Consider the following 224,330-nt stretch of genomic DNA (forward strand, 5'->3'; position numbering starts at 1 on the left):
ACATTCGCAGCTTCCAAGCACAGCATGTTGTGGTACTCCTCGTCATTAAAATTACTTAGGCGTTGTGACTTCTCAATCCAGGGGTTCCACAATACACAAGAGCTAGATTGCTCACGTTTTACTTCAATAATTCCAGCTGGGGTATTAATCGTTTGTACTGCGCCCGCTTGGGTATAAACCATGTCTGTTTCGCGCGCAAAACTCACTATCTCATTTTGCTCATATGGGCCTTCACCAAATTCAATATACTTAGCACCTTGTAACCCATCCACCGTGGTGCTGCCAATCTCTGGTGTCGGAAAATAGGTGTGTAAAGCTTGTGTCAGAGTGAAAGGCACATCACCTGTATTCGTATTGGTCAGTCGCACAGCCAGTTTATCTGAAAGCACAAATTCAACTGCTAATGTTGATTGATGGGGCCAATATTGCGCTTCGACCAAGGTCATTGGCAAAGTGAGTTTTACGATAATTTCGTTGTCGTTTTCTATCACACTATCAGCACGCCAGACCAATTTACGCGCGACGCCATGGATAGGCCACTCAGCCTGACTATGCACGCCAAACCAAGGCCAACAAATAGGAATACCACCACGAATTGGTTTTCCTTCGAGATAATCTTCAGCCTCAGAAACCCAGATTAAGTTGCCTTTTCCAGCTGGTGTAAACTCCGTCAGCTGTGCGCCTTGTAAAAAAATCTTTGCCTGACACAGTGCACTGTCAACCCAGATATATTCCAGACCTGACTCTGTGCGCTCAATCGAAACAGAAGGTGATAGTTCCATGGTAATTCCTACGTCAACTCGATGATATGCTTACCTTACCACTTAAATACTGCGAGTAAACTGTTATCAATCATTTTGAAACTTATTCAATTACTTGATAATTAAATATTGCGTTATCAGGTACTTTTTGAGCGCAGGGAAAAGCCTTAAAATATAGTAAAAGCGGGTTACTATGGGCGATTAGAACCATTCAGCTCACCCATCCCCACTTTCAGCGATACACATTAAGGTTTGGATAAGAGTGAGCATACTCATGCTGTTTCAATCTATGGCGAATCACACCTTAAATTTGCCAACTAAATCGGTCAATGCGCTAGATAAAGAATGCAGCCTCACTCCGTTTTCATTTGTGTTCACCGCTATATCACTCACACTATCTGCGGCATTTTTAATCTCTACCACGTTGCGATTAATATCTTCTGCAACATGCTGTTGCTCTTCGGCTGCGGTAGCAATTTGCGTATTTAAATCACTGATATTCACAATTGCTTGAGTGATCTCGGAAAACTGTTGCTGTGCAGAGTTAGTCAGCTCCACTGTTTTTTCTGTGCGTGTGAGGCTGCGCTTCATTTCCCCAGATACCAACTCAGTCATTTTTCGCAGCTTATCAAGCTGTGATGCAATTTCTTCTGTTGACTCTGAAGTACGTTGCGACAAGGCTCTTACTTCATCTGCAACCACAGCAAATCCCCTACCGTGCTCACCTGCGCGCGCTGCTTCTATTGCAGCATTCAACGCCAATAGGTTAGTTTGCTCAGCAATGCCTCGTATCACGCTTAAAATAGACATAATATTTTCGCTTTCAGTATCCAGCTGCATAATATCTGAGGTCGCCTTGTTAATAACCTCAGATAGAGTGGCTACACTCTCTACCGATTCTGTAATCACACTTTGCCCAAGCTCAGAGGCTTGTTGCGTTTGACCAGCCAGCTCTGCGGCATTTGCACAACTGGCCGCCACTTCATTGGCCGTAGCCGCCATTTGGTTGATGGCTGTGGCAGCCATTTCCAGCGCTTGTTGCTGTTGACTCGTCGCCCCAGTGAGCTGATCAGACTGTGACGCGGTTTGTTTTGATGTTTCATTTACTTGCTGCGCACATTCATTTATTTGTGCCACTAATTCAGCGATTAAATTTAGGAATTGATTAAAACTAGTTGCGAGTTTACCTGTTTCGTCTTTGGTTTTTATATCTAGACGTTGGGTTAAATCACCTCCCCCTTGCGATATTTCAGTCAGTCCATCACTCACCTCTACAATAGGCGCTGAAATCAACTTGGAAATGTAATTGGCCAGCACCACAAAAATGGCAATCAGCACGGCGCTCAAGATTAGAATGGTCAGCGTCATTGCATTTGATGCTGCCATTACTTCACTTTTTTCAACTAACCCAATAAATTTCCAGCCAAGCTTAGGCGACGTATAAATGTTAGCAAAATAGTCTTTTTCGTCTATTTCCAACTCAAATAGACCGTCATTATTTTGCGCCAATTCGCGATAACGGCCATTTGCGATGTCATTTAATTTCTTAAACCGGTGTTCCGAAAACTTCGCATCAACTAGGACATTACCGGTATCCTCCACCAGCATTAAGTATCCCGTTTCTCCGAGCTTAATATTACGAATAATCTTGGTTAATCCCTGCAAAGATACATCCATGCCTTGCACTGCAACATTTTGGCCGTTAGCTTTCACGGCCTTCACCGTCGACACTATCACCATATCATCTGGCGCCCAATAGTACGCACTTGTGCGGATAGTATCGCCATTACCGCCCTGTCCTGTTTTAAACCATGGGCGCTGACGTGGATCGTAATTGGCATTTACTTGTCCCAACGGCCATTGAATATACCCGCCTTGCTGATTACCCATATAGATATAGGCAATGCCAGGGTGGGTTTTGCCAAAGTGCTCAAACAGGGTATATGCTGCGCGTTCACTCTCACTACCAGCCATTGAGTTGAGACGGCTTGCACTGGTTTCGTCCATATACGTTTGTACGCCTTGACGGGCACTTAACACATCAGGGTGGGAAGCTAGATAATCAACATTTTTTGCAATTTCATCAAAAAACATCTGAATGCCATTATCGACTTGGATCGCTTCTCTATCGCTTAGCTCTGAAAAAGTCTCAATACCCTGCTGCCTTGTTTGACTAATAATGAGCCCCGCGATAATCAGTAACGGCAGGGCGATTGCCACTGCAAACGATAGTCTTAACTTTTGCGATATATTCATGAATCAACACCATTTCATCGATTATAAAAATATAGTGATAGATACCTTATTGAGCAAGAATGACACAAAAATATGACTACTTGAGCAGCGATTATTGTTCGTTATGACCGCTTATCTCGGTGACTTTGGGGTAAAGCCTTCGGCATGTTATTGTAACAACTTGATAAAATGTCTGGGTCAGGTGTGATAACGCACTTTTCAACTCAGCTTTTTAATTACTAGACCATATATGCCATCTTCTGCAAAATTGGTTTTTATAGTCTATTATCCGTAAGAAGTTTTTGCGCTCAACCACTTAACAACGGGACAACTATGTTAAAACTTTCAACCATCTCACTGGGATTAGGTCTAGCACTAAGCACTAATCCAGTGCTTGCCAATAATTCAGAAATTGACCTATTAAAACGCCAATTGGCTGAACTTCAAAAGAAACTCACGCAATTAGAGGAGAAGGAACAAGCTCGAGCTAAGCAGGAAGAACTTGCAAAAGCTGAAAAAGCTGAAGCGCAAGATAACACCACAACCACCGTTGCCGCAGCAGAGCCAAAGCCAAGTATCAAAGTTGGCGGCGCCGTACGAACTAATTTCAGTCATACCTCATACGATGATGACAATAAAAATCGCGGCGGTGATTTTGATTTCGATATTTTCAGGCTTAACTTTTCAGGTAACGTAGGTGGGTTTGGCTTAAATGCAGAAATCCGCTTTTTTGACTACATGACTGCTGTAAAGTATGCCTATTTAGACTACGATTTCGCCGAGAATTGGCAAGCACAGGTTGGTATGACCAAAGTGCCTTTTGGCAATTCACCTTACAACTCTCATAACTGGTTTTTTAACACCACCTATTATATTGGCCTCGAAGATGATCATGATATGGGGGTGGTCTTTAAACGAAAAGTTGCAGATAACTGGCAGCTCGACCTCGGCTTTTTTAAAAATGACGAGTTAGGTGGCGTAGATGGTTACGTTGATGACCGCAGTGACCGCTATTCTTATGACGTCGTCGGTTTTCGTAAGGCGGGAGATGGTGTCTATGATGATCCCACTCAACCAATCGGTGAATACAATACGTTTGTTGGCCGCTACGCCTACCACCTTGAGCACAGCGGTGGTGTCACAGAAATTGGCCTCTCAGGATTAGCCGGTGGTTTACACGACGGTAATGACCGTGCCGGCGATTACCACGCATGGGCGCTGCACCTAAATAGCAATATAGGCCCTTGGAACTTGCAGTTACAGCATGGCGAGTACAACTACGATATTGATGACGTGAATCGCATGGCTGTGGGCGCTTATGCTTTCTATGACTCAATTGCAGCAGAAGCAACCATGTCAAATGTTAACTTAGCTTACAGTATGCCAGTTGAGTTTGGTCCTATTACCGATCTGCAATTTTATAATGACTTCGGTATTATTTATGATAAATCCGATAACACTGAAGATACATGGATGAATGTAACGGGCGTATCACTTGCCGCTGGTGCATTTTTTACCTATGTTGACTTAGTTCACGCAAAAAACCAGCCGTTTATTGGTGGCTCAATTGCTGGCGATAGCGATGAAACCGAGCGTCGCTTCAATATTAACTTTGGCTACTATTTTTAGCCGTTCATGGGACGCCAATAAAATTCACGCATAAACCTGCAAAAAGCGTGGTATTCAGGGCGATGTAGCTATTAGCGCATCGCCCTTTGGTGCACGCAATGGAGCAGCAAATTACTACCCGCTTCAACATCATGCCAGTGACTCCATTCGTCTTGTGAATGGCTAACACCGTTAAGAGACGGAATAAAAATAAGCCCCGTTGGACATATATCACAAAAAACCTGACAATCATGTCCAGCGCCACTTGGCATGATTTGATAATTAAGTGACAAAGCGTCTGCCTGTAGGCGGATAAACTGGATCATATCAGGTGAACATTTTACTGGTGGTACCCAACTCATCCGCTCATGCTCAAACACCAATTGATGCTTACGAGCAATCGCGCTTAATACCTTATGACAGGCCAACTCCAAGGCTTCCATTATCGTTTCATCCATATCGCGCGCCACAATAGTAAAATTAACCTCGCCCGCAACAGTATGCGCAAAGCCAGGCTTGATTTCCGCTTTGCCAACCGTGATCCTTGTAGTATCAGTACCATCTTCGGCAATAATTCTATCAAGCTGATAAGCAAAGTCTGCCAGCCCCATAAAGGCATCACTGCGCATTTCCATTGGCACAGTACCAGCGTGGCTCGCTTTACCTATTAACTTAACCATCCATTTAAATACGCCAGCAATTCCCTCTACCACGCCGATTTGTATTCCGCTTTGGTCAAGTACAGGACCTTGTTCTATATGAAGTTCTAAAAAGCAGTCAATTTGCTCTGGCGGTAATTTTGCACCCAGCGCCGCCATCGGTTCTAACCCTTGAGCACGCATAGCGTCACTGAGCATATATCCATCGGCATCATGGCTACTGAGTAATTGCTGTGTGGTTAACTTTCCAGTTAACGCCTGTGCGCCAATCATGCCACTAAAACGTCCCTCTTCCTCACTAGTACCTATTACCCATACTGGATGAGTCAATGCTACCTCTTGCTCTTTAAGCACTCGCAGGCATTCAAAGCCTGCAACAACACCCAGCGTGCCGTCAAACATACCACCAGCTGGCACACTATCTAAGTGCGAACCTATGATCACTGCGGGTTTTGTTGCTATTTCAGGAGAAGTCATTTCAATGATCACGTTGCCTGCACCATCCATTCGGCTTATAAATCCCTCTTGTTGTGCACAGGACATCAGCCATTTTCTAGCTGCAAAATCTTCGTCACTAAACCCTTGTCGATAGATCCCCTTGTCTTCATGGTTGTAGCCAAACTCTGCGAGCGCGAATAGCATTGACTTGAGACGTTCCAAATTCACTTTCATAACTCATTCCTCATTTTCGATGACACCTTCCGTGTGCTGTTATTTACTTCGTAACTATAACCCTTAGCCGACAATGTGTGCCTGCTACGCTCACAAGTTACTACCTATACCAACTAGGTGCTCACATTGATTCAGGCTTGGGCTCTGCCTTAAGCTTAGCTTTAGCTTAGTTGAAAATTCGCGAATTTCCGGCTCTGTGGTATGCTTTTAAGTGTGTGAAGTGACTGTCTCTGTCGCTTGAAAAGTGAGAATTTCAATGCCAAAACATAACACCTCCCTATTCAACCGCTGTTTCTGGTTTCACGCAGCAGGGATCCTGTTTGTTGGCCTTGGCTTTATTGGTATGGCGTTACCTGTGATGCCTACGACTATTTTTTTCATTCTCGCGCTGGGCTGCTTTACGCGCTCCTCTCCAAAATTAGCGCATTGGCTACTGACTCACCCAAAATTTGGCCCCAGCCTAGTGGCATGGCAACAATATCAAGTTATTCCACCCAAAGGTAAAATTGGTGCAACAGTAGGAATGGCGATTGGCCTTGTCATACTAAGTCTAAGCGCTGCACCTATGTGGGTGATCTGGGTTGTCGCAAGCATCGAGGCCACAGTGCTTTGTTATATATTTTCACGCCCAAGCACAACACCCGTTAACATTAGAGATTAAAAACACATAAATAAAACAAAGTAAACCCAAAGTTTACATTACTACCCATTTAAGGTATATCTCTTGTTCTTGTAAAAGAAACAACAACAAGTTGAGATACTATGAAAATAAAAATAACCTATCTAGCAACAGTGTTAGGCATAATGGCAAGCTCTGCCAGCGCCCAACAGGAATACCCTTTATTTCCCGGTGATCCTCTCGTACACCAGCAATGGCATCTAAAAAACACCGGACAAAATGCTTTTTCTGAACGAGGTGGCGTGGCAGGAGAAGACCTGAACTTAAGTTTAACTCATGCGCTTGGCATTATGGGAAGCGGCGTCACCACCGCTGTAATTGACGGTGGTGTTGAGCTCACACACCCCGATTTAATTAATAATGTAAAACCAGGATCGTGGGACTTTCTAACCAACTCACCAGACTTAAAACCAGCCAACAGCAGTGACAGTCACGGCACCGGTGTTGCAGGGATTATTGCAGCAACTGCATTTAATGGTATTGGTGGTCGTGGGGTTGCTCCAAGAGCTGGACTTGTTGGTTTTAACTACCTAAAAAATGGCAATATGGAGAACTGGCTACAGTCTCACGGCATGTATTCTGATGGTTTTAACAAGGCTTCATTTGATTTTCCTCGCGTGTTTAACCAAAGCTATGGTCGCACCTTATCTGCACCGCAGCGCTTTAATTATGACTCAACACCATGGCTACAAACCTATGAACAGGCACAAGAAGAGATCACCACCACCAGTCACAGCGGACGCGGTGCTATTTTCGTGAAGTCAGCGGGCAATGGGTATCGGGTACAAAGCTTTAACGCCCGTGGTCTTGGCTCAGGTTACTTATGGTTTGCAAATCGTAACCACGGCTTACCCATGCAAAATGTAAACCTTGAGCGAATTGATACCAGTTACTGGAACTTAGTGGTCTCAGCATATAACGCAGATGGCAAACTTTCTTCATACTCTACGGTCGGTTCAAGTGTATTTGTGAGCGCGCCGGGTGGTGAGTATGGCTCCACAACACCAGCGATCATCTCAACCGATATCAGCGGTTGCGATTGGGGTAAAAACCCAGCCAATTTACGTAACAGCTTGCATGGTGGGCACCCACTCGACCCACACTGTGACTATAATGCCACAATGAATGGAACGTCTTCAGCAGCACCAAATACAACAGGTGCAATCGCATTAATTATGTCAGCAAACCCCGCTTTGACTTGGCGCGATGTCAGGCACATATTAGCTTCTACCGCACGCAAAATTGATGCCGAGCACCCAGGTGTCACCCTGACTTTTAACAATGCACAGGGCGAAGCACAACAGTACGACGCTATCCCTACATGGCAAACTAACGCGGCAGGTTATGACTTCCATACCTTTTATGGTTTCGGTGCCGTAGATGTTGACGCGGCAGTTCACATGGCAAGATTCTATAATGCAGATCGCGGCAATTTTACTATCACACCGTGGCAGCAAGTTGATGCCAACGTAACCATACCTGATGGTTCAGTTGCAGGTGGTGAAAGCTCGGTACAAATTGACAACGATGTCACCGTTGAAGCTGTCCAGATCCGAGTAACAGGAGAGCATACCAGCACACGAGACGTGGCAATTGAACTTATTTCTCCAGCAGGCACTCGCAGTATATTGATGACCCCAAGAACTGGAACGATCACAGGTCGTAATGGTTTTGCTGACATGCAGATGTTGTCACATCACTTCTATGGCGAAGCTGCTCAAGGCCAATGGACAATCCGACTCATTGATACACAAGGTGAAGATGAGGCGTTCGTATTTGACCCTCGTAATGGCGCACAAGATATTCGAGCAGTTCACAGAAATAATGCACAAGATGGTGTACTCACCTCATGGCAAATTCGTTTTATTGGTCATAACTAAGGAGAACCTTCATGAAAGCAATCGTTTTAACTGCCTTATTACTGAGTGGCCACGCTTTTGCAAACAACGACGCATTGGTTGAGCTGGTAGAAGCCTCTCAAGGCGCTGCTGTTACTATTAATAATCAAGAGTTTATTGCTGTAGAAGCGAATAGTGTTACCTTAACAAAAGGCTTGCAGCTACAGTCGCCGTCAACCGGCGAATTGTACACGGTCACGGGGGAAGTTATCGTGGAGCACCTTTCAGTGATCGATGCCACAACTTTTGCGCGAGATAATACACTGGTTTTAAGTTATGTCAGGGGCAATCGCGCTATTTATAGGCATGCTGACTCACAGATAGATCTTCAAGTATTAAACGCTCAATTACGCGCTCAGCCAGGAGTATTGAGCACACAAATTGGTCTACAACTCGAAGGATTAGAAAGCGAGTAAAGGGTTATGAAGTGGAGGCGCTACGCCTCCTCTGCACACTATGCAAACGCCTTAAAAGCGTCATCTAGTGGCGTGTGTGCAATATGATTCACATAGTTACTCATCACTTTTTGACTTAGCGCTAAAATGATTTCCAACAGGTTTTGCTTGGTGTAACCCACGGCAAAAAACGCTTTAGTTTGTGCATCACTTAACTTACCGCGCTCACGCAGCATTTCGAGTGTTGTGGCACGCAATACTTCTAATTTTTCATCGCCCAATGGTGCTTGCTCACGCAATGCTTTGACCAACTCATCACTCACTTTCATTGATTTTGCGATAGCGGAGTGAGCAGGCACACAATAATGACATTCATGCTCTACGTTAATCGCTTGCCATACCACGGTTTTTTCATCGTTATTGAACGAGCTGTTTAAAAACGCTTCGTGTAACACTTGATAACCATGTAGATGCTCAGGCGACTCAGCCATCACGCCATGAAGGTTTGGAATACGGCCAAACGCTTGCTGGGACTTCTCGAGTAATGGTTTACCTTTTTGCGGTGCAGAGTCCACAGTATGGATTGTAAAGTCAGTCATAACTAGCTCCTTTTGGTGCATTTTGTATTGGTATAACCCGAGATCTAACTAACCTCAGGTTAACTAACCTGAGCTGCGGATAATTAATGCCTTTCTAGCAGCCAGTTTTAGTGCTAACTGCGTTGAATTCACTTCCAATAGCCAGCTATTGGTACGTAAATTCGCCTTGTTTTCCCTAAAACTCTCTGGCTAGACAAGGAAAAAATTAGTTGCGCTTTAGCAATAATGAGTTGGAACATTCCTTATCCAAACCTCAGGTTAACTACTCATTGAGTACTAGACTAACCTTACTTGAATGATCGTTCAAATAACTATTCGCTATAGTAGACACAATAACTTTCTAAATTAGTATGAAATATAATTCGCTACTGGCTGGTCGGGTCAAGCCAGCAGCATTGGGATCAAAAATAAATTTTGTTCTCAGCATAGTCGATAACTAGCTTGTCATCCTTAAAGTTACTTAAGCCAAGTAGGATAAATGGCTCATCTTTATATCCAAGCACCTCAAATACCGGCATATCTGACAAGTGACTTTCAGTATTGATGATTTCCTTGCCACCTACGCTAAAGCGCAGTGACTCTATGGCGACCTTTTTGTTTTCTATATTATTTAGACCTCGGCCGATATCTTCTTTACCAAGCGTCAAAGATAGCTTATTTGCCAAGTGTGAGTTGATGTAATTAGTTGGCGCGCCGGTATCTAGTAACGCATCCACCCGTTCACCATTAAAACTTGCTGTGAGTTTGATAAAGTCGTCGTCTATTGTAAAGCGTGCACTTTCTAGACCTTGTGTCACACTACTTGGACAAGCCTTTTGATACAAGCTAAACGCATTATTTTTAAAATCAAACACATTACAATATTGCGACATATATCCATGCCCCAAAATGCCAGGTAAGACGCCTTCGACCTCTAAGCGGTTCATATCTTGAAATACATATGGTAGCGATTCAATCGCAAAGTGCCCGACACTCGTGTGCTTTATCTTTGTCAATTCCAGCTCTGAATTACCATTGGCTCCTTGCACATTCATTGTGCTTATTTTGTCTTCTGGCAAGGCTAATTTTACTTTCATGTCTACAGGCAAAATACCAACGTTCGCAGCAGTGTCTAAAATCATGGGATGCGTGACCTGATGATTAAGCGCTGTCATTACATAGGCATGACCTTTCTCGGTATACTTCATCGGTAAGGTTAGTGACTCAGGTTTCGTAGGCGCGCTGATGCCACAGCCAACGGTAGTACATGCTAATACTGATAAAATAATTGCTCTCATAATCTTGCTCTCACACTGTTGATGTTTTTGTTGAGCTAACTATGCCGAGCAATTGTCAAGCAATTATCAAGTTAGTCGAGAAAACCTCAGCGTAAAGCTCGCTCCTTGATTTTCAGTGCTATTGGCAGTCAGGGTCGCTCCCATCAACTCAGCAAGTTGACGACAAATTGGTAAGCCGAGCCCTAAACTAGATGTGTCATGGCGTGACGCCTGAACTCGGTAAAAGCGTTCAAATATTTGTGTTAATTGAGTAGGAGACATACCCTGACCGCGATCAGTTACCGTGATAACCAGTTCATTGTCTTGATAATGTAGGTGTAGCATTACAATGCCGCCATCAGCGCCGTATTTAAAAGCATTATCGAGTAGATTCACCACTATCTGCCTAACTCTTCCTGCATCGAGCGTAGCGGTTACGCCCGCTTGAATATCCGCTGTCAACGCCACACCTTGCTCCTGTGCCTGCGCTTGATAACGCACCAAAAGCGCACTTAGCAACTCAGAAACATTCACCTGTGTAGGTGACAACGTCAGTTGTTTTGATTCGGTTAACGATAATAAGCACAAGTCGTCGATGATACGATTGACGTTGTGAAGGTCTTGGGCGATCACTGCCAGCTGAGCTTTATCCATCGGCAAGATGCCGTCTTCCATTGCCTCCAAGCGTGAGCGAATGCCGTTAAGTGGGGTTCTGAGCTCATGAGATAAGTCTGAATTCATTTGTTTATATTGCTGATGTAACCCCTGTAACCACGCAGCAAGATTATTGAAGCTGCTAATGATTTCACCCACTTCATCATGGCGCTTAAGCGCCAAGCGGGTATCTAACTCGCCCGACTCTATCGCCTTAAAGCTACGTTTAAGCTGTTTAAGCGGCGACAAGAAGTACCACGACCCCAGCCACGCAAGTAATGCAGCAATAATCGATAAGATGACCAAAGTAAGCATAAAATCGTCCAGCATCGCTTGCTGTAGCGCTTCCTTTTCAAACGACCTGTCTAGCAGTACCTTGGGAAGCCAAAATAATTCTTCATTTTGCGCCAGTTCATGTTGTACTTCATTAAATTGCACCACAAAGGCTGCAACACCGGGATGATGAATTGAAAATTGATGACCGGATTTGACCTGCTCATACTCAATTGAGAGCGTTGGGTCAAGGGTTTTTGCACTCGTGGTTAACTTGGTGTCTCGCCAAATAAACAGTTGCTCGGGAAAAGTCGCTGATAAAAACGTCAGCGTCGCTTCTGGGTTTACAAAAGCTTTGTCAGCCAATGCGGCTTCCACTAAGTCATCATCAAGCAATGTATGCCCAAATGTCACCGCACTTTGCTTATTGAACGCTAAAAAGGTGCGCTCCGCCGAGTGTTTAGATAACTGATAAAAGCTCCCAAGCAATGCAAAGGTACATAGTGCCACAAGTAAGGTAAATTTAGTTTTTAATTTCATGGCAATACCTTATTCGCGATAAATTGATAACCCTGACCATAACGCGTAGCAATAAACTTAGGCTCAGCTTTGCTATCGCCCAGTTTCTTACGAAGGTTTGCTAAATGCGTGTCAACGGCACGGTCTGTGATCGGTGCATCGCTCCCCCACACTTGCTCTATTAATTGTGCACGGCTAAATACTTGGTGAGGTTGTTTGGCCATGGTGAGTAGTAACTCAAACTCTACCGCCGTCAACGCAGGAGTCTGCTTTGCCACAGTGACGGATTTGCTCTCTAAGTTAATGCTTAAGCCATCAAACAGCAAAGCGGCACTTTGCTGTCCACGATAGCTGCGCTTACATAGCGCTTTTGCTCGGGAGATAACTTCACGCGGACTGTAAGGCTTACACACATAATCATCCGCGCCAAGTTCAAACCCCTCAAGGCGGTCGGTTTCAGACACTTTTGCGGTCACCATAATGGTAGGAATGTTGCGCATAACGGACTCTTTAAGTAGCTCACGGCCATCACCTCCTGGGAGCATAACATCCAAAATCGCAAGCTCAAATGTGAGGTTTTGTAAGGCTCGATGGGCATCTGGGGCGTTATCGAAATGGACAACCTGCATATCCGCTTGTGCCAGATATAAACTTAAAATCTCGGCACTGCTTGGGTCATCCTCGACATATAAAACAGTATATTGGTTAGGCATTGTTGAAATTAACTTAACGAGTCGTGCTGAAGTATTCGAAGCCTTTTGATAGCCGCAATACCTTTCATCATTATTGTGATGAGAGTCAATCGCGCCCACGCAAGTAAGCGATCCGTCAGCTGATAATGTCAATAGCTGCACTATGCCACAACCGCACAGCTTATTAAACGTAGTGACCATAGCAAATTATACCAAGCTGCAAACACCGCATAACAAAAAACAATCAACCATTCACCCTCTTGATTGATGGTAACTATCTATAATAAAAGGACTTTTACATTACTTATCAATGCAAAACTGCAACCTTTGCAACTTGTAGTTAATAGTGTCACTAAGACACAAATATACAACAATACAAATTTTGATCGATTTAAATATTAGTGTCACACAGACAAAAACTTATATTTATTAACATAAAAAACCCTTATTTTTGCTTTAATCTGGACAATCGTTTATTGTGTCCAAAAGACAGTATCTAGATAACCGATGACTTCTGAACACGATTTAACCGAGTTTCACACCCCACTTTTTTCAGTAAACAACGTGCTATTTACAATGTTGCAGGACAGCCTAAAAGTACTGTTGGTAAAACGTACTAGCGCCCCATTTAAAGGTCGCTGGGAGTTACCTGGCGAGTGTGTTGATATTGAACTGGATGACAACACGGATATGAGTGCGCTGCGCAACATCAAAGCGCTCACCGCTGCCACTCCGCAATTTTTTGAGCAGCTACAAGCCTTCTCTGGGATCAACCGTGATCCACGAGGCTTTAGCGTATCGCTGGTTTATTACGCTTTGATTTCACCGCAATGTATCGCCGTAAAACCAAGTGCAGTAGAGGAAGTAAAATGGATGGATCTGAGTGCGATCCAAGATCTCGCAATAGCTTTTGATCATAAGCAGATCATCGCAACGGCAAGATCTCAGCTACAACAAAAAGCATTATATTCAATGATCCCCGTTTATTGCTTAGCGGATCAATTTACCATCGGACAACTTAAAGCTGCCATTGAGGCCATCATCGCCAAGCCTATTCAACGTAAAAGCTTAATAAGGCGTGTTGAAGCTTCCGGCATGCTTGAAGCACTCGATGAAAAAGTGAAGTCTGGTGGGCGACTGGCACAGTTATACCGGCTAAAGTCAGACACAGAAACTGTGTATTTTGAACGGAGTTTGAGCTTTGGATAAAGCACAGATCGTGGTAGTTTTTACGACAACGACAATACTGCTCCTTGCAAATAATCTAGTGCCTGACATTGTGCTTGCAACTGTTCGATAAAATCCTTGGTGTGAGCCGGTGGGATCCGCTGGTTTGGCCAAAGCGCATAAATGTTACGAGTAAATTGACAGTCACCGATATATTTAAATGCTGTTTTAGAGTGCGCGCGCAGCGCGGCTATTTCCGTCATTGGCAATACACCCGCACCGTTCTCTGAACCAACCAATTTTCTCACCAGAGTGATATCACCCACATAAGATACGTGATTGAACTGTGCAAGTAGTGTGAGCCATTCATCGGTTGCTGGAATTTGTGAAGCTTTAAACGGTAAGAACAAAGTTTGCGTAGTCGCAATCTCTTTAGCGACCACTACCCGCACGGTAATTTGCCCCAAGCGCTTTTGATAGACGCTAGAATCCTCCAGCTCGCCAACACGGATCGCTAAATCAAAGCGCTTTTGGCTTAACAAGGCCACACTGTTGGCAGGTTCAACATGTAATTGAATATCAGGATGTTGCGACTGAAACGATTGCAGTGCATCGTATAATGGATCAATTATTAGGTTTTGCGGGCATAGCAGGTGGAACGTCTTAGCTTCTAGTGTCGAAAGCGTTTCACTTTTTGCATGCAGCGCAAGCAGCGGATCAGCCATCTCATCGACTACAGCTTGACCGTGATTTGTTAGTCTAAGCCCTCTGGCACTGCGCAGTAATAACGGATAACCAAGCTTGTCTTCTAGCGCTAACATCCGTTTAGACAGCGTCGGGGCGCCAATCCCAAGCTCTTCTGCCGCCTTGGCAAAACTTCCCCAGCGGCTTATCTCAATAAACAGTCGTAAGTCATCTAGCATAATTACCCTTGCAATCTTAGCTTTCCACTTCTGCCATTCTGATCGACTGGCTATTCCCTACAATCATACCAACAGCCAAAGGAGAAAACATGCAAAAACTCGTTTTTACATTGCTACTGTCACTATGCCTGTCACTTATGGTGTCTGGGTGGGTTACGTACATCAACTTAGGATTAGTGGCAGACTTTACCATGCGATGGGCACATGCTTTTGCCAACGCTTGGCCAGCCTCGTTTGTCGCAGCTTATTTATTATCAGCCCCCGTTACCGCCGTTACTAAACGCATTATGGAGAAATACCATGACCATCAGCCACAATAACGTTAACTTTATCGCCCATATCACACCTAAGCCCGAGCACTATCAAGATTGTATTAACGCAATCCAAGAGATCTTGCCTGCCACTCATGCAGAAGCAGGTTGTTTACGCTTTGAACTTTATGAAAATGAAAACCGCACCCAGCTTACCTTAGTTGAGCGCTTCATTGATCAAGCCGCGTTTGATTTTCATCACCAGCAAGCTTACACCAAACAGGTATTTACACTGTATCAAGGATGGTTGGCAAAAGCGGTGGATATAATCGCCATCAAACCGCTGTAACCAACACTTTAGCTCGATATAGCACAATGCCATTTTACTAGGTGTTGTGCGATTGGTTTAGTGACTTGTTAAACCTTGGGTATTTTTACAAAGACGATATACTAAGGTGAAGTACAACAATAAAAGGAAAATGCCATGCCAGGATTACCAGCTGCACGGATTTCAGATATGCACGTCTGCTCTTTGGTGACTGGCACCGTGCCACATGTAGGCGGGCCAATATCAGGCCCTTCGGTGCCAAACGTGTTAATTGGGGGAATGCCTGCTTCTGTTGTTGGTGATATCGCTGTTTGTGTTGGTCCACCAGATACCATCGTAAAAGGCAGTACCAGTGTGCTTATCAGTGGCAGACCAGCAGCAAGAATGGGGGACACCACCAGCCATGGCGGTAACATCGTCCTTGGCATGCCAACGGTGTTAATAGGCTAAACACAATTAGCGGTGAGCTTGAAGCCCAGATCTACGCTCACTCGCTGTCCAAGCACCACGTTAATCAGACAGTAAGGCATATCGCCTATGCAGCTTTTCCAAAGACATAGCCAAAGCCTGTAGTGCGTTACGCTCCGATTGACAAGCCGCATTAAGCCTTGTCATCGCAGGACGACGAGGACTGGTTCGATGTGTCGAGTCCAGCTGAGATAACCACTTTTGTGCAGGGTACAATACATCACGCTGCAAGATCTCGATACGGTGAGCAATGATGGCTAAGCAAGCGGGGATCTGCTTACAGTTACGTGGCTTAATTAATGCCTGTTTGCGCTGGCGGAAAAACTGGTAGTACTTACCAATACCATTGTCGATAGCTTTAGTAATTTCGTGACGGCGACCAAATTTCACCCATGTTAGCTTTTTCCACTGCGCGACATTAACTGGCGTCTGCTCCAGTGTATTCAAATCATGCGACAGCGACGATTTACCTAATAACGTTTGCCCAAGCAGCTTATAGTCTAAGGCCTGCAACTCCATTTCTAATCGTTTTAGTTGCGATAGCTGGTCAAACTGATTGGTGCTTTGTTGTTTCAGTACTTTTTTATTAAAAAGCTCAACTTGATCCAATACACTCACACCCTGTTTTACCGTCGTATTCGCTTTACTCAATGACTTTTTGTTGAATAATTCCAGCTGGTCGAGCACACCAACCCCGCGCTTTACTTGGGTATCACTTGGCATTAATTGTGAGGGGTTAAATCGGGTCACCTCATCTAGTAGTCCCAAACCGCGCTTTTCTATTGTTTTCACCGAGTTTAAGTTGCTCTGATTAAACAGCTCAATATCATCCAACAACCCATGACCGTGCTTTTCCTGCGTTGACGTTGATTTTAAAGTAGATTTATCAAAGCTTCTGATATCATCAAGTAAAGAGCTAGGCTTAGATAACTCCACTTTACTCAGTAAGGATTTATCAAAATTTTGTACTTGTTGCAGAAAAGGCGCAGGACCCACTTCATCGCTCTTGGTTTTCAGATCCTTCAACCGAATTTTACGAGACTCGATATATTCTTGCGCTCGCTCCTTTAGCGACTCAAATTCAGATAAATGCTCATTGCAGTAGTCAAGCCACACTGCCATATCCGTATTGTCTCGCACTGTTGCAAATAAAGTGGAGTCGGTTGCATTGACAATAAGGTAAGCAGCAATGAGCGGATCTTTTAGCAAATTGTCATCAAGATACGGATGATGTTTATTGATTTGCAGTAAATGTCGGTTAATCTTTCGAGTGTAGTAGTACTCTTTCGCTAATACTGCGATCTTTTGTACATAAAAAGCGGTCAGAGTCAGTATTTTCGTGACATTACCAGGGAGTGTGATCCCAGAAATGACCGAAAAGCTGTTATCAATTGCCTTCACCAACTGTTTACCTGCCTCAGCCATCGCCAGCAAGAATTGGTTATTCGCAAATGTCGTCAAGGCTGTTCTCAGCTGATAGGTTTTATTGGCCAGCATCATCGTTTTGCTATCTTTAAAACGCTGAGAGCAAGCTTTAGCTGCCATTTTCACCGCATCTGTGTACTCTTTTACAGATTTGGCGGCAGAAACGATAGCGTTGATACCAGGCACTAAAGCAATACAAATTTCAGCAACCAAGCTTATCAACAGTTCGCGGATACTCACCCAGCATTCTTTGACAAAGAACATAAAGTCTTGCGCTATGCCTTTCAAAAAATCGATAACGGTTTGCGCGATTTCTTTTACCCAGTGGTAGCCCTGTTTAACGGCGGTAGCCATGACATTGCCACTTTTGATTTGACTCACAATCGCATTGGCAATTTTATGAATTTCTGATGATTCACGCCGCTGCTCTTCATTGTAATTTGACTGTACTTGGCGATCTTTCTCTTGTTTTTCACGCTTTGACTGTGTGATGTCTTTCTTGGCCTGCTTCACCATGTCTTTCAAGTCATCTTTATACAGAAACTTTGCACGGCTGCCGTATAAAATCCTCACACAATCTCGCTTGGCCTCTTTGGCCAGCAACAAAGAGAAGTCATCAATCTCTTGATCTTGTTTTTCTGGAAATAGAAAGTGATGCAAGCGCTCAACAGGAAAGTTATTATCAGCCGAGTTTCGCTGGCTTGAACGCCAACCGTCTTGCTTCAAATATTTTTCTTCTTTGCTTACCTGCCATAAGAAATAGGCACTTTTTAGTTCTCTAAAGTTGGCAGCAGTTGCAGACGCTCGATACGCTGCAACTTTGCTATCCACTTTTCGTAATAATTTGCCTCTAGGTGTCAGTCTAATACTGGTGTCATTGCGCCATGTATTCAAAATATGAGTCGTGGCAAACGGCATGAAAGCTCCAAGGGATTATTGATCTATCATAGATAATAATATTGCAGCATTGATAGCATGGCCAACCATATTTTCAGGTGGTAGTACCACAGGTAACTCAGGTGCAACGATTGACCCGGTTCCTGACCAAAAGACTGAGTAAGCTAGCCAACCAAATGCGTTGTCTAGCCCTACCCGTTCAGCGAGTTGTTGTGCACGGATACGTAAGGTTTCGCTCGGGGACTGCAACCAGCTCTCTACACAGCTTAATACCTTATGCTCATCATCTGTGTTTGCGCCATAGGATTTCACTATTTCAAGCCCCCAGCGGATAGCATTCATCACCGCTAGACCATGTGCAATAAGTTGAATCGCATCCCGCTCTAGATCAGCTTTTAGCAGTACAGCGACCCCCTGCTGTGGCGTCAATGTTGGCTGTAATAAGTGGCTGGCTTCTTCAGAAGCCTTATAGCGCCCGATAATCGTCGCGATAGACGCTTGCTTGAGTTGCCCAAGCACTTGCTCATTAATTCTCGTCATTAATCTACTCAGTTTATTTTTACCAGAGCACCACTGATCTCAGCCATTGCGGTACCACTGAGCTTTGCCATTGCCGTTGAAGTGACTTGTGCACCGGCCGTCCCTTCTAGCTTTGCAATGGCTGTAGACTTAACATTGACCCCAGCTGTCCCCTCTAGATTAGCTTGAGCCGTGGCTTTTAAGTCCAAATTGGCGGTAGCACTAATTTTGGTTGAAGCTTTGCTAGCACTCGTAAAATTCATCGCCGAGATCGACGTATCTTGAGACGATTTCAGGTCAATAGCCGCGCCTTCTATTTTAATTCCAGAGCTAGATATTGTAATTTGATTGCTCCCCACTTTTAGCGCAATCTCACTGTCTCCTTCCAGTGTAATTTTATCCGCTTTCAAGCAATAATTTTTCGTCACAGAAACCGTTTGTGACTCTTCCACTGAAGTCGTCTGATTTTTCTTAACCGTTAGGCTATCATCGGCATTGACTAAATGTGTGGCATTGTTTGCCACCGTGACGGTAAAGTCTTTACCTGACGTAATCGACAGTAACTCCTCACCTTTTTTGTCATCAAAGCAAATTTCATGGGCGGTATCGTCGGCTAAACCCGTTTTAATGCTCGACTGTGTCGCATCTTTTTGTGGGTAAAGTGGTTTAGTATTGCTATTAAAAACACTGCCAATCACTATCGGCTTATCAATATCGCCATTGATAAAGTCAACGATAACCTCATCCCCTATCCGCGGGATAAACTGCATTGCGGCCTTACTACCAGCAGTTTGCTGCATTACACGCAAATAGCAACTGGTGGACTTATCATCTGCCGTATCCCAATAAAAATGTACTTTGATACGCCCATCAGTATCTTGGCTGATTTCACCTTTACTATCTGCAGCGCCACTTTCCGTGACTACCACCGCAGAGGTGATCCCACGTGCCAATGGCTTAGCTGGATGTCGGGGGGTCAATGGTTGCGCTTCATCACGACAGCGCACCACACAGCGATAACTAGTCGCTTGATTTGACTGACGCACATCAATATGGTGATTGACTGCTAAAACGTTATAATCGCCTTCTAATTGACTTTGAAGGTGCGTCACCACTGATAGCTTGTTCCCTACTACGACCACATTCGCATCTGTCTCCATTTCGATATCGCCACCTTGTGCTTGTTCAGCCTGGTTTAGCTGCGTCGCGAGTGTACTGACATCGCTAAAGTCATTGCTATCGCTTTGTAACCCAACATATTCAAAGCCGTTGCTCGTAGCGGTAGTCACACTGGAGCTTGAAACTTGACTTTTGGCCGACTCGACTTTTGTTTTTGTATAGTTATAGCCAGAAAGGGACAGTGACTTTTTAACCAGCTTTTGCATCGGTTCAAAGCGTTGTAGCAAGAGGTTTTTCGCGGTTTTAACTTGAGCATGGTCAAACTTAGCTTGACTGTTTGTGTCTAGTGGTGAACTCGCACTTTGTACCTGCAAAGTGTGTTTACCACTTGATTGCGCAAAATAGAAAATAACACCTGACTGTGCCATCAATCGAGTAACAAACGCTAAATCGGTTTCATCATACTGGGTACAGTATTCCAATTTGGCGCTAGGCATAGTGCCAAACTTGTACATCCCCTTAAAACCCGCATTATCAAAAATATCCGACAGAATATCTTTTACAGATTGCCCTTGATAAATTCGATATGTGCGATTAAAACGCAGTAACCAGAGCCAAGATTTGAGCACCAGTTGAAACCGTCGCACACTATCAGCTCCGCTTTCAAGTTCAGTTATTTCCGCCACATACGCCTGATACTCTAATAAATTATTAGGTCGACCCGCGACGTCCTGATACCAGTTTACTGTTAAAGTTTCTCCTAGCAAACTGGTACCATCATCACCATCAGTAACAAGTTCCACTTCAGCAGATACGCCCTTATCTACCTCATCACTGATGTTGCAGTAGTTCAGGCGATACGTTTTGCCGCTGGCTGCTTTTGCAACCAAATAGCTCACCTCACCTGCAATATAAGTTTCCATATTGATACCTTATTGAAGTAGATTAATCACTGTAAAACGGTACTTGGCACTGACAGCCGAGCAAAAAATTCAGGACTCAGTAAGCTGCTGTTATCACCAGCGCCTTTGATATTAAACACCACAGATGCGCCTTGTTGCGTACTTATCTCAATCGCATCTTGTCCTGTGTGTTGCTGAAAGCGCTCTATTAATCGCATAGGCGACCACACCCCTTCAAAGGTTTGTGTCAATTTTTGGTTGTTAAGATCGGTTAATATCAGCTGTAAAGACTGCTCTGAGAAATTTTCTGGCCACACAAACTGAGTCTCCACTAAAGGCCCATGCGTGTAGCTCAATTTACGCTCTCCCACCCGGAGCAAAAACTCACTTAAGGCAGCAGACATAGCTTTTGGCGCTACGGTAATAGTAAACTTCAAATTTCCATCTTGACCATAAAGTGTTTGTTGTAGTTGACGATACGTTGACAAGAACTGGGTGACATCCGGTGCGATGGTTAGGCTTGCCTGTCGTCCAAATACAGGTAATTCAAGCACGTCACCAACCGTTACAAATTGTGCCAGTATTTGTTTATCAAAATCACTAATAGCACTATTTGGTGCAAAGAATGCAGCCAGTGCACTCAGTTTCAAATCTTCACCAGACTTATTAAATGGGTAATAAGCAGCAACATTATTGCGGTACGGGGTTACCACATCTTGCTGCCATTGTTGTTGTAAGTATTCAGAGACCTTACGCTTAACATGGGTAGTGGTCTCACGCAGCACCTGTTCAACAAGTTCAGCCATCAAAGGCTCATCATAACGACTTAACCAAAGTCCAGAAAAGTCTTTAAAGTTAGTGGGGTCGTTAAGCTGCTCAAAATATGTTTGACCAGGAAACACCGTACTATCAGCTTGAGCTTTCCAATCTTTTAATGCTTTTAATTCAGCAACAAAGACTTGATACTCTGCTGCTAATACATCTGCACTTTGTACGAGAATTGGACTACTAGAAAATGCTTGGCGGATCTTTCCTGCAATCTCGTTAAACTCCTTGGCCTGTTCTATCTCCAGCAACAACGCTTTATTTAACGTTGCATTGGCTTTGTCAGCCAACTGCTGCGCTTTTTGTACTTTAGCCGCCAGTTTTTTTGGTGCATTCGCAGCCGATACTTGCGATTGTTCTGTACTAGGCACATCAATGGACTGGACGTATACGTACGCTCGCAATGTCGTGTAAAGTTGTAATAACGGAGACTGTTCACTTTCTGTAAGTTCAGACAGCAACACCTCTAACGACAGCTCAGGTACAAGATGGATCCCTGAATAATACTGCCGCCAAAAACTGATATAGTCATTGATATAACTAAATTTAATATAATTACCAATGCGGGCAAGTTCACGCTTAGAAGGTGTTTGTTGAAACAGACCATGATTGTCTTGCACTAGTTTCTGCATAAATGCAGACTCTGGTAAAAACGACAGCTGCTGTAATGCCTTGGGAGTAAATAGTTCAGGTACGAGAAATTGGGTATTTTCGCGCGAGACTCCAAACAAGCTCACATGGTTGTTATGCTTTGCTAAAAGCGTCGGCCTAATGTCAATTAACTTAGCAAATTTAGGTAACTGCTTAACATATTCATACATAAGCTGATTGGTGTCTTGCAGTGCAAGCTGTGAATCAATCAGTGCCAGTAATTCTTCGTTGGTATCTATCTTGTTGTAACCAAGTAGGTATAGGTCATCAATTAGGCTCATCACGGTCTGAATTTGTGTATCGTCTAGCATACCACTTTGCGCTAACGACTTTGCGAGGTGCTTTTCTACTTGTGCTTTATTTTCTGCTTGCGCAAATGATAGATAGATATCCTTCACATTGATCACATTAAGGTAATCTTCTAATTCTAAGTAGACAAAGAGTTCTTGTTCCAAGTATTTACTCAATGTTGGCTCTAGTGTGGTGGCTAATTGCTGTTGGTATAAATCTCGATAATGCTCTTCTCGATCAATAGAAGCCAAAAAAGGAAATACATACCAAGGTTTGTGCGCTTTACTTTGAGAAAACGCTCTATAGCCAGATTGTAGCAAGGTGAGCGGCTCAATCAGTGAATCCAGCTCATCAAAGCTGATCGCTTCTTTGTTTAAAATATACTTATAGTCTTGATGTAACTGACTAAACTCTTGATGCAACGATTGGTTATAATCATAGGCTTGCCACCCGATCCACGCAGAGCCTGCCAATACCGCCCCTGCAGTACCAAGCATCACAAGCTGACGAAAACTATGACGCCAGATCTTCCATTTATTTACTGGTGCTAAATGCGCTAATGGCAGTACTTGGTTGGTAAACGTTTTTGTGATTTCTGCTTTGGGTTTTAAGGTGGTTTCAGCTACGACCGGCAGTAAAGACTGGTTGACCTCAATTAATGTATGAGCCGTTGCAAGATTGACACGTTGCTGCCCGCCTTCCGACTCAACAAGATGAAAACTTTCAATTTTGTACGGTAATACCTGACCATTAAAATCAGCCAGCTCATCAATAAAGTGTGACACCGCAAGCTTTAAATACTGCAGTTGCATCGGCCCTAGCAGCTGCTTACGTTTAAATTCATCATCTAACTGCAACGATACTTGTTGCAGGTTGTTGGCAAATAACTTTTTAAATAACAAGTCATAAGCTTCACTGAGCGCCTGAGATGACTGTAACCCTTGCTCAGAAAAGTAAATAGAGAGATCAGCAAGCTCAACGCGCTCATTGAGGCTTTCAGCAATACCATCAAGTTTGTTAATACCACATAAGAACAAATGCGCCGGAACAGGATAACCACTTCGTAAGTAGATAGATTCAAGGCGAGCTTTAAAGTCTGCAATAAACTCTTGTTTTGCTTTTTGCGAGCGCTGGATCACACTAAACGCATCACTCAGTAGCAATACACCATTTAGCGGTTGTTTGGCGCGAATAAAGCTTAACCACGCCAAAAAGTGCTGCTGTTCCTCAACTTTAGCTTGAACATGCCAAATCAGTGCTCCTTGAACATGGTAGACAGTAATGTTGGCCGGCATTCCATTGAGTTTAACGCGGTTAAATTGAGCAAATGAGTCGCTGGTATTACCTTCTGAAATAACCAGATACCAAGCCGTTTTATAAATATTTCCACTTAGCTTCAGCTTTTTCGCAATCCGCTGATAAAGGGTGGAATATTGCTTAAAAAAGTTTCTTCTTTGGTATCTTCCCACCACAAAGCGGTTAATACTCGGCACATAAATCACCAGTAAACTCACCAGCGCAAGCAGTGCTCCAAGCCAATACCATTGGGTCGCCAACGTTAATAAAAAAGTCATTATTACGAGCAGCATAGCCAATAACATGATGGATGCACCGATCCATAAACGAGCTAATGGGGTCTTCACTGATACTCCTTGATGTAGGGTGAAATATTACAACTTTCAGCAAAGAACTGACTCACCTCTTTCGCTTGGGTAAAACCATTGGCAATAAAGCCAACAAATTGGCTTTGTCCGACTTCTTCGATAACTAAGGGGTAGCGTGCATTGTCACATTGCTGCTTCAACTTCTGCGCCCGAGCCATATTTTTAAACGCGCCAATTTGCACTAAGTAACGAGTCGCCGCCTCTGATGTCATCATCAAATCTGACTGACTATGCTCTAGCGCAACTTGTGGTTGTGACTGCTGTAATGACGGATCACTAGGCGCTGTAGTGTCAAGTTGCTGTATTTGTCGGCCATCATAAAACCTCGCGTTTTCGATGAACATTTTTTTCGGCTGCAACTGCTGGATATGCAAAAAAGTATCTCCCGCCATTTCTTGGTATTCTTGGTTCTGCTGCGCATAGATTTCACCAAAATACTGGTTATAAATAAGCAAACCCGTGATCATCAGCGCCATGAAAGTGAACCAAAAGCTCAGTGGTGAGATCCCGGTAAACAGCCCTATGTTTCGGCCTAATTTTTGAGCTGGAGGAGCAGGTGCTTCCAGTGACAGTTTGAATGCACCAAGCTCAGTTAGTGCAAAGCTTACCTCTGCGGTGAGTTTTTTAAGTTCAGTTACCTGACCGTTGTGATACTTTCCTTTAAAGCCCAACTGCAAAATGAGATAGCAGATTTTAAGCAGTGCCAGATGTTTTTTGGGAAACTCCATCAGCTGAAACACTAGGTTAAAGAAGGTATCACCACTGTTACGGATCCCAAATAATTGGCTCACTAGGGTCTTGTTTTGCCACTGAGTAGTATCCAAATGACAACCGTAACTGACTCGCTCATCAAAAAAAGCAGCCCAAACAAAACAGAGTTTATCGAGCAATGCTGGCGATACCGTTCGCTCTCTTCCTCTTTGTTTAATACTTTTCAGCTCAGTAATAACATTGGCTCTAAAGTTTTCTAGTGCCGCAGCATCCTCTAACGACGATACCGACTCAACCATCGCAAGCAATGGTAAGCTAAGTTGTAACAGTGCCTCTTCCTGCCAACTAAACTCTGTTAGCAAGTCTTTTAACGCGGCATTTTTCTCATCTACAAGTGAAAACTGGTTCACCGTATAACTGGCGGTATTCATCATTAACTAATCAAAAATAATTTAACGTCATCGACATGAATACGGGCATCAATATGTAGTGCCAGCATCTCCTTGTTGTCTACTATTTTTACCCACAGCGGATCGTCCAAATCAATCTGAAAGTACTCGGTTGAACCTTGCTCTTTTAGCTCTGGTGGCGCATAAGGCAACGCACTGACTCGCACGCCTGGCGTCGCATTTTTTATACAGTTAATGATGCTTTTATTGCCCGCCAGCTTAAACCCTGTAGTAAATAACTCTTTAGCTAGGCTTTGCGGACTAGTTACAGCAATTACCATGCGTTTAGTCTGACTAATATCGTGTTGCTTCACCTTAACCAGCAACATTCTGCGACTATCAAACAGGGATTTATCCCAGATATACTCAATGACATTTTGCTGCTGCGTAATCGACAATTTATCTTTGATTTTTGCCAGTACGGTATGGAATTTCTCATACAAGCTATCGAATGTCAGCGGTGTCCAAGGGGTACGCATTTCAAAATCGATACTCAGTAGTGCCGCTTCAAACTGCTTAAGTTCAAAGTAAAAACGACCTAACTTATAGTGCTGTGTTCGCTGTGTAGCCTCCAGCCAAGGCAGCCAGTGGTAAATCACCGTCAATAGCTGCTGCTCTTTATACCACGCGCTGTTACTTTGCGTATCCACCACAGACTGTAAGCGTGTCAGGAGCTGATTGACCTTAGCATTAGCCAGTGTTTCTAGCTCCTTTACTCGCTCCAGAAGAATATCGGCCGCCCCGATACTCAAGCAATCAGGAATAAAGGCGCGATCTATCACCACTTCACCGTCGCTGCCCACTTCTAATACTTTCCCGACCGCCAGTTTCACAAAACCATCAAGATTTTCTTGCTCTAGCTTCAACGCCACATTTAAGCGTGCAGTTTCAATTTCAAGCTCAGCAGCTTGATTGTTGGTAAAATCAAACACACGCGCAAATTCTGTGGTATACCTTGAGTTAGACACACCATTGTCAAAGCTATTATTGCCAGCAAGATAAGCAGGTACAACAAGATAAACCATTTGGTCTATCGTCCCTGCGGGGATCTGAAATGCTATTTCATGACTGAGTTTAAAATACTGGCCGTCTGGTAATATCCCTTCACATGACATCACCGAAAATTGACCAAGCTTCAGTAACCCCTCATTGATCTTTAACTGTGCCAAACCGCAATGGGGAGCAAATTCACTAGTTGTCAACGCACTATATTGTTGCGTAACATTTTCAAGGTGTGCTTCCATTTGCTGAAAGTGCTGAGGATATAAAAACGTGCCCTCACGCCAAACAATTTTATTACTCAAAGTTATGCTCCCCAACTAAACAAACTATCCATCCAGCTTTGTTGTGGGATGACAGAGAACTTTATTGAAGTCCCTTGGAGCCCCAGCCAAATCACTGTATTTTCAGATACGTCTTCTGGCACTTCAATCACCGCTTTGGTTGTGCCTTGTTGATAATCACTAAATTCTACTAATACCGCCAAATACCTCACCCCAGGTAACAGCTTAAGGGTTTTTTGTTGTTTGGTATTGGGCATCACCGGATACAAGCGCTGCTTTTCAATTAATTGTTCCGCTAAGATCTGAGTATCAGATTGAAACAAAGAGATAAACTCGCTCTGCATAAACCTATCCGACTTAGTCAGCTGGTAGACACGCACAGCAACTGGGTTGGCGACTTCGTTTGCCCAGTTCAGCTTTTCATTGGCCTCTAACTGTAGTTGGATCGGTAACGAAAAGCGCTGTAGCGGATCAGCACTTGAGCAACCCACCATAAAAAAAACCAACAGTGAAACTAAAATTACTTTTGCATACATTCGATTAATAACGCTTTAAACTGACGCTTAAAGTGTCCTTCGTTCATTTTTCTTGTGTAATAGTGCTTATATGCAGTCCAGTGCTTGCCACTCCATCGTGAAGGTGGCCCCACCATTTCCTCTATCAACTGTGGGTCAAACTCTTTGAGAAACTCATCCATCACTTGGTCGAGCATCAACAACATTTGTTTTTGTTGCTGCCACGGGCTGCGAGAGGCCTCAAGTAGCTTATCTAGCTTTTGCTCAATAGCTGCATTATTGACGCTACTCTCTGACTCTACCGCATTGCCATGCTCTCGTTGGTACTCTATAAAAGGTGCTTGCTCCGCTTGTTCTGTTTGCGTATTTATCTGTTCCAGTTCAGTCTCTAGATCAGCAAAAATATTGCTAGCATCAAACTCAACCTCATCAATAACATCAAAAAAAGCTTCTTCTTTTGGTTCGGTGGTAAGTGGCGCAGCTGACAATTCAGGCTGCATTGAGAGTAATAAGGTGTAACCGAATACGACGATAATATCGCCATCAGAGAGCAACGATGAAGAGTGTGTGATCTGCGGACGGCCATTTAAGCGCACCCCTTCGACTTCAGTGTAAAGGCGCAGCTGCCCACTGTCGGCTTCTTGTTCGATGCGCGCGTAGATGTCATGCTGCTGCGTCTCTTGTTCTGCGTGAGGTAAGATTAAGTCACACTCGATTGAAGCGCCTAACACCACCCCTGACTTGGAAACCGTCGCCATTCTCGAGAGTAGCCGAACATCATCAGGACACTCTGTGACTTGTAACATTGCAGCATTCATTTATTACTTCCTATTATCGGCAACAAGACAATTTGAGGCGGCACTATTAAAAGCCTCAAGAAAAGTGGGGCGCGCTTTTAAAAAGGCGTTTGAGAACAAAACACCCAGTTCTATGGTGCCATACTCGCGCCGAGAAAAGTTGGTATTATGTAGCTTAAACTTGGCCAGCTCATACTCAAATTCATGCTCATCGATTAAAATCGCATCGACTTCATGACCTAATAACAACTTTAACAGCGCATGTCCGTTGCGTGGTTTCATTTGTACGTTGTAGCCTTTACGTTTGATGTCAAACCATTCATCTGAACCAAACTCAGCTGCCACTTTATATTTTTTATACAAGGGGTTGCTGTCACTGATATCCATTTCAGCACCAGAGAAATACCAGTACAAGTGTTTTTTCGCGATGGCAGTAGATAAACTCCCATAGCGCGATCTTGCTTCACTCCCCGCGACAGCAAAAATGGCGTCCAGCTTACCTGTACGCAACTTAAGCTCGGCTTCTACCCAAGTATCAAATTCTGCACGATACGGAGTTTCCATGCGGCTAAATGCGCACTGAACTTGACGGATCACCTTTCCTTTAACCAGCTCGTTTTCAACGTAGTGGTACGGATAGGCGTCATGCGTTGCCAGTTGCACCACCTCTTTGGCCACCGAGTGTGTTGTCGTTAAGGCAAGACCCAATATAAGGGTCTGTATAAGGTTGATTGTTCGCATCATTTCGTTAATTTATCGTCAGTTCAAAACCTGAGCTATCAGCCGTTCCCGAGATCACCACCGCTGTGATGGCCTCACCTTGACTAATACGTTCAATACAGCGCTCAGCTAGTTGCGGCATCAAATTGCGATTGATGATCTGCTCGATAGCACGGCCACCAATCGTTGGCTCATTGCCTTTTGCTACCACATATTCCACAAACGCCTGATCATAACTAAGCGTCGCACCATATGTTTCCGATAGCTTTTGTGCCACACGTTTTAATGAAATTTCAGTAATTTCAGCCAGCTCATCGGTATTTAACGGATAATAGGGAATAATATTACAACGACCTAAAAAGGCCGGTTTAAAGAAGCTTTGTAACGCAGGTCGCACATTCTCAACAAGCTCCACTAAATCTGGACGTGAATCACTGACATTACAAAAGTCGACAATAGCGCTATCTGCGGCATTGGAAGTCATGATGATCAAGGTGTTTTTAAAATCTATATTGCGACCTTCACTGTCTTGAATGCAGCCTTTATCAAATATTTGATAAAAAATATCATGGACACTCGGGTGGGCTTTTTCCATTTCATCAAGCAGTAGCACACAATAAGGGTTGCGGCGAATAGCTTCCGTTAATACACCACCTTTACCATAACCAACATAACCCGCTGGAGAGCCAAGCAACATAGACACTTTATGTGCCTCTTTAAACTCGGTCATATTGATGACCGTCATATCCTGCTCACCGCCAAAAAGTTGATCTGCCAACGCCAATGCGGTTTCTGATTTACCGACCCCACTTGGGCCACACATTAAAAACACCCCAACTGGTTTACGCTTATCCGTCAGTCCCGCACGCGATACCCGAATGCTCTTAGACAGCTCATGCAGTGCATGTTTTTGACCAATAATTCGCTGATGTAATGCCGTTTCTAATGTCAGCAACTTAGCCACTTCGTCTTTAACCAAATTACCAATTGGGATCCCCGTCCACGCGCCAATGACTTGTGCAATGATGTGCTCATCAACAATTGCATGTACCATTGGCTGCTCACCTTGTAACGCTTTTAATGCTGCCAATTGCGCCGTAAAGTCGCCTTGCTCTTCACCAGCTTGGATCTTTGCCAATGTTGAAACTAATTCTTTTTCCTTCTCCCATTGCGCCTTCAATGACACTAATTGGGTTTCAAGTTGCGATTTTTGTTCTTCTTTTTCAGCTATTGCTGTTGCCTGATTAGCCAGCATCTCATGTTCTTTAGCCAAAGATACTAGTGCTTTTTCTAAATAGCGGATCCCTTGCTCTGCAGCTTCGATACTGGCAGGTTTAGCGCTTTGTGTTAATGCAATCCGTGCACATGAAGTATCTAGCACACTAATAGCTTTATCTGGCAACTTACGACTTGGTAAGTATCGGATAGATAAGCCCACTGCCGCTTGCAGCGCCGCTTCCGTGATGAATACTTGATGATGGCTTTTTAACGATTCAGCTACGCCACGGAGCATCTGAAGCGCATCCTCAGCATTGGGCTCTTCAACCTTGACTACCTGAAAGCGACGAGTCAACGCAGGGTCTTTTTCAAAATACTTTTTATACTCTTCCCAGGTCGTCGCGGCGATAGTGCGAAATTCACCACGTGCTAATGCCGGTTTTAGTAAATTAGCAGCATCATTTTGCCCTTCGGCACCGCCTGCGCCAATTAAGGTATGTGCTTCATCAATAAAAACAATGATGGGAACTTCAGAGTTTTTCACTTCATTGATCACATCTTTTAAGCGATTTTCAAATTCACCTTTTACACTCGCACCGGCTTGCAATAAGCCAAGGTCTAGTGAATGAATTTGCACACCAGACAATACTGGAGGTACTTCATTGGCCGCTATTTTTTGCGCAAGTCCCTCGACCACCGCTGTTTTCCCAACCCCAGGTTCACCAACAAAAATAGGGTTGTTTTGACGCTTTCGGCACAAAATATCTATCGCTTGCCTGACTTCATCCGCGCGACCAGATACCACATCAAGTTCATTATCTGCGGCTGCTTGGGTAAGGTTTACGGTATATTTATCTAATGCACCAGTAACGACATTATGTGCTGCGGTATTTGCAGCGCCCTTCGCCGATGTTTTCGGTGCAACAGACAAAGATTGAATATGTGCTTTTAAACTCTCCACCGAGACATTTTTGAGTGCTGCATATTCTTTTTGTTTAAATGACAATGGATCTGGCTGCAATATCTCCAATAATAAATGGAGTCCAGCAACAGCACTGTGGGAAAACTCGACAGAGGCAAGTAACCAAGCTGATTTAACTAACTCAATTAGCTCAGGACTAATGGTTGGCTGTCCAGAGTGGCTTGGCGACAGTTGGCTTAATTTGGCTTCGAGTTCTTGTACGAACTGCGCAATATTAACCTGTTGTGACTCAAGAAACTGTTGTAGTTTAGGGTCTCTGCCCTTCAATAATGAAAGTAACCAATGCTCGACCTCAATAGCACCAGCTTGACTATTCATCGCATCTGCTGCTGCATATTCCAACGCATTTTTTAAGTTACTATCTAAATAAGAAATTAGTTTTGAAATAGATACTTGAGACATGATTTATCCCTAACTCTACAGAGCCCTTACTGTTCGTTTCTGGTTGCCATTGCGTCGTGTTACATTCGCGTTCACACCTAACACAATGCCCTTTTGATGATGAGTGAGTACCAAATCAGATGGCACGGTTCCAATATATTGTGCTTCCACTTCAACCACGACTTCGTGGCTCACATAGTGGCTGCATAACGACTTGATCGCGCTTAATAGCTCAACTTGCTGCGCTTCTTGCTGCTCTAATTTCGAAAAAATAGCAGCATCTTCGTACATAACAGTGACCGTTAATGTTCTGCCAAGCTGAGCAAACTGTGCACCGAGTACCGCGCCTCGACCAAGCTGACAGGAGCCTAATTGGCTTCTTGCATGTGAAGGTATACTTTTGACCTCAATGTCACTCATCGTTAAGTGAATTGCATGAGGAAAATAATGCCTTAGCAAGCGCTGTAAGTTACTCAAAGAATAATGCTCTGCCCGAGTGATAAGTGTTGCAGGAAGCATGGATAACTCGCCGTAGTGCTCTGTAAGCGAGCTAAAATAGCTTTGCAAGAGCTGGCGCTGTTGTTGTGCTGTGGTTGTTGTTTCTGTACGAAAAATCAAAGAAGAAAATGATTTTATCTGTAAAGATTGATGCACCAAGGTATTATCAAAAATAGCAAGAAATCGTAGATAAGCTCGGTTATTTCGCAGATACGCTTCTTTGAGCCAATCTAAAATAAAATGTGCCAACCCGCCACGCTCACCAAATAAAGTGGCTTCGTTACTGTCTACCACAAAGTGCTTATCAGCCAGCTCTTGATAGTCTATTTTTCTTTTGCCATAGGTGTCTGAAAACAAGTGCTGCTTGAAGCTGATTTTTTTCGCCCCAGCCACCCGCAATAATCGAGTAAAGTGAAGTACCGAAGAAACTTTAGCAAATAGGCGTCGCGTCAACTGCATACTCGCGCTCCTAGTTGCGCATCAAAGCGCTTTGCAGGCCAGTTGTAACTGGTATATTTCACGGTTAATTGACTACAGCGATCAAATGGAGTTTGTGCTGCTAAAAAGTCATTAATAAGCTCAGCGAAAAGTGAAAAGTCAGCATTGAGCTCTGAGTTATCTAACGTCAGTGTAAGCGCCATGCCAGGTACAAATATCATTCTTCCTTCAACAAGAAATGGTGCATTGATCTTTTCAGCACACACGTCATAAATTGAATTTAGTTCCTGATGAGTGGCATTAGCATTGACAAACAATTTTAAAAAGCCAATTAATGACGTTTTGGCGTCTTCTACTTGTAATAGCTGAGAGAGATTAAAAGACATGAGCTTGAGCAAGCGCCAGTAATTTTTTTCATCTGTTGCGACATTACTCGGCTGGATAGTGACACCGCCAACGTTAAACTCTCCTGCCAACGCTTCTTCAGTATTCACCACGATTTGGTTACCTACATGGACTTTGTTGGCAAGCTGCGCATCATAACAGGTGATCTGTGCAAATGCGGTAAACCCATTAGGGTAAGTCGCTGTCGCCTTGTTTATAGGTAAAACAAGGTGCTTAACCTCATCCAAAGAAGCTGTTTTATTAGCCTCGTCAATATGCCCTAGTTTCACACTCTGAGACCAATATAACTGCGACTCAAAATCGACGGTCTGCGTACCTACCACAGGCGGGATCTCTTGCTGCCCCTGGGAGGTCACAACATACACTTTATCGATGGAATAAATTTGCACATGATGCTGACTGGCATCTGCTATCACGGGATATGACAGCTCTTGATAGTTCACTCTTACCGGCTCAGATGATTGATGAAATAAATTACTAAATAGTGTTTTGTTTATCTTCACTGAGAGATTTCTTTCTTCCAGCAACACAGCTCCTAGCTCATTTAGGTAAAAGTCGATAAACACACTTTTACCATGACCGACATTAAGCTTATGCGGGTTTTTCAAAATAAAGAACTGGCGCTTTGCAGGGACAGAAAAGTACTCTTTAAGCTTAAAATAGGCGGGAATTTCGTTACTATCAATCGGTGAGATAAGGAAATCGTCGTCAGCCAGTAATGGATGAAAATTACCTTTACCCACATCATATGCAAAGTCGTCATCGGCCACACAAATGGCCACATTGGTGACGGCTTGGTTAATAATATCGGCAACATTACGGCCAATAGACTCGTTACTAAAGTGCAACTGGATTGGTTGTGCCAGTGCCTGCTGCATATCCACATCACTGCTCAATGGCGATAATTCGACACGCAAGCAATATGGTGAAAGTTTACTATCGAGGTTGGCAGGCACAGCGTGTTGAAATGGGGTTTGCTCTAACTTAAAGCGCGATACCGACATAGGTGAGAAAGTCACAGGCAAGGAGTTACACAACTTAACCGTGGTGTTATCGTCACCTTTATTAATGACATCCAACTCAACTTCTACTTGTTTATCTAAAAACACCGGTTTGTTAAAGTCGTCGGCATTAGGCTGAAAATGCGCTTGCACCACCATAGGTAACGTTTTAAACAAATTAGGCGAGACAATATCCGCAAACTCTTCTACATGACGTGTTCGTAGGGCATCAATCTCCATCGCATTTTTTGCCGCAACCCATGCAAAACTGTCAATTAACCGTGTGACATTAGGATCTTCTTGGCCTTTGTCATTGAGGTTAATATGCTCAGCTTCTCTTCGAAAATGTTTTCGAAAGCCTTCTAAGCCATAGCGAATGCTCGCTAACTCATCTTCGAAGTGCTTTAACATACGACTAATCATATTGACTCTCGTTTTCAATCAATACAGTAAGACGCGTCAAATCAATATCAGTGTCAAACTGCAATAATTCTTCTTTGCCTTTAATCGAAAGTACCGCTGAGATCTCAAAACGCATCGTATTAGCAATATGTTTTTCTTCGTCTTGCGCAAGATACATAACTTCTATGCTGTGAAGTCTGGGCTCAAATTGACTTATTTTGTTTTTTATCCGCATGGCGATTTGCTCACCACTATTGAGTCGGCTAAATAGCGCAATGTCTTCAAGACCAAAGCAAATACTCGATTGATTGACCAGTTCTCGGTCACGTTCCTGTAAAAATGCGGCCTCTGTTTTTAAGATCAGACCGATATTATGATGGATCGACTGCACCACCTCGGTAGCATGATCCGCAGAAACATCTTCTCTATCCATATAAAATGCACTGAAAAAGCTCATCGCTCTACCGCCGTGGATAAACTTACCGTACTGGCGACCCGGTCAAATTGATACTGTGGCACTAAATCAACATGACAACTGTAACGCTTAAATTCACCGGACTCTTCCACGACACTGACTTTAGCCGACTTTAGAGGCATCTTCGCGAGTGTCATTTCATCCGACACAATTGAATTTGAGCAGTACTGCTCTAACCAATGTGTCAGGTTGTTTTCACAATCATGTGCTTCCATTGAAGAGCCAACCATTTCCCTAAGTTGCACCTTAAGATAATGGGCAATGCGACTGATCATCAGTGTAGTTTGTAGCAAATAGCGATTTTCTGTCTCACTTTCTGTTTTGATAGAGCAATTGGACTGAAAAAAGTATCTTTCATTTAATGGGTTATGGAATATGGGGATCAAACCAAGCTGAGAAATAAACGCCGCATTACTGGCTGAAAGCCGCGTTTTAAATACCACGGGCAGCTCCTCCTTTTTGGCGCCATAATAATGAATGGCGCTGCCCCCTGAGCCATCTAATTTGCGTGATTTTAAGAATCCAAACCACCTAACCCGATTAAACTCAATAATGACATTCTTTAAAAATGTCGTCGCTGTATTTCCCCAACGAAAATTGTCTTGGGCATCTTCATTAAACACAAAACCCGCGGGGTGATAACGGTAAATGCGTCGATAACCGACCTTGTTAAATACCAAGCCAATAAAATGGCTGTTGTCTTTAGCTCTTAGACGATGCCAACTCTCAAATTCATGGGCGGCCAGCACCCGCTTTACCTTCGCGGTATCGCATAAAAAAGACTCTCCTGTCGCCCCGAGGAACGCTTCATCAGCATCCAAGACGATAGGACAGAGGCTTTTCTCGCCAAGTTCTGCAAGTAGCTCAAGGGTATAAATATCATCAAACTCATTAGCATAATCGATATCTAAGCTAATATTATGGTCAATAACGATAAGACCATAAGGCTCTCCACCAAGTGTATTAAACTCACGGTTGGCTATTAGGTTATATAGCTTTGCCTGTTTTACCGACGGCGAAATATTGAGATCTTGAGATATTTCAGCCCAAGAGATATTCAACAGCTTTACTCTTACCGTCTTGTAATTAACTGGTAGGTTAACTAGCTCATGCAGTGATCGCCAACGCGCCTCTAATGCCACAAACTGGTGATGAGACATAACCAGTGACAGCTGTTCACTGATCAAATTGTCTATCTCAGCAATTAATAGCTTTACTTGTGCAATCTGGTTTGAGTGATGTACTGTCGTAGACATGGGGAATCGCGTTCCAGCGCTCAATTAGTTAATACAAAGAAGTGGAGTGAGCATACCCACAGGTATTATCTCACTGCCACTTAATGCTTTTAACGCTCAGGTGAGGCGATAAAAACGTTTTTATCATTAGCCAGGTAGGCTTGCTACCATACGCACAGAGGTCGTTAGCTCTTCCATTTGTAACCAAGGACGCAAATGCGCAACGGCTGAATACGCCCCAGGGCGACCTGGTTGTTCGATCACTGAGATTTGTGCTTCAGCAAGTGGGGTTTTAGCGCGCTCTTCATTACCCATAGCACCTGAGTTTGTGTACATCGCAATCCACTCACTCATTTGCTTTTGAATATCTGCCGCTTCCATATTCGAACCAATATTGTCACGCCCCATTACCTTGAGGTAATGAGCGATCCGGCTACTCGCCATGATATATGGCAAACGTGCAGAAATAGCTGCATTAGCGGTCGCATCAGGATCCGTATACTCTTTTGGTTTTTGCGTAGTCTGCCCACCTAAGAACACGGCATAATCTGTATTCTTATAATGTACTAGCGGCAAAAAGCCCAAGTCGCTCAGCTCTTTCTCACGCTCATCGGTTAAGTTCACTTCAGTTGGACATTGCTGTGTAATATCACCAGAATCCGTGAGGTACGTAAGATTTGGTAAAGCCTCTACTTTACCGCCGTTTTCCATACCACGAATTGCAGTACACCAACCATAAGCTTCAAATGCTTGGTTCATTTTAAGCGCCATTTCGTAGGCCGCATTTGACCAAACAACTTCATCATTACTTGTCGGCTTTGGATTGCCAGCGTTGTCAGTTGCAAGCTCTTCAAACTCAAACGATTTGATTTTTTTACCTTTACCACCGTACGGTAAACGCGCCATGGTGCGAGGCATAGTCAGCGCTACATAACGGGCATCATCGCTTTCTCTGAATGAGTTCCACGAAGCATAACTAGGCGAATCAAAAGCAGGTGCTATTGGTTTACCTTCACTGAAGGTAGAAAAGCCACTTAGTTCGAACATTTCTGGCGCCGCCGCTGCGATAAATGGCGCATGGCTTGCCGCTGCCACTTCTCCCATATAACGCAATAGCGCAACATCTTCATCATTTTGTGAAAACGCGTAGTCACCCAGGATCAGGCCGTACGGCTCCCCTCCAGCTGTGCCATACTCATGTTGATATAGCGTATTGAACAACGGGCTGCGGTCTACTGCTGGCGCATCTTCAAATTGCTCAAGCAGCTCATCTTTTGTGATGTTGAGTAATTTCACTTTTTGAGATGTACCCAGTGCACTGTTGCGGATCAGTTTTTGTAAACCTAACCACGAACCTTCAAGCTCTTGAAAACTGTCTTGCTGCATAATCGCAGAAAGCTGCTGAGACATTTTTTTATCAATCTCAGCCACCGCATTTGCAATAGTGTCAGTGAGGTTTTTATCCCATGTTACCGTGCCAGACATTGCTTCTTTGGTTAAAGAAGTCAGTAGCTCTTTGGTTCTATCAGGTGCCGTTTGACTCGTCGCACTGATAGCACGGTCTAAAAACGAACCGCTATCGCCTGCTGCTGCGCCGCCATCTTGCTGTAATTCTTCAGACATTACTCTTCTCCTTTCACGCCAAGCTCGCTAGACAGCGCGCTCAATGAGTCCGCGCTTTGTAAAATGTCTTTAAGGAGCTTTTCAAAATCGCGAGAGCGATCCGCTTTACTTAGCAGCTCATTCAGCTGATTACGGGTTTCCAGTAGCTTTTTCAGTGGTTCGATACGTTGAACCAAAGCGTCAGGCTCAAAGTCTTTCATAGATTCAAAATCTAGATTAACTTCAAACTGGCTGTCATCAGCTTCGATGACATTATCTACTTTCAATGAAAGTGAAGGTTGAATACGGCCCAGTACATCATCAAAGTTATCTTGATCGACTTGAATAAACTCGCGATCTTCAACTTCTTTTGGGTCCTCTCTGTCACCAGAAAAATTACCGAGTACCGCTGATACAAACGGCAGCTCTTTTTTCTCAGTAGCGCCGTTAGTTTCAACATCATACGTAATACTTACGCGGTTTTTACTAACACGCTTATGTTGCGAATTAAGTGCCATAATGATTTACCTTACTTAAGATCAGCCGCAGAAGTAAGCTGGTTAGTGGTTGCATCGTATTTAACAGATGCAGCTTTCTCAAGCTTACCGCCTTCGTCTTCAACGAAGAAGATTTGCTCAATTTTGGTGTAAGTAAGCGAGAATGACTCAGACGGTTGACCGCCATCGCTACCTGAAATACTAAAGTTTGCCATACGTGCTTCTTCAAGAGAGATAACATAGTAAGGCACAATCCCTTTACCATCACGAGACGGCTTAGTCATCACTAGCTCAACGGTTTTACCGTCTGCACCTGGCTGGAATAAGTAAGTTAGTAGGTACGGTGTTGCACCATCATACGTTTTAGAAATGCTGATTTCACCCAGCGCCACCATACCGTTATCTTGGTTGTTTGCATTGCCAATATCTACAGAAACGCCACGCATAGCGCCCCAAGATAGGCTATCTACTGCGAACCAACCTTTTTTGCTGTTTAAATCGGCAACTGTAGCAGCCCCTTTGATGCTGTCATTGCCGTCGATTCTCATGAAAATTGACGCCATTTGTATTCTCCATAGCTATGTTATTTTTCCCTACTTAGTGTAGGCACAAATTTAAATCTTTCATTTCCCTGAACCATAAGTTCAGGGCTCTTCGTTACCAAAGCGGCCCTGATGTCGCGCTGCTATCTGTTGCAGGCTTTACTTCAGGCTCTGGTTCAACGTTTGCTTGCACGGGTTGCACCGGTTCTGGCACAACGGGTTCAACAACCGCAGGAGTCGGATTAGATACTGCTACACTCTCTTCCGACAATAATTCACCTAAGTCATTGTCTACGCCCGTCAGCTTGCTGATTTCTGCAAGTGCTGGTGAGTCTTTGGCAATTAACTCTCCCATTAAGTCGGAGAACGACATATTTCCCCACCGAATTGCTCTTGCAAGCAAGTAAGGAATAGGACTGTGTGGCTCGGTCTTTTTGAAAAAAACCGCAATTCTATTTAATTCTTCCAGCGCATGTTCACGTGTATACACAGCTTTTGCGACAACTGGCTGCGTGGCAACTACAGCGGCTTGCGGTGCTTGATAGGTGGCCTGTGGCGCGCTCTTGGCGGTTTCATTTGGCGTAGCGACAACAGGCTCTGCTGACTGTACTTCCTCAGTGATTGCTGACTCTTGCTGCTCAACATCAGGAAAAAAGTACTGATACATCAACTTTATTTGCTTGATCGTATCGCGTATAAAGCGAAAGCCAAGCAACGCCAAGCCATGTTTGTTACGATAACCATTGATGAATAAATCAACGTCTTTAAGCTTGCTTTCAATCTCGCTCAACAGGTTAAAGCGCTCACTCAACTCGCCTTTTCGCGACTGCAGCGTGGCTGCAAATTCCGCTTTTTTCGCCTCAAGACTGCCATCTTTTTGCGCCAGCAAGTAGTCACCAAAGGTGTATTCATCTAACAACGGATAGTGCATCAATGGTACGTTCAACAAGCCAGAATTTGGACTGTCGCCAGTTAACTGCTCAAGTGGTTTGGTTTGGTTATCACAATGCTTTTGTGCAGCCTCTGTGGCATCTAGCTTGGCGACTTTCTTTTCAGGAAGCCTCGGATGAATAGATTCTCCAAGTTGCTTAAGTGCAAACAAAAAATCGCCTAACCCTTTATTAAATAAAGATAAGTCATCTTTTTTGTACGCCAATGAAGCAAGCCACCATACAAACACTTCGATGTCACGAGAATCATTTTTAAGCGTTTCACCTGCACTTTGCTGCAACTGATACCAATCATCAGCGTTTTGGCGCTGAAGCACTTGATCTTGAGCCGAGGCAGGCGTTTCTAACAACTTACGCAGGCTGGACTGTGCGACGTTGAGTAAATTACGTAGTTCCCGAAACTTAGTCCGCTCTTCTTTAAGAAATACACCGGCATCAAGCTCAGTACTCGGAGAAAAAAGTAACATAGGCGGCTAATTTCAACCCTATACGCGTTATTATTTATTCTTCATTCCATTGTGGAGCAGAATGATCCAAAGTCAAGATATTAATACCTTGTTAAATTATAGAGTTAGATCACAAAACCGTTAATACATAGAGAAAAAACCATTGTTTTTCGCTATAAATACAAGCATGAACCGCCCTAAATGACGAGAAAATATCAAGCAACTATGGACAAAAAATGAATTTATTCAGACTTTTTGCTGTTTTTCAAAAAAACCTAAAAAACACTTTAATTATAGTTTTTTAACTTTGATTCAACTTTTACATTCCACTATAGTTGCGCCAATTGGCGTCATACAAAGAGGTTTAAATGAAAGACAATTTCATCAGGGATGGCATTAGAGGCAACTTAGTTGTTAAAGACTTTGTGCCTGCCACAAAAATCGGTAAGTTTGATCTCAAAGTGGAACCACACAAAAAGAAAATCACCGTGATTGTCAAAATCTTTTATCGATTTATCGACAACACCGAAGATCAACTCTCTTGGTCCATGAATGAAAAGAATGAATTTAAACGCAATGCCCGGCGCGTCATTTTAGAGAAATGGGCAAACAATTATAAGATCCGCTGCACTAAACAAAACTGGGAAGAGTTTGTGATGGACATTAACTTTGTCATTGCAGAAGTGAACAACCCAGCGTACTGCCGGTATATTGTCGAGGTGAAAAAGCTTGCACGGTATAAATCTAGTGGTGGTATTAATCATGGTATGGTTCCGCATGTTTGCGGCGTAAACAATTTCGCCAATGAAATTGACACCACCAAAAACCAAGAGCGGATTTTCAACTACAAAGAGGGGTTACTGCGCTCAGGATTGAGAAGCTTGCTGCCTGCCGGTGATGGTGACTATATTACTTTTTCATCGGATCAACACATTCTAACCAGTGGTATGAAAAGCTATTTAGACCGTTTTTTAACGGTTGTAAGAGCACGTAGAACCCCAGATGTACTTGGTATTAAAGCGTACATTATTGGCCTGAAAGGCAAAAATGACAGCACCTTTACATACAATTTAGAATCACGCCGAGCAAATTCAGTTGCCAACTATATTAACCAGCGCATTGTCGGCGACAACTTCGCTATTGTGGCCAACACGTCTCAGCAGTGGGCAAAAGACGCAGTGACCTTTTTAAAAACTCGCGATCGTAACCACACGGTGCCTGGTCAAGATGGTGGCGTACTTATTGTTATTCGCACTCCGCATAACGTCGATCGCACCGTACCACATAAATACATTGTGATGACGCATGAATTTGGGCATATGCTTGGGCTGCCTGACGAGTATTTTGGTGTGCATAGCAACTCCACAATGGCGAAGTTAAGGCTAGATAATGTTTGGCCAAGCACCATACGCTCACAAAGGGTATCGACAGGGAACAAACGCCTTAGAGAGATGCAAGACGGCTTTACGCAAATGGCCACGCAGGCCAATGTGTCTTTGCCTAACCTGATTTCTAAAACCACCATAGTCAAACGGCCAGAGGCTGAACAAACTTATCAAGAAATACAAGATAAAAATGACCAAATCACTCGACGCAAGCAACAGTTAAAAGATACCTTTGGTCAAAATAGTTGGGCCTACAAAAAGTATAAAGACTCGCATCCTAGACTTTATGCGCCCCCGAGCACAGAAGCAATTTCCAACAGCATCATGCACAGTGGCAGCGATATTCAAAAGGTGCATTTTGTGACAATTTGGTCGGCGTTGTGCAAAGCAACTGAAACACATCTAGATGTCACTGAATGGGAGATTGTCCCCGCTGAATAAAGACTATCACTCCTGACGTGTGAGTAAGAAAGGGGTAAGCAACGACAACAGTCTTTAGTGAACAATAATAACCATGTAGCACAAACTAAGGGGGAAGCATTGTCTGGTTTTCCCCATTTGATCTTTGTTAGGTATTTTTATAACGAAGTTGTGTTTAAACGATATTCCACATTGTTAATTTTGATAGCGTCTGGAATTTGAGCAGTAGTGAAGCAACCAAATGAAATAACGCTAAATAGTACACCTATGATGCGAAATTTCACGCTACCGTCTTGGTAAGCCTAACGCTTGCCTAACTGGCGCGAAATAGCAGGCAAAAGTCAACGACAAAGGAACGCAAGCCTGCTGTTTTGCTGCCGTGGTTTAGGCACTTGTTAAGCCTCATTTACTTACGAGTTCCTTAATGCTTTTTACGACCAAGTCACTGTCATGAATATGCAAGAAATGTTTTTCTGATTCCGAATATACAATTTTGCTATTTTTTGACAAGCTCTTGAAGTAACCATCTGCGTTACTATCAAGATCATCCATTTTTTGGGCAATCTCGTCTGGAACAAATGGCGGGTCATAACGTTTGTCCGTATTTTTTGCACGTACTGTAATTAAAGGTTTTGATCCAAAAGTTGAAGCATTCTTTAATTCTTTATAGCTTTTCATGTGATCGACTTTTTCTGGTACCTTTTCAAATAACGGATCAAGTACTGTTAGCTCAAAGTTCATCTGACGCAGTAGTTGCTTATTATCTGTTTTAAGTTCTTTTGGCCAACGTGTACCCATAGTATAAAAGTAGCCGAAAGTTGGTGGGTCAATTAACACCGCTCCAAGAACCTCTTTTGGAAACAAGTTATTATATGAGTTTATGATATATGAACCATACGAATGGCCTGCAAAATAATAAGGGGATTTAACATTTGCAGCTTGTAATAAGTTGCGTAGCCTTCTGGACATGTCATTTACTGTAAATGGAACAGGGCCTTTTTCACTCTTTCCAAGGCCAGCACGATCGTATAAACACACACTAAAATCGTTTTTTAAGCGTTTTATGTTTTTTAGCCAAACCCCATCAGAACCAGAAAGACCAAAGCCTTGCTCAAGTATTAATTGAGGCTTGTCATTTTCGTAGCATTCAAGATACAACTTAAACCCACCCACATCATATAGCCCTGACTTTGTTGGTTGTAACTCTTGCTCTGTACCTAGGGCACCAAAGCTAATAAAAATTGAGAATAACCATACAATTGATTTCATTTAGACTCCACTCCCTCAATGAGGCTTAACATTTTAGTATTTATGCGACACGCAGTTTGTGTTGCATAATCGCTTGTTGGACTGAGCCGCTACCTGCTCGGTGTGACAGAGTTGGTGTTGTCTATGCTATAGCTTAATTGGAAAAATAGGCTTTTTGGAGGCTCTCACTTTCCTAGCTAGTGTAATCAGTTTAGCTACTGTTATGTAAGCTTTCCCTGCATTGCTCAGCGCTTATTATGTATTCATTACACCTAAATTTGCCTTAATAAGCAATTATATTTTTACGCGTAAAGAAGCCACTAGCCTGAGCAGTTAATCAGGTTAACCAGTTGATTTTAAACAGCTATCTAGCTACCAACTCGTTCGATCTACTTTGGCCGTTGTTGCATCTAACTTGAATACGCCAATTAGCCGCAAGATACCTGTTGTTGTGGTTCAATAAATCCGGACACTATTTTAGGTGGTATCATTACCATTCAACTAGTGAGCAAATTCGCTGACACCCACCACTAATTTGCACCTTCATGAGATGCCGCCTATGAGAAATTCGCTGACACCCACTGAGAAATTCGCTGACACCCACCACTAATTTGCACCTTCATGAGATGCCGCCTAAGCTTTAGCTCTACACTCAATGGATTGAGGAAACCAAGCGATGGCGACTGCCCGTAAAAGACAAATTAGTTTAACCGACACCAAATATTATCACTGTATCTCCCGTTGCGTCAGGCGCGCATTTCTCTGTGGCGAAGATAAATTTACTGGTAAATCATACGAACACCGCAGGGATTGGGTTGAAGAAAAGCTATTGATGTTGGCTTCCGTATTTTGTATTGATGTCTGTGCTTATGCCGTGATGAGTAATCATACTCACATTGTTTTATATGTTGATGATAAAAAGGCGAAACGTCTGTCCGATGAAGCGATAGTGATACGATGGCACAAGTTGTTTAAAGGTAATTGGATAAGCCAAAAATTTACTGAAGGTGAGCCACTCAATGAGTCGGAGCAGTTGATATTCGACGAGCTGGTTGATAAGTACAGGCAAAGGCTGGCCGATATTAGCTGGTTTATGCGAGTACTTAACGAAGACATCGCCCGCCGAGCAAATAGAGAAGATAATTGCACAGGTCGGTTTTGGGAAGGACGGTTTAAATCCCAAGCATTACTGGATGAAGCAGCGCTGGCTGCTTGTCTCGCATACGTAGACTTAAACCCCATTAGAGCCAACATCGCCGCAACGCCTGAAACCTCAGACTACACCAGCATCAAAAAACGCATCGACCACGCTAAACTGGGAAAGCAACCAAAAAACCTACTACGCTTTGTGGGCAGCCCACGAAAACATATTCCAAAAGGCCTGCCTTTTGAACTCAAATCCTATATTGAATTGGTTGAACTCACAGGCCGTTGTATTCGAGACGACAAGCGAGGCTATATCTTTGAATCTCAGCCCATACTCACTCGACTCAATATAGAACCGGAGAACTGGATAAAACTCACAACACAGTTTTCACGTGTATTCCACGGTGCAGTGGGCCGAGAGCGAACAATAACCACTTACTGTGAAACACTGCAAAAACGACGACGAACAAACCTAACAAACTGCGAGCGCTTGTTGGCTTAGCAAGGAGAACCTATCAACTCGAAAATCTATAACTGTTGTATTTACAACTCTTTGTTGTGCGCGATAACCCTGCTTTAGTGTAGGGATATGCTTGGGCGCTAAAAATTGGCCTACCGAAAAACGTTTTTGTACCCAGTGATTGAGGTGTTTATATACTTTCTTTACTTCACTACCTCAGTTTGGATGCTAATTGTGATGGGTGTCACTTATTTTTCTGCTAATTGTGATGGGTGTCACTTATTTTTCTCTTTTGATAAGGACTACCAGGTTTTATAAACTCAAGCTTAATACTGTTTTCCACCGCCCACGCTTCCAACATAGTTGAAGTAAACTCTGGGCCATTATCTACTCTAATTTGCTTTGGTTTTCCGCGCCAAGCAATGATCTGTTTTAGTGTCCTAATCACTCTTTCAGCGGTTAAACTGGTATCCACTTCAATCGCTAATGCTTGTCGATTGAAGTCATCGAGTATATTCAATGTCCTAAAACGATGTCCGTAGCTTAGAACACAAATCGCTGACACCCATCGCTAATAACAATGGGTGTAAGCGCTGTTTGATTTCTTCTTACTTTTTTCACTTCACTACCTCAGTTTGGATGCTAATTGTGATGGGTGCCCTTGTTTTTCCTTTCTTGAATGCTCTGATAAATTCAATTGATAGCGATTATGCAAGAGAGGCCTTGCCGATGCTCATGAAATTTGAGCTTCAGGGGTTTACTACGCACAGAACTTTCTTTCTTGAACAAACCTTGAAGACGAATACCGTAAAGCTCAACGACCATACCTATAGTTGTCCCATTCTGCTCTAAAGACGCAATAGTGACGGCTTGCTTAATATCAAAATCTTCATTTGCTTTCATTTCAATACCTAGCTGAATCGAACTAGCCGCTTTTTCATTTTTTGAATACACTAAACGCGCTAGTTCAGACTGGTCTGAAGCAGAAGGATATTTAAAGAACTCATGTAGACCTAAAAACGTCTTAATAAACCAACGGGTAAGCTTTTCTCGATCGATATGTTTTTTATGGACACTAAATTTCTTTTGTTTAGAGCTCCTTCTTTCTAATGACAGATTCAGTGCATACTCAAGAGCTTTCCCAAATCGAATAGCTTCATCATCATAACTAGATAAAAGTTCATTGTGTTTTTTACATAAACACTTTCTGGTTAAAGATGCTTTTGATAGCACTTTCGTACCGTCACCAAGAAACGGAGCGTTAACTACCTTAACTGTTTTGTCAGAGAACAGCCCCTTGGTTATATAATGCTCACGAGATTGGGTAGAACAACATTCAGAAACAGAGCTAGCCCAACACTTCATGCTTACCTCTCTTTTGAATTTAACGCCCGCATAATGGGCGGATTAAGCTTGGCTAAAATTAGCGAGGAATGAGCGCAGTCAAGCTTAATCCGTCCATTCATTAATGCACTTGTTATATGGTTATTTGCTGTCTAGCCAACATTTAGAAAATACTATGTCATTAGAGTTGAAAACAATAAGCTTGTGCACATAATCCAAACCATGAAGAGGAGCTGGATCTCTACCAATCATATACGCAGTATTAGATGAGGCAATTAGTTTTTCATTAATGCTTACTGATGCTTCATTGTTTAACAATAAGCCTTCGAATAACCCTTGATAACCCGCCATCACATGAATTGCTTTATTTAACTCTTGCCCTTTCAATCCTTCTGTCATGATCAAAAGGTTTGAATGATCCACAAGTTTGTTTTTCGGTAAGTCAGCCAAGCTATTAATTATGTATTCTTTGGCGCTTTTCAAATAAGGTTTATTAGTTGCCATATTACCTTCAACAAAATTTATCGCCTTTGAAACAGAGACAATAACTTTTGAGTTGTTAGTTTTATAGAAAATTGCAGGTAGCTCATAAGATACGGGATGGCTTAAATCAGACTTCCATTTAACAGGGTACTGATTTGACTCGCAAGGGTCAGAGTCGGCACAAGCCAAGCTAGAAGCTAAAAATACCATCAAAATTAAAAATTTACACATACTTTCCTTAGTCATATAACAATTTAATATCGACCAATAATAGGTCGCTTTCCTGAATAGGGGAAGTGTATTGCACAACAACAGCCTGTCTGAACTCGAAAGTACACTTCCTGCCACTTTTTTACGGGTTCATCGCTCGTACATAGTGAATACTCAGTTCATAACACCCTTATCCAGAAGCGCGTCAGGAACCGGCATTTTACATTTATCGACAGGTGACGAAGTCCCAGTTAGTCGCAGGGTCATGCCCAAAGTCCGCGACGCATTAGATTAGACGGCTATCCAAATTAGACTCTATCTATTAGGTCAGCAAAAGAGGCTGTGAGCAAATTGTATAGAATGAGCTAATCTTTCCTATAATAAATATGCGGAAAGGAATTCATCAATGAAAACACTCGTCTTAATACTCACCACAATAGTTAGCTTATCAGCTTGCTCTTTATTTACGCAAAAGTCAGTACCTTATCCTACTTATTTTCAGTCTTTAGATGAAACAGCTGTGAAATATATTCGCAACGCCCCCCAAGTTGACCTATCTATGTTAGTTGACCAATCTTTGAGGAAGAACCAAGCGTTACCAGAAAAAGATGTTTTAGTTTCGGTTTCTGGAGGCGGAGCCCGAGCAGCAGCATTCACGCTCGGAGTGCTAGCTGAGTTAGAACACTTAGGTCACTGGGCAGGTAGCAATGAAAAACTAAACGCTTTAAAAGAAGTAGATTACTTTTCTACGGTATCAGGTGGTGGCTGGGGTGTTTCAGCTTATATAGCAGATAAAGTTACCTTAGATACAAACGAGTACAACCTAAATAATCGCTTACCTTCTTTAAAGCGGAGATTTCTATCATTTAGTGATGGTAATATAAACTGCCTACCGTCTCGATTAGACGAATTGGTAACTAAAGGTATTACTATAGGAGACTTATTAAATCAGTCAAAAACTGAGTTAAAACACCCTTACATGTTTGTAAATGGGACCATTTATTCAAATCAAAGTCCTTTTGTATTCACATCTGATTTTAGTACTTACTATCGAGTTGAGAGTTTTGGAGCTTGTGATGATATTAAATATCCGGCGGGTGATGAGTTTAAAAATTTACCTTTATCTTATGCTGTCGCAACAAGCGGAAGCGTGCCTGGTTTTTACCATAATTACGCTACGACAAATATATGCGCTCCTGACAAAGATAATGAGCTTTATGAAAGTTATTTTTGTGCCAGTGGAAAGTCTCACATTGACAAATTGATTCTGGTCGATGGTGGTATATATGATAATTACGGTTACCAAACGGCTCTCGAAGTAATGTCTCAAACGAACGGAAAACGTGTAATCATTATTATTGATACGAATGCAGATACAGAAGTGCCATTTGAACGGAGCTCAGACCTTTCTACAACGGATGTTGGGCTTGGCACACTGCTAAAGGCAGGATTTCCTGCAAAAACTGTTGCGTATAACCGCATGTTCAAAATGGCAGCTACAGCTTTGGATGCCGAGACAATTACATTTGATTTTTTCTCAGTGGCTGATTTCGTTAACAAAGCTAGTAAAGCAGAAAGAGCAGACTTGCTATCGGAATTAGATACTTTGAACAAATTCGCAAATAGTGTCGTCTATTGCTTTGATGACAATGGAACTTATTTAAATAGTGAAGAGAAGTTGAAAAAGTATGGTCAAGCGAAAGATTGTGCTGCAAATAATTACTTTCGCTCAGGGTTAAGAGGTAAAACCACCTACAAATTCGATCCTATTATGTTCGATATATTAACTGAGTTAGGGCGTCTAGCAGTGAGACTAAATGCGAGTGAAATTAGAGAAAAGCTATATCATTGAGCAAACGTAAGTTTAAGCAAAAATTTATCAATCAAAATTGGAAAAAAATCAGAAGTTAACTTTTTAGTTTGCTTGATTGAGGTGTTTATATACTTTCTTTACTTCACTACCTCAGTTTGGATGCTAATTGTGATGGGTGTCACTTGTTTTCTCTTATATGAATAGGTTTAAAAGGCTTAGGTTGTATTGTCGACACAGCAAATACTCGCCAACTTTTAGCATGATTGCTGAATCAATGTACCTGCCCATCAAATAACGCTTAAAACGAGGATCATCAATTGAATATAGACGACCAGCGTCGGTAGATAACTTAACTTTAATAGATAACCCGAGGATATTAGCAATCATGTTCAACGGTTTGCCACTACTATGTGGAAAAATGTTTGCTTCTGGGTTTATTGATATTTCAATTTTATCAGATGTTTGTAGCATTACAGGTTGAAAGTCCACATTATCGAGCGCCCAACTAAAACCGTCATCATAAGCCCACTCAACTGTTTCAACTCTAACATTCCTTTCATCACGGTTTGATACAACCATTGCGCAAGTGGGCGTATATGATGAATCTTGGTATGGGAATTGAGCTACAAGATCAACATATAGATGAGGGTGTAAATAACGAAATTTATCTTCCCGATCAATCCGTTTTAAAGCTAGATCTTGTTTCTTTAACTCATTGCCTTGGATACGTGTTTTTATACCATTCCATAAGGTAAAGACAGCAAGTCCGACAGTTATTAGTGGGAGGTAGGGATTTAAAGGTTCGAAAATTTCAAACATCAATTAACTCTCGAATGTAGCTATTACACTGTACTGAATAATTCATATAGACATAATGACTCCCACACGGTGCTAGCCTCCGCATTTTCGTGGGTTAGCTTAAAGCCAGAGCCATAATTAGTTTGTCAAATAACTAAATAGCAGAGGCTAGCATGACTAAACATAACATACTTTTCATTGGCTTAGATACTGAACAAATCGCTGACACCCATCGCTAATAACAATGGGTGTCAGCGCTGTTTCTTCCTTATCAGCGCTGTTTCTTCCTTAAAAGACCATCATGCGAGTCATTGGTTTAGTTACGACAATTTCGAAGAACACCATGAAATGATAGTACGCTGAAGAGCTGGAGGGGTGATAACCGATAGTGATATTATCGAAGCACTAGAAGAAAACGGCTACCACCGATATGTGGCTGAGCTAAATGCTCATGAAAATAATCAATAGGAGAGAGCTCACCAGCCTAAGTTTCGTTTAATCGAAGCGAATAAAAACAGTAGGCGTACAACTTCGAAAAAACTAAAAAAAATCATCGACATTAGCAAATAGCTCAACTAACTTATTCATGTCTGTTCCTTTATAAGCTACTCTTTTTTGGTCGAAATATCTGACCTTGGAACAGTGTTATAGCTCCTAGTTTTTAAGTTTTTATCCCGCTCTGGGGTTTAAGAGCTAATGAGTTGCTTAGAAAGATCTCGTCGTACCACAAACCTTTTAAGGAAAAATAATGAAAAGTGCACTTATCGCATTACTCTTACTGTCTTCATTTTACGCTAACGCAGGTAGCGCCCTTATCCCTGAATGGAGACAGCATAATTATGTACATACTTGTATTAACATCAGTAATATATCATCTAGCGATGTCGGTGTAACGGTGAAGCTATATAAGCAAGATGGTAGTTTGTATACAGGTAGCATTACTGGTGAGGGAGCTGTAAATACAGAGTTTACTTTATCGGCTCAAAATACTATCCAAATGTGTGTTCCAGCTTCAGCTTCTAACTTTATGGGCTTTGGCTCCATTACGGGAAGAGCTATAGATTCTTCAGTAACCGATGGTTTTCTTGTTGCTAGAGCGGTGATTTCTGATGTAGTTTCAAAAAATAAATGGCAATCAGTAACCATAAATGGTGGTAAAGCATTTTAGTCTAGACCTTACAAAGCGACTCAGAGTCGAGCAAAAACTTGCTAGTTTGATCGAGACTCTGAATGCACTGAACTGGTCAGTCACTGGTCATTTTGACAATATGTAGACCTTTAATACTTAGGGATAAAAATGTAGCTCCATATTTTATTCCTAAGTCACAAAGGTGTCGCCCAGCAATATGGGCGAAGCCAAACAGAAACTTTATTTTAGAAGCTCTTTTGATACAAATAATGAGCAAATTTGTACAATTCTAAGTCGAAACTACCATAACCGTGGTGAACAGATGTCAGGGTTGTTTGTTCTCTCACAAGAGAAGCACTCCAAAAAGCTGTAGCACCTCATAATATAACCGCAATCAACGCGGCTAAAACAAGAGCTGAGAACGTAGACAATACTGTATCAAATGTACGCCGATTTACGATAGCCACTCAGTACATCTCCCCCTGAGTAACGAGTTTGCTGAGTATAGCGTGCAGTTGCGAAAGCAGAGGCATGACTTGCTCTGATAGCCTCAGTTCAGTCACTTACTTGTTAGGATTTTCACGGTGTGTCAACAAACTCTAATTTAGTACTGTAACTGTAATGGGCATTTCTAACAGACGCATCTATCAAATCTAACTCTCGTTTTATTTTGGGATCTGATTCTTGTCCTTTAACAATCGTGTGGGTAAATATGACGACCCTAAATAGATTTTCTGGTAATGCCAATGCTACCAACCATCTGTATAACGAAAGCTTTTCACCCTCTTCTTCACCTAGTAATGTTGCCTTCTTTAGATATACACCCTTTGCTAGTGTTTCAACAGTGCCGGGAAGTAGAGTATCTTTTATTTTTGTATTTCTTTCGTCCTCAGAATTGCTGGCAAATTCAAATACGCTAATCCTCAAGGTTCCAGTATCAGGTAAGTCTTCATAAAATGTACCCTGGACGCCTAGTTCGTCCTCAACTTTCCAGTTCGCGGGGATTTGAAATGAAACGGCATCTCGATAGTTGACTGTTTTCATATCTTGCATTTTTAACCCGTTAGCTAATGAAATGAGAGGTACAAATAGAAGAGATAAAATACTCATACGTAGCGTTTTAATCATAAAGAAAATCCTAGCGCCTCACTGTTAGCCGCATAAATGCTTGACTAAAATTTGCGAGAAACGAGCACAGCCAAGCTTTTTGTGCCCGCCCTTTTTAATTTGATTTGTTATGTGTAAATTACTCGAACTCACCATATTCCCAATCTGCATTGGCGTGTATTTTTTGTGCGAATGAACCAGGCTTTAAGCAGGTTAGTTCGTTAATAGTTGGATCAGCTTTCGTCAAATGGCCAACACCGATAAGATGTGGCTCTGAGTTCTCAGGACAATCCTCATCATCACAGAAAAACTGCCAATCACCTTCGGGATCTCGAATACCTACTAATGCGGGTGACTCTTTATTAAAGACATGAGGGCAAACATATACCCCGTAATTATCATTAAACTCCATACTTCCCTTTACACATAACGCTTGCCGTAAACGGCACAAAATAGCAGGCTAAAATTGGCGACGAAGGAGCACAAGCCTGCTGTTTTTTGTCCTTGGTTTAACGGCCTTATTAGCAGTACATTAGTCACCAACAAAAATTATATTTTTACCATTACTTGCAGCAGCATCCAACACAGAAATAAACTCTGAGAACAGCTCAGCGCTTTTTCCGTACTGTGGAGCGACTGACTTAAGCACATCAATTAAGATTTGAAGACCTGATGAGAATTTGGTATCTGAATATTGATCTATTGTTAAGCCAGTTTTAGCTTTAAATACCTCAAATGCTTCTTTGAATAAAAGCCACTTCTCAGAATCTATAGAGTAAATCCATTCCTTTGGTTGGCCATTTTGCATTATGTGTATATCTAGCGCCATAATTTGCCTGTACTGCTAACAATTTAATATCGACCCAATGGGTCGTTTTCTTGACTATAGGAGAAGTACGGCGAAACTGTGCATAAATACAGTCAGCTTTTAGAGTTAACTCAATGAGAGCTCGTTCGCCATTTTTAAACCATATCGTTAAATTTATGCTGACTAAGCAATATTCGGTCAGAACCGATGATACCCCGTTGAGCAAAGTTTTCTAGCTTGTTTTCGGGTATTTTCGATTTAGGAATGGCAGCGTATCGACTATGATCGCTACCATTTTAGGATGATACTTTATTGCTCACCCACAAAAATGTCGCCCCGCAATATAGTTTCATACTGAGTGGGGCTGTAGGGCCTGTGTTTTGGTTTGGAAATTTGAGGTTGGGAAATAAAGTTTCATACTGGAATTGGTTAACCCTTCAAAGCAATCAAAAGACTAAATAATAAAGTTTCATCCTAGCACCACTTAATCCACTCACTAGTACTGCTGACTCCCCCTACTAGACCACCATATGTCAAAAAATAAAACACAAAGCATTGACCAAACCCAGCTTTATGGAGTTCCACAATAAATTGGGGTAATCTAACGTTAAGTTCATGTTAATGAAATTCAATTAAAAAGGAGTTGCTTGTGGAACAAGAAAGTTCAGGAAGCTTAATTAGCGTCATTATTACCCTTCTAATATTGGTTACCCCATTGTTCTTTGCTTGGCTATCAAAACGTAAAAGAATCAAAGTTGAAGCTGAACTCGAAGAAGCTCGACAAGCTCTAGCTGATAAAGCAGAGCTTGTTTCAAGTTTGCAAAGACAACATGCCTCTTTGCAAGAGAAGTATGCCCCCATTACTGATATGGAAGCACACGTACAGCACCTGCTCAGTGAATCAGAGAAAACTGCTGTCTCGCGAATATCAGAAGGCGAATCGGCTCTCGAAAAAGCCCAAAAGGAAGCTAATGAGCTAGCTAATTCAAGTCGCTTACAAGCTGACAGAGTGATAAACGAAGCGAGAATGCGCGTACAAGAAATCAACGCAGAATCAAATGAGCTAAACACCAAAGCAAACCAAAAATTGAAAGATGCCAAGGAGAAAGCTCATTCGCTAACAGAAGAAGCTCACGTAGAAGCAAATCGAATTATCGAATTAGCTCAAGCACAGGCTCAAGAAGTTGCGGGTGCTGCATATGATGCGAAGCAAAAAGCCGACTCTTATGCATCAACCATAAAAGCAATGAAAAATACAATTGAAGGCTACAAAGATGATTACATCATTCCAAATCATTCTGTCTTAGATGATTTAGCTGAAGAATTTAGCTTTAAACAAGCTGGAGAACAACTCAAGCAGGTAAGAAAGCGAATGCGAGAAATGGTTAAACACGGCCACGCTGGAGACTGTGACTATGTTGAGCCCCACAGAAGAACATACGCCATTCATTTTGCTGTTGATGCATTCAACGGAAAAGTCGACTCCGCTTTAGCAAAAGTTAAGCATGATAATTACGGGAAGATCAAACAAGAGATAATCGATGCCTTCGCTCTAGTTAACCATAATGGCGCACCATTCAAAAATGCTCGTATAAACCAATCATTCTTAGATACTCGTCAAGAGGAACTCAAATGGGCCGTATCTACTCATGAGCTCAGACAAATAGAACTCGCAGAGCAACGAGAAATCAAACAGCAAATTAGAGAAGAAGAAAAGGCTAGGAAAGAGATAGAAAAGGCGATTAAAGAAGCTGAAAAAGAAGAGCGTATACTTCAGAAAGCTCTCGAAAAGGCTAGAGCTGAGCTAGCCAGTGCAAACGAAGAACAACGAATGGAGTTTGAGGCTCAACTGGCAGATTTAGAAAGCAAGCTTGTTGAGGCTGAGGAAAGGGGTCAACGAGCACTATCAATGGCGCAACAAACTCGCCGTGGACACGTATATGTTATAAGTAACATCGGCAGTTTTGGCGACAATGTATTCAAAATAGGCATGACGCGACGCTTAGAACCTCTTGATAGAGTAAAAGAGCTCGGCGATGCCTCTGTTCCTTTTTCATTTGATATTCATGCCATGATCTACAGTGAGGATGCTCCCACACTAGAAAAAGAACTGCACAGAAGATTTGAGAGAGAATCAGTAAACAAGATAAACCCTAGAAAAGAGTTTTTCAAAACCTCGTTAGCAGAGATTAGGCAGGTAGTTGAGCAGCAGAATTTATCTGATGTTCATTGGACAATGAAAGCAGAAGCCGCTGAATATAGAGAGTCTTTAGCAATAGAAAAGGCTCAGCAAGAACATAATGTTGCCTAACAGTGCAGCCTCTCGTTATGAAGCACCAACCCAATATAGTCAAAAAAAGGAAATCTAATGCCTATCGAATTAAATGAAACCTTGGTAGTAGGTATTTCTGCTACTGCACTATTTGATTTATCAGAAGCTGACAGAGTATTTCAAGAAAAGTACGAGTCAGACCCAGATACAGCCATAGATGAGTACCGCTCATATATGCTTGAAAGAGAAGATGAAGCTCTTGAAGATGGAACAGGAATGCCACTTATTCGCTCATTACTCAACCTCAATTCACATCAAACAGATAAAGGAGCAGACCCAATTGTTGAAGTTGTCATAATATCCAGAAACAGCCCTGAGACAGGATTTCGAGTACTAAAAGAAATAAGAAGAAGAAAGCTGCCAATTACTCGCTCGGCTTTTACAGCAGGGGAAAGCAGCTCCAATTATCTCGACGCTTTCTATGTAGATCTCTTCCTTACTACAAATGAGAAAGATGCCCAAGAAGTAATAGACAGCAAAGTATGCGCCGCGGCATTAGTAAAGGAACCTCCCAAATCACGCCAAGAGCTTGATGAAAAGCAAGTCAGATTTGCATTTGATGCTGATGCAGTACTGTTTAGCGAAGAGAGTGAAATAGTAAACCAAAAAGAAGGGTTAGAACAATTTTGGAGTAGTGAAGACGCAGCTCAAGATATACCTCTTCAAGAAGGCCCTTATGCTAATTTGTTGAAAAAGTTATCAAAAGTACAAGAGCGTTTACCAGGTCGTATAGAATACTCACCTGTAAAGCTAGCCATAATGACGGCCCGTAATAGTCCAGCCGAAATGAGAGTTATAAAAACTCTGAGAGCTTGGGATGTATATATAGATCAAGCTTTTTTCCTTGGGGGGTTGCAAAAAAGCAGGTTTTTAAAAGCCTTCAAGCCACATATATTCTTTGATGACCAAGACTCTCATTTAGACCCCGCAGCTGGTGACGTCCCCAGCGCAAAAGTTCTATACCCCAGCAACTCTCCTCTAAGAGAGCTTACAGCTAAAAAGTGATGTAGAAACATCACTTTTTATCCCTTTTAAAACAATTATATTGAAAATCACTCCAGTGACTCCATCACGTCGATCATTTTAACGAGCGCATCAGCTTTTTCGCTCCCCCCTTGACAAAATCGACTCACAGCCTCGAGCACTTTATTCGGTATAGGGGGATAACTAGAAACTCGATAACTTTCGATAACAGCCATAACTTTTTTTGGGTTCTTACCAAACCTAGTTAACTTTCCTTTTGACCAATCAGAAATCTGGGATTGAGAAACGCCACTTTGCTGGGCAAGCACATTTTGGCTTACTCCTGAGTGTTCTAAAAAATCTCTAAGTGCATCGCAAAAAGAATTAACTTCCAATCCAAAACCTATCGAAAACCATCTGTTAAAATGCTATTATACAGATAATTTCAGATAACCAAAGTACCAAGTTTGTTCTATAATAAACTTGAACCATAGGAAACATGTTATGCAACAGACACAAACAGCATTCATAGCTGCTGGACGTAGTTTGTTCCAGGTTGAGCTACCACACGAAAATGATGAGGTCCTTCCAAATGTGAAGTGGGGCTGTGTTGCTGGCTTTCCGTCAGTTTCCTATTGGCTATACAGAGTATTTGAGCGTCGGCTTACAAATACTTCCTTGAATTACAAACTTGGTAAATCTCTGCTAGAGGAAGTAGGAGCTTGCTTACTTGGTGGGCATGGTATTCCGGCAGAAAAAGGGCTCGCTGCTTATGAGCATATGAAATCAAAAGGCGCATTTAATGGCAGCCCCTATACCACTGAACAGCTTCAAGATTGGCTTTCTGAACCTATAGAGTTTGAAGGGAAGATATTCCGATATAGATTTGCAAAACAAAAGGCCAAATACCTTAACTCTGCGATCAAAAAGATTATCGACGAAACACCACCCACAGAGTCAGGCAAAGAGTTAAGAAATTGGCTAACTAGAATAAATGGAATAGGTCTAAAGACCGCCTCGTGGATAGCGCGAAATTGGCTAGATGCTGATGATGTTGCAATTCTCGATATACATATCTATCGCGCAGGAATTCTAGGGGGTTTTTTTAAAGACAACCTCACTGTTGAGAAACATTACCTAGAACTAGAAGAACAATTTCTGGCCCTAGCTAATTCAATGGACGTAAGGGCATCAGAATTGGACGCGCTAATGTGGTTTGAAATGCAGGAATCTACTACTATTCTCAAGCAACTCGAATTCAGAAATGAAGCTTTAAAAGTAGAAACTCCTATTTCAGCTTCAAAATTTTCCACCAACAATCGCAGTACCAACACCCAGCAACTTGCTTTGCTCTGATAGACAGGTTACGTACTGAGAGCCATTAGCACCTAAAGTACAAAAAGACATGTTTAAATATTCAGACACTAACGATTGAATCGCAGAAAGCCCCCCTGATTCTCTAAAAGCAAGCGTTTCGGGGAATTCGTACTTACATGCCAATCTTTCAAAATCACATACATACCAAATCAGATATCCTGCTTTACCATTTCCTAAAATGTTAAAGCAGCTTTCTTTAAATTCCTGAAGTTCCTCACGATCGGCAACACTAATCTCATCAAGGGTATGCTGCCTTGAGTTATAGATGTACCAGTTACTTGAAAAGTTGTCAGATACAATAACATCTATCGAATGTAGGGCTCCCGCTGATGGGTAATTCCTTTTCTCATTAACTAAGCCTAATTCACCCCGTTCTGATGATCTAGTACGACAAGATAAATAAAGGAATCCTCCCAGATCACTTATTGACATTGGAGCAAACTCTCTCGTTGAATGTCGATTTTCGAGCACGTCTAAAAAGCTTATTTTTTGCTCGTTAGGATAGGCTAGCTCAATAGAGTTACGTACTTTGTATGCAACACGCTCTTTGATTGAAGTTATAAGCTTTATTTTAGGGTCTTTATAAATTGCCATATTTTCCCAGCTTTTCCATAACATAATAGTGCTTATTGCACCCTCTACATCCTAAGCAAGGTAAATCAGCTTTGTGGCAAGAGTGGCTCCACGCAAGCAAACTAAATGGTATACCCGATCTTTCGATAAGTTCTGCTGTACTCGTATTCATTGCTGGAGCAGTAACCGATAGACCACCTTCTTGCATTGATATCAGAGAATTGATTTTATCAATAAAGCTAGCGCTCCCATCCACATGATATGAATCAGAAGAAACGGTCCCAATTACTAATTCTGAGCACCCCAACGCAACAGCTTTCATGGCACACATTGTTATCAATAACTGATTTCTAAATGGCCACCAGTCGCTTTCAGGAGCCACTTCTAGCGCATGCGAACCAACGAGATCGCCACTGCCTATACTAGAACAATCGATATCAATTTTAATCAAATCGATATCGAGCTCTTCGCAAATTGCCTGAGCAGCGACTCTCTCAGCTCTGGCTGCTTTTTGACCATAGTCAATATTGAATGCGACTCGCGGCCTTAGCATGTAAGCAAGGGCAGTTGAATCTAAGCCTCCTGACAGCAACAAACCTTTCATGATGACAACCAGGACAGGCTATAAACTGAAGAAGCAAAATCTTGAAATATTTTACAGCTAGAGCCTTCGTACATCTTCAACTCCTCGTCTTTGGGGTTTTCAGCTAAGATCACAACTGGTTTATCAATACTGCGTGCATACCCAACTTCGAAAAGGGTTCCTGGATCTGTGCCATTAAAAATAGCGTAAATAGCATCACAGTCATGGATAGCATCAATGTCTTTTTGAACCACTTCTTCAGCCGTTCCAATTCCTATTTCGTGATAAGGAGAAAATACCTCCATCCCAAAAGCCTCTATATGAAACTTAGCTTCGTTCACCATCCAAAGTTCAGACAGAGTAAAAAATGGACCTGCTAAATAAACTCTCTGCCTTTTCACATCCAGTATGGGTTCCAGTGATTGTGCAAAAAACTCTAATCCCTCGGCAGAATTCATAGTTTTATGAGATACGTAGTACGCAGCTGCTACACTCGCCATTTTTGTAGCGTCAAATACATTTAAGCCTTGTACAAGCCAAAAGTATGAAAAAGCAGCTACAAAGGAATCTCCAGACCCGATTGGAAAAACAGATTGAGTTTTATATGGTGAAACCCACTTATCTTGCTCATTTGCTAAAATGTAAGCACCACGTTCACCACACTTAACAATGACTACCTCAGCCTGCTCCTTATCTTGAAGCCATTTAGCCATATCAGGTATTTGCTCATCTGTTTCATTTTCCGCTTTAAATAAGGTATGTAGTTCACTTCTATTGATGATGTAAACTAGCCTTTCAGCTGAGCTATTCGTTTCTGAAAATAAGATTGGACTATATGTGTTCTGAGGATCATAAATTACAACAGAAGCTGAAATAACAGGTATGTAATCTACCATTCCAAACAAAATGACTGCATCACCGTTGAGAGAGCCGACTTGAAAATCAGGTCTTTTAGCATCAATTTTATTTGGAGTGATTTTGGGTTCTGAAAGTGGGTGGAAATAATCAAACCGTGTGGTAAATCCACTTTCCCTAATTTTCAAATGGCAATTCCTGTTAAAAGCAAATACTTCTTGAACCTTAGTGTGGTCACCTAGCTCTAGTATGCTATGTAAGCCAACATTGATATCACAATCTAATTGACTTAAACATAGTGCAGCTCTGCCAGCTGATCCTAAAAGAGCTTCATGTTCTGGCCAAGAGCAAAACTCATGGTATACACCACCAACAACATCGATGTTCATACTACTTTCCTTGTGATTGGACAAATATTCTTACCGCTGCACCCTGAATATCTCTCACAGTAGCTGTATAAATATATCCTGCCTCTAAACACTCTCTGATTCTTGGCCCCTTTTCAACTAGCCCTCCTACGACTGTTCCATCCGATTTACGAATTTGGACAACTTGTATGCCATCCATTATTGCCAATACCACCTCTAAAATTTCGCCAACGGATATACTTCCAATATTTTGTGGTTGTGGACTATGTATATGCGTCTCAAAACTAAACGTTGCACAATCGAAACTACGCCCTCCAGCACCACTCGGCCCTAATCCCCTTCCTGAACCCATTCCTGACATATTAACTCCTTAATATTAGTTGTTTGATGTTGTAAATAATTTTAAAAAGCGCTCAGCCCACCTTTCAATATCTTCCTCACCCAACCGACCTTCGCTCTTAGACTTTTGATGCGACACACTTTTGTGATTGCCTTCTCCAACCAGTGCATCAAAGTATTTCTTTGGCCAGCTGAATTGGTTGCTAAGCAGCCCTTGCTCTATCTCCGATATAAAGTCTCGTAACTTGCCTTTTGGCGCTAATGCTTGAGCCGAAATGATTTTGGTGGCAATGGAAGCTTTGCCATCGGAGGTATCCACCTCTAATAAGAAATAACCTTCGTTTTGATGTTCAATCCTTACAATTGCCATACATCTAGGCGAACCATCTACCATAAGGTGACTCTCACTGCGGCCCACTTCTGGCAGCTTGCGAACGATGGGCTTACTTTGTTTAACACCGTGCTCTTTTTCTAATATCTCCAGCATTTTGAAGAAGCTATCGAATTTGTTGAGATATAAATCGGCGTTGTCGGTTAAGTCATCTAAACCATCTACGGCGGCTCTGGGTGTGTCGCCTCGCGAATTTGGATCGTCGGTGCTTACGGCAGGTGGTAAGTTGTTGGGTTTATCTTCGTTTTCTTTACCACCAGGGCTTTTTCTAGGCTGTGCACCGACTTTACGAGTACGTGGCACTCTGTTGTATATTCGCTGTGTTGCATCACAGAATATCAATGCAGACTCGTTATCTTCGCTGCCGTCACTGTTTTCGTCGATTTCTCTCTGTGTAGGCAACTGTGGGTAGGTACCTCCTTTTCCTTTACCCGAACCTGGTTTGTTTTCGGTGAAATCTGGATGTGAAAAGCCAATATCCGAAATATCAGGGAAGAACAAACCATCCAATAACTCTATTCGGTTGATAAACCAAGTGCTTTCATCAGATGATTTCCAGCCTCTCGCGGCCACTTTTACACCCTTGAGCTGAGGAGGATCGAATCGAAACGTCCAACGCTCAACGTTAGGTGACCTAACTCGCTCTTGCGAAAAATACTGATAAATACTGTTAAACGCGTTTTTAATGTCACTGTTTAATAATAACCAAGCGATTTGATGTCTAAACCCTTCATTATCAAACAGTACTTTTGGGCATAGTGTTGTTGGTAAGGCGTTAATCACGAGATCTAAAGGAAACTCTCTATCATCGTTGTTTGGGTGGTGGTCAACGTAAAACTCTAGGTCGAGCGCACTGTTAATGAGTGCGGCGTTTGCCAGATAGTTGTTTGTAAAAAATAAGGCTCTGGCCAGCTCCAACTGTGGTAAATAAATGGTTTTGCCTGCACTTTCAAACACAAAGCATTTTTGCGATTGCTCTTCGCTCAGCTTATACGTCACTAAACCGCTGTCGCCCACCGTGGCAGTTTGCCAAAATGCACGGTCGGGTAAAGTAAATTTAATCGGGAAGCCTGGAGGGGTGGCATCGACTGTTTGGTTTAGCACGACTTGTCGGCTTAAATAGGGTAGCTGGCTAAACTTAAGGGCTTTGCGCGTGGATTGCTTAAAACGAACACCAATATCCCAAGTTTTGCGGTTATTGTATTTAAACAGGTTGCCTATTGCCTGTATTCTGGCGTCGTCTGGTAGTGTTTTAAATCTATCAACTTGGTTCATACTTTACTGCAAATCCTAGCAATTGCGACGCGAGTGGTCGGGTCCTTTTCTCGTTAAGTCCAGCCATACGTTCAATTCGCCAAGTTCTGAGTATTTGATGTTTTGCAATACAACGAATACATGCCACAGCGATACGACGGCATTGGTATTCCTCTATAGTTTCACAATATTTATTAAAAAACAATTTACATAAAGGTAACTTTTCTAAGAATTTGATCTGAGACAAAGGGATATGTGCATGGGTAACGAGCCAAGTTACTGTATGACGGCTTGAATCAAGCTGAGTTTCTACTTTATTAATCAATGAAATAAGTTGTCTTACGTATCTTTTGTCTCGTTTTGACCAGTCAACTCTACCTGTTTTTGCAATGCTGGGTGTGGCTGAGCTTTGATTAAATTGCATCAACCATTGTTTATCATGCCGATATAACCATGTGTAAAGGTGAGCAAAACCGTTTTTCCTCGCGCCTTTAACGCCAAACTTGGCCACAGCACATTGCCACTTTGCGCGACGAGTTTGGTCAACAACCACAGGCTCAGTACTCGAAGGCACATCATCGTATGAGGTGTGCGGTAATGCCGATACAGTACTGAGTATGTTCGCTATATCCAACTGCTGTTCATAACACGCTTGCCATACCAATAGGTGCTGAAGGTAGCTAAATGATTTTCTGTGCTTTCTAAACAAACACTTCAGCCAATTTGTGTCTTCTGCCTTGTTTATATTGAGCCCGAAGCTTGTGAGGGCATGGCTACCCCAATACCCTAAAACCAATTGTGCGATCAGTTCATGCTCCACCTGCTTACCCCTAATAAACCCCAGCTGATAAGCCAAATGATGATAAAAATAACGCCATTGCAATGGGTGTATAAGGTGTTCTGATAAGTTCAGCAACTGCTGAGCATACGCCGCTAACAGCGTGGTTTTGTGGTCTGTAAGCCTTGGAGTTGAATGCAAAAGCACATAAGGGCTTAGTGCAGTAAATTGCTGCCTATGTGCTTCGCTTATCAACACAGGGCTGTTGATTAACTGCATGCCATGCTCCGCACATACCGATAAACCAGGTTGCTGCCAGCGCCGCGCCCAAAAAGGCTCTCCATATTGCTCTATTTGCGCTGTTACGCACAAAGGGCAGTAACGCAGGTAGTGTGGGCTTTTAACTTTTGATGCGGCTTTGCCTAGCTGTACTTCTGCCGAGTGCCTACAATCGGTCAGTAGCTCATGTTTAGCTTGAGCTGCAATGTTGGGGTGCACAAAAGGTGCGTACAACGGAAAAAGCGTATGCCCCTGTAACAGCTTGTGTGGTGTTAAATCAGTGTTACCTTGATAATGAGCTGAGATCTGCGATAAATGCCCTTGAAAGGCTACTGAGGCGATGATTTGGCGGTTTTGGAATACCTCATCAAGCAATTGCTTGGGTGAAGTGATACCTGCATGCACCCCGTACCTTGCAATGACGCTATACAGCAGCTCATCGGGGTAAGGTACGGGTAAACAGGCCATGCTACACGCTTTGTTTAAGCCAAGCGGTCATATCAAAAATCTTTCCTTGTTGTTTGTAGTATTGATAAAGCTCACCCGATTGCTTTTTGTGTTGAGAATAGCCAAAACGCAAATCGTCACTAGGCAATGTATGCCAATCCTTGAGCTTGATGATTGCGGGCTTTTCTTTTGGCTCCTCCACTTCATCAGGTGCTTGCTCATACCATTCAAGAACGAGTGGAATGAGCGCTCTTACCTGTAGGTTTGGGTGATCTTTAATGGCTTTTTGCACTAATGGTACCAATAACTCTGATTCACACCCCATGCCTAGCAAAAGGTTATAAAGCCTCATGGCCTCTGAGTCGCTCGCAAAAGGGAGAGTGTCTGCCTTAGCAGCGGCAACTTCAGAGATCTGCTGACTGAGTTCCAACAACCGCTTATCAATCTCTTTGTATTGTAAGTCTGAATACTTGGCAATGCTCTTTGCTTTACCAGACTTAAGCGCTTCAATCATGGGATGGATCGGCTGTAATTCAGACTCATATACCTTTCTAAATAGTTTTGAAGATAGCCGTTCAACGCCAGTAATAATGGCGCGTAGTTGTGCAAGCACGAATAACTTAACCACAATATCTAACACACCTTGTGACAGCTCAAACCAAGTATTGCGGATCTCTTCGGTGAGCGGTTCATCGCGGTGAATAAGCCACTGATACTGCCAAAGCTTGTCGGTCAGCAATCGCCACTCTGTGGGCTTTGGCTTACCCGTCGCTGTATCGATTCTATTTTTGTGCTGTGGCAGGGGTTCCCAAACCATAGAGCCAATGCCAGTACTGCGCCTTGCTGATTGCAATTCAAGCTCAAATATCGGCCTTGCTTTAGGAGTACCAACTAAAATCACCGGCACGCCAATAATATTCACCAAAGCCACAAAAAAACTCGAGCATGCGTTCTTGCCCTTCTTTTTGTTTGCGGCCTAAGCGCTGTATTTCGTCAATGACTAACACACCAATGGCATATTGATTGGCAACTTGCCCCATAAATGACAGTAACACCTCCGTACTATGACGTTTGTAGCCGTATCTCTCTGTGAGATCAGTATTAAGGTGTTTATCGACCTCTTTAAAGAAGTTTAAGCAGAGGCTTTTTAATGATCCATCCACGGGGCATTCGATACGCAAATAGGCGAGCTGGTACGTATTATATTTTTCGTGATAAATCGCTTGTGGGTAGGTGGCCAATATCCGCAACACGCTGGAACTTTTACCACACCCAGAGCAACCAATAAGTGACAAGCAACGTGCCGTAGAGGGCGCTTCGGCAAAACAAAAACTGCTAATGTCGCCCGTCATCAAGCGTTCGTAGCCATTTTGTAGATGCTGTTGAAGCTGGCCAGTCGCAATGTTTCTGGCAACATAGCCCCCACGGATCATCAGCGCTATTTTTTCCTCAAGCGCCACATGCACCGACAAAGGTTGAAAGAAGTCATCAAGCAAACCACATAACTCGTGAGCACGCTGCCTCGCGTCTAAATACCCCGCCGCAGGGTTGTATTTTACCTTACCCTCCAGCTTAGTTTTCAGCTCTTCTATTTTGCTTACTCTTGGCAGTGCTTCAATAAACGGGTTACCTTTGTAACGCTCAATCTCAGACTCCTGATACACCGCGCGGAAGATGTTAGAGGGTAAACTCATGCGTCGTCATCCTCCTTAAATAACTGATCAGAAAAGTCAGGAAAGTCCAAATCGTCATCGGGCTCAGAGAGGTAATGTACTTGCGCTGATTTACTGGTGTCGATGTCCACTGGTTTGTAGGCGCGCTCTTTACGCTCTTTGGCTTTTTCTTCTGTTCGGTTGCCACGAATATTGCGAATACGCTCCGCATCCGACAAACCAATGTGTTTTGGCGCGGCCTTTTCTGCCTGCTTTACCACCTCTATCACTTGTCGCTCCAAGGCACGCTTTTGCTCATCGGCTACTAGTTTTGCATCAGCATGCGTCTGTTTTAACTCATCATTTTGCTGCCACACATCCCAAAAACTCGCACCTGAAAACTGTCTTGAGCGGGTTGCTAACTGACACACAAAATAGTCATTGCTGTTAGGACCGAGATAAATGTAGATGTAGTCTGCCGTTGCTAAATCATAGGCAACTTCCACACTTTTAGGGCGTTTCACTTCCTTACCCCGATGCATCCAGCCCGACTTTAAAAGCTCAGCGCTGGTGTAATACACGCCAAATATACAGGCCCCCGCATCAGATATCGTTGCCCGAGTTCTTGGCATCAATGCCACACGAAGATGCTCAGTTGCTGGCTTTTTCAACCGACCAGTACGATGCTGCAAGCCCCAATTCCATATCGCCAGTGGGTTATTTGGTAAGTCCGTTGGCATATCAGCGGCTTTATCGTAGTCTTCAATCACGTGATATTGATTGTGATAAAGTACTGCGCCCAAAATGATTTTAGTAAACTCTTTAATAGTAAGCTTAGCATCCAAGCGGTAATCTCTATCGCCTTGCTTTTTAATTTTGGTACCAGTGACCACACCTGGTGCAAACGGTTTAAATGCTTGTTGAAAGGTGCGGAACGCTCGCTCGACAACCCCTTTTGCATCACTTCTAAATGGTGACGTATTTTCAATGCGCACACCAAAACCATTATCAAGGCATTCAATTTGATGACCCATTAACTCGCCTCTGTCAGCCAATAATGCTGAGGGCAAGCCTATACACGGCCACTGCTGTGGGGTTACGTCAAAACCAAACTGACGGCAGTAGTCTGATTTATCCGTCGTGGCCATATGTATTGCCTGAATGGCCGCAGCATATGAAGGGTTTTCAAAACCAATATAAAACCCAGCCACCGTGCGACTAAATACGTCAATCACCATGTAAATCACTGGGCGACCGGCGATATTGCTTCTTTGAGAGTCAGACACTAAATAGATGTCTGCTATTGTAGCGTCAATTTCATACCGCATACCTGGGCCCAAAACATCTGCGGCGGCAGTACCAGTTAGTGGTCGTATATCTTTTTTTCGTTTGATCTCACCCGCCTGCGCTTCAATTTTGTCTACTTGGCGATATTCACGTTTGTAGAAATGCTCCATTTGCCTGAGTGTTGGCAATTCTTCTTCGGGTAAATCAGGAAAGTAATGCTCATAAATATCTTTGAGCCTGTTGTGCGCATATCTAAATGATTTGCCTTTGTCAGTTAATATGTGTCGTTCAATCGCTATGCGGAAAAGCTTCTCTGCGAAATCATCAATTAAAGCGCCAGTGCCTGGCATGTATTTGCGCGGTCGCCCTAACTTTGTTGTAGCTCGACGCTTTTGGCCCTTGGCACCTGAGTTTTTATAATCGGGTAATAATGCGTTGGGGATCTGGCCACGTTGCCAGTATCTACGGGCAAAACGATAAATAGACTGTTTGGTTTTGCCTGTCTCAGTCATTATGTGATTAACCACTTTGCCACGCGCTTTCGGTTCGTAGCAGTTCTCAAGCTCTACCAATGGCTTGATTGCGGCATAGTTTTCATCACGTTTTAACTGAGCGGTAGAACCTGCTTCTGGTATTACGGTAGTAATGTCGCTATATGGATCGGCTGCTCGTTTGAGCACTTCATCTTGAAAACCCTGTTCTAACTCAGTTATTTCAACAAGTTCAGGAAAGGCTTTGTCATCGTGCACTTTTATCCAAAGCACGTAATAATCAAATACCATTAAAATGCGATACAAGGTTTGTTCGTATTGCAATACTTCATTGATTTGAAACACGAAACACCTCCTGAATTTGCTCAACGTTACCTAGTTTAAGATGACCAACTTGTAGCTTTTGCACTGACGTAAAAATATCAAAGGTAAAGTAACGGTCAGCCAGTAAAGCTCTTATCTCAAACAACGACTCTCCTAAGTCTAGCCCATAGGCGGTATCTATCTCTTTGCAGGCGTTTATGAGGGTTTTGGTTGGGTGCTTTACAAAGTAATCAGCATAGAATCTGGCTTGCTCAATGGCTGAGTCTGGTGCTTCTTCATGTTCACCTTGCAATGGGTAAATCCACTCAACATTCGCTTTAACAACTTTTGGGATCTCTTGCTCCGTGACTATTTGCCAAGGGATCTGCTTTTCGTTCCAAAAGCGTTTCTCCAGCTCAAGTATCTCTATTTTTCTCTGCTCTTCAAATGAGCTGACATATTTGGCTTGTAGCGCAAAATAGGGGAGATCTCGCGAGGTTGTTTCAACAAGAAAGTCACTTGATAAGTATTGGTCAACGCCCCGAACATTTGGATGTTTGATACCAGCAGATTCAGCTAGCTCTAATGTTATCTCGCGCTCTAGCGGAAACTGCTCTTTGACTTGCAGCACATCCTGCCGCCACTCGAGCAAATAGAACATGGCTAGTTCAAGATCGGATAATAAATGGTGGGTTCGCTTGGACCTATGACCAAAAACTCGATGTACACGGCCATCGGATGGCGCATCATAAACCGTTAACCAAGGCTTGTAATCCTGATACTCGCCAGTACCGCGCCCCTCTTTAATCCACTTAAGATATTGCGCCTCAGTATGGCCAATCTTCCTAGACATAATATACCGCTATAACTGATTGAAATTTCAGCATAGCGGTGTAGCTTCATAGATGCAAATGGATTGAAGCCAGTTACTCTGAGTGAGTCGCTAAGAAAGCAATACCAGCAACAAGACAAGCTAAAATTGCCGCATTTTTCACGGGGCTCGATTCACTTGGTGTAAGCATAGCACCTATAGCAGCAGCGCCTCCAGCAGCCTGAATCACTGTATTATCAGATTTTAACAATATGCCTGTCCCCAAAGCTGATATTAAGTACTTTTGAACTTGAGTACTCTCTTTAACTAAACCGCAGCACGTTCGAACAAAGTGCTCGCAATTTTCTGAAAAAAGACTATATGGTAACCCTAAATATTTCCGCGCCGTTTGAACTGCGATGGCTGTGTTATTTGCCTGAATACTGCTTACATTAACATTCTTACCATCGGCAAATTCACTCAATGACACTTCTAAAACAAATTTTGAGCTTTTTGAATTATGAATAACTTTGTTATCACCTACATAAAGCCCATAATGCTTAAAGCCCGTATATTGCACAGACAATACATCCCCAATTTTATACATTGATTAAACTTTCCTTTTCTACAAAAGAAGCCATATATGGTCGATTATTAATCTTTCAAGGGCGTTAGAAATTAAGTTGTTCTTAGAAATTTGTATTTGCGGCACTTTGAATTTTGGTTTATCTTGGTATCAGGTCATCTGATACCTGCTGTGTGCGAGCAAATATTGCTAAGGCGAATCAGATCTAATCAACAAACTTCGTTTTCCATCTATCATTTGGCTTGGGAGTAACGCACACAACTCATTCAATATAGCCAAGATGAGAAATGGAGTTATACCTATGTCTTTAGCACCTTTTTATGTGGCTTGTGAGAAGCTAGTTAGTGTACTAGCCGAAAAAGGCTTTCATGTTGACCCTCAGCTGTTAACCCCTCAACCCAACGTACAACACAACATTCTCAACGAATTTACTAGAACAAACTTTTACACAAAAGCTCTAGAGTACTACTTAGATAAAGGTGGGCTGTGGGCATACGATTTAAAAAATAGACCTTCACCAGCTAGCTGGCATATTGTAAATTTAGCGTGCAATAAAAAATCAGATTCATCAGTCAGAGATTATTTTTACTGTGCAACCTGCAAACAAGATGCCTTAGCCTTAGTAATATATGAGCTCGATACTCAGGGGCTTATCCCTTCACATGTCAAATGTGATCAAGATAACCTTGCCTTTTATAGCGATAAAGAGCTTCTTGCTGAAATTTATATACCTCACTTTGAGAGAGCAGAACACACATTAAATCATAGAGTAGAAACCGCACTTGAGAAAAGTTTCTGGAATGACGCCGAAGATGTTGTGGCAAAAAGACTTCAAAAAATCCCCAATCTTGGTCAAATAAAATCTAGCGAGTGCGCAACTTATCCAATGCTTGTTTCAACGAAGTCGCTTGCAAACCAAATGGAAAGGTTTCTCAGGGAGGTGCTTCACTATCGAGCGAAACGCTCCGAGCTATTAGAAATTACGGCTAAGTTCTATGACTATGAGAGTTGGAATCATTTTTATGGCGCTGAAAAGCAATATGCTGACCATTTAAAGCGGCCATTTATGATATACACAAAAACCGGACCAGAGGTTAACTCTTTGGACTTCACCCTTGGTGAAGTTGATGCCATTGCTATGCTTTCAAAGAAAGTAGACCGAAGAGTCGATAAGACGTTTAGTTTATATGAGTTTGATGGTATGAGCTTAAACGCACATCCTCCGTTACCCAATACAAAGGGGCTTTACATTAGACCAATTAGGCGTGTTTACCCCGAAGATCTCCCTACTGGTGGCATAGCTTTAAAGCTATTAAGCGAGGAAGATATTACCGAAGCTATATATGATCACCTTGGATCAAATTCCCCATCTTTCACGCAAAAGCTTCATAAGAGAGCGCAAAGACGAAGTATAGATAGCAGCTATCTTATGCTCTCCGATTGGCTGATATACATAAAGTCATCTAGTTCAGGTGATGTCTTGGTGCTGGAAAAGTTTGATCATCACAAAGAGCAGATGATCGATAAAATCATCGGTGATTTATATAAGTGCTGGTTTTTCTTCAATGAAGAAACTAATACGTACTGGCTTTCCATAGATAGACATGAAAAAGCGCAATTTGAGCTTTCAGATTTTAACGGGTCTGACATTCTCAAAATAGAGAAGCAATTCATAATAAAAGCAAATTGGTGTTTTAACGATTTAGAATTCCTTCTTAATTTCTAGTAAGTTAAAGATACATAACAGAAATGACGAAAAGCCGATCAAAGGTCGGCTTATCTCTTTGAATTAGCTTAGCTCCCAAGGTAAGTCTCTACGACCGTTCACAGGCTTTAATATTCCTGAATATCTTAGTCGCTGGGCGGCCCACCTTAAATCGTACTGCCACGTATAAAGCAAATCACCCGATAATCTGAGCTCTTTTTCGTAGGACTCCCATACATACCGTGCAACATCTTTTGGCCATCCTGAACCACCTCTTGACTGTAGGCATTCAATGATCCAACCTTTCATGTCCTCTCTAGTAACCATAACTTTCCTTTACGCTTAGATAAATCGATCACAACTCTAAAGTATAATTACAGAGTTATCTCCATTATCAAGCCCTCGGCCAAGCTATTTTAGTATGAAACTTTATTGTTTGGGATGATACTTTATTGTATGGGGTGAAACTTTATTGTTCACCCACAAAAAAGGCGCTTGCGCGCCTTTTCTTATTCTACCGTTACACTCTTGGCGAGATTTCTCGGTTGGTCAACATCGGTGCCTTTGATCACGGCTACATAGTACGAAAGTAGCTGTAATGGGATGGTGTAAACCACTGGAGCGATGATATTTTCTACGTGATTGACGTTCATTACTCGCATGGTGTCGTCCGAGGCAAAGTTTGAGTCTTTGTCTGCGAAGACGTAAATGATGCCGCCGCGTGCACGTACTTCTTCAACGTTTGATTTAAGCTTTTCAAGCAGCTCGTTGTTTGGTGCAACGACGATGATTGGCATATCTGCGTCGATAAGTGCGAGCGGCCCGTGTTTTAACTCACCTGCTGCATAGGCTTCTGCGTGGATGTAGGAGATCTCTTTAAGCTTAAGCGCACCTTCCATTGCGATTGGGTATTGTGAACCACGGCCAAGGAACAATGAGTGATGTTTGTCGGCAAATTCCTCTGCAAGAAGCTCAATACCATCGGCCATCGTTAGGGTTTCTTCAAGCTTGGTTGGCAGGGTTTTAATGGCGTTGACGATTGCACTTTGGTCACGGCCTTTTTCCTGCGCGATTGACGCAGTTAGCATCAATAAGCCAACTAGTTGAGTCGTAAATGCTTTAGTTGATGCCACCCCAATTTCAGCGCCTGCTTTGGTCATAAAGGCAAGATCTGACTCACGTACTAGCGATGAGCCTGGTACGTTACAGATGGTCATTGACGCCATATAGCCTTGCTCTTTGGCAAGACGCAGTGCCGCAAGCGTGTCTGCGGTTTCGCCCGATTGTGAAATGGTTACCAATAGGCTGTTTTCGTGAACGAATGAGTCGCGGTAGCGAAACTCTGAGGCGATTTCAACGTTACAGCTTACGCCTGCAAATTGCTCTAGCCAGTAGCGCGCCACCATGCCTGAGTGGTAAGACGTACCACATGCGATGATCTGTACGTGTTTTACATCTTTAAAGATTTCATTGGCTTTGTCGCCAAATGCGTCGATACTAACACGATCGTTATCTAAGCGGCCTTCAAGTGTATTACGTACGGCCATTGGCTGCTCGTAGATTTCTTTTAGCATGTAGTGGCGATATTCACCTTTGCCCGACGCATCTTGCGTGATGTTAGACTCAACCACTTCGCGCTCTACAGGGTTGCCGTTGATGTCGAAGATTTCTACCGTTTCGCGAGTAATGCGTGCTACATCGCCTTCTTCTAGGAAGATAAAGCTGCGGGTTACTGGTAATAGCGCGAGCTGATCAGAGGCGATAAAGTTTTCGCCAAGACCGAGGCCGATCACCAGTGGGCTGCCTGAGCGTGCCACGATGATTTCATCTTGATTGGCTTTATCAAATAATACCGTACCGTATGCACCTTCAAGCTGTTTTACCGCGGCTTGCACAGCAGCAAGTAATGTAGTGTGCTGTTGTCTAAGCTGATGGATGAGGTGCACCATTACTTCGGTGTCAGTGTCAGACAAAAACTCATAGCCATCTTCTTTGAGTGCACTACGTAAGCCTTCGTGGTTTTCAATAATACCATTGTGCACCAATGCGATTTCGCTGTTAGAGATATGCGGATGCGCGTTAGCCTCAGTTACGCCACCGTGAGTTGCCCAGCGCGTGTGCGCGATACCGGTAGTACCTTTTACTTCAGCGTTTTCAAGGGCTGACTCTAGGTTTACTACTTTACCTACCGCTTTTACACTATTTAGCGCGCCACCTTCGCAAAGTGCAACACCCGCAGAGTCATAACCGCGATACTCAAGGCGCTTTAGGCCTTCGATAAGAATTTTGTTTACTGGACGCTCAGCAACGGCGCCTACGATTCCACACATAATCTCTCCATTTTATTTGCACGTTGTGTGTAATTCAGCACAGATCAGCTGTATGCCACGTGCTTTGATCGCTTGGCGAAGGTCATCTGCCAAGTTGTTGTCGGTGATCAAAGTGGTGATCTGTGCCCAAGGTATTTCTAAATTCGGAATTTTACGGCCTATCTTGTCAGACTCGACCATCACAATGACTTCACGGGCAGATTTGGCCATTACTCGGCTAAGCCCGATTAACTCGTTAAAGGTCGTAGTGCCACGCTCTACATCAATGCCATCGGCACCAATAAAAAGCTGATCAAAGTCATAGGATTGTAGTACTTGTTCAGCAACTTGCCCCTGAAATGATTCAGAATGTGGATCCCACGTCCCGCCGGTCATCAATAAAGTTGGCTCATTTTCAAGTGATAACAAGCGGTTGGCAATGTTCATCGCATTCGTCATGACAACTAAGCCACGCTTTTGCGCAAGCTCTGGGATCAAGGTTTCAGTGGTTCTGCCACTATCAATAATAATGCGATTGTGATCTTTAATAAGCGCTGCGGCGGCTTTAGCGATGGCTGTTTTACGAGCTGAATCTTGCGCGTCTTTACCCGATGCCGTGATCTCTTTAGGGAGGGCAATAGCACCGCCGTAACGGCGCAATAATAAGCCACTTTTTTCTAGTGCCGTTAAATCCTTACGAATCGTAACTTCTGATGTTTCAAACTCAGCCGCGAGTGATTCTACGCTGACTTCACCATACTCATTTACCCATGCAAGGATGGTATGTCTGCGCTGTTGAGTGTTTCGTTTTGTCATCAATTAAGTTTCGTTTCGAAATTTATGCGGATTATAGTCGAAACTTTCTGGGGTAAACAAGTTAATTTTTGCACTGAACAAATTTTAACTAGATAAAACAAAAAAAACCGTGTATTTTTCTGCTCTTGGATTGTATAAAGGGACATTTAAATGAACAAACGATTAATATTATTAGCTTTATTCCTTGGCGCGACATTAACAGCATGTGGCGGTTCAGGGGGATCAAGCGCTACCGCTAACAACAATAACAGCAGTGATAGCAATAATAATACTGGTACGGATAACTCAACCGACAACAATAACTCCAACACAGATAACACCCAGCTTGAGGCAAAGATAAGCCCAATTCAGTCGGTTTATACTGGCTCTACGGTTAAGCTAATAGGAACCAGCAGCGTGGTTTCAGCTAACGCCACTGTGGCCTGGTCAATCACAGCAAAGCCGCAAAACAGTACGGCACAAATAGCTGACAAAAGCAGTCTATTGAACGAGTTTGTTGCCGATGTAGCAGGTAATTATGAAGTTCAACTGACCATAAAGTCTGACTCACAAGAGTCAACGGCTAAAGCGTCAGTCAAGGTGACCGATAAACCTGTTGAGCCCACTAATCGCGCCCCAACAGCGGTAATTACTCCTTTTAAAGAACGCGCGGTAAAAAGTGAACAAGTCACACTAAGCGCGAAAGACAGCTCAGATCCCGATGGCGACCGCCTTTCTTATAAATGGCAAGTGAGCAGCGCTAACAATGCGTTAGACTTTCACCTTATCAACCCAGAAGGGGAATATGCCGTTTTTGCAGGAAGAGACTATGGCGTATTCACGATTAGCTTAACAGTGCATGACGGCAAAACCTACTCAGAAACCGTCACCAAACAGATAGAAGTGTATGACGACAGGCCAGAGCTTAAAGCTGTTATTTCCGCCCCAACAGAGGTCATATTAGGGTCGGTAAACTTTGTTGAGCTTAAAAGCGAGGGTAGTCAGTATCCGCGCGCGGTAACACCGCTTTGGAGTTTTGACAGCAAACCAAGCGGTAGCCAAGCAAAAATGGCAACACCAAGTGGCTTTATTACCTCTGCTCAACTAGATAAACCGGGGCAATATCAGATCCGTTTTAGTCTTAAAGACGAGTATGGCCGTGTGAGCGAAGCTACCCACACAATAACAGCAAAATATGGCGAAGCACGCACACCGCTGGTATTCGTTGATGCGCCAGAGTCAACCAAAATCAACGAGGCTATTGAGCTCAGCGCAAAACGTAGCACAGACGCAAGTGGTAGACCGCTTACTTACGCTTGGACATTTGAACCAAGAGAGCCGGGGTTAACGTATTCTGTTAGCAATGAGAATACCGACACGGTAACCTTTACACCTCATGGAGAAGGTTATTACCGTTATTCTGTGAAGGTAAGTAACGGCGAGCTAAGTGACACCGCCACAGGTATGGTGAAAGCAACTCCGGAAAATAATGAACCCACGGTATCGATTAGCCCAAGAATTTCGGTCGCACTAGAAGGGCAAACGAAAGTATTTGAGATCTCAGCTGAAGATAAAGATGGTGATCCACTCACTTACCAATGGTCATTTTCAGCCAAGCCAGAAAGCAGCACTGCGGTAATTAACGGCAGTGACAATCGCGCGTCAATTACCTTTAATGAAGTGGGTAATTATGTACTGAACTGCACTGTTTCTGATGGAAAGGTCGATGTTGATATTTCTGCGTTTATCCAAGTTCGTGCAGTTCAAAATGGTGCACCAACCATTGCCGCACTGGACGCTCAAGGGATGCTGAGAGTAGGCACTGAGGTGCAGCTCACCTCAGCAGTCATTGACGCCGACAGTCACACACAACACTTGACTTATTTTTGGACGGTCACCGAGCCGTCAGGGAAAGTGATTGAAGGCGCTGCTGTAAACGATGCAACACTGCGTTTCACTCCAGCGGTATCTGGCGACCACCAAGTAAAACTCAGCGTTGTAGATGAAAAATCTGCCGCAGTTGCAACTAAAGTCGTCACGCTGTCGGTTGAGTAAAGCTGCCAAACGACCACATCATAGGCTTACGTGTTCAACCATGAGCACTTAAGCCTTTTCATTACCCTAAACGCTCAGGTAAACAGCAAGATAACTTGTGATATTTAAGCAAGGTCGATTACATCGGAGCCGCACTTGGTGTTAAGTGGCGCAGCTCCATATTGCTAATATGCGTTCCAGCAGAGTCTTCAGGGCCAATTTCATCATACGCTGATTCCACCCTAAGATATGCCTGTGTTGCACCTAACTCCGCCAGCTTTGTTTCTGCTTCTCGAAGCGAATTAAATGGCGTTAGTTTGCCCTCAGCGTACATTAAAATGTGCAAGTTACCATCGGCATCCTGACCACCAGCTAAGTAGTGATTTGAATCGGCATAGCTTAATACAATGGCATGTAATTCGTTGTTGGCAATTTTTTCTTTCAGTGTCGCAGCTAGCATAGTGCTCTCCTCGTTTAACTGGCTATTAATTAAACGGCTCACTGACAAATTTGGTTCACCTTTGGCGTTTTTCCTTCATGACATGGGATGGCGTAATAGGTTTGGAACAGCGTGAATTGGCGCTTTGATGCGCCAATCCATTTTTGCCTACTTGTTATTCATATCGTAGGATTGAGGCAGGTCGCGTCCTAGTCGTTTTTACGATAAGTATCGCAACCGTCAGCCAAGTCACCAAGGCCACCGAGATTGCAGCAACGCCGTATACCCACAGCGCTTGCTCAATCCGATCGTTAAAGTTTGCTAACCAGTCTCCCACCAGCCAGTATGCCAAGGGAAAAGCAATCAAGATGCCAATCACAACCAATAACAAAAACTCCTTCGCCAACAAGTTCGCAATACTAATTCGTGATGCGCCTAGCACTTTGCGTACTGCGACTTCTTTTTGTCGCTTTAGCATAGTAAATGAAGTTAGCCCAACAACACCGAGCATTGCCAACCCCAGAACCAATAAACTAAATGCCTGAATAATATGAATGAAACGGCTATCTTCATTAAAATTTGCACTAAAGTTAGCGCCAATATCTTCAATTTCAGGCTCATATATGCCCAGCCTTGATGCTAACAACTGTGTAAGTTGCTGAGTAACAAACTGTTGCTGTGACTTCTCTACTTCGACCACAATGGCAGCTGTGGGTACTAAACTGTAGCCAGGCAAAAACATAGCCATGGTTTTGTTTCGCTTTGCATTTCCTATTTGTAGCTCTTTCACCACCCCGACAACTGTCATGGTCATCGTGCCACGCTGCATAGACTGCCCAATCATCTGATCGGGCGTGTCAAACCCCGCTAGTTTTGTCACAGACTCGGTGACAATAACACTAACAGACGCCTCTCCGTCTTTGCGCACATACCAGTCTGAGGCAAATTGAGGGGTAAAATCTCTGCCTGCTACCAAGGTCAAACCCAGTTGCGATACTGCATTAAATCCTACTCCAATACCCGCGATTGACTCAGGAGATACTTCGCCGTTTGGTAGGGTGGGTTTAAAACTATATTGAATGTCATGGGTTAAGTCCGTATCTAGGGGGCCAACTTGTTTAACTCCTGCAATCTTTTCAATTGCATCTAGCAAAGGTGAATGAGGGCCTGACAACACTTCGTTTTTAGGTAGCGCCCTGATATATAGGCGGTTTTCAGCATCATATCCTGGTGACAAGGTCTGCAAAAAGCTTAATTGTTGTGGCAACGTGATGGCACCAACAATCAGGGCTGTTGCAATGACAAACTGTGACACCAGTAAAACCTTACGCAGCCACACAGCTCCTCCCGATGCAGACGTGTCACCTTGCAACATTACTTTAGGGCTCAAGCGAGAAAGATACAAAGCAGGATAAATCCCAGCCAATAAGCTCACGCTCAGAGAGAGCAGCATTAATAAACCACCTTGCCAGCTAAAAAAAGCAAATTGCAGCGTTCTATCCACAAGGTAGTTGAACCAAGGTAAGCTCAACTCAATAACCGCAGCACCTATAATACAAGTGACAATCGCAATTAGCAGATACTCACAAAGAAACTGCCAAAAGAGCTGGCCGCTAGAAGCGCCCAGAGACTTTCTGATCCCCACTTCTTTAATGCGGCTACCACTTTGCGCAATACTGAGATTGATAAAATTGATAGCTGCTACACATAAAAGCGCGATACTCAGTATGATACTGGCAATAATCGCTTGTGGATTGCCGCCGGATCGCATCTCCGATAGGGCATCATGATATAAATGTAGATCAGCAAGTGGGGCTAAATTAACAGAAAGTATGCCCCTTTCTCCCTCCATCACAAACAATTCAGTGATCTCGTCTGCAAGAGTGGCAATATCCACCATCGTATTAAGACGCAAGTACACATAGTGCATGTGCATATACAAGTTTTCACTCGTTTTTTTGGAGTGGATCAGGCTATCAAAAGCAAAATGGGTGTTTAGGGGAAGATCTTCAAAAACCGCTGCCACCGTATATACACCATATTGATAATGTAAGCGCTGCCCAACAACGTCAACACGGCCAAATAGGCGCATCGCTTCTGAGCGGCTCAGTACCAGCTGTTCTGGCGTACTCAAGGCAAGCTCGATATTACCATCAAGCACTTTGAGATCGATAAAATCTAAGATATTACTTGAAGCAACATAGAGATTATTAAGCTGAAACTGATTTTCGCCAGCGCTCACGTACCCCAATGCAGGATCATGATTTTTTGCTTTAAATAACGCAAATATATCTTCAACCTGTGTGAGATCTTTGGCTTCTAGCAAGCGCGGATAGTTAATTGTTGGCACAGTACCGAGCCCTAACGACGAAAAGTCGGCCTCGGCACGAACCACCCGCTCGGCATTAGGCTGAAATGTATCAAAAGAAAGCTCATGCAAAGTGTAAAGTAAAATGAGGAGTGCAGCAGACACCCCTATAGAAAACCCTAATACATTGAGTATAAAGTGTAACTTTTGCTTTTTTGCAACCCGCAACGCAGTGTGTAAATTGGCAATAATCATTTTTCTTCCTTAGCCCTTAAGCACCTTTTACTCATAACGTAAAATTAATGACGGACGCATACTTGCGGCTTTAAATGCAAGCGTCGCAACCGTTAGCCAGGTGATCCCCGCGACCGCGAATGCCGCAATGCCATACACCCAAAAGTCTTGAGTAATACGGTCATTAAAGTTTGCAAGCCAATCTCCTACTAACCAATATGTAACCGGATAGGCAATAGCGACACTCACCGCAACTAGCATTAAAAACTCTTTTGCTAGAATATTAACGATACTGACTCTTGATGCTCCCAGCACTTTACGAACCGCAACTTCTTTTTGTCGACGTACCGTTGCAAAAGAAGCCAAACCAAATGTGCCCAAACACGTTAAAAACACAGCCAAAGTGGTAAAAATCAGCACCACTTGTGAGACTCGTTCATCTGCTTTTAGTACTGCTTTGTAGTTATCTTCCAACAGATTGATTTTTGGTTCGTAAAGATCAGCAACGTCTGCTAACGCCGCCGTGACTTGGGTGGTAATTTCAGGCAAACGGTGCGGGTTTATCGTTAAAATCAGCTCTGAAACTGATGATAAATAGCTAAATCCACATAAAAACATGATATTACTGCTGGCATCTTTGGTATTACCAACTTTGACATCCTCAACCACACCAACAACCAACATATCCACACTGCGACCCGTATCTTTGATGGTTTTGCCTATGATATCGGCGACATTGTGATAGCCCGCCTGCTTGGCCACTTGTTCACTGATAATTGTGCTGACTTTCGTGACGCCATTTTCTCGATACGCCCAATCACTGCTATATTCAGGGCTAAAGTCGCGTCCTGCCAATAACGTTAACCCCAACCCTTTAACAATATTGAACCCTGAGCCAATCACAGGGGTTAAACTTTGGGACGCTTCTCCATTAGACCACGTTGGCTGTAGCGTGTTATTAATTGATACGGTCAGACGGGTATCCAGTATCGTTGCTAATTCGACCCCTTCGATGGCAGTAATGCGATTTACCAATGAGCTTGGTTGCTTGGTGAATACGTCCTCAACAGGCAGTTCCGAGATGACTAAACGCTGCTTTGTTTGATAGCCCAAAGGTAAGCTTTGTAAATGCGCAAGCTGTTGCAATAACGTTGCTGATGCAATGATCAAACCGATAGATAGAGAGGCTTGCAGAGTAAGTAAGCTCTTACGTACAAAAATAGCAGTATTACCACGCTGAAGATCGCCACTCAGTACTCGCTTGGCACTAAATGACGACATAAAAAATGCAGGGTATAGACCAGCTAAAATCCCAACACTCATCGCTACCACAAAAATCGCACCACCAAAAGGTGAAATATAATCAATAAACAAAGCACGGTCGACCAAGCCATTAAAACTCGGTAATAATAGCTCTACCAACACACAGGCCAGTATGGTTGAGAAGAGTGCAACAAGTACCGACTCAGATAAAAACTGGATCACTAACTGCGTTTTACTCGCACCCAGCGCCTTGCGTACCCCTACTTCTTTAGCTCGTTTTGCGGATTGGGCTACGGTCATATTGATAAAGTTAAAGCTTGCAATCAAAATCAACAGCACACTTAACCCCACACAAATCATGACCACCAGCTTCGCACCACCGGCTTTCATTTCAAACGGTGACTTAGCCGTTAAGTGCAGTGCAAGTAGCGGATGTAGTTTAATCGAGATTTTGCCCGCCATCTCTTCATAGTAGTAGCGCTCTGAGAGGGTCTTTTCCAATGCAGCAACATCGGTATTGGGTGCAAGACGCACATACACATAGCTACTATTCATGCCAAGCTTAGTGGGGTCATGCTTTACGTGAACAAGGTTTTTAAATGCAAAGTGGGTGTTATCAGGGAGATCTGCAAATACAGCTCGTACCGTGTATTGACCACTTTGATGTTGTAAGGTGTTACCAATGACACCAACACTGCCAAATATTCTTAGCGCTTCAGATTCGCTCAACGCAATGCTGTTAGGCGTACTCAAAGCATTTTTCATGTCTCCTGATAAGGTGTTTATATCAATAAAGCTTTCAATATTTGGCGTCGCACCGTAAAGCGCATTTAGCTTGTACCCCTGCTCTCCCACTCGAACATCCACCATCGCCTCACGGGTAAGCTCTACCATGGTCAAACCAAACACGTCTTCAACTTGGCTATACTCAAGCGCTAGTTTTGCATTGGAATAATTAAAAATAGGCACAACAGCCAACCCTAATTCAGAAAAATCTTGGCTGATCCGATAGACACGATCCGCATTTGGCTGCTGGCTATCATAAGAAAGCTCATTTTTTGCAAACAAAGCCACTAAAATAGCCGCTGCTAACCCTACGCTCAAACCTAAAACATTCAGCACAAAGTGCTGTTTTTGCTGCTTAAAAGCACGCAGCGCTGTAACAAGATAGTTCGCTATCATTATGCTACCTCACTTTTCGGGGGCTGCCCTTGTGCATTCGCTTTGTCTAGCATGACTTGGCCATCAAGTAAGCGCACAAGCCGGTCGGCATAACCGCCTTCTTTTTCAGAGTGTGTCACCATGATCACCGTGGTGCCTTCGCGATTTAACTCGCGCAACATCGCCATGACTTCTTCACCATTTTTTGAGTCTAAGTTACCTGTCGGTTCATCCGCTAAGATAAGCTTTGGATTGATCACCAGTGCTCTTGCAACGGCCACACGCTGCTGCTGACCACCAGACAGTTGCTGTGGTAAATGGTCGGCACGATGATCTATCGCAACGCGTTTCAAGATTTGTTCTACACGCTGCTTACGTTCCTTTTTCGAGATGTTTTGGTATTGCAGCGGCAGCTCTACATTTTCAAATACCGTCAGCTCATCAATTAAGTTAAAGCTTTGAAAAACAAACCCTATGGATGCTTTGCGCAGTTGTGAAAGCTGCTTTTCGCTATAACCGGCAATATCAGTACCAGCAAATTCAAACTGACCCGAAGTCGGAGAATCCAACATACCAAGGATAGACAGCAATGTTGATTTACCGCAGCCAGATGGGCCCATGATAGCGACAAACTCACCTTCATTAACCACTAAATTGATATTGTTCAGCGCAGTTGTTTCAATGTCTTGAGTACGAAATACACGGTTTAGATTAGTTAGTTTTATCATTGTTATATCCTTAGAAATGTAGTTGTTGCGCTTTGTCGAAGTTGCTATAGCTTGAGGTGATCACTTGCTCACCAGGTGTGAGGCCGTCTAACACTTCGTAATAATCTTGATTCTTTTTGCCTAGGCGAATATCACGACGCTGTGCAGTTTTGCCATCATGAGACAAGACATACACCCAATTACCGCCTGAGCTGGTAAAAAATGCACCGCGCTTCAGCAGTACCGCATTTTCTTTATTGCCGCCGAGCATAAGTTCAATGTCTATACTTTGCCCGCGTTTAATATCACTTTGGCCACTCGGTAAAGCGACCTCGATTTGAAACTGTGACTGCGACACTCGGCTATCAATTTTGCTGACCTTGGCGTGAACCGAGCCACTGTCTAACATCACATTGACTGCCATCTCAGGTTGTACTTGATTTAAGTAAAACTCATCGAGGCGGACAACCAGCTTGTATTCATTTGGAATATCAATTTGACCTAAACGCGCCCCTTTGCCTTTGGACTCACCAATTTCAACATCTAGCTCGCTCAGGTATCCAGAAACAGGGGCTTTAATCAGCAAATTCTCAAGATTCTTACGCGCAAACTGTAGGTTTTTTTGCAGCATGTCAGCACTGTCTTCTAATTGCTCCACTTGTACCTGACGAATTGAATTCTCTTGTGCTTGGCGTTCTAATGTTAACTCTTTGCGCGCTTTGTAGTAGGTGAGATCATCTTCAATTTCAGAGAGCCTATCGGTTGCCAACACGCCCTTTTCAACAAGCGGCTTTGACTGTTTATAACGACGTTCTAAATGGCTAATTTGTAAGTCAATTTCCAGCAAGTCACGGCGTAAATTAAGGCGACTGGTTTCCATCGTCATTTGGGTGTTTCTTAGGAAGTTAAGCTGTTCAGTTACCTGCGCTTCTCGGCTCATGACATCTAGCTGCAAGCTGGTATTGCTCAGTCTTACTAACGGCTGACCGGCTTCCACATATTCGCCCTGCTCGACTAAACGTTCTTCAACTTGACCACCTGCAATGGTATCAAGATAAATCGTTGTCTTTGGTACAACTTGACCACGCAAACTGAGGGCATCAATAAATGCACCTTTGCTGACGGTAGCGACCGTGACGCTACTGAGCGATAAGTTTTGACTACGACCGGAAGAAGCGGTGTTGGTAAAGGCAAATGCAGCCGCAGCAACGCCTAATAGCACGCCCCCTGCAATCACTTTTTTTAGATGTTTTTGTAATCCTGAACGTTCAATTTTCTTATCCATAATCACACCTCTTGTTCTATGTCGGTTAGCTTATTTCTTGTTATATCTGTAACTGTTATCAAGCTCTGTGCCAAAGTGATAATTAATTTAAATAACAATAACTTAATAGAGAAAAAAGAATATCCCCAGACCAAGAGTGTCCGAAAATAGAACACTTTAAATTGCTTAGCCTGTCCATAAATGAACACTTTTCGTGGACGCCACTTGAGCGAATGCGGTACGCTAAAAGAAAAACAAAGCACTCAGGATATGAAGCAGGAAGGCACCGTATTAATCGTTGATGACAACACCGATATTCTCATTGCAGCAAAACTGTTGCTGAAGAAGCACTATCAACAAGTCCTCACAACAGATAATCCGTTTGATATTGAAGCGCAAATCAACGCGCAACAAATAGACGTGATCTTACTGGATATGAACTTTAGTCAAGACGCAATCAGTGGCAAAGAAGGGTTTTACTGGTTACAGAAAATCGTCGCACAAGACCCAAGCATTGTAGTGTTGCTAATGACTGCCTACGGCGATATACAACTTGCCGTAGATGCTATTAAAGCCGGTGCTGCTGATTTTATCGCTAAACCATGGCAAAACGATCAACTTCTTGGTGCTGTTGCGGCTGCCTTCGCGCACGCCAAAGATAAACAACAAGTAGGTAAATTAACTCGCCAGACACAAGGGCTGAACCAAGCGCTCAATCAATCTGGAGGTCATCAATTTTCCTTTTTAGGTCAAAGTCCGGCGATGCAAACGGTGTTTCGCACTATTGAGCGCGCTGCGCAAACTGACGCTAATATTTTGATAACTGGTGAAAGTGGTACTGGTAAAGAGCTTGCCGCACATGCAATTCATCAGGCGAGTATGCGTCATCACAATGCCTTTATTAGTCTTGATATGGGCGCAGTCTCCGAGAGTTTGTTCGAAAGTGAGCTATTTGGGCATAAAAAAGGCGCATTTACCGATGCCAAAAGTGATAAGGTTGGTCGTTTCGAGTTGGCACATCAAGGCAGTTTATTTTTAGATGAGCTGGGTAATCTCCCCCTAGCCCAACAAGCGACATTGTTGGCAGCGTTACAAAATCGGCAAGTGACACCGGTGGGGGGAAGTAAACCCATTTCTGTAGATATACGGCTTATCTGTGCCACCAATGACAATCTTCAACAAGCCGTTGACGAAGGTCGATTTAGACAAGATTTATTATATCGGATCAACACCATAGAGATCCGCCTCCCACCCCTGCGTGAGCGCGCTGAAGATATTCCGCTGTTGGTGGATTATTACTTAGCCCACTTTTGCCAAAAATATAAAAGACAACTTGAGGTAAACCCGATGGATATGCAAAGCCTACAAGCATATCCATGGCCGGGTAACGTAAGAGAGTTGGCACATGCGATAGAGCGGGCGGTGATCTTAAGTGAAAGTGAATACTTGGATATCAGCACAGTTATCAATACCGCAGCGCGCCCGTCGCCCTCAACCGACTCCAAAGGGAGAGACGATACCCAGATAACTGACACCTTCAACCTAGAGGAAATCGAACAGCGCACGGTACGGGCAGCGTTAAAGCACTATCAAGGTAACGTATCAAGTGCAGCAAAAGCACTTGGGTTAACGCGCGGTGCCATGTATCGACGATTAGATAAGTATAACTTGTAGGTGTGCACGATATGGTTCGCTTAACCCAGCACCCAACTGTCATTTTCATGCTCACTATTTTTGCGCTATTACTGAGCAGCGGAGCTTCACTTTATTTGTATATACAAGTAGGATTCTCAGCAACATGGCTCCTCAGTACCCTAATTGCTGGTGCCTTTGTGCTGTCTTTGTATTATCAATTTAATAAGCAAAACAAGCACATGCGCTTTGTACTTAAGTCTCTTGCTAACGGTGATAGTTCCCTAGGTTTGAGTCAACATCATCCCATGCGAACACTCTTGGAAGAAATAAAAGATAGGATCCAAAGCGCGCACTTTATTGCCCAGCAGCAAGCACATTTCTTACAAACGCTATTAGTTCATATTGACTTAGCGGTGCTGGTTTTTGACAACAAAGGGAATGTCATTGAGTCCAACCCAGCAGTACCTCGCTTGCTCGGAAAAACCATTAATCATATTGAGGACTTAGCGCATATAGCACCACTGATCCATGAATGTGATAACCGCTTAAAAACAATCGCGAATTGGCAGTATGGTGAGCAACAAGACAACTTGTCTATACAAATAACATCAGCGCAGATCCAAGGCCAGATCCGTAAAATAGTAACGCTACAATCCATTAAAGACGCACTGCAAAATAAAGAGCAACAAGCATACAAGCGCCTGACTAAAGTGCTCACCCACGAAGTAGCCAATTCTATTACTCCATTAGCCTCCATTGCGCAAACCTGTGAAAGCTTATTGCCTGAATCCTTAAGTTTTGACGACAAAGAAGATAAACAGGATCTTGCGCTCGCGCTTCGTACTCTTGCAAAACGGACAGAGTACCTCGGTGAATTCATCGCCCGCTTTAGAAAAGTCAGCAGCCTACCAAGCCCCGAATTACAACCTTGCCAACTCGCAACTTTGGTGAAAGGGATTTATCAACTACATCAACCCAGCTGTGACGCCGCAAGCCTTAGCATAAAACTAGATGTTCACCATGATCAGTTAGTGATGCTGGACCCAGCACAAATAGAGCAAGTACTTATCAACTTACTTAAAAATGCGATGGAGGCATTGCATCATCAATCAGCCCAGTCACCTCAACAACCCCCATTTATTGTGCTAAAAACTGGCGTCAATGGCACAGGTCAGCATTACATTGAAATCAGCGACAACGGCCCAGGTATCGCAGAGCATGTCGTAGATATGATTTTCGTACCATTTTTTACCACTAAGCAGCAAGGGTCGGGGATCGGGTTAAGCTTATCGCGACAAATCATGCTCAACCATGGTGGCGAATTAGTATACATACAACGTAAGCAAGGAGCCTGTTTTCGCTGCGTGTTTGGTTAATACGCAGGACTCAGCTTCGCGCTTAAGCGTAATTTGAACAAGATTAAAGAAAGGAAAAGCATAGCAGGCAATACTCAGCCTACCGCGCTTTAAGAACCAGATGGCTAGGCAAGTACTCATAGCGCCTACCGACTGTCATTGATTTGCCAAAACCACGAGGCTAAATGACATTATCAAAGCTGCTACTTATTCAAACTTCAGATTAAATAATCCGTAAGATAAGTGGTAGCAATAACAAACAGCCCAGTCCCCAAATGAACTTATTGCTTGTTAGCGAATTAGCACGATACCCCATCACCACTGCAAAGGAACCCAACTTTGGTACCAGCCAAAACAACAACCCCGAAAATAACAGAGTTCCTATGATCACGACCAAGCTCTCTAACAAACCACCTAGCTGATACCGGCTAAGCCAAAGCGCTAAGACAATGATCACACTTTGATGCCAGAGATAAATAGGAAACACCGCTTTTTTGAGTCTCGTAAGCAGTGGATGAGAACGGGTAAGATAACGCGCTGCCAATGCTAATACCAACAAAACAGCACACACGCGCTGTAAAACCAAAATAATGCTACCACACCAAACAATGAAAGGAGTTAGCGAGTCTTGCAACCAGTAAAAGTGATATAAAAGCAGTATAATCATCGCATTAAGTGTAAAAATCCATATCAACATTTTACTGTGGCAAGTCAGCCAAGCCCAAAAATGTTGCCGTTTGGCAAGCAGGTAACCGGCAAGCAAAAACACAAACCCTTGAAATTCTCTTTGGCTATCTCCCGCCAGTGCTAACTGAGCCCAAAGTAAACTTGCACCGCCCAGTATGCTCAACGCGTAAGTTGACCAACGTAACGCTCTCAAATGCAGAAACATTACGTGAAGCTTTGAGGTCAAAACAATATGCAGCACAGCAAGAAGCACAGTAAAGCACCATAGCGCTCGCAAATACCAAAGATGGTTAACGTCTACATGAGGCCAAATACCGCGTTGATATTGACTAAACAAAGGGCTGTCTAGCTCAATAAAGTGTTTGTAGAAGTCGACATATCCAAATGTTAATCCAGCATTTTGCTGCATTTCAGCGAAAAGTTGCACAGGAACAACGACCCATATACCGAATAACAGTGGCAGTAATAACAAAGGCGTGCGAAAGAGTACCGTGTTACCAGCCCCTTGTTTATCAAAAATGTATCTAAGCGCAACACCAGAGATAAACCAGATCAGCAACATTCGCCATGGCGAGATCAGTAACATTAAATATTCTAGCCACACCGATGAATAAGCACTCTTGTAGTGAAAACCCCAATTAGGTATGTATAACATGGCGGTGTGATAAAAAATGAGTATCGTAAATGCAATAACACGTAGCCAGTCCAGCTCTACTCGCCTGTTTAAATGCTCCATCTTGCTTTCTTTTTAGAAGTAAATTTATCTCCAGGATGCGCCAAAACGGTATATAAAAAAGCAAACATTTGCTTATATAACAATAACTAGGGATAAGCCGTGGAATAGTGGGATAAAATAAGTGACCGCTTTGCGTCCAGTTGCTAGAGTAAAAGAAAAAATTAAACCATGATGTTTTCACGTACCTTTATTCAGCAATATCATCCGTTGATGGCTATCGTGCTTCTCGCCCTCTTTCTGGCGATTAATAACACCTTAAACGCCATTACTCAGATCATGGATGCCAAACGAGATGCAATGCTCGATTTTGCGCTGTGGGAACCATTTGTGTGGGAATATACCAGTGCAGCTGCCAGTCTAACCTTAATTCCTGCCATATCTTGGTATTTAAACGCGTTTCCTTGGCAGTGGCATAAACCTGTTAACGTCGCTTTTAGCTTTTTTATTGCCTCACTGTTATTTTGTTGTGGCCATGTTGGCATCATGGTGTTATTACGCGAAACGATTTATTTTAGCTTGCAACTAGATTACAACTTCCACCTTTCTTGGTTTGAACTTATCTATGAATATCAAAAAGATGCTTGGAGTTTTGTGTTCTTTATCGCACTCATAAAAGCTTATCAATTTAGTGTCTCTCATATGCTCGGCGAAGCATCACCGATAAAGCAGCAAAGTGATGACGATGAAGCACTCCAAAAACCAATTCATCATTTGTTGGTACGTAAACTTGGTAAAGAGTTTATCGTTAAAGTTGAAGAGGTTGAGTGGTTACAATCGTCTGGAAATTACGTCAATCTACACGTAAATGGTCGCATTTATCCGCTACGCTCAACGCTTTGTGCATTATGTCAGCGCTTAGACCCAGTAGGCTTTATTCGCATCCATCGCTCTTTTGCTATTAATGTCTCTCAAGTAGTGAGTATTACGCCACTCGCCAGCGGTGACAGCGAAATCACATTGCAAAGTGGGAAAGTCTTAACGCTTTCGCGAACCTATAAAGCCCAATTTAAGCAACAGCTACGTCTTGAATAAGTGAACAATACGCAATCATCACGCTACTAAAGTTGATTGCGTCAATATTATTGCTCAATGCTAAATACTGTAACGCTAAAGTTCATTTTGTATCCATTTCATCGCTCTACACTACACAGCCGCAGCAAGTAAGGTGTCTATTTTTGCATTTGCACCGAACTTATATACAATCTTATGTGGTTCAGGCTCTCTACATGGACTGCATAATAAAAGGATAATAAAAAGGCGCTATGAAAAACCTTATCACTCCACTACTCGTTGGGATTTTACTGCTAAATGGCTGTAGTCAAATACAACACCCTCAGCAGCATGAATCAAGGCCAGATAACGCTGCAAAAGCAAGCGTTGAAAAGCCAAAAAATGTTGTGAAAAAGGAAGTAAAGGCCACAGATAACACACCATATGATCCGCTCAAAACGGATGACTTATGGCTTCGAATTAAACACCAGCTCAGCTTTGCTGATTCCAACGACAAACGCGTAACGCAGCGAATTGACTGGTATCTCAAGCACCCAAACTATATGGATACCATCAGCGAACGTGCAGCGCCTTTATTGTATTATTTAGTTGAAGAAGTGGAAAAACGCGGTCTGCCCATAGAGCTTGCCTTGATGCCATTAATCGAGAGCGATTTTAACACCCAAGCCTACTCCCATAAACATGCCTCGGGGTTGTGGCAACTCACCCCCCTGATTGCCAAGCATTATGGTGCCAAGATCAATGCTTGGTATGATGGTCGCCAAGATATTGTCGATTCGACCCGGGTTGCATTGGACTTTTTGCAGTACCTACACAAGCGTTTTGATGGTGATTGGTATCATGCTATTGCCGCTTATAATACCGGTGAAGGCCGAGTGCTCGCAGCCATTGAACGTAATAAAAAAGCAGGTAAACCAACTGACTTTTTTCATTTGAAGCTCCCGCGCCAAACCAGACACTACGTACCCAAATTACTTGCAGCCTCACAGTTGCTAAAGCATGACTTGATGAAGTTTCCTAAGATCCCCAACCGTTCGTTAATCAGCGTTATCAAACTTGAGCAGCAGGCGGTTTTATCAGACCTCAAAGGCTGGAAAGAAGTAGAGATACTAAACCCAGGATATGCGCGTTTTCCTGCATTGCTTGCAGGCCCTGAGCATATAGTCATCCCAACAGCACGGGTGTCGGAGTGGCAAAACATGCTCGCCAGTTTACCAAAAGTGCCAGCTGATACTTGGCAGCAGTACACCATTCGTCGTGGTGACTCCCTCAGTAGCATCGCAAAACGCTACTCAGTCACGGTGGCTGAGTTAAAGGTTTTCAATCAATTAAAAAGCGACCGGATCCGTGCTGGCAAAACGCTGATTTTACCTATCTTAGCTGACAAACAGCTGGACTATCGTGTTAAACGCGGTGATAGTTTATGGCGCATTGCAAAACAATTTAATGTGAGCGTTGCCAAGCTCAAGCATTGGAACCAGCTGTCATCTGACACGCTGAATATTGGCGATACTTTACAAGTATTCCTATCACCATAATCCCAGATACGCATAGGATGAACATGTCAGAACATAATAATAATAATAATGTACCTTCTGAGCACAACAGCGACACGACCACGAGTGCGCTATTAACACCACAGCCTCACAAGAACAGGCAAACGCATGGGCGGTTCAAGCTATCTCGCTCAAAGATGAACACCATTTTAGCGCTTTGCGCGATGTTTATTTCTGCGGCCTCTTTTTATGCCACGTACTTGCAAGCCAAAGCGGCACAAGAGCAGGTTTCAGCTGCTGAAAAACAGCTAAAAACGGAAACTTGGCCTTGGTTGCAATTTAGCTACAGTAATTTTGATTTAGACTCGACACAAGCAACTATTCGAGTCGACATTCGTAACTCAGGCACCGGCCCTGCAGTGATCCATCACATCAAATACGAATTGGACGGTGAAACCTATTATGATGTCACCGAGTTAATGGATGCCTGTTGCAATCTACATGCTTATCAAGCGGCATTAAGTGATGCACAAGATGAAGAGTCTAACATCAACTATCTAAAAAAGTTTGGCTGGTATGTCTCTAGCGAGCCACAAAAAATTCTCCTTGCCGATGGTGATAGTTTTAATATCTTCACGATGCCAAAGAGTAATTTTAATCGTGGATTATGGGATAAAATTGATGATCATAAATCTGTTTTCAAAGCACAGGCCTGTTACTGCTCTATACTTAAAGAATGCTATATCACCAACGAGAAAGCGGTGATCACTGAGGTACCCAGTTGTTCGACCATACCGACAAGTTCTATCAACAAGTAATACGTCACCTACTGCAATTTGAAGGTGAAGTATTTCACCTTTATTTAGACGTAAATGGTAATCCAACCATAGGCGTTGGTTTTCATATGCAAACTATTGAGCAATTTTGTCAGCTGCCGATGCAGGACAGACGCGCTAAGCGTGCTGCAACCTTGCAACAAAAGCACGATGAGTACCGTCGGATTAAAAGCAAGCCCACAGGCTACAAGGCTTCTTGGTATGCACAATATACTGAACTGACACTACCTCCGAGCGCCTCAAAACAGCTACTGATCAAACACATTCAAGGTTTTGAGAGTGCACTGGCACACTTTCTCGAGCAACAAGCTGTTGGCTGTATTCCTTATCACAAGCTCCCAACACCCGCGAAGCATGCACTTCTTGATATGGCTTATAACCTAGGGACAAACAAACTGTTTTTGGCGTTTCCTAAGTTGATTAATGCCATCAGTACACAAGACTGGAAACAGGCAAGCCAAGAGTGTAGCCGCCTCCATATTAGCCCTGCTCGAAATGAAGCAACTAAACGCTTGTTCCTTAATTGTCGTAAATACAACCGCTATCAGCTGGGATGGTTTAGCACCTTGCTTGAAAAGTTTAAACGCTGGTTATTTTAACCTTTAGCTGAGAAAAAAGGACGCGATAGGGTCGTAAATCAAACCCTGCGTATTACGGTGAGAGTGGTAGAGGTGAAATTTTTTTACCGTCAGCGAAAAGGGCGCTATTGGCTTTGCCACAGTCGGCTCTGGCTTACAATTTCTAAATAGCGTGATATGGGGTGAGAACGGATGCGGGTTATGATATAGGTCGCACTTTTCTCCAAAAGCGCGTAGCGGGTTGGCTAAATCTAGCAATGCTTGTGGCTTTTGCTCCGGCTTTAAATAAAAAATACCATTGTGCTGCCAGTAACCATGTTCGCTAAATGACAGCATAAATTTAGGCACCGTTAGGGTGCTGGCAAAATCACACAGTTCGGCCACTTTTGACTCTTCCACCATAGCCAGAAATGCCAGTGTAAGATGCCAATTATTCGGTTGTGTATTGGCTTTGCTGGCACTCACGCTATCGACTAGCCACTGGCCGATATGTGCGCGAGCGTCGTCATCCATGCCAATACCAAAAAATAATCGCTTTTGCATCTCACACCTTTACCTTAAGGTTTAACTAACCGTTTCCCTACTAAAGTTAGCATAATCCCAGCAGAGAAACACAATAAGCCAATAAATTGCAGCCAGGCATTTTCTGCTCGCTCACTAAATGTAGGCCCTTGAAAACGATAATGCCTTCTACCATCGGTTACCGATTCGGTATAAGCACTTCCTCTGTAATCTGATAAAAATACTGTTTTTTTGTCTAAGCGCTTTGCCATGGCAAGCTGAACTTGCTCAAAGAACTCACGGTCACCATTCTTACTTTGAGGAACGAGATATGCGTGCCATTTGTTGTATAACTCAACGGGCTCGCCAGCTTGCAATACTCCCTGAGATTGATATTCAAACAGTTTTTCACTAAAAAAAGTCTGTTTGTAGCCACTCCAAAATAGCCCTACACCGAGAGACACTAACAACACTGCTAGCATTGCAAGTTGCTTATATTGCTTTTGTTTTGATTGTTGATGTTGCTTATACCAATACTCTATATCTGGTATTTGGCTTAGTTCTTCCCGCTTTCCTTGTGCTGATAAGGTTTGCATACATTCATCTAAAGATAAATTAAGCGCTGTCAGTAACTTTCTAAATACCTCATTAGAAGGTACAGACTTGTCGTTTTCTAGTTTCGATAAATAGCTTTGCTCAACGCACATTTGCTCTGCTAGCTGTGGTTGGCTCAAGCCTCTTTGTGTACGGATCTGTTTAATAAAGTGTCCTAGTGTCATCACGGTCATCCTCGTTTATTATTGTTGCGACCCAGCACATTCTTGGCAATTCCTTGATAAATACCAAGTTGAATATTCAGGAATAAGTATGAATATCATAACATTACGTAAATTTCACGATTGCTTGTGCGTTTATCTACAAGGTTGCGGTTAATATAATGCTTTTTGATGCAGCCGCGCGCGAAACTCGCTAGGTGTGCACGCCTTTAGTGCTTGAAAACGGCGATTAAAGTTAGAGATGTTATTAAAGCCACACTGATCCGAAATAACGCTGATGGGAGAAGCTGAACTAATCAAAAGCTTACATGCTTTGGCGATCCGAAGCTGATTAATAAATTCTGTGACAGTGCGCTCCGTACGCTTTTTAAAAAAACGATGGAAATGGTTGGTGCTCATGTGCACTTGCTGAGCAAGGTCATTCGCACTCAATTTGTCTGTATAATGCTCATAAATATAGGCAATTACTCTATCGAACTTATCCTTGGCAGGATCATGGCGAGGGTCAAAACGAAAACCACTACTAGCCAAATGTTGATAGTTTGATGTTGTCATCAAGGTGAGCATTTCAAGTAGTAATACGAAGCGCATTAGCGGCTCAGCATTTGCTATTTGCTCAAACCAGATTTTGGCTTGTTTTGCGACCTCCACAGGAAATTTAACGCCACGTCGTGCAGCATTTAATAACTCAGATAAGCCATGTAGTTCTGGATGCTGCGCCACTAGAGATTCTAACCAAGGCGCGGGAATTTGCGCGACGTGAACAACATGAGCGGAGTGATCAAGATTAGGTTTTGACTGCCACGTGTGCGGTAAATCAGGGCCTAAGATAACCAAATCTAAATCTTCGTAAGGCGCAATGTGATCGCCCACATGACATACACCGACACTGTTGAGCGTCAAACAGATCTCATATTCTGGATGATAGTGCCAATTAAAAGGAATTTCCGGCAATTGATACAGGCAATAACGCCATGAACACCCGGGAGATGGCAGCACTTTCTCGTACATCGCTCGCATAGCAACTTCCTTTTACTGTGGGCTAATAAAACTCAACACCTGCTAGCTTTAATAAACCTATTAAAAATCTGCATGTTATAAGTTTTTATAACCACCGTTCATTACACCTAGTTGCATATCATGCAAATTCAATCACTAAACAATATTAATCTATCGAAATATAGCGATAACCCAAAGTGCAGTGAAGTATTTTTGTCAAATACCCCCTATTTAAGCGTGAAAAGTATCATTAGTAGATAGAAAGATACCGCTCAAAAAACATCCAAGACGATACCCTAGTTTCTGCCAACAACAAATAGGAACAATGGGCAGAACAATGAAAACAACTAAGTTGAAGCAATTTAAATTGAACAAGCTTGCCACCATAGTGACAGCAAGTACCCTATCGCCTTTTTTACTCACTTTATCACCACTCACACTCGCTGCGGAAAAAAGCGCAACAGACAATGTTGAAGTGATTGAAGTTCGAGGTATACGCCGCTCACTTGAAGCTTCTATGAATACCAAACGCTTTGCCGATGGCATTGTCGATGCCATCACTTCGGAGGATATTGGTAAGTTCCCGGACAAAAACATTGGCGATGCACTTCAGCGTATTTCAGGGGTCACAGTTGAGCGTCAATATGGCGAAGTCAGTGGCGTTACTATCCGTGGTACTGCCCCCGAACAATCACGTATTTTATTAAATGGTCAGTCCGTTGCCAGTACCGATTGGTATGACTTGGGGCCATCTACCCGAACATTTAACATGGAACTGTTATCAGCAGAGCAAGTAGCCGCAGTGAATGTCTACAAAACACCGGAAGCAAACATTGAAGAAGGTGCTTTAGGCGGTACAGTAAACCTTGTCACGCGCAAACCGCTAGACTTAGCGGCCCACACCTATATGGTATCAGCCGAGGCTGGTCGCTCCACTTTGTATGATGAAAATGATTTAAGTGGCTCGTTTTTGGGTAGCTGGAAAAGCGACGATGAAAAATTTGGTGTCTTAGCCGCATACTCATTAGAGCGGTTAACCTCTGGCCGCCATGTCATAGAATCCATCGGCTCTTATGGCGAACAATTTAAAGCCAATCCAGATACCAATCAAGTATCACATATCTCGGCATGGGCAATTGGCTCCCAAGCATTTAGAGCCGAACGGGAGCGTACCAGCGCACAGCTCACCGCACAATTTGCACCAAGTGAAAACACCGAGTTCACAGTAGACTATTTTAACTTTGAATTCGACAACCCACATGTTAACCATAATTTCCTTACTGTTACCGGTCGTGGGGCAGGAACGACGGATGTCACTACCAATGATGCAGGCGGCGCTCAACGCGCAAGGGTATTACCTGCTTACGCATCAATCATCTATAACCCTACGATACGTAACGCCGTCAACATGGAAGTTGATGTCTTAAACTTCAGTGGTAAATATGTCGGTGATACCTTTGAGGTTAGTGGCGTGATTGGTCGCTCTACTTCGGATGGTGGAACGCAGTTTGGCTCCTCAAGTTGGTGGATCCCAGCAACCGATGAAGGAGACAAAATTGGCGATCCTGCTTTCCCTAATGGTCAAAATAGTACCGATGGTGGCTTTACTTATGATGCCACAGGCCCTTATCAAATTTGGTTTGATTCGCTAGATCCGACCGATGCCTCCCAACTCAAGTTTGCTCATGAATCAAATTTCCAAACGACGGTTCAAGAGCATGAAGTAAGTTATGCACAAGCAGATATTAAATGGATGCTAGAACATGATTATTTCAAGAACATCAAAGCGGGTGTGAAAGTAAACAAAAACGAATTTTCACGTATCGCGATGCAACGAAACCCTGCTGATGTTATCGGCTTTGTGCCTGATGGTCATAGTTTAGCCAATTGGAGTGATGGTGTTTTTACCGATCTGCACTCACAAACGGGTGGCCACATTCTGAACTCATACGCCAAGCTTGACGAAGACAAATGGTGGAATTTTATCACTGGCAAATATGAGGCGGGTGAACTGATCGAGCAGCAAGATCTTGGTAAGACTTACCATGTTGAAGAAGATGTGCTCGCCATCTATGTGCAAAGTGACTTCAGCGGTGAAAACTTCCGCGGTAATATCGGCTTACGCTATATAGACACCGAACAGCAGTCCACCGGTTATGTCGATAATACAACCTTTGATGAAACGGTAGACTATGATAACTGGCTACCCAGCATCAACTTCGCCTATGACTTCAGTGACGACATTATTATCCGTGCGGCGGCCTCTAGCGTGATGTCTCGAGTCAATTATAACGACTTAAAACCAGGTCTGGCGATTGATGCGAACTTTGGTTCAGCCAAAGGTGGTAACCCCAATCTTAAACCATACGAAGCCGATCAAGCGGATATTGGTGTTGAATATTACTTTACCTCAGCTTCGCTATTTTCAGCAGCCGTTTTTGTGAAAAAGATTGACAACGTTGTCTTTTCTACAGAAGCCATTGAATATGTAGACGGATGCGGAACCGACCCTTCTAAATATGATCAATGCCGAGTCACGCGCCCGCGTAGTAACGGAGACGGTGATGTAACTGGAATAGAACTGCAACTTCAACATAGCTTTGATAATGGCTTTGGCTTTATTACTAACTACACCTACGTGGATAGTGAAACCACTACACCAGATAATGCAAAAGAAATGGTGCCGGGTGTCTCTGAAAACTCATTCAATGGCTCACTCTTTTTCGAAAACGAGCAGTTTAGTGCACGTATCGCTTATAACTGGCGCAGTGAATGGATTGGTTTAGGTGCGGCGCAAGCTGTGCGCAACGACAGCTACCAGCAATGGGATGCGTCTTTGGTATGGCACGCACTGGATAACTTAGATGTGAGCTTGGAGGGGGTAAACCTGACCAATGAAGTTATCCAGTCTTACGATACTAAGTATAACTTAACCCAAAATACCATTGAATTTGGTACTCGTTATTATCTTGGCGTTAGCTATAAGTTCTAACCTTGGAGCCTCAGTCGTTGACGGCTGGGGTCATTTGTCTATGAAAACTCATTTGCCTACAAAAACAATACAGTCACTGACAATTCTTGGTGGCGGTACTGCGGGTTGGATGTGTGCAGCCTATCTTGCTAAGCATCAACCTATTTTATCGGTCACAGTGATTGAGTCGCCACACATTGCCAGCATCGGTGTAGGTGAAGGCTCAACGCCGCATTTACAGCATTTTATGCAGAGCCTTGGAGTAAAAGAATGCGATTGGATGCCTGCATGTCAGGCAAGCTATAAAACGGGGATCTACTTTGATAACTGGAATGGCGACAATAGCGGCTATTTCCATCCCTTTTTTTCAGAAATGGATGCAAAAACCGCAGAAGTCTACTTTGTCAACGCCAATGCAAGACGCCGTGGTAGTGAGTATATTGATAAGCCTGAGCATTATTTTCTGGCGGCGGTACTTGCCGACAAGCAGCAAGCACCGATACCACAACAACCACTACCAAGAGCGCTTGAGTTCGGTTATCACTTTGATGCGCAAAAGCTTGCACAATGGTTAAGTGCATTTAGCCTAGCGCGAGGCGTCAAGCACAGACAAAGCACAGTAACTAGCGTACAGCATGACTCCCAAACAGTTATCGCACTGACGCTGGAGTCAGGTGAGCAAATAAAGAGTGATTTTTACGTCGATGCCTCAGGATTTAACGGACTATTGATAGAAAAAACGCTCGAAGTGCCTTTTATTTCCTTTTCTGACCAACTACTCAATGATTCAGCCATCGCTATTGCTGGGGATAAAATAACCCCACTGCCCTCAAGCACAGCGGCTATCGCTATGCCCTGTGGCTGGCGCTGGCAAATCCCACTGCAAAGCAGAACAGGACATGGTTACGTGTATAGCAGCGCACATATCAGCGCTCAACAGGCTGAGGCTCAGCTGCGTCAAGCCGCGCAACTTGATACCGGACCCGCCAAGCACCTCACCATGAAGGTGGGCATGATGGCACGTTGTGTTGAAGGCAATGTGTTTGCCATTGGCCTTGCACAGAGTTTTATCGAGCCACTCGAAGCCACCGCGCTGATGGTCACAGGCTATAGCATTGAATTATTACATCGTCTGCTTTCGCAACAGCTTGAGGCACAAGCCATCAATCAACAACTATCTGATCTGGTGCTCGGTATTAAAGAATATGTACTGGCACATTACGCTACCAGCAAGCGTACAGATACTCAGTATTGGCAAGACGCTAAAATCACAGCGTTGAATGTACGCGAGCTTGATGCGCTGCTCACGCACTGGCGTGACGGCGGCGATTTTGACGCTTGGCTGCACCAACACAGATCTCAGTCACCTTATATTCGTCCAAGCTGGTACTGCTTACTTGGCGGAATGGATCATCGCGACAGCTGCTGCCAAATGCCCTTTGAGCAAGCACCAACACATATTGAGCTTGCCGCAAAAGCATACCTAACACAGTTGAGCGACAAGCATTTTATTGCTCATACCAAGGCATTGCAGCAATTGCTGCTAAGCGATCAACGCAGTGCATAACCCAATTGTGGGTGGTGGTGAGGTTCCCCTTGATCTTTTTGTTTGTCTGCCCACAAGCGAAATTTTCACGCCATCACCCCTGTTTATTTAAGGTGGAAATACAATATGAAAAAAAGCTACCTCGTAATTGCCTTAGTATTGGCAACCTTTTTTACGGTGTCTTTTATTACCAATATTTTAGGCGCGATTTTTCCTGCATTAATAGAAAGCTATGACATAGGCCTCACGCTTGCAGGCTTTTTTCCATTCGCTTTTTTTATTGCTTATGGTGTGATGTCTATTCCTGCAGGTTTGCTGGTGCAGCGCGTGGGAGAAAAAAGCGTGATGCAGCTGGCATTCACGCTAGCGGCAATGGGCGCAACAACCTTTGTGCTGCTTCCCTCTTTTGCTATCGCTATGGTTGCGCTGTTTATGCTAGGGTGTGCCATGGCATTACTACAAGTCGCTATCAACCCCTTGCTGAGAGCCAGCGGCGGCGCAGAGCATTTTGCCGTGCTCTCGGTGCTTGCACAGTTGATGTTTGGCGCTGCGGCAACTCTCGCCCCACTGGTGTATAGCAAACTACAATCTCAAGTCACTAATGTAGAGCAGTTTGGTGCAGCGTTAACTCACTTTATTCCTGCCGATAAAAGCTGGTTGAGCATCTATGTGGTATTTGCACTACTGAGTGTGGCCATGTTAGTACTCTCACAACTTACTCCATTTAGCGCGGTGCCTGAGCAAAAGAAGCAAAAGCTAAGCTGGTCACAAAGTGTCGCTTTTTTTAACAATAAAACCGCATTAAAATTCTTTGCTGCCATCGCTGCTTACGTCGCCCTTGAGCAAGGCGTGGCCAATCTTATTTCGGTCTTTTTGCAGCAATATCATGGTCTAGAGCCAACCACTCAGGGCGCAAAAGTGGTTAGCGAGTTTTGGCTATGTTTAACCTTAGGCTGCCTATTTGGGCTAGCACTGCTTAAATTTATTGATGCTCAAAAGCTACTAGTTTTATTCAGCCTTGGCGCTGCTACCGCACTACTATGTGCATTATTCGGTAGCACCGCTGTTACCCTTGTTGCCTTTCCACTGGTTGGCTTTTTTCTCTCTATCATGTGGTCGGTTATCTTTGCCTTGGCATTAAACTCATTCAAAACTGGCCACGGTGCAATCACGGGAATTTTATGCACTGGGATCATTGGCGGCGCCTTTATGTCTCCCATTATTGGTTTAGCCGCGGAGCTGAGTAACAACTTACAGCTCGCAGCCCTACTGCTATTACTGCCGCTTAGCTATATTTTAAGTGTTGGTGTATGGGCTAATCCTTTGATTAAAAATAAGACTTTTGGCAATAGTCAAAAGATGCTGTCTCACCCTCTAAACGAAAATAGTTAAATGACGATGGATCACTCTTTATTATGTATCGACTTAGGCGGCACCAAAGCCCTTGTGGCTTCGGTTGTCCGCAATGAAGCCCAGCAGCTACGCCAATATACGGTACCCAATCAAGCCGGTGTCGACCAAGTTAACGCCTTCATTATGCGCTTAATCGCCGATAACCTCACGGCTAACACAACCGGTATTGCCATTGGGGTACCAAGTACCTTAGATATACACAGCGGCACCGTGCTGACAACGCAAAATATCCCGAATTGGCAACATGTGCCGCTAAAGTCGTTGTTAGAACAGCGATTTTCGTTACCTGTGGTTGTGCATAATGATGCTAACTGTTTTGCATTTGGTGAATACTTATATGGTCGCCACCATGCCAACAACCTAATTGGCCTCTGTCTTGGTACAGGCATTGGTGCCGGTTTTGTGTTTAACGGTAATTTATATACGGGTAACCATAGTGCTGCTGGAGAGCTAGGCAACTTAAGCTATCTCGGTGGAATTATTGAAGACTATGCTTCAGGACAGTTTTTTCAGCGACAAGGCATTGAAGGAAAATGGTTGGCCGAACAAGCACACCGTGGCGACCCATTTGCACTACAGCAATTTGAGACTTTTGGCAGTCATGTTGGTCATGCACTCGCGCAAGTCGTCATGATGCTCAACCCCGATGTGATTGTGCTTGGCGGCTCTGTCACGCACTCATACCACTATTTTAAAGCGGCTCTCGACGCCAACATGCAGAAGTTACTTGGCGATACGCTGGCGCAATCCGTTCGCGTCATTCCAAGCAGCCTCAGCCATGCCCCACTTCTAGGGGCATATGGACTATTTCATCACTATAAAACTCACCATAATAACAAGGAACTAGCCAATGAAGTTTAACCGGCTTATTGCGCTACTTTTTGGGGTGTCGTCACCCCTTTATGCGCTCGACCAAACCACATTAAACTGGCTGAGCCAGAATCTGGATGTTAACTATACCTTATTAGATAGTAAGCCCAGTACCTGCCCAAAAGCACAACAAAAGTGTTATTACTCAGAGTTGAGCTTTAGCGTAGCCACAGAAAATACCAAAGCAAACCAAGACTTTGCTATCTTTTTTAGCCAACTGATGCCGATTTACCATGTTGAGGGCGATACCTTTACCATCACCCATATCAATGGTGACATTCATAAAATCACACCGACCTCAAAATTTACTGGATTTTCCAGCACCCCTACTACAGTGCGTTTCTACACTAAGGACTCTCAAATTACACGCTCTGAGTTTATGCCAAACTATGTTGTAACGGACGCACAGCTTCAGCTCACCCCACAAATCATCCTCAGCACACAACCTCAACTTGATAACGACACCGGCCTTGAATTACAACCTTATCTAATGCCATTTGATACGCTCAATCAACTGCAAACCAGCAGCAAAGACAAGACGCCATGGATGGGGAGTGAATACTTACATCAACATCAAGTTAGGCCAACGCTTGATGCCGCAACAGGGCTGATCCCAAAGCCCAAGCAACTAACGGTACTGTCTGACAAACGACTGAACCTTGCAGCTGGTATTAATTTGCAACTTTCAGGCGTTTCGGCTGATGCGATTGCCATGGCACAACAGCGACTCAATACTCTCGGGGTAAAAAGCACCAAAGACGGGCTTAAAGTGAATGTCGCTGTAAAGCCAAATAAGCAATCAAGTCCACATTATCACCTGACGGTCGCCGAAAATAATATCTCAATCCAAGCCAATAACAGCGCCGCCGCATTTTATGGGCTACAAAGCCTTGCGGGACTACTAGATATTATCGACTTGAGTATTCCTATGGTGGAGATTGTTGATGCACCAAGATATGACTTTCGTGGTTTACATGTCGACGTTGCCCGCAACTTTCGCTCCAAAGCCTTTATTTTGCAAACCATTGAACAGATGGCAGCATATAAGTTAAATAAGCTGCACCTGCATTTAGCCGATGATGAAGGCTGGCGCTTAGCCATTGACGGTCTTGATGAACTGACCTCAGTAGGCGCTTACCGCTGTTTTGATTTAACCGAAACGCGTTGCTTGTTGCCACAACTAGGCGCAGGCAATGATAAAAATTCGCACATCAATGGCTTTTACTCCGCAGCGGACTATATCGAGATCCTACGCTATGCCAACGCCCACCACATTGAGGTACTACCCTCGTTAGATATGCCGGGACACTCTCGCGCTGCAATCATCGCCATGGAAGCACGCTACAAAAAGCTAATGGCACAAGGCAAGCAAGCCGACGCTGAGCAATACCGTTTAATAGAGCCTGCTGATCAAACACGTTACCGCTCTATCCAACATTACAACGACAATACGCTAAATGTCTGTATTAAAAATACTTACACCTTTATTGACAAAGTATTGAGTGAAGTAAAAGCACTACATGACCGCGCTGGAGTACCACTTCAAACCTATCATATCGGTGCCGATGAAACCGCAGGGGCTTGGCTAAAATCTCCCACATGTGAAAAATTGCGCTCAAGTGTGAAAGATTTTACCAGCTTTAACGGTTACTTCATTGAACGGATCGCAAAGTTACTTGATAAAAAAGGAATACAGGTTGCGGGTTGGAGCGATGGCTTAAGCGATGTACGGGCTGCGAATATGCCAGCTAAAGTACAGAGTAATGCTTGGGCGACATTAAGCGAAAACGGGCACGCGGTCGCCCATCGCTTCGCCAATCAGGGCTGGCAGGTTGTCTTGTCTAGCCCTGATGTAACCTACTTTGACTTTCCATACCAGTCACACCCACAGGAGCGCGGCAACCACTGGGCGAGTCGCGCTATCGAAAGCAAAAAGATATTTGAGTTTATGCCAGACAATCTTCCTGCCCATGCAGAGATCTGGACAAATACCAATAACCACGCCTACGTAGCCAACGACGGCGACTCATCGCTAAACCAAGGGGTGAAATTTTTCGGAGTTCAAGGGCATCTATGGAGTGAAATGCTGCGCAGTGATGCACAAGCACAATACATGCTTTATCCACGGCTCTTGGCGCTTGCAGAGCGGGCATGGCACCACGCAGAGTGGGAATTACCTTATCAAGCTGGTCGTATATACAACCAATCTAGCGGTTATTTTACTGCGAAGTTAAAAGCACAGCGAGAGGCTGACTGGCAACGGTTTGTAGCAATATTAGGCTTTCAAGAAATACCCAAATTAGCGCAGGCTAATATCGCTTTTCGGATCCCAACAGTGGCCGCAACCACGTTGCATTCTGGCAAGCTGGATGCGTTTACCGCCATTCCAGGCTTTGTTATTGAAGCGCAAAAAGCCGATGGACAGTGGCTGCCCTTTTCTCCTTCATTGCGCACTGTGCGGGCACTGAGGGCAAGAGAGCCAATAACAGGAAGAGTCGGTCGCGCAATGCCGTTGCAGCAATCGTATTCACCCTTGGAGTCTCTCACACTAAGGCCAACAAAAGCACGCTAGATAGCGGCAACTACTGCCAATACACTGCAAAGCAAATTGTAGCTCTAAGCTTTAGTTAATTAACCTGAGCTTCGGATAATTAGCTAGCCAAATTCTCGCTATTGGCTAGCGCTTGATGTGTGAATGTTTATGGATAACCTAACCAAGAAACGGCTGGCTTAGAGCAATTATGCAACCTCACGACTATATTTGGTAGCACCTTGATAGCGTCCAAAGCTGCTCGATAAAGGCGCACCAAATATATACCAGCACTTAGTCTTTCTCTAAACGCTCAATTACTTCCGCAATTAAGCTGGTCACTTGCGCTCGGTCTTCCCAATCCACAGCTTCCCAATCAATACCAAGGTCTAATTCTGAAACATCAGTAAACAAGAGCTTTTTCAACAATGAACTCGAAGCAATGTTCTTAATACTATAGTTCTGCTTTTTAATACTAGTTGCACTTTTTCCCTCTAGTGCATCTGATATTTTTGCTCCAATTGCTTTTCGATCACCAATATTCAATACTTTTTTATCGTGTTGGATTTTGTAATCATTTTCAATTTTCAAAACAACTTTTTTTACTTTTACAAAAGAAAAGCTTAATCCATTTTCGTATGCTCGAATGACCTCAGGGTACCTTGTTAAAACATTGTAGTTGTCAAAAGCCCCTAAAGAAATACCAAGATACTTTGCCTTTTCTCTAACAGTAATTCGCTTTTCACCAATTTTAAGGCGAGCTTGATCTAAGTAGTCAACTTCCATCATCGCTGCTAAAAATGCTTGTAGCTTACCGTATTGAGGGAGATCCTCTCTACTGGCATTTTCTTGGAACTGTTTGACTTTTGAGAGTATTGGCTTGCGTGCATAGACTTTAAACTGAGCAACATGGCCAAACCCATAAGCGAAAACCAGTGCAAAAAAGCGCCTGTGTCCAGTGAGTATCTGATACTTACCATCATCAGTAGGGTATACCGTAGGCACTTGTATCATTTCAGATACAGCAATATTTTCTCCAAGTTCAACGATTGACTCTATTGTCGTATTCGCCTTTTTCCATTCGCTTGAACCATATGTAAGACAATTTACAATGCAAGACTTACCAACAAGAACATAGTTCTCCCCGTTGTATAGATCACATAATTTACGCTTGGATATCGCTCTAGATATAAATTGTTTCGCATGCTCATCTTCAATAAAAATACATGGCATAAATCTAGCGTTGGAAATATCCGGAGTAACCGAACTGAGAAAAAGAGATTTATACTCAAATGGTTCGCTATGCAGAAACTCTTTGTTATTCACTGTCGCAAGTAAAAGCTGTTCTAGGTTTTCGGCCATGGTTTCTGAGGACTCCGTAAAGATATTTAGCTACAACAAAAAGGTCATATGCTGACGAAGCATACATCCTATAAAGTTAATGCTCTCATGTTATCTAAAGATAAGATTAAGAGGCATTATTATATTGCAACTCAAAATGGTTTAGTACCTTTTAATAAAATAATTACTAGGTTGAAAATTAGCATTAGCCATCACTTTTGGAGCAAGGTTCATTCTTCCCAAAATCCCAAAAAACAAAATAAAAGCAATAAATTCAATAATTTGAATTCGAACGTTTGCGAGGGTAAATAAGAATTCATAAGTACCAAGCTGCGCTTTTCCTCTGTAACCTTAAAAACAAGGTAATGTGCAGACACATCACTTCAATATTGACCTGTACAACATGTTAAAGCTCAACAGAAAAGTAGGTTATTCATGAAACAAAATACAATGATAAAAATAGAAGAGACACTTAACCATACACTTTCAAACAAAGAGTATGCGCTAATCAAGTGGGCGTATAGCCACGGTTATGCTTCGGGACATACAAATGGCTTAGATGGTATTTTTATTAGTTCCAGCGCAATCCAAGACTTACTAGGTGTAGATTTGCAGGAAAAGTTTGATACTCAAGATTTTGTATCAGACCTTGATTAATCCTTATAATGGTACATAAAACTCAGCCAAAGCATATCACCACAACAAGCCTGGCAAGCTACAAAAATTATAATAAATGAGCCTGCCGGGGCTTACTGATATTAACTTTTAATCGCTATTCATTAGATTTCTATCGTATTACACCTTCTCTTAGGTTTGTGCTGTTGTACATATTCAAATATTTCCTGAGCACACAACGAGGCGCTATTACGAGTCGTATCAACTTCTAAATCATAATCCAAAAAGTTATGTGTAGTTGGGATTTGCTGAATTGATAATCCTATCGGCCTATCTGCTCTTTGTTGCTCTCTGCTAGCTAATACGGCTGGGTCACAATGCACACCAACAATATAAGCATCGAACTTAGACAAGTTGTCTTGGCATGCAGCATGATAAAAAATTTCCTCACTAAACACTGCATCAACGATAATATCAATGTTACTTTCGGTCAGAGCAAAAATACTGCGATGAAAGCCCTGTAATATATCATTTGAGCTATTTTCATCTATCTTCGCGAGCAAAAGCGCATCCTGTCTGTATTTTGCTGGAAAATTAAATAAGAAGTCATCCATGCTAAAATGAAAGTAAGGCTCACTTGCAAGCGCTTGAAACTCTCTTGCAATTGAACTTTTACCCGAGCTAGAAACGCCATTTAAAAAAATACAAGCCATAGATAAACCTTAGGTTATTTAACCCCGAATGATTCAAAGTCAAAAGAGCTAATTTCAGATATTAAGAATCGATCGTCCAAACTGACTGGAGGTAGAAGCTCAATATAATTATCGCTCTCAATGCCAAAATTAACATGCTCTTTGCTCACCCTCTTTCCGCCTTCATCTAGCTTATATAGCATACGTGAAGCTTTTGCATGTTTTAAATAGTTTGGCTTATCGATAAAGTAAGCCTGCTCTTTCTTATTGATAATAATCGCAGCATCAACGCTGAGCTGCGGCCTTGCACCACTCTTTTCATCAAGCTCCAGCGCGACCTCGATCAAAACCGTATTATCAGTAACAACTGGGTCAATTCTGATCACTTTCCCTATTACAGTATTACTTCGTATTCCTACATTGACGCCTTGACCAATAGCAACTTTATCAGCTTGCCCTTGCGGCACCTTGATCATCGCAACTAGATCTGAAGTACTCCCCACTAACGCAATATTTTCTCCAATGGAAAGGCGCTGCCCAACTTCAGCATTTAAAGCTTGTAGCACACCATCTTGACCTGCTCGAACTAACAATTGTCTCTGCTTCTGTTCTAGTGCTTTCAATTCAGCTTCCATGAAGGAGATATTCTTTTCCATGAAGCTCAATTCTTCCTTTTGCACCAAGGCCAACTGTTCTATTTTCTCAGCAGAAAACACCAGCCGCTGTTTGAGTTGCTCAGCTTGGAGTTCTGTTTGCTTATAATCCACAGAGGAAATAATTCCGTCTTTATAGAGGTTGGACTCTGCTACCTTCTTGAGCTTTATTTGTTGATACTGCATTTCAAGTTCAAGATTGCGCTCTTTTTCATCAAGCATTTCTCTTCTATGGTTATTAGCCATCTTCTGCTTTTCAGAGACTAGCTTAAAAACATCTAACTTGGCTTTCTCCACTTGCCGCGAGAGTTCCGGACTCGACAACTCCATAATGATACTGTCAGCGTCAACTTTTGCGCCCGGCTTGAGTATGACTCGCTCAATGGTTGAGTCTACAGGAGCACTAACTTGCTGAAAGGTTCGAGATTGTAACACTCCATAACCTTTCACCTCCTGTATTAACTCACCACGCTTAACCTGACTTAAAATTGGATTCTCTATAGCCCTTTCGGAATTCACGGTAGAGTATAAAAAGCACACCACTGCTATCAATAAAATCGCAGCAAAGACCAGCTTATTATTGATATTGAATGACTTCTTTTTCTCTTTTTTTATATCCACGTTAAGCCTCCACAGTTAATGTACATAAGCTTTCATCTGTTTGCATCGCCGACTTTGTCTTTGTACTGATTGATTTTATCTTCCCCTCTTCCATCGTCACTACTCGATCCGCAATATCGAAATATCGATCATCATGGCTGATCACAATAATCGCTTTTCCTTCATTTTTGATAGCTGGTAAGATTTGAGTATAAAACAGCTCTTTAAAGTGAGGGTCTTGGTCTGCAGCCCATTCATCAAAAATATACAACTCTCTATTTTCAAGAAACGTCACCGCTAATGCCAAACGCTTTTTTTGACCATCAGATAACGATATTGTTGAGAAGACTTTATCCTTAATTGATACTTTATCGCCCAATCCCAACTGGTTTAAGTAGCCCTCAAACTTTTTAAGTTGATCATCAGAATAATTCCCCAACAAGGTATCAAAAAGATAAAAGTCAGTAAAAATGGCACTAATGAATTGACGGCAACTATTTAAATTTTCATCATTGACTTGATTGCTTCCAAAAGATATTGACCCTTTTTCATAAGGATAATGAAGGGAAATAACTTTGCTCAGTGTGGACTTACCTGAGCCATTACCACCCACAATGAAGGTAATTTCATTTTTATGTATATCAAGATCAATCGGGCCTAACGCAAACCTATCAACACTTGAGCCATAACTGTATTCTAGGTTTCGTAACTTCAAGGTGTCCCAACTTTTCAGTGAGATGATTTCTTGACTCGCTTGCTCCTCTGGTAAGTTGTCAAATATATCGTTGATTGCTTTTAAAGATATATTTGCCATTGATATTTGCGGTAATGCATTAAGGAGCTTACTAACTGGAGATGCGATGAACAACAGCGCCATAATAACAGCACTTAGCCTTTCATTTGTGATGGGGTTATAACTAATAAAAACGAAAGCAACGAAGCCGATAACAAGAAAACTGATTAAATCACCGTAATTAATTGCACTCGTAATAATAACACTTCCTTTTTTATCGTTATTGAGCACCTCATATTCATGTTTTAGTAGAAACTTATCAAAAAAGTACTTCTGCTTATCATGATTCATCTTAAGCTCTTTCGTTCCATATAACAGGCTGCGAATTGCCACGTGCAACCTATCAATGTTGTTTCGACCTTTCTTAAAGTAAAGACTACCAATATACATAGGAAGTACATACGAAATAGAGCCAAAGATGATAGCCAATGTGGCATAAACAAAAACCGTCGTGTTTAAATAAAATAGATAGCCCAATATGAAAATCAGACTCACACTAGAGATGACTAGGTCGGGAAAGGTCTTCGCACCTTGCACTACACGGCTAACATCGGTGGTAATAGTGGCCATTAATTTTGCCGAGCCAACATTATCCAGTGAAGAAATTGGTGCTTTGATAATTCGGTTGTAAATATCAACTCTTTGCTGTGTTGTCATGTCCATACCAACCTGCACCAGAATTATTTGTGATACGGTCTTTAGCACCAAAATTGACAAGCAAGACATGAAGAAAAGAAATGCAAAACTATACCTACTAACATCAAAAAACCATACTCTCTTTACATCGTCAGAAACTATTGAAAGCCCAATACCCTCTACTGGAAGACTGTAAGTAAAAATGGGTAGCAACATGGCATACACCACGCCTGCCAGCGCTCCAAAAACAATGGATATGAACAACTTGTTAGGTGCAAAATCGGTAAACTTTTTAAATAAACTCATACTTCAATCACTTTTTTAGATTAATTATGGTTTCAGACACTTCTGTTGAGTCTCGACTAGAACGATGGAATTCAAGATTCAAAAAAGGCTCAACAACATCATCATACGCAGGACTAAATACAATGCCCGACTGCCCTGTAGAGTTCATATGCAGGTGCTTAATCTCACTTTCATTTATTTGGGTGATCTGTCTAAATGATGCGCCTGAAGACTGAATGTAACCTTCCGTTTCAACAAAATCAGCACTTGCCACGTTTACTGTATTCGGAGATCCGCCATTACCAACGCGGCGCTCAAAAATAGAATCCAGCATATTCATGTTACTAAATGGGACGTGTTGATAAACTACTTTGTGTACTTTCCCCCATTGCCACTGTTCCATATCGCTACCTAATAGCAGAGACAATTCATCGATTGCATCAGATAAGGAACTAGATAGCTCTTGCTGGCATCGAGAGGACTGCGATGCAGCACACCAATTATCTGTTTTTGAACTTATCATGCTTGCTAGCTGATCTGCGGAGGTGTTGTTAATAAAGTGTTCAAATACATTGGCTTGTGACGTGCGATGCCATGAAGCTTCTAATTGAGGAGCCAACACTTTTTGTTTCAAATGACGAAACCAACTAAAGTAAATAGCTGCCCCGACACTATCAGCTCCCATGTCTAAGTCCCAAGAACGAAGTATACTTACAGCTTGCTTGTGAACAACGCTATCGCCTTCATATTGAGTGAGCAATTGCACTAACTTCTGTGCACTTAAATCTAGAGTGTCTCCTTGAAAATCAATCATATCTTCTATTGTGAGTGGTGATGACTTTGATGCAATAAGTGCTTCGATCCGCTGTGCCCTGTAGGGTGGAGCCCAATCATGGGAGATAAAGTACGGGTATTCGGAACCCACTATTTTATTATTCGCAGAGACAATATACCCTTTTTCAGGGTTAAAACTCATGGGTAACTCACGGAAAGGAATATAGCCTTGCCATTGATTGGTTGAGTTCCATCCTGGTAAAGGAAATTGTCCCTCTCCATTTTGACGTTGTGGAATTTTCCCAACCGCTTGATAACCAATATTATTATTTTTATCGGCATACAAAAAGTTTAGACTCGGACTACCAACCATAGCTAATGAGCTTCTAAACTGCTCCCAATTTTTGGCATAATTCAACTTAAGAAAACCGTCGAAGCTAGTATCATTTGCATCAAGCGCCGTCCACCGAAGTGAAATTACGTTGTCTACGAAGTTAGTCGCATCTGAAATGATTGGCCCTCTTACTGTTGAGCGCACATCAATCTCAACTGGCTTAAACTCTGGATTTAGACTCGCTGGAAAAGCCTGCTTCACATAAATTTTTTCCCGTCTTACGTCAAATGCTTTCCACTCACCATGCTCTTTGTACATTTTGGCATCTGCGCCATTAATCTGCTCCAAAAATAGATCCTGAGTATCTGCCATCATATTTGTCACCCCCCAGGTGATATCATCATTGTGGCCAAATACAACGACAGGTAAACCAACTAAAGTCATTCCCTGCACATCCAGCTTACTTCCTTTCAAATGTGTGAAGTAGAAGGGAGCAGGAATTTGTAAGTTTAAGTGAGGATCATTTGCTAAAATCGGCCCAGTTCCTTCGGTAAAACGATCGGCGACAACCCATGCATTGCTACCTAAATATTTTCCCCCAACACCTATTTCTTCAAGTGCCGCTTTGGTCTGTATTAGCCCATCAGCTTGATTCAGTATTTCCTGATTAGACACAACCACAGGTGCATCGTTTGGATAATTTTCAATAATTGCTTGTGCTAATTTTGGCTCCAAAGTTTCAGTGGCAGTCATATTCACAACCTCACTCCACATCGTGCCCGATAAATTAAGGGACAACAGCTTCATGATCACCAACGAATCTTGAGGCTGCCATTCGGACATTGTGATATCAAGCAATTGAAATTCTGGCGGGAATGCTATATCTGTCTTAATGTAGGCGTTGATACCATTGGCATAAGCCTCTAGCACAGCGCGTGCCTCACTACTTAAATTATGCAAAGCTAATTCTGCTGCTTTATTAAGCCCAACGGTCCGCATCCATACATCTCGCTGTAATGCTTCGGCTCCCAAAACTTCACTTAACCGTCCTTGTGCCAGACGTCTTTGCAACTCTAATTGCCAGAGGCGGTCTCTTGCATGACTAAAGCCGAGTGCAAAAAATGCGTCATAGTCAGATTTAGCATTTATTGTAATGTAACCTTGCTTATCTTTTATTATTTTTACAGGTTCTGTTATTCCTTCAGATAACCAGTAGGCTTCTTTAACATCAATATTCTTAAAGATGTAACTACCGGTTAAAAACAGCACCAATGCTGTAGGTAAAACTATTAGAAAATATATATTTCTTTTAAAAGGGTGCATACTTAAGTTTCTCTGATCCTGATACTGATAAATTACTGCCTATATCGCTTAGCCACCGTAGTGGTATTAAAGCCAAAGTAATTGCTCACTTGAAATAATGTCACTGGCTATCTGTTCAAACTTTTCGCTGCTGATAGATCCCATAGTAAAGTGAGCTTCTTGTTGTGATTGCCGCTTAAAGTATCTATACCTCAAAATAAGATACTCAAAACAGTCAATCAGATTTATTACTCTTGCAATGGACTCAACTTCAATATTGTCTAGGGGGTGCTGAGTATGGTACCCGCTCAGAAAATGCTTAGCATTTGCTTGATGGCACCGCTCCCTTTGCGCTTTATTTAAGTCACTCATGCTTCCCACACTCGCCCGTATAGCCAACGCGACATCAATGATAAAGTGACAGAAATGACAGCTATCAAAGTCGATTGCATATAGTTGGTTATTTGTTTTTATTAAGTTATTTACAGCTAAATCACCATGATTAAGTCCATAATTCTGACTATTCATTGGCAAATTACTCAGCCACTCTATTTCACTTTGAATAAATAACCTTAGTTCATCATCAATATCCACTGCACAATCATTGAGCAAGTTTTTCACATCGGTTACTACGCTCGCTTCCGTTGGCCTTTTGAATTGCTCAGGACTCATTGAACAACCAACCTTATGAATGCTGCCTAACAGTTCCCCCCACTGAAACAGAAGCTCACTATCAACGTCTGCTATCTCAACCTGTTCTCCAACTAACTTTACAAATGCACTTGCGATATAGCATGACTCATCCGCTTTGACGCAAACTTGCTCAAGTAAACGGTTAAACTTTGACTCTGCAGGCTGACAAGTTTTGACATTATGTGAAGCTAAATAATTTAGCACTTTCATTTCTGCATCGTATAGTGATGTCTGCTTCTTTTCGCTTGGCGTCAGACGAAGTACATAATCCTTATCATGCTGAGTAAAGGAGTAAATGAAGTTCTCAGACTGACTGATACAAACACTATCACCTACCCCCAACCACATTTCATAAGCTTTTTGTACCACTTCTGTGCTTGGTATGTTCATCATACTCTTCTTCTCTCACACTTTGCTCTATCGAGGAAATTGAAAGAACATCTCATGTGTGAGACATTCTTATTTCAGCTTATATCTGTGATTATTCTCCCTTCAGCTTATATATAATTGGGCTGTCTAAGAGTCGTTTCAGTGGGTAACAGCATGCAAATAATGAAATTAGTATTATCATTAAGACTGATATCAGAAGCATCCCTATCGTCATTGAGTCAAACGAAATCATACTGTTAACCTCAGTGGTAAGCCAGAGAATGAAAAGACCCAGGCTACCCAAAGCTAAACCTACAAACACAGGTTGACTAGTGTCACCGATCATTAAGGTGTACAAATCTTTCTTTTTTGCACCAATCGCACGGCGAGTGCCAATCTCTAACTTTCGAAGTTGGAGGTTATAACTCAGTGTTCCATACAAGCCTATTGCGGCTAGAAATAATATCAATATCGTTAAGAGCCCTGAAGTCAACGCTGCTGTAATATCTCCGAAGAGCATTTTTGTATGCAACTCTGATAACATATCAAAGTTGAATACAGTGAACCGAGAATCTACAGCACTTACAATAGTTGCAATTTGCGCACGACTCATCAGTTGTTCCGCTTTAAACTGAAGCATCAGGTAATAGCTAGACTGAGATTCAGGCATATATACTCTGGCGGTATTCGTATCACCAGAAGGAAGAAAGATAGGCTCTACAACGCCAACGACCTCTATTGGTGTACTTCCACGAGTGAAACGCTTGCCGATCACATCTTGGCTGCCGCCATACATTTCAGCAAATGCTTCATTCACTATCATCACCTGAGCACCCGACTGAATATCTGAACTATCAAATAGGCGACCCGCAACAAGTGTTTGTTCTATCATTGCAAAATAGTTTTGGTCAACTTTTTTACCTAGCGGAGTTAGTCTTGCATTATTTTCAACATCTTTCATTGCCCAAGTACTAAACGGGTTAACAGGTGACTTTGCTTGGCTCACAGATGCAATCTGCGGTTGTGCTTCAAGTCTATCCCTTAATGCTCTCATGACTGCGACTGAGGCATCTTTACTGAGCGGCTCTGACGTCATGGTCTTTACTGATAGCTGAGCTTTGTTCTCTACATTAAATCCCTTATCTTTATAGATTGTTTCGATAGCAAGCTGAAATAAAGTGATATTGGCCAGAACTAAACTAGTCACCAACCCAACTTGGCTAATGATCAACAACTTTCTTTTTCTTTTAGATACCTGAACCCCAGTTCCTTTACCACTTGACTGTAACCCTTCTTTTAACTTTTTATAGTTAACGATACTAATCCCAACTTTGGCAAAAAATAATGCAAGGCTCAACGCAGAGACAACTGCAATAACGAAAGTAAATAGCGATAAGCTAAGTTCATTTGCTCTTGGCAATACTTCATTCAAATAGTGTCCCAACAACATAAAGCCGAAACTTGCTATAACTAAGGCTATCACCGTAGATATCCCTAAGAGAACACCAGACTCTGCGAACATTAGCTTGAATAGATCAGACTTTTTAGCTCCGATGGCTGCATGAATAGACAACACAGTTTGACGTTCAACTGTACGAGACATAAATAAATTAAGTAGGTTTACACATGAGATTAATACCAAACCAGTTACACCGCCTAGCAACAGTATCGCCATAACACTACTATCACCCATAATGACATCTTTAAGCGCAACTAAAGCAATTTCGATACTCCACCCGGTGGCTATCCCCTCCTGCTGCCAACGCGAGTCAACAAGCGCTGAAAGTTGTTGTTCTGCCAACTTCATATCAGTATTTGGCTTTATTGCACCCACAAAGAATAGCGCATCACTTACATTGCCCCAGTACTGTCTTTGCGCGTCCTCAAAAGAGTTGAAATCCCAAGGTAGCCATACTTGCGTTTCGTGGCCTGTTTTTAGCAATTGTGGCTCTTTAAAGTCCTTTGCAGCCACACCAATGATTCGATATTTAATGCCTGCTAACATTAAAGTTTTAGACAGAATCTCTGGATCACTACCAAATAGCCCTTGCCAAGTTTGATAGCTTATCACCGTTACTGGATTATAATTATTCAGTGCCTCTGTTTCGCTAAAACTCCGCCCCATATACATATTCATATCAAACATACCTGTAAATTCTGGGGTAACGGCCCCCGTATTTACCGTAGGTTGAGATGGAATTGATGAAATAACATTTTGTTTGTAAGCAATGATAGTCGCATTATCAAAGTAACTTTGGTTTTCGTATAAGTAGACTAGGCCTGGGTACGTAAACGCGTTTGCTCTTGGGCGTTTATCTGGATCTAGCAGCTTGTGCTCGGCAACAAACATATTTTGTTGCTCAGAGTAACTGAGAGGCTTAACCAGAAGTAGATAATTTAGCGTAGCGATACAGAGGAACGCACCGAGCGTGATCCCCATTGTCGTGATAACCGTAAACACAAAGCCAAGTCGATGTCTTAGACTCATCACGGCATCTTTGATCAAGAGTAAACCATTTTTCACGCGACTTTCTCCGCTACTGCAGGGGCTGGTTGGATCACACCATCAAGTAGATACAATCTTCTTTTCGCCATATCAGCATAGCGAGGATCGTGAGTTACCATACAGATTGTAGTCCCTTTGTTATTTAGGTCAGCCAACAGTCCCATCACAAGATCACCACTTTTCGAATCTAGGTTACCAGTAGGCTCATCCACCAATAATATGGCAGGTTTTTTTACCAACGCGCGAGCGATTGCCACACGCTGCTGTTGACCACCTGACAAATAATTCGGCTTATGATTTACCCTGTGGCTCATATCTACCAGCGCAAGCACTTCGTTTACTCGCTGTTCCACAGCTTTACTATCTAGCTGGGCGTTGCCATAGCGCAAAGGAAGTGCAACATTATCAAAGACTGTCAATTCATCAATAAGATTAAAAGATTGAAAAATAAACCCAATTTTTTCGTTTCTAATTTCCGCTAACGCATCATCAGATAACCCTATTATATTTTCGCCTTCAATTAGGTATTCACCATCTGTTGCGGTGTCAAGCAGTCCTAAAATTGATAATAATGTTGATTTACCACACCCTGAAGGCCCTGATATTGAAACAAATTCGCCTGGTTCAATAACGAGATCTACACCTCTTAGCGCATGTGTATCTACATCTTCCATTTCAAAGACTTTAGTAACTTTTTTTAGTGTTATCTTTGCATTACTCAAAATATTGACTCCCAATAAGATGCATACATGTCAAACTTGACCAATTTAAAGCCCTAGTTAGTAGGCCCTAAATGCTACTGGCGATTTATTTTGTGTATGCATTAAAAACAGTATTATCAGCTGACCTGTAATACATGGCTCTGTTATTAAAAAGCCATCCTTCATACGGTGGCTATGATATTGAATTAACTACCTTCCTTTGATTCCAGTAAAAAAGACTCTATAGCTTGGCTTAACGAGTCAACAGACGGATCTCGCAATATACTAAAGTGATCGGCTACAACAGGGACAACTTGTAAACTCTCACAATGCGCTAACCACGTAGCTTCTTCACTCACTTGATCCACGTCGCTAGATAAAGCCTTCACCCATAGAGTGTGGCCTCGATAATTAGACAGCTGATATGCCATAGTAAGTGACTCAAGTGCCGATATTACCTTTATACGCCCATGCAAATCTGTGGCAGATACTGCCGATGAGAATATATTTTGTTCTATTCCTCGAGCCACAACCATTTCACATAAGACTTCAACCTCTGTTTCGAATACATTTGTAGGCAGTATCCCCAAGTCAACATTTAGCTCCAATACTAAAGAATGTAAGGCTCTATGCTGGGGTGATAGCTCAAAGTCTGTATGGCTTTTTATTGTCTCTGGTGTATAACTGTCGATTAACACCACTGACACATTCTGTTCTAATTGGGAAGCCATTTCAAGTGCTATCATGCCACCAATTGACCAGCCAGCCAAGGAGAAGCAATTAATACCATGATTATTAAGAAGTTTATTATATTTTTCAGCTACCAAAGATAAACTTGCTTCATCTATTTCCGAGGTACTAATCCCATACACTGAACCTTTTACGTTTAACTTAGATAATAACGGTGCATAACATGCCACTGACCCACCAACAGGATGGATTAACACCAGCGCTGGTGCCTCTTTAGACCCCTCAGACAAAGTAATTAAATGTACGTTACTCTCATCATGTCCTTTTATATTTTCTGATGCCAACACATCGACCAACTCTTTTGCTGTTGGGTTTTCAAATATATCTTTTAGTTTCAGATTACTACCAAACTTCTTGTTGATTTCTCTTGTCAACATGGGCACCAATAATGAGTGCCCTCCAAGGTGGAAGAAGTTAGCCGTCATATCTAATTGGTTTGGCGCTTTGTCTAGCACTTTTGCAAACACGTTGATTAGATCTTGCTCCGCTTTAGAACTGGGAAGCTGAAAATCGCTCACGCTAGGTGTGTGATAGCCAGCTAACAACTCAGCTTTATCTATTTTCCCATTAGCATTTAGCGGCCATTCGGTAACAGCCTCAAGGTATTGAGGCAGCATATAGTTTGGCATCACAGATTTCAGCTTCTCTCTGATCCCATCCACGCTAATCTTAGCATCAGCTAGTTTGATAAAGGCGATGAGTTGTGGCCCATGAGGTTGATTTTCAGTTAATACCAAAGCTGACTCAACCTCTTCAAGTCCAATTAGATGGCTTTCAACTTCAGCTAGCTCTAATCTATACCCCCTAATCTTAACTTGCGAGTCCTTTCTCCCTAAGAACTCAATACACCCAGACTCGGAGTACTTCACTAGATCACCAGTACGATAGATCACACGGGAGCCGATTTGTTTATGCGGGTCATAGTATGGATTATTAATAAATACTTTTTGTGTCAACTCGGGTTTATTTAGATACCCGCGTGCTAAACCATCCCCGCCGATATACAACTCGCCAACATGGTGCTCAGAGCACAACTCCAGCTGCGCATTCAGTATGTATAATTGATTGTTTTTATTAGGCTTACCTATCGGTATAACCTCATTCACCAGATCAGCTGCTGAAGTAACATAAGTCGTAGCAGTAATTGTCGCTTCCGTAGGGCCATAAGTATTTACCAAGATCGTACTTTGTGGCATTTGCATGTAATGCCGCTTAACCGTCGAATGGGTAAGCTCCTCGCCACCAACAATAACCATTCGTAGCGTTGTTTCTTCAATTACTACTTCTTCAGTAAGTTGTTGCGCCCAAAATGCCGTTGGCAAACTAGCTATTGTTACGCCTTTTTCATCGCAAAATTGAGTAAATTGCGCCAGCCCCAACATGCAGTCTTCATTTCTAATCTCTAACCTTGCACCATGACAAAGCGCCCCGAAAAATTCTTCAATAAAGATATCGAACGAGGTGTTTGAAAACTGTAACACACAATCTGTGTACGAAATATTATAACTATGTGTGATATGATTTTGATAGTTCACAATAGCTTTATGCTCAATCATCACGCCTTTTGGCTGTCCTGTCGAGCCTGAGGTATAAATCACATACGCCAGATGTGATGCGCTCACACCAACCTCTTGTGGCCGAGTACGTGGATACGCATCACACAGATGCGGCTCCCCTAAGGCAAATCCATCTAACCTAACTTGCGTTTTGGTAAAACTCGCTAATGCTTCTGCCGTCTCTCCATGGCTCACTACCACCGATAATGACGCATCTGCTATCATATATTCTAAGCGGCTACGCGGATAACTCGGGTCTAGTGGCACATAAGCACCTCCTGCTTTTAAGATCCCTAAAACCGCTATCACCATCTCCAGTGACCTATCTGCGCACACACCCACTAAGCTATCTGGCCCTATCCCATGCTCTGCGCGCAGGTAATGTGCTAGCTGATTCGCCTTCTCATCCAATGTCTTGTATTGTAAAACGTCATCTGCAAATGCAACCGCAACTTGCTCTGGCACTAAGTCCACTTGACGCTCAAACAACGTATGAATACAAGCCGACTTATCATACTCTACTGCTGTGTCGTTCAGTGTATACAGCAGCTTGTGCTCTTCTTCTTTCGATAACAATGGCAAGCTACTCACTGCGGTTTGTGCACTGGCTTCACTCAACCCTGTCAGTAGCCGCTCAAAGTGCGCATTCAGCTGGGCAATATGTCCTTTGTCGAACAGGCTAACATCATAATTCCAGTGCACGGTAACACCTTGCTCATTAATTTGAATATCGACATCCAAATCAAATTTCGCCTGTACACTGTCACCACTGTACGGCTTAACCGTCACACCTGGTAGCTTAAACCCTGCTTTATCCGCATCACTCGATAAACCATAGTCACTATTGGTCGTCATCATGATTTGAAATAGTGGGCTGTGTGAGCCACTGCGTGGCACTTTCAAACGCTCGACTATTTGCTCAAAGGGCGCTGACTGATTTGCTTGTGCATCTAGATTAACTTGTCTTATGTGTGCTAAATACTCACCTACTGTATTATGACCAGTATCCGCTCTTAGCACTAAGGTGTTGACGAAAAACCCTATCAATGGTGCCAGCTCTCGCTGCTCCCGATTCGCTATTGGTGTGCCTATGACCACATCCTTACTGTTTCCATGCCTCGACAGGAGTAACGATAAGGCGCCATGCAATAACATAAACGGAGTGATTTTGAATTGCTGCGCCATCTTCAGAAGTGCTTGCGCCAACTCTTTGGGTAAGACTCCTGTAACTCGCGCACCCTGATATTGCTTTTGTGCTGGCCTTGCTTTATCTAATGGCAAACTATGGAGTGCAGGTAGCCCTTCAAGTTGCTGCTCCCAATAATCCAACTGACCCTCAAGCTGCTCTTGTGCCAAATAGTGACGCTGCCAATGAGCATAATCAGCATACTGCACCGCGAGTTCTGGTAAGGGGCTAGCTTCACCTGCTTCTTGCGCATGATACAGTGCAAAGAACTCCTTCATCAGGATTTCCATTGACCATCCGTCTGACGCTATGTGGTGCAGATTAAGTAACAGTACGCCTGATGTTTCTGCGGTCTTTATAAAGCTTACCCGTAACATCACTTCTGTGGATAGATTAAACGGTCTCCCTACTTCCTCACGCACATATGCTTTAAGTGCGGTTTCTTTATCTTGCTCATCGAGTTCACTGATGTCTTTTTGCTGAATCGCAAACTCGACTTCAGATATTGTTTTTATCTTTTGATATGCTTCACCATCATGCTCTTCATAGACGGTTCTTAAGACTTCATGACGCGCGATAATTTCACGAAAGGCTCGCTGAATACTCGTCAGACTAATCGTGCCTGACAGCTCAAATACCATCGGCATATTGTACTCTGGAGTGCTACCTTGCAAACTATCAATAAACCATAGCCGCTGCTGGGCAAAAGACAGAGGGAACTTATCTGTGTTTCTTTCTACTCGAGAGACTAGGTTTGACCCTACATCAACTGCATTTTTTACCAATATAGCGATATCTACGATGGTAGGGCTATCGTAAATTTCCCGCAGTGGTATTTGTACGTTTAGTTTATCTTCTATCTCAGAGCACAGCCTCATCGACAATAATGAATGACCACCTAATTCAAAAAAGTCATCTTCAGTACTGATCAATGCAGGAGGTACACTAAATAGCTCAGACCAGATCTGTACTAGTGCTTTTTCTATATCATCTTTAGCCTCGATAACTGTAGCTACAGTATCCGTATCAAGCGTTGTTGCTGATAACGCCACCTTATCAACCTTGCCATTTGCCGTTCTCGGAAATTCACTCACTACAATCAGCTTGCTTGGGAGCATATGTGCAGGCAATGAGGTTTTTAAGTGTTGCTGGACTTGTTGCTCAACAGCACTGGTGGACTGAACAAGTCCTTCTCTCTGTTTGATATACCCCACAAGATACTTTGATGTGCCGCGTTCAATGATGAGTACGACGCTAGAGTCAACCTCAGAGCAAGAGTTTATTTGTGACTCAATCTCACCAAGCTCGACTCGAAACCCGCGAATTTTCACTTGATCATCGACGCGGCTAATGTAAATAAGTTCACCGTCTGAATTAAATTTAACTAAGTCTCCCGTTTTATATAATCGCTTTGAAGTGTTCCTTTTATTTGGGCAAAAGTATGGATTAGGAATAAAGCTATTTTGTGTCAATGTCGCTTTGTTCAAATAACCTCTGGCCACTCCATCTCCACCAACATATAACTCACCCACAGCACCGTAAGGTAGCAAAGCTTGATCCGCATCTAAAATATAATACTGCATATTGGCAAAAGGAGTACCAATCGTTGCCTGCTTACCCTCCAAGCATCGGCCAATTGAGCTACAGATAGTTATTTCAGTTGGGCCATAGGCATTTAAAAATTCAACACCTACTGATAGCCACTCATTAGCAAGTGAATCAGGGCAATGCTCACCACCTACCATCACTGTGGTTAGACTTTCATATTTTTTAACTTTCAAACATCGCAACATAGAGGGAGTCATAAAGAGGTGGGAGACATCGCCATAATGTACTAACTCTTTTCCATACTCTAACGTTGTCGCTAATCGCAATTTGGCTCCATTTACGAGGCCTAACCACATAACCCAAACGGCAGCATCAAAGGCAACTGATGAACAATGGTAAATAGCCGCACTAGGGGATAATTCCGTGTATTCGAGGGAAGTAATCATATTGTTGTGCAAGCTTTGATGCTCAATCATCACGCCTTTTGGCTGTCCTGTCGAGCCTGAGGTATAAATCACATACGCCAGATGTGATGCGCTCACACCAACCTCTTGTGGCCGAGTACGTGGATACGCATCACACAGATGCGGCTCCCCTAAGGCAAATCCATCTAACCTAACTTGCGTTTTAGTAAAACTCGCTAATGCTTCTGCCGTCTCTCCATGGCTCACTACCACCGATAATGACGCATCTGCTATCATATATTCTAAGCGGCTACGCGGATAACTCGGGTCTAGTGGCACATAAGCACCTCCTGCTTTTAAGATCCCTAAAACCGCTATCACCATCTCCAGTGACCTATCTGCGCACACACCCACTAAGCTATCTGGCCCTATCCCATGCTCTGCGCGCAGGTAATGTGCTAGCTGATTCGCCTTCTCATCCAGTGTCTTATATTGTAAAACGTCATCTGCAAATGCAACCGCAACTTGCTCTGGCACTAAGTCCACTTGGCGCTCAAACAACGTATGAATACAAGCCGACTTATCATACTCTACTGCTGTGTCGTTCAGTGTATACAGCAGCTTGTGCTCTTCTTCTTTCGATAACAATGGCAAGCTACTCACTGCGGTTTGTGCACTGGCTTCACTCAACCCTGTCAGTAGCCGCTCAAAGTGCGCATTCAGCTGGGCAATATGTCCTTTGTCGAACAGGCTAACATCATAATTCCAGTGCACGGTAACACCTTGCTCATTAATTTGAATATCGACATCCAAATCAAATTTCGCCTGTACACTGTCACCACTGTACGGCTTAACCGTCACACCTGGTAGCTTAAACCCTGCTTTATCCGCATCACTCGATAAACCATAGTCACTATTGGTCGTCATCATGATTTGAAATAGTGGGCTGTGTGAGCCACTGCGTGGCACTTTCAAACGCTCGACTATTTGCTCAAAGGGCGCTGACTGATTTGCTTGTGCATCTAGATTAACTTGTCTTATGTGTGCTAAATACTCACCTACTGTATTATGACCAGTATCCGCTCTTAGCACTAAGGTGTTGACGAAGAACCCTATCAATGGTGCCAGCTCTCGCTGCTCCCGATTCGCTATTGGTGTGCCTATGACCACATCCTTACTGTTTCCATGCCTCGACAGGAGTAACGATAAGGCGCCATGCAATAACATAAACGGAGTGATTTTGAATTGCTGCGCCATCTTCAGAAGTGCTTGCGCCAATTCTTTGGGTAAGACTCCTGTAACTCGCGCACCCTGATATTGCTTTTGTGCTGGCCTTGCTTTATCTAATGGCAAACTATGGAGTGCAGGTAACCCTTCAAGTTGCTGCTCCCAATAATCCAACTGACCCTCAAGCTGCTCTTGTGCCAAATAGTGACGCTGCCAATGAGCATAATCAGCATACTGCACCGCGAGTTCTGGTAAGGGGCTAGCTTCACCTGCTTCTTGCGCATGATACAGTGCAAAGAACTCCTTCATCAGGATTTCCATTGACCATCCGTCTGACGCTATGTGGTGCAGATTAAGTAACAGTACGCCTGATGTTTCTGCGGTCTTTATAAAGCTTACCCGTAACATCACTTCTGTGGATAGATTAAACGGTCTCCCTACTTCCTCACGCACATATGCTTTAAGTGCGGTTTCTTTATCTTGCTCATCGAGTTCACTGATGTCTTTTTGCTGAATCGCAAACTCGACTTCAGATATTGTTTTTATCTTTTGATATGCTTCACCATCATGCTCTTCATAGATGGTTCTTAAGACTTCATGACGCGCGATAATTTCACGAAAGGCTCGCTGGATACTCGTCAGACTAATCGTGCCTGACAGCTCAAATACCATCGGCATATTGTACTCTGGAGTGCTACCTTGCAAACTATCAATAAACCATAGCCGCTGCTGGGCAAAAGACAGAGGGAGCTTATCTGTGTTTCTGTCAACAGGAATGACCGAATTGCTTTCCACTTGAGAATGAAGTGACTCTAAGCGCGTTAAGCAATCAATAAATTCTCTCTTATTTTGCCTTATAAGATCACTTATTTCAGCTGTGATGGCTCCCTTGGGAGCCTTAGCAGTTAACGATCCATTCTCTGTCATTTGCAAAATAATGTCTTGTCTAGCCAACTGCTGGATAAGGTTTAATGCATTCATCTCAAAACTCGAACTCTTCGTATTCGGCAACATCATCTACCTCGTTGATAGACTGACTTACCGCTATAATTTCACATAGGGAAGCAAGCTCTTGCAGAGTCTGCACATCAAAAAAAGCATTCATTGAGATTGTGATCCCTAGGACTTCCTCAATTTTTCTTACAAACTTCATTATTAATAGGGAGTGCCCTCCCAGTTCAAAAAAGTTTGCTTTAATACTTATTTTACTTTGTTCCAGTTCCAACAATTCAGAACAAATATCCACTAGTGCCAGCTCAGTTTGGCTCTGCGGTGCAACGTATTCTTCATTAAAACCGACACCTTCAATTTCTAGTAATTGCTTTTTGTCGATTTTTCCATTTGGTGTTAATGGCCACTCTTCAACTTCCACAAAAAAGCTAGGCACCATATATTCAGGTAATGCTAAACGAAGCGCTTTCTTAACTTCATCAATATTGATGTCACCATCGTGGCCTTTTAGGTATGCGATTAAGCGGTTATCTTCTCCAACCTGCTTCGCAATGACTAGGCATGAGTCAATTTCAGCAAGTTGAGATAATTCAAACTCGATTTCCCCAAGCTCTATCCTAAATCCTCTTATCTTCACCTGATCATCAATTCGACCAAGAAACGCTAAATTACCACAAGGAAGATACTTTACTAAATCTCCTGTACGGTAAAGTCGAGCAGCCTGAACTCCCTGTCCTACTGTGGAATATGGATTACTAACAAACTTAGCTGCCGTTAGCTCGGCTTGGTGCCTATATCCTCTAGAGACACCATCACCTCCCAAATATAACTCTCCTACAGAGCCGTAAGGTAATAGCTGGCCATCTTCATTTAAAATCAGCGCAATACTATTTGAAATCACACGGCCAATACTTGGCGTTGACTGTACCGCATTATTAAACCTGATCCCGGTTGAGTAGGTCGTATCTTCAGATGGGCCATATAGATTACAAACGCTAATCGCCGTATATTGTTCAAATATTTTGTTGATAAGCTCACTGTGTAATGCTTCTCCCGCAAGATTAATGACCCGGATTTTCTCTAAATAAGTATTATTATCTAGCAAAGCCGAGATAGCTGAAGGAACTGTATTAAGTAAGGTGACATCCCGAACACACTGCTCTGTCACTACTTCTAAAACATTTTTAACGAGTCTTACTTTTGTGCCAACACTTAGCGGTAAAAATAATTCAAAAACAGATAAATCAAAACTTAAAGAAGTACTCGCTAATACTGTTTGCAACTCTGCCGTTGAATAAAAATGCTTGCCCCAATTCAACATTGCAACCGTATTTTGATGCTCAATCATCACGCCTTTTGGCTGTCCTGTCGAGCCTGAGGTATAAATCACATACGCCAGATGTGATGCGCTCACACCGACCTCTTGTGGCCGAGTACGTGGATACGCATCACACAGATGCGGCTCCCCTAAGGCAAATCCATCTAACCTAACTTGCGTTTTAGTAAAACTCGCTAATGCTTCTGCCGTCTCTCCATGGCTCACTACCACCGATAATGACGCATCTGCTATCATATATTCTAAGCGGCTACGCGGATAACTCGGGTCTAGTGGCACATAAGCACCTCCTGCTTTTAAGATCCCTAAAACCGCTATCACCATCTCCAGTGACCTATCTGCGCACACACCCACTAAGCTATCTGGCCCTATCCCATGCTCTGCGCGCAGGTAATGTGCTAGCTGATTCGCCTTCTCATCCAATGTCTTATATTGTAAAACGTCATCTGCAAATGCAACCGCAACTTGCTCTGGCACTAAGTCCACTTGGCGCTCAAACAACGTATGAATACAAGCCGACTTATCATACTCTACTGCTGTGTCGTTCAGTGTATACAGCAGCTTGTGCTCTTCTTCTTTCGATAACAATGGCAAGCTACTCACTGCGGTTTGTGCACTGGCTTCACTCAACCCTGTCAGTAGCCGCTCAAAGTGCGCATTCAGCTGGGCAATATGTCCTTTGTCGAACAGGCTAACATCATAATTCCAGTGCACGGTAACACCTTGCTCATTAATTTGAATATCGACATCCAAATCAAATTTCGCCTGTACACTGTCACCACTGTACGGCTTAACCGTCACACCTGGTAGCTTAAACCCTGCTTTATCCGCATCACTCGATAAACCATAGTCACTATTGGTCGTCATCATGATTTGAAATAGTGGGCTGTGTGAGCCACTGCGTGGCACTTTCAAACGCTCGACTATTTGCTCAAAGGGCGCTGACTGATTTGCTTGTGCATCTAGATTAACTTGTCTTATGTGTGCTAAATACTCACCTACTGTATTATGACCAGTATCTGCTCTTAGCACTAAGGTGTTGACGAAGAACCCTATCAATGGTGCCAGCTCTCGCTGCTCCCGATTCGCTATTGGTGTGCCTATGACCACATCCTTACTGTTTCCATGCCTCGACAGGAGTAACGATAAGGCTCCATGCAATAACATAAACGGAGTGATTTTGAATTGCTGCGCCATCTTCAGAAGTGCTTGCGCCAACTCTTTGGGTAAGACTCCTGTAACTCGCGCACCCTGATATTGCTTTTGTGCTGGCCTTGCTTTATCTAATGGCAAACTATGGAGTGCAGGTAACCCTTCAAGTTGCTGCTCCCAATAATCCAACTGACCCTCAAGCTGCTCTTGTGCCAAATAGTGACGCTGCCAATGAGCATAATCAGCATACTGCACCGCGAGTTCTGGTAAGGGGCTAGCTTCACCTGCTTCTTGCGCATGATACAGTGCAAAGAACTCCTTCATCAGGATTTCCATTGACCATCCGTCTGACGCTACGTGGTGCAGATTAAGTAACAGTACGCCTGATGTTTCTGCGGTCTTTATAAAGCTTACCCGTAACATCACTTCTGTGGATAGATTAAACGGTCTCCCTACTTCCTCACGCACATATGCTTTAAGTGCGGTTTCTTTATCTTGCTCATCGAGTTCACTGATGTCTTTTTGCTGAATCGCAAACTCGACTTCAGATATTGTTTTTATCTTTTGATATGCTTCACCATCATGCTCTTCATAGACGGTTCTTAAGACTTCATGACGCGCGATAATTTCACGAAAGGCTCGCTGGATACTCGTCAGACTAATCGTGCCTGACAGCTCAAATACCATCGGCATATTGTACTCTGGAGTGCTACCTTGCAAACTATCAATAAACCATAGCCGCTGCTGGGCAAAAGACAGAGGGAACTTATCTGTGTTTCTGTCTACTGGGGTGATAGGCTTTAACGCTAGGCTCGGCGAAGATTCATAGGCTGTCAAAAATTCAATAATAGCTTGCTTGTTATCCGCTATGCTTTGTTTTAGTTCTGGTGGGAAAGTACAACCCTTATTTAATCTAAACCCTAATTTTCCAGACTTACAAAATAGTGTTACACCCGAGCTATTTGCTTGGTGAATTAGTTGTACAATGTTCATAGCCAGCCACTTTCCTCTACTTGCGTATTATTTGTTATTATTTGGGAAGCCAATACTAGAGTATATTTTTCTATCTCTGCGCCCAATCCTCTTATGGTTCTAGTATTGAAGATTTCTTTACTAGATATATTTATTTGCCACTGTTCGTTAATCTTCGATATCAACTTTATTGCCAGTAAAGAATTACCACCCAGCTCAAAGAAGTCAGCATCGGCGCTTACTTGTTCTTCGTTTAAATGTAGTACTGACATCACAAAAAGTTGCAACTGACTTTCTATTTCGTTTTCAGGAGCTAGATACTTCAGTGTGTCTGGCACATTAGGTACAGGTAGCTTTTTCCTGTCGATTTTGCCGTTCGCAGTGAGCGGCCATTGCGTTACCCTGATCAAGACTTCCGGTACCATATAACTTGGTAATTGTTGTTTTAGATACTCTGTACAGTGTGTTTCTATATCAGGGTGTGGACTATCAAAATACGCAACCAATCTTGGTTGATTAACAATGTCCTCACGAACCATAACGAGACATCGATTAACCTTGTCATGCTGAACCAGCTGATACTCAATTTCGCCAAGCTCGATTCTTAAGCCGTGCAGCTTAACTTGGTGATCTATTCGACCCAAATACTCCAGCTTACCGCCTTCGCTATAACGAACCAAATCACCCGTTTTGTATAGTCTGGGGCCATTTAACTGTGGAAATGGGTTTGGAATAAACTTGTCTTTTGTTAATTCGGGTTTGTTTAGATACCCTACCGCCAATCCCATTCCGCCAATATGAAGCTCTCCAACAGCACCATATGGAACAAGTTTTCCGTTTTTATCTAACACAACTAAACTTGTATTTTGTATAGGTCTACCTATTGGCACACTAGCCCCCTTATCAGCAGCGCTATCGCACTCCCAATAAGTAACATCTATTGAAGCCTCTGTTGGACCATATAAATTATGTAATTTAGACTTTGTCTCCGTTGCAAAAAACTGCGCTTGTAATTCACTTGATAGCGCTTCTCCGCTGCAAAACACTTGGCGAACCGTACTGCATTGCTCCCAGTCACCAGCTTGAAGCATCAAATTAAGCATAGAGGGCACAAAATGTAATGTTGTTACCTTTTGTGATTGAATAAGTGATGACAAATAACTCGGCTCTTTATGACCCTCAGGTTTTGCTACGACTAGACGGCACCCTGTAATTAGCGGCCATATAAACTCCCATACTGATACATCAAAACTGTATGGTGTCTTTTGTAGCACACAATCAGCCGAGTTCAGCTGATACATTTTTTGCATCCAATCAATGCGATTAAACAAGCCTTTGTGTTCGCAAATTACCCCTTTTGGTTCACCAGTAGAACCTGAAGTATAGATAATATAAGCTTCCTGCCCTTGCTGAAATAGTGAATTAGTTTCAAATGACTGTGAGCCGCTACTTAGGGTTTGTATCACCGAATCCTCATCAAGAGAGACAACATTATGATGGTATGAGGACAGTGAGCCGTAAAACCTTTTCTGTGTTAAAACTAAGACTGGTGACGCGTCTTGCAATATAACCCTTACCCTTGCAGCGGGTAATGTCGGATCGATCGGAATATAGGCCCCACCAGATTTTAAAATCGCCCAAATAGCAACAACCATTTCCAGCGAACGTTCCATATATAAAGCAACATAACTATGCGCCCCAACACCATTATCTTGTAGATGGTTTGCTAATTGATTCACTCTTTCATCGAGTTGCTGGTACGTTAACGACTCTCCCTCATAAGTCACAGCTATACGTTGTGGGTTATCGGCAACCTGCTGCGTAAATGCTGCGACGACATTGTCATCGTGCGCTATTGGTGCTGATGTATCATTGAGCTCAACCAAAAGGTGATGTTGGTTAGATTCAGAAACTAGTGTTAATTCATGAATACCCTGCTGTGGCGTCGCAACAATACTTTTTAGCAATTGAACAAAGCAGGCTTGTAGTTGCTGTATCGTATCTTGTTTGAATATTGAAGTATTATACTCAAATCTAAAATTCAGTCTGTCATGATCCTCCACGGCATGTAACGCAAGTTCATACTTTACTAGACTACGTGATACATTCGCAGAAGAAACAGAAGAACTCGCTAAGTTCGGCTTCACCGACTCAGTATTATTCATACTAAACTGAATTTGAAATAACGGTGAGTATGCAGGACTTCTCTGCGGATTTAGCTCATCAACAAGTAAATCAAATGGCATATCTTGATTTGCTTGTGCATTTACATTGATTTTTTTTACATCATGCAAGTAATCAATAAAGCGCCTGTTCTCAGACGTATTGGTACGCAGTACAAGCGTATTTACAAAACAGCCTATTAATCCCTCTAACTCTTGCTGCCTACGATTTGCCACAGGTGTACCAATTACAATATCAGTGCAATCCGAATAGCGAGATAACAATAAACTAAACGCTGCGTGAAGTAACATAAATAATGTTACATTTTGCTCAACAGCCAACGCTTTCAACTGCATGCTCAACTGCGCTTCTAGAGCAAATTGAACACGACTACCATCAAAGCTCTGCACTGGTGGGCGAGGATGATCAAGTGGCAAAGCATGCACATCTGGCAACTCAGTAAGCTGCTTCAACCAATACGCCCTCTGAGAGTCTACTGTTGATGACTCGAACTGCTCTCTTTGCCATACCGAGTAATCTATGTATCGAAGTGCATTTGGTGTCAGCCGACTCGGCTCTCCCTGCTGAATTGATTGATAGAGATGATTGAACTCCTTAAGCAGCAGTCCTCTGGACCATCCGTCTCCAGCAATATGGTGCAGATTAAAGAGTAATACTCCTTGCGCTTCACCGGTGTTATTCATTGGCAGCTCAATGTAGCCAACTTTCAACATCAAGTCAGATTCAAGAGAGAAAGCTTGTAACGAAAACTGCTTCACACACTCAGAAACTAGGTTGTCCACATTTTCACTTTCTTGAGCAAAGTCAAAACGAGTAACTTGAAAATGAAACTTGTCTAATACCTTTTGCCACACCTGCCCATCTCTTTCAAAAAAAATGGTTCTAAGAGGCTCGTGTCGTTTAATAATCTCATCACAAGTCTGTTCAATCACAGATAAGTCTATGGTGCCATTAATATGCAATGCGTCTGTCATATTATAATGTGCATCACTGCTTTCTAATTGATTAATCAACCACATTCTCTGCTGAGCAAAAGATGCTGGCGCTTCGCTATCAATATGTTCAGCTCTTGCTATTTTGTCATTTACCTTTGCTGAAACCTTAAGCCATTCGATAATCTGTGCTTTTTTTTCTTTTATTTCTGCAATTAATGAGTCGTTTGCTGTGTTCGTTTTTCTTCTTAGTTTTAAGGCACCTTCGTTATCTAGGTATAACTTTATCCCTTGTTCCTTAACTCTCTGTAGTAGATTCTCTATCATATAGCTTCTTCCACTTCATCTTCTGCCAATACATCCGATACCTTACTGATGTCTGAAAGTGCATTACTTTTCTGATAGTCATCGACTTTCTCAGCCAACAATCGAATGCTGGATAGTTCCATTGCTTCTTCTAGTTCAATATCAACAGAAAATTGTTCCCTAAGTCGTGATACTAAGCGCATCAGTAGCAAAGAGTTGCCCCCTAAAAGAAAGAAACTGCTGGTAACACTTATCTTTGAAGGCTCTAATTTAAGTAACTCTGACCACAGAGCAACCAAGCTATGCTCAGTGTCTGTATTAGGCGCAACATACTCTTCTAAAGCAAGCGAGATCTCTGGTTTAGGTAATGCCTTTTTGTCTACCTTACCACTTGGCGTAAGCGGCCAATTTTCGATAATTTCAAAGTAAGCTGGATGCATATATTCAGGTAAAGTTTCATTGAGATGAGCTTTAACTTTTTGAAGTAAGTCGAGGTTATCATACTCATTACTTGCCGGGGTTAATTCACAATAGGCAACCAGTTGAGAGAAATCATCCCCATTTGATACGGCTTTAACCACAACGAACTCAATTAATTCGTTTTGTATCAGCGCTGATTCCACTTCTGCTAGTTCAATCCTGTAACCACGCACTTTGACTTGCTCATCAACACGCCCTAGGTATTGATAGGCATTGTTGCTGATCTGTCGAACAACATCTCCAGTTTTATAAATCAACTCTCCAGATTCTGGAGAAGATAAAAATCGTTCAGTTGTCAGTTCCGGCTCATTCAAATAACCCTTCGCTAATCCAGCCCCAGATATATATAACTCTCCACTCATGCCTGGCACTACTGGTTTTAGCTTGTCATTTAAAACATGAAACTTAGTATTGAGTATTGGCGTACCAATTGAAATAGTATCAGCATTGTCAATACGATGTGCACCAACCCACACGGTTGCCTCAGTTGGACCGTACATATTCCAAACTTCTTCGTACCTAGACACCATCTTTGTTGCTAAATGCAGAGGCAATGCTTCACCGCCACAAAGCGCTTTTATAGGCTGGACTGTAGACCAGTTTGATTGCCCTTCTAACATCGTCCAAGTAGCTGGTGTTGCCTGTACACAAGAGATCTGATTTTGCTCGATATAGCTTACCAGTTTACCGCTATCTTTACTTATTTTCTCATCGACAATATGAACAGTTGCGCCAACATACAGTGGCAAATAGAGCTCAAGTACTGAAATATCAAAACTGATAGGGGTGATCGCAAGTAGCCTATCTTGGCTAGATAACCCAGGACTTTGCTCCATTGCATGGAGAAAGTTAGCGACATTATTATGGCTGATACAAACCCCTTTTGGCTTGCCTGTCGATCCTGAGGTATAAATCACATACATGAGATCATCAGGTGCAGGAAGCTGAATTTCATTGTTAAGGGCTACTGAGCTGCCTTCTAAGGCAGTCACTATGTTTGATGCAGACAAATCTAAAACCCTATCCGCGCAGATCTCAAGCTCCAACGCTAAATCACCGCTCGTAATAACACGCTTAGCCTTTGAATGTTCTAGCATGTAGGCTATCCGGTCAATTGGATAATTGGTCGAAAGTGGGACATAAGCGGCTCCTACTTTCTGAATTGCCAACATAGAGGTTAACAGTTCAATATTTCTTGGCAAATAAACGCTAACCAAATCGCCAGCACCAAGGCCTTGTGTATGTAACATGTTCGCCATTTTATTGATGCGCTCAGACAACTGTTTGTATGTGAAAGCGTGACCATCACACACCACCGCCACTTTGTCTGGCGTCATTCCAACATAATGTTCAAACTGTGCCAACAACCCTGATTTAGCGTTAATCTCTTTCGTTTCCCCAGCAATAAAAGCCTTCGTTTTTGGTACCGGGATAAGGCTTACTTCAGATATTATCTCCTCCATTGATACCTGACTTAAGCTGATTAAGATCTGTTGTAGATATTCCACTACACTCTGTACATTCTCTAGAGATATTCTTGCGGTTTGGAAATGTAAGTCAACCTCCAATTTCTCAGCCATTGACGCGTATAAGGTTAATGCAAAGTTAGTATCCTCTTCACTGTTTAATTGAGTGAGCCTCACTGAGCTGTCATCACCTGCCACCCCATCAGAGGGATAGTTTTCAAAAATAACGAGACTTTCAAATAACGGTTTATTCGCAGGAATATCTGACTGCTTTTGAATATCGCTATATGACAAATAGCTATGTTCGTTACATTCCATGTTAGTTCGATGAATATGGTCTAACACAGCTCGAATTGTTGACGTTTTGTCTACTGATACGCAGAGGGGAATAGAGTTAATAAATAACCCTAGCATATTCTCAACACCAACCAGCTCCGCTGGACGGCCTGATACAGTGACCCCAAAGTGCACATCTTGGCGCGCCGAGTACTGGCTTAATAGGTATGCCCAAGCAAATTGCAACAGTACATTCACTGTGCATTTTTCTTTTTGGGCTAATTGCGCAAGGTTACGACTTTGCTCTTCAGACAGCGAAAAAGAACATTTTTCATAGTGTGAAGTAAGCGTCTTTGCAGGTTTCAAAAATGGCAAAGGCGCAGCTTCAGATAAACCAGATAAAGTTTCCCGCCAAAATAGTTTTGATTTATCTGTATTTCTGGATTTCAACCAGCGGATAAAGTTTTCATATTTAGCAGGTTCACCGAGCACCACTGGAGTCCCATTCACGACTCCTTGATAAAACGCCATCACTTCTTGGATCACAATAGGGTTACACCAACCATCGAGCAAAGCATGATGATATGACCAAATAAACTGATATAGCTCCGTATCAAGTTTAACAAGTTGCACCCGCATCAAAGGAGGCACTTTAAGGTCAAAGCCTTGCTCTCTATCTGCTTGTTTGATGGCATCAAGCTGCTCATATGCGAGCGTTCGATTATAGCTTGATAAGTCATGATACTGGACTGAAAAAGCAGCCGCTTTACGGACCAGTTGATGAATACGCTTTTCTCCAAGTCCAACAAAACAAGTTCTTAATATCTCATGTCTCTCAATCAGGTGAAGCCATGCTGCTTCAAAGGCCTTTTCATCGATAACACCGACCAGCTCCCCTGATAGCTGAACCGTATAAGCAGCATTGGATTTATCCATTAGACTTTGGAAAATCATTCCTGATTGCATTGGTGTAGCAATCATAATGCTCTGTAGATCGGTATACTCTGCATGAATTTCCGTAAATAACTCACGCGTGAGATCAGCCAAAGGAAAGTCAGACTTGGTTAGCTCATCACTGTTACTGAAGAAATGAATAATTTCTTGTTTCTTTTCTTTCAAGCTCTGTAACAACTCAGGTGTTAAGTTATTTTCAGGGTCGTAAACTTTCAGCTTTTCCCCTTCTACTCCAACAGAGACATCTCGTTCTTTTAATTGTTTTAGTAAATTGAAGATATTCATATTAACAGCTTATCTATTATCCGTTTTTAAATTTCAATTGCTTCAACTTGCTTAGGAAGCGAATGTGCAAGCTCGTTATACTCGGCAATCATCTCTTGCTCTGCTAGCTTGCTATGACAAGCCAGCAACACTGTCTCGATACTTTGCTCTAGGTATGACAGCAATTGCGCTAATTGTGCTTCACCGACTTTAATTGATGAAATATCAACCTTGAGCCTACCTTGATAAATAAGAGCATTCACAGTGATAAAATCGTCAATCTTATTCTCTGCACTCGACGATAGACCCGTTTTTTCTTCAGCAAAGGAAAACGCTGATTTCGCCGAAGCAATGTTGTCAAACTGACCAAGATAATTGAACACGACATTATAGCTACTAGTGCTTTCGTCAAGCGCTTGTATCTCATGGTCATTTGCTAGATAACGCAAGGCACCAAACCCAATACCGTTGTCAGGCACACCTCTATACGAATCTTTAACTAACTTAATCAACTCACCAACAGGTTCATTCATCGGTGCATTTAACATTAATGGGTAGATTGACGTAAACCAGCCTACCGTATCACTTAGGTCAATCCCATCGGCAATATTTTCCCGCCCATGGCCTTCAATATCCACACGTATGGTTTCAGCGCCAGACCATTGTCGAAATGCACTAAATACAGCCGCTATAATCAGCTCATGCACTTTTGTTCTATATGCACTATTTGCGGAATCTACAAGCTGTGCAGTGTCTTCCTCAGAAACAGCAAGGCTTGCAGTACTAATAATGCTGTCCTGCGTATCAGCCAAACACTCGATATTGTGCTGCTCATATTTACTTAGCTGATCAATCCAATATTCACGTTGGCTTAGCAAATCATCACTACATGCATAGTCAGATAGCGTCTGACCCCAAAACTGATAAGAAGTTGTCTTAGCAGACAATAACACATCATTACCAGATTTCAAATCTTCCCAAGCTTGTTCTAGATCCGCCATGATTATCCGCCATGAAACACCATCGATAATTAAGTGATGTCCCAAGATAAACAGCTTCAAGCGGCCATTTCCAAGATGGATTAAAGCAAGCTTAAATGTCTCTCCACTGCTGATATTCAGAGACTCTTGCAGACCCCCGCAGAAAAGCTCAATTGCTTTTGCTTGCTCCGAATCAGCAATCTCAGTAAAGCTAACTTCCTGTACAACAGTAGAAATATCAATATCAGACTCGGGGATGTAACAATATTGATTTTGTTCAAGTCCAAACTTCAGACGTAGTACATCATGCCTAGATATTACACTTTTTGCAATTGTTTCTAGCTCAGATAGCTGCATTCCCTCTGGAGCATTTAATAATACGGCCTGGTTATAGTGATTTGGGTTAGCTAAACGCTTCTCGACAAATTGTTTTTGAATTGGTGTGAGTAACTGCTCTCCAACGACTGCTTCTTGAGGAATATCAATTGCAGCATTACTCATCACTACAGGTGCAAGCTCTTGGATCGTTTGATAATTAAACATATCTTTAATTGTAAACGTTAAACCTGCCCTTTTCGCTCTAGCCACGACTTGAGTGGATAAAATAGAGTCTCCGCCCAGCGAGAAAAAGTTATCTTTAATACCTACCTTTGCAATACCTAACAATTCCTCCCAAATACTGCTAAGTACTTTTTCGACATCCGTCTGCGGAGCAAGGTATTCCGATGCTGTCTGCATCACAGGGTTGGGCAATTGCTTTTTATCTACTTTACCACTTACCGTTAGCGGCCATTGCTCCATCAGCACGAAAGTTGCTGGCACCATATATTCAGGTAACACCGCAACAAGTGCTTGATGTAGTTGTTCATTTGTAAGTTCTGCATCGCCAACCACACTGTAATATGCAACCAGTCGGGTGTTACCTGACAGATCCTGTCTTGCAAGCACTGTGGTTTTAGATATTTGCTCAATATTGTTTAAATGGTACTCAATTTCTCCCAATTCGATACGAAGCCCTCGGATCTTCACTTGATCATCGATACGTCCAACATATTCGATTTGCCCTTGTTGATTAACATATGCAAGATCTCCTGACTTATATAATCGCTGTGTGTTCAAGCTAGAATATGGATTAGCAATAAAGGTCGAAGCCGTTAATTCTGGTCGGTTAAGGTACTCTCTCGCAAGACCAACACCACCAATATACAGCTCACCAACCACACCGTGAGGAACAAGTCGCTGATGCTCATCTAAAATGATCAGCTGCGTATTTTGGATAGGTTTACCAATCGGAACCGTCTTTGCCGATGTATCATTCGGGCAGTGCCAAAAGCTCACATCTATCGATGCTTCTGTTGGGCCATATAAATTATGTAATGAAGCCTGTTTTGCTTTGCTATAGAAAGTATTTTGCAGTTCTATGGGTAAAGCTTCTCCGCTACAAATTACACGGGCAACAGAATCACATCCATGCCATGCATCAGCACTTAACATCGCATTCAGCATTGAGGGCACAAAGTGTAAAGTGGTTACTTGCTTTGCTTGAATTAACTGACGGATTTGTTCTGGATCTTTGTGTTCCTCTGGTCGCATCACGACAAGTTTAGCACCCGAAGTAAGAGGCCATACAAACTCCCAAACAGATACATCGAAACTGTAAGGTGTTTTTTGCAGCACGACATCACTTTGATGCAATTTAAATTCATTTTGCATCCAATCAATACGGTTAATCAGTCCTCTATGAGTACAAACAACACCTTTTGGTGTGCCTGTCGAGCCTGAGGTGTAAATAACATAGGCACAACTATCTGGTGACTGAGAGTTAATTGACTGATTTACAGTAGTATAACTCATAAGCTCAGCTTGTAGACTTTGCTCATTGAGCGCGATCACTGGAAGAGCGGAGCATGGAGCGACCAAGTCATATAGATGCTGCTGAGTCAAAATACAGACAGGCTGACTATCCATCAGGATCGTAGCTAAGCGCTCACTCGGCGTTGACACATCCAAAGGAATATATGCACCACCAGCTTTTAACACAGCCCAAATTGCTACCACCAACTCGACGGAGCGATCCATGTACAGGGCCACATATTTATTTTCCCCAACACCTTTTTGCTTCAAGTAACTCGCTAATTGGTTCGCTCGGTTATTAAGTTCTGCATAAGTTAGCGTGTCATCATCGTAACTCACAGCAATCGCTTCTGGTGTTTTCTGGACTTGCTGTTCAAATAAGGCGTGGATCGTCGGCTCTTTAGATAGCTCTATCACCTCACCTTGGGCAAAAGACAATAACTCAACTTGCTCTTCTGGGCTAATCAAAGACAATTCAGCTATTGGAAGAGATTGATTTTCAATAATATTATTTAACAAAGTGATAAAGTGTTTGGTAAAACGTGCCATACTAGACTCAGCAAACAAATCTTTCGCATACTCCCAGCAAACCTCTATACCATCATCGTGATCGGTCACATTTACACTCAAGTCAAACTTACTATAAGCTTCACTAGGTAACATACGTTCAATATCAAGGTTATTTAGCTGTAGATCACCCACATTCTTATCTTGTACAACCAGTAAAATTTGTACCAAAGGATGGTATCCCAGGCTTCTCTCTGGGTTAATTTTTTCAACGACTAACTCAAAAGGAATATGTTGATTTTCGTATGTATGAAGGCATTCCTCTTTAACCTGTGTCAGTAGTTCAGTAAATGATTGCTCAACATCAACTTGCGTACGAATAGCCATTGTGTTCACAAAAAAACCAATCAATGGCATGGTCTCTTGCTCACCTCTGTTAGCTACAGGAGTACCAATGACTACATCATTTTCTGTCCCAAGTTTTGAAATGAGTATAGAAAGCGCACTATTCATCACCATAAATAGGGTCGTATTTGTCGATTTTGCCAGCGCATGGAGCTTTTTAGATAGCGTATTGTCTAGATTACTGATCCACTTATCACCACGATAACTCTGTTGATTTGGTCGCTGGAAATCTAAAGGAAGACTATGTACCTGAGGTGCACCTCTCAACCTTTCACACACAGATTCAAGCTCAGCCGCAAACGTCTCGCCTTGCATATGTTCACGCTGCCAGTAAGCATAGTCCATATACTGAATAGGAAGTGCTGGTAAAGCCGGCTTATTATCACTCAGGAAGCCATTATAGTAGAAGCTTAACTCCTCAAATAAGCGACTCATTGAAAAACCATCTGTACAAATATGATGCTGTGAAAACAGCAAGACATGTTCTGTTTGTCCCAGTCTAAGTAACTTTGACCTCACCATGAGATCCTGAGAAAGTACAAATGGTAGGCGTTGCTCTTCATTAATTATGCGCTCGATTTCATCATCTCTCTGCGCTTTGTTAACATTGCTAATATCAACTAATGCCAACTCAAATTCGAAATTTTCATTAATTTGTTGGAAGGCCTCATCACCCTGATGATACGTTGTTCTTAGGATTGTGTGGCGTTCAATCACTGACTTGATTGCATTTTCCATCGCAACCGTATTTAGCTCACCTGTTAATTTGATAGCCCAAGCTTGGTTATATGCAGAGCTTCCACCTTCCATTTCATCTATGAACCAAAGGCGTTGCTGTGCAAAAGTAAGTGGGCCATACAGCTTTTCCACACTCGCAATGGTTTGCCTTTTCTGTACAGAGTCACCTAGCTTTTGGTTTATGCTGTCAAATAAAGACAACATGCTTTGTGATTCCATGATCTCCGCCATCGAAATATCGACGCCAAGGCGCTCTGCAAATTGCGCATTTAAGCGAATAGCAGCCAAAGAGTCCCCGCCTAACGCATGGAAATTCTGACGTAAATCTACCTCCTGACAGCCAAGAATATCAAACAATATACTATCAAAGATTTCGGCAGCCTCATCCGAGGTTAGTTGTTGTTCCTGCTTGGGCTGTGCTTTTTTCAAAGCTTGTTTTTCAAGATTTTTCAATTCTGATAAGTCAGTAGCACAGATTGCAATACGCTGATAGCCACTATTTAAGGCCGTTGCGAAAACTCTTCGACCTTCACTATTAGAAATGCTATTTATGACTTTTTCAGCAATGTTAACTTCCAAAGATTGCTCCGATACGGCGTTCACAGCCATACCCGATTCACTCCAAGTGTTCCAATTAATTACTTGGATTTGGCACGTAGGTATTGTTTCAGATAGCTGCGCGATAAAGTTATCAACAAAACTATTTGCAGCACCATAATCAACTCGGTTTTTATGGGTATCCACCACGGTTTGTAATGATGACATCAAGGTAATGAAGTTAGGCTGCAATTCATGGCGTTTAATTACCATTTCTAGGTTGATTAGCCCTGAGACCTTACTTGCCATAACCGCTTGTAACTCTGCAATATCTAACTCAGCGATGGGCTTATCAGCGCCAGGCACCCCCGCACAGTATACAATCCCGTCAATCGTGCCTGTTGTCGCAATACAATCAGTAACAAAGGCTTCAAATGCTTGACTGTCGGCGACATCAAGTGCGCTAATCTGGCAAGACATCGCACTATTATTAATATCTTGTAAGCGCTGATATGCCTGTGGTTCAAGCCTTGTCTGTAAATCAGCAATTGTAGATTGAGTTCTTGTTGTGAGCACAAGGTTTACACTTGCCTTAGAAACTAACTCTTCTGCAACCGCCAATCCCATCCCACCTAATCCACCAATAATGATATAAGTACCATTCTCTTTTACTTGGCTAAGATTGGACGCAGAACTTGAAACATCTACCTGCGAGTAGGTCTCAACATAACGATTTTTTCCTCTAAGCGCGACAATTCTATCGTTACTGAACACGCGGCCTAATTCATCTACCCAACTATGACTGAATGAAGCCTGTGTGTTTTCTATATCTACCACACCCGCATCAATATTCACGAGCTCAGCAGTTGCACTCTTACATAATGCAGGGAGCATCGCGGCAATTGCGTTGTTATTTTCATAACCCACGACTTCAAATGCTTCAGCTGTTAACAGCGTGACTTTCAAGTCTGACCTGTGAATTTCTGCAAGCGCTTTAAACATGAAAAATGCAGGATAGAAGTCGTTTTGTAAACGCGCTTCATAGGACAACATCGCACTACTGGCTTGTGTACTAAAGCCCAACGGCATGACAATATGGTCAAAGTGCTGTTCCTCTAGCAGCGTGAATAGTGCAACCATTCCTTGCTCAGATGCTAAGTTAACCTCAAATGTTGAATCACTGATTTGCCTCGTTGCTTGAGCACCCATCGCTTGAACAACTTCTACGTTTGCCCTTGTTAACTGCGCAATATGTAGAGATGGATCATGCTTAGCATCATGAATATATAAACATCTATGGCCATCTACTTGGCTAGGCTGGTTTGGCTTGCGCAGCCAATTTGGTGCATAGAACCACTTACTAAAGTCTAGCTTATTGTTTTGATTGGTAGTTGCACTGTGCATCTCTTGGCGTATTTGTGGTTCAAACCGCTTTCTCTGGAACGCATACGTCGGCAAAGGAATGCGTCTTCTTTTCTCACCACGATAGCAAACTGACCAATCAATATGAGCACCAATTGACCAAAGTTTAGCCATTACATTGGCGACTAGCTCTTCGCCTTCACTATGGTTATCCGCTAATGACACAAAAGGTACGACACTTTCTATTAGCTCAGGAAGATGCATTGAGACCAAGCCCGCTAGCGTTTTCCCAGGCCCAACTTCTAATAGCGCATGCTCTGGATAACGATTTATCAAACTTTCAATCCCACTGGCAAAGCGCACTTCCCCAGCAAGCTGCTCAACCCAGTATTGCGCTGTCATAGCCTGATCCGGCGTGATCCAGTCGCCGCTCACATTGGAAATAAAAGGTAATGCAGGAGCGTGTAGAGAAATGCCATCAAAAACAGACTTAAACTCCATCAAGATTGAGTGGGTATGACGCGAATGGAATGCTCTATCACCTTTTAATTTCTTGTACTTAATCGAGTTTGCTTCAAGAGACGCTAGACAACGAGAGATAGAGTCACTGTCGCCTGATAGCACGATGCTCTCTTTTGCATTTGTTGCAGCTACACATAAATTAAACTGAGCCGCAATCTCATTAGCTTGCTGAGCCGTACATTTAATCGCCACCATATTACCTGTTGGCATGCTCTGCATTAACCTACCACGATTCGCTACGATATGAATCGCATCTTCTAGACTGAACACACCAGCAAGACATGCAGCCACGTACTCTCCTATACTATGGCCTATCATCGCACTCGGCTTGATCCCAAGAGTCATAAGGTGACGTGCTAACGCGTATTCAATACTAAATAACGCAGCTTGAGTGTAGTTAGTCTGATCTAATAACCTTTCTTTTTCGGGGTCAAAGCAGACTGCGTACAAGTCACTGTCTAGGTATGGATTAAATAGCGCGATACACTCGTCTAGTTGCTGTTTAAACTCATCACTAGACTGATATAGAGACAGTAGCATACCGGTATATTGTGCACCTTGCCCTGGGAACATAAAGGTCAGCTCACGAGACGCTGCGCGATGTACTTTTTGAGCTGTTGTTTGTAGTAATTCAGTCGCTTCAGATGCCGACGTCACGACCAACGCATCTCTATACTGGTAAGGTTTTCTGCCTTGCTGCAAAGTATACGCCATATTCGCCACATCAATATCCGCATGGCTATTGATGTATGCAGACAATCTCCCCTTACTTGCAATTAACGCCTCTGGAGATTTTGCTGATAAAGGTAATACGTGATATTTCATACGGCTTCTGTCCTCACCGGATCCTTCAAACTCTTCCAAAATAACATGTGCATTCGTTCCACCAATACCAAAGGAGCTTACAGCACCTCTTCTCGGCTCCACACCACCTTTCCATTCGCGTAATTCATTCTCTAAATAGAATGGGGTCGACTGTAGATCAAGTTCAGGATTCGGGCTGTTAAAATTAATATTTGGAGATATTTTCTTATAATTAAGTGCACAAACGGCATGTATAAATCCAGCTACACCAGCTGCTGTATCCAAATGGCCGATATTGGCTTTGAGCGTACCTAGCGCGATCGACTGTTTATCTAGTTCTTTGCCAGCAACACTCTTATATGCTCGGTTAAGCGCTCGAACCTCTATCGGATCTCCTAAATAAGTACCTGTACCATGCGCTTCAACAAAACCTATCGTGCTGGGTTCAACACCTGCCACTGTCATTGCACTCGCAATTGCTTTAGCTTGCCCCTCAACACTCGGTGCTGTATAGCCAGGCTTTAGCGACCCATCGTTATTTATAGCCGAGCCTTTGACGACTGCGAAGATGGTATCACCGTCCTCAATAGCAAGATCTAAGCGCTTTAGTAACACCATACCAGCACCTTGTCCTACTCGTGTCCCACTCGCGCTCTCATCAAACGGGCGACAATGTCCATCTTTTGAGGTGATAAAGCCTTCTTGATGAACATAACCTGCAGGCTCCATAGCCGAGATAGAAACCCCTCCCGCTAAGGCCATCGTGCATTCACCATTTTGAATACTTTTACATGCTTGGTGAACTGCAACAAGTGACGTTGAGCAAGCCGTATTGATATTAACACTCGGTCCAGTGAGGTTTAGATTGTAAGAAAGCTGAGTCGATAAAAAAGCGCCCGATGATGCTTTCATCGCTTCCATGCCATCAACGGCATTATGCCCATGACTTTGCGACATCATCTTTTGGATCCACCCAATATTGTCGCTCTTGCCAACAAAAACACCCACACTTCCTGATTCAGGTTCACTTGGGTATCCAGCTATTTCCATAGCTTCATATGCACACTCCAACAGCACTCGGTGCTGTGGATCTGTCATCTCAGCCTGTCGTTCACTAAATTCAAAGAACTCCGCATCAAACATTTCCATTCCCTGAAAACGGAAAGTTTTCCTAATATACTCTGGGTTACCAATTAGCTTCTCTGAAATACCTGCTGCTCGTAGCTGCTCATCAGTCAGCTCTTCAATAGCCTCATGTCCTGACTCAAGCAACGACCAAAACTCCTCAAAGTTTTGTGTGTTACCGAAGCGAGTAGACATACCGACAACCGCGATTGGGACATTGCCGCTACCTTCTTCGGTAAACTGAATCAGCGCCGTATTTACTAATGGGTTATCTTTGTGCTCATGCAGAATGAAACCTGCCAATTGCTCCACCGTTGGGTAGTTAAAGATGTCTGTGACTGAAACCTCAATTTCCAACTCTTGAACAATTTTTTCTCTTAACCGCATGGCCAACAGAGAGTTTCCACCCAACTTAAAGAAGTTATCTTTTATCCCAATATTGCGCTTATTGAGCAAACTTTGCCACAGCGCTATCAATTGTGCTTCAATTTCAAATTTTGGCGCTTCATACTCCAGCGTGCTCGGTTCACTTTGTATTTTTTGACTGAGGGCTTTGCGATCCACTTTGCCATTATGGTTTAAAGGCAATGCTTCAAGCACATTAATAGTTGAAGGCAGCATGTAAGACGGTAACTTAGCTTCCAACAAGGTGAATACATCATCCGCTGCATTTGTCAGCGCTTCAGTCGTCTCGATAAAGGCGATCAATCTATTGTCATGTGATTCTCCCTGTGCCAAGAGAACAGCACTATTTGCAATGAAATCGAAGCTGTTAATAACGCTCTCTATCTCACCTAGCTCCACTCTGAAGCCTCTTATTTTGACTTGGCTATCAACTCTTCCTATAAACTCAAGATTACCTTCAAGGTTAAGCCTCACTAAATCACCGGTTCGGTATACTCGCTCGGTATTACTTCCCACCACATTTGTTGGAAGTGTCAGGAATTTCTCAGCGGTTACTTCAGGTAAGTTTAAATAGCTTCGCGCCAGACCTCGGCCACCAACATATAGTTCCCCGACACAACCAGCAGGCACTGGCCTTTGATATGCGTCAAGAATAAAGCACTCGACATTACCAATCGGGCGTCCAATATGCACATTCTCTGTGGTAATTTCTCCAACAGAAATACACACTGTATTCTCCGTTGGTCCGTAGGCATTAAATAATTTCCGTCCTTCTGACCAAATGATTGCCTGCTCTTTTGATATGGCTTCACCTGCCACAATCAAAGTTTCTAATTGACTAAATTGCTCTGAGGCTAAGTTTACTAGCAGCGCCGGAGGCAGCGTAGCATGTGTGATCTCTTGGTCAGAAAGGTATTGAGCCATTAGATCTGGATTCATCAATGTGTGAGCGTCAATCAAGCACAAGCAAGCACCATTGCATAATGCCATGAGTAGTTCCCATGCCGCGGCGTCAAAGCTCAGCGATGCAAACTGCAACACTCTGCTTTGCTGATCAACTGCAAACAAACCAGTCTGTTGGCGAGCTAAATTTAACATTGACGCATGCTCAATCAACACACCTTTTGGATTGCCAGTCGAGCCAGATGTATAAATAACATATGCAAGGTCATTTGGCGTCGCACCAGTGTGTTCACTGACGGTATTACACTCGGAATAGGCCGCAGTTAATTCAGATAAATTATCGACACTAACGACATCACAAGAATGAGTCGGTAACGTCTCCTCTAGCGCTGAGTGTGTAATAATAACTGCAGCTCCAGAATCATTAATCACATAATCTTTGCGCTCAACAGGGTAAGATACATCAAGAGGAACATAAGATGCTCCCGCTTTTAAAACGGCTAAAACCGCAACGATCATTTCAAACGAACGTTCACAGTGAATAATGACTTTACTCTGTGCATTAACGCCCTGGGCTTGCAGATACCCGGCAAATCGATTTGCCGCGATATTTAAAGCTTGATAGCTCATGACCTCATCATGCAACTGCAGAGCCGGACGAGTTGGGTACTGTGCAACTTGTTGTTCAAACCAGCTGTGTACTGTCATACCTGGTACAGTTTCAGCGGCATTATCCGATGATATTACCGCGGCATCCAGCTCAGTTGCGGTCAGTAATGGTAGCTCACTGACGTTGGCTGTTAAGTTATTTACAATGCCTGCTAAAACGGTTTCAAGATGATCCAGTAATGTCTGAACATAATGAGCTTCATATTTTTGCTCTGAATAATTTAATTCAAATGTCAAAGCCTCGCCTGGTGCGACTATCAAACTCATACCAAAGTGTGCATGTGCTTTTGCATTAAAGCCTGAGATTTCAAACTCACTCTCTTGCTGACCAAGCTCAGGAGCATCCGCGATAGGATAGTTTTCGAATACCATTGCAACATCAAACAACGGTGCAATCGGATCAAATTGGCTACATTCTTTAATTTGCGTGAGTGATAGGTAACTGAATTTATCTCGTTTGTTCTGATTCTCATGCAGCTCTTTCAACCACTGATCGACACGAGTGTCATTTGTGAACGACACAACTGAAGGTAACGTCTTGATAAATAAACCAACCATTTTATCCACGTTATCGACTTCAACATTGCGCCCAGAAACCGTTTCACCAAATATAACTTCATCGTTACCACTATAGCGATGCAGTAAATAACCCCAAGCAGCTTGAACTAAAGTGTTCAATGTAACTTGTGCCTCACCCGCAACCTTCTTTAATTGGCTTGTAAGATCTGTGGTTAACGATTTTCTCTGCTCAGCAATGGCTACGGAGGTGTCATCACCCCCTCTCTTCTCAATGCCCAATTGAGTTGGTGATTCTAGTGTTTTGAGATGTTCAGACCAAAACTGCTTCGCTTCATCCAGTGGTTGCTCAACACACCACTTTATGTACTCTTTATAGTTAGCTTCACCAACAAACTCAGGTAGTTGATTAGCTGCAAAAGCCTGATAGGCACTAAAAACTTCACCAAATAAAATTGGCTGTGACCAACCATCAATCAGTGTGTGATGATGAGTCCATGCGAACTTATAGCAAGTTGCATTAACCTTAATGGTGAAAAAGCGCATGAGTCCAGGAACTGAAAAATCAAACCCTTGCTGTTTGTCTTCTTGCAACAAGTCAGCGAATTCATGTTCTACCTCAGTTGCACTTTTGGCACTCCAATCTAGGTGTGTCCAATCCATTTGAATTGACTCAGATACAAGCTGCAATGGTGTTTCACGATCTAACCCAACAAACGCCGTTCTTAAGATATTGTGCCGCTGGATCACGGCTAACCACGCTTTTTTAAACAGTTCTATCTCAAACTTGCCTTTAAACTCAATGTTTAGCTGATTAATATAAGAATCTTTCTCAGTATTTAATAGTCCATGATAAATCAATCCCGCTTGCATACTAGTTACAGGATATAACTCTGCGATATTGGTATAACGAGACTGTAGCGTATCTAATTCACCTTGACTCAATTGACATAAAGGGAAATCCGCAGGTGTTAGTCTTTCTACATTAGGCTGTTCACAATACGCCGATACTTCCATCAGTGCAGATTCGAAAAATGAACAAAATTTCTTAATGTCTGCATTATCAAACTTTTCTGCATGATAGTTTACTTGGAACTTCAACTCGCCATTAAACACCATGCCATTTATATCCAATAAATGACTGCGAGTATGTTGGGCACTAATATCTGCGCCGGTAAAATCCCCTGCGCCTTTGAATAGTGCTTGCTCACCAGCTTGTTGATCAAATTGTCCTAGGTAGTTAAATAAGATGCTATTTTCATGTTGCTCACACGCACGCTTAATATCTTGGTCGTCAAATATATAGCTAAGCGCACCAAAACCTATTCCATTATTTGGTACTTTTCTTAGCTGCTCTTTAACTGAGCAAATAAGATTTCCAAGTCCACCACTGGCTTTACAATCTTGGTGACTAAGCAGGACAGGATACATACTCGTGAACCAGCCCATTGTTTGAGACAAACTCACGTTTTCATGAAACTCTTCTCGCCCATGACCTTCGAGTGTGACATTGATCGCAGTAGAACCACACCAGCGGTTAAACGCAAGTGCAAGCGCACTTAGGAGCAACTCGTTCACTTTGGTTTTAAATGGTGCATTGCTCTGACCTAATAATGACTGTGTTGTTTTAGCATCTACAACAACCTCTTGATTTGCAGCTTCTGCATAAGTATCGCTGGAATCAGTATCTTGATATGGAAGTACTAGATCACCATTTTGCAATTGATGTAGCCAGTATTGCTTTTCTGATTCAAAGCGCTGCTGGCTATCTTGATTGCTTAACATCGCCGCATAATCTTTGTAAGAAGTGCCACTAGCTGTAAGAGACACACTGCCATCAGCCAAATACTGTTGATAAGCCGAATTCAAATCCTCTAATAAGATCCGCCAGCTGACACCATCCACAATAAGGTGATGGATAATAATTAATAAGCGTCTGTTTTCAGGTTCTTGGCTATCAATATACACGATATTAAGGAGCGGCCCCGATGAAATATCAAATGATGATTTAAACTCAAAGCCTATCTCTTCATAACGCGTTGCTAACTCACCATCACGAGTGTCTAAGTTTACCTGCTTAACTACCTGACTTAATTTGTCAGTATCCATGTGTGCAAACTTACCCTGCCACTTCTCATCTTGCTTTGCAAAAGTTAACCTCAACACGTCATGTCGTTGGTATAAAGCTGAAACAAATTCATCCAAAAACTTAATATCAAAATCTGTTGGTACACTCAAGCATGCGGATTGATGGAAGTGATTGTGATCTGTATGTTGTGTTGAGAAGAAATTAGCTTGGATTGGGTGAAGTATCAGTTTACCACTGCTCACCTTGCTAGCAGATACCATATCATTTTCAGCACACTTCTTCGCAAGTTCAGCGATTGTTTGTGCTTCAAATATATCCCTTGTATTAATGCTAATACCTTGTCGATTTGCTTTAGATACCAGTTGAATTGAAATAATTGAGTCACCGCCACAAGTAAAGAAGTTATCATGAATCCCCACTTTCTCAAGACCCAAAATTTCTTGCCAAATTTCGCAGAGTATCTTTTCATTGGTGTTACGTGGTGCTTCAAAGTGGCTCTGATTCTGTCCTGTAAGTGTTGGCTTCGGCAGCGATTTTTTATCTACTTTTCCGTTTACTGTTAATGGGATACTTTCAAGCTCCTCAAACAGTGTTGGTACCATATAGCTAGGCAGTTTGGATTTTAAATATTTGATTACTTCGTCTAAATTACTTTCACTGTCATCACGATAAACAATATAGCCCACTAACTTTTTGTCACCTGGTTCATCTTCTCTGACGATGACAGTACTGTCTTTTAATATAGGACAAGACTGTAGTGTTGTACTGAGCTCATCTAGCTCTATGCGGAAGCCTCGGATCTTTACTTGGTTATCAACACGGCCAACAAATTCAATGTTACCATCACTTAGGTAACGTACCGTATCCCCTGTTTTATAGAGCGTTGCTGCACCACTGTGATTAAAAGGGTTAGGAATGAAGCGCTCATCCGTTAAGGCTTCACGTTGCCAGTATCCACACGCAACGCCATCTCCGCCGATATATAGCTCACCAACACTACCAACAGGTACAGGTTCTAACTGTGGGTTCAGTACATAACATTTATGATTGCTCAATGGCTTACCGATTGGCGCACTCGCGTAGCGGCGAAACTCATTACAGTCAAACTTAAACGCTGTCGCAAATGTCGTTGTTTCTGTTGGCCCGTAAACATGTACTAATTGCTGTGGTGATTTACCCAATAGAATGTTTCCAATCGCTTTTAGAGAGTGTGCCTCTCCCCCAAATAAAACTTTTCTCAGCGATTGGAAAGTGTCCGGTTGCTCGTCTGCAATACGATTAAACAACGCCGTAGTAACAAACATGACTGTAATCTTATCTTGTTCAATTTGCGCTTTTAAAAGTTCAGGAGAAAGTAGAGTCGTTTTGTTTACCCCACATATCATCGCGCCTTTAGTCAATGCTCCCCAAAATTCATAGGTCGCGGCATCAAAAGCGGCGTTGGATGCCTGGGCCATAACATCTGATGGTAATACTTCGATATTTTTATTGTCCTCGACAAGGCTAACGACATTATTATGTGTTACTGCCACACCTTTAGGTTTACCCGTGGAGCCTGAAGTATAGATAACATAAGCAAGCTGCTGCTCGCTAGGAAGTAACTCTGAGTGATGTAGGTTGGTACTCGGTAGCGTAGATAAATGTTGAAGATCCCACTTTTCTTCTCCAAAAGAGTCTACGCAAATCATGGTATGTGAATTAGCTGGTAATTTTGATTGCAACGTTTTGGTGCTAATAACAAGATTTAACTGTGTGTCTTCAAACATATATTCCAAGCGTTCTTGGGGATAGTCAGGATCTAACGGTAAATACGCCCCTCCCGCTTTTAGGATCGCGGTCATTGCGATTAAAGACTCAACGGAGCGTTCTAAGCAGATACCGACTAATTCGTTATTTTTTAGTCCCAACTCCACGAGACAATATGCCAGCTGGTTAGCTCTTGTATTTAGTTCCCCATAAGTAATAGACTCATCGTCATATTTTGCAGCAATTTTATCATGGTAAAGCTCAGCACAACGCTCAACCATAGTGTGAATATGTAAAGTACGGTCATACTCCTGTTCATTTTGATTCCACAATACTAACTGCTTTTCTTTTTCATCATTGCTCAAAAAACAGCTACTTGCATGGGGGTTATCTAGGTTCTCAACTAAGTCCTTCATCAGTCGAACGTAAACTTCCATATAACTTACAAATTGCGACTTAGATACTTTATTAAGGTTTACCTCACCAAGAAATTCTATGTTGTACTTATCGCTCGGATCCATACAGAACACAGTAGATAAATCAAAGTTGGTCTTTGATAAGTCGACATTGCTTATTTTTTCTACATTCCCCTCGGCGATTTTATCTGCCATCGAGTGAAAGTGAAGAAACCCTAAATGAGTATGAAAAACAGGCTGAGTTCCGTACTTTTTCTGGATCGCACCAAATGGGTATCGACGAAATGGTACTAGCTCTAGCTCAGACTGATGCGAAGCAAGAATAAGATCGCGCCAACTCCCCGCGGACAGATCCATGCTTACCGGCAAAGTGTTGAGGAACATTCCGCGCATTTGCTCACTGTTTTCCGCTTCTAGCCGACCATTAAATGCTAAACCAGTTGTCACATTGCTCTGACCGGTGACAATACTTAAAAACTTAAAGTGAATAGCCAGCAGAATTCCTTTGAATGGCACCCCTGTTTTTTTTACCACTTCATGCAGTTGCTTAACGATGTCACGGGGTAATTTAAATGGGTATTTATGGCTATATATGTCTACTTCTTGTGTCGCGACTTCTTTTTCTAAGAAAGGTAGCTCTGTATTAACGCATTCTTTAAGCTTTGCATCCCAAAAATCAATGGCTTCTTGAGATTTCAATATTTTCAATTCTTCGTGAATAAAATCACTATATTTCAGCGCCGGTTCTGGCAAAGAGAAGATCTGCCCTCTTTGCAGCGCGAAATAAATATCAAAAATATCCATGACGGTTAAGTGTGTACTCCAACCGTCGGATACAGAATGAGGCTCCGTAAAGGATAGACTGATCACATCATCTTCTATTTGATGTACATGAAAACGCATCAGTGGAGCCTGAGTAATATCAAACATATTTTTATTTTCGAGTTCGATATATCTACTAATTTCAGCTTCTTGCTCTGCTTCAGACAAACCTCTAAGGTCGTCATACCCCATTTCCAAAGAGGCTTCACGATGCACTAATTGAAGCGGGATACTAAAGTTCGTTAAGTCAAAAGTAGTTCTAAGGTTATCGTGCTCCTTTACGATGATATTGATACTTTCTTGAAAAAGCGTTTTATCAAAGGCGCCTTTTATGCGCCCTCTAAAGGTAGTCAGGTTATGGTAATCAGCAGGACTTTCTTCACCATTACTCATATCCATGTGGTGAAGCATGCCCATTTGTAAGACACTGATCGGATAAGCGTCTACAACATCATCGGCAAGCAAGCTCTTATCATGGTCACTAATTAAGCTAAAAGGAGCTACCGGTTCTACGTTATGTTGGGCATTTTCTTTTAGTTTTTTTTGCTTTAGTAGTGCTAGTAATTTTTTTTTGTTGTTCGAAAGATTATTCATAATTGTTATACTTATTCTGCCTGTCCGATTACCAAACCTTTTAGCCTTCAGCCAAAAGCCTCTCCACTTCTTCTTCTGAAAGCATTTCTATTTCCGCTAGCAACTGCTCTGTTAGCTGTGCTTCATCAGCAGCCTGACGTTTCTGTCGCGTTTCAATCAAGTTGGCCAGTTTTGCAATAGTAGGCGCTTGAAAAACATCTTCAGAAGAAATTTCCAATTGTTGCTTTTTAGCACCTCCAACAATCTGTACTACTCGAATAGAATCTCCACCCAAGGAAAAAAAGTTATCGTTTATCCCTATTCGCTCAACCTTTAAGCTCTCTTGCCAAATACTCACCAACTGCGCTTCAAGGGGCGTATTAGGTTCTACATACGCAACGTTACTAAGCTTTGAATCTGCATGAGCCAACAGCTTTTGAATATCGACTTTACCGTTGGTGTTAAGCGAGAACGCATCTAAGGTTATCACTTTGTCGGGTATCATATAGTGTGGAAGAAATTCCTCTAATTGATACGGTAGCGTTTCCTCTAGATCCTGCTCTGGAGTCTCTAGAAAAGCACAAATCGACAATTTGGATAGTTGATTTTCTCGAGTAGTAACCAAGGTATTCTTACCGCTAACTTGACTAATAACGCGCTCAATCTCATCTAGCTCAATTCTATAGCCATTAATCTTAATTTGTCGATCATTACGTCCTAGAAATACTAACTCTGCACCTTGTTTCGTGCGATTTAACTTAGCAACGTCACCCGACTTATATAGTCGCTTATCCTCGCCAGCTATACGCACTGTCAAAAAGCGCTCACGCGTGAGTTGTTCTTTTTCAAAGTAGCCGGCAGCAAGTCCTGTACCACCAATATAAACTTCACCAGCAATACCATAAGGTGCAACTCGCAGGGCGTTATCTAGCACATACATTTGCATATTGTCGATTGGCAGACCAATTGCAGCGTTGCCCTTACCACCACGCTCTAATCTAGCTACACAACAACCTACAGTTGCTTCTGTGGGGCCATATTCATTGAACACCTTGATATCTGGATTGTGTTGGAACAAAGGAGCCAAATCTTCATGCTGTAAGGATTCGCCACCAACAACCAAATGGGTTATACAAAGGCTTTCCAACTCCCCTGAGGCGAGCCAGCTGTTTACTAGCTTCAGGTGTGATGGGGTAATTTTAAGTAAGTTGATATTTTTGATATCAACCAGCGCACGTTTAAAATCATCAGTCTCATCGCCCTCAACCAGCTGAACGCTGCCACCAACAAGTAAAGGAGAAAACAACGAGGTTACAGTCAGGTCGAAGCTTATGGCGGTATGAACTAAGCTGTTACCTTGATGAGATAAGTAATGCTTAGCTGCATAAGATAAATAATTTGCGAGCCCTTGACGAGTTACTTCGACCCCTTTTGGTTCACCTGTAGAACCAGAAGTATAAAGTCGATATGCAATATCAGTGTTGTCAGTGATATCTTGCAGCAAGACCTCAGAACATTCACTAATACTTTGCCATGCCGAATCAATATCAAAGACCTTCGTGTCGTGACATACACTATCTAGCACCTCTACACAGGAGTGCTTCACAAACGTGCATTTGAGACCTGTCAGCAAACGCTCTAGACGTTTACCCTTTGTTTTAGGGTCAATGGCGCAATAGCTAACTCCTGAATATATAGATGCAAGGAGAAGTACAAGTAACTCATAGCTTCGAGGCAACATCACACCTATCGTGTCGCCACGTCCGTAGCCATGGGATGTTAGAAAGGCTATACATTTACCCACATCGGAGCCTAGCGTGGCATAATCATAACTAACCTCACCATTTGTTACAGCGATATCTTTTGCATATGCAGCAAAAGAGTCAGAAAACAAACTCGTCAAGTTAGGTGTGGTAGATGGTGTAGGGTTAAGCTGTGACAGTAAGCTTTGCTCTTTTTCAGCATCTAAAAGCTGAGTCGCCAACAGTGCCTTATCGTCATCTTGATGAGACAACGCACATAAGAGCATATTAGCTAAGTCTTCAATCTGTTCTGTCGTGTATTGATCTTCTGCATAATCAAACTTGGCTACTCTTTTGCCATTTTCAAAACAAAGCAACTTTAGCACAATGCCTTGATAAGTATGGCAACAGTCTAGATCTACAATAACGAACTCAGCCCCTTCAGAAGCCTGCACATTGTGAATTTGTATCTCTTGAAAAGCAAATGCCATAGAACTACTGATCGCTTCAGGTGCATATAATTGATACGCGCTGTTCGCCTTGAGCTTATCGGCGAGTTGCAACGCAACATCTTTTACAGATTCAGTTTCACCTATGGTTAGCTGTAGAGGTAGCGCTCGCGCATACAAGCCCACCGCATCTCGAAGCTCTGGGTTCACACGACCGTCTAGTACCACATTGATAGATAATGGGTTGTTCCCCGAGTACTGAGCCAATACACCAGCCCACTGCGCTAGAACAATATTACTTTCGACTGAATCAGGTAATCCAACTTCATAATTACCACGCTCAGAAGGTGCTTGAATATCCTCGACTTCATTTTCATGATATGACCAAAATTCGGTAGCTTGATTGTCTTGTTCAATCATTTCTTGCTGCCAAAGTCCATAATCAATATATTCTGTTGAAGCCAATGAGGGAGCTTTACCATTGTACCGAGAAACTAATTGCTTAAAGATATTCTGTAAACTCTGGCTATCTGTAAACAATACTGGCACACGGATAGCTAGCTGATGTTTATCAATCGCGAGTGCTGTTAGTGTCGCATGAACGCCGTAGCTTCCACTTGTAGGTATTTGATTATCATCACCCTCTGGCGTCTCCTGCCATATTAATTTAGGTGATACGACACTCTGTCTTGGCTGATGATACAGCTCATCATGTACCAGCTCCATACGCAGTGATTCATGTTCATTAATCACTTCATGTAAGCTGTCTCTAAGCCGCTGTCTATCAATAATACCATTGATGATTATTGACACTGAATTATACTTTTCAGTTACAACCTCCGGGCGTTGAGCCCAGAGGTTGCGTTGCTGAATTGTCATTGCATAACAATTTTCGTTCAAAATATTACCCTTAGCTTTCAAATGTGATTAGGTTGCCCATTGATACAAGAAGCTTTCTGTCACCTTTATACGGGTTTCGCCCATGAGCCATCATGACATTATCGACTAATAAAGCATCGCCGTCCTGCCAAGCAAATGACGATTCAAGCTTTTTATATAGCGCTAATAAATCTGATACAAACCCATCTTCTATTTTGTCCCCATTACCAAAATAGCAGTTACGAGGATATTCACTTTCGCTGTAAACAGTCGCTATTGATTGCCTAGTATTGTCATCCAAACAAGAAAAGTGCCAATGCTGGATTTGAGCTACCCAATAACATTTATTTTCTTGGTCTGTTACAAAAGCAGGTCTTACCGCATAAGTCCGCAGCTTGTCTTTCTCTAGCCATTCAAAGCGGATGTTTTGCTCTTTACATTTTCTTTCAACAATTGCTTTATCGGTTGTACAGAATACGCTCTCCCAACCTAAGCCTACATCATCAGTACGAGAATAATTTCGAACATACATCACACCATGCTGTTTAAACTTTTCAACAACCTCAACAGGTAAAGCTTGATAAACCGCATTCGTGTCTACCAGTGGCGTTTCTCCCCCCTCAAGGGCGGCGACTTGGCACCCAAACATAATTCGAGAAGGCCATGTGCTATTAAATGTATTTTCATTGTGCCACAACAAATGATGTTCGCTCGAGTACTGAACTGGAGTCTGTACAGTCGCGTGACCATCAACTGGGTTGTGCTCGCCATTATCTTCAACTAAATCACTGATTAGCAGGTTAGCTATGCTGGAGAAGTTTTCTACTGATCCAACATTGAAATTTCTAAATAGAATAGCACCATACCGTGAATAATAAGAATCTACAATAGCTTTATTGCTATTTATCCAATTCCTTAAGTTCACACCAGGCTGTGAAGCACTGATAGACATTGGCTCACTGATGTTGCTTGGGGGCGTTAATACAATCGCAGAACCGTTATTATCCGCCCCCCTGCGGCGCCCTGTTATCTTAAGTGTTGACTGTTTTTCTAGTAGTGCATTTTCTTGATTCTGCCGTTGTGTCGCAAGATTTTGTTGCAGAGAATTAATTAACTCACCTACTTTTACTGTATCTGCGCCTGCTGCAATCTGTCTTAATGCAGCTTCAAAGCTTGCCAATAGTTCATCAACTCGCTTTTCGCTTATCACATTCGCATTATAGACAAGCTTACCTTTTATCGTATCTGAATACTCTAATAGACCTAGTGTTAAATCAAGACGAGCTTTGGGCTCACCGATATCTAAAACTTCACAATGCACGTTTTCTAATGCAATTTCGGTGTCTGGCGCTTGATCTAAAAATAGCTTGATCTGAAAAATCGGTGACTTTCTATTTGCTTGCGTTCCTCTTAGATGATTGACAACTTTTTCAAATGGCACCTCTTGATTACTCAACACATCTAAGGTGTTAGATTTAACCTGATCAAGAAATTCTGAGACCTTGCTGTCATGATCTACAGCATTTCTCAATGCCACCTGATTTACAAAGAAACCCATTGTATTCTCAAGTTGATAATGCTCACGATTTGCCACATCTGTCCCGATAACAATATCTTTTTCTCCAGTTAATGCTGCAAGCGCAAGATTGAATGCGGTTTGAAGCAGCATAAATGGTGAAAAGTGTGTCTGATCACTAAATCGTCTTAGCTGTGACGTCAAATCAGCGCCTAACTCATACTGTTGGGAGCCTGTAATCACGTCACCGGCTTGCGGTACAGACTTATCACTCAGTGCTAGCATCGTGTTTGGCATATCTGCCAAATACTGTTGCCAAAAGCGTAGCTGTTGGAGCTCATCTTTACGCGTATCTCTTTGCCAAACGGCGTAGTCAATATAGCTTACAGAATCGCAGGTATCTGTAGTAGATTGCTCATTATGTCCTTGCTCATAGAAGCGACACAACTCACTGATGAACAGACGCGTTGTCCAACCATCAGTAATAATGTGATGGAAGTTAAGCACCAAAATAAACTTCTCTGGTGAGAGCTGTAATAAACGAGCCCGCCATAAAGGCGCAGCAGATAAGTTAAACTGGTAAGCTTCCTCTTCGGTAACTACTTTATTGATGGCATCCGGCTGTTCAAACTCCGGTAGGTGGTGCAGCGGCTCAATTGGTAATGCAACAGTTCCAATTGCAGCCAGTTTTTGATGAGGGATGCCTTTTTCTACATCCATCATAATCGCAGTGCGCAGTACCGCATGTTTTTCCACCACACAATTGATTGCTTGCTCAAGCTTCGCAGTATTGAGCGAGCCAGTTAAGGCAATAGCTGCAACATTATTATACCTAGTGTGATGGTTATCTATTTGATCTGCTAGCCATAAGCCTTGCTGAGCAAAAGAAAGCGGCCCCTCTGTTGCTGATGTATTACGGATTATTGCCTCTTGTTTATTCCCCCCTGATGTATGCCTATCGATCAAGCTTGCCATCTGCTCTAATGAATCTGCTTCAAACAGATCTCGCAGTGAAAAGGTTACATCAAAGTGGGCCTTGATCCGTTTATACAGACTGGCCAATTTTAATGAGTGGCCTTTTAGTTTGAAAAACCCGTCTGTTTTGCTCACGTGTGAGACACCAAGAACGTCACACCACATTACCGATAGCTCTTGCTCTGTTTTAGACTTTGGTAGCTCGTATGTTTGCACCTCGTTTGCGACAGTAAACTGATTAGCTAACGCCTTTCTATCCACTTTACCACTTGGTGTTTTCGGAAGTTGCTCAAGTAGCTGAATATAATTAGGTACCATGTAATGCGGTAGCTGCTGCTTTAATATTGTTAGCAAACTTTGCGTATCAACACTTCCGCCATCAATTACCTGCACAAACGCTTCTAATGTGGTCATATCTCCTTTGCCACTAATCATAGCGACTGCTGCAGAGACATCAGCCTGTTGCTCAAGGATTGATTCAATTTCGCTCAGCTCAATCCTAAATCCACGAACTTTAACTTGAGTATCCTTTCGGCCAAGATACTGCACACTTAAGTTATCTCGTTCACCGACCCAACGGCCCATGTCTCCTGTTTTGAATAATCGACCCCAAGGTGAGTCTATAAAGCTCTGGCTATTTAAATCATCACGAGCAATATAACCAGTTGAGAGGCCGGCACCACCAATATAAATTTCTCCCTGCGCGCCTTGTGGGCTTAATGAAAGGTTCTCATCAAGAATATACAAGTCTGTATTCAAGATAGGCTGACCTAACGCAACAGACTCGTCACGACTAATTTTAGTGCAAGATGACCAAATAGTCGTTTCTGTTGGGCCGTACATATTCCAGGCATCACTCGTCACATCTAACAACTGACGCTTCAGTTGTGTTGGCATGCTTTCACCACCACAGAGCGCACGAATGCTGTTAGGGAGGTCAATACCGAAATTGAGCAATGCACTCCAAGTTGAAGGCGTCATTTGTAATACGCTGGGTTTGACATCAGAGATGGTGTTCGCCAATGACTCAATATTAGCTAACTGAGCGTTTGAGCCAATCACACAAGTTCCACCTGATACAATAGGCAAAAAGAGCTCAAGTAGCGCTATATCAAAGCTGTATGGTGTAATGGCAAGAATGGAGTCGTCACGGTTAAACCCAGGCTCTACTTGCATACTCATCAAGAAGTTTACAAAGCTTCCATGTGATATTTGAACCCCTTTAGGCTTTCCTGTACTACCCGATGTGTAAATTGCGTATGCCAGTTGCTCTTGCTCTAACTTTTTACTGGCAGCAGCTCTACTGAGATGCTCAGTTTCGCTTATACGGCATACTGTGACCTCATCTCCATACTGGCTTGCCTGAACACTTAGCGTGTCACTACAAATCACTAAACGCATGTCGCTATTTTTAACGATATATCCCAATCGCTCAGCTGGATAGGTAGGATCTAAAGGAACAAACGCACCTCCCGCTTTGATGATCCCTAACATGGTGATCAATATATTCTCAGAGCGCTCCATCAAAATACCGACAAAGTCTCCTTGTACAAACTGAGAAGACTGGAGCAGCATATTTGCCACTTGGTTGCTTCGAGCATCTAGGGTTTCATAGCTAAATTCCATCCCTTCGCATTTGATCGCCGTTTTATGGCCAGATACCTGAACTTGCTGAGCAAATAAGTCTTTCACAGATGTAGCAGCTAAATCGCTTTTCTTACCTCTACTGTGACTTAAGATAGCGTTTTTATCCGCTTCACTTAGATATGAAATATCCTTTATTGGACTTAGCCACTGCGCTTGTAGCGATTCTAATAGGTATAATAGTTGCTCACCAATTTTGTCAATTGTACTTCTGTTATATAAGTCCTGAGAATACTCGATTTGTAGTTCAAGCCCACCAGCATCCGTATTGGCAAAGTCAAAAGTTAAATCAAATTTGGCCGATATTTGTAATGGCTCTATCAGCTCGGCATCACACCCTGCAAAGTCAATATTATTATTTAGGTCAAGATAGTTAACTAATACTTGGAATAGGGGGTTTCTGCTAAGGTCTCTGTCAGGCTCAACGAGCTCTACAACCTTTTCAAAAGGCAGAGCTTGGTTGGACTGTACCTCTAGCATCTTCTCCTGTGTTGTTTCAAGAAAACGGCCAACCGAACTGTCTTGAGAAATACCTTTTAAATTAAATGCGACTGTATTTAAAAATAGTCCAACAGTATCTTGGATTTGAGATTGCTCTCGATTTGCAACCGGGATACCCAGACAAAAATCCGTTTGATTTGAATATCGTTGTAAAAGGAGATGAACCGCACTGATTAACATACTAAATACGGTTAATTGACGGCTATCACATAGAGATTTTAAGGAATCAAATTGTCCTTTGTCTAGATTGAAAAGTACTCGCTCCCCTTTACCTGACAGTACTTTAGGTCTTGGGTGATCTGTTAGCATTTCTAAGTTTTGATAGCCACTTAATTCCTTATTCCAAAACTTCACTTCATTAGCTAATGTCTTCTCGTTGATAAAGTCGCGCTGCCACTTCGCATAGTCAGTATATTGAATGGCAGGATGCACGACCTCCACATCTTTTTGTTGTACAAAATCTCTATAGCTAGACGTGATATCATCAAGAATAATATTCAGAGACAACCCATCTGCCACAATATGGTGCATACATAGTCCTAATACCCATTTATCTTCTGCAAAACGAACAAGTAATGCACGGATCAAGGGCAACTCACCAAGGTTAAATGGTTTTTCAACCCAGCTTTCTAATGTCGCTCTATAGCTTGATAGATCAGTAATATCAGCCTCTGTAGACATATCTAGCTGTTGTAATGGAAGCTGAATATGTGGCTCCACAATTTGGCAAAGTCGCTCGCCTAACTCACTAAACTTAGTTCGCAGCGAATCGTGTCTTGCTATTGTGTAAGCAATGGCTTTTTCCAAAGCCTTAGTATCAATCTGGCCACTAATCTTAACAAAGCCTGTCATATGGTACTTTGTACTTTCACCAATTTTATCAAGGAAGTACATTCGCTCTTGACCATAAGATAAAGGAATATCCTCTGTGCCGCTGAGCTGCTTAATCTCAGGCAACTGAGTTTGTTTACTCGTCGCTTTACCTTTTTTCTCATCAATAAGTGCGGCCATCGACGCTAAGCTTTCTGAATCATATATTTCTTTAATTGTCAGCTTAACTTCCAATGCGTCACGAATGTTTGCAATCATCCTCATTGCTTTGAGAGAGTTTCCATATAGCCCAAAAAAGCTACTATTGATACTCACCTTGTCTTGTGAAAAGACACTCTCCCATACCTTAGCTAATACAGCTTCTGTTTCTGTTGTTGGCGCAAGGTAGGGTCGACTTTCTTCCTTTTGATACTTATCTATTTCGCTTACCAAAGCTTTTCTGTCCACTTTTCCACTCGGTGTCATCGGAAAGCTTTCAACCTGAAATAGTGCATTGGGTATCATATAGTCCGGCATTTTGCTTTTTAGCGTGTTCTTCAGCTGCTCTACATCTATTGTGGCAGCTTCAGCCGTGAAGAATGCCATAAGCTCAACACTATCTGCATCACCGTTCGATGGGTGTCCTATAACAACCGCCTCTGTAACTCCTGCAATAGCATGTACCTGCGATTCAATCTCACCAAGCTCAACGCGATAGCCCTGAACTTTCAACTGCGCATCGTTTCGGCCGGTGAAGTAGAATAAACCATCTATGTCGTAATACCCTCTGTCACCTGTACGATACAATCGCTTCCGTTGTGAGCCAATTTCACAGGTTACAAACTTAGCACGTGTTTCTTCATCACGGTTTATATAGCCTTTAGCAAGGCTCATCCCACCTAAATATAGCTCGCCAACAAAGCCTGGGGGCAAAGGGTTCATTTTTTCATCTAAGATATAAGCCTCCCTTCCCTGTAACGGCTGCCCGATTGAGATAGCGTTACTTTGGTCGCGACCAACTTCATGCGCCAGTGCCGTTACCGTTGCTTCCGTTGGGCCATAAGCATTTATTAATCTGACAGTGTTTTCAAATAGCTCGTTCCAACTATTCGCTTTGTCAGCTACCATCCGATCTCCACCGACGATCATGAGCCTTAGGCTACTTACCTTTTCAAGTGATGGTAAGTTTTGCCAATCATCAACCACATGATTCCAATATGCTGTAGGTATATTAACCACGCTCAACTGATACTGTGCAATCTTTTCAGCTAACTCAGCAGGACTCCAAACAACGGGCCCTCTAATACATAGTGTCGCTCCACTCGCCAACGCAACATAGATTTGTTCAATAGATGGATCAAAGTTTGCTGGTGCAAATAAGAGCGAACGATCAGCTCCGCTCATTTGATAGTACTCAATCATGGATAATGTATGTGCTATCACTGAGTGATGTGGTATTAAAGTCCCTTTTGGGTTCCCTGTCGAGCCAGACGTATAAATCATATAGGCATCGTCATCTTGACAATATTCATGATTTTTATTGTATGCTATTGATTCACAGGGTTTATTAACCGTAATCAGCTGTAAGTTGTATTTCTCTAGCTGTTGTTGATCATCTGCTAAACAAATAACCTTGCTGACGTTTGAATCTTCAATCATGTATTTGATGCGTTCTTCTGGGTACTCAGTATCCAGTGGTAAATAGACTGCATTTGCTCTTGAAATCCCTAACATAGCAGCGATCAGTAAAAATGAACGCGGTGCAAAAACGGCAACTACTTCCCCTTTTTCTACCCCATTGTCATCTAACTTTTGCGCAATAGCATTCGCCCAATTACCCAATTCTTGATAGCTAAGCGTGTCCGAATCATGCTCTAGTGCCACTTTATCGGGGCATTGTTTGATTTGCTCTGCAACTAGTTGGTGGATCGCTTTGTTTACTGTATTGCCTGTCGATGTTTTAACTTTGGTATTATCTAGCGCTGCTTCTTCTAACTCGAATATCGGTATATTGTGCAACCCATCAACTTGTGCTGATAACAAATAACGCATTTGGGTAATAAACGCATTGTTTATTTGTTGGATTACTTGTTCAGTATAAGCATTACTGTCAAAGCGCCAACATAGCTCGATATTATTGTCGATGTTTACTTCGGCATGCAAAGCTAGCTTGTGTAGAGAAGGAGCCAGCTGGATATGTTTAGGGGCCCAACTTAACTCGCTGTTGGAACAAGTAAGTGTAGAGGCGCTGTTATAAAAAGCGAAACCGATATCTAACGATTCCAATGCTTCTTCTCTCCAACACTCAGGCCATTTATAAAAGTCTTGCCAACTTTGAATAGAAGTTAACTGCCTAGAAAGTTGCTTAACAAGTGGTAAAAATGATTTAAACTCAGTGATGTCCACACAAATTGGTATGTCTTTTTGAACTATACCCATGACACTTTGTAGCTGCTCATCATCTCTCCCTTCAACCCTGAATGAGACAGCTTGATTGGATTGCCCACTCATGCGTGAGACAATTAAAAGCCACATCGAGCAAAGCACGTCTTGAGCCCGCAAATCATGTTGTGAACAATACGCATTAAGCTGCTCTGTATACACACTAGGTAAGTTAACAACTTGACTGTGTTGGGTGTACGCACGCTCTGTTGTTGGCTCTTCAAGCGCAAAGCTAAAACGTGGGGAAAAGTCTTTGCAATAATTGCTCCAGAACTTGTTTCCTTCAAAAGCATCATCTGACATTTGAAGCTCATCTAACCATGCTGCATAGTCGATATACTGTAGAGGCTCCTCCAGTTCAGGACACCCTGATCCGTGTATAGCATCGTAGCAATAGGACCACTCTTTTAGCATAGTCATTACGGCTTGGTAGTCCATAGCCAGGGCATGACAGCAAAGAATGATATGATGCTTATTCTCGGCTTCTTTTACTAAAGAGATATATACTGTGCTGCTATTACCACTTTTTTGGAACTCTTCATTTTGTACTTTAGCAATCTCTGTTAGCGACGATTCACTCAATTCATGCTCGCTCCATTCGAGGTTTGCTCCCGCTAGCACTTGCAGTGGGTACTTCATCCCTGGAATAACAGTGTAATCTGTCTGAAAGATCTCATGCCTTTCCACGACAGTGCTTAAAGATTCTTTTAAAGCAGCAATATCTACACTACCTTTAAGCTCTACTACAATTTGTGCACCAGAGCGATCATGCTCAAGTATTTGAAAAAGATCCCTCTGCTGTGGTGAAGTCAGAAATCCATCAGACATAATTTTCTCCTAATTATTATTATTAAAATTCAGGTCTTGAATAAAGGTCAGCCATGGCTACACGTACTTTTCTTGGGCCTGTAAATGCCTCCCTTCCGTGAACAGAGAGCACATTATCAATAAGTAGTACATCCCCTTTTTGCCAATCAAACATTTTCTTTTCTTTTAAATATGCTTCTTTCAAGTGTCTCGCTACATCATCTGGGATCCTTGTACCGTCACCGTACAAGGTATCAAATGGTAACCCTTCTTCACCCACTTGACTTAACATGCTTTCAAGTACAAACGGTGGCAAATTTGCACGATGCCAGAAGGCAATGTGATTGAACCAACATTCTTCATTAGTCTGCGGGTGAATAATCGTGGCAGAGCGAGTTTGGCTAGTGAAGAGGCCGTCGTCTTCTTTCCATCGAAAGTCAATTTGATTCACACGGCAGTATTCTTCAACTTCACTTTTAGAACGTCCAGCGAAAGCATCTTTCCAATCATATGCCAAATACTTTCCATAATTTCGATGTAGTGTCCAGCCTACTTTTCTAAACTTATCTAATACATCTGGGTCTATATGTTGCAATATACGCTTGCTGCAACCTATTGGTGTAGCTCCCCCAGTGATCGGCTCTTCTTCACAGAAGAACCATACTTTTAATGCGAATGAAATTGACGCTGTATTTTCATTGTGTAACGCGATAGTTTCATCATCTGGGTACAATGTTGAAGTAAACACATTATTCGCGATCGTCTTTCTGGGTGAAGAACGTTCTACATATTCAATTAATTGATACTGTGAGTCTCGAACATATTCAACAAACTCCTTATCACCATAAACATCAAAGCCTCTAAACAATATTGCACCATGCTGCAAAAGTTTTTGATCAATAAAGCTTTGGTTCGTACGAGTCCAATCTTTAAGGCTAACGCCTGGAACCTGGGGGGTGATTAACAGTGCATAAGAGTCACCTTGAAACAGTTCAGTACAAGCCACTAGATCTAAACTAGAAATAGGAGCTTGACGACTTCTTGTTATTGTTCTTTTTGCCATTTTAGGGCTGCTTTTTAATTCAATCATATACAATTTCTCTACTAAATATTACTAGGTTCGCGTCTAGAAGTTCCTGTTCTAATGACTCGTTTTCGGCTTGTTGCTGAGCGCAGATTCCGTTTACGCTCATCTAGATTTTGCAAGACTTCTGTCACTGATGTATCTGGCTGGTCACATATCAGCTCTGCAAGATAATGAATATCATCCAGTAAGTTTGTAATCGCTACTCGAGAAAAGCGACGAACGTCGTAACAGAAATAAAGCTGTATATTATCTCGTGGTATTACTATCAGTGTTAATGCTGTCGGACTTTCACCATGATGTTCAATATCCTGAAGATCTATCAAAGTAGACTGTTCAAGTGTTTTATTATCAATTGGATAATTATTAACGTTCAACAGAATTTCAAATAACTGTGAGCTACTAAAGTTAGTCAATTTATATAGCCTATCTTGCTCAATATCTAAATGACCATTTTTACTGCTTTGCTCACTTTTTTGCTTCTGCAACAGGGAGTTTATTGTCTCACCTGCCTCTAATCGTTGCCTAACTGGCAGAGACTTAACAAATAGACCCGCCAACTGTTCAATCCCTTTAACTTCAGCAGGTCGGCCTGAGTATGTTTCGCCATACATGATATCCTTACTGCCGCTATGACTGGCAATGAGTAAAGTGTACAGGGTGTGCATAAAGTGATTAAGCGTTAACTTTTCCTTCGTCAAAAAGCGATGTATTTTTTCACTTTGAGCAGGTGTAAAATCTTTAGCAAAATTCTCTTTTTCTTCAAGATCTTCATCTAGTTTGGGGTCATTGTACCTATCCGCGAGCAGTGTGGTTGCCGTAGAAATACCTTTTAGATAATTAGACCAAAAACGCTCTGTTTCTTTCTCTTTAGATGTATTAGTAAGTTTAAACTCAACGTAATCTTCTAGCTTTGCAGCAACAGGTAACTCTTGTAACTCTCGACCAAGACGCTGCTCATATATAGTAAGCACTTCTTTGATAATGTTGGCCATCGACCAACCATCAAGAATACTATGGTGGAAGTTCCAGACAAATACGAATGATGAATCACTCATTTTGTATAAATGATATTGGCTCAATGGCACATCTTCTAAATTGAACCCTTTTTGCCTTTGTGCATTTAATTCATTGGCAAGATAGGTAACTTTCGTAGACGCATCCAAGTGACTAAAGTCATACTCCGTCATTGAGAATGGCTGCTCTTCATATACAACCAGCAGTGGGTTTGCACAGTTTTTATAGACAAAACCCGACCTCAATATCTGATGCCTCTCAATTACCTGTTCCCAAGCTTCTGCCCAATATTGCGCATTTAGTTTCTTTGTAAAGTTAAACTTAACTTGTTCAAAGTATAAGCTCTTGTTCAAAGAGGATAGGCAATGGAATAAAATAGACTCTTGCGTTTCAGTAGTCGGCAATATATTGCTAATTTTTTTATTAGTGCTCAGTTTTAAATCATGAATTAGTGAATTAAATTTATGCTCCGGCAGTTCAATCAACGGGAAATCGCTCGGCGTATAAAAACACGTATCTTGATCTAGACAAACACGACTAAATTGCTGTAGCTGAGTGTGAATATCGTTTACCAACTGTCGAGCTGTTGTTTCACTCAGTGTTAGCTCATCATAAAGTAACTCAATACAAAGCTGACCATCTTGTACCTTAGAAAGCACCTCTATTGGGTATGCTCTCTTGTCGGCAGGATTTCTATCGCCCTCCTCAACAAGCTGTATTTTATTAAACGCATCACTTTGTTGTAGTGAATAATCCAGCTGACCAAGATAATTAAACAAAATTGGGGCTCGATGATTTTGTTGTATGTCATTAGCTAGATAATTGATCACAGAGTAATTAAATCCTGCTTCAGGCACGTTTCTTAACCGTTCCTTCGTCTCAATTACCGTTTGCCCTAAAGCACTGGGATCAGAAATACGTAGACTGAATGGATAAATGCTTGTAAACCAGCCAATTGTTCGGCTTAAATCAATACGTTCATTGAGACTAGCGCGGCCATGCCCTTCTAAGTCAATCATAAAGTCAGAGCCACCGGACCATGAGTGTAATGCAATTCCAAGCGCACTCAGCAATATATCTTGCATCTCTGTATTGAAAGTATCCTTGGCTTTTTTGAGCAATGTCTGCGTTTCACTTTGTCCTAACTCAACCGTAACTTTCTTCTGCTCTTCATAGGTTGCTTGCATTTCGGAGCGAAACGGTAAAGCAGAGTAGTGTTTATCAATAACACCTTGCCAATATGGGATCTCTTTGGCAACCGAGTCTACGTCGCTGTAAGCATGTAATTCCGCAGCCCACTGAAAATAAGAAGTCGTATTTTTTCGCTCCGACACGACATTATTAACACGATCTAAGATTGCATGGGAAAAGTCTTCAATTAGGATCCGCCATGAAACAGCATCGACAATCAAATGATGAATAGTAATAAAAATATAATCAGGAGTGTCTTGTGAACAAATATAACTTGCAGCAACAGTATTACCGGTCTCAATATTCAGACTACCTTGTAATTTAGCTTCAAGAAGTCTGGCCTCCTGAGCAGAACCTACCGTGTTATATTCTAAAGAAGCAAGCGCATTCTCATCAAGGTAGTGTTGAGCATCACCTGAAAATCCAGTTTTGAATATTCGATGTGCTTGTATCAGCTGTTTAAATGCGGCTTGATACACCTCTTTTGAGATCCCTTCTTTCACTTCTAGCCTTAGTGACTGTGTCCAACGAGAATGGTCAACCAAATCCAACGAGAAAAACCACTTTTGAATGGCAGTGAGTGGAGCACTACGAGATTCTGTTTCACATTCTATTAAGACCTCACTTTCCTTATCACCTACTACGGCTTGCATTTCAATCGTTGGGTGCTTGAAAATATCATTTGGTGTAAGTGATAAGCCAGCCAATTTAGCCTGAGAAGATAGTTGAATAGCTAAGATTGAATCACCACCCAAAGAGAAAAAGCTATCATTTTTTGAAATATTCTCTTTCGGCACGCTCAATAGTCTGGCCCAAATATCCAGTAACTCAAGCTCCAAAGGTGTGACAGGTACAGTATCAGATTGAACATCATTGCCATGATGATAAATAGGCTCAGGCAATGCTCTTTTATTTAACTTACCATTGGCAGTAAGTGGGAGATTATCGAGCATCATGATTGATGCAGGAACCATATAATCCGGTAGGTACCTTTTCAAATGTGTAAATACACCTTTAGAATCAACCCCTTGATCTGCTACAACATAGCCAACAAGCTTTTTGCTTTCATCATGTGTCACGCACAAAACAGCGGCTTCTTTCACACCATCTAGCGCTTGAATACAGCCTTCAATCTCTCCTAATTCTATTCTAAAGCCACGCACTTTGACCTGATCGTCTGCACGAGACACATAACAAAGTTCGCCATCATGTCGCAAATACGCTAAATCTCCTGATTTGTATACTGGTAAACTTTGTTGACCAGGAAACTGATGATTAAAGAATCGCTCACTCGTTAGTGTTTCATTATTTAAGTAACCTTTGGCGACACAATCCCCTGTGAGGTACATCTCCCCGATCACCCCAAAAGGCTGTATTTGCATACTGTCATTACAGATGTAAATCCCAATATCACCCAAAGGCTGGCCGATTAAGTTACCTGTAGATTTTAATGCGGACGCTCCAATTTCTTTAAACGTAGAGTGGACGCAAGTTTCTGTAATGCCATACATGTTTACTAGTTTGGTTTGAGAGTTTGAGTTTGCTTCGAACCAAGGTTGTAATTTCTGTAGCTCTAATTTTTCTCCTCCAAAAACCACGTAACGGAGTTCATGATGATAACTTTCGAGTCCTTCAACAGCCATGAAAGGATAAAAAGCCGATGGCGTTTGAGAAAGTACAGTTACCCCATAGTGTTGCACTAAATTACGCATTGCAAAGGAATCTCGAGCAATTTCAAGCGGCATCACTATTAATTTAGCTCCTGTAAACAAGGCTCCCCACATTTCCCACACTGAGACGTCAAAGCTATAAGAGTGGAATAAAGTCCATACATCCTGATCTGAAAAAGAGTAGAGTTCACAAGCTGAGTCGATAAGTCTCATGACATTATTATGCGTTACCATCACGCCTTTAGGCTTACCGGTAGAGCCAGATGTATAAATTACATAAGCTAATGCATTGTTCTCAATATCAACTTGTAAGTTTTGGCCACTATACTCTGCCAATTTTTGTGACTCAGCATCTGCATCAATAATGAATTTTTTACCATCAAATATCGTATGTTCGGTATTAGATTCACAAATCATAAAATCAACTTGAGCATCTAATAATATCCCCTCCAAACGAGACGAAGGATTAGTCGTATTGAGCGGGACATAAGCAGCTCCAGCTTTTAATACCGCAAGAATAGCAACAACGGTATTAATGTTTCTATCAATCAACAGCGCAATCTTATCTCCAGCTCGAATGCCCTGCGCTTGCAAGTGGCGAGCGAGCTGGTTCGCTCGCTTATTGAGCTCAAGATACGTGAGTTTATCGCCATTTGTTGACTCTACAGCAATTTGCTCAGCCCCTCTTTCTACTTGCGCTTCAAATAAAGACTGAATGGTATTTGATGCGTTATTGAAGCGTCTACGAGGAGCCAGCATAGCTGCCACTTTATGCTCCTGCGATTCACTGAGTATAGCGACTTTATCTAAGGTCTCATGCTGGTTTTGTATTACTGCAAATAGCAACTCTTTAATACTGTTGAGCATATTCTCAGCTGTCGCACGCTCAAACAAGGAAGTGTTATAGTTAATTTCTAACTTTATACTCTGATCGAACTCTGTTGCTTCTAACATTAAATCAAACTGAGCCGTCGACTTATCGCGTTGCACCGGGATCAGTCTTTCATTTTCACTCAAGGCAAGTGCGCCACTATTATTGAGCAGTATATCAAGTACTTCATAGTCTTTTGCATCGGTTGTTTGGTACACAAACATGGTTTGGAACAAGGGTGCAAAATTTTCAAGCCGAGTACTTAGGGTACTATTTACAATATGTTCAAACGGTACCTGGCTATTTGCCATTGCAGACAATAGATTTTGTTTTATATCTGTGAGTAGCTGTTGGAAAGTCAGATCTCGACTTAAACTGCTTCGAATAGGGAGAGGGTTAACAAAATACCCAATTATTGAGTTAAAACAGCTAAGATGCCTACCCATACTTGGAGTGCCAACTACAATGTCATCTTGGCCTGTATATCTATATAGGAAAAGAAAATAAATAGATAGAAGCAGCTGGTTCATCGTAATGTTATTACTCACTGCAAACTGCTTAACAGCCTCTTTTTCATCGCTATTTAGCATCAACGAGGCCACTTCACCATCATAACAGTATGATTTAGGACGAACAAAGTCCGTAACTAGCTCTAGATTAGGGTTTACGTTACTTAACCTATCTTGCCAGAATTCGTGCTGCGTTTGATAGGGTTCAGAACGCTCCACTTTGCTTTGCCACAGTGTAAAGTCAACATAAGAAAATGCGTTCGTTTGTTCATACTCCTCTACTGTATTGGCTGTATAAAAGCACTTGAAGTCTTCGATTAAGATCATCATTGAGTGCATATCTGTCACAATGTGATGAAGTGTAATCGCTAAATAATTGTCTTCACTGGAACTGATTAGTTCAATTCTAATTAAAGGGCCATTCTCCAAATCAAAATGATACGAAGCGGCTTGCCGTAATGCGTCCTCTACTGCAACAGAGTTATTACAGTGTTTGTGCGTAAAATATTCACCGAGATCAGAAGAAATCTTTTGATTTAGGATGCCATCAGCAAATTGAAATTGCGTACGTAACGCCGCATGTTTGGCAATCACCTTATCCCAAGCACACTTTACCCGATCAATCTCCAAGCTTGATGACTCGAACTTAAAGGCATAGTGAATATTGTAGGCTGTTTGTAATGGCGTTCTTTGATGTAGCGACCACAAAGACCTTTGATTTGCGCTTGCAGGGTAAAGCTTACCTTCAATGATCTGTTGAGGTTCAATGGATTGCTCAGTTTTAACGTTATTTAATTTTAATAAAATGGTATCAATTAAGTCTTTGACCTTAGCAACTGCGAGTAATTCGGCAAGTGGCAAGGAAACGGAAAATGTTCTTTCTAATCTAGCTTGTAATTGCGACGCTCGCAGTGAATTCATCACTAATGACAATAAAGAACTATCATAACTCACGTTATCAATAGGCTGTTTAGTAACAGATGATATCTCAGCTTGTAAATATTCGAATAGTGTAGTGCGCTCTACAGCGTTAGCTTGTATCTGACGAGTTAATTCAAGATTATCTGCCAATTCACTTGGTGTATCCTTAAATGTTACACCATGATATTCTCCAAGATCTCCATTTAAGAATGACTCTTTTGTCGCTTGCCTTTTCACTTTGCCACTAGAGGTTTTTAAAAGCCTACCTTTGCGTACCAGCTTGATACTGTAAATATCTAGCCCTATACGTGTACTGATAGCCTCACTGATTTTATGAATAACCGAGTCTAATTCTTCTTTGATATCTTTGCTTGGGCGTAACTCTTGCACAAGCACTAACTTTTCTGTTGCTTCATCTTCTATTGAAAATGCAGCAGCATTCCCAAGAGGCAACCCTTCTAGCGCTTGTTCTGCGACAAACTCTATATCTTGTGGGTAATAATTAGTTCCGTTGATGATGATGGTATCTTTTATTCTACCCGCGACATATATTTCACCATTATAGATAAAGCCTAAATCACCTGTTCTGAGGTATTTGGCATCACTCCCCTTTGGCTGTGCACCGAATGTCTTAGCAGTTTCTTCCTCTCGACCCCAATAACCTAGCGCCACACTACTACCACTGGCCCAGATTTCACCAATCTGATTATCTGGTAAAATTTCAAGTGTTGTGGGGTCTACAATGATTGCACTATGGTCTGTATATGTTTGACCACACCCCAAAAGAGTTGTCGAGTTTACTGCTGTTGCACCAGTATCCAAGGCCTTCGCAATTCCCGCACCAAGGGACTCGGTACAAAAGTGAGTTGTTATTGCACAATTAGCACGCAGTGGTGCACTTAAGAACACTGTGATTTCAGCCATTCCATAGCTAGGATAGTAAGCTTCTTTTGAAAAGCCTGCTAATTTAAACTTATCGTGAAACTTCTCAAAAGTCTTCGCCCTGATAGGCTCTCCAGCATTGAATGCAACTTGCCAACTGCTGAGGTCTAGCTGTGATACCTGCTCATCCGTAACATGCTTACAACAATGATCAAACGAGAAGTTTGGACCACCACATATCGTCCCTTTATATTTATCAATGGCGGACAACCACGAAAATGGGTTTCTGATAAAGTCAGAAGGAGACATAATAACTGACTGGGCACCAATATAAGCAGGTAGGAATAGCGTATTTACTAACCCTAAATCATGAAACAGAGGCAACCAATTTACAAAAACATCCTTTTCACTGCTATCACTCGCTGCAATTAATGCATCTAAGTTTGCCGCGATGTTTCCATAGGTAATGATTGCTCCCTTCGGGATCCCTGTAGAACCTGATGTATACTGTAGATATGAGATGTCGTCAGCATCAATTTGGGTGTCAATTTCTATCGCATCACCTTCTAACAATGCTTCAAACGTTACGATGTTACTGTGAAAATCATAGCTGCTACTGTCAAAGTAAGCTTTTGTATTTTCAAGATTATCACTTAATGTAACTATGATAGTTGAATTACAGTTATCAACAACAGCATCGATTCTGGAGTGCTTATCTTTCGCTCTTGCGGGATAGAGGGGGACTGATACCAAGCCAGCAAACATACATGCATACATCGAGATAATATATGCCGCTCCATTTGGAAGTAGAAGTGCAACTCTATCGCCTTTCTTTCCGTTATCTAAGAGCTGCTTAGCCATTACTCTCGCTTGATGTTCCAGCTCTTTAAAAGTAAGTTCTACTTCACCTTGCGCTTCGATAAACGTGAAAGCCACCTTATCAGGATAGTTTTGACTATTCTCAATCAACTTTAGTAGCACTTTGGGAAGTGGCTTATTTTGTTGTTCAATCAACTTCTTTTCCTCTTAACTCTATGACAATCTTAGTATTAAAGCGTAGGTTCTAATTCTTCTGTTACACTTTAAACACTACTCATTGATAAATAATGATTAATTAAATTTGTATGTGATATAGCACTCCCCAATGAGTGCCATATCTTTTTATATTTCGCTCTGCTGAAAAAAATAAAGCGAATTTAAATCTAAAATTTGCGACAAGTTATCCAATGCTTCACAGCTTTCTACATATAGATTAGGGTCAGCTAAATCTTCTACACTAAGCTGATCTCTATAGTATTTTTCAATCCACTGACGAAGCTGTGCATACAGTTCAGGTGTCAGGATAACCCCTGAATGCACCGCCGCGAGCTCTCTTTCTGTCAGCTGTACACGCAAACGTAAACAAGCTGGCCCACCTCCATTTAACATGCTTTGCCTAAGATCGACATAATGTATCGACTTCACAGGGTTATCAGAGGTGATAATGCTATCCAAAAATTGTTTAACTGTTGGTTCCATACTGCATTCAATCGGAGCGATTAATGCCATATGTTCACTATTTATAGAAATAAGCTGAGAATTAAACATATACGTTTTCAAAGCCAAGTCTAGGCTGATCACTTCTGAAGGTACGCAGATAGGGTAAAAGTTTGACCTACCCCCAAAATATTCGGCTATCTTTGTTGTCAATTCATCATGGTGTATATAAGCCATTTCATGATAGAGAAAAACATTTTTATTATTTACAGCAATAGTATCGTTGTGGAAAAAACCTTTTGACACAACTTCAGGGTTTTGCATTAAGTGGATGGTTGTATCTGAGTTTAACTGATGTAATCTCCGGATACTTTCATGCGCTTGACGCGACTGTCTACCTTCATTCTCCGCAACCGTTGCACATTGGTTATGAACGAATACGTTTAAACCAGCGTCACCATACTCATTGCAAAATCGCAGTTGGTTTGCAGCGCCTTCATCTTTAAATAACTCAGCAGGAGGCAATGCTGGATGGTGCACGAATTTATCACTATCTTTAAAAATCTTCTTTAGTGCTAACTCTGTACCTTCTACTTCTAAACTCCGATGAAACTTAGATGCAAGGTTAGCAGCCGTAATGTGTAGCTTACCATCACTCGTGTCAGAGCTGGGAGAAATTGTAGCGCTATTGGCGGCCCACATTGATGACGATGAATAACATAGGCTCAGTAGTTGTGGCTCTATTTTGGAAACTTTATCAATGATATGGTGCTCACTTCCCGTAAAGCCACACCGTCTTAGCATGCTAATATCAGGCCTCAGCTGAGGCGGAAGTATCCCTTGTGTTAAACCACTATCCATCAACAACTTCATTTTTTCTAACCCTTGTAAGGCAGCTAATTTTGGGTTGGATATGCGTCCTTTATTAAATTGTGAAGCGCGATTTCCTGATGATAAACCCGAAAAGTTGTGACTTGGGCCGACCAAGCCGTCAAAATTTACTTCTATTGTTTTCATTATTTTTCCTGTAAATAGTGAACTGATACAGCCTACTGTTCATTGTGTTTCCGACTTACTTAACCAAATGTTCTATCCGCAGATAGTGAAATTTTGTTAATAACATTGAAACCACTAAGGTTTCCTGGTCCGTGCACATAAAGCACAACTTTTCGTTTTGGTTACACTTAATACCTGCACTTTTGCTAACTATCGCCTCTTTGGTATCCAACCATAGCGCTAGAGGCGTTAAATTCACTTCCAATAGCCGAGTTATTGACCCATAAATTTTCCTCGGTATCCCTAAACTAGGTAAATAATTAAGGTGAGCGATAAAGCATTCAATTAGCTCATTCCTTACATAAACCTCAGGTCAGGTGCGAGATTTTATCTTTTTTGGCGTCAGCCTTAGTTTCTCAAATTTATTGCACATTAAATGAAAGTGCTATGATGCGTCACCATGTTGCGTGAACAACACATCTCACACGTGAGACATTCATCTATTTTGTTCAGCAATTAACAAAAGAGGAAAACCGTACATACTAGCGTAACCTTTCAGCCATCACGATGTCAGACTCAACCTCTGTCATATTATTTGTATAAATAACATATTTCCCATCAAATGAAACGCTAAATCCTTTATCGACTTCACCTTTGATATTAGCAAATTGCTCTAGCTCATCATTTTCAGTATCAAACCGAAAGACAATAAACCCGTCTTTGGTATTTTCTTTATAGTAAAGGTACTTTCCTAATATTTGAAACCCGCCAGTATTCAATAGATCAATATCGGGGATCACTAACTCTTCGTTACCGACATCGATAGCGGTTCGCCAGAGCCCTTTCGCTCTAAACTTACTAAAATAAAGATACTTCCCGTCATCACTTTCGATGCCATAATACCCTCCTTTATCTGTTACTTGCTCAACTTGATTGTCGCCTACCTTATATATCTGCCAATCCAATTTATGGTCGGAAGACAGGTAATACGAACGACCTTCTCGAGCTACATCACTGAATGCGTAATAAGGTTGGTATAACTCAGTCACTTCATGCTCGCCAGTGTTTGCATTCACTGAGTATATATCTTGTTCGAATAAAAATAAAACTTTTGAATCATCTGCTGACCAAACTAAGCCTGTTGGGCGCACTTCTTCAGGTAACTTACTCGTAGAAATCACCTTACCTTGCATATTAACAACAAACACTTGCGGTGAACCATTACGATTGGAGACGAACGCAAGTAACCCTGTCTTGTTGGCAAACCTAGGGCTATAGTCGTCCCTAGAAGTGTTGAGGGTTTTAAGTAGCGCAGTTGGCACATCCTTATTATGTGAGAAAACTTCTAAATCTCTCCCTTTTATCGATTCCACCATGAATAGCAGCTTGTTATCATCAGCGAATATCTGTGGGTGCTTTATCGGAAAAGAAGCTCGATATGCAGAATGTTGTTTCGTAGTTAATAAATCAAAATAATCAAAGGAGTACTTGCTACTGGAAAACAGCGGATAACCGGCTTCGGTTAGCGTAAAATATTTGATTAATCTATCTTTTTTAAATAAGTGCGTTATCTCTTGTTTGAGAGGATCTAAGCTATAAAAATCAGTGCTCTTCTTCCAATGCTCGTTGCGGAGAAAATATAACAGACCTAAGTCATATGAATAGTTTAAACGGTAATCTCCAAAGCCACTAACGATTGGATTAGTTACTTGTACTTTTCGTCCAGTATTTAGGTTTAACTGAAAGATTGCCGCGGGCTCAGTTAGGTATGGTTTTTCATTAAAGTAGATAAGTTCGATTTTCTTATCCCAAGCAAAATCCATAGCATGGCTGAATAGTTCACAAGTATAAACGCTTTCTTCACTCCAAGTACTTTCACGCAAGCCAGCTATATAGATTTCACAAAAATCCTCTCCTATTCTATGAAATATAATTTTATCACTGGAAAATGACCATGCTGGAGCCGTAAATTCAGAAACGTCTAAGATGCGATGTACAATTTCCCTAGAAGATGACAACGATATATTGATATCCCACCTTTTCTCATCAAGGTTGAAAGATAAGTAACTAATAAACTTCCCATCCGGTGAAGCTCTAGGTGTTTTCTCAGGCCCCTCTAAACTAGTGACCGGGTGCATACCTTGAAACTTTAACGGCTTCTCTACAACATGGTTCTCTTTAACAATGGATAAGGTATCTGCGCTATAAAACACCACCAAAATAACAACAAGTGCAAATATCAATACGACTGATACCTTGATCAGTTTGATATTATTCGTACTCGTTGCCGATGTATGGCTCGTAGTTTCAGTTACCTCTTCTTTATTGCAGATCGAAACATATACCTGCTTGGGGATACGGTAACCGCGCTTGGAGATAGTTTCAATATATATTGGAATACTCTGATCTTGAGAAAGCACCTTTCTTAGTTTTGCGATACAAGATGTCACCGCATGATCACTGACGACCATACCATCCCATACACTTTCTATTAGAGCATCCTTAGACATGATATTACCCTGATTTTTAGCCAGGCATACCAATAAGTCCATCGTTTTGGGCTCTAGTTTAAATGTCTCATCGTGGATCTGCACAACGAGATCATCAACAAAGACATCCCAATTCCCACACTTAATTTCCATCGCAAACAATACCTTTACCAGAAGATTTTGTTTCCTTTTTTCTCACCGCTTTAATGCCAGCAAGAAAAAAAGCTTTAAATTCAATACCGTGACAATTCCGCGAGATTATAAATAGCTATTCCCACGATTTAAAAGTAAGAACCAAAAACATTCCGAGAGTTTTAATCATCCTACCTTGAGTACCTTGAAATGGAGCTTTAGAGAGCGACCTGAAGCCTAGTTAAACAATTCAACTATGTTCCATTATTAAGGATTAACACATGAAAAACGTAACAAAAAAATTAGCAGTAATCTTAGCAACAACTCTACTTTCTTTTAATACATATGCGAGTGAAGCTAACACAACAAACAACGACCAAGAATTACAAGCAGCTTTGCTTAGCGACTTATATACATTGGCATACTGTCGCATCGTTGATAAGTGCGAACCTTCAATTTCAAAAGATCAGTAGTTCTTTTGAATATGGAGATGCTTATGCAACAGTTACATTTTCACAACCGTAAAATATCAGAAAGCCATTGTATAAACAATGCCTTTATAGAAGCCACTGAGTCGTATACTTTACCACATTTAAAGGACATACAGCTTTATAAGTGCCAATTTAACAGTGATAACTTTAGCTCAATGCAGTTTGATGAATTAGGTATCGAGTTTCCTGAATCACTTCACTCAGCGGTAAAAAGTCGCCAAAGTGAATTTTTAGCAGGCCGTTTTTGTGCATCGCAAGCTGTAAAATCTCTAAACAGGAGTTGTAAGCAAATACCTATTGGAGAAAACAGACAACCAATTTGGCCTGAAGGACTTCTAGGCTCTATCTCTCATGTTGATACAAGTGCTATCTGTGCCGCAGCAATTGAAAGTGAGTACGAATACTTAGGAATCGATATAGAACACTGGATGAAAGAAGATATATCAAATGAAATCAGAGACTTAGTAATTTCACAAGAAGAGGAATTAGCCTTTAAACATAGTAATTTTAATGACTCCGATCTAGTGACATTACTATTTTCTGCTAAAGAGAGTTTATTTAAAGCTATCTATAAATATGTGGAAAAATACTTTGGCTTTGATGCGGCAAAGTTAGTCATGTTAGACACTGAAAAACACTTGCTAGAGCTGGAAATAGTTGAAGATTTATCCGATAAGATCCGAGCAGGTAGTAAATTTACTTGCCACTTTGTACTCCATGAAGAGAGTGTTTTTACCATAGTTTGCGGGAATTTAGACGTTAAGATATGAATAGTAAAAAAGAAGACTCTAATACTGAAATTATTATCAAACTACGAAAGAAAGCAATAACAATGAACCAAGTATCGTCAATACAAAGCAACCATCAAGGCATACAGCTAGGTGTAATAGAAGATAAAATTGCAAATAAAATTATCCGACGTGATATTAGCATAGAGGCAATTAAGACACTTTTTCCGCTACAAAATGGGATCCTTGTAGGTAAAGGTGTTGCCTTAAATACAGCACAGAGAAACACCAAGCAGTGGCATCACATCAATCAGGAGATCATGCGCTTGATAAACTCATCAACACAGCAGACCTGTACTGTCTTAGGTGCCAATGCAACCGGAGAGTATAAGTTGATTTGCGGATATGAAAAACTCTTCAAATGGGTATTCAACAAAGGACGCTTAGCACTTTGTGAAGTGTATGTCGTAGAAAATAATATAAACCGTTGATTTAAAAGGATAGAAAATGAAAATAGGGTGTACCATTGGCTAATGCGTAAAACACTTACAAGAACAAAAGATGAGTGCACAAGCACAGACAAAAAGCAAATACTAGATACTATGGTAGTCGCCAATTCATAGCAACTATCAACGAGCAGTTATTTTTAAGTTTTGATAATTCACATGATTTCTTGGATAACATTACGTAGTCATACGGTAATACATGTTGCTAGTAAAGATTTATCTTAGTGTCCAACTCGGCTAATATCTGCATAAATTAGTGAGTTTGAAGATACACTAACAATATCTAGAACCAGCTTTGAGCTACTATCAACAATGTGAATATCATTAATAAACATGTTCTTAGAAAGTTCTGATGAAATGAGTTTGGGCTGAGAACTATCCAATTCGAGTTCGTATTTAAATATGTTTTTTCCATCCGAGTGGAATAGTTCGCCTTCCTTTAACGCAAAAGAGTCTTTAAAGTAGCTTTTTGTAATATTGGCAACATTTTTAGTGCTCCCATCACTCTGTTTAATCCATACACTGCCCTCTACATCAATATAAACATAGCTGCCGTTTTTGTAAGGAGAAAACCAACTAACCTTATCTAGAGGTAAGAGAATCATCTTCATCGCATTTAGGTCATAGAGAAAAGCTTGATTTTGTCTTAGCTTGTCGTTCTTTAGTAGGCCATAAACAACGCTATCACTTTTGAATCCGATACTTATTGGATGATTTTTTAGCGCTATATCTGCTTTCAACTCTCTAGTTATCAGGTCATAGACTTTGAACGAATCTTTATATAGTAACAGTAGCTTTTGTGACCTCTCATCAAGATCAAAGTCTAGAGCACCTCCTACCTCCCAAGGCGTGTCCTTATCTATTTCAGGCCCACTAACTATTAATTGTTTTAAACCATTATTATACCTTTTGAGATAAGCGCTGAACTGACCTTTATGGACCGCTTTAAACTCATCTTCCGCACTCACGTGTAAAGGACTGAGTTTCCAATCTTCTAAATCGAAGTTATAAATATCAAAAGAATACGGAACACTCACAGCTATGATCTTATTATTACTTAAGTTATATGCCAATGAATAAGCGCTTTTCTTTTCTAATTCTTCAACTTTGGATACTGAAAGCTTACTCAATGAAAAGTAAACTAAAGTTTGATCTATGTTATCAAACCACGATATCGAGTTGCTCTCTTTGTCGTAGCTAACTCTCCATATTCTACCTTCTGTTTTATATAAGCTTTTCACCTCCGTGCCCTCGATATCAGTCACCATTAATTCGGTAAAACCAAACTGAACTCGTTCAAAATATACCTTTTTGGCTAACTCATCGAAGTAAAGAAAGTTATCCCCAAATGAACTAAGACTCGGCGAGGTAATTTGATATTCGTCACCAGATTTTATGTCTCTGATAACGACTGTAGATAAGTTATTATTGTTTCTGTAACCAAATTTAGAATAAATTATTGTTTCGTCACTTATTCCGACCATGACGCGCTGTCGCTCGTCACAGTTCATTATAAACTTTTGAGATCTTTCTTTGTCCTCTAAGTCTATTTTCCAAATTTCACATTGGTTGTCTTTAATCTTTTTGACGAAAAGCTCACTCGACTTTAATGACCAGCCGGAAGGAGAAAGATTAACGTTTGGGTGGGCAAGCTTATTTTCTTGATTCGTCACTAGGTCTCTGACGATAACACTAGAAAACTCCTCTCCCTCTGCCGTAAATTCAAAAGCAAGAAACCGTTCAGAAGGATGTATGATAATTGAGTTATAGCTACCTTCAAGCCAAGAAATCGTTTTTTCATCAACACTAACTTCTCTCACATCTACTCCCTGTTTCTCGAATGAGATAAAGACAGATGCTAAACCCGCAAGTAACATGGTGAATAAAAAGTAGAAAATGAATATTCGGTGGTTAGATGTTTTTTTTGGCGGCTTATCTTGAGAGCGAGACTCTGAGACGTTTTCAAAGTAAATAATTTCGGGTTCGAGAAAAAAACTATAACCCTTGCTGTAGTGTGTTTTGATTACTGTGCTTTGCTGCTTATTTGAGCGTAAAATTTTTCTTAACTCAGACATCGCACGATTGATGGCGTTGTCATCAACGTAACGTTGACACCAAACATTTTCAGCAAGGTCTTGCCGAGTTACAACAGCCTCATGATTAACAATAAAGTAACAAAGTAGTTTAAAGATAAGCGGCTCTAATTCTCTGGCTACTTCACCATCAAATATTCTTTGTGACTTGGGGTCTAAAACCCATTCACCAAATCGAACTTCTGTAACTTTCCTTGAAAAACTAACTTCGTTCATTATTTACTTTTTGCTATAAATACCCACAGAGTTATTCTACCCGATAAGAACAATAACTCAATAGTAACACAGCGCAAAAGACTATTAGTTTAAAAAACCACCAAACAACAAAGAAAACAATATATTAACTAACGCAACAAATATCATACGCAACCATGGTTATCCTCCTTGATATTTATACCAATTTTTGATTGCCATTCAAATGAAGCATCGTTAGCTACAAATGTATAATTTCCTTTTTCTTTACTCTGGATCACGATATTTGCAGACATTCCCCTATTACACAACGTTACTAATTGTCCAACCTTAAAACTTTCATCAGCGTTATCTGGCATCCTGATAACGCCATAAATTGTTTTGCTTTTCAGTTTCATAAGTAAATCTCCAGAGTTAAACCTTTGTTGAGCAAGACTATGCTGCCTTGTCCATTTGACTAAACTCGGAGATGTAGCAACTATTTTCTTTTCTTCATTTTTTTCATTGAGATATTTAATTAGAATATCCCCTTCAAAAACCTCTACATTTTCCGACGCTAAAAACTCAAAGTCTATTGCATTCTCATACGCATATACGAGTTCGATTCTAGGTGGCTCTACCTCAATAATGATGGATGGTGAAGTAGAAGCAGAAGCCATCAAAGAATACGCCGTGAACCCTCCAAATAATGTTTTTCTTACATTCATTGCTAGACTTCTAAAGCTGAGGCTTTGTTAAAGAGTTGGAGTGATACGGATCAGGCTCAGGTTGACTGATATGTGACGTAGTCTTAATACCATCAGTATTACCACCTGCAATCTTTTTAGTCATCGATCCATCGATATGAGCTTTATCGTTTAACTGTTTTAAGTTTTTCTTTATAAGTTTTAATTTAAGCATGACGTCTACACCTTTTATTTATGTTTATTTTTGTAGTTTTAGTCTCAATCAGCCTTGAACCTTTATGAGAGCCATTAAAGAGTACAAACAAAGTGTAAAAAATGGTAATTATCAATCCTTAGAAAGGCTTAAGCTAATGATACTTATGCTTTTATTCTGGTTTCAAGATAATGTTTAATATGATTTCTTTGGTGAGTTTATACAGCAATATTAATGAATATTTGCAAAAGTTAGGTTGTGTTATCAGCTTATTGTTGTGACCCTCTAACGCAACACATATTGGAACAAGCTCTATCACTACAAAAAGCATTCAGCTTAAGCTGCAAACAACTATTCCCTTTTTAATCACTGGTGTGAGCGCTAACGGTGTTGGGAACACCTTCAGTAACCAGCAGGAGTAAAGTAAAATTCATCATTACCGCAAGGTTCTCTGACTAGGCAAATTAAAGTAAATTTTGAAAAGTAATTGATTAACTGACTTTTTATCCAGCCTCAAGTTATCATCATTGAACTAGTATTGCTAAAGCTCACTTTGATTCATAGTGAAGGTAAAGCACCAACATGGTGCTTTACCTAGTGAAAAATACGAGAGAGTTGCGGCTAGACTTCCCTCTAATCTACAGACTTTTAGACTCAGAAAAATATTTTCTTCTTAGCATATCGTGGATCACAAACTCTTGCTCTCGGCCATATGCTTTGAACATACGGTTATTGTGCATATGCAGCAACGAGCTAAGCAATGAGTCCGTACTCAAATTCAGTTCACCGCTGCGCTCAAGCTCGAGGATCTCTTTTATCACCGGCTCAGCCTGTTTTTGCCAAGCTTCCAAAAGCGCTAAAATAGCTTGCTGGGTTTCATCACACTGAGCAAGTTGCGACACCTGTAACTTCACAAAGTCATCATCGAGTTGCGTTTGATGATCACGATAACGGTTCCCCAGCTGCTTTCTTAGCATGCTATTTTCATTGAACTCTTTGCCAAAGCCTGCCCTTAACGAGGAAATAAGGTTAAGCTTGCGCTCGGCATCATAGTCAAATAGCGAGAGTAATCTATCAGTACAAGCCAATGCGACACGCCAGCGAATATCTTCTCCAAACTCTTCGACTAATTGGCAGCTTTTGGCAATGAGTATACTGTCGAACATAAATAAGTTCTCAACTAACACCATAGACTGTGGACCGCCATAGCGTTCGACTTCTCGTTCATAAGTCATTAGCTCCACTTTGTGAAGTTGCGAGCTTTCGATCATTGGCGCCAGCAGCTGATTAAGCTTTGGCAGTAGCTCTCCACAAAGTACTTCTGGCTGACCATAAAAACGCAATCGTATATGCCAATCAGGATCGCCATAGCGAATGAAGAACCACTTCTCAAATAACGCGCTATTTTCTTCAATCAATGGTACTAGTTGTTCATATAGTAGCTGTTCGACAATCGTATTACCGGAATAAATCTTTAAACTCAGCCACTCTGAACCTGCACTAAAGCGCCGCGAAATAGGTGTTGCGGTAATATTTTCTAGCGGCTTTTCAATATAATGGCGATATGGTTTTGCTGTCTCTGTAAATAAAGGAACAATGATTTCATTGGCGTAGTGCCGACCTTGCTTATCGGTCACGCGGGACGTAAAGCGTGAAGTGAGTACTTCACTTAGTTCGACCACAGTGCGCCCTTTTGTCTCCATTAGCAGAATTTCGACCATGCTACTTTGATTTAAGTTCAAGGTGAGAATGTTGTCTCCAGCAGCAAAGCTTACCCAATCATCAAGGAGATACTGTGCTTTTAATTGTGCGAGTTTAGCACTATCTACTTGCTGGTTAACTAATATCGCCTCTAGTGCTTTACGTTCAACTCGCCACGTTTTTTCTTTTAAGATCAGGTTGTCCAGCATAATACGAGGTAAATAAGCTGCGCTACTCAAATTAGCTGGCATCGAAAACCTTGGAGGATCGGTTTCTTGATACTGCATCATACACAAGAATTTATAGGCACTGAGGCTTCTTGCTGAGAAGTTATGTGCACTCGAAAGCCTTGGGATCACTCGCTTATTTAGACGTTTACTCCAAAGTTTAACTTGTCTATTTTCCACCCATACATAAAGATCATGCAGAGGAATTTGGTATTCAGGGTCTAATACACTGTCCGCCATAAATACAATTTCGTATTGACGTAAGTGTGGTCGAGCGATGACGTTACCAGGACGTCCTTCAGGAACATGGACAATTTCGGCAAAAATTACGTCATCGCTATGGTTATGTTCTTGCGCTAAATGTGCGACTACCGACTTGTTTAACGTGTCATCTAGGTGACAAAAACGACCTAACAAGTTAGCCGCCGAAGGGCCATAGCAGCCATTTAGTTTGACTACTGAGTTTGACTTTTCGTCCTCAAAAAGGCTCAGCATAACCGCCATTGAGTAGGGGAATTGATAGTCGACCTTATTTTTTACTCGCTGTTTTAACTCACTGCTTTTTAGCACGATACAGTCTTTACCTAAATTACTGGGCATAGACACGGCTTGCTCAATAATAAAGTCCAACTCAGATTGGGTTTGCGTAGATGTCTGGTTACTGTTTGCTTTACCCAGCTGTAACCCCCCCACCAGCGGCGCATCATAGCCAGTCTCAGTTGAAACACTAATACCTGATTCGTCATCTAGTACCACATCTAATGGCACAAACTGCCCTTCAAATCGAGTGTTAAACTGATTGATAAACTTCTCTAGCGGATTATTTTGGCTCGTTTGACTCAAGCTTGTGATCAGCTGTAACTGCTTGGTGACTCTGCTCACCTCTTGTTGAGATAATTCGCACTCAATAAATGCACGATAAGTATCTGACTGAAAGAGTTTATTTTCCTGAACTTTGATGGGGAGTTCTGACAAGTAACGATAAATGTCATGATACTGTTGCGGACTTGCTTCCCCAGCTTCGTCCATTGCAGCCAAATCAGTAATGGCTTGTGATAATTTAGTTGTAATAGTTTCTGGTGCAAACTGCTGTAGCGCCTTTAAAAGTGCAGTGTCAGGGCTTTCACCCGTAAGCGGTAAAGGGATATTAGGCACAAGTACCCCTTCATCTATCAATGCTTCGAGATACTGAGTGACTTCCTCATACTCAGCATCAGGATAACGCAACTTAAATTGCTCAACTAACTGTGAAAAGCTCAGACCTTGCTTCGCCAAATCAAGCATCGTATTGAAATACTCGTCACTATCCACAGCGCTTAAACGATACTGCATCGCATCATCGGATAAATAAGTTTCAATATATCGGCATTGATCGGCAATAAAGTAATGTGACGGATTTGGGTGATACTGTAAGTTGTCTGATTTTGCTTCAGTGTCAGCAAGGTGTGAGCGTATTGCTGACAATAAGAACATGTCTAGGCGTGTTTTTCGTGTATCACGCTGTGCACTGTCACTGACTAAACGTGTTTCAGTACCTAGTTTGCCGGTATGGATCCCTGAAAACAATCCAAATGGTGTAGGCCTAGAAGACATACGTATTAAATATCGTAATAAGGCTAAGGCAACTTTTTTGCCTTGCTTGGAATGTGGCTTTTCACGCCATTGGTCCAACCGCTCCACCAATGACGGACTCGCCACATAGAGCGCTTCCATCACCCCAGGGGTTGCAAGCCATTGGCTTAGCATAAGGTTACTGTCTTGCTGATCAAATAATGTTTCAACTGGCAGCTTTGGTGCCCTTAATACAAAAAAAGAGTCTGTTGTTATTTTTGCTGACATCGTTATTCCTTAACTCATTAAGAGACAATCAGTCCAATCCAAGTTGTCGTCTAGCGCGCCGATGAGCGCAAGACCAATTCCGGCATAGCCCATTAAAAAACTAAAGTCTTGCTGATGATCTTGATCAACACCATTAAATGAATATAGTGCTTTAAGACCGCTTTCTTCATACTTGGCAAGGCCATAATCAAGCCATGTTTGCGCTGCTTGTAGTAATTTTGGATGTGGCATTTCTTGATTTAGGCGCTGATAAATTGTCACCAAACCAAAAAAGCCATGACAAAGGCCAGCATCATTAATATGACCTTGCTCTGCATCTCTGTCGACATTAAAAAGCGCAATCTCTAGCGCACGATCAAGATAACTGGGTTTATCCAAAGCATGCCCAGCTCTGGCCAAGGTCAGTGCAATGGTTAAATCACCGTAACACCAACCTAAACGAGATTCATGCTTGTCGCCAGCACAAGAACCAAAACAAGCAGCCCTATCTGTGGCATGCGTTTGTTGCTCTAGCAACCAATCACAGCTGTTGATAATCAAGGTTTGAGCGCGTGACTTGGTCTTCTCATCTTGTAATGCTGGAAGTAACGCAGCAATAATACCGGGTACACCGTGCGCAAGTCCCAAGTTAAATTCAGGTGCCGTCGTATCATCCTTATCAAATCGAAATACCGACTGTGCAGGTTGAGACCAAGCGGTGTGTTGCTCATTGATGTTAACAGCTAACGACTCATAACCAGTCACAACTCTGTCTAATAAAACGGTCTGAGTGGTTTGTTTTGCTCTTCTGGCAATGTAAGGAGAATATCCACCCAGCCCGAGTACCATTTCTACTTCCCCCGTCCACGGGGTGAAATCTAGAGCTGCAGCAAAAAAGCTATCAATTTCTTCGAGTAATTCGGGGTCGTACTCTTCGCTGTTAGACTGGTTCAGATACTCTAAAAGCCAGGCTTGACCTGCAAGCCCTGAGCTCAATTCGGGCGTTTGTTCAGCCAGCTCATTTTGCAGCCGCTCAAGAGCCTGATGAAACTGCACTTCATCGACCCAATCGTCACAGCACTCTGATGCACGATACAAAAATAATAAGTGGCCAGCCAATCCACTGAGTAGCCCATTACTCATAACACTTGTAAGATCGGATTCGACTAACTTCACCAAATCACCAATAAGAGTTTGTATTTTATGTTTTTTTTCTGAATCTACTGGGAGTAACATGGTTGTCCTTGTTAACACACTATGGTGGTTTTATTTGTCTTTACTATAGGTAAGTTAACCTGTTATGTGAATAAACTCAAATGCTGATTCTAACCACATAACTCACACCATACATACAAAAAAAACCAAAATTAAACATAAAGAACAAAATTAAAAAAACAAATCAAAAGTGTTGACAAACCCCAAATGAGGGACTAGTTTAATTTTTGACCACTCAAGTTTGAGTGATTAAAAAGGATATTTACAAAAGGATTTTTCATCTACTTAACTTGGGTTTGGATAGGGTATGTATTTTCAGGCTCGCCTTATACGATGGCTTTATCTAGCCAAAGTACGTTTTTATTAGGCGAAGTAATAACTATTTCAAATCTAGGTTGCTAATTTTGGTAAGGAAAAACACATGAAATTACAATTAAACAAAAAAAATATTAAAGCACTTTCAAATGATGGTAAGTCAGTACCAGCAGCGATGACACCGCAAGTTGTTGGTGGAAATATGCAACCACTTTCACCTGTTGGTAGTAACTATTGTAGTGATGATTACAACTGTTGGACAGGTCGACCTCGCTCATGCCGCGAGCACACTTGTCAAATGCCATAATAGGTAACTGTATATACAAGTAGAGGTAATCCTCTACTTGTATTTAACCTCAGGTGATTTAAAAGCGTAAATCGTTGCGGATCAGTATTTGCGGGTTAAAGAATTTTTCTGCAAGAGTTATCGCTTCAAAATCTTGATACTCCACTTGGGTCATTTTATTACGCTGTACCTTATCTCTGATCAGCATGCTGCCCACCCGATCGCCTCGCGCCGTAAAGTTGACCGTTTTAGCCAAACGTCCTGAATTTAAAAACATCTCTGCCTGCTTTGGAAAAAAGTTCTCTTTAGCCACTAACAGCTTGATGGTCTGATAACTCACCTTCTCATGCTTTGCTTGCAATGTCATTTCTATACCTTGCGCGTTATGATGATGTGCGATGACTTGATAATCATCACTCCAGCGCATGGTAGCGATATCTCCAATTGCAGCCTCGCCGAGGAGCTTTTGCATCGGAGTGATCCGAATTGGGCGTCTACTTTTTGGTAAAAACATCCAGTAATCATTACCCTTCATCAGTACTTTTTGGCCTAGCTCAGACTTACTTTTATAAATAACTAATGCACGCTGTTGTGACTGAGTATAAACGTCAAATTCACGGACTGTTAGAAGTTGCTCAGCTTCATACTGACTCACCTTAATCGCTACTTTCGCATTGTCATATTTACTACGAAATTGATCCGCTTTATTCAGAGCATCGGCTATAGCTTGTTTGCTAAGCGCTTGCTCACTCTCCTGCTCTTGCGCCCAACTAGTATTACTGGCACTCAATAACATCAACAACATGGCTAAAATAACTGAGTTAAACATGACTTAATGCCTCCACAATCGTATTTTTACAACCTTGATGTGCAGCTCTAAGTGCTGCCAACACCGAAATAACCAAAATTGCCACCGCACTCATCAACGCGATATGCCATGAGAATAACACCACCAGAGGATACCCCTGCTCACTACCAGGAGGGGGAGGCATCTCGATACCTAACATCATAATGACTAGACTTACTAGCCATGCAGCCACAACTCCAATCACCACGCCGATAAGTGCAATAGTGACCGCCTCCAGAGTAAAGTTGCGTAAAATTTCAGATTGATATACCCCAAGCGCTCTTAATGTGCCAATCTCTCGGGTACGCTCGGCAACAGATAGCGTCATCGTATTCGACACTGCAAACAGCACTAACAACACCAGCATGACTCCAAGCAAACCAAATATACGGTTATACAGTGACTGAACAGATTGATAGTAAAACGCTTTATCCCACCAAGGTGTATAAGCATAATCCTGTTCAAGCTGCTGATAGTGAGACATCGTTTCTGCTGTAGCCGCTAAGTCAAACAAATAGACTGACAGTGAACTTATTGTTGCTGTATTAAGTAGAGCTTGTGCTTGATCTAACGCGGCATAGAGCTGACGCTTATCAAGTTCTGGGATCCCGGTGGTGTAGATCCCTATCACTTCGAAATCAACGGCATTCAAGGCACCACTTGTCGTTGTGGTCATCAACGTGACGACATCACCTATGGAGACCTTTAGGCTTTTTGCCAGCCCCTTCGCCAACAACAATTGTGGTAGCGCCTGAGGATCGGTGTACGATGATAATAACCGCCCCTCCAACAAACTGAAGATTGGCCCTTTGACCATAAACTCTTCACTGTCTACTCCAAGACCCATAAATATTAAGCTTTTATCACCGTTTGAAGCCAAACCACTAAACTTCACTCGAGGTAATGCAGCTTTTACCGCTTCATCAGCATTCAGCGCAGTATGTAGTGAGCTAATATCTCCAAGCCCATATTGCAAAGGCGTGTCTTCCTCTAACTCATGGTCTTGATGCGTCACAATAAAGTTTCCCTCATCTCGCGCTGCTTTTTCTGCGAGTGATTGATAAGTAAACAACGCAAAACCAGAGGTTGTTAATATGGCAACCATCGCCACCGCTATGATAGTCACCGCCAATATTGAGCGGCGCATATTTCTAATTACATTTAACAAAGCAAAGTAACACCAGCGCATTATCCAGCCCTCCAAAACGAGTTTGTCGTAGTCACTTGTTGTAATTCACCATCTTGTAAATTGAATCGACGAGAAAAGCGATGTAGCATCCTGTCGTCATGGGTTGCCATTAAAAAAGTCGTGCCATACTGCTGACCTAGCGCCGCCATCATGTCCATAACCAGGTTCGCGGTGGTGGTATCCAAATTTGCGGTCGGTTCATCTGCTATCACTAACTTTGGTCGCTTTACCAGTGCTCTTGCGATAGCAACTCGTTGCTGCTGGCCACCAGAAAGCTGATCAGGTCGTTTATTAATATGGTCTTTTAATCCTACCTGTACTGCCATTTTCGCAGCCAGTTCCAGCCGTTGTGCACTGGGCATATTTAACATCATCAGTGGCAGCTCTATGTTTTCTAATACCGTCATCACCGGCACTAAGTTGTATCGCTGGAAGATAAACCCAATATGTGCTCGGCGTATTTGTGTTAATGAATCTGCACACTTAGGAACAATTTGACCATCTAAGGACAACTCCCCTTGGTAATCGCTATCTAACAGGCCGCAAATGTTTAATAGGGTTGATTTTCCGCTACCTGACGGCCCACACAATGCCACGGACTCACCAACATTAATCTCTGCCGATACCTCTTGAAGTGCAGTATGTGGCTGACCATTATCATTATAAGTTTTATGGATCTGTGTAAATTTCAGCATTATTCACCTGCCAGCTCAGAGTCTAGTAACGCCGTGTATTGCTGAAACTTTTGCTTATTTTGGAGACGCTTCGCCCCTGCGATGGCGCATCGTATGGCTTGGCGCTCTGTCGGTGCGGCTGCTATTACCTGATCGAGTAGAAACATCCCTTGCTGATGCCGGTGTAAAGTCTCTGGTAATCTGACAAAAGTACATCCAGCAACGATAGCAATTTGCTTTTGCGCTTGTTGCGGTAATGTTTGTCCTTGTTTTAGCGCTTTCGCTACTGTACTTGCACCACGTTCAGCTTGTTGCAATTTTTGCCAAGGAGAATCTATAAACTGTGCTTTTGCTGCTTGTAAGCTGCCAAGAAGCGCCAATGTAAGTGGGCTTTGGGCTTGCTTATATACTTGCTGCAATTGTGCTATTGCGGTTTGATTTTGTAATTTATCGCCTTGTATGCCTTGGCGATAAACCGCACTGACATCGATATTCGCAAACGCTGATGTACTTGCTATTACACCCAATATTAATAGTATTTTTGTTTTCACTTTGTATGTCCTCACCTGCTGTTGATGAGGTCAGTGTATGTGGTTTACACAGGGCGGTGGGGTTGAAGTGATAAAGTGTAAAAAAAGCGGATAAATGGCAATATTGGCCGACAAGTGTATTGTTCGCTTTTACGTTGTGGGTAACAAGACAAGCTAGACACTTAGGTTCGGCCGTATAATCACTAGAGAAGAAGCTGTGCCAAACCGAGGTTGGCACATGTTAGCAGGGTGTTTGCTCACATTTGTTTAAATAAGCTTTGATATTTTCGGCTCACTGCCAGCTGCGTGGGTTCATTTTTCAGGTGCACATGTACATGACCTAACTCGTCTCTTTCGACCTTATCAATTTGGCTTACCCTAACAATACAATTGCGGTGGATCCGCCAAAAGTGCTCCGCTGCTAAGCGGGTTTCTAATTCGCTGATCGGTGTCTTTATCAAATACTTCTCACCGGCACTCGACACTTCCGTATATTTATTATCGGCAATAAAATAATCCACGGCATTAATATCTAGCATGTGTATCGAGCCACCTTTATTGGCGCGGATCCATTTCAAATAATCATTCGCTGTTGGCGGCGTTAATGAGGCCAACAACTGTTGGAGCTGCACCTGTTGCGAGCTTGCTTGCAATAGCCGCTGTTTTATTCGTTCGATGGTCTTTTGTAGCCTGTCATTACTGATGGGCTTAAGTACGTAGTCTAATGCTTGATGTTCAAATGCTGAAATAGCATATTCATCATAAGCGGTCACAAACACAATAAGCGGCCGGTGCGTAGCTTGCTGATTAATCAAAGCTGCCACTTCTAAACCAGTTTTTGCTGGCATATTAATATCGAGAAATAACACGTCCGGTTGTAGTGTTTCGCTAAGAGCCAGCGCTTCCTCACCGTTGGCAGCTTGCGCAATGATATTAAGTTCAGGCCAAGTTTCTGCTAATTTTGCTTGTAAATGCGCGCGTAAGATCGCTTCGTCATCGGCAATAACGGCTTTATACTGCTGAGCCATTGAAAGGTACCTCCAGTTTTACCAAAAATGTTTCTTGTTGTTGTGAAATGTCGATATAGCCACTTCCTTGATAAATCTGTTGTAACCTACATTTTATATTATCAAGCGCTACTCCGTTGCCCGACTTTTGACTCCCCTCAGCAAGCATACTATTTTCGATAACGATGAGTAGGCGTGTACTGTCTTGGGATAGCAAACGTATGGTTATTTTTCCTCCATACGGTAGTTGCTCAATACCATGGATCACCGCATTTTCAATCAAAGGCTGCAATAACATGGGAGGAAATTGTGTTGCTAAAGAGACAGTGTCGGCAACGGTTATCTCAGTATCCAGTCGCTCGCCAAGCCGTACCGCTTGAATAGCTAAATATGCCCTGATAAATGCCAACTCATCTTCAAGTGAGACCCAAGCACGGCGAGCATGAGTAAGACTTTGCCTAAGTAACGCAGTCAAGGCATTGAGCATATCATTGGCTTGTTTAGGATCGATGTCTATCAGCGCTTGAATGGTGGCAAGAGTATTAAATAAAAAATGTGGCTCCATTTGTGACTGTAATAGCTTAAGCTCAGTCTCAGCGAGCACCTTTTCATGTTTTGCTTGGTCAAGCTCAGCTTGCAATAGCGCTTTTTTCAGTGCCATGGTTTGCTCAGTGCGGTAATAAACAAAACTAATCACCACAGTAAAAAAGCCTCCCATAGCCACTATGCCTATGTATTGGCGCAAATTATGTTGATAAACAGTTTGTGCCCATCCCATTAATAAAGGCGCGCTTCCCCACAAAACAAGCGCGATAAAGATAGCGCTGACAAACTGTACAGATAGAGGCATATTGGTATAGTTTTTACTTAACCAATAACGTGTTAACCGGATTGTAAAACCAATCCCAACAGAAACGAATAAGCTAATTGATAAATACGCTGACCACCCCATTAGGTAGATAAGCACACCTATCATGCAGCAAATAGTAAATAACAGGCCATGACGACGCAGTAAATTTACCGACAATGATGATCCCAACATAATGATTGTTATTATAATTTTATCTCAAGGCTCAAATAAGCCACCTGCTGCTGACCTAATTGACCATAAATACTAAGCGCGCTTCCCAAATAACGGCGAGCACCGGCGCAGAACTGACGTCCCTGAATTTGAGAGTAACATAACTTACCATCGATAAACATACTGCTATCTTGGGGGTTGAGCACTGCCGTAAAACTCGGTTGCCAAGATTTATCATGGCCTCGCACATGCAGCATCAAATTATGTTGAAACAAGTTTTGTGTCGCATAGTGGCCTCGTAGTGAGGCACTTCCCATCTCCAAGACTTGACGCCATTGATGTTGCTTTGGTGCACGACCATCAAACCAGTACTCTGCAATGATGTTCACCCCCGCCATCATGCTGTGATTTACCCCAATCAGTGCCTGCAAACTATTTTCATGCCAAGTAGTTTGTGTCCACGCGTTATTCAACCCACGTTTAAATGTCGGAGATTGATAACGAGATTGCCACAATAACGAGCCATATAAAGCGGTTGCCTCACGCAACACAGTAACTGCACTGCCTCCAACTCGCCACCCCATACGACGGTCAAAATGCGCGATAAACTGAGATTCAACATTATCAAAATAATGATAATATCGACCGCCACAACCTAACGATGATGTTGTGGCTCGCCCTTTGTCTAAATATAACCGCTTGCTTTCATTACATAATAAGCTGACATTACCGCGCTGTGTAAAATAATCTCCAGCCACTACATAACTACCTGGAGGAACCGCTGTATACAGCGCGAGGGACTTAGTCGGCGAAAACAGGTCCAAAGGACGAAAACCATAACCTACTCCCCAATCGACTTTCTTTTTACCTACAGAGCCAAACCACTGAGCTAACGAGAAGTCGTAATAGGCTTCTGAAATCGTAAATTTTGTTTCAGTGCGCTGCTGTTTAGTCATACTAAAGGTGGTCGCCACCCTCACACCGCCCGCTTCATAATCCACGTCTAAAGCAGCAAACGATAAATGAGCATCTATCGTTTTAAAGAATTGACTATGATCAGCCTGGCTATATTGTTGCTGGGCTCGTAACGTAGTATTGAGCTGCGCACCAGCAAAAGCCGGATTTAGTAGACTAAGCGTTAGTATCAGAAAAAAGCATCGTTGGTATATATACATCGTTATTACCTCCAAGTTGATGGAGGTAAAATAACGCTGTAGCAGGTGTATTTGTGATCTAACCGACGAAAGGGCAATAACTCGGATAAATGGTTACCAAGCAAGATAAAGCGAGCACGGCGCTCGCATTATTCAGAGTCGGTCGTTGAGGTGTGCTCCTCATCCTCATGGTGCTCAGGTTTTTTCAGCTTTATCTCTCTATCTGCCGAGGCAATGGTTTCCTTGCGGTGTGCGATGATCACCCGAGTGATTTTCAAGCGCGAGACGGCATCATTAATATCTTCTTCCAGTCCAGTATCTAGATGACTTGTGGCCTCGTCCATAAATAAAATTTTTGGATCTTTATATAAGGCGCGAGCGAGAATGATCCGCTGCTTTTGACCGCCAGATAAACTCGACCCCATATCACCAATCAAGCTGTCATAACCCATTGGCATTTCACTAATATCGTCATGAATTGCGGCAAGTTGAGCACAGTGCACTACCTTTTCCATATTAATTGGGGAATCAAAAAACGCGATATTGTCTGCAACAGTGCCTGATAACAGCTCATCATCTTGCATCACCGCAGCTATTTGTTGGCGATATTGTCTTGCACCGATTTGACTCAGTGGCACACCATCAACCACTATTTCACCGCTTGAGGGCTTATTCAATCCAAGCATCAGCTTGAGTAATGTCGACTTACCACAACCTGAAGGCCCAGTGATTGCCACTGACTCCCCCGCATGAACCGTTAAATTTAGTTTATCAATGACGTTTGGCGTTGCATCCGAATAGGAAAATGAGACATTTTTCACCTCGATTTTGCCTTCAATATTCAGTTTTCGATACTGATCTGGCTGTAACTCTTCTTTGTCGGTTAGTGCAATGTCAGCAATACGGTCGAAGTGCAAACCAAGCATCTTAAACTCAATTAACTTCTCAATAAGGTTTGCGGTTTTATCCATAAATTGGCGTTTATACGACATAAAAGCAAATAGCATCCCTGTACTAAACCCACCAGCAATCACCAAATGCGCGGCAAGGTAAACAACGATGATATTTTCAATCCCAAACAATGCCCGGTTGATAGCATCATAGCCAATTTTAAAGTTACCCAGACGTATATTATGATTAATTGCACTGGCATAGCGGTTTTGCCATTGCCCTTCTCGTTTTACCTCAGAGCCAAATAACTTGATGGTTTGGATCCCGCGTACCGTTTCCATGAAGTTTGAGTTTTCTTCTGCGCGCGCCATGATCTCCTGCTCGCTAATATTACGAAACGGCTTATACATGGCTATCCGGATTGCGGCATAGGCAATTACAGCGACTAGTACAACGGCGGATAACATCGGACTATAAAAGAAAATCATCGCCAATGTGATCACTGCCATTAAGCCATCAATAATGGCTTCTATCACCCCGGTGGTAAGTAACTGTTTGACCTGTTGTAATGAGCTAAATCGAGAAACCACATCTCCCATATGACGCTTTTCAAAGTAGGAAATAGGTAATCGCACTAGGTGATGAAACAGATTGGCACCCAACTGAATATTCATTTGGTTACCGAAATGCAGTAATGTAAAACCCCGCAGTGCATTCGTCGCGATTTCAAACACTAGCACCAAGAAAAAGCCAACGGCAAGTACTGTAAGCAGCGAGGTATCTCCGGTGAGAATAACATCATCTATCACCAACTGAATATAATACGGTGCTGCGAGCGTAAACACTTGCAACAAAATAGACAGCATAAAAATCAGCAGCAAAGAGCGCTTCAGTCCAGTGATCCGGCTCCAAAAATCAGAAAACCTTAGGCTTGCTTTTTTCTCTTTCTTTTCAAACTCTTTTGTTGGGGTAAGCTCAAGCGCAACACCGGTAAAATGCTTCGAAGCTTCTTCCATTGTGTAAGTTTTTTCACCACCGGCAGGGTCATGTATCACGATGCGCTTTTCATTTGCTTTTTTGAGCACCACAAAGTGATTCATATCCCAATGTAAAATGGCTGGCGCTTGCAAAGCATCAAGATCTTCTAGTTCAATTCGCAGTGGCCGTGAAGTTAAATGTAGCTTTTCAGCAAAGTGCATAATATCAAGCAGCGTACAGCCTTCTATTGAGATGCTAAAGCGTTGTCTAAGGCGTGTTAAGTCAGTGTGATGACCATGATACCCAGCGACCATTGCAAGGCTCGCTAGACCACATTCAGCAGCCTCAGACTGGATGATCACAGGTAAAGATTTTCGAGACCAGAACTCTAATTTACTGGCTGCGCCTTCATGTTCCATTTCCATATCAACCCTTCTACTACTTATAACTGGCCTTTAATACTAAACACTGGATCAAACAACCAACGCAACAATGACCGCTCTTCCACCACAATATCAGCATCTAATGTCATCCCTGCTCGCAAAGCCGTGTCTTTGCCATAAGCCTTAACCGCTTGCTCGTTAAGCGCAATCACTACCCGATAGGCAGGCTCTTGAATAATACCCGGCATATTGGTTTCTTCTGGTAAAATAACACTATTGCTCAGCTCAACTATCTTACCCTTATAAATACCAAACTTTTCATAAGGGAACGCATGATACCTAAGCTTAGTTTCTTGCCCCGCTTTGATAAAACCAAATGCCGATGTTGGAATATAGACTATCGCTTGCATGTCACTATGCTCGGGAATAATAGTCAGTAAGTGCTGCCCCATTGACACATTTTTACCCAGCTTTGCCAGTAACCCTGTTACCACTCCTGCTTGAGTTGCTCGGATCTCACCGAGTCGCGCTTGTTCGATAGAAGAGATTTGAATAAGTAAATCAGCTTGCTGGGATTGTAGTTGGGAAATTCGATTCTGATGCTCAATCGGTAGTTTGGCCAATTGGTTGCTAATGTTTTTCAGTTGCGACTCAAGCGCAATACGTTCAGAGCGGATCGAAGAAGACTGCTGCTTTAATGACAGCAAGGTGTCTTTTTGACGCTGTAACTCAAGTTCGGAGATATAACCCGTCCCCTTAAGGGTAGCGATTTGGGTGACCAACTCTTGATTAAGCAACAACCGCTCTTGAAAGGTACTCGCTTGGCTTTCAAGCTCTTTTAGTTTTTCTTTTGCCGTGTTCTCTTGCTGGCGCAACTCTGCTATATCTAATTGATATTGCTCACGCAGTTGCTCAATTTGCTGAAGTAAATTTTGTTGTTGAAAGCGATATTGATTGAGTAAAGCTTGGTTTAACTCGGTTGCTTCAGTGCTGTGCTTTGCCGAAGCGATACGCAGCAGCGGCTGCCCAGCAACGACCTTTTCACCTTCTTTGACCAGTACCTCTGAGACCACCCCTTGTTGCATCGCACCAACACGCAGCAGCCCTCCACTGGGCTCAATCACGCCAGATACACTTTCCTTTCTGGTATAGCTACCGTTTGACAAAAACACGAGACTCAAAATAACCACCGCTAAAATAAGCAATCCAAGTGTTTTAAAAACAGGTGGTTGAACTAAGCTGATCGTGCCCTCTAAGCGGTGCTGTTTATGCTCTAACACCTCGCGGCGAAATAAATTTTCCATAGCACTTATCGGGTAATATTATTGTTAATATTTTTTTATTGAAAATACAATGTACCACGAGTGGTTACAGAAAGGAATGAAATAAGGCAAGTCACGCTTGCCTTATTGTTTTCACTGATAATTTAATCCTATCTCTATGATAGTTCGGATTAAATTACTTTTTCTTTGGGCGCTTCCAGCCATCCATATTACGTTGCTTACCTCTGGCTACTGCTAACTGTTTCTCTTTGACTGTCGCAGTGATCACAGAGCCGGCACCAATCGTGGCGGTACTGCCAATTTCCACGGGTGCCACTAACGAGGAGTTAGAGCCAATAAACGCATTATCACCAATGATGGTTTTGGATTTATTAACACCGTCATAGTTACAAGTAATGGTACCGGCGCCAATATTTACTTTTTCACCAACATCAGCATCACCAAGGTAGGTTAAATGATTGGCCTTTGAACCTTTGCCCAAACGAGATTTTTTCATCTCAACAAAGTTACCAATATGCGAATCTTCCTCCATTATTGCACCTGGGCGAAGCCGTGCAAATGGTCCTAAGGTACATTTATCGGCTACTTGCGCATCTTCGATAAGTGTGTTGGCTTTAATCACAACATTATTACCAATTTTACAGTTTTTAAGTACGCAATTGGGACCGATCACCACATCATCACCAAGCTCAACACGACCTTCAAAGACAACATTTACGTCAATTTTTACGTCTTCTCCTGTCGTTACTTGGCCCCGTACATCAATGCGCGCAGGATCCGCAAGGCTTGCACCATTAAGCATCAATGTTGTTGCTTGCCAAGCTTGGTAAGCGCGCTCCAGTGCCGCCAGTTGAACGCGGTTGTTTGCCCCTTCAACTTCCATTTTATCGTCAGGCTGTGCTGAGGTTATCTCTACACCCTCAGAATGTGCCATAGCAACAATGTCTGTTAAGTAGTATTCGCCTTGTGCATTATTGTTCGATAATTGCCCTAACCACTTTTTCAACAACTTGCCGTTAGCAGCCATGATCCCTGTATTAATTTCAGTGATCGCTAGCTGCTCGTCTGACGCATCTTTTTGCTCCACGATGCCAACCAACTTACCATTTTCTCTCAGCATGCGCCCATACCCTGTGGGGTTTGCCAAGTCCACAGTCAACACGGCAAGACCATTGTCAGGTGTGACATCAAGCAATCTTTGTAAGGTGCTTTTTTTTGTCAGTGGAACATCACCGTATAAAATCAACACTTTATCATCATCAGCGATGTGCTCTTTTGCAACGGCAACAGCATGGCCGGTACCTAGCTGCTCTGCTTGATGTACCCAGTTCACTTGATTATGTGCAAGGGCAGCTTGTAATTGCTCAGCACCATGACCAAACACCAAATTTGTCGAGTGGGCCCCCAGTGAAACAGCATTATCAATAACATGCTGCACCATTGGCTTGCCCGCAATCGGGTGCAGAACTTTCGGTAATTTAGAGCGCATACGAGTACCTTTACCCGCAGCAAGAATAATTGTATTTAACGGCATGAACACAGGATCCTTTTTCTTGTGTCAAAAAACAAATGTACAGTTCAATACTCTTGCCTTTAATCCAACCACTTCATTGTGCATAGGAATACTGCGAACATAGCAGCAGACAATAAGTACATACTGAGTACTAAATTGTACGATATTGTAGCGAGGAATAATGAATAAGGTAAGTACTGACTCAAGTGTAATTTATTAAATAACCTGAGCTAGGATATCATCTATCGCTCACCGGTGGTTATTGCTTATCACGATGAGTATCAGTGTGAAGCAGAGCAACCTCAGGTATAAAAAAACCCACGCATTGCGTGGGTTTTTGATAACCAGATAGGCGGCTGCTTATTTGCGCAGCTGGCGTAGAAGGCGTAGTTGAGCAAGAGCCTCTTCAAGCTGCAATGCCGCACGCTGATAATCCAGCTCGCTTGCAGTGCCAGAAGCTAATTGCGCCTGCGCTTCACGTTTAGCGTCTTCAGCAGCTTGCTCATCAATTTCATCCGCACGAATAGCCACGTCCGCAAGGACGGTAACTGTTTTCGGTTGAACTTCAAGCGTACCGCCGGCAACGTAGATAACTTCTTCTGAGCTATCTGCTTTAACCAAACGTACCATACCAGGTTTTAGGCCAGTCAGTAGTGGCGCGTGGCCAGGGTGAATACCAAGTTCACCTTCACTACCTGTCACTTGAATCGTAGCCACTTCGCCAGAGAATAAACTCTGCTCTGCACTTACTACGTCAAGGTGTACTGTCATTGCCATAACAACCTCCTAATTACATGTTTTTAGCTTTATCAACTGCTTCGTCGATTGAGCCAACCATGTAGAATGCCTGCTCAGGCATATCATCGTAATCACCGTTTAGGATGCCCTTAAAGCCAGAGATTGTGTCTTTAAGAGATACGTATTTACCAGGTGCACCTGTAAATACCTCAGCAACGAAGAATGGCTGAGATAGGAAACGCTGGATCTTACGTGCACGAGATACTACTTGCTTATCTTCGTCAGATAGCTCGTCCATACCTAGAATTGCGATGATGTCTTTCAGCTCTTTATAACGTTGAAGAACTGTCTGAACGCCACGTGCTGTGTCGTAGTGCTCTTGACCGATAACTTGTGGGTCAAGCTGACGTGAAGTTGAATCTAGAGGGTCTACCGCAGGGTAAATACCTAGAGACGCGATATCACGAGAAAGTACTACTGTCGCATCTAAGTGAGCAAACGTTGTTGCTGGAGATGGGTCAGTCAAGTCATCCGCAGGTACGTATACCGCTTGGATTGAAGTGATTGAACCAGTCTTAGTTGATGCGATACGCTCCTGTAGAACACCCATTTCTTCAGCTAGTGTAGGCTGGTAACCTACTGCTGAAGGCATACGACCTAGAAGTGCTGATACTTCAGTACCTGCTAGTGTATAACGGTAGATGTTATCTACGAAGAATAGTACGTCACGACCTTCGTCACGGAACTTCTCAGCCATTGTAAGACCAGTTAGTGCAACACGTAGACGGTTACCCGGTGGCTCGTTCATCTGACCATATACTAGCGATACTTTGTCTAGTACGTTTGAGTCGTTCATCTCATGGTAGAAGTCATTACCCTCACGAGTACGCTCACCAACACCTGCGAATACTGAGTAACCGCTGTGCTCGATTGCGATGTTACGGATAAGTTCCATCATGTTTACGGTTTTACCTACACCCGCACCACCGAATAGACCAACTTTACCACCTTTAGCGAATGGACATACAAGGTCGATAACCTTGATACCAGTCTCTAGAAGTTCAACTGAGTTGCTCTGATCTTCGTATGATGGTGCTGCACGGTGAATAGACCAACGCTCTTCTTCACCAATAGGGCCTGCTTCATCAATTGCATCACCAAGTACGTTCATGATACGACCTAGTGTTGCTGTACCAACTGGAACCTTAATTGGCTCAGCTGTACCTTGTACTGGAGTACCACGACGTAGACCGTCAGTACTACCTAGTGCGATACCACGTACCACACCGCCACCTAGCTGCTGTTGCACTTCTAGTGTCAAACCAGCTAAGTCGCCTTCTGTAACTTTTAGTGCGTCATATACGGCTGGCACGTTGTCTTGTGGAAACTCGATGTCCACAACGGCGCCGATAATTTGGACGACCTTACCTAAACTCATGTCTATTCCTCTTATTAAACTTTGCCGAAGCGTTATACGGCAGCCGAACCGCTCACAATCTCACTAATTTCTTGTGTGATTGCGGCCTGACGTGCCTTGTTGTATACCAGCTGTAGCTCATCAATCAGGCCACCTGCGTTATCTGTTGCGGCTTTCATCGCAACCATACGGGCAGCTTGTTCAGAGGCAGCATTCTCAACTACACCTTGGTAGACCTGAGACTCAATAAAGCGCACTAATAGTGTCTCTAAAATCGCCTCTGGGCTTGGCTCATATAGATAATCCCAAGCGTGAGCTGATACATCTTCTTCAGCTTTTGGCAAAGGTAATAACTGATCGATAACAGGCTCTTGTTTCATTGTGTTGACAAACTGGTTGTACACAACGAATAAGCGGTCAATTTTGCCTTCTTCAAATGCTTTAAGCATTACTTTTACAGGACCAATAATATCCTGAACTGAAGGCGTATCTCCTAACCCGGTCTTCTTGGCTTCTAGCTCACCGCCAAAACGCTTAAAGAAACCAGCAGCTTTGCTGCCTAGAGCTGCGAACGTTGCCTCAACCCCTTTGTCTTTCCACGCTTTTGCGTCTCTTACTACTTTTTTGAACTCGTTTGAGTTCAAACCACCACATAGACCACGGTCTGTAGAGATAACAATGTAACCAACTCGCTTCACTTCGCGTTCTTGTAAGAACGGGTGAGTGAAGTCAAGATTAGCCTGAGCAACACGACCGATCACTTTGCGTAAGTTTTCAGCGTATGGACGACTAGACGCTACGCGTTCTTGTGCCTTCTTCATTTTAGAAGCGGCAACCATCTCCATTGCGCTGGTGATCTTTTGAGTATTCTTGATACTCCCGATCTTGCTTTTTATCTCTTTTCCGCTGGCCATGACTCTCTCTCCGAATCTCGGTGAGTAGTTCCCTACTCACCTTAATAACACATTACCAAGTTTGCGTAGATTTGAACTTCTCTAGGAGTTCTTTAAGCTGCGCTTCGATCTCGGCGTTGTAGTTACCAGTTTCATTGATTTGAGCCATTAGCTCTGCGTACTCGCTCTTAGCAAATGCGATTAGGCTTGCTTCAAAATCAAGGATCTTGTTGATTTCGATGCCTTTTAAGAAGCCTTTCTCTACTGCAAATAGCGATAATGACATATCAGCAACAGACATTGGTGCGTACTGTTTCTGCTTCATTAGCTCTGTTACACGCTCACCGTGTTCAAGCTGTGCACGAGTTGCATCGTCAAGGTCAGAAGCGAACTGAGAGAACGCCGCTAGTTCACGGTACTGAGCTAGCGCTAGACGGATACCACCACCTAGTTTCTTAACGATTTTAGTTTGCGCTGCACCACCTACACGAGATACCGAGATACCAGCGTTAACCGCTGGACGGATACCTGCGTTGAACAAGTCAGTTTCCAAGAAGATCTGACCGTCAGTGATTGAGATAACGTTGGTAGGTACGAATGCAGAAACGTCACCACCTTGAGTTTCAATGATTGGCAATGCCGTCAATGAACCTGTTTTACCTTTAACTTCACCATTTGTGAACTTCTCAACGTAGTCAGCGTTTACACGTGACGCACGCTCTAGAAGACGTGAGTGAAGGTAGAATACGTCACCTGGGTATGCTTCACGGCCTGGTGGACGCTTAAGTAGTAGTGAGATTTGACGGTAAGCAACAGCTTGCTTAGACAAATCATCATATACGATTAGTGCATCTTCACCACGGTCACGGAAGTATTCACCCATAGTACAACCAGAGAATGGCGCTAGGAACTGAAGTGCTGCTGATTCTGACGCCGAAGCAACAACAACAATCGTGTTCTCAAGTGCACCGTGCTCTTCTAGTTTACGTACTACGTTTGCAATTGTTGACGCTTTTTGACCAACCGCTACGTACACACACTTAACGCCTGTGTCTTTTTGGTTGATGATAGCATCGATTGCTAGTGCTGTTTTACCAGTCTGACGGTCACCGATCACAAGCTCACGCTGACCACGACCAACTGGGATCATCGCATCGATAGACTTATAACCAGTTTGTACTGGCTCATCTACTGATTGACGCTCGATTACGCCAGGTGCGATTTTTTCAACTGGTTCAAAACCATCGTTATCAACAGCGCCTTTACCGTCGATTGGCTCACCAAGTGTGTTAACAACACGACCAAGTAGACCACGGCCTACTGGTACTTCAAGGATACGACCAGTTGATTTAACTTTTACGCCTTCTTTAAGGTCTGCGTATGGACCCATTACTACAGCACCTACTGAGTCACGCTCAAGGTTTAGTGCGATAGCATAACGGTTGCCAGGAAGCTCAATCATCTCACCCTGCATACAGTCAGCAAGACCGTGGATGCGGATGATACCGTCGGTAACAGATACGATAGTACCTTCGTTACGCGCTTCACTTACAACTTCAAACTGTTCAATGCGTTGCTTGATCAGTGCAGAAATTTCTGTGGAATTAAGTTGCATGCTCTTTTTCCCAATTACGATTGTAGCGACGTCGCAAGACGATCTAACTTGCCGCGAACAGAACCGTCAATTACGGTGTCGCCGGCTTTAATCACTAGGCCACTTACAATGGCTTCGTCGATGCTACAATTCAGCTTAACTTTGCGTGCGAAACGTTTCTCAAGTGCCGCGACCAATTTTGCTTGCGCATCATCCGCAAGCGCTGTTGCCGAAACCACATCTACTTCGATTTCTTTGTCATAATCTGCTTTAAATTCAGCAAACAATTCTGCAACAGCTGGAATGGCAGCTAAACGCTCATTTTCGGCCATCAGCTTGATAAGGTTTTGACCTTGTTCGTTGAGTTGCTCAGCACATAACTTGATAATGATTTCAGACTGCTGTGTTTCAGTAGCAATGCTACCTAGTAGTGCCTGAACCTGCTCATCGCTGGTAACTTGACCAGCGAAGAACAGCATTTCATTCCAAGCTTCAACTGTGCCTTTTTCAACGGCAAGTTCAAAAGCCGCTTTAGCGTATGGGCGAGCGATAGTAGTCAATTCAGACATGCTCATACCCCCTGCTTAAAGCTCAGCGACAAGTTTTTCAACGATGTCACTGTGTGTGGCTTGATTGATTTCACGCTCTAAAATCTTCTCAGCGCCTGCGATAGAAAGTGCAGCGACTTGTGAACGCAGCTCTTCTTTCACACGGTTGCGCTCAGACTCAATTTCAGAGTGTCCCTGAGCAATGATTTTTTCACGCTCTTGCTGACCACGAGTTGTCTCTTCGTCAACAATTAGCGCAGCACGCTTCTTAGCTTGTTCGATGATTTCAGCCGCTTGTGCTTTCGCTTCTTTGAGCTGTTCAGCGCCTTGTGCACGTACGCGCTCAAGTTCTTTTTCAGCTTCATCAGATGCTGCTAAACCATCTTCGATTTTCTTTTGGCGAGCTTCAATCGCACCATTTAGTGGTGGCCATACGAACTTCATACAGAACCATACGAAGACCACAAATGCGATTAATTCACCTATTAGAGTGGCGTTTAAGTTCACGACCGCTCCTCCTTACTTGACAGTTGTTCGTTTCAGGTATTTTGCAATATTAAAGAGCGAACAACATGTACATAGCGATACCTACACCGATCATTGCAACGGCATCGATAAGACCAGCTAGGATGAACATTTTAACTTGTAGTGAAGGCGCAAGCTCAGGTTGACGAGCACATGCTTCTAGGAACTTACCACCCATGTTACCGAAGCCTAGTGCAGTACCGATAGCACCAAAACCGATTAGTAGTGCAACAGCGATAAGTTTAATAGCAACTGCGATTTCCATTTTTATCTCCAAAGTTTCAATAGTAAATTAAAGTTAAAGTTTAAATTTAAGTATAAAAAATCTTTATTATTCAGCTGATTAGTGACTTTCTGTACTAGCCATGCTGAGGTAAACGATAGTTAGCATCATAAATACAAATGCTTGCAGTACGATTACCATAATGTGGAATACTGCCCACACGAAGTGCAGTGGTAACTGCATTAAACCAATTGCACCGATAAGGATGAAGATCATCTCACCAGCGTACAAGTTACCAAACAAACGCAGTGCTAGTGAGAATGGCTTAGCCACTAGTGCGATTGTCTCAAGTAACAAGTTAAATGGAATTAAGATTGCCATCATTAGCTTGTTCTTAGAGCTAAATGGGTGCAATGTTAATTCTGCAATAAAGCCACCGATGCCTTTGATTTTAATTGAATAACCGATCATCAGAATAAACACACCTAGCGCCAGTGCCGCAGTCATATTTAAGTCTGTTGTAGGTACAATCTTCATGTATACATCGTGTGAGTCCATACCAAATGCTTGTTCACCAACAAAGCCGGCAAATGCAGGTAGGAAGTCAACTGGAACTAAGTCCATCAAGTTCATTAGGAATACCCAAACGAAAATCGTTAGGGCCAAAGGTGCAACTAACTTGCTGTTACCGTGATAAGTATCGCGAACGTTGGCACCAACGAACTCAACAACCATTTCGATAAAGCACTGGAATTTACCAGGAACACCTATAGTGGATTTTTTAGCGGCACTTCGGAAGATCCATAAAAATATCAGACCTAAACCGATTGACCATGCGAGGGTATCTACATGCCATGTCCAGAAACCACTATCCGCACATGCTTTGTTGAAGGCAAGACCGGCATCGGTCGAGCACATCTTGGCATTGGTCAAGTGGTGCTGAATATGGCTTGATAGAGTAACTTCTTCTGCAGCCATGTTTTATCCCAAAAGTTAATGATTAAAAAAAATCAGGACTAACCATTGTGTTAGCATCACGAGCATATACACACCAAAGAATGGCAGCATCATTACTGAAAAATGCTTAAAAATCAGTGCAAAGAGCACAACAGTTAGCAAAAATTTTAATCCATTTCCTCGTTTTATCGAGGAATATACTTGATTTGCTTTGCTCGCGCCCATAAAACGAAAAGCATAAGCAGCAAATACAAAATTAGGGAGTACTAACACAGCCCCGCCAGCTAATGCTGAAACTCCGGCTTGTACTCCCCAACCCATAAAAACGATTACTGCAGCAATTAATGCTACGATACCCTGAATCAAAACACCTTTTAATGCGGCTCGCCGATATGGACGGGCTAACGAATGAGTCACTTTATATTAACCTTAATGACGTTAAATTTTATCAGGGTATGAAAACTGGCGAAATTATACTTGTTTCTGCTTAATTTGCAACTTGACGCGATGAAATGTGACGTTTTTTGGACTCAAAATAGGTCATATTTTGTTAAGTAAGAGCACGTAGATTGGTCGCACTTCGAAGGTGATTGCTTTTACAGCGAAGCTCTGTTGTTTGGGGCTGCACAATAAACTGTAAAGACGGTAATGTGATGTCTGACTCAACACCACATTACCAGTTAGGCTAGGGGGCTTAGCTAGTTGGACTCAAACACAAAAAATAGCAGTGCTTTTAGTCAACATTTTAATCTTAATTGGCATCGTTCATCTCAGGGTTAATACGCCCTAAGATACCATCAAGTTCATCTAAGCTCGCATAAGAGATAACCAGTTTACCTTTGCCTTTTTGGTTATAGTTAATCTCAACTTTTGCACCCAGGTTTTCCTGTAGTTGCTGTTCCAATAGCTTCACATCAGGATCTTTTTGCTTAACAGCTTTTTCCTCAACTGGTTCTAGAATTGTACGTACCAGTTTTTCGGTTTCCCTAACCGTTAACCCCTTAGCAACAGCCGTTCTAGCAGCTTCTGATTGGGCTTCACCACTGAGTGCTAACAAACAACGCGCGTGACCCATTTCAATATCACCATGCTCTAACAATATTTTTACATCATCATTGAGATTGTTTAAGCGCAGTAAGTTAGTCACTGTGGTACGAGATTTACCCACAGCATCTGCCACTTGTTGATGTGTTAGCTCAAATTCATTTAATAACCTATCAAGTGCTATTGCCTCTTCCATCGCATTAAGATCTTCACGCTGAATGTTTTCGATCAATGCAATGGCAACCGCGGCTTCATCAGGAACATCTTTAACTAAGCAAGGGACTGTGTCTTGCTTGGCTAACTGCGCAGCACGCCAACGTCGCTCACCGGCGATGATCTCGAACTGTTGAGCTGACACTTTACGCACCACGATAGGTTGCAAAATTCCCTGAGATCGAATTGAGCTGGCAAGTTCTTCCAGTGCCTGTTCAGACATATCTTTACGCGGCTGGTATTTACCCGGCACTAGCCACTCTATGGGTAAACGTTGTAACTCTTGCTCGATAACTGGCTCTGCACTAGGTTCACTTTCGGCAGTCACCGGCTGCTCAGCGGCCGTAGCAGGTGCAGATGCACTTGGATTAGGTTTCGCCGAACTCAAAAGGGCATCCAACCCTCGGCCTAAACCTCGTTTTTTAACCGACATGTTCTTTTTATCCTCTTAGGCAACCGCAGCTGCTTGCTTTTCTTTGCGTCTTAGCATTTCCCCTGCAAGAGCAAGATAGGCTTTTGCACCACTGGATGCTCTATCATAATACATCGCTGGAGCACCAAAACTTGGTGCTTCCGCCAAGCGCACATTCCGTGGGATCACAGTACGATACACTTTATCGCCAAAGTGCTGCTTTAGCTGTTCGGATACATCGTTTGCAAGGCGATTACGCGGATCGTACATGGTGCGTAAAATACCTTCAATTTGCAATCCAGGATTTACCAATTTGCCCAATTGAGTGATGGTATCCATCAAGGCGGTCAACCCTTCAAGTGCATAATACTCACACTGCATAGGCACTAACACCGCATCAGCTGCTGCCATCGCATTAACCGTGAGCATATTGAGAGAAGGTGGGCAGTCAATAAATATATATTCATATTTATCTTTGACGGTTTCTAACGCATTGCGCAATCTAACTTCACGGGCAAATAACTCCATTAGTTTGACTTCAGCTGCCGTTACATCGCCATTCGCTGCGATCAAATGATACTCACCGCTAGTTTCAGTTGAGATGACTTGATCGATAGGTGACTCTTCGATCAACAGATCATACACCGTCGCCACATCACCATATTTATCGACACCGCTTCCCATCGTTGCATTACCTTGAGGATCGAGATCGATCAGTAATACTTTACGTTTTGTCGCCGCCATGGACGCGGCCAAATTCACCGCAGTGGTTGTTTTACCAACACCACCTTTTTGGTTTGCTATTGCAATGATTCTTGCCACATTGTCCTCGACAATTAATCTTTAGAAAGAATGATTAAATGGCGCTCACCGTCTAGTTTAGGCACCACTAAGCTAATATCTTGCGATAAACTCACACCGTTTGGTAGCTTTTCTAGCTCATCAGCAGGGTACTGTCCCTTAAGCGCTAAGAATACACCTTGGTCATCGATTAAATGCGAGCACCACTGGATCATATCTTGTAGTGATGCAAAAGCACGGCTGAGTACACCGTCTAATTTAACACTTGGTTGATATTCTTCAACACGAGACTGCACAGGGGTGACATTATCAATGCCAAGCCCATGTTTTACCTGCATTAAAAATCGGACTCTTTTACCAAGGCTATCAAGAAGAACAAAATTGATGTCCGGTCTAGCAATCGCTAACACCATGCCAGGTAAACCAGGACCTGTGCCAACATCAATATAATTGCTACCTGTTAAATGCGGTGCGACGACTAAAGAATCCATGATGTGTTTCACCATCATTTCTTTAGGGTCTCGAACGGAAGTGAGATTGTAAGCTTTATTCCATTTATCCAGCAGTTGGACATAGTCGACCAACTGCTGCTTTTGTTGTTCGCTGATCTCGATTGAGGTATCAGCGAGTAATTCATTCAATTGTTCTAATAACACAGTGTTCCACTGCTATTACGCCGACTTACGCAATAGCCCTTGCTTTTTCAGATACACTAATAATAGCGAAATAGCAGCAGGGGTGATACCAGAAATACGTGAAGCTTGGCCAATCGTTTGTGGACGCGCATCAGTTAGCTTTGCCACAACCTCATTTGACAGGCCACTTACCTGGCTATAATCAAAATCCGCTGGCAATACTGTTTCTTCATGACGTAGCTGTTTATTTATCTCATCCTGCTGACGCGCAATGTAGCCTGCGTACTTAGTCTGGATCTCAACTTGCTCAAGAGCAGGGATGTTATCAAACTCAGATCCTAGCCCTTCTATTGCCATGAGATCATGGTAATTAACTTCCGGGCGACGGATTAAATCTTCTAGACTGGCTTCGCGTACGAGTGGCTTTTTCAGCAGTTCGTTTACCGCATCAAGTGCTGGATGATCTTTATGGATCCAAGTGTTGCGTAAACGCTGTGCTTCTTGTTCCATGACTTCAAGCTTTTCATTGTAAGCTGCCCAGCGTTCATCATTAACAAGACCTAGCTCGCGGCCTTTTTCAGTTAATCGTAAATCTGCATTATCTTCACGTAATAACAAGCGGTACTCTGCACGGGAAGTAAACATACGATAAGGTTCTTTGGTGCCTAATGTTGCTAAGTCATCAATCAGCACACCGGCATAAGCTTCATCACGGCGAGGAGTCCATGCTTCACGACCTTGAACCTGAAGTGCCGCGTTCATACCCGCGATCAGGCCCTGAGCACCAGCTTCTTCATAACCAGTGGTACCATTGATTTGACCAGCAAAGAACAGGCCATTGATAAACTTTGTTTCTAGTGACTGTTTAAGGTCACGTGGATCGAAGAAATCATATTCTATTGCATAACCAGGACGGCAGATATGAGCATTTTCAAAACCTTGGATCGAGCGTACGATCTCTAGCTGAATATCAAATGGTAAGCTGGTGGAAATACCATTTGGATATAACTCGTAAGAAGTTAGCCCCTCAGGCTCAACAAATATCTGATGCTTTTCTTTATCAGCAAAACGTACAATTTTATCTTCAATAGAAGGGCAGTAACGTGGACCTATACCTTCAATCACACCAGCATACATAGGTGAGCGATGCAAATTATTGCGGATCACTTCATGAGTTTTTTCATTGGTATAGGTGATATAGCATGGGATCTGTTTTGGATGATCAGACACTTTACCCATAAATGAGAAAACCGGAGTAGGGGTATCGCCTGGTTGTTCTTGCATCACTGAAAAATCAACCGTTCGTGCGTCGATACGTGGTGGTGTACCCGTTTTTAGACGATCAACGCGGAATGGCATTTCACGTAAACGTTCAGCTAGGGCAATAGAAGGTGGATCGCCAGCACGGCCGCCTTTAAAGTTTTCTAAACCAATATGGATCTGACCACCCAAGAAGGTACCAACCGTTAGCACCACAGAAGAAGCACTAAAACGTAATCCCATCTGTGTCACAACACCTTTGACCTGATCCCCTTCAACAATGAGATCATCACAAGATTGTTGGAAGATCTTTAAGTTATCTTGGTGTTGTAAAATATCTTGGATCGCGGCTTTATATAATGCGCGATCTGCTTGAGCGCGAGTTGCCCGTACCGCTGGACCTTTAGATGAATTTAATGTTCTAAACTGGATCCCACCTTTGTCGATAGCCTTGGCCATTGCACCGCCAAGTGCATCGATCTCTTTTACTAAATGACCTTTACCAATTCCACCAATTGCCGGGTTACATGACATTTGGCCTAAGGTATCCATATTGTGTGTTAACAATAAGGTATTCATACCCATTCGGGCTGCTGCGAGTGCAGCTTCTGTGCCTGCGTGTCCACCACCAACAACGATGACATCAAAATGTTCATGATAAATCATTTACGGGATCCTACTTAAAACAACCGAGCAAATTTAGAAAGGATGCGTATTCTACCTAGAATTAACCAGAAGTGAAATGGTTAAACTTTAGACAGCGCAAAAAAGAGATCTCTTAAAATATATAAGGATCTTTTTAAAGATCTTTATTGATCTTACTATTACTGATCCTATGATCTGTGAATAGTTTTGTATTCCTTTTTAGATCCAACTGCTTAGCTTAGATCAATTGATGTGAATTAGATCGGATCAACAGGCTTAAAACCTTTGATCAACTTGGCACTTTATTCACAGGCTTAGATCTTGATTATTTTATCCAATGGATAAGTAACCTTAGATCTGCAGTTAGATCAGAGGTTATCCACAATGCGATCTAAAATAGACTAAATTTGTGTATAACTTCTGTGTATTTATGATCGCCTCATTAAGCGATGCTGTCGATAAACTTAGGTAGCCAAGCAATAGCGGTATCTTCTGGTAGATCAGGCTGTAATACATCGATCTTTTCCACGTCGACCAGCAATGTCGCTCCTTTCTCTTTTAACAAGGCTGCAAGATTAAGTGCTGCATAGTTAAAGGTGTCATAACTTGAGTCGCCAATCCCTATCACTGCAAAGCGCAGGCCTTGGAGATCTGTTGTATCGTTTAGGGCTGATATAAAAGGCAATAGGTTTTCAGGATAGTCTCCAGCACCATAGGTTGATGTGACCACCAGCCATAGTGTTTGTTGACATGCCTCAAGCTCTGGCTGCTCATGTAGGTTCACTGCAATGCCATGGGATTCAAGTGACTCTACTACTTGTTCTGCAACATATTCTGCTGACCCCATTTGACTACCAACGATCAGATCTAAAGTTTGCATTATTACCTTACCTAAGCTTCTAGTGCGCGACATCTTAGCGATTAACGTGAATATGTAAAGAGTAACACTTACGTTGTGGGAATTTTTTTTTGCTCAAATTCTGTTTGATTTTTTAGTTTTTTAATTATGGCTATGAATTTAAAGAAGAAAATAAAATATTCCTTATGGTTTGTAGGTGATTTACTTGTGGATAATCTATGAGCCAGTTGAGTTTAACTGTTCGTAGCCTAGGTGATGTTTTGCATTAATAAGTGGTTGATATCGCTATTATGGATGCAAGCAGTAAGGTTGTGGATTAGCGATTGTGGATAACGATCTAAATGGTTGAAGTTGATCGGTTTTTTTAGATCTATATAGTTAGATCCATATAATAAAAGAATCTAAAAAACCGGGAGATCTAGCCATTAATTTAATTTGACTGCCATGTTATGCCGACAGAGTGTTCAAATAAGAAGTCAACTGTTGCTTCTTTAAGCATCCTTTTAGTTACTGACTCCTGCTGCGCTATCACGTGATCGCTCAGTGCATTTCCGGATGAGATACGTTTGACGCCCAATTCTGTGAGCTGCTGTTTATCACTTAGTCCGGGCATCAACATTACGTTAACTGGAATCGAAAGTAGAGTAGTCAGGCGCTTTATCGTGACAAGTTCAGTTAAACCGGGAATAAAAAAGCCATCGCAACCCGCTTCTTGATAAGCGAGTGCACGTTTAAGTAATGCTGTTTCATTCCATTGTGGTTGTAAGCAAAGATCGCAACGTGCATTGATAAAAAAGTGTTTAAAACCAGCGTCACGTAATGCTTGCCTGATAGCATATAGTAATGACTGGTGTGCTTGAATATCACGTAAACCGTTCTGATGACTGGGCGTGTCTTCAATATTGATACCTGCAACACCAAGATCTGCCAATTGAATAATATGCTTGATGATCTGACTTTGATCCGCGCTGTAGCCTGCCTCAATATCAACGCTTAAGGGAATAGTGATCACCTTAAGAATGGCACTGACTATTTGTAGCACATGATCAAATGTGAGTTGTTCTCCATCTTTAAAGCCTTGGTGATTAGACATGCCCCAACTTGTTGTTGCAACTGCTTGGCCACCAGCTTGCTCAATAATAAGTGCCGATAAAGGATCCCAACAATTAGCAATAAAGAGGGGGTTGGGGTTTTGATGAAGGGCTTTAAAAATTGTTCGTTTATTCATTTTATTTCTCGTAAGTTTAAATACTTAGCATAAATATTCTTGTCAGAACAAACCGGCCACATTCGGCACTCAACATTTTTATACGTATTTTCACAAAAAAGTAAGGTGAGTCGCTTACTTGAAAAATATGTATGATTTTCATACATGTGAAGAAGTTTTCAACAATTCCCGTATTTTTATAAAATTTTATGTCATTGATAAATAAACTTTTTGTTTATTTTCTCATTATTTGTTATCCCATTCGCTTTGATGTTAATACTGATTATGAATTGTACAAAATAGCAAGGATTGCTTTGGTAAACGTTTTTACTTTTACATCAAAACTGGATTTTGCTTGGGCAATGAGATGTTTTATCGATTTATTCTCATTCCAGATAGGTCGATATACACAAGGTGCTTATTACTAGCCGTTACATAACCGTAAAGTTAAGGAAAAAACATGAAAAAATTAATTGAAAAAAGTGTGCTATCTAGTATTTCTGGTGGTAGTGGTGTTTTGGATCCATTAGACCCAGCGTCGTCTGTTTTACATCCTGTTAGACCTGAATCTTCAGTACTGCACCCAGTGAGACCTGAGTCTTCAGTATTACACCCTGTTAGACCTGAATCTTCGGTACTACACCCTGTTAAGCCCATCTAATACATAGATTTAATATCGTTGGCATATGTGTTGTTGCCAACGATATTACCTTATACTTTACTTTTTATTAATATAATTCAAAGACTTAATTTTATATGTTGTATTGACCTCATGATTAAGATTGGAAATAATGCTTTCGACTTTAAGGAACATTAAAAGGTAAAGCATGGAGAAGAAACTGCGCATCAGTGCCGCTAAAGATTGGTATTCATTTCGCATTAGCGCTTCTGGAGAGCTGGAATTTAAACGTGTTGCACTATGGGCCGCCGATAAACATGGTTCAGTAACAGGACTTATCTCTGGTACTGTGAGCAAAAAGCTCGCTAACTATTTATACAAGTCATCATACACACATGGTGGTTATATTCATTGGGATGATATGACACCCGATCAACAGAAAAAGGCAAAGCAGGACTGCCAAATAGACGTCGACAGGTTAAAAGAGCTACAAGAGGACGATACTAGCTCGTAATCGACACCCGCTGCTTTTTAATATTTACTTGAAATCACCGCAGTTTACATAACTGTGCTTCATTATTTTTTCTACTCTATAGTCCGATTAGTGCGGCTATACGTTAAATCCAATTAGAAATAACGACATGAATCAATTCGATAAAAACCAGATTATCACGCTGGATATTCAAGACCCGCAACAAATCAAATTAGCATTAACACAATATAAAGCTTTATTAGATGAGGATAGGGCTTTTAGCGATAGTCAATTTGATATTGAATTTAAGCAACGGGGAAAAGACGGTGATCGCCGCCTACAACCACAAGACAGCGGCAACAACCTTAAGTTGCTACAATCTGCATTAAACTTAGGCCAAGAAGGTGGCTCTCACCACTATAATCATCCGATAGATGATGATACTGAAACTTATATTTCTGAGGTTATTCTGTTTGCAGCTGCGCTGCAATATTCCGAAATTAAAGAGGTTGTTGTAGAAACTGCCAAAGCCATCGTCGCTTATAGTCGACGCCAAAACAATACAGATGAAATGTGGCTAGATGATATGCGGGTATTTGGCGTAGAAGCATTATATATGCTTGCAAAGACAGATATACGATATGCCTACTTGCTTGCACAGTTTTTTGTGCCTTATTGGGATGATGAACATGCCTGCGGTTACGAAAGCTATTTAAGTTCGTTACTTCATGAGCATGGCTGGCACAATGAAATAATCAAAGCATTTATATGGTGTGACAACGATAGCTTTAGATCTGGTATGTTCCAAAATGATCAATATAGTGATGATTGTAGTCACCAGCCTCTGGGGGAATATTTATGCCAGCACCCGGAGTTCTATGAACCGTTTAAAGCGTTAGTTATTGCACGTTTCAAAGCTGAACCTGCATTACTTGAGCGTATCGATACTATGTGCGATGAAGGTGAAGAAGAAGACTTAAGTGCTTATCAACCCGTCGTGTCTCTATACCAATCGCTATTCCCTCATACCTGTTTTTATGACGATGAAGAAGCCAAAGATAGCTTTATGGCAATGCCGTTTTTTGGCAATACGCTCGAAAATGAAGCGTATGATTTACAGCAAAAAGTCCAATCACAGGTTGTAGGGCCGCTCGTTAAAATAGCACAAAGTGCTATTACTGCGCGTGCAAACTATCGCGCCTATCTCGCCAGAGACGAGAGAAAATATGAGCTTAACTATGGTAGCAATTTATTGAAGCCCTTAGTGCTAGCTATGCCACAAGGTGAGTCATTGTGGCGCTATATTGAAAGTGGTGAGCCACACACCGTGTTAGAAACACTCTGTGAAGTAGATGTATTTGAATTAGCAAAAGTGCATGCCAGTGATATGGCTGAGCATTTTGTTGATCAATTGGTTAGTTTCGAGCACAACAACCAAGGCATAGCCAACGAGTTGAAATCGGTGCTCAATCTTGTACGGGGCGATCTACTGACTGATCACTTCAGTGAAGAAGTTGAATGTACACAACCAAATGGTTTGGTATTGACGCTTACGGTACGCAAAGATACAGAAACTAACTTACTACAAGCTCGTGCTCAGCAATACTTGCGCGTGATTGACGTATTTTACCATGCTCTAGGCAAACGTGAGTTTAGTAAATATATGATGGCATCACTTACCGAAGGTGATGAGGCGCTACTTTCTAGAGAAGCCTATTATCAGCGCTACACTCAACTCTCCTTATCTGATATTGAAAGCGCAGTAGAAAGTGCTAAAGCCAAAAATATTCAATCGATATTTCGCCACTTTACTAATCACGATGAATTACTGTGTCGCAAGCATCTAAAGTTGGTTGACGAGCATTTTCGCTCATCTCGTGCGCTTTGCCATCCAGAGCAGTGGCCGCAATTGGATATGGGCTTAATGACACTGGCCAGTTATCACCTTCACAGTGATTACAATCAGCGTATTGGCGATGATATTACAGAGGCACTGGTAACTTATCTTAACGATAATCATATTTGGCAACTCGCTGCCCAGCACATAATTAAAAAATGTCATAAAAAGTCAGACCGTTATAACCCCGAAAATCTGGGATTATCTGAGGAGCAAATAGCGCGGATCTGCGAACACTTTACTGCAGACACGCCGCAAGATGATTTGACCAGTATATTGGCACTAGTACAGCCACACTTGTATCGAGATGAGTGCTGTCTCGGCGACCTTTACTTAAACAAATTTAGTGAGCAGCAACCCAGCTATCAGCTTTTTAAAGATCATGATGATGACTTTCAGCGCTTTACCTTAGCCGCATTTTGGTTGCGGCAATTACCTTTACCCTTACAAAATAAAGCAGATCGTTTGTGGCAATTTATTATTGCATTGGCGCCTGTTAGGGTTGCACGCAATGTGCTTCGTGCTTATTCAGATGATCATTGGGATATAGAGTTTAACAATATACTCGATGGGATTGATGTCTATGAGCACTTAACTAAAGCTGGAATAGATAGCGGTATTCTGAATGCCTATGAAATGAGTTATCAACGTTATGACTTCGGGCGTTACGTAAATTGGATAGAGATTTACAGCGAAATAGTCAGTGATGATACCAGTATGTTTGGCAGCATGGGGCGTAAAAAAGCCAAAGCCATGGAACGGGGACTTGCGTATATTAATGAGCGCACGAAAGTTGAGTTTTTACATCATGTATCACTCAAACATCCTGAAGTTGCAGTGGACTTTGATCATGACTTGCGCCGTACAATAGATATTTTTGTGCAATTAAATCTGCACTCTTGGGAGCATGCGCTGGCACATGAGTCAGGTAAGGATTGTCTGTATTTCGGTGAAGGTGAAAAGTTACCAAAGAAGCTGTATAAAACCATTGTGGCAGATAGCCTTTCAATACATGATAAACCTTGTCATGTTGATGGTCGAAGTTGGGAAGCCAGCACTGTGTTGCAGCAGCAAGGAGACAATTACGTGATTGTGATGGCCGATCATGAGGTGCCGCTTGCTTGGTATGAAAACAGACTGCCATCGGGACCCTTATTGGTATTCTCAGAGCAGGTTGAACGTGCTGCTATTGTAAAGCGCGTTGCTGAACTTCAAGTGCAGTGCAATCGTATCAATGAGATTGTTGAACAAACGATGGCTTATCTAGATAACGAAATAGAGTTTGACGCCATGGCTGCGCTGTTCAAAGGGCAAATATTCACCGAGTTTATGCGTATCGATGCCGATGAATACCACATGTATAGTCTGCGTCAATTTGTGTGGATGCTAGATGTTAAGCGTCGCAACAAACTGGTACGTCTGCTGCTCAATCATGACTATCGCGGCTTTAAATTAATTGAAGCGCAAATGGAGCAACCTTGGTTGTTACATCAACTGGCACACAATGAAATTGATTTTGAGACTTACCTATCAACCAGCGATGAGTATGAAGGTGAAGCATCCGAGACCGGTATGGCATTTTTACTTGCCTGGTTATTTGAGATCGGCATTAAACCTGAACACTTGGTGCTGTTTTGTATTAAGCGCAGCCATTTTGATGTGTGTCGTGAGTTTATTGTGGCACATGCCCGTGGCCAATATGGCAGTTTTAAACAGAGTTTGAGCTACTTACACGCAGGTCGCCGCGCTGAACTTCCTGAAATATTAAGCCAAGAAGCAGATGCTGAAGTATTGCTAGCTCCATTGAAAAAAGACAAATCTCGTAAGGTAAAAGAAGCAGTCAGCCATTACTGTAGCTAACCTGAGTTCAGCTCATTCCTTATCCAAACCTCAGGTTAGCTAGTGTGTAACCATACGCCCGAACATCGGGCGTATGACAACTCAAATATTTGGATTATTTATCCGAAGGTCAGGTTATTTACCAATACAGAATGAACTAAAGATTTTGCCTAGCAAATCATCTGAGGTGAATTCGCCGGTGATCTCATTGAGGTATTGCTGGGTAAGGCGCAGCTCTTCTGCCAGAATTTCACCGGCAATGTGCATCTCTAGCTGAGTTTGGCCTATTTCTAGGTGCTCAGCAGCGCGTTCTAGGGCGTCTAAATGACGACGACGAGCCATAAAGCCACCCTCAGTTGCACCTGTGAATCCAATACAGGCTTTTAGGTGTTCTCTCAATAAATCAATGCCTTGAATATCCTTGGCACTCAGGCGAATAAGAGTATGGCCATCACTCGTTGTTGTGCCAATGGCTTCACCGCTCAAATCGACTTTATTGCGGATCACCGTAATCTCCATACCTTGCGGTAGTTGCTCAATAAAATCAGGCCAGATCTTCGCAGGATCGGTTTCGTGGGTTTCTGTGCCATCTACCATAAACAGTACATGATCGGCACCACGGATCTCTTCCCAAGCACGCTCTATGCCTATCTGTTCTACTTTATCTGGACTATCACGAAGTCCTGCAGTGTCGATAATATGAAGCGGCATACCATCGATATGAATGTGCTCACGCAGTACATCCCTTGTGGTACCTGCAATGTCTGTAACAATCGCGGCTTCACGGCCAGCTAAGGCATTGAGTAGCGATGATTTACCTGCGTTAGGACGACCTGCAATCACCACGCGCATACCTTCACGCATAATACTGCCTTGCTTGGCTTGTTTACGCACTTCAGCGAGTTGCTGAATAATGCTCTCAAGATCCCCTGCGACTTTACCGTCTGATAGAAAATCAATTTCTTCATCGGGGAAATCAATTGCAGCCTCTACATACATACGAAGGTGAATTACTTTTTCGACTAATGCGTTGATATGTTTAGAGAAGTCACCTTGGAGCGAATGTAGCGCACTTTTTGCAGCTTGCTCGCTGGTGGCATTGATCAAGTCTGCGATGGCTTCTGCTTGCGTTAAGTCTAGCTTGTCGTTCATAAAAGCACGTTCTGAGAACTCACCAGGCTTTGCCAAGCGCACTTGCTCGATTTGGCTTATCTCCTTTAGCAGCATATCAAGGACAACCGGACCACCGTGGCCTTGTAGCTCAAGCACATCTTCTCCTGTGAATGAGTTTGGTCCTTGAAAGAACAGCGCAATGCCTTGGTCAAGCTGTTCACCTGCTAAGGTATTGAATGGCAGGTATTCGGCATAGCGAGTTTTTGGGCATTTACCTAAGATTTGCTCGGCGACCGCTTTGGCTTTACTACCTGATACGCGAATAATACCAACGCCACCGCGACCCGGAGCGGTAGCCTGTGCTGCTATGGTGTCTTGTGCAATCATGATGACTCTTTAGACTGTCTGGTTAATAGACATAATTGTACAGCAATTGATATATCTCAGGTATAGCTGCTAGATAATATCTACAAGTGTTGGTTCCCTTGCGATTTTGTTTTTGTTCTTCGGAGTGTACTGTGGCTATAGCGTTTGACTTGTCGCTTCGTGGTTCAAGCGATAATTGAGCGATATGGATTTGACCTGGTGTTGGCAACAATCAAGTTGGAAAGGTTGGCTTAACTTCATTTTAGCAGTTAGATGACTTTGCTTAGGATTAGTCGTGTTTGTTAGTTATAGTATAGGTACAATACTTACTGGATACTTCTGGTAATAGGTTTGTATAAGGGAAATAAACACCGTGTTGTACTTCTTACATTTTCGCTTTGATCCAATGACATTGTGCTTATATCGTGATGCTGTGCAAGTTCCATTGCGGCCAAAGGTTGCACAGCTATTGGCATATTTTTTAACGCATCCAAATCAAGTTGTTGCACGTGAAACATTACTTAGCAGCCTCTGGCAACATGGCGAGTTTAGAGAAACCGCACTCACTCAAAGCATTACAGAGCTCAGGCAAGCACTGAGCGACAGTCCCCAAAATCCAACGTTTATCAAAACTATCCCACAGCAAGGGTATTTGTGGATTTGTCCTGTTGAACAGCCGCATTCAAAAAGCCTAATTTCACATGTTACTAAGCTAGGGAAGAAAGCCACAATATTGCTCACTGCGGTTGGCTTAACAGCGATTGTTAGTACAGTCAGCTTATATTTTTTATCTGCACCAAAGCCGGTTTCAAGCAAGGCTAGTGTCACATTGCCGACACTTATTATCCCACCTATGGCTAATGAAACGGGTGTACAAGCAAATGCGTGGTGGGGGTATGCGTTGGAAGCCGCACTGCGGCAACAGCTGCAATCTAGTTATCACTTAGTACCCAAAAGCCAGTATCCAGAGCTTTCTGACAGTGATAAAACTAAAAAGCTCACGCTTTCTCTTAAACCGTTACAACAACGATTTCTATTAACGGCTAGTTTAGCAAGCGAGCGCACCGAGCTGATAGTCGAACAGCTAGATGAAAACTTTACAGCTATTGCAATGCAAGTCATAACACAACTAGCACTTAAAACTGAAGCGATAGATATGGCTCCTTTTAATCGTGGCATGCGTGACTATTATCGCGGTGTCCAAGCGTTAAATGAGCAAGGTCCAAAGCTAGCTAAAGCATACTTTGAAGCGGCGGTTATGCAAATGCCAGATCATATAGAAAGTCAGCTTGAGCTTGCACAAATTTGCTGGTGGCTTGGGGACATACAGTCTGCACATAAGCAGTTTGAGCATATCTCACTGAGCACAGCATCTATCGCGACGCAGGCTCGCTATCACTTGTATTATGGCGAGTTTTTAAAAGCAACAGGACAAGCGCAGCAGGCCTTGCAACAAGCGAAATTGGCATTGGATGTGGCACAGCAAAGTCAACAGGTTGAATTAATAGCATCTGCTTATCAACTTCAGGCGGACGCCTATTGGAGCCTTCAGCGTTGGGATGAATATAAACAAGCAATGAATTCAGCGCATGTTTTGGTGGGGAGTCGCTCTTTTGCCTACAGCGAAGCGCAGCGCAGCTTTTATTTAGCTAATCCACCCGCAGCAGGGCCAATAGAAAAGACTTTACTCAACTTAGAAAAAAGTAAGCCAGTCCTTGCTCAAGCGATCACTTACTATCAGCAAACGGCACAAAAATTAAGCTTAATTAAGGCATTATTTGCTTACGGACAAAACTATTTAGTGCCTGTTAGTGAGAGTGAACCAAGCTTATTAAACGCGTTGGAATTGGCGCAACAGGGCGGCTATCACCATCTAGAAATGCAAGTACTAACTTACTTGGGGTTTTTCTATATTCAGCTTCATCAAGGGGAAAAAGCGCTTGATTACCTAAAGCAAATTACACCCGAACCACGTTTTGTGCCTAGTTATGAACAGCAGCAATTACTGATAGGCATGGCGCAAATGGATATTGCACTGCAAACGGGTGATGAAGAAGCAATGCAAAGCGCAATTTTACAATACCAAGCATTGCTCAAAAGTGATGATATATCTGTCGTGACGCAGGCGAACGTTAAGTTATTACTCAGTTGGACATTGATAAAAGCAGGAGAGCTTGAGTCTGCCGAGCAGCTTTCATTGGAGGCTATGCAAGCGTATCAAACGCTACAACTACAGGAGGTTGAAACCTATGCGCTTTATACTCAAATGTATATACATCTTTTAAATGGTGAGCCACAACAAGCACTTGATATTATTAGTTCACAGCAACACCCCAGCTCGCATCTTTTGCTACTTTATGGTGCTGTAGCCGCTGATATGGCGAAAGAGGAAGCGTTACAGCAAGACTTTTCAGATAAACTCACTGAGCTTGAAAATAGTCAATTATTACAGTTGCAGTTGCAGCAGTTACGACAGCAAAGCCGCATCGATAAACGCTTTATTGCTGAGCTTATTGATGCGCCGTATAGCGTATATTGTCAAAGTAAATGGACGATAAATTAGCTTGAGATCTCCCTAAATTTACAATCTTGTTGAGCAGCCAGTCTTCGCTCAAGCTGGCTGCGACAGGGAATTAGTCTAGGCTCGGTGGTTGATTACCGCGATATACCACTTTGCCCTGTTTGTCTTGTACCAACCAATAAGGTAATTCTCGTACATCAAAAGTACTGAATACTTCATTGTGGTGATCGAACACAATATCGTGTTTGATATTAAAGCGCTTTTGATAGGCATAAGCACTTTGCTCGTCGACGTAAAATGGCTTAATTATCGTTAGCACGGGATAATCGCTGACTGCTGCGAGGTGATTATTCATTTCAATCTTCATTTCGCATGCTGGAATATGTTGAAATGGACATAAGCTATCACTGAAAAATAGCACTCGGTATTGGCTATTAACTGTTTCAATAGAGAAAGGCGTACCGGCTAATGTTTTTAAAGGGGTGTTTGTCTTTTCTTCTTTGCTGGCAACGGTTGCCGTAGACAATTGCTCTCGTTGGATAACTTTACCGTTTTCAACGAGTATGCGCATGGGGGTTTGCCTCACTGAAAACTGCAGCATTAACTGGTTTTGCTTATCAACTTTGATATTACCGTAACTAGGGTAAGCTGCTTTAAACTGCTCTAGACTTGCATCATCAATATTGATATCTGGCTGCAACATAACTCTCGGAGCTGATGGTGCGGGTAATGAGGTTGGCTGCACATACTCATCCCAAATATTGATAAAGATATACTCTTGTGTGCTCGCCTGCGCAGACATACTTAAATAGATGGTAATGTGCACAAGTAGTAATTTGATTAGTGACATTAGTTTACTCCTTGTAGTGTGTTTAGGTGCTGCTGTAGCTCATCGGTAAATAGTGCACTGCGATAAATTTCTTTACCGTTTTCATCAATTAAGATGTGCTGCGGTGTACCTAATACTTGAAACTGTTGGGTTATCTTACCGCTTTCATCAAATACCGTTGGAAATTGATAATTATGTTTATCAAGATAGGCTTTGATACCTTTTTCTGACTGATTGAAGCCGATATTAATGGCGATAACCTGATAGTGGTCATTGGCTTGTTGGTAGCTTTGTTCAAGTAGCGGCATCTCCTCAATACAGTAAGCGCACCAAGTTGCCCAAAATTTTAAATAAGTGATCTTCCCTTTGCTTGTAATCACATTGTTGGTCAGTGTACTAGCATTCAGTATGGGGTATTCCTTAGCCGTCGATGTGGTGCTCAATAAAGTGAGTAGCAAATAAAAAATGACTCTGTTCATGGTAGTTCCTTCACTGTTATAGCCAGCTTTTGCCAGCTTGAATAAGAAAATATTGCGCCATTGCGACTAAGAGTAGTGCTGTGACTGTGGTGATGTGATTAAGCCATGCCCCTGATTTTGGCAACTTATCTAAAAATCGTGTGCTAAACCCAGCAAGCAACAGCAAGGTGCTCATTCCTAGGGCAAAACTAAATAGCAACATACCGCCCAATAAGGGCTGCTGAGCATTGGCCACGAACAATAATAGACCGCCCAGCACAGGTGATGTGCAAGGTGCTGCAACAAAGGCGCTGGCCATGCCCATGAGTAGCGGAGCAGAGGCTGTATTACTGAAGGCTGTGGAGAATGCAGGCAAGGGGAGTAACCCTTTTGATACTGCTGCAAAGTAAAGTAGCAGATTTGCAAAAATCAGTAGCACCCAAGGGTTCGTGGCAATTTGGCCGAAAAAGCTACCTGTGAGTGCGGCTACGAACCCAAGTGCTGCATAGACAGCTGCAAAGCCAATAGCGTACAACATAGGTGCAAGGCGGATATGACGTTGCTGACTCAACGTAGCAACAGTAATAGGTAAGATAGGATAGACACAGGGAGTAAAACTGGTGAGAACACCTATTAGCAAGGCGAGGGGGATTAACCACCAGCTTGTTTCCGCACTAGAAAGTGCCTGTAGTAACGTTGATTCAAACATCGTCTTCTCTTTGCGTGCTGTATTTGCAAATGAGCATGACGGATAGTGTCTATCTGACCTATCAAATTAGCATAAAATTACCATAAAATATTATCAAGTTATTGTTTTTAAGACATAAAAAACGGCTCATTAGAGAGCCGTTTTTTCTGAATACGGGGAATTAACCGCGTACTTTCATGCCTTTTTTCTCCATACCACGGTAGATAATTAGCATCTGCGCGATAGAGATAAGGTTTGAAACCAACCAGTAAAGTACTAGACCTGATGGGAACCAGATAAAGAAGATAGAGAACACAACTGGCATGTAAGTCATCATCTTTTGCTGCATTGGATCAGTCACAGTCATTGGCTGTAACTTTTGAGTAAGGAACATACTTGCGCCAAATAGCACAGGTAGTACATAGTAAGGGTCCATTGCAGATAAGTCAGTTAGCCATAAGACAAATTCAGCATGACGTAACTCTGTTGACTCAAGGAAAACGTAAAACAGCGCAAGGAAGATTGGCATTTGTAGTAATAATGGGAAGCAGCCACCCATAGGGTTTACTTTTTCCTTACGGTACATCTCCATCATCGCTTGACCGAACTTCTGACGGTCATCGCCATAACGCTCTTTTAATGCCTGCATTTTTGGTTGCAGCATGCGCATTTTAGCCATTGAAGTGTATTGTGCTTTGGTCAGTGGATACAAAGCGGTTTTTACAATCAATGTAATCGCGATAATAGCCAGACCCCAGTTACCCAAAATACCATAAAGGAACTTAAGTAGTGTGAGTAATGGCTGTGAGATAAACCATAACCAGCCGTAGTCTACAGTTAGGTCTAAGTCTTCTTGAATAGCCTCTAGCGCCTCTGTGTCTTTAGGTCCCATATAATACGTTGCTGTAATCGTTGCAGCGGTATTTGCTTGAACATTGGTCGGTTCACTCTTCATGCCAATAATGCCGTTACCGTTTCTTAGTGTTGTGTACACAGTATTATTGGTTTGCTGATCAGGAACCCAAGCGCTTACAAAGTAGTGCTGTAGAAATGCGACATAACCACCTTGGGTATTTTTATTAAGGTTTGCTTCAGCCATATCTGAGAAGCTGTATTTCTCGTAAGGCTCTTCCGCTGTACCATAGGCTGCACCAAGGTAAGTTTGGTCAACCATGCTGCCTTTATCCTGACGAGTACGCTTGATTTGTGTGTAAAGCTGCACTTGTACGGGATCTGCCGTGGTATTGTTGACATGATACTCTAGGCCAACGTCATATTTACCAGCATTGAAGATATAGGTTTTGGTGTACTGTACGCCTTTTTCATCAGTAAAAGTAAGAGGTACGCGTAATGTATCGCCTGCTAACTCATAGTGAGTTTGAGTTGACTTGTACACTGGGCGGCCTGATTTATTCGCGTCAGGGCCGTTTAAACCAATTAAGCCACTTTGTGAAATATACTGCTTAGCATCAAATTCACCAAGTAACAGGTAAGGCTGATCGCTGCCATGGGTTTCTGCATGTTGGAGTAATTTAGCTTCAACGATGTCGCCGCCTTTAGTATCAACTTTTACCGCAAATACATCGGTAGTAATACTAATAACAGAACGTGTCGCCTGAGTTGCCACAACAGGCACATCGGATTGGCTAGACGCTGGAACATCAGTTTGATCTTCTGTTGGGGTTGAGTTCGCCACTTGATGTGCGGCGGCACTGGTACCAGTTTGAGGCTGGTTTTGTTCTTGTGTCCACTCTTGGAACAATAGGAACGAAACAAGCAACAAACCGATAAATAAAAACGTGCGTTGCGATTCCATAACAGCTCTTATTTCTCGTGTTGTTTAACTTTAGTTGACTTCACAGGTACAGGATCATCTCCACCTGCGCTCAAAGGGTGACATTTTAATATGCGTTTAACCGCTAACCAACTCCCTTTTGCAATTCCATGTAAATTAATTGCTTGAATTGCATAGCTCGAACAGGTTGGATTAAATCGACAATGAGGTCCAAGTAGGGGACTGATCCATTGTTGATAACCTCGTATCAGTAAAATAAGGAGATGCTTGGGTAGCGAACTCACTAATTTGAACTGACGCCTGATTTTGCCATGCCCTGAAGTTGAATTCATGGCATTGTAGATATCAATTTCCTCAATTTACTGCTTCAACCCAAGTGGGAAAAAACAGACTATTTTTCCATTGATATAGCTGATTAAAAGGTGAGCTAACCTTACCTTAATTGAGGTAAAATTACTACGTTGGCAAGGGTAAATGCGGCTTAAAAAGAAATGCGAAAAGCGGATTATTGCTTTTTCGCGTTCCCTTGAGGTTTTTTTGAACGCTTTTGCTGTCTTGGCTTAAAAGCAGGCTTTGGTGCTCCTGGTTTACAACGTTCATTTATTTTACGCCACATCTTAGTTAGCTGTTTTGTTAGCTCTTCATTAGATTGCTCATCAACACCGGTCTTGACCATCAACACAATATCGATGTTATCCAGTTTATGACGATTTAGACGAAAGCTTTCTCTGGCAAGACGTTTAATGCGATTTCGTTGACACGCTTTTTTACAGCGCTTTTTAGCAACTGTTAAACCGAGTCTGGGATGACCAACATCATTTGGTTTTGCAAGTAGAGTAAAATAAGGTGTAGCAGCGCGAGCTGGCTCTTGAAATATGCGGGAGTAATGCGAGGGAGTTAACAGACGTAACTCCCTGCTAAAGCTAAAGTCTTCCACTAAATATTAAGCAGAAAGTACTTTACGGCCTTTAGCACGACGACGTGCTAATACTTTACGACCGTTCTTAGTCGCCATGCGAGCACGGAAACCGTGAGTACGCTTGCGCTTAAGTACGCTAGGTTGAAAAGTTCTTTTCATAACAATTCCATCCGATCGGTTAAAAGTTAAAACATCCTATGCAGGTCGCGATCCTGGCACAGGTGCCATTGCGAGCGCGAGATATTAAAGCTGAGTACGTCTAAAGTCAATCAAAATCTGCTCTGTGTGGCTAAATATTCCACAGCAAGCGTTTTGTTGCTTTATATATAGAACAAACTGAGCAGCAGTATCGAACACACATAGATGATCCATATAAAGTAGGATCAATACGAAATCGATCTGCATAGATCTGATCCGACGGGCGGCATTATAGCATTTAGTAAGAATAGGAAAAGCTCTGGAAAACTAAATTTGATCTTAATTTTGGGGTGAGATCTGGTGGTTTTTTTGCTATGATCTTACTTGTGGGTAAAAAATAAAAATCTTTTAAAATCATGTGTTTGATTTTTTATTTTGATGAGATCTTACTTTTTCAAAAAGTCAATATTGAACTTGTGGATAAGATCACTTCATAATACCCCGCTTCCACCAG

At 42.3% G+C, this 224,330-nt stretch carries 153 protein-coding genes and 1 pseudogene (1 of these 154 cut by a window edge); 38 read left to right on the plus strand and 116 right to left on the minus strand.

All coding sequences use genetic code 11. The features are described from left to right. Both J8Z24_RS16120 and J8Z24_RS16125 read right to left on the minus strand, forming a co-directional pair. Positions 1 to 782, minus strand: the 5' portion of a protein-coding gene (locus J8Z24_RS16120; protein WP_125250740.1) for a D-hexose-6-phosphate mutarotase. The gene continues 70 nt to the left of window position 1, outside the view; 782 of the gene's 852 nt are visible here — the first part of the coding sequence; the start codon lies at positions 780 to 782; its stop codon lies beyond the left edge, outside the window. 276 nt (positions 783 to 1,058) lie between these two features. Continuing rightward, positions 1,059 to 3,017 (minus strand): methyl-accepting chemotaxis protein, encoded by a 1,959-nt coding sequence (locus J8Z24_RS16125; RefSeq protein WP_252094992.1) that lies wholly within the window; start codon positions 3,015 to 3,017, stop codon positions 1,059 to 1,061. Between the two features lie 312 nt (positions 3,018 to 3,329). Between J8Z24_RS16125 and J8Z24_RS16130 the strand changes: the two genes are divergently transcribed. Further along, positions 3,330 to 4,625: a porin gene (locus tag J8Z24_RS16130; RefSeq protein ID WP_147388971.1), complete on the plus strand. Its 1,296-nt coding sequence runs from the start codon at positions 3,330 to 3,332 to the stop codon at positions 4,623 to 4,625. A 71-nt stretch (positions 4,626 to 4,696) separates the two neighbouring features. On the opposite strand, the gene J8Z24_RS16135 is transcribed toward J8Z24_RS16130, so the two are convergent. Continuing rightward, positions 4,697 to 5,935, minus strand: coding sequence for a Zn-dependent hydrolase (locus J8Z24_RS16135; protein WP_252094993.1), 1,239 nt, complete (start codon positions 5,933 to 5,935; stop codon positions 4,697 to 4,699). Between the two features lie 256 nt (positions 5,936 to 6,191). Between J8Z24_RS16135 and J8Z24_RS16140 the strand changes: the two genes are divergently transcribed. The 3 genes from J8Z24_RS16140 to J8Z24_RS16150 all read left to right on the plus strand — a co-directional run bounded on the left by J8Z24_RS16140 (position 6,192) and on the right by J8Z24_RS16150 (position 8,928). Continuing rightward, positions 6,192 to 6,596 carry a YbaN family protein gene (locus tag J8Z24_RS16140; protein WP_128731442.1) on the plus strand — a complete coding sequence of 135 codons (405 nt, stop codon included), beginning with the start codon at positions 6,192 to 6,194 and terminating at the stop codon, positions 6,594 to 6,596. A 101-nt stretch (positions 6,597 to 6,697) separates the two neighbouring features. Beyond that, complete coding sequence (locus J8Z24_RS16145) at positions 6,698 to 8,494, plus strand: S8 family serine peptidase (RefSeq protein WP_252094994.1); 1,797 nt, start codon at positions 6,698 to 6,700, stop codon at positions 8,492 to 8,494. A gap of 11 nt (positions 8,495 to 8,505) precedes the next feature. Next, on the plus strand, positions 8,506 to 8,928 hold the full coding sequence (locus J8Z24_RS16150) for a serine protease external chaperone (protein ID WP_252094995.1): 423 nt from the start codon (positions 8,506 to 8,508) through the stop codon (positions 8,926 to 8,928). A gap of 38 nt (positions 8,929 to 8,966) precedes the next feature. On the opposite strand, the gene J8Z24_RS16155 is transcribed toward J8Z24_RS16150, so the two are convergent. From J8Z24_RS16155 to J8Z24_RS16170, 4 genes are all read right to left on the minus strand, one after another. Continuing rightward, complete coding sequence (locus J8Z24_RS16155) at positions 8,967 to 9,506, minus strand: carboxymuconolactone decarboxylase family protein (RefSeq protein WP_125250747.1); 540 nt, start codon at positions 9,504 to 9,506, stop codon at positions 8,967 to 8,969. A 401-nt stretch (positions 9,507 to 9,907) separates the two neighbouring features. Then, the gene (locus J8Z24_RS16160) at positions 9,908 to 10,783 is read right to left on the minus strand and encodes a retropepsin-like aspartic protease (RefSeq protein ID WP_252094996.1); all 876 of its coding nucleotides are present in this window, start codon (positions 10,781 to 10,783) and stop codon (positions 9,908 to 9,910) included. A gap of 66 nt (positions 10,784 to 10,849) precedes the next feature. Further along, complete coding sequence (locus J8Z24_RS16165; protein ID WP_147388967.1) at positions 10,850 to 12,229, minus strand: sensor histidine kinase; 1,380 nt, start codon at positions 12,227 to 12,229, stop codon at positions 10,850 to 10,852. Beyond that, on the minus strand, positions 12,226 to 13,101 hold the full coding sequence (locus J8Z24_RS16170; RefSeq protein ID WP_252094997.1) for a response regulator transcription factor: 876 nt from the start codon (positions 13,099 to 13,101) through the stop codon (positions 12,226 to 12,228). The genes J8Z24_RS16165 and J8Z24_RS16170 overlap by 4 nt, the downstream gene beginning before the upstream one ends. 306 nt (positions 13,102 to 13,407) lie before the next feature. Between J8Z24_RS16170 and J8Z24_RS16175 the strand changes: the two genes are divergently transcribed. Beyond that, a complete protein-coding gene (locus J8Z24_RS16175) occupies positions 13,408 to 14,109 on the plus strand; it encodes an NUDIX hydrolase (protein ID WP_147388966.1) in 702 nt (233 codons plus the stop codon). Between the two features lie 20 nt (positions 14,110 to 14,129). On the opposite strand, the gene J8Z24_RS16180 is transcribed toward J8Z24_RS16175, so the two are convergent. Continuing rightward, positions 14,130 to 14,990, minus strand: a complete 861-nt coding sequence (locus J8Z24_RS16180) for a LysR family transcriptional regulator (protein WP_252094998.1) — start codon at positions 14,988 to 14,990, stop codon at positions 14,130 to 14,132. An 89-nt stretch (positions 14,991 to 15,079) separates the two neighbouring features. Here J8Z24_RS16180 and J8Z24_RS16185 point away from each other — a divergent pair, with 89 nt between their 5' ends. The 3 genes from J8Z24_RS16185 (at position 15,080) to J8Z24_RS16195 (ending at position 16,019) form a co-directional block, all read left to right on the plus strand. After that, complete coding sequence (locus tag J8Z24_RS16185; protein ID WP_147388964.1) at positions 15,080 to 15,310, plus strand: DUF2798 domain-containing protein; 231 nt, start codon at positions 15,080 to 15,082, stop codon at positions 15,308 to 15,310. Then, positions 15,291 to 15,590, plus strand: coding sequence for a putative quinol monooxygenase (locus J8Z24_RS16190; RefSeq protein WP_147388963.1), 300 nt, complete (start codon positions 15,291 to 15,293; stop codon positions 15,588 to 15,590). The genes J8Z24_RS16185 and J8Z24_RS16190 overlap by 20 nt, the downstream gene beginning before the upstream one ends. A 135-nt stretch (positions 15,591 to 15,725) precedes the next feature. Continuing rightward, on the plus strand, positions 15,726 to 16,019 hold the full coding sequence (locus J8Z24_RS16195; RefSeq protein ID WP_125250755.1) for a PAAR domain-containing protein: 294 nt from the start codon (positions 15,726 to 15,728) through the stop codon (positions 16,017 to 16,019). Positions 16,020 to 16,079: 60 nt separating this feature from the next. Here J8Z24_RS16195 and J8Z24_RS16200 read toward each other — a convergent pair whose 3' ends face one another. The 18 genes from J8Z24_RS16200 to J8Z24_RS16285 all read right to left on the minus strand — a co-directional run bounded on the left by J8Z24_RS16200 (position 16,080) and on the right by J8Z24_RS16285 (position 39,898). Then, the gene (locus tag J8Z24_RS16200) at positions 16,080 to 18,380 is read right to left on the minus strand and encodes a hypothetical protein (protein WP_252094999.1); all 2,301 of its coding nucleotides are present in this window, start codon (positions 18,378 to 18,380) and stop codon (positions 16,080 to 16,082) included. A gap of 15 nt (positions 18,381 to 18,395) precedes the next feature. Continuing rightward, the gene (locus J8Z24_RS16205; RefSeq protein WP_125250756.1) at positions 18,396 to 18,899 is read right to left on the minus strand and encodes a DUF6931 family protein; all 504 of its coding nucleotides are present in this window, start codon (positions 18,897 to 18,899) and stop codon (positions 18,396 to 18,398) included. Positions 18,900 to 18,907: 8 nt separating this feature from the next. Next, positions 18,908 to 20,920, minus strand: a complete 2,013-nt coding sequence (locus J8Z24_RS16210; protein WP_252095000.1) for a type VI secretion system Vgr family protein — start codon at positions 20,918 to 20,920, stop codon at positions 18,908 to 18,910. A gap of 26 nt (positions 20,921 to 20,946) precedes the next feature. Continuing rightward, positions 20,947 to 24,309 carry an ImcF-related family protein gene (locus J8Z24_RS16215; RefSeq protein WP_252095001.1) on the minus strand — a complete coding sequence of 1,121 codons (3,363 nt, stop codon included), beginning with the start codon at positions 24,307 to 24,309 and terminating at the stop codon, positions 20,947 to 20,949. Continuing rightward, positions 24,306 to 25,475, minus strand: coding sequence for a DotU family type IV/VI secretion system protein (locus J8Z24_RS16220; RefSeq protein WP_252095002.1), 1,170 nt, complete (start codon positions 25,473 to 25,475; stop codon positions 24,306 to 24,308). Before J8Z24_RS16220 ends, J8Z24_RS16215 begins: the two co-directional genes overlap by 4 nt. Continuing rightward, the gene (tssK, locus tag J8Z24_RS16225; protein ID WP_252095003.1) at positions 25,475 to 26,794 is read right to left on the minus strand and encodes a type VI secretion system baseplate subunit TssK; all 1,320 of its coding nucleotides are present in this window, start codon (positions 26,792 to 26,794) and stop codon (positions 25,475 to 25,477) included. Before tssK ends, J8Z24_RS16220 begins: the two co-directional genes overlap by 1 nt. Before the next feature lie 2 nt (positions 26,795 to 26,796). Then, positions 26,797 to 27,309 (minus strand): type VI secretion system lipoprotein TssJ, encoded by a 513-nt coding sequence (tssJ, locus tag J8Z24_RS16230; protein WP_125250760.1) that lies wholly within the window; start codon positions 27,307 to 27,309, stop codon positions 26,797 to 26,799. Beyond that, on the minus strand, positions 27,294 to 28,106 hold the full coding sequence (locus J8Z24_RS16235) for an FHA domain-containing protein (RefSeq protein WP_147388960.1): 813 nt from the start codon (positions 28,104 to 28,106) through the stop codon (positions 27,294 to 27,296). Before J8Z24_RS16235 ends, tssJ begins: the two co-directional genes overlap by 16 nt. Before the next feature lie 3 nt (positions 28,107 to 28,109). Continuing rightward, positions 28,110 to 28,829 carry a transporter substrate-binding domain-containing protein gene (locus J8Z24_RS16240; RefSeq protein ID WP_125250762.1) on the minus strand — a complete coding sequence of 240 codons (720 nt, stop codon included), beginning with the start codon at positions 28,827 to 28,829 and terminating at the stop codon, positions 28,110 to 28,112. A gap of 4 nt (positions 28,830 to 28,833) precedes the next feature. Continuing rightward, positions 28,834 to 31,407, minus strand: a complete 2,574-nt coding sequence (gene tssH / locus J8Z24_RS16245) for a type VI secretion system ATPase TssH (RefSeq protein ID WP_252095005.1) — start codon at positions 31,405 to 31,407, stop codon at positions 28,834 to 28,836. A gap of 15 nt (positions 31,408 to 31,422) precedes the next feature. Beyond that, complete coding sequence (locus J8Z24_RS16250; RefSeq protein WP_176033388.1) at positions 31,423 to 32,343, minus strand: type VI secretion system baseplate subunit TssG; 921 nt, start codon at positions 32,341 to 32,343, stop codon at positions 31,423 to 31,425. Further along, the gene (locus tag J8Z24_RS16255; RefSeq protein ID WP_252095006.1) at positions 32,334 to 34,151 is read right to left on the minus strand and encodes a type VI secretion system baseplate subunit TssF; all 1,818 of its coding nucleotides are present in this window, start codon (positions 34,149 to 34,151) and stop codon (positions 32,334 to 32,336) included. The genes J8Z24_RS16250 and J8Z24_RS16255 overlap by 10 nt, the downstream gene beginning before the upstream one ends. Continuing rightward, positions 34,144 to 34,587: a type VI secretion system baseplate subunit TssE gene (tssE, locus tag J8Z24_RS16260; protein ID WP_125250766.1), complete on the minus strand. Its 444-nt coding sequence runs from the start codon at positions 34,585 to 34,587 to the stop codon at positions 34,144 to 34,146. Before tssE ends, J8Z24_RS16255 begins: the two co-directional genes overlap by 8 nt. Continuing rightward, a complete protein-coding gene (locus J8Z24_RS16265) occupies positions 34,584 to 35,861 on the minus strand; it encodes a type VI secretion system contractile sheath domain-containing protein (RefSeq protein ID WP_125250767.1) in 1,278 nt (425 codons plus the stop codon). Before J8Z24_RS16265 ends, tssE begins: the two co-directional genes overlap by 4 nt. 126 nt (positions 35,862 to 35,987) lie before the next feature. Continuing rightward, a complete protein-coding gene (gene tssC, locus J8Z24_RS16270; protein ID WP_252095007.1) occupies positions 35,988 to 37,463 on the minus strand; it encodes a type VI secretion system contractile sheath large subunit in 1,476 nt (491 codons plus the stop codon). Continuing rightward, positions 37,463 to 37,960 (minus strand): type VI secretion system contractile sheath small subunit, encoded by a 498-nt coding sequence (gene tssB, locus J8Z24_RS16275; RefSeq protein WP_125250769.1) that lies wholly within the window; start codon positions 37,958 to 37,960, stop codon positions 37,463 to 37,465. Before tssB ends, tssC begins: the two co-directional genes overlap by 1 nt. A gap of 11 nt (positions 37,961 to 37,971) precedes the next feature. Next, complete coding sequence (locus tag J8Z24_RS16280) at positions 37,972 to 38,502, minus strand: Hcp family type VI secretion system effector (RefSeq protein ID WP_125250770.1); 531 nt, start codon at positions 38,500 to 38,502, stop codon at positions 37,972 to 37,974. Between the two features lie 94 nt (positions 38,503 to 38,596). Beyond that, positions 38,597 to 39,898 carry a type VI secretion system protein TssA gene (locus tag J8Z24_RS16285; protein ID WP_252095008.1) on the minus strand — a complete coding sequence of 434 codons (1,302 nt, stop codon included), beginning with the start codon at positions 39,896 to 39,898 and terminating at the stop codon, positions 38,597 to 38,599. Positions 39,899 to 40,245: 347 nt separating this feature from the next. Here J8Z24_RS16285 and J8Z24_RS16290 point away from each other — a divergent pair, with 347 nt between their 5' ends. Then, a complete protein-coding gene (locus tag J8Z24_RS16290) occupies positions 40,246 to 41,703 on the plus strand; it encodes a hypothetical protein (RefSeq protein ID WP_252095009.1) in 1,458 nt (485 codons plus the stop codon). Positions 41,704 to 42,084: 381 nt separating this feature from the next. Here the strand turns inward: J8Z24_RS16290 and J8Z24_RS16295 are convergent, their stop codons facing one another. Next, a complete protein-coding gene (locus tag J8Z24_RS16295) occupies positions 42,085 to 42,951 on the minus strand; it encodes an alpha/beta fold hydrolase (protein ID WP_147388952.1) in 867 nt (288 codons plus the stop codon). Between the two features lie 655 nt (positions 42,952 to 43,606). Between J8Z24_RS16295 and J8Z24_RS16300 the strand changes: the two genes are divergently transcribed. Next, entirely contained in the window at positions 43,607 to 44,578 is a 972-nt protein-coding gene (locus J8Z24_RS16300) for a transposase (RefSeq protein WP_252095010.1), read from the plus strand. A 250-nt stretch (positions 44,579 to 44,828) separates the two neighbouring features. On the opposite strand, the pseudogene J8Z24_RS16305 reads toward J8Z24_RS16300, so the two are convergent. From J8Z24_RS16305 to J8Z24_RS16315, 3 genes and pseudogenes are all read right to left on the minus strand, one after another. Continuing rightward, a pseudogene (locus J8Z24_RS16305) lies at positions 44,829 to 45,083 on the minus strand (DDE-type integrase/transposase/recombinase); the annotation flags it as partial. Positions 45,084 to 45,229: 146 nt separating this feature from the next. Next, positions 45,230 to 45,901: a hypothetical protein gene (locus J8Z24_RS16310; protein WP_252095011.1), complete on the minus strand. Its 672-nt coding sequence runs from the start codon at positions 45,899 to 45,901 to the stop codon at positions 45,230 to 45,232. Positions 45,902 to 46,021: 120 nt separating this feature from the next. Beyond that, on the minus strand, positions 46,022 to 46,594 hold the full coding sequence (locus tag J8Z24_RS16315) for a hypothetical protein (RefSeq protein ID WP_252095012.1): 573 nt from the start codon (positions 46,592 to 46,594) through the stop codon (positions 46,022 to 46,024). Positions 46,595 to 46,646: 52 nt separating this feature from the next. Between J8Z24_RS16315 and J8Z24_RS21905 the strand changes: the two genes are divergently transcribed. Together J8Z24_RS21905 and J8Z24_RS16320 are read left to right on the plus strand one after the other, a co-directional pair. Further along, positions 46,647 to 46,868, plus strand: a complete 222-nt coding sequence (locus tag J8Z24_RS21905; RefSeq protein WP_353507001.1) for a LytTR family DNA-binding domain-containing protein — start codon at positions 46,647 to 46,649, stop codon at positions 46,866 to 46,868. A 111-nt stretch (positions 46,869 to 46,979) separates the two neighbouring features. Continuing rightward, positions 46,980 to 48,425 (plus strand): patatin-like phospholipase family protein, encoded by a 1,446-nt coding sequence (locus tag J8Z24_RS16320; protein ID WP_252095013.1) that lies wholly within the window; start codon positions 46,980 to 46,982, stop codon positions 48,423 to 48,425. A gap of 153 nt (positions 48,426 to 48,578) precedes the next feature. Here J8Z24_RS16320 and J8Z24_RS16325 read toward each other — a convergent pair whose 3' ends face one another. After that, positions 48,579 to 49,205: a hypothetical protein gene (locus J8Z24_RS16325; RefSeq protein ID WP_252095014.1), complete on the minus strand. Its 627-nt coding sequence runs from the start codon at positions 49,203 to 49,205 to the stop codon at positions 48,579 to 48,581. Between the two features lie 727 nt (positions 49,206 to 49,932). Here J8Z24_RS16325 and J8Z24_RS16330 point away from each other — a divergent pair. Further along, on the plus strand, positions 49,933 to 50,352 hold the full coding sequence (locus J8Z24_RS16330) for a hypothetical protein (RefSeq protein ID WP_125250779.1): 420 nt from the start codon (positions 49,933 to 49,935) through the stop codon (positions 50,350 to 50,352). A 540-nt stretch (positions 50,353 to 50,892) separates the two neighbouring features. Here J8Z24_RS16330 and J8Z24_RS16335 read toward each other — a convergent pair. From J8Z24_RS16335 to J8Z24_RS16345, 3 genes are all read right to left on the minus strand, one after another. After that, a complete protein-coding gene (locus J8Z24_RS16335; protein WP_252095015.1) occupies positions 50,893 to 51,357 on the minus strand; it encodes a hypothetical protein in 465 nt (154 codons plus the stop codon). 202 nt (positions 51,358 to 51,559) lie between these two features. Further along, positions 51,560 to 51,832, minus strand: coding sequence for a hypothetical protein (locus J8Z24_RS16340; protein ID WP_252095016.1), 273 nt, complete (start codon positions 51,830 to 51,832; stop codon positions 51,560 to 51,562). Between the two features lie 120 nt (positions 51,833 to 51,952). Continuing rightward, positions 51,953 to 52,228, minus strand: a complete 276-nt coding sequence (locus tag J8Z24_RS16345; RefSeq protein WP_252095017.1) for a hypothetical protein — start codon at positions 52,226 to 52,228, stop codon at positions 51,953 to 51,955. Between the two features lie 649 nt (positions 52,229 to 52,877). On the opposite strand from J8Z24_RS16345, the gene J8Z24_RS16350 reads away from it, so the two are divergent. Together J8Z24_RS16350 and J8Z24_RS16355 are read left to right on the plus strand one after the other, a co-directional pair. Beyond that, entirely contained in the window at positions 52,878 to 54,539 is a 1,662-nt protein-coding gene (locus J8Z24_RS16350; RefSeq protein ID WP_252095018.1) for an SNIPE associated domain-containing protein, read from the plus strand. Between the two features lie 57 nt (positions 54,540 to 54,596). Next, positions 54,597 to 55,565 (plus strand): 5'-nucleotidase, encoded by a 969-nt coding sequence (locus J8Z24_RS16355; protein WP_252095019.1) that lies wholly within the window; start codon positions 54,597 to 54,599, stop codon positions 55,563 to 55,565. 47 nt (positions 55,566 to 55,612) lie between these two features. Here the strand turns inward: J8Z24_RS16355 and J8Z24_RS16360 are convergent, their stop codons facing one another. Next, positions 55,613 to 55,918, minus strand: coding sequence for a helix-turn-helix domain-containing protein (locus tag J8Z24_RS16360; RefSeq protein ID WP_252095020.1), 306 nt, complete (start codon positions 55,916 to 55,918; stop codon positions 55,613 to 55,615). A gap of 109 nt (positions 55,919 to 56,027) precedes the next feature. On the opposite strand from J8Z24_RS16360, the gene J8Z24_RS16365 reads away from it, so the two are divergent. Then, the gene (locus J8Z24_RS16365; protein WP_252095021.1) at positions 56,028 to 56,879 is read left to right on the plus strand and encodes an 8-oxoguanine DNA glycosylase; all 852 of its coding nucleotides are present in this window, start codon (positions 56,028 to 56,030) and stop codon (positions 56,877 to 56,879) included. Here the strand turns inward: J8Z24_RS16365 and J8Z24_RS16370 are convergent. The 11 genes from J8Z24_RS16370 to J8Z24_RS16420 all read right to left on the minus strand — a co-directional run bounded on the left by J8Z24_RS16370 (position 56,823) and on the right by J8Z24_RS16420 (position 67,918). Beyond that, entirely contained in the window at positions 56,823 to 57,494 is a 672-nt protein-coding gene (locus tag J8Z24_RS16370) for a nitroreductase family protein (RefSeq protein ID WP_252095022.1), read from the minus strand. The two genes, J8Z24_RS16365 and J8Z24_RS16370, sit on opposite strands and share 57 nt — an antisense overlap. Beyond that, positions 57,481 to 58,077 carry a 7-cyano-7-deazaguanine synthase gene (locus J8Z24_RS16375; RefSeq protein ID WP_252095023.1) on the minus strand — a complete coding sequence of 199 codons (597 nt, stop codon included), beginning with the start codon at positions 58,075 to 58,077 and terminating at the stop codon, positions 57,481 to 57,483. Before J8Z24_RS16375 ends, J8Z24_RS16370 begins: the two co-directional genes overlap by 14 nt. Beyond that, positions 58,074 to 59,300: a PfkB family carbohydrate kinase gene (locus J8Z24_RS16380; protein ID WP_252095024.1), complete on the minus strand. Its 1,227-nt coding sequence runs from the start codon at positions 59,298 to 59,300 to the stop codon at positions 58,074 to 58,076. The genes J8Z24_RS16375 and J8Z24_RS16380 overlap by 4 nt, the downstream gene beginning before the upstream one ends. A 1-nt stretch (position 59,301) precedes the next feature. Further along, the gene (locus J8Z24_RS16385) at positions 59,302 to 59,640 is read right to left on the minus strand and encodes a hypothetical protein (RefSeq protein WP_252095025.1); all 339 of its coding nucleotides are present in this window, start codon (positions 59,638 to 59,640) and stop codon (positions 59,302 to 59,304) included. 15 nt (positions 59,641 to 59,655) lie between these two features. After that, entirely contained in the window at positions 59,656 to 61,284 is a 1,629-nt protein-coding gene (locus J8Z24_RS16390; protein ID WP_252095026.1) for a Tn7-like element transposition protein TnsE, read from the minus strand. Beyond that, complete coding sequence (locus tag J8Z24_RS16395) at positions 61,271 to 62,788, minus strand: TnsD family Tn7-like transposition protein (protein ID WP_252095027.1); 1,518 nt, start codon at positions 62,786 to 62,788, stop codon at positions 61,271 to 61,273. The genes J8Z24_RS16390 and J8Z24_RS16395 overlap by 14 nt, the downstream gene beginning before the upstream one ends. A gap of 1 nt (position 62,789) precedes the next feature. Then, positions 62,790 to 63,689, minus strand: coding sequence for a hypothetical protein (locus J8Z24_RS16400; protein WP_252095028.1), 900 nt, complete (start codon positions 63,687 to 63,689; stop codon positions 62,790 to 62,792). Continuing rightward, on the minus strand, positions 63,646 to 64,461 hold the full coding sequence (locus J8Z24_RS16405) for an ATP-binding protein (protein WP_252095029.1): 816 nt from the start codon (positions 64,459 to 64,461) through the stop codon (positions 63,646 to 63,648). The genes J8Z24_RS16400 and J8Z24_RS16405 overlap by 44 nt, the downstream gene beginning before the upstream one ends. Then, positions 64,458 to 66,542, minus strand: a complete 2,085-nt coding sequence (locus J8Z24_RS16410; protein ID WP_252095030.1) for a TnsB C-terminal domain-containing protein — start codon at positions 66,540 to 66,542, stop codon at positions 64,458 to 64,460. The genes J8Z24_RS16405 and J8Z24_RS16410 overlap by 4 nt, the downstream gene beginning before the upstream one ends. Next, on the minus strand, positions 66,526 to 67,353 hold the full coding sequence (locus J8Z24_RS16415; protein ID WP_252095031.1) for a TnsA endonuclease C-terminal domain-containing protein: 828 nt from the start codon (positions 67,351 to 67,353) through the stop codon (positions 66,526 to 66,528). Before J8Z24_RS16415 ends, J8Z24_RS16410 begins: the two co-directional genes overlap by 17 nt. A gap of 73 nt (positions 67,354 to 67,426) precedes the next feature. Next, positions 67,427 to 67,918 (minus strand): lecithin retinol acyltransferase family protein, encoded by a 492-nt coding sequence (locus tag J8Z24_RS16420; protein WP_252095032.1) that lies wholly within the window; start codon positions 67,916 to 67,918, stop codon positions 67,427 to 67,429. Positions 67,919 to 68,198: 280 nt separating this feature from the next. Here J8Z24_RS16420 and J8Z24_RS16425 point away from each other — a divergent pair, with 280 nt between their 5' ends. Then, positions 68,199 to 69,623, plus strand: a complete 1,425-nt coding sequence (locus tag J8Z24_RS16425) for a hypothetical protein (RefSeq protein ID WP_252095033.1) — start codon at positions 68,199 to 68,201, stop codon at positions 69,621 to 69,623. Positions 69,624 to 69,686: 63 nt separating this feature from the next. Here the strand turns inward: J8Z24_RS16425 and J8Z24_RS16430 are convergent, their stop codons facing one another. The 3 genes from J8Z24_RS16430 to J8Z24_RS16440 form a co-directional block, all read right to left on the minus strand. Continuing rightward, positions 69,687 to 69,929: a hypothetical protein gene (locus J8Z24_RS16430; RefSeq protein WP_105166584.1), complete on the minus strand. Its 243-nt coding sequence runs from the start codon at positions 69,927 to 69,929 to the stop codon at positions 69,687 to 69,689. A 182-nt stretch (positions 69,930 to 70,111) separates the two neighbouring features. Further along, positions 70,112 to 71,932: a glutamine--fructose-6-phosphate transaminase (isomerizing) gene (glmS, locus tag J8Z24_RS16435; protein ID WP_125250783.1), complete on the minus strand. Its 1,821-nt coding sequence runs from the start codon at positions 71,930 to 71,932 to the stop codon at positions 70,112 to 70,114. Positions 71,933 to 71,944: 12 nt separating this feature from the next. Beyond that, positions 71,945 to 72,727 (minus strand): DeoR/GlpR family DNA-binding transcription regulator, encoded by a 783-nt coding sequence (locus J8Z24_RS16440; RefSeq protein ID WP_252095034.1) that lies wholly within the window; start codon positions 72,725 to 72,727, stop codon positions 71,945 to 71,947. 150 nt (positions 72,728 to 72,877) lie between these two features. Between J8Z24_RS16440 and J8Z24_RS16445 the strand changes: the two genes are divergently transcribed. Further along, positions 72,878 to 74,761, plus strand: a complete 1,884-nt coding sequence (locus J8Z24_RS16445) for a PKD domain-containing protein (protein ID WP_252095035.1) — start codon at positions 72,878 to 72,880, stop codon at positions 74,759 to 74,761. Positions 74,762 to 74,879: 118 nt separating this feature from the next. Here the strand turns inward: J8Z24_RS16445 and J8Z24_RS16450 are convergent, their stop codons facing one another. The 5 genes from J8Z24_RS16450 to J8Z24_RS16470 form a co-directional block, all read right to left on the minus strand. Next, the gene (locus tag J8Z24_RS16450) at positions 74,880 to 75,200 is read right to left on the minus strand and encodes a DUF6482 family protein (RefSeq protein WP_125250786.1); all 321 of its coding nucleotides are present in this window, start codon (positions 75,198 to 75,200) and stop codon (positions 74,880 to 74,882) included. 154 nt (positions 75,201 to 75,354) lie between these two features. Then, positions 75,355 to 77,742, minus strand: a complete 2,388-nt coding sequence (locus tag J8Z24_RS16455) for an ABC transporter permease (protein ID WP_252095036.1) — start codon at positions 77,740 to 77,742, stop codon at positions 75,355 to 75,357. 27 nt (positions 77,743 to 77,769) lie between these two features. Further along, positions 77,770 to 80,166: an ABC transporter permease gene (locus J8Z24_RS16460; RefSeq protein ID WP_252095037.1), complete on the minus strand. Its 2,397-nt coding sequence runs from the start codon at positions 80,164 to 80,166 to the stop codon at positions 77,770 to 77,772. Then, a complete protein-coding gene (locus J8Z24_RS16465) occupies positions 80,166 to 80,873 on the minus strand; it encodes an ABC transporter ATP-binding protein (protein ID WP_176033817.1) in 708 nt (235 codons plus the stop codon). Before J8Z24_RS16465 ends, J8Z24_RS16460 begins: the two co-directional genes overlap by 1 nt. 10 nt (positions 80,874 to 80,883) lie before the next feature. Then, positions 80,884 to 82,137, minus strand: a complete 1,254-nt coding sequence (locus J8Z24_RS16470; RefSeq protein WP_252095038.1) for an efflux RND transporter periplasmic adaptor subunit — start codon at positions 82,135 to 82,137, stop codon at positions 80,884 to 80,886. A gap of 249 nt (positions 82,138 to 82,386) precedes the next feature. On the opposite strand from J8Z24_RS16470, the gene J8Z24_RS16475 reads away from it, so the two are divergent. After that, complete coding sequence (locus J8Z24_RS16475; protein ID WP_252095645.1) at positions 82,387 to 83,790, plus strand: sigma-54-dependent transcriptional regulator; 1,404 nt, start codon at positions 82,387 to 82,389, stop codon at positions 83,788 to 83,790. An 11-nt stretch (positions 83,791 to 83,801) separates the two neighbouring features. After that, positions 83,802 to 85,127 carry a sensor histidine kinase gene (locus J8Z24_RS16480; RefSeq protein ID WP_252095039.1) on the plus strand — a complete coding sequence of 442 codons (1,326 nt, stop codon included), beginning with the start codon at positions 83,802 to 83,804 and terminating at the stop codon, positions 85,125 to 85,127. Positions 85,128 to 85,329: 202 nt separating this feature from the next. Here the strand turns inward: J8Z24_RS16480 and J8Z24_RS16485 are convergent, their stop codons facing one another. Continuing rightward, a complete protein-coding gene (locus J8Z24_RS16485) occupies positions 85,330 to 86,529 on the minus strand; it encodes an acyltransferase family protein (RefSeq protein WP_252095040.1) in 1,200 nt (399 codons plus the stop codon). Positions 86,530 to 86,697: 168 nt separating this feature from the next. Between J8Z24_RS16485 and J8Z24_RS16490 the strand changes: the two genes are divergently transcribed. The 4 genes from J8Z24_RS16490 to J8Z24_RS16505 all read left to right on the plus strand — a co-directional run bounded on the left by J8Z24_RS16490 (position 86,698) and on the right by J8Z24_RS16505 (position 90,471). Next, a complete protein-coding gene (locus J8Z24_RS16490; RefSeq protein ID WP_176033821.1) occupies positions 86,698 to 87,561 on the plus strand; it encodes a LytTR family DNA-binding domain-containing protein in 864 nt (287 codons plus the stop codon). A gap of 230 nt (positions 87,562 to 87,791) precedes the next feature. Continuing rightward, a complete protein-coding gene (locus J8Z24_RS16495; protein WP_147389300.1) occupies positions 87,792 to 89,078 on the plus strand; it encodes a LysM peptidoglycan-binding domain-containing protein in 1,287 nt (428 codons plus the stop codon). Between the two features lie 23 nt (positions 89,079 to 89,101). Continuing rightward, a complete protein-coding gene (locus J8Z24_RS16500) occupies positions 89,102 to 89,854 on the plus strand; it encodes a hypothetical protein (protein ID WP_252095041.1) in 753 nt (250 codons plus the stop codon). Beyond that, entirely contained in the window at positions 89,818 to 90,471 is a 654-nt protein-coding gene (locus J8Z24_RS16505; RefSeq protein ID WP_252095042.1) for a lysozyme family protein, read from the plus strand. The genes J8Z24_RS16500 and J8Z24_RS16505 overlap by 37 nt, the downstream gene beginning before the upstream one ends. 3 nt (positions 90,472 to 90,474) lie before the next feature. On the opposite strand, the gene thpR is transcribed toward J8Z24_RS16505, so the two are convergent. The 3 genes from thpR to J8Z24_RS16520 form a co-directional block, all read right to left on the minus strand. Next, the gene (thpR, locus tag J8Z24_RS16510; protein WP_128730463.1) at positions 90,475 to 90,993 is read right to left on the minus strand and encodes an RNA 2',3'-cyclic phosphodiesterase; all 519 of its coding nucleotides are present in this window, start codon (positions 90,991 to 90,993) and stop codon (positions 90,475 to 90,477) included. Between the two features lie 14 nt (positions 90,994 to 91,007). Next, entirely contained in the window at positions 91,008 to 91,730 is a 723-nt protein-coding gene (locus J8Z24_RS16515) for a helix-turn-helix domain-containing protein (RefSeq protein ID WP_252095043.1), read from the minus strand. A 150-nt stretch (positions 91,731 to 91,880) separates the two neighbouring features. Continuing rightward, a complete protein-coding gene (locus J8Z24_RS16520; protein WP_147389297.1) occupies positions 91,881 to 92,747 on the minus strand; it encodes a helix-turn-helix domain-containing protein in 867 nt (288 codons plus the stop codon). A gap of 316 nt (positions 92,748 to 93,063) precedes the next feature. Between J8Z24_RS16520 and J8Z24_RS16525 the strand changes: the two genes are divergently transcribed. From J8Z24_RS16525 to J8Z24_RS16545, 5 genes are all read left to right on the plus strand, one after another. Continuing rightward, positions 93,064 to 95,718, plus strand: a complete 2,655-nt coding sequence (locus J8Z24_RS16525) for a TonB-dependent receptor (RefSeq protein ID WP_252095044.1) — start codon at positions 93,064 to 93,066, stop codon at positions 95,716 to 95,718. Between the two features lie 40 nt (positions 95,719 to 95,758). Next, a complete protein-coding gene (locus J8Z24_RS16530) occupies positions 95,759 to 97,264 on the plus strand; it encodes a tryptophan halogenase family protein (RefSeq protein ID WP_252095045.1) in 1,506 nt (501 codons plus the stop codon). A gap of 105 nt (positions 97,265 to 97,369) precedes the next feature. Next, positions 97,370 to 98,635, plus strand: a complete 1,266-nt coding sequence (locus J8Z24_RS16535) for an MFS transporter (RefSeq protein WP_176033828.1) — start codon at positions 97,370 to 97,372, stop codon at positions 98,633 to 98,635. Positions 98,636 to 98,641: 6 nt separating this feature from the next. Then, positions 98,642 to 99,517 carry an ROK family protein gene (locus J8Z24_RS16540; protein WP_176033835.1) on the plus strand — a complete coding sequence of 292 codons (876 nt, stop codon included), beginning with the start codon at positions 98,642 to 98,644 and terminating at the stop codon, positions 99,515 to 99,517. Then, positions 99,507 to 102,098: a family 20 glycosylhydrolase gene (locus J8Z24_RS16545; RefSeq protein ID WP_176033829.1), complete on the plus strand. Its 2,592-nt coding sequence runs from the start codon at positions 99,507 to 99,509 to the stop codon at positions 102,096 to 102,098. Before J8Z24_RS16540 ends, J8Z24_RS16545 begins: the two co-directional genes overlap by 11 nt. A 252-nt stretch (positions 102,099 to 102,350) precedes the next feature. Here J8Z24_RS16545 and J8Z24_RS16550 read toward each other — a convergent pair whose 3' ends face one another. Further along, positions 102,351 to 103,418: a ParB/RepB/Spo0J family partition protein gene (locus tag J8Z24_RS16550; protein ID WP_252095046.1), complete on the minus strand. Its 1,068-nt coding sequence runs from the start codon at positions 103,416 to 103,418 to the stop codon at positions 102,351 to 102,353. A 414-nt stretch (positions 103,419 to 103,832) separates the two neighbouring features. On the opposite strand from J8Z24_RS16550, the gene J8Z24_RS16555 reads away from it, so the two are divergent. Then, positions 103,833 to 104,054: a hypothetical protein gene (locus J8Z24_RS16555; RefSeq protein WP_128730455.1), complete on the plus strand. Its 222-nt coding sequence runs from the start codon at positions 103,833 to 103,835 to the stop codon at positions 104,052 to 104,054. Between the two features lie 122 nt (positions 104,055 to 104,176). Here the strand turns inward: J8Z24_RS16555 and J8Z24_RS16560 are convergent, their stop codons facing one another. The 18 genes from J8Z24_RS16560 to J8Z24_RS16645 all read right to left on the minus strand — a co-directional run bounded on the left by J8Z24_RS16560 (position 104,177) and on the right by J8Z24_RS16645 (position 174,291). After that, positions 104,177 to 104,725, minus strand: coding sequence for a chloramphenicol phosphotransferase CPT family protein (locus tag J8Z24_RS16560; RefSeq protein ID WP_088532147.1), 549 nt, complete (start codon positions 104,723 to 104,725; stop codon positions 104,177 to 104,179). Positions 104,726 to 104,739: 14 nt separating this feature from the next. After that, a complete protein-coding gene (locus J8Z24_RS16565; RefSeq protein WP_167508228.1) occupies positions 104,740 to 105,978 on the minus strand; it encodes an HlyD family secretion protein in 1,239 nt (412 codons plus the stop codon). Position 105,979: 1 nt separating this feature from the next. Continuing rightward, entirely contained in the window at positions 105,980 to 107,692 is a 1,713-nt protein-coding gene (locus J8Z24_RS16570; protein WP_128730453.1) for a cyclic peptide export ABC transporter, read from the minus strand. A 7-nt stretch (positions 107,693 to 107,699) separates the two neighbouring features. Continuing rightward, entirely contained in the window at positions 107,700 to 110,102 is a 2,403-nt protein-coding gene (locus tag J8Z24_RS16575) for a penicillin acylase family protein (RefSeq protein WP_252095047.1), read from the minus strand. A gap of 66 nt (positions 110,103 to 110,168) precedes the next feature. After that, positions 110,169 to 111,167, minus strand: a complete 999-nt coding sequence (locus J8Z24_RS16580) for a phosphotransferase enzyme family protein (protein ID WP_147389287.1) — start codon at positions 111,165 to 111,167, stop codon at positions 110,169 to 110,171. Between the two features lie 88 nt (positions 111,168 to 111,255). Then, the gene (locus tag J8Z24_RS16585) at positions 111,256 to 113,667 is read right to left on the minus strand and encodes an ABC transporter permease (protein WP_252095048.1); all 2,412 of its coding nucleotides are present in this window, start codon (positions 113,665 to 113,667) and stop codon (positions 111,256 to 111,258) included. Beyond that, entirely contained in the window at positions 113,664 to 114,371 is a 708-nt protein-coding gene (locus J8Z24_RS16590; RefSeq protein ID WP_373865579.1) for an ABC transporter ATP-binding protein, read from the minus strand. The genes J8Z24_RS16585 and J8Z24_RS16590 overlap by 4 nt, the downstream gene beginning before the upstream one ends. Before the next feature lie 185 nt (positions 114,372 to 114,556). Then, on the minus strand, positions 114,557 to 122,002 hold the full coding sequence (locus J8Z24_RS16595) for a non-ribosomal peptide synthetase (RefSeq protein WP_252095049.1): 7,446 nt from the start codon (positions 122,000 to 122,002) through the stop codon (positions 114,557 to 114,559). A 1-nt stretch (position 122,003) separates the two neighbouring features. Beyond that, positions 122,004 to 125,453: a non-ribosomal peptide synthetase gene (locus tag J8Z24_RS16600; RefSeq protein ID WP_252095050.1), complete on the minus strand. Its 3,450-nt coding sequence runs from the start codon at positions 125,451 to 125,453 to the stop codon at positions 122,004 to 122,006. Further along, entirely contained in the window at positions 125,450 to 128,875 is a 3,426-nt protein-coding gene (locus J8Z24_RS16605; RefSeq protein WP_252095051.1) for a non-ribosomal peptide synthetase, read from the minus strand. The genes J8Z24_RS16600 and J8Z24_RS16605 overlap by 4 nt, the downstream gene beginning before the upstream one ends. Continuing rightward, positions 128,872 to 132,315, minus strand: a complete 3,444-nt coding sequence (locus tag J8Z24_RS16610; protein ID WP_176033051.1) for a non-ribosomal peptide synthetase — start codon at positions 132,313 to 132,315, stop codon at positions 128,872 to 128,874. Before J8Z24_RS16610 ends, J8Z24_RS16605 begins: the two co-directional genes overlap by 4 nt. A gap of 26 nt (positions 132,316 to 132,341) precedes the next feature. Next, positions 132,342 to 149,288: a non-ribosomal peptide synthetase/type I polyketide synthase gene (locus tag J8Z24_RS16615; RefSeq protein WP_252095052.1), complete on the minus strand. Its 16,947-nt coding sequence runs from the start codon at positions 149,286 to 149,288 to the stop codon at positions 132,342 to 132,344. 40 nt (positions 149,289 to 149,328) lie between these two features. Then, entirely contained in the window at positions 149,329 to 152,271 is a 2,943-nt protein-coding gene (locus tag J8Z24_RS16620) for a non-ribosomal peptide synthetase (RefSeq protein WP_252095053.1), read from the minus strand. A 97-nt stretch (positions 152,272 to 152,368) separates the two neighbouring features. Then, positions 152,369 to 161,053: a non-ribosomal peptide synthetase gene (locus tag J8Z24_RS16625; RefSeq protein ID WP_252095054.1), complete on the minus strand. Its 8,685-nt coding sequence runs from the start codon at positions 161,051 to 161,053 to the stop codon at positions 152,369 to 152,371. Between the two features lie 22 nt (positions 161,054 to 161,075). Continuing rightward, the gene (locus J8Z24_RS16630; protein ID WP_161972749.1) at positions 161,076 to 162,095 is read right to left on the minus strand and encodes a TauD/TfdA family dioxygenase; all 1,020 of its coding nucleotides are present in this window, start codon (positions 162,093 to 162,095) and stop codon (positions 161,076 to 161,078) included. Between the two features lie 41 nt (positions 162,096 to 162,136). Next, positions 162,137 to 170,191 carry a non-ribosomal peptide synthetase gene (locus J8Z24_RS16635; RefSeq protein ID WP_252095055.1) on the minus strand — a complete coding sequence of 2,685 codons (8,055 nt, stop codon included), beginning with the start codon at positions 170,189 to 170,191 and terminating at the stop codon, positions 162,137 to 162,139. A 147-nt stretch (positions 170,192 to 170,338) separates the two neighbouring features. Beyond that, on the minus strand, positions 170,339 to 171,670 hold the full coding sequence (astB, locus tag J8Z24_RS16640) for an N-succinylarginine dihydrolase (RefSeq protein WP_176033046.1): 1,332 nt from the start codon (positions 171,668 to 171,670) through the stop codon (positions 170,339 to 170,341). Between the two features lie 521 nt (positions 171,671 to 172,191). Further along, positions 172,192 to 174,291, minus strand: coding sequence for a winged helix-turn-helix domain-containing protein (locus J8Z24_RS16645; protein WP_147388744.1), 2,100 nt, complete (start codon positions 174,289 to 174,291; stop codon positions 172,192 to 172,194). Between the two features lie 260 nt (positions 174,292 to 174,551). Between J8Z24_RS16645 and J8Z24_RS16650 the strand changes: the two genes are divergently transcribed. The 3 genes from J8Z24_RS16650 (at position 174,552) to J8Z24_RS16660 (ending at position 175,980) form a co-directional block, all read left to right on the plus strand. Beyond that, positions 174,552 to 174,743 (plus strand): hypothetical protein, encoded by a 192-nt coding sequence (locus tag J8Z24_RS16650; protein WP_147388745.1) that lies wholly within the window; start codon positions 174,552 to 174,554, stop codon positions 174,741 to 174,743. Between the two features lie 23 nt (positions 174,744 to 174,766). After that, positions 174,767 to 175,531: a 4'-phosphopantetheinyl transferase family protein gene (locus J8Z24_RS16655; protein ID WP_161972750.1), complete on the plus strand. Its 765-nt coding sequence runs from the start codon at positions 174,767 to 174,769 to the stop codon at positions 175,529 to 175,531. A gap of 62 nt (positions 175,532 to 175,593) precedes the next feature. Beyond that, the gene (locus J8Z24_RS16660) at positions 175,594 to 175,980 is read left to right on the plus strand and encodes a hypothetical protein (RefSeq protein ID WP_252095056.1); all 387 of its coding nucleotides are present in this window, start codon (positions 175,594 to 175,596) and stop codon (positions 175,978 to 175,980) included. 236 nt (positions 175,981 to 176,216) lie between these two features. On the opposite strand, the gene J8Z24_RS16665 is transcribed toward J8Z24_RS16660, so the two are convergent. The 5 genes from J8Z24_RS16665 to J8Z24_RS16685 all read right to left on the minus strand — a co-directional run bounded on the left by J8Z24_RS16665 (position 176,217) and on the right by J8Z24_RS16685 (position 184,141). Continuing rightward, positions 176,217 to 178,304, minus strand: a complete 2,088-nt coding sequence (locus tag J8Z24_RS16665) for a winged helix-turn-helix domain-containing protein (RefSeq protein WP_252095057.1) — start codon at positions 178,302 to 178,304, stop codon at positions 176,217 to 176,219. A 143-nt stretch (positions 178,305 to 178,447) separates the two neighbouring features. Continuing rightward, complete coding sequence (locus J8Z24_RS16670; RefSeq protein WP_128732785.1) at positions 178,448 to 178,987, minus strand: hypothetical protein; 540 nt, start codon at positions 178,985 to 178,987, stop codon at positions 178,448 to 178,450. Positions 178,988 to 178,997: 10 nt separating this feature from the next. Next, complete coding sequence (locus J8Z24_RS16675) at positions 178,998 to 179,180, minus strand: hypothetical protein (protein WP_128732786.1); 183 nt, start codon at positions 179,178 to 179,180, stop codon at positions 178,998 to 179,000. 617 nt (positions 179,181 to 179,797) lie between these two features. Further along, positions 179,798 to 182,926: a lantibiotic dehydratase gene (locus J8Z24_RS16680; protein WP_176033042.1), complete on the minus strand. Its 3,129-nt coding sequence runs from the start codon at positions 182,924 to 182,926 to the stop codon at positions 179,798 to 179,800. 9 nt (positions 182,927 to 182,935) lie between these two features. Then, positions 182,936 to 184,141: a lanthionine synthetase C family protein gene (locus J8Z24_RS16685; protein ID WP_252095058.1), complete on the minus strand. Its 1,206-nt coding sequence runs from the start codon at positions 184,139 to 184,141 to the stop codon at positions 182,936 to 182,938. A gap of 400 nt (positions 184,142 to 184,541) precedes the next feature. Here J8Z24_RS16685 and J8Z24_RS16690 point away from each other — a divergent pair, with 400 nt between their 5' ends. Further along, on the plus strand, positions 184,542 to 184,742 hold the full coding sequence (locus J8Z24_RS16690) for a hypothetical protein (RefSeq protein WP_128732789.1): 201 nt from the start codon (positions 184,542 to 184,544) through the stop codon (positions 184,740 to 184,742). Between the two features lie 58 nt (positions 184,743 to 184,800). Here the strand turns inward: J8Z24_RS16690 and J8Z24_RS16695 are convergent, their stop codons facing one another. The 25 genes from J8Z24_RS16695 to J8Z24_RS16815 all read right to left on the minus strand — a co-directional run bounded on the left by J8Z24_RS16695 (position 184,801) and on the right by J8Z24_RS16815 (position 210,183). Next, positions 184,801 to 185,550, minus strand: coding sequence for an outer membrane lipoprotein-sorting protein (locus tag J8Z24_RS16695; protein WP_252095059.1), 750 nt, complete (start codon positions 185,548 to 185,550; stop codon positions 184,801 to 184,803). Beyond that, the gene (locus tag J8Z24_RS16700) at positions 185,543 to 186,757 is read right to left on the minus strand and encodes an ABC transporter permease (RefSeq protein ID WP_252095060.1); all 1,215 of its coding nucleotides are present in this window, start codon (positions 186,755 to 186,757) and stop codon (positions 185,543 to 185,545) included. The genes J8Z24_RS16695 and J8Z24_RS16700 overlap by 8 nt, the downstream gene beginning before the upstream one ends. Then, the gene (locus J8Z24_RS16705; protein ID WP_252095061.1) at positions 186,757 to 187,452 is read right to left on the minus strand and encodes an ABC transporter ATP-binding protein; all 696 of its coding nucleotides are present in this window, start codon (positions 187,450 to 187,452) and stop codon (positions 186,757 to 186,759) included. Before J8Z24_RS16705 ends, J8Z24_RS16700 begins: the two co-directional genes overlap by 1 nt. After that, the gene (locus J8Z24_RS16710) at positions 187,452 to 187,982 is read right to left on the minus strand and encodes a hypothetical protein (protein WP_128732793.1); all 531 of its coding nucleotides are present in this window, start codon (positions 187,980 to 187,982) and stop codon (positions 187,452 to 187,454) included. Before J8Z24_RS16710 ends, J8Z24_RS16705 begins: the two co-directional genes overlap by 1 nt. Before the next feature lie 236 nt (positions 187,983 to 188,218). Further along, positions 188,219 to 188,989 (minus strand): LytR/AlgR family response regulator transcription factor, encoded by a 771-nt coding sequence (locus J8Z24_RS16715; protein ID WP_252095062.1) that lies wholly within the window; start codon positions 188,987 to 188,989, stop codon positions 188,219 to 188,221. Beyond that, complete coding sequence (locus J8Z24_RS16720) at positions 188,973 to 189,995, minus strand: sensor histidine kinase (RefSeq protein WP_252095063.1); 1,023 nt, start codon at positions 189,993 to 189,995, stop codon at positions 188,973 to 188,975. The genes J8Z24_RS16715 and J8Z24_RS16720 overlap by 17 nt, the downstream gene beginning before the upstream one ends. A 26-nt stretch (positions 189,996 to 190,021) precedes the next feature. Next, positions 190,022 to 191,164, minus strand: coding sequence for a hypothetical protein (locus tag J8Z24_RS16725; protein WP_252095064.1), 1,143 nt, complete (start codon positions 191,162 to 191,164; stop codon positions 190,022 to 190,024). Between the two features lie 128 nt (positions 191,165 to 191,292). Next, on the minus strand, positions 191,293 to 193,437 hold the full coding sequence (locus J8Z24_RS16730; RefSeq protein WP_128732334.1) for a peptidase domain-containing ABC transporter: 2,145 nt from the start codon (positions 193,435 to 193,437) through the stop codon (positions 191,293 to 191,295). Positions 193,438 to 193,454: 17 nt separating this feature from the next. After that, the gene (locus tag J8Z24_RS16735) at positions 193,455 to 194,699 is read right to left on the minus strand and encodes an HlyD family secretion protein (protein ID WP_125250817.1); all 1,245 of its coding nucleotides are present in this window, start codon (positions 194,697 to 194,699) and stop codon (positions 193,455 to 193,457) included. Positions 194,700 to 194,853: 154 nt separating this feature from the next. Next, positions 194,854 to 196,212, minus strand: coding sequence for a bifunctional UDP-N-acetylglucosamine diphosphorylase/glucosamine-1-phosphate N-acetyltransferase GlmU (gene glmU, locus J8Z24_RS16740; protein WP_176033035.1), 1,359 nt, complete (start codon positions 196,210 to 196,212; stop codon positions 194,854 to 194,856). Between the two features lie 339 nt (positions 196,213 to 196,551). Continuing rightward, positions 196,552 to 196,968, minus strand: a complete 417-nt coding sequence (locus tag J8Z24_RS16745; protein ID WP_147388757.1) for a F0F1 ATP synthase subunit epsilon — start codon at positions 196,966 to 196,968, stop codon at positions 196,552 to 196,554. A 13-nt stretch (positions 196,969 to 196,981) separates the two neighbouring features. Then, entirely contained in the window at positions 196,982 to 198,367 is a 1,386-nt protein-coding gene (gene atpD / locus J8Z24_RS16750) for a F0F1 ATP synthase subunit beta (protein WP_128732332.1), read from the minus strand. Between the two features lie 32 nt (positions 198,368 to 198,399). Beyond that, on the minus strand, positions 198,400 to 199,260 hold the full coding sequence (gene atpG / locus J8Z24_RS16755; protein WP_125253643.1) for a F0F1 ATP synthase subunit gamma: 861 nt from the start codon (positions 199,258 to 199,260) through the stop codon (positions 198,400 to 198,402). A 52-nt stretch (positions 199,261 to 199,312) separates the two neighbouring features. Next, complete coding sequence (gene atpA / locus J8Z24_RS16760; RefSeq protein ID WP_125253644.1) at positions 199,313 to 200,854, minus strand: F0F1 ATP synthase subunit alpha; 1,542 nt, start codon at positions 200,852 to 200,854, stop codon at positions 199,313 to 199,315. Between the two features lie 14 nt (positions 200,855 to 200,868). Then, complete coding sequence (gene atpH / locus J8Z24_RS16765) at positions 200,869 to 201,402, minus strand: F0F1 ATP synthase subunit delta (protein ID WP_125253645.1); 534 nt, start codon at positions 201,400 to 201,402, stop codon at positions 200,869 to 200,871. Positions 201,403 to 201,417: 15 nt separating this feature from the next. Beyond that, a complete protein-coding gene (gene atpF / locus J8Z24_RS16770; RefSeq protein ID WP_010376882.1) occupies positions 201,418 to 201,888 on the minus strand; it encodes a F0F1 ATP synthase subunit B in 471 nt (156 codons plus the stop codon). Positions 201,889 to 201,937: 49 nt separating this feature from the next. Then, entirely contained in the window at positions 201,938 to 202,171 is a 234-nt protein-coding gene (gene atpE, locus J8Z24_RS16775; RefSeq protein ID WP_010376881.1) for a F0F1 ATP synthase subunit C, read from the minus strand. A 78-nt stretch (positions 202,172 to 202,249) separates the two neighbouring features. Beyond that, a complete protein-coding gene (gene atpB, locus J8Z24_RS16780) occupies positions 202,250 to 203,107 on the minus strand; it encodes a F0F1 ATP synthase subunit A (RefSeq protein ID WP_125253646.1) in 858 nt (285 codons plus the stop codon). Between the two features lie 15 nt (positions 203,108 to 203,122). Beyond that, positions 203,123 to 203,503 carry an ATP synthase subunit I gene (locus J8Z24_RS16785; RefSeq protein ID WP_125253647.1) on the minus strand — a complete coding sequence of 127 codons (381 nt, stop codon included), beginning with the start codon at positions 203,501 to 203,503 and terminating at the stop codon, positions 203,123 to 203,125. Between the two features lie 334 nt (positions 203,504 to 203,837). Further along, on the minus strand, positions 203,838 to 204,776 hold the full coding sequence (locus tag J8Z24_RS16790; RefSeq protein WP_128732330.1) for a ParB/RepB/Spo0J family partition protein: 939 nt from the start codon (positions 204,774 to 204,776) through the stop codon (positions 203,838 to 203,840). A gap of 15 nt (positions 204,777 to 204,791) precedes the next feature. Then, entirely contained in the window at positions 204,792 to 205,577 is a 786-nt protein-coding gene (locus J8Z24_RS16795) for a ParA family protein (protein ID WP_147388759.1), read from the minus strand. 14 nt (positions 205,578 to 205,591) lie between these two features. Further along, entirely contained in the window at positions 205,592 to 206,212 is a 621-nt protein-coding gene (rsmG, locus tag J8Z24_RS16800; protein WP_252095065.1) for a 16S rRNA (guanine(527)-N(7))-methyltransferase RsmG, read from the minus strand. Between the two features lie 15 nt (positions 206,213 to 206,227). Beyond that, positions 206,228 to 208,117, minus strand: a complete 1,890-nt coding sequence (gene mnmG, locus J8Z24_RS16805) for a tRNA uridine-5-carboxymethylaminomethyl(34) synthesis enzyme MnmG (RefSeq protein WP_176033033.1) — start codon at positions 208,115 to 208,117, stop codon at positions 206,228 to 206,230. A gap of 421 nt (positions 208,118 to 208,538) precedes the next feature. After that, positions 208,539 to 208,976, minus strand: a complete 438-nt coding sequence (locus J8Z24_RS16810) for a flavodoxin domain-containing protein (protein ID WP_147388761.1) — start codon at positions 208,974 to 208,976, stop codon at positions 208,539 to 208,541. Between the two features lie 409 nt (positions 208,977 to 209,385). Beyond that, positions 209,386 to 210,183 carry an isocitrate lyase/PEP mutase family protein gene (locus J8Z24_RS16815; RefSeq protein ID WP_176033032.1) on the minus strand — a complete coding sequence of 266 codons (798 nt, stop codon included), beginning with the start codon at positions 210,181 to 210,183 and terminating at the stop codon, positions 209,386 to 209,388. Positions 210,184 to 210,622: 439 nt separating this feature from the next. Here J8Z24_RS16815 and J8Z24_RS16820 point away from each other — a divergent pair, with 439 nt between their 5' ends. The 3 genes from J8Z24_RS16820 (at position 210,623) to J8Z24_RS16830 (ending at position 215,010) form a co-directional block, all read left to right on the plus strand. Next, positions 210,623 to 210,823: a hypothetical protein gene (locus J8Z24_RS16820; RefSeq protein WP_128732327.1), complete on the plus strand. Its 201-nt coding sequence runs from the start codon at positions 210,623 to 210,625 to the stop codon at positions 210,821 to 210,823. Between the two features lie 166 nt (positions 210,824 to 210,989). Continuing rightward, the gene (locus tag J8Z24_RS16825; RefSeq protein WP_176033031.1) at positions 210,990 to 211,295 is read left to right on the plus strand and encodes a hypothetical protein; all 306 of its coding nucleotides are present in this window, start codon (positions 210,990 to 210,992) and stop codon (positions 211,293 to 211,295) included. A gap of 127 nt (positions 211,296 to 211,422) precedes the next feature. Next, positions 211,423 to 215,010 (plus strand): hypothetical protein, encoded by a 3,588-nt coding sequence (locus J8Z24_RS16830; protein ID WP_176033030.1) that lies wholly within the window; start codon positions 211,423 to 211,425, stop codon positions 215,008 to 215,010. A 114-nt stretch (positions 215,011 to 215,124) separates the two neighbouring features. Here the strand turns inward: J8Z24_RS16830 and mnmE are convergent, their stop codons facing one another. Beyond that, on the minus strand, positions 215,125 to 216,489 hold the full coding sequence (mnmE, locus tag J8Z24_RS16835; RefSeq protein ID WP_125253657.1) for a tRNA uridine-5-carboxymethylaminomethyl(34) synthesis GTPase MnmE: 1,365 nt from the start codon (positions 216,487 to 216,489) through the stop codon (positions 215,125 to 215,127). Positions 216,490 to 216,841: 352 nt separating this feature from the next. Here mnmE and J8Z24_RS16840 point away from each other — a divergent pair, with 352 nt between their 5' ends. Continuing rightward, positions 216,842 to 219,031: a winged helix-turn-helix domain-containing protein gene (locus J8Z24_RS16840; RefSeq protein WP_252095066.1), complete on the plus strand. Its 2,190-nt coding sequence runs from the start codon at positions 216,842 to 216,844 to the stop codon at positions 219,029 to 219,031. Positions 219,032 to 219,101: 70 nt separating this feature from the next. Here the strand turns inward: J8Z24_RS16840 and J8Z24_RS16845 are convergent, their stop codons facing one another. From J8Z24_RS16845 to J8Z24_RS16880, 8 genes are all read right to left on the minus strand, one after another. Then, complete coding sequence (locus tag J8Z24_RS16845; protein ID WP_252095067.1) at positions 219,102 to 219,839, minus strand: TlpA family protein disulfide reductase; 738 nt, start codon at positions 219,837 to 219,839, stop codon at positions 219,102 to 219,104. Further along, on the minus strand, positions 219,839 to 220,297 hold the full coding sequence (locus tag J8Z24_RS16850) for a TlpA family protein disulfide reductase (RefSeq protein ID WP_147388765.1): 459 nt from the start codon (positions 220,295 to 220,297) through the stop codon (positions 219,839 to 219,841). Before J8Z24_RS16850 ends, J8Z24_RS16845 begins: the two co-directional genes overlap by 1 nt. 16 nt (positions 220,298 to 220,313) lie before the next feature. Further along, on the minus strand, positions 220,314 to 220,985 hold the full coding sequence (locus tag J8Z24_RS16855) for a cytochrome c biogenesis protein CcdA (RefSeq protein WP_125253660.1): 672 nt from the start codon (positions 220,983 to 220,985) through the stop codon (positions 220,314 to 220,316). 160 nt (positions 220,986 to 221,145) lie between these two features. Next, positions 221,146 to 222,780, minus strand: coding sequence for a membrane protein insertase YidC (yidC, locus tag J8Z24_RS16860; RefSeq protein ID WP_252095068.1), 1,635 nt, complete (start codon positions 222,778 to 222,780; stop codon positions 221,146 to 221,148). 8 nt (positions 222,781 to 222,788) lie between these two features. Continuing rightward, positions 222,789 to 223,091, minus strand: coding sequence for a membrane protein insertion efficiency factor YidD (gene yidD / locus J8Z24_RS16865; RefSeq protein WP_211091617.1), 303 nt, complete (start codon positions 223,089 to 223,091; stop codon positions 222,789 to 222,791). A 173-nt stretch (positions 223,092 to 223,264) separates the two neighbouring features. Continuing rightward, positions 223,265 to 223,696, minus strand: coding sequence for a ribonuclease P protein component (gene rnpA / locus J8Z24_RS16870; protein ID WP_128732033.1), 432 nt, complete (start codon positions 223,694 to 223,696; stop codon positions 223,265 to 223,267). 6 nt (positions 223,697 to 223,702) lie between these two features. Next, positions 223,703 to 223,837, minus strand: coding sequence for a 50S ribosomal protein L34 (gene rpmH, locus J8Z24_RS16875; protein ID WP_010376846.1), 135 nt, complete (start codon positions 223,835 to 223,837; stop codon positions 223,703 to 223,705). 84 nt (positions 223,838 to 223,921) lie between these two features. Then, positions 223,922 to 224,083 (minus strand): hypothetical protein, encoded by a 162-nt coding sequence (locus J8Z24_RS16880; protein ID WP_176033027.1) that lies wholly within the window; start codon positions 224,081 to 224,083, stop codon positions 223,922 to 223,924. Between the last annotated feature and the right edge of the window lie 247 nt (positions 224,084 to 224,330).

The sequence above is a fragment of the Pseudoalteromonas sp. SCSIO 43201 genome (assembly GCF_023716725.1).
In the GTDB taxonomy this organism is placed as follows: Bacteria; Pseudomonadota; Gammaproteobacteria; order Enterobacterales; family Alteromonadaceae; genus Pseudoalteromonas; species Pseudoalteromonas peptidolytica.

Bases quoted from the DNA above. Each gene is read 5' to 3' on its own strand.
- J8Z24_RS16125 (WP_252094992.1), bottom strand. From the start codon at position 3,017: ATGAATATATCGCAAAAGTTAAGACTATCGTTTGCAGTGGCAATCGCC.
- J8Z24_RS16130 (WP_147388971.1), top strand. From the start codon at position 3,330: ATGTTAAAACTTTCAACCATCTCACTGGGATTAGGTCTAGCACTAAGC.
- J8Z24_RS16135 (WP_252094993.1), bottom strand. From the start codon at position 5,935: ATGAAAGTGAATTTGGAACGTCTCAAGTCAATGCTATTCGCGCTCGCA.
- J8Z24_RS16140 (WP_128731442.1), top strand. From the start codon at position 6,192: ATGCCAAAACATAACACCTCCCTATTCAACCGCTGTTTCTGGTTTCAC.
- J8Z24_RS16145 (WP_252094994.1), top strand. From the start codon at position 6,698: ATGAAAATAAAAATAACCTATCTAGCAACAGTGTTAGGCATAATGGCA.
- J8Z24_RS16150 (WP_252094995.1), top strand. From the start codon at position 8,506: ATGAAAGCAATCGTTTTAACTGCCTTATTACTGAGTGGCCACGCTTTT.
- J8Z24_RS16155 (WP_125250747.1), bottom strand. From the start codon at position 9,506: ATGACTGACTTTACAATCCATACTGTGGACTCTGCACCGCAAAAAGGT.
- J8Z24_RS16160 (WP_252094996.1), bottom strand. From the start codon at position 10,783: ATGAGAGCAATTATTTTATCAGTATTAGCATGTACTACCGTTGGCTGT.
- J8Z24_RS16165 (WP_147388967.1), bottom strand. From the start codon at position 12,229: ATGAAATTAAAAACTAAATTTACCTTACTTGTGGCACTATGTACCTTT.
- J8Z24_RS16170 (WP_252094997.1), bottom strand. From the start codon at position 13,101: ATGGTCACTACGTTTAATAAGCTGTGCGGTTGTGGCATAGTGCAGCTA.
- J8Z24_RS16175 (WP_147388966.1), top strand. From the start codon at position 13,408: ATGACTTCTGAACACGATTTAACCGAGTTTCACACCCCACTTTTTTCA.
- J8Z24_RS16180 (WP_252094998.1), bottom strand. From the start codon at position 14,990: ATGCTAGATGACTTACGACTGTTTATTGAGATAAGCCGCTGGGGAAGT.
- J8Z24_RS16185 (WP_147388964.1), top strand. From the start codon at position 15,080: ATGCAAAAACTCGTTTTTACATTGCTACTGTCACTATGCCTGTCACTT.
- J8Z24_RS16190 (WP_147388963.1), top strand. From the start codon at position 15,291: ATGACCATCAGCCACAATAACGTTAACTTTATCGCCCATATCACACCT.
- J8Z24_RS16195 (WP_125250755.1), top strand. From the start codon at position 15,726: ATGCCAGGATTACCAGCTGCACGGATTTCAGATATGCACGTCTGCTCT.
- J8Z24_RS16200 (WP_252094999.1), bottom strand. From the start codon at position 18,380: ATGCCGTTTGCCACGACTCATATTTTGAATACATGGCGCAATGACACC.
- J8Z24_RS16205 (WP_125250756.1), bottom strand. From the start codon at position 18,899: ATGACGAGAATTAATGAGCAAGTGCTTGGGCAACTCAAGCAAGCGTCT.
- J8Z24_RS16210 (WP_252095000.1), bottom strand. From the start codon at position 20,920: ATGGAAACTTATATTGCAGGTGAGGTGAGCTATTTGGTTGCAAAAGCA.
- J8Z24_RS16220 (WP_252095002.1), bottom strand. From the start codon at position 25,475: ATGATGAATACCGCCAGTTATACGGTGAACCAGTTTTCACTTGTAGAT.
- tssJ (WP_125250760.1), bottom strand. From the start codon at position 27,309: ATGTATGCAAAAGTAATTTTAGTTTCACTGTTGGTTTTTTTTATGGTG.
- J8Z24_RS16235 (WP_147388960.1), bottom strand. From the start codon at position 28,106: ATGAATGCTGCAATGTTACAAGTCACAGAGTGTCCTGATGATGTTCGG.
- J8Z24_RS16240 (WP_125250762.1), bottom strand. From the start codon at position 28,829: ATGATGCGAACAATCAACCTTATACAGACCCTTATATTGGGTCTTGCC.
- tssH (WP_252095005.1), bottom strand. From the start codon at position 31,407: ATGTCTCAAGTATCTATTTCAAAACTAATTTCTTATTTAGATAGTAAC.
- J8Z24_RS16250 (WP_176033388.1), bottom strand. From the start codon at position 32,343: ATGCAGTTGACGCGACGCCTATTTGCTAAAGTTTCTTCGGTACTTCAC.
- J8Z24_RS16255 (WP_252095006.1), bottom strand. From the start codon at position 34,151: ATGATTAGTCGTATGTTAAAGCACTTCGAAGATGAGTTAGCGAGCATT.
- tssE (WP_125250766.1), bottom strand. From the start codon at position 34,587: ATGAGCTTTTTCAGTGCATTTTATATGGATAGAGAAGATGTTTCTGCG.
- J8Z24_RS16265 (WP_125250767.1), bottom strand. From the start codon at position 35,861: ATGTCTACGACAGTACATCACTCAAACCAGATTGCACAAGTAAAGCTA.
- tssC (WP_252095007.1), bottom strand. From the start codon at position 37,463: ATGTCTGAAGAATTACAGCAAGATGGCGGCGCAGCAGCAGGCGATAGC.
- tssB (WP_125250769.1), bottom strand. From the start codon at position 37,960: ATGGCACTTAATTCGCAACATAAGCGTGTTAGTAAAAACCGCGTAAGT.
- J8Z24_RS16280 (WP_125250770.1), bottom strand. From the start codon at position 38,502: ATGGCGTCAATTTTCATGAGAATCGACGGCAATGACAGCATCAAAGGG.
- J8Z24_RS16285 (WP_252095008.1), bottom strand. From the start codon at position 39,898: ATGTTACTTTTTTCTCCGAGTACTGAGCTTGATGCCGGTGTATTTCTT.
- J8Z24_RS16290 (WP_252095009.1), top strand. From the start codon at position 40,246: ATGAAAGACAATTTCATCAGGGATGGCATTAGAGGCAACTTAGTTGTT.
- J8Z24_RS16295 (WP_147388952.1), bottom strand. From the start codon at position 42,951: ATGAAATCAATTGTATGGTTATTCTCAATTTTTATTAGCTTTGGTGCC.
- J8Z24_RS16300 (WP_252095010.1), top strand. From the start codon at position 43,607: ATGGCGACTGCCCGTAAAAGACAAATTAGTTTAACCGACACCAAATAT.
- J8Z24_RS16310 (WP_252095011.1), bottom strand. From the start codon at position 45,901: ATGAAGTGTTGGGCTAGCTCTGTTTCTGAATGTTGTTCTACCCAATCT.
- J8Z24_RS16315 (WP_252095012.1), bottom strand. From the start codon at position 46,594: ATGTGTAAATTTTTAATTTTGATGGTATTTTTAGCTTCTAGCTTGGCT.
- J8Z24_RS16320 (WP_252095013.1), top strand. From the start codon at position 46,980: ATGAAAACACTCGTCTTAATACTCACCACAATAGTTAGCTTATCAGCT.
- J8Z24_RS16325 (WP_252095014.1), bottom strand. From the start codon at position 49,205: ATGTTTGAAATTTTCGAACCTTTAAATCCCTACCTCCCACTAATAACT.
- J8Z24_RS16330 (WP_125250779.1), top strand. From the start codon at position 49,933: ATGAAAAGTGCACTTATCGCATTACTCTTACTGTCTTCATTTTACGCT.
- J8Z24_RS16335 (WP_252095015.1), bottom strand. From the start codon at position 51,357: ATGAAAACAGTCAACTATCGAGATGCCGTTTCATTTCAAATCCCCGCG.
- J8Z24_RS16340 (WP_252095016.1), bottom strand. From the start codon at position 51,832: ATGGAGTTTAATGATAATTACGGGGTATATGTTTGCCCTCATGTCTTT.
- J8Z24_RS16345 (WP_252095017.1), bottom strand. From the start codon at position 52,228: ATGCAAAATGGCCAACCAAAGGAATGGATTTACTCTATAGATTCTGAG.
- J8Z24_RS16355 (WP_252095019.1), top strand. From the start codon at position 54,597: ATGCCTATCGAATTAAATGAAACCTTGGTAGTAGGTATTTCTGCTACT.
- J8Z24_RS16365 (WP_252095021.1), top strand. From the start codon at position 56,028: ATGCAACAGACACAAACAGCATTCATAGCTGCTGGACGTAGTTTGTTC.
- J8Z24_RS16370 (WP_252095022.1), bottom strand. From the start codon at position 57,494: ATGGCAATTTATAAAGACCCTAAAATAAAGCTTATAACTTCAATCAAA.
- J8Z24_RS16375 (WP_252095023.1), bottom strand. From the start codon at position 58,077: ATGAAAGGTTTGTTGCTGTCAGGAGGCTTAGATTCAACTGCCCTTGCT.
- J8Z24_RS16380 (WP_252095024.1), bottom strand. From the start codon at position 59,300: ATGAACATCGATGTTGTTGGTGGTGTATACCATGAGTTTTGCTCTTGG.
- J8Z24_RS16385 (WP_252095025.1), bottom strand. From the start codon at position 59,640: ATGTCAGGAATGGGTTCAGGAAGGGGATTAGGGCCGAGTGGTGCTGGA.
- J8Z24_RS16390 (WP_252095026.1), bottom strand. From the start codon at position 61,284: ATGAACCAAGTTGATAGATTTAAAACACTACCAGACGACGCCAGAATA.
- J8Z24_RS16395 (WP_252095027.1), bottom strand. From the start codon at position 62,788: ATGGCCTGTTTACCCGTACCTTACCCCGATGAGCTGCTGTATAGCGTC.
- J8Z24_RS16405 (WP_252095029.1), bottom strand. From the start codon at position 64,461: ATGAGTTTACCCTCTAACATCTTCCGCGCGGTGTATCAGGAGTCTGAG.
- J8Z24_RS16415 (WP_252095031.1), bottom strand. From the start codon at position 67,353: ATGTCTAGGAAGATTGGCCATACTGAGGCGCAATATCTTAAGTGGATT.
- J8Z24_RS16420 (WP_252095032.1), bottom strand. From the start codon at position 67,918: ATGTATAAAATTGGGGATGTATTGTCTGTGCAATATACGGGCTTTAAG.
- J8Z24_RS16425 (WP_252095033.1), top strand. From the start codon at position 68,199: ATGTCTTTAGCACCTTTTTATGTGGCTTGTGAGAAGCTAGTTAGTGTA.
- J8Z24_RS16430 (WP_105166584.1), bottom strand. From the start codon at position 69,929: ATGGTTACTAGAGAGGACATGAAAGGTTGGATCATTGAATGCCTACAG.
- glmS (WP_125250783.1), bottom strand. From the start codon at position 71,932: ATGTGTGGAATCGTAGGCGCCGTTGCTGAGCGTCCAGTAAACAAAATT.
- J8Z24_RS16440 (WP_252095034.1), bottom strand. From the start codon at position 72,727: ATGACAAAACGAAACACTCAACAGCGCAGACATACCATCCTTGCATGG.
- J8Z24_RS16445 (WP_252095035.1), top strand. From the start codon at position 72,878: ATGAACAAACGATTAATATTATTAGCTTTATTCCTTGGCGCGACATTA.
- J8Z24_RS16450 (WP_125250786.1), bottom strand. From the start codon at position 75,200: ATGCTAGCTGCGACACTGAAAGAAAAAATTGCCAACAACGAATTACAT.
- J8Z24_RS16455 (WP_252095036.1), bottom strand. From the start codon at position 77,742: ATGATTATTGCCAATTTACACACTGCGTTGCGGGTTGCAAAAAAGCAA.
- J8Z24_RS16460 (WP_252095037.1), bottom strand. From the start codon at position 80,166: ATGATAGCGAACTATCTTGTTACAGCGCTGCGTGCTTTTAAGCAGCAA.
- J8Z24_RS16465 (WP_176033817.1), bottom strand. From the start codon at position 80,873: ATGATAAAACTAACTAATCTAAACCGTGTATTTCGTACTCAAGACATT.
- J8Z24_RS16470 (WP_252095038.1), bottom strand. From the start codon at position 82,137: ATGGATAAGAAAATTGAACGTTCAGGATTACAAAAACATCTAAAAAAA.
- J8Z24_RS16475 (WP_252095645.1), top strand. From the start codon at position 82,387: ATGAAGCAGGAAGGCACCGTATTAATCGTTGATGACAACACCGATATT.
- J8Z24_RS16480 (WP_252095039.1), top strand. From the start codon at position 83,802: ATGGTTCGCTTAACCCAGCACCCAACTGTCATTTTCATGCTCACTATT.
- J8Z24_RS16485 (WP_252095040.1), bottom strand. From the start codon at position 86,529: ATGGAGCATTTAAACAGGCGAGTAGAGCTGGACTGGCTACGTGTTATT.
- J8Z24_RS16490 (WP_176033821.1), top strand. From the start codon at position 86,698: ATGATGTTTTCACGTACCTTTATTCAGCAATATCATCCGTTGATGGCT.
- J8Z24_RS16495 (WP_147389300.1), top strand. From the start codon at position 87,792: ATGAAAAACCTTATCACTCCACTACTCGTTGGGATTTTACTGCTAAAT.
- J8Z24_RS16500 (WP_252095041.1), top strand. From the start codon at position 89,102: ATGTCAGAACATAATAATAATAATAATGTACCTTCTGAGCACAACAGC.
- thpR (WP_128730463.1), bottom strand. From the start codon at position 90,993: ATGCAAAAGCGATTATTTTTTGGTATTGGCATGGATGACGACGCTCGC.
- J8Z24_RS16515 (WP_252095043.1), bottom strand. From the start codon at position 91,730: ATGACACTAGGACACTTTATTAAACAGATCCGTACACAAAGAGGCTTG.
- J8Z24_RS16520 (WP_147389297.1), bottom strand. From the start codon at position 92,747: ATGCGAGCGATGTACGAGAAAGTGCTGCCATCTCCCGGGTGTTCATGG.
- J8Z24_RS16525 (WP_252095044.1), top strand. From the start codon at position 93,064: ATGAAAACAACTAAGTTGAAGCAATTTAAATTGAACAAGCTTGCCACC.
- J8Z24_RS16530 (WP_252095045.1), top strand. From the start codon at position 95,759: ATGAAAACTCATTTGCCTACAAAAACAATACAGTCACTGACAATTCTT.
- J8Z24_RS16535 (WP_176033828.1), top strand. From the start codon at position 97,370: ATGAAAAAAAGCTACCTCGTAATTGCCTTAGTATTGGCAACCTTTTTT.
- J8Z24_RS16540 (WP_176033835.1), top strand. From the start codon at position 98,642: ATGGATCACTCTTTATTATGTATCGACTTAGGCGGCACCAAAGCCCTT.
- J8Z24_RS16545 (WP_176033829.1), top strand. From the start codon at position 99,507: ATGAAGTTTAACCGGCTTATTGCGCTACTTTTTGGGGTGTCGTCACCC.
- J8Z24_RS16550 (WP_252095046.1), bottom strand. From the start codon at position 103,418: ATGGCCGAAAACCTAGAACAGCTTTTACTTGCGACAGTGAATAACAAA.
- J8Z24_RS16555 (WP_128730455.1), top strand. From the start codon at position 103,833: ATGAAACAAAATACAATGATAAAAATAGAAGAGACACTTAACCATACA.
- J8Z24_RS16560 (WP_088532147.1), bottom strand. From the start codon at position 104,725: ATGGCTTGTATTTTTTTAAATGGCGTTTCTAGCTCGGGTAAAAGTTCA.
- J8Z24_RS16570 (WP_128730453.1), bottom strand. From the start codon at position 107,692: ATGAGTTTATTTAAAAAGTTTACCGATTTTGCACCTAACAAGTTGTTC.
- J8Z24_RS16575 (WP_252095047.1), bottom strand. From the start codon at position 110,102: ATGCACCCTTTTAAAAGAAATATATATTTTCTAATAGTTTTACCTACA.
- J8Z24_RS16580 (WP_147389287.1), bottom strand. From the start codon at position 111,167: ATGATGAACATACCAAGCACAGAAGTGGTACAAAAAGCTTATGAAATG.
- J8Z24_RS16595 (WP_252095049.1), bottom strand. From the start codon at position 122,002: ATGAATGCATTAAACCTTATCCAGCAGTTGGCTAGACAAGACATTATT.
- J8Z24_RS16600 (WP_252095050.1), bottom strand. From the start codon at position 125,453: ATGAACATTGTACAACTAATTCACCAAGCAAATAGCTCGGGTGTAACA.
- J8Z24_RS16605 (WP_252095051.1), bottom strand. From the start codon at position 128,875: ATGATAGAGAATCTACTACAGAGAGTTAAGGAACAAGGGATAAAGTTA.
- J8Z24_RS16610 (WP_176033051.1), bottom strand. From the start codon at position 132,315: ATGAATATCTTCAATTTACTAAAACAATTAAAAGAACGAGATGTCTCT.
- J8Z24_RS16615 (WP_252095052.1), bottom strand. From the start codon at position 149,288: ATGAATAATCTTTCGAACAACAAAAAAAAATTACTAGCACTACTAAAG.
- J8Z24_RS16625 (WP_252095054.1), bottom strand. From the start codon at position 161,053: ATGTCTGATGGATTTCTGACTTCACCACAGCAGAGGGATCTTTTTCAA.
- J8Z24_RS16630 (WP_161972749.1), bottom strand. From the start codon at position 162,095: ATGGCAAAAAGAACAATAACAAGAAGTCGTCAAGCTCCTATTTCTAGT.
- astB (WP_176033046.1), bottom strand. From the start codon at position 171,670: ATGAAAACAATAGAAGTAAATTTTGACGGCTTGGTCGGCCCAAGTCAC.
- J8Z24_RS16645 (WP_147388744.1), bottom strand. From the start codon at position 174,291: ATGGAAATTAAGTGTGGGAATTGGGATGTCTTTGTTGATGATCTCGTT.
- J8Z24_RS16650 (WP_147388745.1), top strand. From the start codon at position 174,552: ATGAAAAACGTAACAAAAAAATTAGCAGTAATCTTAGCAACAACTCTA.
- J8Z24_RS16655 (WP_161972750.1), top strand. From the start codon at position 174,767: ATGCAACAGTTACATTTTCACAACCGTAAAATATCAGAAAGCCATTGT.
- J8Z24_RS16660 (WP_252095056.1), top strand. From the start codon at position 175,594: ATGAACCAAGTATCGTCAATACAAAGCAACCATCAAGGCATACAGCTA.
- J8Z24_RS16665 (WP_252095057.1), bottom strand. From the start codon at position 178,304: ATGAACGAAGTTAGTTTTTCAAGGAAAGTTACAGAAGTTCGATTTGGT.
- J8Z24_RS16670 (WP_128732785.1), bottom strand. From the start codon at position 178,987: ATGAATGTAAGAAAAACATTATTTGGAGGGTTCACGGCGTATTCTTTG.
- J8Z24_RS16675 (WP_128732786.1), bottom strand. From the start codon at position 179,180: ATGCTTAAATTAAAACTTATAAAGAAAAACTTAAAACAGTTAAACGAT.
- J8Z24_RS16680 (WP_176033042.1), bottom strand. From the start codon at position 182,926: ATGTCAGCAAAAATAACAACAGACTCTTTTTTTGTATTAAGGGCACCA.
- J8Z24_RS16685 (WP_252095058.1), bottom strand. From the start codon at position 184,141: ATGTTACTCCCAGTAGATTCAGAAAAAAAACATAAAATACAAACTCTT.
- J8Z24_RS16690 (WP_128732789.1), top strand. From the start codon at position 184,542: ATGAAATTACAATTAAACAAAAAAAATATTAAAGCACTTTCAAATGAT.
- J8Z24_RS16695 (WP_252095059.1), bottom strand. From the start codon at position 185,550: ATGTTTAACTCAGTTATTTTAGCCATGTTGTTGATGTTATTGAGTGCC.
- J8Z24_RS16700 (WP_252095060.1), bottom strand. From the start codon at position 186,757: ATGCGCTGGTGTTACTTTGCTTTGTTAAATGTAATTAGAAATATGCGC.
- J8Z24_RS16705 (WP_252095061.1), bottom strand. From the start codon at position 187,452: ATGCTGAAATTTACACAGATCCATAAAACTTATAATGATAATGGTCAG.
- J8Z24_RS16715 (WP_252095062.1), bottom strand. From the start codon at position 188,989: ATGGCTCAGCAGTATAAAGCCGTTATTGCCGATGACGAAGCGATCTTA.
- J8Z24_RS16725 (WP_252095064.1), bottom strand. From the start codon at position 191,164: ATGTATATATACCAACGATGCTTTTTTCTGATACTAACGCTTAGTCTA.
- J8Z24_RS16730 (WP_128732334.1), bottom strand. From the start codon at position 193,437: ATGGAAATGGAACATGAAGGCGCAGCCAGTAAATTAGAGTTCTGGTCT.
- J8Z24_RS16735 (WP_125250817.1), bottom strand. From the start codon at position 194,699: ATGGAAAATTTATTTCGCCGCGAGGTGTTAGAGCATAAACAGCACCGC.
- glmU (WP_176033035.1), bottom strand. From the start codon at position 196,212: ATGCCGTTAAATACAATTATTCTTGCTGCGGGTAAAGGTACTCGTATG.
- J8Z24_RS16745 (WP_147388757.1), bottom strand. From the start codon at position 196,968: ATGGCAATGACAGTACACCTTGACGTAGTAAGTGCAGAGCAGAGTTTA.
- atpD (WP_128732332.1), bottom strand. From the start codon at position 198,367: ATGAGTTTAGGTAAGGTCGTCCAAATTATCGGCGCCGTTGTGGACATC.
- atpG (WP_125253643.1), bottom strand. From the start codon at position 199,260: ATGGCCAGCGGAAAAGAGATAAAAAGCAAGATCGGGAGTATCAAGAAT.
- atpA (WP_125253644.1), bottom strand. From the start codon at position 200,854: ATGCAACTTAATTCCACAGAAATTTCTGCACTGATCAAGCAACGCATT.
- atpH (WP_125253645.1), bottom strand. From the start codon at position 201,402: ATGTCTGAATTGACTACTATCGCTCGCCCATACGCTAAAGCGGCTTTT.
- atpE (WP_010376881.1), bottom strand. From the start codon at position 202,171: ATGGAAATCGCAGTTGCTATTAAACTTATCGCTGTTGCACTACTAATC.
- atpB (WP_125253646.1), bottom strand. From the start codon at position 203,107: ATGGCTGCAGAAGAAGTTACTCTATCAAGCCATATTCAGCACCACTTG.
- J8Z24_RS16790 (WP_128732330.1), bottom strand. From the start codon at position 204,776: ATGTCGGTTAAAAAACGAGGTTTAGGCCGAGGGTTGGATGCCCTTTTG.
- mnmG (WP_176033033.1), bottom strand. From the start codon at position 208,117: ATGATTTATCATGAACATTTTGATGTCATCGTTGTTGGTGGTGGACAC.
- J8Z24_RS16810 (WP_147388761.1), bottom strand. From the start codon at position 208,976: ATGCAAACTTTAGATCTGATCGTTGGTAGTCAAATGGGGTCAGCAGAA.
- J8Z24_RS16815 (WP_176033032.1), bottom strand. From the start codon at position 210,183: ATGAATAAACGAACAATTTTTAAAGCCCTTCATCAAAACCCCAACCCC.
- J8Z24_RS16820 (WP_128732327.1), top strand. From the start codon at position 210,623: ATGAAAAAATTAATTGAAAAAAGTGTGCTATCTAGTATTTCTGGTGGT.
- J8Z24_RS16825 (WP_176033031.1), top strand. From the start codon at position 210,990: ATGGAGAAGAAACTGCGCATCAGTGCCGCTAAAGATTGGTATTCATTT.
- J8Z24_RS16830 (WP_176033030.1), top strand. From the start codon at position 211,423: ATGAATCAATTCGATAAAAACCAGATTATCACGCTGGATATTCAAGAC.
- mnmE (WP_125253657.1), bottom strand. From the start codon at position 216,489: ATGATTGCACAAGACACCATAGCAGCACAGGCTACCGCTCCGGGTCGC.
- J8Z24_RS16845 (WP_252095067.1), bottom strand. From the start codon at position 219,839: ATGTCACTAATCAAATTACTACTTGTGCACATTACCATCTATTTAAGT.
- J8Z24_RS16850 (WP_147388765.1), bottom strand. From the start codon at position 220,297: ATGAACAGAGTCATTTTTTATTTGCTACTCACTTTATTGAGCACCACA.
- J8Z24_RS16855 (WP_125253660.1), bottom strand. From the start codon at position 220,985: ATGTTTGAATCAACGTTACTACAGGCACTTTCTAGTGCGGAAACAAGC.
- yidC (WP_252095068.1), bottom strand. From the start codon at position 222,780: ATGGAATCGCAACGCACGTTTTTATTTATCGGTTTGTTGCTTGTTTCG.
- yidD (WP_211091617.1), bottom strand. From the start codon at position 223,091: ATGAATTCAACTTCAGGGCATGGCAAAATCAGGCGTCAGTTCAAATTA.
- rpmH (WP_010376846.1), bottom strand. From the start codon at position 223,837: ATGAAAAGAACTTTTCAACCTAGCGTACTTAAGCGCAAGCGTACTCAC.
- J8Z24_RS16880 (WP_176033027.1), bottom strand. From the start codon at position 224,083: ATGCAGATCGATTTCGTATTGATCCTACTTTATATGGATCATCTATGT.